Raw genomic sequence first — 230686 nt, 5'->3', positions numbered from 1 at the left:
GGACGGCTAGAGCTACAAAACCTGAGCGAGCTGGAAATCCTGCAAATCTACAACGCAGAGATACGCGGCTTTACAAACTATTACGCATTGGCAACCAATCTAACCCAAGTAGGGGCACAACCTGCTGCGCATGACCACCATGAGCTTTCTGCATACGATTGCCAGGAAAAGAAGGCAACGGATACAACCAGTGGCAAAAAGCTTGCGCAAAGGAAAAAACAAGTATGCGGTGGAACTAGAAAGAGCGGATGGTACACGCAAGGTGTATGAGTTGGTCAGTTCAACCAAGGCAACTCCAACGGGAGAAAATCACGTATGGACCAATGGACACACAACCCAACACTTGGCAGTACCGAGGCCGCAGTGAACTGGGGCAACGCCTACGTGCAAAACAATGCGAATGGTGTGGAACGCAAGAAGGAAAAATGGAAGTACATCACGTACGGAAGTTGAAAGACCTGAAAGGGAAAACAGAGTGGGAAAAAGCGGATGATAGCCCGGAAACGGAAGACAATGGTGCTATGTAAACAATGCCATGTCGCCTTGCATGCGGGGAGACTCCGTCCCGCCAAAAAGCTAAGGAATCCTGGAGAGCCGGACACTTGGAAACTTGTAAGTCCGGTTCGGGGGGGAGGGCAGTGAAACCTGATATGTTGCCATATTAAGGCGCAGGGCCCTTACCCCACCCCATCTCATGACCACTGACCACTGTCCGGCCTGCGAGCGGTAGCGGAGCAGGCGGCGCCTGCGGCGCGGCCGCGCCCACGTAGGGCGGGTTGCCAACCCGCCAGCCGTCAACACGCAACGGCCCATTATTCTCGGAGAGTGACTATACAGGTCATCTGTCCAGATTGGACCAATTTGCTCTGGTTAAATCCTGTTAATGTCTACGAAATTGGTCCAATCTCTCGGAGGAGAAACGATATGAACAACGATACCCACCTGCACCTCCTGCCGGCGGACCGCGACCGCCTCATCCGCCTGTTTATCGCCCGCCCCGAATTCCGCACCGAGGCGCGCCGGGACGCTTTCCTGGACGACATGCTCGCCGGTTCGCCGCGCAAACAGGACATCCAGGGGCAAATCAGCCTGGAGGGGCCGCCGCGCCAGTTCGCCAGCCATCTACTCACCATTTTGACCCAGTTTGGACAGGACGAGCCGGGGCAGGAGGTCTTGGGGCTGCTGCTCAATCACCTGCTCACCTACGTTGGCGACGGCCCGGATGCCGATTTCTTGCGCGCCCTTTTTGCCCGTTATCCGCTGAAGACCAACCCCATCTCCACCCGCGGCCTGCCGCAGCCGGAGTGGCGCGGCCAGGAAACGCCCCCTTTCGTGCAGGAGCTTATCATCGGCGAAAACACCCTGCGCGATGTGTGCCTGTTGGAACTGGCCCTGGACGCTTCCCAGGCCGTGGTGCGCATTGATACCACGGCCAGCCTCGGCTCCGGTTTTCTGGCCGGCCCCAACCTGATCATGACCAATCACCACGTCATCGCCAGCCAGGCGGCGGCGCTGCTGAGCGCCTTCCAGTTCAACTATCAGTTGGACAGACAACGTCAGCCAACGCCTATCCAGGTGGCCCGCGCCCGTCCAGGCGGCCTTTTCTACACCCATCCCGGCCTGGATGTGACCGTGGTCGAAGTGGTGGACGTCCCTGCCGGTGTCACGCCGCTCACCCTGGCGCGCCTGCGCGCCCTCAAAGAGGAGCGGGTGAACATCATCCAGCACCCCGGCGGCCATTACAAGAAAATTTCTATGCAAAACAACTTCGTCGTTTTCGCGGATGCGCGCGCGATTCAATACCTGACCAGCACGGAACCCGGTTCTTCCGGTGCGCCCGTCTGCAACAATGAATTCGTCGTCATCGGTCTTCATCGCGGCGGCTATGCGCCAAAACCGGACGGCGATCAGGCGTATCTGCGCAACGGGGGCAGCAGCATGATCGCCATCCTGGATGACCTGCAGGCCCACGCCCCGGATATTTACCAACGCCTGCGTCGCCAATGAGCGCCGCCGATTCCCCAGAATACAAAAATCTTCGTAACTACTAACGCTCTCTGGAGATTGGACCAATTTCACGCGCTCAACGGCCATTTTCACCAGATAAAATTGACTCTACTGAAAAAAGGCCCAAAACCGGGTTTTTACACATGAACCACTCTGGTAATTTCCGCCGGACAATCGAAAAACCCGGTTTTTTCAGTGAATTCTGCATGAGCGACCAGCGGTCCAACCCGGCCAGCTTGCCCGCGCGATACCATGAGAGAAACCCATGCCCGATCTCGATCCTGAGCTGCACGAAGAAATTGTCTGGTTGTTGACGCCGCGGCGGGAGTTTCGCTTGCCGGATGGCCGCATTGCCCTCCTGGACCCCCTGCTGGGCGATTGGCCCGGTCGCCACCAACTGAACTGGCAGGCAAATCCCTACGAATTCTTCCACGCGCTGGTGCGCGCCGTCCCTGGCACGCAGTTGCAGCGGGTGCTGCAATCTCTGGGCGGCGGCGTCCAGGAAGAGCCGGTGGTGGCCCGCCTGTGTGCCGGCATTGACGCGGCCCAGAACATGGAGCCGACAGAGATGGCGGCCCCCTTTGCCCCCTATTTTGCGGCCATCAAAAAGGAACTTTCCGGCGACCGGTATCAACTGGACAGCCGCTTCGTGCAGTTAACGCTGTTGGTGGACCAGGGCGCGGATGCGCAGGGACTGCGCTTCATCACCGACAGCCAGCGCGGCAAATATAACAGTCTGAAGCGGCTGTTGGCGGAAGTGGACGAGCGGGCGTTAGTGCTGCTCGGCGGGCCGGGCAGCGGCAAGACGACGCTGCTGCGCCGCTCGCAGTTGGAGGTTGCCTGGGACGGCCTGGCGGGTGAGGCGAAACAGATTCCCTTCTTTGTGCCCCTCAACAGCTACCGCGCCGCCCGCCTGGCGGACCCGCCGCCAGACCCGGCGGCCTGGCTGGCGCAGCAGTGGCAGCAGCAGCAGCCAGGGCTGACCGACTTCGCCGCGCTGCTGCGGGCGGGGCGTTTACTCTTGCTGCTGGACGGCCTGAACGAAATCCCCCACCGCAGCCGTGAGGATTATGGGGAGCGGGTGGCTTTATGGCAGGCGTTCGTGCAAAATGCGCCGCGCGGCAACACGATTCTCTTTAGCTGCCGCAGCCTGGATTACAGCGTCCCCCTGGACAGCGAAAGGGCGCCCGTGCGCCAGGTGCAGGTGGAGCCGCTGACGCCCGCGCAAATGGAGCAGTTCCTCACTCTCTACCTGGGGGAAGCGGGCGCAGACGTGTGGGGGGCGCTGCGCCAGGACAGCCAGCAGTTGGCCCTCTTTGCCACCCCCTTCTTCTTGCGCCTGTTGGTGGACCAGAAGCTGGCCACGGGCGAACTGCTCACCAGCCGCGTGGCCCTGCTGACCGGCTTCGTGCGCCGGGCGTTGTTGCGTGAGGTGAACAAGCCGGGGAACCGGTTGTTCGAGCCAGGCGTTTTGCTGACCGACAGTGCCCGGCAGCAGGTCATTCAAAACCGGTGGGCGACGCCAGCCGCGCTGCCACAGCAAGGGGCGCTCATCCCCAAACTGGAAGAGCTGGCCTTTGCCATGCAGGATGGTCGCACGGCCGGGGAGGCGGGCCAGGTGCGCGTGCCTGAAGAGACGGTGCGCGCGCTGCTGGACCATCCGCTGGCTGATGAAATCGTGGCCGCGGGTATCCAACTCAACGTGTTGGACAAGGACCTGGTCCGTCTGGAGATAACCTACCTGCACCAACTACAGCAGGAGTATTTTGCGGCGCGGGTGTTGGCGCGGCAGCCGCAGCCGGCGCTGGTGCAAACGGCGTGGCGGGCGGACGAGATGCAGCCGGCGCTGGCCGACTGGCTGGCCGCCGCCGACGTGAGTACCCCCCTGCCCCCGGCACCAACCACGGGCTGGGAGGAGACGTTTGTGCTGGCGGCGGGGATGACGCCCCTTCCGGCGCAGTTCGTGCGCGACCTGATGGCGGTGAACCTGCCCCTGGCGGCGCGCTGCGCGGCCAGCGCGGAAGCGGCGGCCCCCGCGGACCTGGTGGCGCAATTGCAGACGGCCCTGCTGGCGCGGGTTGGCGACCCACAGGCGGATTTGCGGGCGCGCATCGCCGCGGCGGAGGCGCTGGGCGAATCGGGCGACCCCCGTTTTGCGCGCCGCGCCGGCCCCTACGGCGACTGCCTGCTGCCGCCGCTGGCCGCTGTTTCCGGCGGGGTCTACGTCATTGGGGATGACGCCAGTGCGTTCGTGGACGAAAGACCGGCCCATCCCGTGACGGTAGGGGCGTTTGAGATGGGGGTGTTCCCGGTGACCAACGCGGAATATCGCCTGTTTATGGAGGCCGGCGGGTACGCAGACGAGCGGTGGTGGGTGACAGCCGGGGCAAAGATGTGGTTGCGGGGGGAATCCGGTAATGCCGGCCAGAAGGCACAGTATCAGGATCTCGTTCGCGCAATACAGGACATATCTGATGAGGCGATCCAGGGACTGCCAAACTTCACGCCGGATCAAATCGAACAGCTTTTATGGCTGAAACATGCCTCAAGGTCTGAGTGGGAAGCGCGGGTGGATGAATGGTACCCTCCAGGCAAAGTGTATCGTCAACCGGCGTACTGGGAAGACAGCCGCTTCAATCACCCGGCGCAGCCCGTGGTGGGCGTGACCTGGTATGAGGCGCGGGCTTACTGCGCCTGGCTGTCAGCGCAGCTTGGCTGGGAGGTGAGGCTACCCACGGAGGCGGAGTGGGAAGCGGCGGCGCGGGGCCAGGCCAGGCGTGAATACGCGTTTGGGGATGCGTATGACAGCGCCCGCTGCAACACTTTTGAGACGCATATCCGTCGCACGACGCCTGTTGGTGTTTTCCCGCGCGGACAGACGCCAGAGGGGATTGCTGACTTGAGCGGCAACGTATACGAATGGACGACGACCATTTGGGGAAACCGGCTGGATCGTCCTGATTTTGCTTATCCTTATGTCCCTGATGATGGGCGCGAGGACGTTCACGACCCTACTGCCCGGCGCGTGTTGCGTGGCGGGTCGTGGCCAACGACCGTGACGTCGCGCGCGCGGCGTACCGTGACGACAACCATCCAGTCAGCCGTAACGACAATGTGGGTCTGCGGGTGGTGGTGGTGCGTCGTCCGTGCGCCCGTAATGGGCTCTTATCACAGTGAGGCAGAAGCCTCACTTCCTGCGGAAATGGAAGTTGCACAGCGTCTAACCTGGCGTTGAAAGACAAAGGGGACAACAGCATGACGTAAAAAAGGGGAGACAGATGTTCGTCAGTAACAGATGGGTTCCCTCAAGTGCAATCTCGACAAGGTGAAAGCTGGATTGCCTGAAGCCTAAGGTTAAGCGGCATAACCCACCAACGGGTAGGCAAGCTGGAGCTACCTACTCTCTCCTGGATAGGTGCGAAGGGGACGAGCGTGCTTATATCCGCCCAGGAGACGCAACCCAAGTATCTGGGCTAACGACCTGAAAGGGCCACCTAAATCGAGAGCATCTGGATAAGAGACTAAACGGGGATTGCCCTGAGTCTGAGCGCCAGGGAACTGGCTATGGCAGCAGAGCCTGAAAATCAGACGGGCAACGGAGTCGGCGTAGTAGTCGGCAGGGAGAACGACCTGCCTGCGGAGCGCGGGAAAGCCGCGTACAGGGCGAAGGCCGACAGGGAAACCAATTGCGAGGATATGAGAGGAGCACAAAGTGCAAGACCCAAACATATTGCTGGCAATACTTAGCAAAATGGCGCAAAAGCCAGAAGTAAAGTTTGACAAGCTGTACCAGAAGCTCTACAACCCAGAGCTATGGCTAATGGCGTATGAGCAGATAGCACCTCGTCCGGGCAACATGACAAAAGGCGTAGATGGGAAAACGATTGATGGCACGGGAATGGAACGGATAACGAGGATGATAGCATCGCTGCAAGCGTCCCGGTACAAACCCCAACCCGTCCGTCGCCGCTACATCCCGAAAAGCAAAGGACGACGCGCCATAGGGATACCCAGTGCGGAAGATAAGCATCTGCAAACCGTCGTAAAACTCATCTTGGAAGCCATATATGAACCCCTCTTCACGGAAACATCACATGGATACAGACCAGGAAGAAGCTGTCACACAGCGTTGGAACAGGTCAAGAAAATGGATGGGGTCAGGTGGTGGATAGAGGGCGACGTAAGGGGATTCTTTGACAACATGCACCATGGAACCATGATACGCATATTAGCCAAACGCATCAGTGACAAACGATTTCTCCATCTGATTGCACAATTTCTGAAAGCAGGATATGTGGAAAACTGGCAATACAACGAAACCTACTCCGGTGTGCCACAAGGGGGAAATCTCAGTCCCATTCTGTCCAATATCTATCTCCATGAACTGGATCAGGCAATGGCGGCCAAGATGAAAGCCTTCTACAAGGGCAAGCGACGGCAACGACCCAAAGCATACGAACGCATCGAAAGCCAGAAGGTCAGAGCCAAGAAAGAAGCCCAGCGGAGTGGCGATTGGCAAAGGTACAAAACGCTGACACGGCAACAACTGCAAATGCCGGCCAGTGACAATTTCGACCCTGACTTCCGCCGACTGTATTACGTCAGATACGCAGATGACATCCAGATAGGAATCATCGGCAGCAAGGCCGAGGCAAGAGAAATCAAGGCTTGGTTAAAAGAGTATCTGGCGACAGAATTGCAGTTGACGTTATCGGAGGAAAAACACGTATCACCAACGCCAAGAAGCGCGTCAGGTTTCTGGGATATGATATTAAACGATGGCGAGGACAGAAGAAAGTCAGATACCAGATGCAGGGCAAACCAGTGACCCGGCGAACGACAACATACAAGTTAGTGCTACTCATGCCACGTGACAAGTGTGAAGCGTTCGCCAAGCGATACGGAATGCCACAAAACTGGCGCGGTCGGGGACGACTAGAACTACAAAACCTGAGCGAGCTGGAAATTCTGCAAATCTACAATGCAGAGATACGCGGCTTTACAAACTATTACGCATTGGCAACCAATCTAACCCAAGTAGGGCACAACCTGCTGCGCATGACCACCATGAGCTTTCTGCATACGATTGCCAGGAAAAGAAGGCAACGAATACAACCAGTAGCACAAAGCTTGCGCAAAGGAAAAAAACAAGTATGCGGTGGAACGGGAAAGAGCGGACGGTACACGCAAGGTGTATGAGTTGGTCAGTTCAACAAGGCAACTCAAACGAGAGAAAGTCACGTATGGACCAATGGACACACAACCCAACACTTGGCAGTACCGAGGCCGCAGCGAACTGGGACAACGCCTACGTGCAAAACAATGTGAATGGTGTGGGACGCAAGAAGGAAAAATGGAAGTACATCACGTACGGAAGTTGAAAGACCTGAAAGGGAAAACAGAGTGGGAAAAGCGGATGATAGCCCGGAAACGGAAGACAATGGTGCTATGTAAACAATGCCATATCGCCTTGCACGCGGGGAGACTCCGTCCCGCCAAAGAGCTAAGGGAATCCTGGAGAGCCGGACACTTGGAAACTTGTAAGTCCGGTTCGGGGAGGGCAGTGAAACCTGATATGTTGCCATATTAAGGCGCACGGCCCTTACCCCACCCCATCTCATGACCACTGACCACTGTCCGGCCTGCGAGCGGTAGCGGAGCAGGCCGCCGCGCGCAGCGCGGCCGCGGCAAAACCGGACTCTCCTCCCTTGAGTGGGTGCGTGTTGGACCAGGGGACCGGGCGTCTGCTCCTCCACAAGCCGGCGCTTCCAGTCAATGCCTGCCGGCGAACGCGTTTGCTAACAAACGAACGTGTTTGCTAACACGCGCTTGCAGGACGCGGTCTGAGAGGATATGAGATGGCGCAGGCTTGTCCCGTCTGCACACGGCCTGTCGTGTGACGGGAGGCGGTATTGGAGCGCTGCCGGTGTCAGGCACATACAAAAAATGGGGCGTGGCCTGGATTCGCTCCCGCCACGCTCGCTCCGTCTGTAACGGTGTCAGGCGCTGCTGAGGCGCCTGGCGCCGCTACGATTCTGCCTTGATCCAACCGCCCAGCAGCCGCCCTATCTCAGCCACCATCCGGCTGACGTGCTCGTACTGCCCCAGCGACAGCCAGCCCCAGTTGTGAACCAGGCGCAAGTAGAGACGCACTTTCCGCAAGTGGCCGTCCGCCTCCCGCAAATGGCGCAGCCGGATCTTGTCCTCATACGCTTGCGCCAGCAGCAGCGACTCCTGAAAGTCCAGGGCAGCCGTCATCAGCCGTTGCGTCACCGTGCTGCGGTACAGTTTAGGGAAGCGTTCGCTCTTCGGCAGCAGCCAATGAAGCAAATCATAGGTGCGGGTGAGAATGATCATTTCCTCGGACATATTGTTTCCTCAAATAACGACATGGGAGAATCTGCTCCTGGCATACGACAAAGCGGCGCGGGGAAAACGGGGCAGGGCGTCTGCCGCCACCTTCGAATCTGGCCTGGCGGACCGTCTGCTGGCGCTGCAAGACGACCTGCGGCAGGGCAGCTACCAACCTGGCCCCTACCAGAATTTTACCATTCAGGAACCAAAACGGCGGCTGATCAGCGCTGCCCCCTTTCGCGACCGCGTGGTGCACCACGCCCTATGCAACCTGATTGAACCGCTGTTCGAAGCTCGATTCCATCCGCGCAGCTATGCCAACCGGAAAGGCAAAGGCACGCATCGGGCCATAGATCAGTTGCAGGCATATGCGCGGCAATATCGTTACGTGCTGCGCCTGGACATCGTGCGGCATTTTCCGTCGCTGGACCACGCGATACTGAAGCAAGAGCTGTTTCGCATCCTGGCTGACACGCAGGTGCAGTGGCTGATCACGGTCATTCTGCACAGCGGCGAGAGGGTGCTGGCAAATGAATACGACAGGGTGTACTTCCCTGGCGATTCTCTGCTGGCGGCGCTGCGGCCAAGAGGATTACCGATAGGCAATCTCACCAGCCAATTCTGGAGCAACTGCTACCTGAACCCGCTGGACTGGTTTGTGAACCGCGACCTGGGATGCCGCGCGCACCTGCGTTATGTGGACGATGTGGCCCTGTTTAGCGATAGCAAACGGGAACTGGGACGGTGGCGGGAGCGAATCATCCATTTTCTCGCTGGGCTGCGATTGACGCTGCATGAGAACAGCGCCCAGCCGATGCCCGTCGCCCATGGCATCCCCTGGCTGGGCTTCGTTGTTTATCCGACCCATCGGCGGCTGAAGCGGCGCAATGTGGTGCAGTTTCGGCAGCGGCTGGCGCACAACATAACGCTCTATCGGCAAGGGGCTATTACTTTTGCGGAATTAGACGCCAGCGTAAGAGGGTGGATTAACCATGTGCGCTATGGTGATACGTGGGGCTTGCGGAGACACCTGTTTCATGCGTACACAGTGCCAACGCCAGTGAAACTGGCAGGATAGAAGGCTGGGGCAGTTGCTCGCGCATATAGCTGTCCAGAGGCCTCTGCTTGAAAGGGGAAAAAGATTATGGATCCGCAGTCGCTGAATAGGTAAAGCTATGGGGAAAATCGCCCCCTTTCTGTGGTTGATCCATCAAGGCATTTTTCTGAATCAGCCATCATAGAATCTCTCATTGACGCTTACGGTGACGATTGGCAGGACATTTTTATGCTTGGAAGGCCAACCGTGAATGGTGGGACATGTTATCTGTTGCCCGGGCTGGCTTTCGTGCCCCCCTTGCGGCATCACAAGAGGCGTGGTAGGGTGCGCGGAACTTTTGTTGATAACCCATAAGCCCATTGCCTCTCACAGAAATACGGGGAACACAAGTTGTTTCCGCCCGAGTCGAGGGCGGGGCGCGAAGCGCCCTGGCGCGGAACAGTATTCGCCCCACAAAAGACGGTGTCAACAAAAACCCAGCGCACCGTCTTGTGACGGGGCGCTTGACAAATAGACAATCATCAATACAATTCTTGTTTATGGACTGTGTAACGTTTGCCAAAGCCATCGCGGACGAGACGAGGCAGGAGATCATGCGCGCGCTTTGCTGCCAGTGGTTGTGCGTCAGCGACATTGTGGACCAGATGAACGTGTCGCAGCCCACAGTGTCGCATCACCTGGGCATTTTGCGCGAGGTGGGGCTGGTGCGGACGCGGCGCGAGGGAAGGCAGGTGTTCTACACGCTCAATCAAGAGTTGATGGCTTCTTGTTGCGGGACGCTGATCACGGTGTTTGCGCCGGAACAGCAGCAGGCATAGGAATTGTTCGTAATGACTTGACCCGCCGTTTGAGCCTGTCGAAGGCAAGATGGGCTTCGACAAGCTCCGCTTATGAGGGGGTTTGCAATTGCTATTGTTCTCTCGCCGGTGCGGCGCACGGCAAAAGGGGCGTCGCCCCTTTTTTTACGCAAACGCATAGACAAATTTCAATATGAGGAGAAAAATGACCACGAAACATGTTTCTGAACAGACGGACGCAGCGGTGCGGGAAGCGGTGCAGGCGCGGTATGCGCGGCTCGCACTGTCCGTTCCGGTGACGCAGGGAGCGCGTTGCTGCCGCGAGGTGGATTTGTATGAGGTGGAGACGGGGCATTTGCCGGCACAAGTCACCGATCTCTCCCTGGGCTGCGGCGACCCTATCACCCTGGCCTCCCTACAGCCCGGCCAGACCGTGCTGGATTTGGGGGCCGGCGCCGGCATTGACTGCTTCCTGGCGGCGGAGCGCGTCGGCGTGACGGGGCGCGTCATCGGCGTGGACATGACGCCCGCCATGTGGGAGAAGGCCAACCGCAACCGCGAACGGCTGGGGCGCGACAACGTCGAATTTCGCCTGGGGCAGATCGAAGCCCTCCCCGTTGCTGACGACAGCGTGGACGTCATCATCTCTAACTGCGTCATCAACCTCTCCCCGGACAAGCCCGCCGTCTTTCGCGAAGCTTACCGCGTTCTGCGTCCGGGCGGACGCCTGGCCGTGTCCGACATGGTCACGCAGGGGCGGTTTTCCGCCGCCGAGCGGGCCAATATGGATGCCTGGTCGGCGTGCATCGCGGGAGCGGAAGACGTGGCCGATTACGCCGGCTGGATGACGGCAGCCGGCTTCACGGACATCACCATCCGCGAAAAGGGTGCGGAGGGGATCAATCTGGCGGACAGCCACACGCCCGCCACGGATGCTCCCCGCCTATTTAGCGCCTTGCTCACGGCTATCAAACCGTAGGCGCGGACAACGGCGTGCCGCCTGTTTCGCCATCGCGGCGCGGGCGGTCCGGCTGGGCTGGCTCTTGCATGGCGTTGACCCACAGCGCCAGCCAGAGCCAGCGCCAGAGACGGCCTTGTTGCCACCCCCAACTGTAGAAGTCAAACAGGTCAATGATGACCAGGGCCAGCAGCCCGGCGGCCAGCCCCGTCTCCCACAAGGACGCGCGTCCCTGGAAGATGCGGCGCGCCGTCCAGAGGGGGGGCAGCAATGTAAGCCACAGCCAAAGGCCGCCGCCGAGTGGGCCTAATTCGGCGAGGAGGAGGAGGGGGACGTTGTGGACGGGTTGTGGGAGGGTGGCGAGGCCGATGCCGGCAATGCCGGCAATCGAGAAGTTCCCCACGCCCACACCCAACCACGGCGATTGGGCAATGAGTTGAAGGGCGACCTGGTTGAGGATAGCGCGAGTTTGCCACGGCTGCCAGTCCATCAGGCGCTGCCACAGCAGGCGAGGCCGCCACAGCGCCGCGCCCACGGCCAGCAGCAGCGCGGCCCCGAATGCGCTCGTGGCAATACGGCCAAAAGGGGCGCGCCAGTTGGGGTGGCGCAGCAGGGCGAGGAGGAGGAAGCCGCCGCCCACCGCCGTGCCGAGGAGGGCGCCGCGGGAGAGGGGCAGGATCAGGCCCACGCCGCAGAGGAGGAGGGCCAGCAGCCATGCCAGCCGCGATTTGCTTTTGGTGCGGAGAAATGCCGGCATCAACGCCAACCCGCCCACGCCCATCAACCCCCCTAAGATATTCGGGTGCGGCGTCAGGCCCGCTGCCCGCACCCAGGAACCCGCCTGGAGCGCCTGCCCCAGCACAACCTCCAGCGGAATCTCCCCCAGCCAGCCCCAGCCCAGCGCCCCCCGGTGCGCGAACTGCAAAGCGGCCACTGCCACCTGGATGCCCAAACTGAGGGCAATGCCCACCTGCGCCACCCACGCCGGCGGGCGCAAATTGACCACCGCCAGGTAGACAGCCGCCAACAGCAGCAACCGCAGCCCCAGATAAAGCGACAGCACCGCATCCCCCGCCCACAACGCACTCAATAACGACCATCCCGCCAATGCCAGCAGCGGCGCAGTGATCGGCCACAAGCCCCACTGCCAGCGGCGGCGCTCTCGCCATAGTGTATAGGCTGCCGCCGCGCAGACCAGCAGAACGGCGGCGTCGCTCAGGTACAGCAGGAAAGAGGTGTATTCGTAGTAGATGAGACCAATGGGGCGCGCCCGCGCGATCCCGTGCAGATGCCAGGGGATCGTGATGAGGAGCAGAATGAGTGAGAGATTACCAATCCGGCGCTGAATGCGTCACCTCCAATCGTGACCATGCTATCTGCCGAATTCTAGCGTAAAATACACAGAAACGACCACTGCCCGCTATCGACCCGCCTGTTGATGATGCCTATGTCTCCAGACCAAATCCCTTACCTTGACTTCGACGGACGCGGCCCCGTGCTGCACTTCGCCCATGCCAACAGTTATCCCCCCGGCTGCTATCGCCAACTACTCCAGGCGCTCGCGCCCCGTTTCCGTGTCCTGGCGATGCAGCATCGCCCCTTGTGGCCCGGCAGCCAGCCGGAATCTATGACGGATTGGCGCATCATGGGGGACGATCTGATTCGCTTTATGGACCAGCATGAACTGCGTGGGGTCTACGGTGTGGGACATTCAATGGGGGCGGTGGCGTCGCTTTATGCCGGCATCAAACGTCCCGACCTCTTTTCCGCCCTCGTCTTCATCGAACCCGTGTTTTTCGCTCCCGACGTGCTGCACGCCATTGGCGCACAGGCGCACGGCGACCTGCTGCACGACTTCCCCCTCGTGCGCACGGCCCTCAACCGCCGCGCCCACTGGCCCAGCCGCGCCGCCGCGTTCTCTCATCTACGCCCCAAGCGCGTGTTCGCGCGGCTTTCCGACGCCGCCCTTTGGGATTATGTCAACTATGGCCTGCATCAGGATGAAACCGGGCAGGTGGTTCTCTCCTACCCGGCAGCCTGGGAGGCGCGCGTCTACAGCCTGCCCCCCACGGATGTATGGGACCTGCTGCCACGATTGACGATGCCTGTTCTGGCTGTGCGCGGGGAGGAGACGGACACATTGATGCCGCCAGCCTGGACGCTCTGGCAGCAGTTGCAGCCCCAGGCCACCTTCCGCGAACTGGCCGACGCCGACCATTTGCTGCCCTTTTCTCATCCGCAGCGCCTGGCGCAGATCATTCTGGATTTTGCCCCACCCACAGCTTGAGCCTTATCAGGAGATTCTACATGCTCGTAGCCCACTTTCAACGCCTATTTGCGTACAACGAATGGGCCTGGCGACAGGTTTTCCCCAGCCTGGCGCAGTTGCCCGATGCCGAATACAAAGCGGCGCGTCCCTTCTTTTGGGGATCGCTGCACGGACTGATGGTCCACGCCGTTGCCGCCGAGGCCATCTGGCTAACCCGGCTGCATGGCGACAGCCCCACGGCCATGCCCCAACCGGAGGCGTTCGCCGATTTTGCCGCCGTGCGGGCGCAATGGGAAGCGGGCAACGCCGCCTGGCAGGTTTATCTGGCGGGGTTGACGGAGGGGGATGCGACGCGCATTGTGTCCTACCAAAACACGCGCGGCGACGCTTTCCAGTTGCCCGTGGCGGATATTGTGCAGCACGTGGCGAACCATGCCACGGAACACCGCAGCCAGATGACGCCCATTCTTTTCAATTCAGGTGTGCCCACGCCACCACTGGATTATATGTTGTTTTGCCGGCATTCTCCTCAACCATAGCCCCCTCCAAGCTTTCCTCTTCTGCCTGGAAAAAATGAGTATAAAAACATTAACCGTTCAACAGATGACCTGCACCCGCCTCCCCACACCCGTGGGCCAGTTCCAACTGTGCCTCTACCGTACCAACCAGGACGACAAAGAACACCTGGCGCTGATTATGGGGGAGGTGGCCGACCGGGAAAACGTATGGGTGCGCATCCATTCCGAATGTTTCACCGGAGACGTGTTGGGATCGCTACGGTGCGATTGTGGCGAGCAATTGCAGCAGGCAATGACCATGATTGCCGCCCGTGGCGCCGGCATCATCCTCTACCTGCGCCAGGAAGGGCGCGGCATCGGCCTCCTGAACAAACTGCGCGCCTATAATTTGCAAGATGAGGGGTACGACACCGTGGACGCCAACCTGATGCTGGGGCATCAGGCGGACGAGCGGGACTACACGGTTGCGGCGCTGATGCTGCGCCACCTGGGGGTGCGCTCGATTCATTTGCTGACCAACAATCCGCGCAAAATCGAAGACTTGCGGGCGTTAGGCTTGCCGGTGACTAACCGCATTTCCTTGCAGCCCACGGTCAATCAGGAAAATGCGTCCTACCTCAACACCAAAGTGGCCCGAATGCGTCACCTCCTGGACCTGGAGGGCGCGGCGGACCAAAACGGCGCGGCGACTTCCATGCCCCCGCAACTGCTTCCGGGACTCCCGCCGGCGCAGCGTCCTTTTGTGACGCTTACCTATGCGCAAAGCCTGGACGGCTCCATTGCCGCCCACCGGGGGCAGCCGTTGCCGCTCAGCGGCCCGGAGGCGATGCGCCTGACGCACCAACTGCGCGCCGCACATCAGGCTATCCTGGTGGGGATTGGCACGCTGCTGGCGGACGATCCGCGCCTGTCGGTGCGCCTGTCGCCGGGAACCACTCCGCGCCCCGTGGTGGTGGACAGCCAGCTTCGCTTTCCTTTGTCGGCGCGGCTGCTGGCGGAGGGTCGCCGGCCCATTATTGCCACGACGACGACGGCCAGCGCGGCACGGCAGACAGCTTTGGAGATGGCGGGTGCGCGGGTGGTGCGAATGCCGGCATCTACCACCGAAAAAGTAGACCTGACCGCCCTGCTCGCCTGGCTGCGCGGCCAGGGATACGCCAGCCTCATGGTTGAGGGCGGGGCCACCATGATCACCGAATTCTTGCGGCAAGGGCTGGTGGACCGCCTGGTCGTCACCGTCGCGCCTGTTCTGGTGGGCGGCCTCAACGCCGTTGCTTCGTTGTCGCCAAAGATGCTGCTGCAGTGGGATGGCGTGCGTCAGTTCGGCGATGACGTTGTTTTTTGGGGAAAACCTGTGCCGGCATAGTCGCCAATATGGCGTCTCGGTTATCAGCCCGGATGGCCGCGTGAAAACGCATCAGGAGGCTGTTCCGGCGGTTAAAGGCGTCTGGCGTTGCTGGCGGCGCAGCCAGCCGCGGACAATACCTTCGGCGATTAGCAAATTCGGTATCCAGCAGCTCCAGGCCACTATGTCATAACCGGTCGTTTGACCGAAGAGCATGGACAGCGGCATGCTCTCCAGCCGTAATGTGACCGCCGCGAAGGTGAGGGCGAAGTTGCGGATCATCCAACGACGATGGGCGGCGGTATCGCCCGCGCGGATGGTGCGGTAGGCCATGAAACCGGTTGTCAGCCATAGGATTGCCAGGGAGGCGAACCCTAAGCTCGCGGAAATGCCGGCATACGCATAAAACGCCATAAATAAACCGGCCACACCACCCAGCAAAATGCCCACCAGATAAAAACGCCCTATCCAGCGATGAACAGTTGGTCGGCGCGTGCGCAGGGTGGTCAGGAATTGAAATGGCCCCAACCCCAACGCCAGCACCCCACCCAGAATGTGCATCAAAATGCCGGCACGATGCGCCAGATAGACGTCTCGCTGCTCCGGGAAAAACACATCCGGATTGCCGGAAAAATAGCGGCTGGCAACCAATACAATACCCAGCGCCAGCAGGGTCATAATCCCCCATCCGATACGCTTGCTCATCTGATAGGTCATCACAGTACTTCCTTTTGGATTTTGATAGGAACGGTAACTACTAACACGCTCTGGAGATTGGACCCATTTCACGCGCCCAATGGCCATTTTCGCCAAAGAAATTGGTCCAATCTGGCTTAGCAGTTACCAGGAACAAAAGATTGGCGACGACGCCGACGGCGCACACGCCTTAGCTCGACTTTGTACATTTCTAACGGATTGCTTCCAAACCGTACTCGACTATGTGGTTTGTATTTAAAAAATATTTGCATGTCACCCTTTTCGTGCGACGTTCAAATATTCGTACTCGAGTAAAGTTGCAAAAACAAAAATCAGTTGCTCGCTCTGGTTACAAGGCTTTCTGGAAATATTTCCGATTTCGAGTTTTGTACAAAGTCGAGCTTAGTAACCGTCCGAAAACAACTTCACACTTTTTACAGACGGTTACGGCCAAGCCATCCTGGATGGCCGCTATCCTGGATGGCCGCTATCCAGGATAGCCGCTGTCCGCAAATTTCCGCTAACTTGATTGCGGGCAGCCACTAACGTCACCCGTATGGTTAAACAATCGTCAACAGACTCCGGCGATCATTTTGGCGGCACCTGGCCGTTCCTGATACGTTCGATAACGCTTTCCGCCCAGGCCAGGTTTGCGCGCATATTGCTGATCCCATTTTCAAGCGTGAGCAGCCAGAAAAAGTGCTCACGAGGCGAGGAGATTTCTTCGGCAAAAGGGTGAAGCTGGTCGGGAATCTCCGCATATTGCGCCAGAAAGGCGCGTATGCTTGCTGCGTAGGCTTCGAATTTTGCCAGAACTTCCGCGTCGGATAATTGACCACTGAAGAAGACCTGGATGAGGGGCGCGCTGCGCGGCCCACTCAAGGGGGGCGGGCCGGCAAGCCAACGCAGGAGTTCTTGCCGCCCTGCCGGGGTAATGTCGTACACCTTGCGATCTGGGCGATCTTCCTGTTCGATTTTCTCCATTTCCACCCAGCCGAGCTTCATCAATCGGGACAGCGTGCGGTATATCTGGCTTTGATCGGCAGGCCAAAAGTGGCGAACAGAGGTGTCGAATATCCGCTTCAAGTCGTAACCGCTTGACGGGTGATAGCTGAGAAAACCGAGAATGGCATAATCAAGTGACATAGATGATAATCCTTATATTTGTATTGTCCTATATAGGATAGCGTCTGTACAAAATTCTGTCAAGAGGAAAGATGAACCGAGTGCGCGGCGCTCTTATTGACGGCGCGCCATCTTGTCATTCCAAGCCAGGCGAGGAATCCCAACCACGGGTACGGTCAACCGTCCTCGGGATTCCTCAGGCTGCCGCCTTTGGAATGACGCGGGATGACACCCGATGAACTTCCAGGCGAATTTACAGAGTATTTACACTTGGACAGCATTTTGGTAGTGGCGCGGCGGTAAGATAGGATAGTGATTGATTCGTTGAGGAACGGAATTAAATAAGACAACGCCGTTGTTTCCTTACCGTTCCTTCAAATTGACGATGCAATTCCGTACTCTATTTCATCGTCAATCCTTATTGCGTCCTCGTCAGGAGGTCAGGAGATGGTTACGATGGCTGATGTTTATATCGTTGTGTTTAGCGTGATCGGGATTTTGTTGAGTTTGCCGGCATTACTCGTGGCCCTCAATCTGCTGCTACCCAAAGTCACCACCCGCGCCTACCTGCGCTTGCAGCAAACGCCCGGCAAGAGTTTTCTCCTGGGCATTCCCGTCCTGTGCGCCTTCCTCCTCTGGATCGCCATCACCGCCAACGTGCCCATCGGTCCCGTGAAGGCCACCGCTTTTCTGGCCGCCTTCGTGGGCATGGGCGTAGGCACAATCGGCGCGGCGGGGTTATCCCGCCTGCTGGCGGACCGGTTAGACACGCTCTCTGCCCCGCGCTCCCGCCTGACACACCTACTGCGCGGCGCGGTCGTGTTTGAGCTGGCCTGCCTGTTTCCGATTGTGGGCTGGTTCTTGTTCGCGCCCATTGCCGGCATCGCCCTCCTCGGAGCCGCCACATTTGCCCTGCTCGGCTGGCTGCCGCGCCCCCGCGCCATCACCGTCAGCGCCGACGAAACCGCCCCCGCCCCCCACCACTGATCATCCACTGCCCGCCACCCGTCACTCGCCAGGAGGCTTACCATGACGCTCTCCCGTCGCCAATTCCTCAAACTCGGAGGGATCAGCGCCGGCGCGGCCACCCTTACCGCCTGCGGCTCCATCGGGCGCAAACTGGCCGAAAACGACCTGCCCGAATCCCTGCAAGCGCCCACGCCGCTGCCACCCGGCACACCCACCGCCGACCTGCCCGCCTTTCCCGTCAACCCCGCCATGCGCCTGCTCAATCGCGCCGGCTATGGTCCTCGCCCCGGCGACCTGGACCGCGTCACCCAGATGGGATTGGAAGCCTATCTGGCGGAGCAATTGCAGCCGGACAGCATCGACGACCAGGCCACCGACCTGATTGTACGCGGCATTGACCTCTATCAGCGCGAGATTGGCGACCTGCTCAACCAGGAACAGGCGGATGCCGCCATCGCACTCGGCGAATCCACGTTCTACCGCGCCCTCACCTCGCGGCGGCAATTGTATGAAACAATGGTCGAGTTCTGGTCTGACCATTTCAACATCTACCTGCGCAAAACGCAGTTCATGCCTTTCTTCAAGATCGTTGACGACCGCGACGCCATCCGCCCGCACGCCCTGGGCGCGTTCCCCAACATCCTCTCCGCCTCCATGCACAGCGCGGCCATGCTCGTCTACCTGGACAACGTGCAAAATCGGCGCCAGGCCCCCAACGAAAACTACGCCCGCGAATTGATGGAGCTGCACACGTTGGGGGTGCATGGCGGCTACGACCAGACGGACGTGCAGGAAGTGGCCCGCGCCCTCACGGGGTGGACGGTACACCGGCGCGGGCGGCGGCAAGGGGAGGTGTTTCTCAACCTGCCGGAACACGATCCGGGCGCCAAAATGGTGTTGGGAAACACGCTGCCCGCCGAGCAAGGGGAAGCGGACATCGCGCAACTGGCGCAAATTCTCAGCGGCGCGGAGGCCACGGCCACGTTCATTGCCGGCAAACTGGCACGCCGTTTTGTGGCCGATGATCCGTCCGCGGACCTGGTGCGGCAGGCGGCGGAGGCTTTTAGCGCCGGCGGCGGGGATGTGCGGGCGGCGCTGCGTGTGCTGTTCCTCAGCCCGGAATTCGCCGCCGCGCCGCCAAAATTGAAGCGCCCTTATGCGTACATGGTGTCCGCTATGCGCGCGCTGCACGCCGATGTGAGCGATGCGCGCGCGTTGGGGCGGTGGCTGCAAATGATGGGACAGCCGTTGTTCCAATGGGCGGCTCCCAATGGCTACCCGGATGTGTCCGCGGCGTGGGCGGCGGCGCTGCTGCCGCGCTGGAATTTTGCGGTGGCGCTGCTGTCGGACAAGATGCGGGGGGTGCGGGTGGGGTTTGAGGCGTTGCTGAATGCCGGCAATCCCTCCTCCACCACCGCCGCGCTTGACCTTTTTGCCGGCATTCTCTTCGGCCACGCACTCGACGACGAAGCCCGCACCCTCTTCCTCGACTTCATCGGCAGCGACCGCCTCGCCGACCGCGAAACCAACATCCGCCTGCGCGAATCCGTTGCCCTCATGCTCGCCAGTCCGGCCTTCCAATGGACGTAGGGATGAGGGATGAGGGATGAGGGATGAGGTATGAGGTATGAGGGCCGACCATTAGGCACTGCCCACTTCTTTTGGAGAAACTTGATGACATCTGAAGCCCGCACGCACTGTTCTGAATACAGCATGGTAAACGCCATGAGCCGCCGCGATTTCCTCGGTAGCAGTCTGAAATCGGCGGCGGGGTTGCTGTTCGGCCATTCCATTGCCGCCCTGCCCGCCTGGATGCCCCGCCTCACCCTGGCGGACCCGCACGTGGGGCCGCGCGGCGACACACTGGTGTGCATCTTCTTGCGCGGCGGCGCGGATGGCCTGAACATCGTCGTGCCGCATGGGGATGACGAGTATTATCGCCAGCGCCCGACCATTGGCGTACCTCGCCCGGACGACAGCCGCGCCGACGCCCGCGTCGTGGACCTGGACGGCTTTTTTGGCCTCCATCCGGCGCTGACGCCGCTGCAAGCCGTGTACCAGGCGGGCGACCTGGCGCTGGTTCATGCCAGCGGCTCCCCCGACGAATCCCGCTCCCACTTCGAGGCGATGGATTTAATGGAGCGGGGAGCGGTGAGTGGCGATTACACCGGCTGGCTGGCGCGCCACCTGGCGTCGCTGGATACGGGTAATCGTTCGGCTTTGCGCGCGGTGAGTGTGGGAGATATGTTGCCGGCATCTCTCACCGGCATCCAAAACGCCACCGCCCTGCAATCCATCGCCGAATACCACCTGCTAGGGCGGGATGATCGCATCGGCGAGATGCACACCCTGCTGCAAACCCTCTACAGCCAGAACGACGACCTGCTCACCGCCGCCGCCAACCAGACATTCGCGGCCATTGACGTTCTCGGCCAGCTTGACGGGACCGGCTACCAACCACGCGGGCGCGCCTATCCGCCGCAAGAATTCGGCGCATCCCTGCAAGTCGTCGCCCAACTCATCCGCGCCGACGTGGGCGTGGAAGTGGCTTGCGTGGATTATGGCGGCTGGGATACGCACGTCGCCGAGGGCAGCACCGACGGCGCTATCGCCCGCCAGCTCGAAACGTTGGGGCAAGGATTAGCCGCGTTCTATGAGGATTTGCAGGACAAAATGGACAGCATCACCGTGGTTGTGATGTCTGAATTTGGCCGCCGCGTGGCGGAAAACGGCGGCCTGGGCACGGACCACGGCCACGGCAACATGATGATGGCCCTGGGCGGCGGGATCGGCGGCGGGCGCGTCTACGCTCGCTGGCCCGGCCTGCACCCGGACCAGCTTGTCGGCCCCGGCGACCTGGACATCACCACCGATTACCGCGACGTGTTGGGCGAAATCTTGCGCAAGCGGCTGAACAATCCCGGCGTGGCGGACGTTTTCCCCGGCTACGCGGTCAACGAAGTGGGGCTGGCCGTGCCTCGCGCCTGATTGCCGCAACCGTGATAGACTTTCCCGCGTAATGGAGAGTATTGCGCCGCGCGAGTCTTGCTGACGGTGCTATCCTGAAAATTACCCGCGCATCAGGCGGGTCACGCGAAGGAGGATTTCATGGGATTTTTGAGTTGGATTATCTTTGGCGGATTGGCGGGGTGGTTGGCGAGCATTGTTGCCGGCAATAACCAGCGTCAAGGTTGTCTTATGAACATCGTCGTCGGCATTGTCGGCGCATTCATTGGCGGCCTGATTGTCAATTTCGTCACCGGCGCGGGTTTTAGCATGGGCTTTAATCTGTCCAGTTTGATCGTTGCCATTCTCGGAGCCGTTCTCTTACTTGTTATCACCGGCGCGGCGCGCCGGCGCTAAAGACTGAACCAGTTTTCAAGACTGCTCCATTTCGGGTCAGGCAAGGAGGGCTGCCTTAACAGGTAGCCCTCCTTTTTTATGGGTGGCGAAAACGGATCTGCCCGCCTTTTGGCCTGGCGTCATCAACTCATTATAATCAGCGTCATGTCTGAAATGCGTCTGACTGACCCGATTGCGGAAGCGGCGCGCGGCCTGTTGGCAGCGCAACTGCGAATCATCCACGCTCATTTCGAGGATGTGGCGCGGCGTGCCGACGTAACGAGCGTCCACGAGATGCGCAAGGCGATTCGCCGCTCGTTGACGGCGGTTACGCTGTTTGCGCCTTATTTTGAGCCGGAGACGATGCCGGCATTTCATCCCCCCCTGCGCAAAATCATGAAACGACTGGGGCGCGCCCGCGACCTGGCCATCTTGGGACAAAACCTGGACGCCTATTTGCAGGCGCAGCCCACCAACCGGGAAGCCCACGACCACCTGACCCGCTTACGTGAGCACATCCAGACGCGCCAGACCGCCGCCGAAACCCAGTTCCAAACGTATTTGCAGCGAGAAAAATGGCGAACCTTTTGGCAGGATTACGCATCCTTCCTGCAAACGCCCGGCGCAGGCGTCTTGCCGCCGCCGCTGTACGCCCCCACACAGGTGCGCCACCTGCTGCCGGTGCTGATTTACCAGCGGCTGGCGAATGTGCTGGCCTTCGGCGACCATCTGGAACAGGCCACCCTGGCCGAAATGCACCAACTGCGGCTGCAGGCAAAGGAACTGCGCTATGCGCTGGAGTTTTTCGCGCCGCTGTTGGGGCCGACGTTTACCGTGATTCACGCCACGGTGAAGCGAATGTTGGAGCACATGGGGGAGCAAAATGACGCCCACGTGGGCGAGCGCTGGTTGGCTCAGGAATTGGAAGTCGTGGACAGCCCCGAACTGCGCCGCGCCATTCAGTTCTATCAGGGAGTACTGCGCCAACGATTGCACCAACTGCTGGCGGAATTCCCCCAAGTATGGGCGGAATTCGACCATCCCGCCTGGCGGATCAATCTGGCCCTCGCCCTTCCCCCCTAGACACCCTCCTCAACAAAACGCCCGTCATGGGCATACGCGCGCCAATGGATGCCCGGTTGATCCGACGGCGCTGTCGTTAATTCCCATCAGATAGTCTGTGCATGATAGCGCGGCGGTGGTTGCCATGCGCGACGCACCGCCCACGTAGGCCATGAAACGCGGAGGTCGCTGATGATTCCCTTAAACCTGGAAGACGTTCTGGAGCGGCTGCAAATAGCCCTGGATAACAACAATCTGGTGGAAGCGAGAGACATTCTGCAGACGCTGCGCCCGCCGGACCAGGCGGAGCTGCTGGCGGAACTGGAGGATGAAGAACAGGCAGCCATTCTGCCCCAATTGCAGCCCGCGGAATCGGCGGCCATTCTGGAGGAAATGGACAATACGGCGGCCACCGAACTCCTCTCCGCCCTGCCGCCGGCGACGGCGGCGCGCATCATCAACGAAATGGAGCCGGATGACGCGGCGGACGTGCTGGGGGGGATGGAGCCGGCGCAGGTGAGCGCCTTCCTCGACGTGCTGGAGGACCCGGAGGAGATTCGCCCGCTGCTGCTGCATCCCGACGACAGCGCCGGTGGCTTGATGACATCCTCGTTCCTGGCGCTGCGGCGGCGGATGATGGCGGCGGAGGCGATTGAGGCGATTCGCGCCTGGAAGTTGGACGAAGAGACGATCTTCCACTTGTTTGTGGTGGATGCGCATGGCAAGTTGGTGGGCGTGGTTAGCCTGCCGCGCCTGATCATGGTGGATCCGCGGGAGGTGGTGGGGCAGATCATGGACCCGGAGGTGATTTCGGTGCCTGTGGGGACGGACCAGGAGGCGTGCGCGCAGTTGATGGCCAGGTATGATTTGCTGACGCTGCCGGTGGTGGATAATGCCGGCATCCTTCTGGGCGTGATCACCATTGACGACGTCGTTGACGTACTCGAAGAAGAAGCCACCGAAGACATCCAACGCCTCGGCGCCACCGAACCCCTTGACCGCCCCTACCTGGACACCAGCGTCCTCACCATCACGCGCAAGCGCATTGGCTGGCTCCTCCTCCTCTTCCTCACCGAAACCCTCACCGGCAGCGTCCTGCGCTTCTTCTCCGGCGAACTGGAAGCCGTCGTGGCTCTGGCCTTCTTCGTCCCCCTCCTCATCGGCACGGGCGGCAATGCCGGCTCCCAAACCACCAGCACCATCATTCGCGCCCTGGCCGTGGGCGACATCGACACCCGCGACGTGCTGTACGCCTTCTGGCACGAACTGCGCACCGGGTTGCTATTGGGGCTGGGCATGGGCGTGATCGCTTTTGGCCGCGCCCTGCTCTGGGGCACGGGCGACCAGATCGCCCTGGCCGTTTCCGTCTCCATCTTCTTCATCGTCGTCTGGGCCAATGGGTTAGGCTCCTTGCTGCCCCTGCTCGCCGCCCGCCTGCGCATCGACCCCACCGTCATCTCCGGCCCGGCCATGAGTACACTCGTAGACGCCACCGGCCTGTTCATCTACTTCACCGTCGCCCGCCTCATCTTGAAGCTATGACCATACATTCTTGCCGTGTGGTGGCCGACAGTTACCGAACGCATCCACCCCCAATGTTCCAAAACGGTTGATATTGGGATTATTGCAGTCGCCGAAACATGCGTTTTGTCATTCAATTCGGGTAATTTTCGTCACTTGAGCGAAATATCTATCCGTTTATACTGTTTAACATCTGCTAAGTGACACATTTGACTAGGTGGTCAATTCACGGGCAAAGAATGGCGTGTTTCGTTGGGTTCAATTGGAATCGGCATTCGGATTTCCAGATGAGTACGAACCATCGAAGCTTATCCGTTATCTCCTTCACGGCGAACGGACAAGCCCTTAGCCGATAACATATAGGGGTTGGCGTAAGTAACTACAACCAGAGGCTGGTCACCAAATTTTAGACAAGAGCGGACGTAATTGATCGTCTGGCTTGTCGTGAAATTTTCATTCTACAAACTTGTGGAATGGTAACATCCAGCTGACGTTGGGGGAGTTTCCCACCAATCGCAATTCATATTCAGGTTGATCGTCATCCTTGTGCCGACGCCTCGGTGAGAATACCTGTTTGTGCCCGTATCAGGCATGACATTCCTTTGGGCAATGAAGCCCGCCAGGAATGAAACCCTCAACGCAAACTGAGTGTTTGCGTGGGCAAACTTCAGTTTGTCTCATCACTATTGGAGGTTTAAGATGGTCGACGAATTGGAAATCGGTGCAGGTGTGGAAGGTTGCCACAATGGCATTTGTGCCGCGGCTTGCGCTGCGGCCTGTCTGATCGGCGGGGTTACCCTGATTGCCTGGGGAGCCGCCGGGGGTATCGTCGGAGCCTGGGCATAATTTTGTAGCCAAGTTCCAGGTTTGGCAGGGCGTTTGAAAACAGTTCTCAGGGTTTGTTACGCCCCGCTCATTGATTTTCAAGCGCCCTGCTAATTTCGACAGCCTCATTTGTATTCAGAATGCAGATTGGCGCGTATCGTCATATCGCCTGCGTGAGGAAAATATGCCTGACACACTTGGTGACAATCTCAAGGACGCCATCGCCCTGTTAAACCAGCCGGAGAAATTACCGCCGCTAAAGAAGTCTGAGCTTAAATGGGTATGGGCTTATATAAAACCCCATTGGAAACAAGCTTTATGGGCTATCTTTTTAATGACTGTGGTGGCGCTCCTGTTTGCACCGATACCTTATATGACTATGGTGATCATGGATTCCGTCTTGCCACAGAAAGATAGCAACTTATTGGTCAGGATCGTCATTGTTCTGGTTATTTTGCAGCTTATTCGCCCCATTATTTCATTTATTGCCAATTACAACTTCACTATTCTGGGCCAGTCCATACAAATCAGCTTACGTGAAGACATATTCCGCCATCTTCTCAGGCTCCCCCTGACCTTCTTTGAAAGGAACCAGAGCGGATACCTGGTGGCCAGGATCAGCGAAGTCAGCTCCCTAAGCATTTTTTTCTCGAATGCCATGCTGGTACCGCTGCTGGGCTTGTTTGAGTTTTGCATCGGTCTCGTAATGATGCTCATGATTGACTGGCGTCTGACCATTGTCGTTATCGCTGTTTTGCCAGCACTTTTGGGGGCTGCCAAGTATCAGGGTCGGGGTATTCAATCTGCCACAAAATCACTGCTTGAGCAAAATGCCGTGGTTTCCCAACATATCCAGGAATCTCTGTCTGGCGTGAAAACGATTAAAGAGTTTGCAACCGAGGAGCGAGAATCTCAGAAGATCGTCGTTAATCTGCAAAGGCTTTTCCGGAGCAGCATTCTACGCAGTCTGGCAAGTGCTATCGCGGATGAATCTCTGACGACGATTATTGAGTTAATGGGGTTGGTTATCCTCGGATTAAGCGGGTTCGCCATCTTGAACAGTACCTTTACCGTAGGAGAATACATTGCGTTTTCAGCCTATATGTTGAAGTTCTTCGGTCCCACCAAAATGCTGGCGACATTAGGTCTGAGTGTACGACCAGCCATGGCGGGAATGCGGCGTGTTAATGAACTTCTGGCAGAAGTAATCGAAGAGGCAGACCCGCGACGGACAATCAGGATTTCAGCATTGGCCGGGGCAATCGAGTTGAGAAAGGTAAGTTTTTCGTACGGCGAAGATGATGTGCTACAAGAAGTCACTCTCGCCATCAAGCCCGGCGAATGTACGGCTCTGGTAGGGCCAAGTGGTGGGGGCAAAACAACCCTAATTCGTCTTCTGTTGGGACTGTATCCGGTGAAATCGGGGCAGATCCTGATCGATGGGCAGGACCTGAGCCAGATTATTTTGTCCGGATTGCGTGATCGAATCGGGATAGTCTCGCAAAACGTGTTCCTGTTTAACAGCTCTTTGCGCGACAATATTCTTTATGGTCTGCCGGATGCAAGTGAGGTTGATCTGTTGGCGGCGGCGAAAGCGGCTGATGCACATGATTTTATCATGGCAATGCCGCAAGGATACGATACGGTCGTTGGGGAACAGGGTGTACGACTGTCTGGAGGACAAAAACAGCGTATTTCCATCGCCCGGACGCTGCTGAAAAACCCTGATGTGGTTATCTTTGATGAGGCCACCTCCCAATTGGATGGTGAATCAGAAAGCCGTATCTGGCGGGCAGCTGAAAAGCTGTTTGCGAACAAGACCCGTATCATTATTTCCCACCGTATCGCTTCTGTGACATCGGCCGACCAAATCGCTCTACTTGAAAACGGACGAATTGTCGCGGCGGGAAAACATAATGCGTTGCTTCTGAGTTGCGACAGGTATCGCGAATTGCTCACGGTTAATGCGACTGTACAATCTAGTGCCGGTAATGGACAGGAGGCGCGCTTTGGGAATGCCGGCATTCCCGCCACACTTATGTCATCTGACGTATTCAACCGCGCCTATGCTCAGGCATGTAAAATGCTGGGCATTGATGCCGAGAGCCATCCCCCCGGTGAGAAGAAAGATCTGTACCATGAGGCATTCAAATAAAAATGTCCATTGACGGCGCAGCACACGCCTGATTATTTGATAGACAAGGAAAGTATGATGAATCGCGTACTGGCCACCATGACCTTTGATTCTTTTCAGGGGAACAGTTATTTATATGATGACAATACGGGCATGGTATTCCCCGCCACTGCCGCCCTGATAGCTTTGCTAGAAGCGCATACTATCCAGCCTCTGGAAACGGCCATTGCCGGACTTGCGACACAGTACAGTCAGGCGGAGCTGATTCAGGCAGCCAATTTCATTCACCGATGGGAAACCATGTACGGCGCCTTTTATCGCGACGACAATTGGCGCGCGATGATGCAGAAACACATGTTTGATTACTCCACAGACGATGTGAAGTCACTCGTAACACAAGAATTCAGACAGCTTGTCCTGGTGCTTACGGAAAATTGCAACCTGCGGTGTCGTTACTGCTTCTTTTCCGAGGCGTATCCTTTAACGCGCAATCGCACCTACAACACCCTCTCTTTTGAAACAGGGCGCAAGGCAATCGATTACTTCTTCGCACAAGCGCGACCTGCTGTGCTGGCTCACCCTTTGCGCAAATTGGCGATCACGTTTTATGGGGGCGAACCCCTCATGGCCAGCAAAACCTTGCAAAATCTGCTGACCTACGCGCAAGAAAACGCACCCTGCGAGTTGATTTTCTCTCTGACAACAAATGGCACCCTTCTTCAGGGTGAAATTGCCCAGACGCTGGTCGACTTCGACGTAGCCATCAATATCAGTCTCGATGGTCCCCAGCCGGATCATGATCGCAATCGTGTGCTGCCCAAAGGTAAGGGATCTTTCGACCTGATCATGAAAAACCTCAAAGCATTTCGTCAACGTTTTCCCGATTACGAAAAATTGGCCCTGGTAGGGGTGTTCGACTGGAAGACAGACTTATTTCGGGTGGCGGATTTCTTTGAGGAAAACAAATCCTGGCTACCCCCGCTACAAATGCTAAGTCGCGTGAATGAACAAGACACTGTTTATTATGAGCAGTTTAGCGATAAAGACGTCGTGAAGTTCCGCGAAGCCCATCAACGCCTGGAAGAGATCTATCTGCAGGGGAAGCTAACCGGCGAGAGCGAGATACCCTTGTATGCCCGTGTCTATTTCGAAATGCGCCTCATAAGCGCCATCTTGCGACGCCGTCATGGCAATATAACGTCTGCCATACTACCATTTACCGGAACCTGCGTCCCTGGCGCCAAACTGACGGTACGCACGAATGGTATCCTGGATATCTGCGAACGTGTAAACGGAACTATGCCACTGGGACACGTTGACACCGGAATTAATTTCGAGAGCGTTGGGGCGATAATCAAAGAATATAATCGAAGTGTATGCCTGGGATGCTGGCGCTGTCCTGCGTCTAAACTATGCAACAACTGTTTTGCCCTCTGCAATACTGACGATGGTTTTGCAAAGCCGAAGGGGGAAGGGAGTTGCGACACCATTCGCACCTACTCCCGCCAGGCACTCCGGGTCGCCTACTCCATTCTGGAGAAAGAACCAAACGCTTTTGAAGATATAAGTTACTTTAATCCTGAACTGCGTCTGCTGGAAGGGTGAGGAGCGTTCGCGATGAATTACTTCCGTCTATTTAGCGATGTCTTTCTTGAAAATGGTTCTGTGAACAGCGCCCTCTATGACCTGACGGGTGCTCGCTTATTGCCTATCTCGCCTCTGGAATCGCACATTTTGCGTCAATGTGAGCGGAACATTCCCGTCGATCAACTGCAAGGGGCAAAATCCGTCCAGGTTGTGGCGTTTTTGGAAAAATTGGCGCGAAATCAACTTGGTCAATACTATAAGATACCGGTGCGGATCGAACGGTATCTGCCATCTCTAAATATACGCATTAACGGATTGGTAGAACCTCCGTTTTTTATCAACGCCGCCTACATTCAGCTTACATCAGAATGCAATCTTTCTTGTACGGATTGCGGACAGGACGGGTTACCGATATGGCAAGGATGTAACACGTGCGAACGCTGGCCCGGCATAGATCGAAACGTCAATTGGACGCAAAACCAGTTGGATCTCGTATTAGATGAACTGTTGCATTTCAATATCGCGAACGTGTTTTTCGTCGGCGGTAATCCTCTGCGACAACCTGATCTGCTGTTACATGCGGTTGGCCGCCTGCGACAAAAAACGCCGCCGGTCAATGCGATTATCATAACCAATGGTGCGGGTGCGACCCCCCCGTTTTTAGATGAAATAGCGACCACAGGAGCCAAATTCTATTTCGTTATGTTAGGTAACAGCCCGGAGGAATACGGGCGAGTCAGCGGTATGGAACAGGGCTTTGCTGATTTTGTGAATGGGGTGACAGGTTGCCAACAACGGGGAATTCCCTTTGCCGTGAGTATCGTTGTGCGGCCAGAAACCTCAAGCAGGCTGGCAGAGCGAAAGAAGTGGGCGCAGCAATTGGGGGCCAGCCATGTCTTTTTTGCCGAGCGCATTACGCGATCAGGTGATGGAGCCGTTCTTCCGCTCAAAGTTTTGGCGGCAACGGGTCCTGCCCGCGTGAAGGGCGTCAACGCACAGCAATTTTACGCGCGTCGAGAGTTTAATGCTTGCCTGAACCACAATATTGCCCTTGCAGCAGACAGATCGGTCCGCCCTTGCCCAATGATCCAGGGAAAAGATTGGGGACACTTGGAGACTGCATCATTACGAGATATTTTTATGAGCCGGCAGCATGAAGCGTATTGGCAGTTGACAAAAGATGCCATTTCTGACTGTCGTCACTGCGAGTTCCGTTACGCTTGCATAGATTGCGTGGCAGTTGACCTGCAAGTGGATAACCACCCAACCTTGCGTCGATCCGTGTGCGATTATGATCCTCTTGCCGGGGAGTGGCGCACAGCCTGAGAGAGTTGCTTTATGAATGAAATCGTGGTGCGGGTTAGGGAACTGAGCAAACAATTCGGCGACAACCGCGCCCTGGATGCCGTTAGCTTTGAAATGAAACAAGGGGAAGTCGTCGGCTACGTAGGCCCGAATGGCTCCGGCAAGACAACCACGATGCGGATTCTACTGGGGTTGTTACCGCCTGATGGGGGCAGTATCGAGATTTTTGGGCACGATGTCCAGCGTGAGTTTGCTCATATTGGCCCCCGCCTGGGAGCGGTCTTGGATGCTCATTGTCTCCATCCACAACTGACCGTCCGAGAAACGTTAATGTTCTACGCTGAACTGTACGGCCTCAATCGTAGCCAACGGCAGGAAAATATAGCCTGGCTTGCCGGGCAGATGGGGCTGGAGCAAGTTATGCCGGCACGTACCAAAACCCTCTCCAAAGGTATGCGGCAGCGGCTGGCCTTTGCCAGATCCCTGGTGCATCGGCCAGATTTATTGTTTTTGGACGAACCATTTGATGGGATTGACACGGAAACGCAACGCCATTTGCGTGAAATGGTTAGAGATTTGGCGCGGGAACAAGGTGTAACTATTTTTCTAACATCGCATGACTTGCACGAGGTTGAGCAATTGGCCGACCGCGTCAACATATTAAAGCAAGGGCATATTGTCGCTTGCGACACCACGGAGAATCTGAAGCGTTCGCTGCATCGCAACAGAATAGATATTCATTTTCACGCGCAAATGGATGTGACCTACCTGCAAAGCGTGCTGGCTGGCACAGGTTTCCACGGCACAATAAACCTGCAAGAGGGAGGGTATGCGGCTACGATTGAGCTGCAAAACGGCGACCCTGCCGACGTTGTCCTGGAGAAACTAATCGCCGATGGCATTCGGTTGCGCGCGTTTGCACCCGTAAAAACATCGCTAGAAGACGCTTATTTTGACGTTATCGATGGACCACCGGCAGCCTCATAACTTGAAGCTGCCCACCTGCTTGATTGAATGACTGACAATGATTCTACAATACCGACCTCTCATCGCACTCATAAAGAAAGAGATCTTGGAAAATAGTCGCAGTGGACGAGTAAACGCGCCTTTAACGGCGCTGCTTGTTGTTTTATTAGTAGGCGTAAATGCCCGGGATACAGCCGTTATGTTCCCGCCAGAGCAAGTGCCGAAAGTGTACGGTTCGCTGGCACTCTACATCCCCCTGATAACGATGCCATTCTATGCCAGTGCGGTCTTGAACAACGCCATTCAATCGGAACGAACAAGGGGCAGTATCGTGCCCCTGTTGAACTTCGGGGGTAATCCGGTAAACGTCTGGATGGGCAAGCTGTTAGCAACTTTTATCCTTTCATACGGGGTTATGTTAATAGGATTAATCGCTTACGTAGGTTATATCGGCCTGTATGAAAAGCAAGCGATATTGATCGATGGGCCGGGTTTTTTTAACATGCTCGTTACGATGCCTCTAGTTGCGCTGCTGCTGATAGCGGTACAGGCTTTCATCTATTGGACTTTCAAGAGCTCAACTTTGTTGGCCGTACTCATTCCCATCACCATTATGTTTGGTGGAGCTGAGCTCCTATCCCGTGTTGAGGTGAAAACTCCCCCCTTCTTCTGGGCATTGGTAGGTGTCGTTTTATCGATTTGCCTGGTAGGAATACTGGCAGTGTTCGTTTCACGGGTACCCAAGAGCAAGGTTGCGGGATTGCTTTAACGGGAACGGTTCGTACTGCTTCGGGCTGACGATGAAATAAAGTACGGAATTGCATCGTCAGTTTGCAGGAACGGTAAGGAAACAACTTCGTTGTCTTATTTTATTCCCGTCCCTTGGAACCGTCTGAAAATGACTTCACACGTTTTACGGACGGTTGCGGACAGCCACTTTGAGGTATAAGAATGGCTCCTATTTTCGGCGGTTCGGAATCATCCAATGGGAAACGGCCTCGTTTGCCCCTCATTGTCATCGTTGTGATCATGGGCATCTTATTGGGTTTCACCTTGCGCGCATTAGGTGTCTTCTAATGAGATAATGGCCGTTTACACTTCGAGCAATAGTTCTGGCCCATTCCAATTTGTGCCCTGATTTATTCCAGTGCGGAGGCGGAAATGCCGGCATTAACACGACAGCAACACCAGCTATGGCGCATTGATCGACGACATTCGGCCAAATATCTTTCACAGGTTGCCGGGTTAAGTTGCCTTTCTCTTGCAATGCCTGCCGGAACTGATTGACATCATATGCCTGGCAATCAATTAGCCGGGCTTCCCATTCCCCTTTGCGTAACCAGGCCATAACCGATCCCCATTGCACAGGCCGTGCTGTAGATTGTCGAAAGAGGGCGTCAGGCAACGCATAAATAACTCGCCATCGTGCAATAGAAGCCACGCCACAAAAACGCAACACTATCCATGTCATTTCGAGGTCCTGCGAGAAATTCCCCTCCTTTTTGCCTGGCAATCGAGATTTCTCCGCGAAGGCGCGTCGAAAAGACACGCTTTTTGCGTTTCAATTTCCAGGTGGGCACTTGGGTTATTGGATGAAAAATCTGCAAGATTGGGTGAATTCAGATAACATCCTGGAAAAAATAGAGACCCTTCACCCATGACAAATCTGAAAGAGAAATTTCTCCTTGATCCCAATGTGGTTTTCCTTAATCATGGTTCCTTTGGAGCCACGCCGCGCCCTGTTTTTGAAGCGTATCACGAGTGGCAGCGGCGGCTGGAGTGGCAACCGGTACAGTTTCTGGGTACAGACCTGGCGCAATATCTGGCCGAGGCGCGTGCAGCGCTGGCAGCTTATGTTAAGGCTGACCCCGCTAACCTGGCCTACGTTCCTAATGCGACGTTTGGCGTGAATGTGGTGGCGCGCTCGCTGCCGCTGGGTCCGGGGGACGCGGTGCTGACGACGGATCATGAATATGGGGCGTGTGATAATGCGTGGCGTTTTCTGAGCCAGGAACGGGGGTTTGAGTATGTGGTGCGATCGGTGGAAATGCCGGCATCCACCCCCACCGCCATCATAGATCAACTATGGCAAGGCGTCACCCCCCGCACCAAAGTCATCTTCCTCAGCCACATCACCTCCCCCACCGCCCTCTGCCTCCCCGTCGCCGAAATTTGCGCTCGTGCCCGCGCCGCCAACATCCTCACCGTCGTGGATGGCGCGCACGCCCTGGGCCAGATTCCCCTGGACATGGCCACCCTCGGCGCGGACTTCTACACCAGCAATGGGCACAAGTGGCTCTGTAGCCCCAAAGGCTCCGCTTTCCTCTACGCCCACCCCCAGGTGCAACACCTGCTGCAACCGCTGGTCATTAGTTGGGGGTGGGGACCGGCCAAAACCTTCACCTTCGGCTCCGACTTTCTCGATTATCTGCAATGGTTGGGCACGGACGACGTTTCCGCCTACCTGAGCGTGCCCGCGGCCATCGACTTCCAGGCGGAACACGACTGGCCCACCGTGCGGCAAGTGTGCCACGCCCTCGTGCGCCAGGCGCTCGACCGCATCAACGCCCTCACCGGCCTGCCGCCCATGTACCCCCACGATGCCGGTTTCTATCATCAGATGGGCATTGCCGCCTTGCCGCACCAGGCCGACCTGCCTGCTTTTAAGAATGCGCTCCTGCAACGTCACCGTATCGAGATCCCCTGCATCCAGTGGCGCGACCGGCAGTTCATCCGCATTTCCATTCAAGGCTACAACGGCCAATCGGATGTAGACGCCCTGTTGCACGCGCTCAAGCAAGAGTTGCATCTTTGAGTCTTTCGTTGATTGTTGCCTGTTGCCCATGTTCCAACTGCGCCATCACGCCGCCGACTTGCTGGAAATTCGCTGCTTCTCTACCTGGGGGCGTGGTGTGGTTGTTGGGTTGATGATTGCCGGCATTTTCCTGCTCACCATGGGCGGAAAAGTCATCTCCCTCCACTGCACCCGCCTGGGGCCGGGAACCGTCAGTTGCGACTATCGCGCCGGCTGGCTGGGGCTGCCCGGCGCCACGGAAACATTCGAAGTGCGTGGCGCGAAATTGGCGGGGGAGGGCGGCATCTACCGCGTCAGCCTCATCACCGACGGCGGCGAACAACCCATTACCCATGTTTGGGCGGGCGGCTACTGGCGACAACGCGACCTGACGGTGCGCATCAACGAATTCCTGGCCGATTGGGAGCGAGACACCCTCACCATCGTCAGTTTCTACCCCTGGTATCGCTACCTGCTCCTGGTGGCTCCCCTGCTCCTGGGGCTGCTGCTGTGGAGCCTGCTCCCCATCGTCACCCTGACGCTGCAAAAAGGCGGCAACCTCACGGTGCGGCGGCGTACCTGGTGGCGCGTCACCACCCACGCCTATCCGCTGTCCGCCATCGAAGCCGTTTTGCTGGAACCCCGTCCCTTGCGTTCCGCCTTGTTGCACCTGCGCCCGGTTGCCCTCGCACCCCGCCCTCACGCTCTCCCCGGCCTCACCCCACGCACCCGCGCCCGCCTCATTGCCCTAATCAATGCTTTCTGATGAACAAACAACGGATGCCGGCAGCGTAAACGCCGCTTCTCCCATTCGTCAACCATCAACCACCAACTGGCAGCTATTACAAACCATGAACCTCAACCCACGATACGTCCATACGAACCTGATCGCCGAAGATTGGCAGGCGCTCGCGCGCTTCTATCAGGAACTCTTCGACTGCGTTCCCGTTCCGCCTGAGCGCGACTTCATGGGCGAAAAACTCTCCGCGGGCACGGGGATCCCCGGCGCGCGCCTGCGCGGCGTCCATTTGCGTCTGCCCGGATACGGCGACGACGGCCCCACGCTGGAGATATTCAACTACAACATTTTGCGCGAACGGGAGCAACCCGCCGTCAACCGGCCCGGCTTTGGGCACATTGCCTTTTCCGTGACGGATGTAGGCGTGGCGCGGGAAGCTGTCTTGCAGGCCGGCGGGCGGGCTGTCGGCGAGATCGTCACGCTGCAACTGGCGACGGGCGCACAAGTAACCTGGTGCTACGTCACCGACCCGGAAGGCAATGTCATTGAGCTGCAATCGTGGTCAGGCTAAGTTCGACGCGCATTGACGTCGTTCCACCGCTGTTTTGCCGGCTGCCAGGTTTGACGGGGCCATATCCTTGTGATATGATCGCCCATCTCTGGCCCCCGGCCAGATTATTGTTGTTTGGCTCAATACAGCACAAAAAAGAGAGGTAAGGATAACTAGGAAAAGATCACGTACAACGACGAGGAAGGATTCAGGATATCGGGTCAACAATCGTATTCGGGCGCGAGAAGTGCGCCTGATCGATCAGGACGGGACTAACCATGGTGTCGTTTCTTTGCGGGATGCGCTGGATAAAGCGCGTCTGGCTGGCCTGGACCTGGTAGAAGTTGCGCCACAGGCCAACCCTCCGGTCGCTCGTATCCTGGATTATGGCAAGTTCTCCTACGAACAGACCAAGAAGGAACGTCAGGCACGTAAACAACAGAAGCAGGTGGAGATCAAGACGATTCGCTTCAGCATTGATACGGCTGATTTTCACCGCGACATCAAGGTCCGCAATGCGCGCAAATGGCTGGAGAGCGACAAGAAAGTGAAGGTCTCCATCCGTTTTTATGGTCGTGAGATTACGCGCCCGCAGATCGGGATGGACATTATGACGGCCATCGCCAAAGAGCTGGAAGATGTGGCAACTGTGGAACAGGAGCCGAACATGGAAGGTCGTAATATGGTGATGATGCTGACGCCCGCCTGAGTGCTATCCGGGTTGAACCTGCCAATTGCATAGTCGCCTGGGAAAGAGTAGGTCGGGCGGATTGTCGGCGAATGCCGGCATTTCCCCCTGTCAGGTAATGAAACAAAGCCCGTCGTGGGCTTTTTTGTGAGAGGTCAAAATGCCTAAAGCAAAAACCAAGAAATACAAGCTGAAGACGTACAAGGCTGCCGCCAAGCGTTTTCGGGTGACAAGCACGGGCAAGATCATGCGCACCAAAGGCGGCAAAAGCCACTTGCGTCGGCGCAAATCCAAGCGTGTTAAGGCCCAACTGGACCAGATGCTGGAAGTCACCCACTCTGGAGATCGCAAGCGCATCATGCGTATGGCCCCCTACTTGAAGAAGTACAAGGCCAATCCGCCTGCCTGAACCCGTTTTTACCCGTGGCTCCGCCGCGGGCAATCGCTGCCTGGCCTCGGCGACCTCGCTTGAGTGTCCAGGCTTATCGAAATGCGAGGAGATAAACAATGCGAGTAAAAGGTGGCGTCGTAACCCGACGTCGTCATAAGAAAATCTTGAACATGACCAAGGGCCAGTGGGGCACGCGCAGTACGCTGTTCCGCCGCGCTAACGAGGCCATGATGAAGTCTCAATGGTACGCCTATCGTGACCGCCGCCAGCGGCGCCGCGATTTCCGCCAGTTGTGGATTGCCCGCATCAACGCGGGCGCACGCGCCAATGGACTCAGCTATAGCCGCTTCATTTATGGCTTGAAGCAGGCCAACGTGCAGTTGGACCGCAAAGTTTTGGCCGATATTGCCGTGCGAGACGAAACTGCATTTGCCGCCCTGGTGGAAACCGCCAGGCAGGCGATGTCATAACCTGCCGGACACAAAGCCGCGGACGCTTGTTTCTTAACCTGACTGATTGACTGAAAGCCTCTCCAAACGCCACGTTTGTTTCCAAACGTGGCGTTTTTTGTTGCTCAAATCCGGTCGGATCCCAACTGCAAATCAGTTTCCGTTCCTATTGACCTTGCGCATGAAGTCTGTGAACAGTGATGAGACGAAACTGATTGGCTTTGGCGTCAATGGAACCGATGAGGGGCGCAGACAGCGAAACGACGCATTTGTCGGGATGCCAGGCACGCTGTCAAAATCAGTGGACCGCACCGGGTCAGTCTAATGTGGCTGACGGAAACACCATGGGGCAAACGGGCTTCGATCTTGCCTTTTCCAGCAGGATTAAGGCTTAAGCTGGACAAGCCATCTGTTTTGCTTAAATGACTCTACTGAAAAAAGGCCAAAAACCGGGTTTTTACACATGAACCACTCTGGTAATTTTGGCCGGGCACTCGAAAAACCCGGTTTTTTCAGTGAACTCAAATATGTGCGCGGGATCCCTTTGCCGCCGCATCCTGTGCCCGCCCGACCCAAAAGTGATGCAAGATCACGTTGTTCACCGGACGTACTTCAACCTGGTCCACCTGGCGCGCCTCGGCCAACATCGCCTTGTTTACCAGGCAAAGCTCCGCCGCCAGCCCATACTTTTCCTCATAGTAGGCCGCCGCCCGCTTCACTTTCTCATCTAAAGAACGCGCTTTATCGTCGTCTAGCCAGAGCATTCCAGTCATCATGGCGAAAACTCCATCGAAAATAGTCGTTATTGGCCGGTTGGGTTTGGTTATAAGAAGTGCGGGTCAACTCCGGGCTATGCTCAAGACATATCTCCCCACGGTCGCACACGCTTGCCTATCTTACGTCTGAAGCCAGTCCCCGTTCTCTTCATCCGCCCCGGCAAGATAGGGGCGAATGTTGAGTGGCTGGGCAAGAAGAACAGGGTCGCGCCTATGGCGGACGCGGCGCAAATAGTGCGGCAGATCACGCGGCGCACAGGCGGCGGCCTGAAATTGCACGACATCTTCTCCGGCAACGGCCAGGAAATCGCCCGCGCCCAGTAAATACTCCGCTTGTGAGTCGGGCAAGCCGGTGGCCGCGCGGGCGACGCGGGCGTCAGCGACCTGCCCCACGATGCGCAGATTGAGGTTGGCCCGCAGCAGATTGTCCAGGACATTGGCGTCGGGATGGCGGGTGGCGGTGAGGAGGTGAATGCCGGCATCCGCGCCCCGTTGCGCCAGCCGTACCAAAGGATCAAGCATTGGTTGCCCCCCATCCTCCAACAGCGATACGAGTCTGTCGATCACAACCACTATGGCCGGCGTTTCCACCCGCTGTCGCAAACGATAGTCCATCTCCTCCACCAGGAAGGCCAGCGCGTCCGCCGTCTCGACAACTTGCCGGAGAATGGGGGACAGCAAATGTGGCAATTGCTGGAACGGTTCCCACACGGAGCTTTCGCGGATGTCGTCGTCGGGGGCGTGGTCAATAATCAGGAGTTGCATCCGTGCCTGGCGGTTGGTTTGTGCCAGGGAGAGGACCATGGATTGCAGGAGGGTGGTTTTGCCGGCATTCTCCCCGCCACAAACCAGTACATGGGAAACGTCCGACTGCTGCAAGTCCAACACAACCGGCTGCCCTTCCAGCGATAAACCGAGGACGGCCGTGATGGGCGGTAATGCCGGCACAAGCTGTTGCAGCGCCGCCAACGACACCGGCAGCGCATCTCGTGCCTGCACACGCAATTGCCACCGCCCCGACTCGTGGGAAACGTGCAGCTTGCCCCCCCCTAACGAATGCAGCACATCCGCGCCCAACGCGCATAGCCGCTCCCACGCCAAATACACCCCCCGGCGCGCGCCATCGGCATCCGCCACGGGCTGAAGCATTGCATCAGCCACGCCCACGCTCAGTTCATATTGCTCAGCGGTTGCTTCTTCCGGCTCTCCCCAGGAAATATCGGAGCGCGTACTCATTTTTCTATCACAATGCCTTTCCCTGTTGGAATTGACTGACTTGAGAGCAAAACCCGAAAATCAGAACATACGTTCTGTATCGTACTTCTTTTTCTGGAATTAGTCAACCGGTCCGTGTGAAGAAAACGCGAACGTTCGTGAGGATAGGCGGGCGAGTCAGTAAGGGCAAGGAGTGGTCGGATGCCCCCAATCACTTGGGCAGCCGCCAGAGGCGTGGCGCACGTGCTAATGCCATTCCTGTGCGTGCCACACGGGAAAAACGCATTAGGCCTGGAGACACCTCCCCAAGAACGCAAAACAGGCGGTCCGATGACCGCCTGCTCACTCTATACTTTGCCTGAACGCCGCCGCAATCAAGGAAGCCGACATTTACTGGCGTCCGCGACGGGAAACGGGAAGCGCTATGGCGTTTGCCGCAGCACCATGACGACCTTGCCCTGCACGGTCACGTCATCCGCATCGACGAAAATCGGCTTCATTTGTGGATTGGCGGGCTGTAAGCGCACACGCCCATCTTCACGGAAGAAATATTTGAGCGTCGTGGTATCGCTGGAGTTGAGCCAGACAGCTACCATGTCGCCATTGTGCGCCGTTTGCTGCTGCTTCATAACCACAATGTCGCCATCATTAACCATGGCGTCGATCATGGATTCTCCACTGACACGCAATGCAAACAGATCCTTTTGCTGTTTGGGCAACATGCTGCTGGCAACCTCCACGACATCTTCCTCGTCGAATGTCTCAAAAGTGTCGTTGCCAACGTTGATCGGCTCGCCGGCCACAATCTGCCCCTTGATCGGAATCCGCATCAGCGCACTCTGGACCGACTCCCGCGCCATGTTGAACTTCTCGCGCGCCTTATTCGTGAGACTCAGGCCGCGGGAGACTTCCCGCTCGCGGGAAACCAGGTCTTTTTCCACCAGCTTGTTCAAATTGTATGTGACCACAGAAGTGGAACTGATGTCAACGGCTTCGCCAATCTCACGAATTGTTGGGGGTCTATTATGCCGCTGTGCATATTGGCCGATATATTCGAGAATTGCTTGTTGCCGCTTAGACAACTTTTCTGTGTCGCCCATGAAGTGCCTCCAGATGCTCACCGTGACTAAAGCGCGCACACTGAGCCTAATCCGCTCATTTGTTCCAGTATACACGAACAGGCGTTCTGTGTCAAGGTTCGCCAATCTTGTCTGCTCGGTCATCTTGACACCCATCTGTGCCCGACATATACTTTCGCCTGGAGCGGAAGGGGCCACCGGCAACAGTCCGTCCTCTTCTGATTTCCATATGAAGATCACTTGACCAGGGTTCCTGATCGGAATCGGGACGAAAGGCAGGCGCGTCGCGCTTCCACATCTCATTTTATTGTCCGCAAGAATCTCTCAAAGCACAAGAACGGGCAAAGCGATCAGGTTGGCGCGCCGCCGACTGGCACTCACTCATCAGCACCGAGAATACAAGGGTCTGGCGGACTCTTATATTCTGCCCCAGCACTATTCGCAAAGGAGTAATTTTAATGACCACTGCTACAGATTTGTTTGCTCATATGGCGGAAACATTTGACGCGGGAAAGGCCGGCAACCTGGATGCCACCGTGCAGTTTGACCTCAGCGGCGAGGGCGGCGGCCAATGGCACGTGAATGTGGCTAACGGAGCGTGCTCCGTGGCCGAAGGCACAACCGCCTCCCCGACTGCCACCATCCGCATGAATGCCCCGGACTACGTGAAGATGGTCAAAGGGGAGCTGAATCCGGTGACGGCGTTCATGATGGGTCAGATCAAGGTCGAAGGCGATCTGAACACGGTGATGAAGTTCCAGACCTTATTTGGCTGATCAATGCCGGCACACCCCCTGGCCCACGTACCCTAAATAGCACAACAGCCAGGCCTATTTGAAGACACACAAAAGCCCGTTTTCACGATGAAGCGGGCTTTTTTTCGCCTCTGCCCCCTCTTGACGATAAATGTTATAATTTTGATACTTCTTCGATGTGAAGCATTCTTTCATGTGTATCGCCTGAGACATTTAGAAGTGTGCTACCCCTTCAATGCATTTAGCATTCACCCACTAACCATTGAAGGTTGACCGCAAGCAAAAGCCACGACACCAAACGAGAGAAACGCTTGTGAGGACCCTATGCAGCGATTAATTGTCAGAGACTTCATGGCCGTCAACCAGGCCGAACTTGAGGTTGCGAATACGCTCCTATTAATTGGAGAACAAGCCAGCGGCAAAAGCACGTTAGCCAAACTCATTTATTTCTTCAAGTCTCTGCGAGACGAGTACGTTGCCCTCCTCGTTGATTCTGACGGGCCTGATTTGCATCTCCAAAGAGCTTTTTGGGCGCTCATTGGAAAAAAATTCTATCGTATTTTTGGTTCTATCCAAAAGCTGGCTAAGTTCGACATCAAGTATTATTTTTCGGAACAGAAACACATTCATCTGTGCCAGGGCGAATTCCCTGATGGTCGAAAAAAACTGGTTATCACAATATCTGGCAATGACTGGTACTATGAACTCACTCAGGGTGAGGGAAAGCGTCTCCTTCAGCAGTTGCACAGGTACTCAGAAAAACGATTTGACTTTGAAAGCGCTGCCTATCGTCGCACTTTGCGAGACGTCGCGTCTTTTACTTTCAGGTCATTTGTTGACGATACGCAAACATTGGTCTTTCATCCTGCCGGGCGCAATGCAACTGTGGCCTTCAACGATTTTTTTGAACAGGCTTTCTCACAATCATTGGCCGTATCAATCGGAACGTCTGATTCTTACGGTGAGGATGAGTTCTCATCCCCCATTCCCACTTCATCCGCGACGAAGCTTGATAAAGATATTTACCTGATGTACCAATTTATGCGACACGTCGCAAATATAAAGACGGTTTTCCGTGGAAATGATTTCGAGAGTTTAATCGGGGACAAAATCGCACGGGAATTCAATGGTAGCAATAGTAGAGGCAACCCGGCATTGCCATTGTTGATAGCCAAAGTGAATCAAATTCTCAAGGGAACTTATGACCATTCTAATTACGAGAAAATCAAATTCGATGGCGGAGAGGTCTCTTTAACGGATGCTTCTTCAGGACAACAAGAGGTGATCCGCATTTTGCAAGATATTTTTCTTGTTGTCCTGAATAAAGAAAAAGGCTGCCGCATCATAGAGGAACCGGAAGCACATCTGTTTCCAACAGCGCAAAAACTACTGTTAGAAATGATAGCTTTAATGATTAACAGCACGAACAGCCAGATTGTTTTGACAACGCATAGCCCTTACATATTGAGCGTCATTAACATTCTTCTGTTTACCCATCAAGTAAAGGGCAAAGACGATCAATTATGGTTAGAACCGGATCAGTGCCGTGTCTATGCGTTAACCAGTGATGGCCATTGTCACTCAGTGCTGGATACTGAAACAAAGTTGATTGATCAGAATGTACTTGATTCCGTTTCCCTGGAATTGGCAAACCACTTTAACCGACTATATCAAATGTTTCTGGAGACGTAGCGTGCGTGATATGTTGAAGGGGCTAAAAAGCGTATTTGCTTCTCGGCTCAAAAATAGACAATGCTTTGATTTTGACAAGCGAATCCAATTTGAAATAGAAGATCCAAAGGGTGCATCCCCTCCTCGCATTATTCGCGGATCGGCTCCGTCAGCCCCCGCCACACTCTTGATTGAGAATCCGTGGGGAAAAACCATCTGGTTCACTGAAAAAACCGGGTTTTTCGAGTGCCCGGCCAAAATTACCAGAGTGGTTCATGTGTAAAAAACCCGGTTTTTGGCCTTTTTTCAGTAGAGTCAACGGATTGATTGCGCATTATTTGACGATGTCAAATTCTGTATGGTTGAGTTGAAATTGAACATGACTTCACGGAGCGAGATAACGATTCAGGAGCGGTTCGATGAAGCTGTCAATGAAAAATTTCCTGCATTTTTGCGATTTTTCAATAATGCATTTGTTTTCTCGCCCAATGTACGGTCCCATGAAAAGTACAGATTTGAGGCGTGGCTTGTTTTTCCTCCCCGCGTACTGAATGCTATTCAGCCCAACTTTAGCGCGGCTCGTATGAGTCAAGCAGTACGTTTTTCGCTCTCCAATCAGATTGCGGGGAAGCGCGTCGCGCTTAAGTGGCAGGGTCCCTTTACATTCTGACCCCTGATATTCCAGAGTTCCTAAACTATGAACATCACCAACTTAATTGAGACAAAACGAGACGGGGGCGAGCTGAGCGCGGCACAGATCGAATGGTTTGTGCGCGCCTACACAGCGGGGGACATCCCCGATTATCAAGCAGCGGCGCTGACGATGGCCGTGTACATTCGCGGCATGAATCGGCAGGAAACTGTGGCCCTGACCCTGGCCATGGCCCATTCCGGGGATATGTTGGACCTGCACGATGTGGTTCCCTTCACGGTGGATAAGCATTCGTCGGGCGGCGTGGGGGATAAGACGACGCTGGTGGTGCAACCATTGGTGGCGGCATGTGGCCTGCCCGTGGGTAAGATGAGTGGGCGCGGCCTCGGTTCCAGCGGCGGCACGCTGGACAAGATGGAGGCGATTCGCGGCTGGTCGTCTGATCTGACGCTGGCGCAATTTCGGCGGCAGTTAGCGGAGATTGGTCTGGTGTTGGCCGGGCAGACGGCGCGACTGGCCCCCGCGGATGGCAAGCTGTACGCGCTGCGGGATGTGACGGGGACGGTGAGCAGTTTACCGTTGATCGCGTCCTCGATTATGTCAAAAAAACTGGCCGGGGGCGCGGATGCCATTGTCCTGGATGTAAAGTTGGGCAGCGGGGCGTTTATGCCCACGGTGGCGGCGGCGCGGGCGCTGGCGGAGATGATGGTGGGGATTGGCAAGGATGCCGGCAAAAAAACCACCGCCCTTCTCTCCGACATGAACCAACCCCTGGGACACGCCATCGGCAACGCTTTGGAAGTCAGAGAAGCCATCGCCACCCTCCGCGGCGGCGGCCCCGTCGACTTCTGGTCCCACTGCCAGGAGGTCGCCGCGCACATGCTGCTGCTGGGGAACCGCGCGGACACGCTGGATGCGGCCAGAGAGATGGCCGCCGCCGCCCGCGCCAACGGCACTGGCCTGGCGAAATTCCGCCAGATGGTGGCGGCGCAAGGCGGGGACATCCACCAGGTGGACTCCCCCGACACACTGCCCCAGGCGGCATTTATAGAAACCGTTTCCGCGCCACGAGAGGGCTACGTGGCAGCCCTGGACACCGGAGCCATTGGTTGGGCATGCGTACATTTGGGCGGCGGGCGCCTGCAAAAAGGAGCGACAATCGACCATAGCGTGGGGATGGTGATGCCCACGAAGATCGGCGACTGGCGACAGGCAGGCGATCCCGTTTGCGTCATTCACGCCAACGCGCAAGACCACCTGGATGCGGCGCGTCAGGCCATCCTGGCCGCCATCACCTGGTCCGACACCCCCGTTTCCCCACTTCCCCATTTCTACGGAACCGTATCATGATCCTCTTTTTCGTTTGTAACGTTGAAACGAAACGGTTTCGGAGACGCAAGGACAAGAGACCGGGTTTGGGGACCAGAAGCTGCTTGTTGCGATGAAACTCGGATTGGCTTTGGGCGGCGGCGGCGCGCGCGGCGCCGCCCACATCGGCTTTCTCATGGCACTGCGAGAGCTAGGCGTGTGGCCGGACCTGATCACGGGGACCAGCGCCGGCGCGATTATTGGCGCATTGGTGGCGGCGGGGATGGACCTGGCCGCCATTGCCGCGTTTTGGACCGAGATCAACCTGCCCCAACTGTTTTCGCTCCCCGGCAGCAAACCCGCCTTCACGGATAATGTGAAAGCGGAGGCGCTGATTGAGAGCGCGATTGGTCGTCCAACATTCGCGGACCTGAAGATACCGCTGGCGGTGGTCGCGGTGGATCTGGTACACCGCCAGGAGGTGGTGCTGGATGAGGGGGACGTGATTTCGGCGGTTTTGGCGTCGGCGGCGTACCCGATTTTGGCCCCACCGGTGCAACGGAATGGGATGCTGCTGATCGATGGGGGCGTGTTGAACAATGTCCCCTTCGATGTGGCGCGCGCGCGCGGCGCAACCTATGTCCTGGCCATTGATTTAAGCAATACGGCGCCTTATGGCACGGTGGTGGAGCCATCGGCCAGCGCGCCGGGCTTGTTGGGTAAGGCGCTGACGGCCACGCAGCGGCGGCCTATCTGGCAGGTGGCTTCGGCGGTGTCGGATATTCTAACGACGCAGGGGGTGCGGGCGCGGATGGCGATTTCGCCGCCGGATTTGCTGGTGCGACCCAATGTGGGCACGCTTGGGTTGTTTGATTTTCATCGGACGGGAGAGGGCGTGGATGCCGGCAAAAAAGCAGCCCAAAACGCAAGCGAAACCCTGCAAAAACTGGTCGCAAAAGTAACAGCACACGACAAATTGCAGCAAACAGAGAATAAACTTCCAGGAGAACGCAGCAATGCATAGACTCGGCATTGACGTCGGGGGAACAGGTATCAAAGGGGCGCTCGTGCATATACATAGGGGAGAATTGGCGACGGAACGCCTCCGTATTTTGACCCCCAAACCGGCCACGCCCGACGCCGTCATTAGCGTGATTCAAGAGTTGGTAGACCATTTTGCCTACAGCGGCCCGCTGGGTGTGGGATTTCCGGCGGCGATTCTGAACGGCGTGGTGAAAACAGCGGCCAACGTGGACCAGACCTGGATCGACTACGACGGGCAGACGAAAATCAGTGAAGCCACCGGCTGCCCGGTGAAGCTGGTGAATGACGCGGACGCGGCGGGATTAGCAGAGGTGCGCTTTGGCGCGGGGCGGCAGCAAAAGGGCGTGGTGTTCGTCTTCACGCTGGGCACGGGCATCGGCAGCGCCCTGTTTGTGGATGGGCGGTTGGTGCCCAACACGGAGTTGGGGCACCTCTATCTACCCAACCAGGCGCATGACGCCGAATATACCGCGTCGGAACGGGCGCGGATTGAGCAAGAGCTGACGTGGGAGGCGTGGGCGGCAAACCTGGATGCGTATCTGCGGCATATTTATGGCCTCTTCTGGCCGAATTTGATTATTCTGGGCGGCGGCGGTAGCAAGAAGCTAGACCGTTTTCTGCCTTATCTGACGGTTCCGGTGCGGATTGTGCCGGCAGAATTAGGCAACGAAGCAGGTATTGTCGGCGCCGCGCTGGCCACCGAACTCCTTGACTGACCCTACTCATGAAACCCCTCCAATCAGGCCCTCGCCTCGCTTTTTTGCCCTATGCCGACGTGGAAGCGCTGGCCGAGTGCCTGGTGGCCTTCGCCAATGCCAACGGCGGCACGGTCCTCCTGGGGGTGGACGAACACGGGCAGCCCACGGAAACCATCTGGGAAGAAGAGGCGGAAGGGGCGCTGCGCGAAGCCGCCGGCCGCTGCCAGCCCCCCGTGCCCACCCGCTGGCAGCAAGTAGAATATGGCAGCTACACCCTCATTGGCATTGAGGTGCCGCGCGGCCTGGAACTGCACAGCCTGGACGATGGGCGCGTCCTCATCCGCAGCGGCAGCTACAATCGCCCCGTGTTAGGGGATGAGATAAGCCAGCTCTCCACCAGCCGCGGGTCGGCGGAGTACGAATCGGACGTGGTTCCGGGCGCGACGACGAACGATTTCGACGCGGATATTTTGCAGGAGTATCTGGCGAAGCGGGAGGCGCGCGGGGCGGCCCGTGTGACGGCGCTGCCACAGTTGTTGTTTGAGATTGGCGCGGTGAATCATGAGGGGGAGCCGACGGTTGCCGGCATTCTCCTTTTCGCGCGCAAACCCCAGATATTTTTGCCTCAGAGTGGGCTGGTTTTTGTGCGATTTGCCGGCACGGAACCCCGCGGCAGCAGCGAAGAAGGCAGCGCCGGCTACGGACGCCGCGACGAAATCAGCGGCCCCCTCGCCCGCGTCGTCGAACGCGCCTGGAACGTCATCTGGGAAGAAATGCGCGTCGGCGCAGTCTTGCGCCAGCTTGAGCGGCAAGAAGTCACCGAATACCCTCCCTTCGCCGTGCGCGAGGCCCTGATCAACGCCGTTGCCCACCGCGACTACCGCATTCGCGGGCGGCGCATCGAAGTGCGCATGTTTGACGACCGCATGGAAGTGATCAGCCCCGGCGGCCTTCCCGGCTACATGACGCTGGACAACCTGGTCGAAGAACACTACTCCCGCAATCCCCGCCTGGTCAACGGCCTCTATCAATGGGGCTACATCGAAGAACTGGGGCTGGGCATTGACCAGATGATCGAAGACATGGTGCAGCTAGGCCATCCGCCCCCCACCTTCCGCGCCACGCCCTACTCCTTCACCGTCCTCCTCTCCAACCGGCGCAAAGCGATTCCCGCTGCTGCCCCCAAGTGGGCGGGCAGCATGAACGAACGGCAGGCGCGTGCCCTCACCTACGTGCGCGAAAACGGCAGCATCACCAACCGCGAATATCAGCGGCTTTGCCCGGACGTGACGGCGGAGACCCTGCGCCTGGACCTGGCGGACCTGGTGGAAAAAAGCGTCCTGCTCAAAATCGGCTCCAAGAAGGGCACGCACTACATCTTGAAGTGACGACCACCGACAGCTTCCCGGAAGCTAGGAGACTGTTCGCAGTCAAACAGCTTCCGGGAAGATGGTCGTCATCGTTATCCCATACGCCATTTGGGATAAATTTGGGATAAATTTGGGATATTTGGGAAACCGGTTGGGAAATACGGGGGGCAGGGGGGCGTGGTCAGGGGACAGTGTGATGGTTGCCGGTTACGATGTTACAGTTCCTGGGTCTCAAAGCTGGCGACGGCGAAAAGCAGGAAGAGGATGATCAGGTTTATGCCGGCAACAAGCGCGCCGCCATTAGGGGTGATGGTTCCGGGCAGCCCTAATTGCGCAGCCCAGGCGACGAGGCCAGAAGGCATGAGCGGCCCAATAATGGGCAGACTCCCCAGCACAAGCAGCCCCACCGACAGCACCAGCCCCAGACCCGCCGCCGCCCCCGTACTGTTGGCGACCGTGCTTCCCAGCAGCGTCGCCGCCGCAAAAACCAGCAGCCACACCAGCAACAGCAAATTCCCCAGCATAAACGGGCCAAACGCCAACGGCGCGAATAGCAGGCTGGTGTAATAGGCCGTCGCCAACCCCGCCAGCAGGAACGCAGCGAGATACACCAGCGCCTGCGCCGTAAACTTGCTGAGGACGAACGCCCAGCGGGGCAACGGTTTACTCAGGATCATGGGCGCAATCCCCCGCTCCTTCTCCCCCGCCACCGCGCCCATCCCCAAAAGCAACGCGATGATGAAGCCGAACTGCGTCAGATTCTTGATGTACTGCCCCAATGCGTCCGCCGTGGTTGGCTGGGGGATAAGGTCGGCAAACTGTTCCGCGCCGGCCACCGAGCGCAGAATCTCCGGCGTGAAGCGGGCAATCAGGGGTGAGCCGAGGCCAAAAAAGAGGAAAACGGCGGCCACGATCAACACCCGCCGCGTGCGCCATTGCTCCCGCAGTTCTTTGCCCACGGCAGCGGCAAATAACGTCCATTCCACTCGCGGGGATGGGCGCGATGGCGAAGCCACGCCTCGCGGCCATGTGCGCCACACCCAGAAGATGCCCGGCAGGCTCAGGCCCAGCATGGTTCCCCACACAGCCCAGGAAGAACCGCCGGATTGCGTGACATACACAGCGGCGGCGTCGAATGTGGCATGGTAGAGTAACGCGAGTAGCGCATAGATCGCGTTGCGCCGCTGGAAAGCGGTCCACACCAGGAGGGAGAGGACGACGTGCAAAATGATAGCGATGACGCGCTCCAGGGCTGGGAGTAGCAGCAACCAGGGGGTACGTTGCATCGCCTGCAATTGCTGGGCGACGAGCGCCGCTTGCGAGGCGGGTATGGGCAAGGCACTCAAATCGCTGCCGCGAATCGCCCACAGGCTGCTGAAACTGCTGGCGGCCAGCACGGCCACAAACCCCATCGCCTCCACGCCCCCATGCCCCAAGCCAACCATGACGCCATCCGCCCACTGCCGCCCCGCGCCGCGCCGGAAGAGAAATACATACCCCACCGCGCGCGCCACCGTCTCAAACAGGCCCGCGCTCAATCCAAGGAGCAGAGCGGCCCGCACCAGCGCCATCCCCGTGGGCACGCTATCCGTGGGCAGCACGCCCCATCGGCCCAGCAAGTCATTGACGGGCAGATGCACCGCCTGCGCTGCCCCAAACGTAAGGATGCCCAGGCAGAACAACCACCAGGGCGTGTCAAATCGCCGCCGCCAGGCGACGGCCAGGACCAGCGGCAGCAAGATCATCACGGCAAGCGATAGGGAAAAGAAAAACAGCGTCATCGTCATATCCATGGGCATGAAAGGGAACGTGGCTATTATAACAAAACAGGCAGGCGGTGGGATAGGGCAAATAGGGCAAACAAGGGGTTGACGCCCCATGATATAATGACGCCATCGGTGGGGGTGAGGCTGTTTCTGCCGGCATAACATCCACACAGGAGGAATAGAAATGGGCAACCCGTTGTTGAATAACGCCGGCGCCGCGCTGGCCCAGGAAACGGTCGTCACCTTGCAACACACAATCTGGGTGCATGGCAGCAGCGCGCAGTTGCAGTTCGCCAGCAGCCAATTGGGACCCGCCGGTGAAAAGTCTTTGGTGGATGCCACCGTCCTGGTCAAGCAAGGGCAGGGAGCACGTATGGAGGCCGTGGGCACGACTCTGGGTAATTTTGTGCTGCATTTTCCGCTTTCCACGCCCACATTTGGCCCCGGCGGTCAGCGATTGCGCCTGCAATCGGTGCTGCTGGATTTCCAGGTGGCGCGGAACGCGGTCGTGACAGAGGTATCTGCCTGGGATGGCAACCGGCGCGTTGCCCGATTTGCAAACCTGGGGTTGGCGGGAACGCATTCGCTGGAGGTGCTGTCGGTGGACGAACTGCCCGTGGTCATGAAGGGGATTGATATTGCCGTGACGGTGCGGGTGACGGAGGGGCAGACAGGGGTGGTGGTGTTTCATGCTGCCGGCATTCAACTTGCCACCGTCTCGAATTCCGGACAGGTCCTGGCTCCCGCTAACTCGTAATCTCGGACTGGCTCAGGCTGAGGAAGATTTCTTCCAGCGAAGGGCGCACCCACTCATACCGATTGAGCAGCAAGTTGTGTTGGGCAATGAGGGGGATGAGGGCGCGTTTGCCGGCATTCACCTCCCCCGCCGCCACCACACGCACCACATTTTCCGCCTGCGACACCGCCGCCACCCACGGCTGCCGCGCCAGGTCCGCCGCAAAATCCGGCAATGCCGGCAAACTGGCCCGGTCCACCTCCACCAATATCACATTAGAGGCATAGCGCGCCAGCAATTCCTCGCGCCCCGCCACCAGCAGCAACTGTCCCTCGTGGATAATGCCCACCGTATCGCAAATGCGCTCCACGTCCGCCAGAATGTGGCTGGAAAAGAACACCGTCACCTGCCCGCGCAAATCTGCCAGCAGCGTCAACAACTCATGCCGACCCGCCGGGTCCAGAGCGCTCGTCGGTTCATCCAGCAGCAGCACGGGCGGATTGTGCAGCAGCGCCTGCGCAATCCCCAACCGCTGCACCATTCCCCCTGAAAAACCACCGATTTTCCGCCTGGCGGCACTCGTCAATCCCACCCGCTCCAACATCTCCGCCACGCGCCGCCGCCGCGCCGCCGCGTCCATCAGGAACAACCGCCCGACGTAATCCAGATACTCCCGGGCTGTCATCCATTTGTAGAAGGCGGGGGCTTGCGGCAGGTAGCCGAACTGCGTCCGCGCCAGGCTGCCGTCGCCTGTCGTTTCTACGCCGTTGATCCAGGCGGAACCGGTGGTGGGATGCGCCAGGCCGGTGAGGAGGCGAATGGTGGTGGTTTTGCCGGCACCATTCCGCCCCAGGAAGCCGAAAATGGACCCCGCCGCCACCTCCAGGTCCAGCGGTTTCAGGGCTTCGATTTCCCCATAACGACGGCTGAGATTGCGACAGGTGATTGCCGGCATTTCCATCTCACTCATCCCCCCGCCCAAACACAAAATACGCAATCGGCCCCAGCATCTGCACAAACAGAATCAACGCCAGCCATAACCAGCGCGAACCCCGCGTCTGGGGCCGCCGCCACCAATCCACCAGCGCCGCCACCAGCAACCCCAACTGGATTAAGATCACCGGAAGCAACAAAGGAAGCAGTTCGCGCACCTTATCCAGATCGTTCATCTCATACTCCAGGTCTCTTTATCTGTGCTAGAATTCAGAAAACGAGCGTGCATTTGCCGCCATCTATGCGCGCGCGCCCGCTCAAATTGTCCGCAAAGCACCCCTTTCACGCAAGCCAACGCCGCCCCGTTACCTGTTCAACCATTCAGCCATTCACCCATTGACCATTCTTCTCCCATGACCACATGCCCTCTTCCCCTACAAGGACGCCCCAAAGACGACATTCTGGACCAAATGCGCGCCGCCCGTGCCCAAGACCTCGACTGGGAGGATGGGCGCGTCTTCAGCCTCGTCTTTTCCGCCGGAGCCGAAGCCGCCGCCCTGCTCAAAGAGGCTTACACGCTCTTTATGTCCGAAAATGCCCTCAACCCGACCGCTTTCCCCAGCCTGCGTCGCTTTGAAACGGACGTGATCGGCATGAGCGCCGCGCTGCTGGGCAGCCAGGGCCGTGTCGTGGGCAACATGACGTCGGGGGGCACGGAAAGTATCCTGATGGCGGTGAAAACGGCCCGCGATTGGGCGCGCGCCACGCACCCGCAACGCCACCCGCCGGAAATGCTCCTGCCCGTTTCCGCGCACCCCGCTTTCGACAAGGCCGCCCGTTATTTTGATGTGCGCCCGGTGCGTGTGCCGGTGGGGTCTGATTTACGCGCTGATGTGGAGGGGATGCGTGCCGGCATTTCCCCCCGCACCATTCTCCTCGTCGGCTCCGCCCCCTCCTACCCCCACGGCGTCGTCGATCCCATCCCCGAACTGGCCGCCCTGGCCCGCGAACACAACCTCCTCTGCCACGTAGACGCCTGCGTCGGCGGCTTCATGCTCCCCTTCGTGCGTAAACTCGGCTACCCCGTTCCCGCCTTCGACTTCCGCGTTCCCGGCGTCACCTCCATCTCCGCCGACCTGCACAAATACGGCTACGCCGCCAAAGGCGCTTCCGTCATCCTCTACCACAACCGCGAACTGCGTCGCCACCAACTCCACGCCTACACTGACTGGCCCGGCGGCATCTATGCCTCCCCCACCATGGCCGGCACGCGCCCCGGCGGAGCCATCGCCGCCGCCTGGGCCATCATGAACCACCTGGGCGAAGAAGGGTATCTGCGCATCGCCCGCGAGGTGATGCAAACGGCCACCGCCTTGCGCCAGGGCATCAACGCCATCCCCGGACTGCGCGTGATGGGCGAGCCGCCCATGAGCCTGATGGCCATCGGCGCGGATAACCTGGACATTTACGAAGTCGGCGACGAGATGACGGCACGCGGCTGGCATCTGGATCGGCAGCAGTTCCCCCCCACGCTGCACTTGACCGTCAACCATTTGCACGCGGGGCGCGAAACCGATTTTCTCGCCGACCTGGCCGCGGCAGCGGCGGCGGCGCGCCGCCCCAGCCTGCAAAAATGGGGCAACAAGGTGCTGGTCCGGTCGGCGCGGCTGGCGGCAAAATGGCTGCCTGATTCCCTCGTCAGCCGCCTGACGGGGCGGGCCTCCGCCCTGGTCGGCGGCGGCAATGCCGGACTCCCGCAACGCTCCGCCGCCATGTACGGCATGATGGGTTCCCTCCCCAACCGGGGTGATTTGCAGGAGGTGGTGCTGGACCTGGTAGAGCAGTTCACGGAAGCGCAGTAAAGCAGCCGCATGGAGAATTCGTGGTCTGGCGTGATTTCTGCTTCTGACGTGCTAAAATCAGTCACAGGGTCAGAGTTCCACAATTGCAGGAGGCAGGCCGGTGGCCGAGGAAATTTATGAAGTTTGCAACTGTTTTGCTCGTCACGTTTGCTGCATTGTTTGTGTGGGTCGCTTCGGGGCAAGAGGACATCGCGCGGCCCGCTGACGCGGCCGGCCCAGGCCAGACACAGGCGGCGCGGCTGCTGCAGAGTTTCGACCAGTTCAGCAATGGCGTTCACAATGGCACAATCGCCTTGCCATCTGGTCTGAAGTTAGCCAACCATACAACCGGAACCTACCTCTCCCCCGTCATCCAGGCCCCCATCCCTTTTAACGTGGTCTTCCCCACCTGGCAGGGCAGCGAACCTGCCTCATCCAGTCTGAGCCTATCCATCCGCACCGCCACGGACACACGCCAGTGGAGCGACTGGCTCACCGTGGCCCCCAACGACGACTTCACGCCGCCGGGCGCAGCGGACGTGACCGGGGATATGGTGACGGTCCCCGCCGTCGAGGGACGGCACACGCTGCTGCAATATCGCATTCAGATGAGCGGGGCGTCGCCGGACGCCGGTCCCCGTTTGCATTGGCTGCGCTTCACGTTTATTGACAGCACGCAAGGTCCGCGGGCGTCTGATCTCCACCCCATTACCGCGCCGGACGCGCCGCAACCGGCCTACCCCAAGCCACCGGTTGTGCCACGCAGTCAATGGTGTACCGATCCCGCCTGCAACTACAGCGAGGGACTGGAATATGTGTCCGTCAATCATCTGGTGGTGCATCATACCGTCACGTCAGGAGGGCCGGACTGGCCGACGATTGTGCGCGCTATCTGGTATTTCCACACGTTTGACCGGGATTGGGGAGATATTGGCTACAATTACTTGATTGACCCGAATGGCGTGATTTACGAGGGGCACTTGGGTGGGGATGACGTGGTGGGCACACATGCCGGCAATGCCAATTACGGCACGATGGGGGTAGCCCTTATCGGCGATTACACCAACGTGGACCCGAATAATGCCATGCTCAGCGCGCTGGCGGATTTGCTGGCCTGGAAAGCGGACCAGAAGGGCATTGATGTGTTTGACGCCAGCCGCCTGCCACCCACGCCGCCTCATGCGCTGCAAGGGAGCAACGTGCTTTGGGGATTGCCAAACCTGATGGGGCATCGGGATGTGTTTGGCGGGACGAGTACGCAGTGTCCGGGAGAGCATATGCACGCGCTGCTGCCGTGGCTGCGGCAGCAGGTCGCCAGCCGCATCGGATTTGTCTCGCCTTACACGTATGTAGAGGAGTGGGCGGACGGCGCGGACACGCCCATTTTCACCAAGAGCAACGCCTCCTGGCACAACACACTGGATGAGTCCGGGGGCTGCGGCAGTAACCGCCACGCTTACTTTACCTTTTCCACGACCAATCCCAGCGAGAGCGTCAACTGGGCCACCTATCGCCCGGATATCCCCTACAATGGGCTGTATGCGCTTGATGTTTACGCGCCCTACTGCGACACGGGGCGCGCGGAGACAAGCGGGGCACGCTACGAAGTACACCACGCCAACGGCGTGAGTACGGTGGTGGTGAGCCACGAGGCAAATGTGGGGCTGTGGATGAGCCTGGGCACATATGAGTTTCACGCGGACGACAGCGGTTATCTGCGCCTGAGCGACCTGACGACGAGCGACAATGGGCTGGGGGTGTGGTTTGACGCGATTCGGCTGCGACAGTTGGGGCCGGCGGCGGCGAATGTGTCGCCGGCGGTGAATGCCTGGGTGACGCAGCGCACGGTTACGTTCCAGTGGAGCGTGCTGAATATGCCCAATCTGAACACGGTGACGCTGCAAGTGGCGGCGGATGCGGGTTTCACCAATTTGCTGGTGAACCAGACGATGGGCGCGGTGAGCCAGACGAGTATCCCGTTCGCGCAGGATTATGCGCTTTTGTACTGGCGCGTTATCGCCACGGCAACGGATAACTCGCAGGTTATTTCCGCGGCGACGCCGTTTGGCATTGACACAGGCGCGCCTTCGTCGGCGGTGTATGCGGTGTTCCAGATGGAGAGCAATCGCTTTATGCTGTATTGGAGCGGGACGGATGCCATTTCTGGTGTGTCCAGGTACAATGTCGATTATCGCGCCGTGGGCGAAACGGCGTGGATGCCGCTGCTGAGTAATACGACGAGTACGATGGGGACGTTTGTGCGGACGGATGGGCGTGATTATTGGTTTCGTAGTCAGGCTGTGGACAATGCCGGCATCTACGAACCCTCACACACCCTCGGAGACCTGGGCACAAACGGCTCCCCCGCCCTCTTCACCAAACAATACTTGCCCATCTTTCCCCGCTAAAAAAGCGACCCACCAACCGCCAACGACCACCCGTCAATCGCCAACTATCAACTGCCGCAAAGGAATTCCCCATGCCCCCCATCATCCCCATTGACATCCTCATCGTTGGCTCTGGACCATCCGGCATGTCCACCGCCCTCCACCTCGTCAAGCGGGATTCCTCCTGGGCCAGCCGCCTGCTCGTCGTGGACAAAGCCATCCATCCCCGCGAAAAACTGTGCGGCGGCGGCATCACCCATCTGGGGCAAAACGTCCTGGCCGAATTGGGGCTGCCCATAGGCGTGCCCAACTTCCCCGTCCACGAAGTCCGCCTCACCTACCAGGATGAGGCATACACCTTTCGTGGCAATCCCGTCTTCCGCATCGTGCGCCGCGACGAGTTTGACCATTGGCTGGTGCGGACGGGCGAGGAGCAGGGCATCACCGTGCGCCAGGGGGAAGCGATCACGGACGTGATTCCGCATGAAGCCTTCGTGGAAGTCGTCAGCGATAAGGCCACCTACCACGCCCAGGTCGTCGTGGCCGCCGATGGGTCGCGCAGCCTGGTGCGGCGCAAATTGAAGTGGGATGACGACTCGCGCGTCGCCCGCCTGCTGGAAGTGCTCACCCCCGAAGACCCGCAACAGCAGCCGGAATTTCGGGACAAAATCGCCCTCTTTGACTTCACGCGCATGACGGATGGCCTGCAAGGGTACTATTGGGATTTCCCCAGCGTGGCGAATGGTCGGCCGATGATGAACCGGGGCGTCTTTGATAGCCGCGCCCGACCAGAACGCCCCAAAGCGGACTTGAAGCAGACGCTGCGGGATTCGATGGCGGAGCGGGAGCGCAACCTGGATGATTATAAGCTCAAGGGGCATCCTATTCGCTGGTTCGACAAAAACGGCCGCTTTGCCGTGCCCCGCGTGCTGCTCACGGGGGACGCGGCGGGGGCTGATCCGCTGATGGGTGAGGGAATTTCGTTTGCGCTGGGGTATGGGAAGGTGACGGCGGCGGCGGTGGAGGAGGCTTTTGCGCGAGGCGACTTCTCGTTTTCCGGCTACCGCGAGCGGCTGCTGGCGGACCCGTTGATCGGCCAGTTGGTGACGCGGGTGTGGCTGGCGCGGCTGGCGTATTTGATGAAGTATCCGTGGCTGGTGCGGTTGGGCTGGCGGGCGATGCGGGTGGGGATTGGGTTGACGCGGTGGCGAGATCCGAATTATGTGCCGGCAATTCCGCCCCGGTTAATGCCGGCACAACGACGTTAGCAAAATCGGCGCCGTTCCAAAATTGGGCCAGGTTGGGGAACACGACAAAAACCATCACCGCATTTGCCCAATTAGCATCCACGCCGTATCATCCCGCGTGGTTTGTCTTGGGCGGACGGTAAACGAAAGGACACGGGCATTCCACCAACGACAAACCAGCGTAACCACTAACGACCATTTCCGGTAGGAGAATGCTTTCATGCCCATCTCGGAACTGGCCGGACAACCGGCCCCGCGTGACCTACTCGTCAACATCCCCCGTCTGGTTTCCGCCTACTACACCGTGCAACCGGACCCACTCAACAACGCCGAGCGCGTTTCTTTTGGCACGTCCGGGCATCGCGGCTCATCCCTGACGGCCACATTCAACGAGAATCATATCCTGGCGATCTGCCAGGCCTTGTGCGAATATCGCCAGGAAGCGGGCATTGACGGCCCGCTCTATGTCGGCATGGACACGCACGCCCTGTCAGAAGCGGCACTTTCGACGGCGGTGGAGGTTTTTGCCGGCAACGACATCCCCATTCGCCTCCAATCAGATCGCGGCTACACCCCTACCCCCGTCATCTCCCACGCCATCCTCACCCACAACCGCGGCCTCACCACCCACCTGGCCGACGGCGTCGTCATCACCCCCTCGCACAACCCGCCCGACGATGGTGGCTTCAAGTACAATCCCCCCCACGGCGGCCCCGCCGACACCACCATCACCCAACGCATCCAGGGCCGCGCCAACGACATCCTGCGCAACGAACTCAAAGCCGTACGCCGCATGCCCCTGGCGCGGGCGCTACGCGCGGAAACGACACAAGAATATGACTTCGTCTCTCCCTACGTGGCGGGCCTGCGCCACGTCATCGACATGGACGCCATCGCCGCCGCCGGACTGCGCATGGGGGTTGACCCCATGGGCGGCGCGGGCATTGGCTACTGGCAGCCCATTGCCGACGCCTACGGCCTGGACCTGGAAGTGGTTAATCCCGTCATCGATCCCACTTTCTCCTTCATGACCGTGGACAAAGATGGCAAAATCCGCATGGATTGCTCCTCTCCCTACGCCATGGCCGGCCTTATCGGCCTCAAAGACCGCTTCGACATCGCCTTTGGCAACGACCCCGACTATGATCGGCACGGCATTGTCACCCGCGGCGCAGGCTTGATGAACCCCAATCACTTTTTGGCCGTGGCGATCTGGTATCTGTTTCAACATCGCCCGCGCTGGCGCGCCGACGCCGCCGTAGGCAAAACACTCGTTTCCAGCAGTATGATTGATCGCGTGGCCGCGCACCTGGGGCGGCGGCTGGCGGAAGTGCCCGTGGGCTTCAAGTGGTTTGTCGCCGGGCTGGTGAATGGCTCCTATGGCTTCGGCGGCGAAGAAAGCGCGGGCGCGTCTTTCCTGCGCCACGATGGTCGTGTGTGGACGACGGACAAAGATGGCCTGATCATGGACCTGCTGGCGGCGGAAATCACGGCGGTGACGGGCAAAGACCCCGGCGAACATTACGCCGGGCTGGCCGCTCAGTTTGGCAACCCGGTCTATGAGCGGATAGACGCGCCGGCCACGCGCGCGCAAAGGGACGTGCTGCAAAGCCTCTCGCCGGAGATGGTGACGGCCACGGAGCTGGCCGGCGAACCGATCACGGCGAAGTTGACGCGCGCGCCGGGGAATGACGCGCCTATCGGCGGGCTAAAAGTGGTCACGGCGAATGGCTGGTTTGCCGCCCGTCCTTCTGGCACGGAGGATGTGTACAAGATTTACGCCGAAAGTTTCCGTGGCGTGGACCATTTGCGGCAGCTTCAGGCAGAAGCGCAGGCCATCGTGCAGCAGGCGTTCCGCGCCGTGGGTAAATAATCACCTTCCCGGAAGCGCGAACGCCGGCCAAAGGCGTCTCAATAGCTTCCGGAAAGGTTTGAGGCTGGATAGCGACGAGTATGATCCATATTGCCGGATTGGTGAAGAATTTTGGGCTGAACCCCGTGCTGCGTGGCGTTGATTTGCGGGTGGCGGAGGGGGAGTTTGTGGCGCTGGTTGGCGCGAATGGTGCCGGCAAAACGACGCTGCTGCGTATTGTGGCGACACTGACGCGGCCGGGCGGGGGTGTGGTGGAGGTGGGGGGGTGGATGTTGCCGCAACATGCCGGCAAAATCCGTCGTCACATAGGGCTGGTATCACACCATTCCCTCCTCTACAATGACCTCACGGCAGCAGAGAACCTGGCCTTTTATGCCCGTCTCTATGGCCTGGAAAACCGTGAGCAGCTCGTGCTGTCCGCCCTGAAGGGGGTGGGGTTGTCCGCGCGGCAGCGTGACCCCGTGCGCACCTTTTCGCGGGGCATGTTGCAGCGCCTGACTATCGCCCGCGCCACCTTGCACCAGCCGGAAGTGCTGCTCCTCGATGAACCGTATACGGGATTGGACCAGGAGGCCAGCGGTATTTTGGAAGGCCTGCTGGAGCAAGAGAAAGCACGCGGGCGCACGATCTTGATGATTACGCACGATTTTGCCCGCGGTCTCAACCTCTGCGACCGCATAGCCATTCTAAATCGTGGTAAAATCGTGACGGAAGTGGCGCGCGCGGCCATCAGTCAAGGTGATTTTCTCACGTTGTACACGGACATCACGCGCGCGACGCCTGCCCGGTAAAAGCAGGACGTAACTACGGACGCTCTCTGGAGATTGGACCAATTTCTACAGCAGGACAACAAGGTACTCGTGTCATCACAAATCTCTGCCTATGTACACGCGGTCTGGGCCATCATCTGGAAAGATCTGACGATGGAACGGCACACGCGGCAAATCCTTAGCGTGATGCTGATCTTCTCGCTGACCGTGGCCGTGGTCTTCAATTTTGCCCTGGGCGCGTCCGCCATGTCCAACGACCTGACGGCGGCGCGCAATGCGTCCATGGGGTTTCTCTGGAGTACGATTTTGCTGGCGGGCACGCTGGGGCTGAACCGCACGATGAACGCGGAGCAGGAGAATAACGCGCTGGAGGGGATTCTTATTTCCCCGATTGACCGTAGCGCGATTTATCTGGGCAAGGTGTTGAGTACATCGCTGTTCACGATGATTGTGGAGGCGATTTTGCTGCCCATTTTCATTGTGTTTTTCAACCGCCCATTCTGGCGTCCGCCGGTGTGGGGGGTGGTGATATTGGGTACGTTGGGGTTTGTGGCTGCCGGCATTCTCGTAGCCTCCATGACCTCCCAAACACGCGGCAGCAGCGTCTTGCTGCCCGTGCTGCTGCTGCCCCTCTCCCTCCCCTCCGTGATGGCCGCGGCCACCGCCGCCGCCGCCTTCATGCTGGATCAACCGCCCGCGTGGAGCGACGTAGCCTTCCCCGTCTCCCTGGTCGTCGCCTTCGACGTCCTCATGCTCACCGCGGGCTTTCTCACCTACCACTTCGTCGTCGAAGAATAACGTCATGAGGTATGAAGTATGATGTAGGATGTATGAGGATAATCTTCATACCTCATACCTCATACCTCATACCTCATACCTCATACCTCATACCTTCAAAAAGGAGTTTCCAATGATGTCTATAAGCCGTTTGCGGCTCCCGGTACGCATTTTGAATTGGCTGGCCGCCATTATGGTGCTTATTTGCCTGGGGCTGGTTTTTTTCTACGTACCCATGGAGCGGACGATGGGCCAGGTGCAGCGTATTTTCTACTTTCACGTAGGCGCGGCGTGGACTTCGGCAGTGGCGTTTTTTGTGGCGCTTTCTGCCGGCATTGGCTACCTCGTCCGTCCGCATAAAGATTGGGACGCCATCGCCACCGCCTCCGTGGAAATCGGCCTCGTCCTCACCACCGCCACCATCGCCACCGGCTCCATCTGGGGCCGCCCCGCCTGGAACACATGGTGGATTTGGAGTCCGCGACTGACCTCCATCACCGTCCTCTGGCTCGTCTACGCCGCCTACTTCATGCTGCGTGGCGCCGTCGAAGACCCTGATCGCCGCGCCCGCTACTCCGCCGTTTATGCCATTGCCGGCTTCGTCACCGTCATCATCACCTTCTACAGCATCCGCCTGCTGCGCGACATCCACCCCGCCCTGATCGGCAGTGGCGAAGACGCCCAGGGGAACCAGGAACTGACCGGGCGCATGGTTTTCACGATGGTTTTCTCCTTCCTCACCTTTACCATCCTCTACAGTTCCTTGCTGTTGAACCGCATCCGCCTGCAAAAATTGCAGGACGAGGCCAGCGCACTGAAGCAGCGGGTCATGGCGCGGCTGCAGGCGTAGGCCCGTATTTGGCCGGTTTATATCCAACACCCTCCATTATTCCAACGGCCCATTGCCGCAGAAGGAAATCAAGATGCCTCCATATGCCATTTTTCTCTCCGCGTTGATGCAAGCAGGTAGCCCCGCCGATACAACGGGCTACCTCATCCTCGGCTACGTGGTCATCTGGCTGATTGCCACGGTGTATATTGCCACTTTGTTTAGCCGTCAACGAAATCTGAAGCAAGACATCGAGTTGATGCGGCAACTCTTAAAGGAAGATGAGGAAGAGGGGCGTCGGTAAGCCGGGCGTAAGAATCGTGGGAAATAATGCCTCCATTCCATTAGAGATTGGTTCATTCTTGGAGAATAAACCAATCTGAAAATCGGCCACTGAATGGGTGATTGGGTAACTACTCACGCCCTCTGAAGATTGGACCCATTTTACGCGCGCAATGACCCTTTTCACCAGAGAAAATTGGTCAAATCGGACATAGCAGTTACGTGGTTGGTTTTGTTTTGCCTGTTTTATCGTCTTTTTTGGAGTGAACATGCTTGAGTCGGAATCCTCGTCGCGCGGCTTGTCCGTCGGCAAAATCATCGTCCTGGGAACCGTTGTCCTCGTCGTTATCTTCCTGATTGTGGGCACGATCAACCAAACGTCCGCGCCGCCACCGACGTTTGCCTTTGGGCTGCAAACGCAGCCTTTCCTCGTCCTGAGCGTGTTGGCTTTTGGGGGTGGGCTGCTTAGTTTTCTCTCGCCGTGTACGCTGCCGATATTGCCGGCATACTTCGCCTTCGCCTTCCAAAGTGGACGCAAACAAATCGCCCTAAACACCCTCGCCTTCCTGCTCGGACTCGCCACCATGTTCAGCCTGCTGGGCGCGGGCGCATCCGCCATCGGCAGCGTCCTGCGCGACAGCCAGGGGATGATCATGCTCATTGGCGGTGCGCTCATCCTCGTCTTTGGCGTCATGAGCCTGCTGGGCAGCGGCTTCACCGGCTTTAAGCAAGAAGAAGAATCGCCGCGCAGCGCCACCCTGGGCGGCTCCTTTGCCTTTGGCCTCACCTTCGCCGTCGGTTGGTCAAGCTGCGTCGGCCCCATCTTAGGGACCGTGCTGACCATGGCCGCCACCACGGGGTCCGTCCTGCGCGGCAGTATGCTCCTCTTCATTTACGCCCTCGGTTTGGGGCTGCCCCTGCTCCTTGTCTCCACCCTTTTTGGACGCGCCAGCCGCAAGAGCCTTTTCTGGCGCATTTTGCGCGGCAAAGGGTGGGAGGTGACTGCGCACGCCGCCGTGGTGGGCGTGTTGTGGGCGCTCGTTATCTGGCGCATTCTCGTCGCCGTCGCCCAGTACGCGACGCTGCACTTTGCTACATTTGCCGGCATAACCATCACCCCGGTGCAGGAATACGGACTGCTGGCGGTGGCCGCGGTGGGCGTGGCACTGTGGATTTTCACGTCTCCCGGCGAACGGCGGGTGACGCTGCATTTGCACTCCACGCAGCTAATCAGTGGGGTACTGTTTATCATAATCGGTTTTCTCATGCTCAACGGCACGCTGGCTACGTTCAATTCGCTGGTTCCGCCTGATCTGGCTATCTGGTTTGCCGGCATCGAAGACAAACTCGTCGCCCTTTTCTCCCGCTAGCGCGCCAGGGAGGGTCAACCCACCATGTCACAGCAAACGACCTCAGCCCGGCGACATCCGCTGGTTGTGTTGATTGGCTTTACGCTCCTGGGACTGGCCGCCGCCATGCTCCTCTTCGGCGGCTCACTGTTGCGCCACGGAGATGGCCGCGCCAATGAGTCCGCCGCTAATACCGCTTCTGTCATCCAGCAGGCGGGCGAGTTGGTCCCGGCGCAGTCCGCCGATGAAATCTACTCGCTGGATACGGGCGGCATCTCCGCCGGTGACGTCGCCCCGGAATTCATTGCCGCCGATCTCGCCGGGCAATCGGTGCGCCTGAGCGATTTTCAGGGCCAGCCCCTCATCCTCAACTTTTGGGCCACGTGGTGTCCCCCCTGCCGCGTGGAAATGCCGGATTTGCAAAAAGCGTTTCAGCAGCACGCTGACGATGGGCTACAGATTTTGGCTCTGGACCAGCAAGAGTCCGCGGAGGCGGTGGGGGCTTTTTTCCATGACGAAATGGGGTTGAGCTTTACCCCGCTGTTGGATGCGAACGGAGCCATCGCCAGCCAGTATGGTGTATACAATTTCCCTACCAGTGTTTTTGTGAATGCGGCGGGGGAGGTGACTGCCGTGCACCGGGGCATGATGACGTTTGCACAAATTGAAGGATACTTGCAGGAGACGTTGGGGAGCAAGTAGCCCATAGTCCGTTGTTTTGCGGCGAATGGGGCGTAATCTGGTACAATGCTGAATGCCGGCATTTACCCAGCCGCCCATCGAATCGTAAGGAACGCACCATGACGCCTCCCAAACCCATCACCGGCTGGCAGCGCACCCTCGTCATCCGCATTGACCGCCTCATCTACCGCTTTGCCCGCCATTGGGTATTGGTCTTCAACCTCTTTGTCGCCTTCTACGTCGGCCTCCCCGTACTGGCCCCCGCCCTCATGGAAGCGGGCATGCCACAGCCGGCCAACCTCATCTACACCGTCTACAGCCCCATGTGCCACCAGATGGCCTCCCGCTCCTTTTTCCTCTTCGGCGACCAGTACGCCTACCCTCGCGCCAACGCCCCCACCCACCTCAACGCCATTGACAGCTACATTCCACAACTGCCGGAGTTCGCCGGCTATTCCGGCGACATCCGCGATCTAAACACCTTCCTGGGGCCGGCGCGCGCCTTCAAAGGAAACGCGCAGATGGGGTACAAAATGGCCCTCTGCGAGCGGGACATTGGCATCTACAGCTTTGTCCTCCTCGGCGGGCTGATCTACGGCCTGCTGCGGCGGCGGCGGGCGATCAAACCCATGCCCATCTGGTTATTCTTGCTCATCGGCATCGCCCCCATTGGGCTGGACGGCTTCAGCCAGTTATTTTCCTACTTCTTTGCCCGCCCCTGGGGTGTCGCCTGGCTGGACGCGCTCCTGCCAACGTTACAGCAAATCTTCCCACTGCGCGAAAGCACGCCGCTGCTGCGCACCCTCACCGGCGGTCTTTTCGGCCTCAGCCTCGTGTGGCTGGCCTATCCACGCATCGAGCCAGGGATGCAGGACACGGAACAGCAGTTGGCCGCCAAACTGCGCCGCATCGGCGCGCTTGGTAACCGTCCGAAAACGACTTCAGGCTCTTTTACGGACAGTTACTGACAAGCTACCCATGGGTGGCCGGTGTCCGCTCTTTTCCGCTAATTTAATTGCGGACAGCCACTTAACAGCTGATCAACAACCATCAACCGATCACTGAAAATCACCAGGGAGAAGATGTATGAGACCTTTGTCCAGCTTACTTGCCGGCATTCCCGCCTCCGTCACCCTTGCCGTCAACGACAAAGCCAAAGCACTGAAAGCCAGCGGGCAGGACGTGATCGCCCTGGCGGGCGGCGACCCCGACTTCCCCACCCCCGCGCACATTATCGAAGCCGCCTTCACGGCTATCAGAAACGGAGCCACCCACTACCCGGCTCCCACAAAAGGCATCCCCACGGCGCTGGAAGCGATTGCCGGCAAAATGGCGCGCGAGAACAACATCCACGTCAACCCCTTTACCGACATCATCATCACCCCTGGCGGCAAGTGGGCACTGGCGCTGGCGCTCTCCGCCATCCTCAACCCGGGCGACGAGGTCCTCTACCTGGAACCCGTCTGGGTCTCTTATCCGCCCCTGATTCAGATCATGGGCGGCGTCCCCGTTGCCGTCAGCCTCCCCAGCAGCGACAATTTCCGCATCACCGCCGACCTGCTGCGCGCCAAAATAACGCCACGCACCAAAGCCATCATGATCAACACGCCCAGCAATCCCAGCGGGCGCGTGATCACGCAAGATGAGATGGATGCCCTGACGCAAGTCGTTCTGGAAAATGATCTCTACGTCATTGCCGACGAAATCTACGAGAAACTTGTTTTCGATGGACACCGGCACATCTCCATTGGCTCGCAACCGGGCATGGCTGAACGCACCCTCACAATCAACGGCCTTTCCAAATCCTATGCCATGACGGGTTGGCGGTTGGGTTGGTTGGTCGGACCCACGCCGATTATGAAACTTGCCGGCAAAATGCACAGCCAGACGATAACATCAGCGGCCACGTTTACCATGCACGCCGCCATTGCCGCCATCAATGGCCCGCAAGATGTGGTGGAGATGATGCGCGCTTCCTACCAGGAGCGGCGGGATTTCATGGTGGACGCGCTTAACGAAATGCCCGGCATTGAATGCGCCTCCATTGAAGGGGCGTTCTATTTGTTCCCCCGGTTCACGCACACGGAGAAGAATAGCGTGCAACTGGCGGATACCTTGCTGGAATTGGCGGGAATTGCCGGCACGCCCGGCGTCGCCTTTGGTAGCAGTGGAGAAGGGCACGTCCGCTTCTCCATCGCCACCGCCATGTCCGAACTGGAACGCGCCATTGAGCGCCTCGCCCGCGTCGTCACCCAATTGTGAGTGGCGGGTGACGAGCGGTGAATAACGGGTGGCGAGCAGCGAGTAGCGAATAGCCTCTCAACCGCCTACCGTCAATGACCCACCGCCAACTATCAACTGCCCCACACCATGGGTATCGATTTCAACTGGCAGACGGAGGATGGAATTGCTCCTCCCGCGCCACCAGGCAAAAGCAGCAACCCCCTTGCCTGGCTGGTCGTGGCGGTCATGGCCGTTTGCCTGGCGGTCGCCATCTGGTTTGGCGTGCGCTACTGGCTGGAACACCGCGACGATGACCTAAAGGCGGATCTGCAAGCGGTGCTGGACCTGGAGCAGCAGGCGGCGCAGTCAGGCGATGGCGAGTTATTCCTGTCGCTGCAAACAAATGACCCCGCCTGGATTGCCGCGCAACTGTTGCCGCGTAACCAGGTCTTCAACCAGGCGGAGCGGGAAGTGACGCGGGCGCGGCAGTTGGAGGGGGAAGCCTGGGCCAACGTGCGCTGGCGGGAAGACGGAGAATCGTGGCAGCGCATCGTGTTTTTCCGTTGGGATGGCCGCGAGTGGCGGCGGAGTGCCGGCAGCGAATCATACTGGGGCGAGACGAAACGGTATCGATATGATTGGGGGGTGTTGGTTATGCCGGCAAGCGACATCGACTGGCGCGCCCGGATCAGCCGCTTCGTGACCGACAACACCCCCGCCAACACCCCCCACCTCACCCTTATCCTGGAAACGGACGACGCCCCCGCGCTGGAATACGCCACACCCGGGCAGGTAGGCGAAGTGCGCCTTCCCTCCCCCCGCTTCTGGGGACTAGACGAAAACGGCGACCCTGGCGCATTGTTTTGGTCGGCACTGGCGGCCCATCTCAATCCCCCCACAACCACGCTGCGCTTTGTCGTCCCCGACGCCGCCGCTTTTCGCTATCAAGGATTGGCGCAAACATTCACCCAGGCATACCTGCCCGGCGATTACACCATCGAGATCATTCCTCTGGGGAGCCAGCCCGCCGACCCGCGCGCCTGGCTGCCGCGGGTAGATGGGGCAACGCTAACGCTCACGGAAAGCCTGATCACGGGCGGATACGTACGCGACCTGACGGAAATGGCGCAGGGAGACGCGCAATTTGACCAGGGGGACTTTTATGAGCAATTGTGGCAGGCAGCGTGGTGGCGGGAGCGCATGTGGATGGTTCCCTCCCACGCCATTATGAATGTGATTTTTTACAGCCTTCATGCGTTTCAGGCCGCGGGCGTGCCTCAACCAGACGCCGATTGGACCTGGGAGGACCTCACCGCGGCAGCCCGTGCGCTGTCCCAACCGCTGCCCGGTGGGGATCGTTACTGGGGAATTATGGACACAACGGGGGACCTGACGTGGGGCTTCGGACTAAACTGGGAGAGCGACTGTATCCAGGGGCCATGCCTGCCTGATTTGAATGAGGAAAGACGGGAGGCGGCACTATCGTGGTACACGGCGAACGTCGGGCAGACCTTACCCGACATAAGTTTTTTGACGGATGAGGAACGGGAACTGGCAGGACTGCGCTGGCTGATGCTCCAACAAGCGGCGATGTGGGTCAGTTCCCCCGTGAATTATGAGGTGGAGCTATCTCGTATGCCGTTGGGGGTAGTGCCTTTTCCGCTTTCCACGGCACAGGCGTCCGCCGGGGGCACGGAAGGAGGCATCACCCCTTTGCATGTCTCCGGTTTTGTCATCAGCCAGGACTCTACCCATCCTCGCCTCATGTGGGAGTGGCTGCGCTACCTCAGCTATACCTCTCCCGACAAACTGCGCTCTGTCCCTGCCCGCCCCTCCGTGGCTGCGAAGACTATCTTCTGGTGTCGCCTCCCCGGCCAACTCAACGCCACCCTGTGCGCCGCATTTCCCCTGGCTCGCGCCATCCGCATCGGCGAAGAGAACTGGCTTACCTGGCAGCAGTTGCAGGACCCCACCGCCCCCGCAATCTCCCGCACTCCCTGGTTTCAGCGCCCGACTTATTGATTCGGATAGAGACTCAAAATCAGGAGCGGATTTTTAGGGCGATTGTTGACAATGCGAAATGTGGTTCTTCAGGAACTCGCGGGGAGTGGAGGCTTTAGCCGGAATATGTGCGCAAGAACCGGCTAAAGCCTCGACTCCAGACCCATATGTGGGGCAGACCCCACGAAATCCGAAAGAGCCCGAAATGTTTGAGTTCACTGAAAAAACCGGGTTTTTCGAGTGTCCGGCGGAAATTACCAGAGTGGTTCATGTGTAAAAACCCGGTTTTTGGCCTTTTTTCAGTAGAGTCAATCTTGAAGATTGGACTAAGAAGTTGTTTATAGACGATCACTCAGCACCGGTAGCGTACACCACAGGAACATGACGTCTGGCAAGGCGCGACACACCTCTGGCAGTAACATTAGTACGATTGACTTATGAAACCCAACAACTGGATTCTGCGCGGGCGACCTGATCCGCGGGCGCAATTGCGTTTATTTTGTTTACCGTATGCGGGTGGGGGAGCTTCGATTTTTCGAGAGTGGCCACGTGCGCTGCCGGCATTCGTGGAAGTTTGCCCGGTGCAGCTACCCGGGCGAGAAAACCGCTTTGGCGAAAAACCTTATGCGGCGTTTAATGACCTGCTGCCGGCATTAACCGACGCCATTTCTCCTTATCTGGACAGGCCTTACGCTATCTTTGGGCACAGCATGGGCGGCTTGTTGGGGTTTGAACTGATCCGCGCCTTGCGTGATCAGGGGAAGGCGCAACCGGCCTATTTCTTTGTGTCCGCCTATCGCGCGCCAGATATTCCGGAGCGAGACGACCCCATTCACGACCTGCCGGATGAACCGTTCAAAGCGGAGCTGGCGCGGATGAAGGGAACGCCCACGGCGGTGCTGGAAAACGATGAATTGCTGCGAATTGTAACGCCTACACTGCGGGCGGATTTGCGCGTGTGTTATGTATATACGTATACCGACAAAGCGCCGCTGAGTTGTCCGGTGGCCGCTTTTGCCGGCATTCACGATGAAAAAGTGCCGCCGCCGGACATGGAAGCATGGCGGCGGCACGTCGCTAATCAGTTTAGCCTACACGTCTTTCCCGGCGATCACTTCTTTTTGCACCCTTACCGCTGGTTGTTGCTGCAAACCATCAGCAATCACCTGTCTACGATCCTGTAGCCGGCGCGCCCCTATGGCACGGCAATCTGGCGCGCCACCAGCGTCACATCACCCAGAACAAAGGGAGTGGGCATCGTCATATAATCCGCGGGGCGCACAGGCTGCGCCACGCCGGGCAGATCAGGCCAGCTATAAGATTGGTCGGCCACGTGTACGACCATGTCTGGCGTAGCAGGGAGCTGCACAAATAATTCAACCCCCTCTGCCGGCGCGGCATAATAAATCAGCCGCCACCAGTCCGCGTTAATGTAACGGCTGTCCAGATCAGTGACAGGCTCGTCGTTGACGCTGGCCGCCACCAGTTCGCTGCCGCCGGTAGCCAGGGTGATGCGCAGCACAGGCGCGCCGCGCGGGGAAACAATGCGTAGGCGCAAATCGCGCACACCATTCGTCACCTCGTTTTGCAACACGGTAATTTCTGGGCCGGGGACGTCAGCACTTGGGGCCGTTTCTTGCAGCGGTTGGTAGGTGGAAAAGCCAGGGAAGATGTTCTCCAGAGGCGCGCGACTGCCATCGCCCAGGTAGGCGGCTGTCCAGCCATCGGCGCGCGGCGACTGCGTAATCCAGACAGCCTGGCCTGTATTTGCATCCAGGGCGTAGATCAGGTTGTCTGGTTGGGGGTGCTGGGCGTCAAACCCGCTGATAGCCGCGCCGATGATAAGGAAAATGCCGGCAACCAACAACCCACCGGCGGGCAGCAGCCAGCGATTTAGCCCGGCAACCCAGCGCATTTGCGGCAACAGTAATCCTGGCAACGCCAGTATAAAGAAGGCCATGCCACCGGCATAACGCACACCGAGGGCGACGGAAACGAGCCAGGCAGTAGGCATGAGGATCAGGATAGCCGGCAGTGATAGCAGGGTAAGCACAATGGCATCCTTTATGCCGGCACGCGCCGGTTTTTCCTGGCGCACCCGGAGCAAATAGACCAGGCTGAGCAAGAGGAACAACAGGGGCCAGGCCCACAGGTAGGTGGCGCCGGGGGCCAGCACACCGGTAACCAGGAGCAAGATAAGGAGGAGACCGCCCACGCCAGCCATCAGGTTCAGTAATTCCTGACGGACAAACAGGCGGTTGTAGATGAAAGCGCTAACCGCCAGGGAAAGCGCCATGAAGGCGAAACGGTAAACCAGGTTGTTATAAGTGTCTAACAGCAGGAAGGCGTAGTCGCGGTGCAGCAGGTTGATTAGCTGCCAGACCAGGGTAACCAGGGCAGCGCCCGCCACCAGGCTGATGGCAAAACCACCCAGGCCGCCGAGGATGCCTTTCCACGCCATCTGCTCACGACGCACACCCCAGAAGCAAATGCCGGCAAAGCCTAGCAACAGCGCGATTGTCAACGGCCACATCAGGCCGCCGCTGTAATGCACCAGAAAGCGTTGCAAGACATCGAAATAGATGGCATTGTCGGCTTTTGTCTGGCTCAAGTCCAGATTGCCGAAGTGCCGCGTCAGCGCCAGCATTTGCTCACCGTGGCTTTGCAGGCTGGCCTGATTTAGCCGGGCCACCGTATCCAGCGGGGAATGGTAATAGGGGTAGCCATCAATGTAAGCAAAGTTAAAGCCAGCGTAGTCGGCGCGCTTAAAGACGGTGAAGTCAGTATCGAAAGGTAGGCGGCGGTACACTTCGTAGGCCAGGGAGTTGCCAAACGGGCGAGATACAGCGCGGGCATATTCTCGAATCATCCAGCCGTTGCCGGCACTGGTTTCGTACAGCAAAGACGCGCCCGCCGTCCCCCGTGTATCAAAATTAAGGACAACGCCTACGTCTTGCGCCCAGGGGTGTTTGTCAATAAATATCTGCGAACCAAAAGAGCCAAACTCTTCCCCGTCGGAAATGAAAATGATCACGTCATTTTGCAGCGGTGGGGCGGCTTTGAGGGCGCGGATAGTTTCCAGAATGCCGCCCAGATTGGCGCCGTCATTGTTCGCGCCGGGGGTTGTTGGTGGAGAGTCGTAGTGGGACATCAGCAGCACAGCCTGGCCGCTGGCGGTGTCTGGAGCGTGGGTGCCTGGAATGCGGGCCATGATGTTTGTAACGCTGCCGGCGCCATTGCCCCCAATCTGTATGCCTGTGCCCGTCTGCTGCTCTGGCTCCAGGCCCAGGGCGCGCAATTGCGCCAGCAAGTAATCGCGCACCTGCACATGCGCCGCGGATCCCATGGGGTGGGGGGTCTGGTTAATGTCCTGGACGTATTGGCTGGCGCGCGCGGCGGAGAAGGTGTCCGCGGGCGCGGTAGCCGGGGCGGGAACAGGGGGGCGATCCGCCAAAATGCTGACGGCAGCAGCGGCGGCGACGAGCAGCAGGGCTATCAGGGCAGCGGTCACGTTGCGGGGTAGTTCGATGGGCGTGGGTCTGGCTATAGGTGCGGCCGTTTTGCCGGATTGACGGTTAAAGAGGCGGCGATAGTAGCGGATCCAAACAAACGTCCCTACCAGCCCGATACTTCCCGGCAGGAGCCAGAAAATCCAGCCAATTTCCGGCGGAATGAAGGAGACACGGTGGAGATTGGTTACGATCACGGCGGTGGTGGCGGAGGTGAAGGAGCCGATCATGTAGTTCATGTGGTGATACCACCACCAGCGGCGGTCAGAGGAAGGGTTCTGGAAGTAGCGTATGTCGTTGCCGGCCAGGTAGATGGTAAAACCACTAAACCAGGTGATCAGAATGGTTAGCGGCAGCGAGTTCATTTCCCGCCCGCCCCAAAGGGGAGAAATACTCCACAACAAAGCGCCGACGCCAAACACGCTTGTGCCGGCAGCCACCCCCCAGTCCAGTCTGCCAACGTGGCGGGTCAGGTCCAATCGTTTGCGCAGCACCACGCGCCGTCCAGAAAAAACCTGATAGAAGGCGAACACGTTGATCAGGAAGACGAGTGGGTTGTTGACAAAAAACACCAGGGAGATGAGGGAGGTGACGAAGATGGTGAACATACACCAGAAGTAAAAACGGCCCCAACGAATGTGCGCCCGCCCCCCTTTTTTATTGAGCAGGTTGATGACGCCTGTGATCAGGGTAAGGCTGCCGGCTGCCACGTGGGTGATAATGACGAGGCGATGGAGAATTTCCTCAAAACCACGTTCCATTGACACAACTCCTTCGAAAATAGCCTATCGTAGGGCGGGTTGGCAACCCGCCCATGCTTCAAAAACAGTCTCACGCGGAGACGCTAACGCCGCTCGGCGGCGCGGGCGCGGATAGGTAGGACAAACTGTTGGTTTGTCCTTTAGTCTGCGCTGGCGAGGGCGGCGTCGGGGGCGCTGCGGTCCAGCAGCCGCAGACGCGCGGAAGAGAGTCCTGCCAGGGTGACCAGAATGGTAAGAACGCCAATCACCACCAGCAGCAGGCTGATACCCCGCTGCGGACCAATACCAAAGAAGACGCCGGGCAAAGAGGCCAACGGCCCCGTGGACGTCAGCAGCGGATTAAAGACGTAGTCGGCAAACAGACCGGCGAGCAGGAAGCCAATCGGCAGAGTAGAAGTACCGACAACCATACGGATGCCGCTGACTCGCCCCTGGATGTCGGGTTCGACTTTTTCCAGCCAGAAAGCCTGGCTGCAACCACTCATAATGGGTACGCTCAGAAGGGCAACGAAGCCTACACCGGCAACGAGCCAGGGAGACGTTTGCCAGCCGAGGACAAAAATGCCGACGCCAACCGCAAAGCCAGACGTCAACACACCAAACACCCGCCGCCGCGGGCCACCCCAAGCAGCCATTATCAAACTACCCAATAGCAAGCTGGCGCCCAACAGCGACAACACGATGCCCAGAGTACGTTCGTCGCCCATGCTGAGAATCAAGGGGGGCAGCAAGGCTTCAAACATGGCAAATACCAGATTGATAGCCGCTACATAGAGCAGCAATTGCAGGAACCCAGAACGGGCGCGAATATAGCGCCAGCCAAAAAAGATGTCCTGAGCAAACGACGCCTGCGCGGCGGCGGCGCCTGCCTGGCTGCGGGCGGGTTTGGGAATAACCACCAGCGCCAACGTCACCAGGGCAAACAAAAACGTGATCAGGTCTATCGCTACCAGGCCATTCAGCCCGATAAAGCCAATCAAGGCCCCGGCCACAATCGGCGAGATAATGTCGGGCAGTGTCGTCGCTACTTGCAGCAAGCCGCTGGCCCGTCCTAGCTGAGCCTGGGGCACAAGCAGCGGCACGCTGGCCATGTAAGCCGGGCGCTGGAAGAGGGAGGCGGCTGTCTGAATGGTGGTGATCAGGTAAATGTGCCACACCGCCAATCGCCCGCCAAGAATGAGCAACAAGGCGATTACTGTCCCCAACGCGGCGACAGTGTCGCTGACGATCATCAGGTGACGGCGATTGAAGCGATCGCTCAGGACGCCGGCAATGGGGATGATAAGCCCTCCCGGCAAGGCAGAAAAGAACAAAATCAGGCTGAATTGCGTCACTGAACCGGTGTGTTCCAGAACCCAGAGGGTTAGACCAAAGCGGGTCAGCCCGGAACCAATCAAGGAAACAACCTGGCCCAACCAGACTACCAGAAACGCCGCCATGCCGCGCAGGGGGAGGTGTTGGCTCATTGTTCTGTTTCCATTTGCGGCAGACAGGCGCGCAACTGGCGGGCCAGCGCTTGCACGTGAGGCTGCCGCACCAGGCTGAAGTGGTCGCCGGGCAGTTCCATGCTCTGCCACGGCCCGGCAATCCAGGCTGCCCATCCCCGGTCTGGCCGGTCGCGGTTAGGGCTATCGGCCGCATTGAGGAAGACGACGGTTCCGGCATAGGGTTGGGGCCGGTAGGACAGCATGGCGGCAAAATTCGCCTGGAAGACGCGCAGCATCTGGGCGATCTGGTCTATGGTTACATCCGGCGGCATTTTATTGGTGGCTTTGGCCCGTTCCAAAATAACGGCTATCTGCTCGCGGTTGTCCATGCCGGCAAACGTTGGCGGAAGTTCGGCCAGTGAGAGGCCCAGGTCCTGCGCGAAGAAATGCAGGAAAGTGTTAGATTCAGCGGCGGCAGTTGGAGCAGACGGCTGGCTGACGTCAATGAGCGCCAGGAGCGCCACGGTTTCGTTGTTTGCCTGCAACTGCCGCGCCATTTCGAAGGCGACCATGCCGCCCATAGACCAGCCGCCCAGATAGTAGGGACCGGCAGGCTGGACTGTCTTGATTTCCGCCAGGTAGCGGGAGGCCATCTCGCCAATGTCTGTCAGTGGTTCAGCCCCGCCATCAAGGCCGGCAGATTGCAGGCCATAGAAGGGGCGATCATCGTCCAGGCTGCGCGCCAGATCGAGGTAAGGCAACACGTGACCGCCGCCGGGATGAACGCAAAAGAAGGGTGGCCGGTTGCCGGCAGGATGCAAACAAACCAGGGAACGATTCTCTGCCAGACCAGCCGCGCTTGTCGTCTGTTGACGCAGCAAATGCGCTAATTGCTCCACCGTGGCGTGCTGGAACAACGTGGCTAACGGGAGTTCTCGCCCCGTTCTTGCCTGAATTTCGGACACCAGACGCACGGCCAGTAGCGAATGGCCGCCTAATTCAAAGAAATTGTCGGTGATACCTATTGGGTATCGCGCAAGCGTTTGCTGCCACAACTGCACCAGGCGTAGTTCCAGCGCGTCGCGCGGCGGCACAAACTCGCGCGCGGCAGCGATGGCGCTGTCGGGGGCGGGCAGGGCGCGGCGGTCAATTTTGCCGCTGGGCGTAAGCGGGAGTTCTTCCAACAGGACGAAGCGTTCTGGGATCATGTAATCTGGAAGACGATGGCGCAGAGCGCGGCGGAGTTGTGCCGGCAGTTCCGTCCGTTTAGATTCGGGCCAGGCGCTGAGCAGATAGGCCACCAACCGCTTGTTGCCAGCCCGATCTGGCAACGCCTGGACCACCGCCGTTTGCACCCCTGGCTGCTGGCTAAGTACGGCTTCAATCTCGCCCGGTTCAACGCGATAGCCGCGCACCTTCACTTGAAAATCATTGCGCCCCAGGTATTCCAGGTTGCCATCGACGCGCCGGCGGGCCAGGTCGCCGGTTTTGTACAGGCGCGCCGCTGGGTCTGCGACAAATGGATCGCGCTGGAATCGTTCGGCGGTGAGTTCTGGACGACCCATGTAATCACGCGCCAGAATATCACCGCCAATATAAAGTTCGCCGACGACGCCAACAGGCACAGACTGGCCCTGACCATCCAGGAGATAAATCGCGGCGTTGTCAATGGGGCGACCAATGGGCGGCAGCGCGTCCCACGTCCGCGGCGGGCCGGTCAATGTGAAGGCGGTGGCTACATGGCTTTCTGTAGGTCCATACTGGTTGTGCAGCGCGCAGCCGGGCAGTCGCTGAAAAAAGTGGATGATGGGCGCAGTTACTTGCAGTTGCTCGCCGGCGGTGATGATTTCACGCAGAGAGGTGGCCAGGGGGGCTTCGGGTAGGCGGTAGGCGACTTCAGCCATGCTTTGCAGGGCGATGAAGGGCATGAAAATGCGTTGCACGCGCATGGCATCCATGTAGGTGAGCAGGGCCAATGGGTCGCGCCGCGTTTCTTCGGGGACCAGCACCAATGTGCCGCCGGAGTGCCAGGTGAAAAACAATTCCTGGCAGGAAACGTCGAAACTGATGGGCGAGAATTGCAGCGTGCGGGCGGGATAGTCGAGGGTGGTGTGCTGTTGCTGCCAGTGCATCAGGTTGGCTAACGGGCCGTGGGGCATGGCGACGCCTTTGGGCTGGCCGGTGGAGCCGGAGGTGTAGATGATGTAGAGCAGATTGCCGGCAGAAATGCCCGCTTCCAGCGGCTCCCGGGGTTCGTGAGCGACGATCTCCCATCGTGGGTCAGCCACGACAACCTGGCAACTACGGAGTGCCGCGGCCAGCAGGGGTTGCTGTTGGAAGGCGGCGAGAATATCTGCTGACGTAATCAGAATGGGGGCCTGGGCGTTTTGCAGCATGTAGGCCAGTCGTTCGGCGGGATAGGCGGCGTCTAGGGGCAGGTAAGCGCCGCCTGCCTTGAGGATGCCCAAAATGCCAACCGTCAGAGCTAACGAACGATCCAGGCAGATGGCCACAGGCACGTCTGCCCGGACGCCCAGGCGGCGCAAGTAATGGGCCAGTTGATTTGCCTGCGCCTCCAGCCCGGCATAGGTGAGGGAGGTTTGCCCATCGGTGACGGCCAGAGCGGCCGGTGTACGCTGCACCTGAGCGGCGAAAAGATGCGGCAGGGTCATTTCGGCTGGATGGCGCGGCGTTTGCGTCTGATTCCAGGCAGCAAGCTGCGCCTTTTCGGCTTCTGGAAGCAGCGGCAGGCGATCAATGGGCGCGTCCGGGTTAGCTACGATGCCTTGCAGGAGGGTGTGAAAACGCTGCCAGAAGCGTTGAATGGTAGCCGGCTCAAACAGGTCGGTATTGTACTCAATGGCCGCTTCCAGACCCTGCCCGGTGTCGTTAAGGAAAAGCGTCAGGTCAAATTTGGCGGTTTGGGCATTGATGGGTAGAAGGTTAATCTGTAAGTCTTGCCCGGGAGGCGGCGTGTCGTGGCGCAGCACAAACATGACCTGGAACAAAGGCGTGCGACTGAGATCGCGGCGGGGTTGGAGTTCCTCTACCAGGCGTTCGAAGGGCAGATCCTGATGGGCGTAGGCTTCCAGGGCGGTTTCGTGTACGGCCGCCAGCGCCTGACGGAAAGAGGCGTCACCAGCCAGATTGGTGCGCAGCACCAGGGTGTTGAGAAAGAAGCCGATCAGGTCTTCGGTCTGAGGGTGCGTGCGGTTGGCAATGGGGGAACCGACGATGATGTCAGGTTGGTTGGTGTGGCGATAGAGCCAGACTTTGAAGGCTGCCAACATGGTCATGAAGAGGGTGACGCCTTCGGCCTGGCTCAAGGCTTTGAGCGAGTTGGACAGGTCTTTGGGCAGGTGGAAGCGGGCGATGTCGCCGTTGAACGTGACCAACGGCGGGCGGGGATGGTCGGTGGGTAGTTCCAGAGTGGGAAGGGCATATCCGTTTATAGATTGGGAATCGACGGATGCGCTGGAGGAACTCTCGCTTGTGGGGAAGTCCAAAGTTGATTTTGAACGAACCCTTAGTTTTTGCTGCCAATATGTAAGCTGCGCGGTCAGGGTGGCTTCATCCAACCGGCGGCGCTGCCAAACGGCATAATCGGCATATTGAATGGGAAGTGCCGGCATTTCCCACGACTGTCCCTGTGCAAAAACCTGGTAATGGGCGAGCAATTCGCGGCGGAGGATGTCATTGGACCAGGCGTCGAAGATGATATGATGAATGTTAAAGAACAACACATGTTCGTCTTCCGCCAGGCGCAGCAGCATGGTACGCCACAGCGGACCGCGAGCCAGATCAAAGGGGCGGCGGGCCTCCTGGCGCAGCAGGTCGTCCAGGGAAATCCGGTTGTCCGGCGTCTCCAAATTAACCCACCTGTGCGCCGCGTCCACATCTGGCTCAAAGCGGAACGGTTGGGGTGGGTGAATCACTTGCACCGGTTCGCGATCCGCAACGGTGAAGGTGGTGCGCAGGATTTCGTGGCGACGGAGGATGGTGGCAATGCTCTGCTCCAGAGCGGCAACGTTCAGTGGCCCGGACAGGCGTAGGGCCGAGGGGACGTTGTAGGCGCTGCCCGGTTCAAACTGCTCCAGGAACCAGAGTCGCTGTTGGGCAAAGGAGAGGGGCAACGGCTGGTGGCGCGGCGCAGGGGGTATCGGCGTCCAGGAGCGGTCAGCGTCGGCGGTGAACTGCTCCAGGCGGGCAGCCAGGCGGGCGACTGTAGGCTCCTCAAAGAGGAGGCGTAGGGGCAGGTCAGTGGCAAAGGTCTGGCGTAGGCGGTTGATGACGCGGGTTGCCAGGAGGGAATGGCCTCCCAGAGAGAAGAAGTTGTCGTCGCGCCCGATGGGAGATGCCGGCAAAACCTGCGTCCAGATGTCTACAATTATCTCTTCCACCGGGGTGCGCGGTGGCGTCAGCGAGCGCGCTGGCAGCAAGCTGTCCGGTGCCGGCAAGTTGCGGCGGTCGAGCTTGCCACTGCTGGTCAGCGGCAGTTTTTCCAGCAGCACGTAGGTGGATGGGATCATATAGTCGGGCAACTTCTGGCGTAAGAATTCCGTCACGCTCTCCAGATCAATGGTTTGTTGCCGCGGCGCCATCAGGTAAGCGATCAGGTATTTTGTGCCGGCATCCTGATCCTGGCGCAACAGTACGATGGCGGTCTGCACTCGCGGGTGCTGTTGCAGCACAGCCTCAATTTCCCCCAGTTCGATGCGATACCCGCGTATCTTCACCTGATGATCCATTCGCCCCAGAAATTCGACCTGTCCGTCGGGGAGATAGCGTACCAGGTCGCCAGTGCGGTAGAAGCGGGCGTCGGGATCGTCTGAAAACGGGTTGGGGCGGAAGCGGTCAGCGGTGAGGTCGGGCCGGTTTAGATAGCCCCGAGCTACGCCAGCGCCCCCCACGACCAGTTCGCCCGTTACGCCTACCGGCACGGGGTTATCGTAGGGGTCCAGAATGTAAAGCTGGGTGTTGGCAATCGGGCGGCCAATGGTGATGCGCGCAGCATCCGTGACGCGGCCGCCGCTGGCGATACAAGTTATTTCGGTGGGGCCGTAGAGGTTCCAGATAGGCAGATCGGGGAAGCGGCGCATGGTTGCCTGCACCAGGGGGGCGGGCAGGGCCTCGCCGCCGGTAACGAGTTGGCGAATGTCCAACTGGCGGAAGCGGCTATCCAGTTCCTCCATCATCGCCTGCCACAGAGCCGGGACACTGTTAAAGAGGAGGCGTTGGCGCGTTGCCAGTAAATCGAGCAAACGATCTGGCTGACTGACCACGCTGGTGGGGATGAGCCAGATGGCGCGACCGGTGAGCAGCGGGGCAAAAAGTTGCTTAATGGAGGCGTCGAAGGTGAAGCTGGTGCTGGCAACGACGGTATCCACTTCTGTCGAAAACTGCGCCGAAATCCACAGGAGGTAGTTGGACAGGGAGCGGTGAGAGATCATGACGCCCTTAGGCTTCCCGGTGGAGCCGGAAGTGTAAATAATGTAGGCGATGTCCGAGGGGCCGGGGAGATAGGTCGGGTTTTCGAGATCAGCGGCAGCGGTGAGGCGTTGCGGTGCAGCGGCAGGGAGATCGTCCACGTAAAGGCAGGAGCCTGAATAATGGGGAAACAGGTCGGCCAGGTCGCGGCGGGTGATAAGCAGGGGGGCGGCGGTATCTTCCAGAATGTAGGCCAGACGCTCCGGCGGGAAGTTGTGTTCCAGGGGCACGTAAGCGCCGCCGGCTTTGAGGATAGCCAGCAGGGTGATGAGCATTTCCAGAGAGCGATCCAGACAAACGGCGACGGGGACCTCGGCGGAGACGCCCAGGCGGCGCAGGTGATGGGCCAGTTGGTTAGCCTGGTGGTTCAATTCGGCGTAGGTAAGTTGGCGTTGACCGGATGCCGGCGGTTGTCCGCCGGATGCCGGCGGTTGTCCGCCGGATGCCGGCGGTTGCTCGTCAACAGCGGCGATGGCTTGCGGTGTGCGCTCAACCTGCGCCGCCAGCAGTTGAGGGAAGGTTGTATCTAGCGGATAATCAACGGCGGTAGCGTTCCAGGTGCGCAAGAGTTGCCGCCGTTCGTCGGGATGCAGCAGATCGAACTGGGAGAGCGTGTGGTGGGGCGCGGCGACAATAGCGGCAAGCAGGTTGGTGAAGTGGCGGGACATGCGCTTGACGGTGGTCTGATCGAACAGATCGGTGTTGTAGATGAAGGTGGCGAGAATGCCGGCATCCATCTCCACCATGTTCAGCGTTAAATCAAACTTGGCCGTCTGGCTTTCAACAGGCAGCAGGGAGATTATCAGTTCTGGCAGCGAGGCTGCCGCCATTCCAGACTCGGCCATGTTTTGCAACACAAACATCACTTGAAAGAGCGATGAGCGGCTCAAATCCCGTTCTGGATGTAGTTCTTCCACCAGCTTCTCAAAGGGCAGGTCCTGGTGCATATAAGCGCCGAGCGTTACTTCTCTCACTCGTTCCAGCAACGCCAGAAACGAAGGGTTGCCGCTCAAATCGGTGCGCAAAGCAAGCGTATTTACAAAAAAGCCGATCAGATCTTCTATCTCGCGCCGGTTGCGGTTGGCAATGGGGGAACCGACGACAATGTCGGTCTGGTGGGTGTAGCGATGTAGCCAGGTTTTGAAGGCAGCCAGCAGGGTCATAAACAAGGTAGCCCCCTGCTGCTGGCTGAGGCGATTTAAGGCAGCCGTCAGGTCAGGGGAGAGGGTAAATTCATAGGAAGCTCCATTGTAAGTCTGTATAGGGGGGCGGGGACGGTCGGTTGGCAGGGCAAGCGCCCGCGGTTCCCCGCCCAGCCGATCTTTCCAGTAAGCCAACTGCCTTGCCAGAACGTCTCCTTGCAGCCAGCGCCGCTGCCAGCGAGCGAAATCCCCATATTGCAGCGGCAGCGGCGGCAGGTGCGCCGGCTGACCGCTGGCATACGCCCGGTAATAATGGATCAATTCGTTCACCAGGATTTGCATGGACCAGCCATCAGAGATGATATGGTGCATGTTCAGGTACAGAATATGTTCGTCATGCGCCAACCGGAAAAGCTGGAACCGCAGCAGTGGCCCACGGGATAAATCAAACGGTTGCCGCGCGTCTGCTTGAATGTGCTGCCACGCGACAGGCTGCCGCTCTATCGGCGGCAGCGTCGTCAGGTCTAGCAGAGGCAGGTCCCGCGGCGCCGGCGCGGCGACGACCTGGCAGACGGCCTCTGCTGCGCCGCTGAAGGTGGTGCGCAGGGTGTTATGCCGGGCGATCAGACTGTTCAGGCTTTCTCTCAATGCCGGCACGTCGAGTACGCCGCGTAAGGAAACCGCCAGGGGCATGTTGTAGAAAGGAATGCCTGGGTTTAACTGGTCCAGGAACCAGAGCCGCTGCTGGGCGAAGGAGAGGGGCGGCGGCGTGGTATCTTCGCTAGCTTCCAGCGCGATCATTTCCGCCGGCGCGCCAGACAGCGCCTGCTCCAGCAGGCCGGATAGGGCGGCGATGGTGGGGGCCTCAAAAATGCGGCGCAGTGGCATCTCCACCTGGAACTGCTGCCGGATGCGGGAGACGATTTTGGTGGCAATCAGGGAGTGACCGCCGATTTCAAAGAAGTTGTCGTGGATGCCGACACGCTCCATACCCAGCGACTCGCCCCACAGTTGGGCCAGCCTGGCTTCTGTTTCGCTGCGCGGCGCGACGTATGTATCCGCATCGGTTTCGCTGAAGTCCGGCAGCGGCAAGGCGCGCCAGTCTAGTTTGCCGTTGGGCGTGATGGGGAAGGCATCCAGGAAAAGGTAAAAGGCGGGGACCATGTATGCCGGCAGACGTTCCTGTAAATAAGCGCGCAGGTCTGCCGGCGTCGTCTCTTGCTGTGGTACGATGTAGGCAGCCAGGTATTTGCCGCGTTGATCGTCCTGATGGGCCAGCACGGCAGCCTGAGAGACGGCGGCGTGGGCGCGCAGGACGGCTTCAATTTCGCCTAACTCTATGCGAAAACCGCGAATCTTTACCTGCTGGTCAATACGCCCGACGTAAGTAATGCGCCCGGCCAGGTCGTAGCGCACCCAGTCCCCGGTGCGGTAGAGGCGGCGAGCGTCAGGGCTGCCGGCAAATGGGTCAGGCACAAAACGCCCGGCGGTCAGTTCGGGACGATTCAGGTACCCTAGAGCCAGGCCATCGCCGCCAATATAGAGTTCTCCGAGTACGCCTGCCGGCACGGGCTGTCCGTGCGCGTTCAATACATGCAGCGTGGTATTGCTCAAAGGCCGGCCAATGGGAATAGCGGCAGCGGCGGCGTCTGTAGGCTGTACCAGGTACCAGGCGGCAAAAGTGGTGCTTTCCGTCGGCCCATAGGCGTTGAGCAGACGGGGAGGCGGATTGTGCCGCAATACGCGGCGTACGGCGACGGGATCAGCGGCTTCGCCCCCAAACAGCACATTACGCACGGTAGCAAATGCTCCAGGCTGCTCGTAAGCAATCTGGTTGAACAGTGTCGCCGTCAGAAACATGGCCGTCACGCCTTGCTCCCGCAGGTAAGCGACGAAGTCGGGCAGCGACAGCAGCAGTTCTTGAGGAACGCCTACCAACTGCCCGCCATGCAGCAACGCGCCCCAAATCTCAAACGTAGCCGCGTCAAAAGAGGTATTGGAAACGTGCGCCAGGCGATCGTCGGGACCAAACTGAATATAGTTGGTATGGAAAACCAACCGGTTAATGGCTTGTTGAGGGATGATGATACCCTTGGGCTGCCCGGTAGAGCCGGAGGTGTACATCACGTAAGCGACATCGGCGGCGGTGGCCTGGTGGTCAGGATTCTGGTCGTCGGCGGCGGCAATAGCGATGGCGGCGGCATCCAAATTGACCGGGCGTGTTTGCGGCGGCAGATGGTCACTGATTTGCGCCACCAGGACGTCGTTCGTGAGTACGATGGGTGCGCCGACGTCGGCGAGCATAAAAGCCAATCGCTCGGCGGGATAGGTGGGATCCAGCGGGACGTAGACCCCACCCGCCTTGATGATGGCTAACGTGGCTACAATCATTTCTGGCGAACGTTGCAGGAAAATAGCCACAGGTGTGCGGCGACGGACGCCCAGGCGTCGCAAATAATGGGCCAGTTGGTTGGCCCGTTGGTTGAGTTCCTGGTAAGTAAGCTGGCTACTGGGGAAGGAGACGGCAGTTTTGTGGGGTCGCCGGGCGACCTGGGCTTCAAAGAGGGCAGCCAATCCCGCTTCCCGTGGGTAGTCTGTAGCGGTGTCATTCCAGGCGGCGATAAGCTGCTCTTCCCGCGGCGTGATCAGCGGGAGAGAGGCCAGCGGACGATCCGGAGCGACGACTATGCCTTGCAGGAGATTCTGAAAGTGGGCGGCCATGCGGGTGATAGTGCCGGCATCGAACAGGTCGGTGTTGTATTCAAACACGGCGTGCAGTCCATCGCTCATCTCCGAAACGAACAGGGTCAGATCGAACTTGGCCGTCTCTGTGTTTAGCTCTATCTGAGATACAGAGATGTCCGGCGTCTGGAAAGCGGCACTGGAGAACTGATCTTCCAGGGAGAACATGACCTGGAAGAGCGGAGAACGGCTGGGATCGCGCACCGGGCGCAGGGCCTCGACTAATTGTTCGAAGGGCAAATCCTGATTGGCGTAAGCATCCAGCGTCACCTGGCGCACCTGCTGTAGCAGCGACCGAAAACTGGGGTCGGCTTCAAGATTGAAGCGCAGCGGCAGCGTGTTAACAAAAAAGCCGATTAGCGGCTCCAATTCCTGTCGGCTGCGACCGGCGATGGGTGCGCCGACGAGGATGTCTGTCTGGTTGGTGTAGCGATGCAGCAGCCCGGTGAAAGCCGTGAGCAGCATCATGAACAGGGAAGCGTTCTCCTGCTGCCCCATCTGTTTCAGCGATTCCAGCAGCGGGCGAGGCACGGCAAAGCTGTAGATGGTTCCATTGTAAGTCTGCGCGGCCGGGCGGGGGCGATCGGTGGGTAAGGCCAGCGGGGCGAGTTCGCCCCGCAACTGGTTCGCCCAATAATCAAGCTGCTTTTGCCGTACCTCTCCAGACAGCCACTGCCGCTGCCAGATGGCGTAATCGGCATACTGCACGGGCAGGTCTGGCAGACTGGCAGGAGGACGATTATTGGTGTAGGCGTTGTAGAAAGCGGTCAGCTCGCGCACGAAAATACCCAGCGACCAGCCATCAGCCACAATGTGATGGATGTTGATCAGCAGGATGGCATCATCCGCTGCTAACTGGTAGAGATTGGCGCGGACCAGGGGTTCGTGCTGGATCTGGAAAGGACGGCGCACGGCCTCATTGATTTGGGCCTGGGCGTGGGCTTCACGCTCGGCGGGCGTCTGCCCGGAGATGGGGAAGACGGCCAGGGATATTTCCAGTTCTGGCCGGACAACCTGCACGGGCTGTTGATCGACCAGGGCGAAGGTCGTGCGCAGGCTTTCATGGCGGCGGATGATGGCGTTGATGCTGCGCTGCAATGCCGGCACATCCAACCGCCGCCGCAGGCGCACAACCACGGGAATGTTGTAAAACGGGCTGTCTGGCTCTAGCTGGTGAAAGAACCACAGCCGCTGCTGGGCAAAAGAAAGGGGGATGGTGGCGGAAGCCGCGGCATCCGCCGGGCGGCGGGGAATAGTGACCGGGGCGGCAGGAGGCAAATCAACGGCTTTGCGCAGCAATTTTTGCAGCAGCGCCCGTTTGTTATCGGAAAGTTGGGCGCGTTTTTCATCCAGCCGGGCCTGCTGATGGGCGAGTGTTTCGGCGGGCGGCGCAGGAGCTGCGTCTGGTTGGCCGGTTGGCGCGGGAGGAGGCGGAGCGGGCAGCGTCGCCCGATCCAGACGACCATCGGGATGGCGCAAAATCTGGCCGACCTGAACCAGATCAGCCGGCAGCGGTCCATGCCAGCCCTGTTGTTGCAAGTGGAGACGCAGGGTGGCAATGGTGGGCAGCATCTGACCGGGGTGGAGGAGGAGGTAGGCGATTAAGTAAGGTGAGGTGGGGGTGTCGCGCCAGGGAAGGATGCCGGCATCCTGTACGGCGGGATGCTGGGTCAACCGCGCGGCTAATTGTTGGTATTGGGCTATTTCGGTTTCGGTAGACAGGGCGTGGGCCGCGATGGGCTGCTCGGGGGCAGCCAGGAGTTGGGCGAGGAGACGAGTCCATTGCGCGGTCATGCGCGCCAGGGTTTCCGGATTGAAGATGTCGCTGTTGTATTCGATGCGGCCGCGCAGCTCGCCGGCTTCAGCCCACATGCCAATCGAAAGATCGAATTTGACGTTGGGGTTGAATGCCGGCATCATTTCCATGCGTACGCCGGGCAGTTCCCGCACCTCTTCCAACCAGTCCTGAAAAGTGAACATGACCTGAAACAACGGCTGCCCGCTGTTGTCTCGCTTTGTTTGCAGCCGTTCCACCAGCTTGTCAAAGGGGACATCCTGGTTTTCATACGCTTCCAGCGTAGCGCGCTGCACCTGTGTCAGCAGTTCATGGAAATTGGGCTTGTGGTGGAAATCAGCCGCCAGCACCAGCACATTGACAAACAACCCGATCAACCGCTCTACTTCTGGCTGGTTGCGCCCGGCCACAGGCGTGCCAATGCGAATCTGGTCTTGATGCGTGTACAAATAGAACAGCGCATGCCAGGTGGAAAGCAGGGTCATAAACAAGGAACAGCCGGCGACCTGCCCCACCTGGCGCAACTGCTGGCTGAGCGCAGCGTCAAGCGCAAAGTTGTGGATGCCGCCTTGAAATGCCGGCAGGGCGGGGCGAGGGCGGTCAGCGGGCAGATCAAGAGATGGCGGATTCAGACCCAACTTTTCGGTCCAGTAGGCAAACTGGCGCTGGATATCGCCGCTTTGGGCAACCCACTCCTGCTGCCAGCGGGCAAAGTCGGCGTATTGGATGGGAAGAGGAGACAGGTTGGGCGTTTCCTGCCGGCAAAAAGCCGCATACAGCGCCGCCATATCTTGCGTAAAAATCTCGACCGACCAGCCATCCATGACAATGTGATGCACATTAATCAGCAGCACATGCGCCTCCGCGCCCAATCGCAGCAGTTGAAAACGGATCAGTGGCCCGCGCTCCAGATCGAACACCTGAGAGGCATCCGCCGCGATACGCACCTGCACCTGCCGCGCCTGCGCCGGCGCCGGTTCATGAGAGAGATCGGTCAGCGGCAGAGGATAGTCGCCAACGGGCTGCAACCGGGCACACGGCTGCCCATTGTCGCTATGGAAGGTCGTGCGCAGCGTATTGTGGCGAGCAATGATCTCGTTTAGCGTCTGGTGCAGGGCGGCGATGTGCAGTTGACCGGTAAGGCGAACGGCAAATATCTGGTTGTAAGCGGTGCTGTCGGGCATAAGCTGCTGCCAGAACCAGAGGCGCTGCTGAGCAAAAGAGAGCGGTAGTTGCGCCGTCTGGCTCAGAGGCGTAATAGGCGAGTAGCGGCTGGCGCGGGCAGTCTGCACGCAAGCATCCAAATGCGCCGCGAGGTCAGCAATAGTGGGGCGACTAAAAATGTCTGGCAGGGCCAGGTCAACGCCAAAAACGTCGCGCACGCGAGCGATGACGCGCACGGCGGCCAGCGAATGTCCGCCAATTTCCAGAAACGGGTCGTGAATGCTCACGTCATCCAATCCGAGGACGGCGGACCAGATGCCGGCCAATGCTTTTTCGCCGGTCGTGCGCGGCGGCGCGAAGTCATCACGGCCGGCCGCGCCCACGTCGGGGCGCGGCAGCGCCCGCCGATCTAGTTTGCCGTTGGGCGTGATGGGAAAAGCATCCAGAAAAAGCACAAAGGGAGGAACCATGTAATCAGGTAGCCGCGCCTGTAAATAATCGCGCAGGGCGGTGGGCGTGACGTCCGCCCGCGGCACCACGTAGGCGGTCAGGTATTTCCCTTTCGATGCCGTTGTCATTCCCTGCCGCCGATCCTCATGGGCCAGGACGGCCGCCTGGGCCACGGCGGGATGCCGACGTAGGGCGGCTTCGATTTCGTCCAACTCAATACGAAAACCGCGAATCTTAACCTGATGGTCGCTGCGCCCGACAAAGGCCAGCACGCCCGAGGGCAGCCAGCGGACCAGGTCGCCCGTTTTGTAGAGGCGGTCGCCACCAGGGCGGCGGGCGCCGGGCTGATCGGAAAATGGATTGGGGATAAAGCTGGCGGCGGTGAGGGCGGGGCGGTTCAGGTAGCCCTGGGCCAGACCATCGCCGCCAATGTACAGTTCGCCGACGACGCCGACGGGGACGGGCTGTCGGCAGCGATTGAGTACATACACCTGCGTATTGGCAATAGGTGTACCGATAGGCACACTGGTCAGGGGTGCGCCCGTGGGCGACACCTGATAGAAGGAGGCATAGGTGGTGCTTTCAGTTGGTCCGTAGACATTGATGACTTGTGGCGGCGGATCATGCTGGAGCACACGCTGAACGGCGACAGGGTCTGCTGCTTCGCCGCCAAAAAGGATGGCCCGCAACGGGCTAAACAGGCGTGGCATATCGTAAGCAAACTGGTTAAAAAGAGAAGTGGTGAGCAGCATGACGGTGATTTGCTGCTGTTCGATATACGCCGAGAGCGCCACAGGGGAGAGCAGCATTTCTTTGGGGATGCCCACCAGGCGCGCCCCGTGCAGCAAAGCGCTCCAGATTTCAAAGGTGGCGGCGTCGAAGGAGGTATTGGAAAGGTGGGCAATGCAATCCGTTTCATGGAACGCCACGTAATTGGTGTGGAGCACCAGGCGGCTGACGCCGCGCTGCGGAATGACGATGCCTTTGGGCTGTCCGGTGGAGCCAGATGTGTACATCACGTAGGCCGGATCGGCGCCGGTGGTCTGGCAATTGGGGTTATTGCTGTTGCCGGCAGCAACGACTGCGGCGTCAATGGCGGCCGCTTCGCTCTCCAGGTCAATCAGGGCCGACCGGTGTGGCAGAAGCTGCGCCGCCAGGTGTGCGCGGCTGATCAAGAGGGGCGCCTGAGAATCAGCCAACATAAAGGCAATCCGTTCCGCGGGGTAGGAAACGTCCAGCGGCATGTACACCCCGCCGGCTTTGATGATCGCCAGGATAGACACGATCATGTCGAGGGAGCGTTCCAGATAAATGGCGATGATACTGTTTCGCCCGGCGCCGCGCTGCTGTAAATAATGGGCCAGTTTATTGGCGCGGTCGTTCAGTTGGGCATAGGTCAGTTCCCCCTCCGGGAAAGAAACGGCAACTTTGCGCGGAACGCGGGTGGCCTGAGCCTCGAAAAGGGCGGCAAGGGGGGCATCGGCGGGGTAAGGGGTGGCGGTATCGTTCCAGGTGACCAGGATACGCTCTTCCTCGGCCGGCGTAAGCAAGGGGAGGGTCTCCAGGGGTTGGTCCGGCGCGACCAACATAGCGGTCAGGAGGCGGTCGAAATGGGCCGGCAGATGTTCCCTGGTCTGCGCTGTGAACAGGTGGGCGGCATAGGCAGCGTGCAGCGTCAGGGCGTCGTCTGTCTCCTGGACGCGCAGGCTGAGATCAAACGGGCTGAGACCTGTGTCAACGGGGCGCAAGCGCCAGGTCAGGTTGTCGCTAGTCCAGGGGGGAGTAGCGGCAGCCCATTCGTATGTCACCTGAAAGAGGGGCGCGTAGCTTAGCCCCCCTTCAACTTGCAGGTGGGGCAACAGGGAAGCCAGGGGTATGGGGTGAGCGGCGTTGGCCTGCAACGTCGCGGCCGTGCGGTGCGTCAGCCAGCGAAAGGATGCTGTGGACGCGCCACCGGCATCCACGGGCAGTTGGAGGCGCACGGGTAGGTAGTCCTGTCGCGGCAGGGAATGCTCCTCCTCCGGCACCGGATAGGCAGTGGGCAGGCCCACAGTAAGATCGTGCTGGTTGGTGTAGCGAACGAGCAAGGCCAGCCAGGCGGAGAGCAGCAGGGTGGGCAGGGGGATGTTTTCAGCGGCGCTAAAGCGGCGGAGAGACGTCTCTGTCGCGGCGGGTAATTGCCAGGCGTAGGTCGTTGTTTCAAATGCCGGCATAGCCGGACGAGCATGATCCAGCGGCAGTTCCAGCAGCGGCTGATGGCCCTGTAACTGCTGCTGCCAGTACGTCAGGGTCGCCTCGTGGGGAAAGGAGGGCAAAGTTGCCGCGCCAGAGGTCCCGCCCCGCTCTTCCGGCGCTGTTGCGGCGTAAAGGACGGCCCATTCTGACCACAATGCCGGCAGCGACGCCTCATCCGCTACCAGGCGGTGCGCCGCCAGCCAGAGGAGGTGCCTCTCCGCCCCCAGACGCAGCAATTCGGCGCGCCACAAAGGAGCGTGTTCCAAATCAAAAGGCTGCCGCGCCGCCCGACGCAAAATATCCTCTATCGCATCTGCCTGGGCAACAGCATCCAGGTGCGTCAGGTCCGTCACCGGCAGCGAAACGGTATCTATCGCTGTTTCCTGCCACGTCGGTTGGTCATCGACGGTGATGCAAGCGGCGCGCAGCGGGAGATAGCGGCGGAGCAAAACGTTCGCGCTGGCTTGCAGCCGCGCGATGTGCAGCGGGCCATCCAGTTCTACGGCGCCCACGACGTGTTGGGTGGGGTTGCCGGGATACAGTTGATACAGGAACCAGGCGCGCTGCCGCGGCGGCGACAACGGCTGGCGCACCAGATTGGCAACGGAGGAAGAGAGGGGAGAAGCAGTCATAAAGGAATTCCCGTGCGGACAAGGCTATGAGGAGAGGAGCAAAGCAGCTTCCTCTTCAGAGAGCGTTTCCAGCTTTTCAATCAGGGCCTCTTCCACGGCTACCGCCAATCCGGCAATGGAGGGCGTCTCGAAGAAGGCGCGTAGCGGCAGGTCAATCTGGAAGGTGTCGCGGGCGCGAATAGCCAACTGTGTCGCCAGCAGCGAATGGCCGCCTAATTCAAAGAAATTGTCATGAATGCCAACCTGCTGCAATCCCAAAACTTTGCCAAATAGCTCCGCCAGCACTTCTTCGGCCAGGGTGCGCGGGGCGACATAGGGTTGAGCTACCTGGGGGCGGCTGGAGAGATCGGGAACAGGTAGTTGGCGGCGATTGATCTTGCCGTTGGGGCTGAGGGGCAGTTGGCTTAGGGTGACATAATGGCCCGGAAGCATGTAGTCTGGCAGGCGTTTTTGGAGAAAGGCAAACAGTTCATCGGTGGCAGGGATCATGTCGGATGCCGGGACAATGTAGGCCACCAGCCGTCTGTCGCCCGTTTCACTCTGGAAATCAACGACGGTTGCCGTTTGCACCTTCTCGTGCTGCTGCAGGGCGGCTTCAATTTCACCCAATTCGACGCGGAAACCGCGAATCTTCACCTGGAAATCAGCCCGCCCCAGAAAAGCGATGTGGCCGGCAAGCGTCGAAGGCTCGTTTGCGGAATGGCCGTTTGCCGGCAGGAAGCGGGCCAGATCGCCGGTCTTGTATAATTGCTCACCGGGGAGGAAGGGGTTAGGCATAAAGCGGGTATCGGTGAGATCGGGGCGGTTGGTGTAGCCTCGGCCCACGCCGGCGCCGCCGATATACAGTTCGCCGGCAACACCTGCCGGCACAGGCTGCAAGGCGTCGTCCAGGACGTAGAGGCGCACGTTGGGGTAAGGGCGGCCTATGGGCGTGATCTGGTCATCGCTGAGGGTGTCGGTGGAGTGGCGAAAGTAGGAGCTGTCAATGGTGGCTTCGGTGACGCCGTAAGTGTTGGCGAAAATGGTGTGGGGACCGCACAACTGCTGAGTGCAACGGTGATCACGCACGTGCCAGGCATCGGACCCCACGGACAGGAAGTGGAACTGGCGCAGGTCGCCGCCGTTTTGCTCCAAATGGGCCACGAGGAGGCGCAGCACTGCCGGCACAAATTCCGCCGCCGTGATGTTTTCGGTCACAATCAACTGCGCCAGTTTGTCCGGCTGCAGCAGCGTTTCGCGGGGACACAAGACCAGCGTATCACCGGAGCAAAGGGCGCGCGTCAGGTCGCCGGAGAATACATCAAAGGAAAAGCTGGCCATCTGCAAATGGCGCAGCGGCTGCCGGCCCAGTTGGTAAAGCTGTTGCCAGCCGTAATAGGCGTGGCGCAAATTGCCATGCTCCAGCATAACGCCCTTGGGCTGACCGGTGGAGCCAGAGGTGTAGACGATGTAAACCAGGTGTTCCGGGCGAGAGATGTTTGGCGGATTTTGGTCGCTTTCCTGGGCGATTCGCGGCCAGTCGGCGTCCAGATGGAGCACGGGGCGTTCAGGTAAGGGCAGTTTGCCGGCCAGGTGGGTCTGGGTGAGGAGGAGGGCAATGCCGGCATCCTGGCAAATAAAAGCCAGCCGCTCAGGCGGGTGGATGGGGTCTAGGGGGACGTAAGCGCCGCCGGCTTTCAGCACAGCCAGGACAGCCAGAATCATTTCCAGCGAACGCTCCACGTAAATGCCTACAGGCGTTTCTGGCCCCACGCCCAGGCGGCGCAGGTGGTGAGCCAGTTTGTTAGCGCGTTCGTTCAACTCAGCATACGTCCAGCGCTCGCTGCCAACAGCGACGTTCGCCCCCCAAACGACGGCGGTGCGGTGCGGCGCGCGGGCGACAGCCTGCTCAAACAACTGGTGCACGCACACGTCGCGGTCATAGTCGGCGTCTGTATCATTCCACTCCCACAGCAGTTGCTGTTGTTCGGCGGATGTGAGCATCGGCAGACGCAGCAGCAGGTGCCGCGGATCGTCCACCGCACCCTGCAACAAGTTTTGATAGTGGACGAAAAAACGGTCAACCGTGCTTTCATCGAAGAGATCGGTGTTGTATTCAAACGCCACCAACTGCCCTGCTTCCGTCTCCCAGGTGACCAGGCTGAGATCCACCAGCGCCGCCCCGGTGTCCGTCTCCAGGGCGTGTAGCGTGAGGCCGGCAATCTTCTGCGCCTTGGGGCGGGCAGTGCGAGAGACAAACATCACCTGAAACACAGGCGGGTGGCTGGGATCGCGGTTGACTTGCAGTTCATCCACCAACTGCTCAAAGGGGAATTCCTGGTTGGCCAGGGCAGACAGGGTCGTTTCACGGACGCGCCGCAACAATTGGCGAAAGGTGATTGTTTTATCAATCTGCGTGCGCAAGGCCAGCGTGTTCGTGAACAGGCCGATGAGGTTTTGATCGGTAGGCAGGGTACGACCGGCCACGGGCGTGCCGACGAGGATGTCGGATTGTCCCGTATAGCGATACAGCAACGTTTTGAAAGCAGCCAGCAGCACGACAAATGGCGTACAGCCTTCCTGGCGGCTAAGGCGTTTAATGGCTTCGGTCAACCGCGACGACAAATAAAAGTATTTGGTGGCGCCATTGGAAGAGCGGAAGGGGGGACGGGGCCGGTCGGTGGGCAAATCCAGAATAGGCAGGTCCCCCTCTAGTTGTTTTTTCCAGTAGGCAAGTTGGTCCGCCATCTGGCCGCTTTGCCACTGTTGCCGCTGGCGATGGGCAAAGTCCACGTACTGCAAGGGCAAATCGGGCAGCGGCGACGCCTGGTTAGCAGTGAAGGCCGCGTAGAGGATGCCCAGTTCACGGGTGAACAACTCCATGGAGACGCCGTCGGTGATGGTATGGTGCATGTTGATGAAGCCGACATGCTCGGTAGGGCTGAAGCGGATCAGGCGTATGCGCAGCAGCGGCCCGGCGGCCAGGTCGAAGCGGGTGCGGGCTTCGGCCAGGGTGAGTCGCCGAACTTCGGCGTCCCGCTCCACAACGGGAACGCTTTGCCGGTCCACGACTTCGATAGTGAGCGGCTGGAATGGGGCAATGATTTGCACCGGTTGGTCGTCGCGGACAACAATGCGCGCGCGTAAAATGGTGTGGCGGCGCAAAATCTCGTTGGCGCTTTTCTCCAGGGCAGCCAGGTTAATGGGGCCAGAGAAGCGAATGGCGTAAAGAATGTTTAGCGACGGATCACCAGGATCGAACTGGTCAAAGAACCAAAAGCGGCGCTGAGCAAAGGAAAGGGGATAGCTTCTTTTGCTGGCTTTCTCTTGCAACATTTGGGCCAGCAGGGCACGCTTGTCAGCGGCGCTCAAGTTCCCGGCGGGTATCTGGGTCATGAAGTGATTCCTCCTACAGGCATGCGGCTGCGCTTACTCGCCTGTCAACATGCCAGCCAGCAGGGCGTCCATTTCCGCTTCAGAAAGTTGGTCGAGATTGGACAGGAGTTGTTCTTCGACCATGATACTGCGCGGCGAGGCCGTAGCGGCGGCTGGCGCGGCGCCTACCTGGTCTTGCAGCAGAGAGGCTATTTCGGCCACGGTCTGGTGTTGAAAAAACTGGTTGGGGGTGAGTTCAATGCCGGCATCTTTAGCCCGCGCCATGATTTGCGTCCCCAGCAACGAATCGCCACCCAATTCAAAGAAATTGTCGTGAACGCCAACCTGATCTAATCCCAGCACATCCTGCCACAGGATGGCGATTTGCTCTTCGGCGGCGTTGCGCGGGGCCACGTAAGGCACGCTCAAGTCGGGGCGGGGGTACTTGTGCGCGCGACCGGGACGCGGCGCGGCATCCATGCGGGCCATAAAACTTTGCGGGTCAAAGGCATTCACTGCGGCAATGGTCGCCGCCAGGTCACGGGTGCTGACGATGACCTGGGGCAGCCAGGCAAAAGCTAACAATCGTTGGAAGGCTTCGACGCCTTCCGCCGGCAAAATCGCCTGACTGAGGTCACGCATGGCCGCCGGGAACGACGGGGGCGGGTCGGCAACGGCGGTCGCTTCGGCGGCGGCACTCTCGACCAGGCGATTGAGGGCCTCGGCGGCCACGCGCTTGACGGCGAAACCGTTAATTTCCACCAACGTCGCCCCCTCGGCATTGGCAATCACGACGTCAATAACCACTGTCTCCTTACTGCCGCCCACGTTTTGTGGCAGCCGCACCAGGCAGTACAGATCGGGGGTAAACGGGGCGTAGACGCGCACGTTTTGATAAGAAAGCGGCAGGTAATTGCCTTCGCCGATGGATTGGATGGCGAAGCTGGTGGCAATGTCCATCAAAGCCGGATGCAGGGCGATCTGTTCCAGGTCGGTCAGGAAAGGTTCGGCCAGACGGAGATGAGCCAGACCTTCTTGATTGCCGGCATAAACAGCCTGCACACATTCCCAACGAGGCCCTACGTCCACAAAATCAGCCATGGCCGCGGCGCGGTCGGAGATGTCTGCCAGATCAACCGGCCGGCAGCGGGCAATGATGGCCGGCACGTCCAGACGCGGCGCGCCGGCAGCGGTCAATGGGCGTACGCGCCCGGTGACGTGATCTTGCCAGCGGGGTCCTCCGCTGCCGTTGATCTGGCTGGCTGCCCGCAGCGTATATGTTTGCTCATCTCCCGACACGGGTTCCAGGGTAACGACTAATTCTCTGCCGGCGTCCGCGCCCACCATAAACGGCATCAGGAAGGTCAGGTCGTCAATTTCGGCGGCAGTGTGACCGGTGTGGTGGCGGAAGGCGGCATAGGCCACTTCGGGATAGGTGGCGCCGGGGATGGTGGGAATGCCGGCAACTCGGTGTTCACCCAATACCCAATGCCGCGCCGGCGTAAAGCGGGTGGTAAATGTAGCCCCATCTTCATCCGCCGGCTGGTAACGAGCCAACAGCGGGTGATTGGTCGGCAGTTCATCTTCATTCAGCTTACCGCCTGACAACGGCTGTCGTTCTGGGCTGGCAGCCATACCCACCTGCTGCCAGGCGTCCCAATTGATAGACAGGGTGCGCTGTCCGCGCAGGGCACTGTTCGCCTGGGCGAAAGCATCCAGAAAGGCATTGGCGGCGCAGTAGTCCACCTGCCCAAAGCCGCCCGTAATGGCCGTAATGGAAGAAAAAAGCAAGAAGAAATCAAGCGATTGATCGGCCAGCAGTTCCTGCAAGATCAACGTTCCGTACAATTTAGGAGCCAATACAGCGGCAGCAGCGGCGGTCGTCTTCAACTGCACAATGCCCGCCCCCGGCACGCCGGCGGCATGAACGACGCCATCCAACCGGCCAAAGCGGGCGCGAATGGTGTGCATCGCCTGCTGCATTTGCGCGCGGTCGCTGACATCAGCAGCCAGCACCAACACGTTTGCGCCCTGCGCTTCCAGGGCTTGAATCTGGCTGATTTTGCGCCGCATTCCGGCCAGAGCCGGGTCGCTGCTGGCTAACCAACCGGGCCACGTTTCGCGTTCCGGCAGGGGCGTGCGGCCGAGCAGTACCAGATTGGCGGCTACGGTGCGGGCGATGAAGTGCGTCAGTTCTAATCCCAGGCCACCCAGTCCGCCCGTAATCAGATACACGCCCCCATCGCGCAGGGGTAGCTGGTCTGGGGTAGGGGAGTCGGGCAGTGGGGCGGGTTCATACACGCGCACCCACCGGTCCGCGCCACGCAAGGCGATCATGTGGGGCTGACCATTGTCTGGTTGGGTGGGGGTAGCATGGAATTCCGCCAGCAATTGATCCAGCAGGCGAGATTCTTGCCAGCTTCCAGCGGCAGGCAACGTTATATCAATGCTCTGACAGGTGAGGGGGGCATATTCCTGGGTGATGACCTGGCAGGGTCCCAGCAAAGTCGCTTTGGCGGGTTCCAGGATCGCGTCGTTAGCCACGGCTTGCATGTTGTTGGACAGGACGTGGATGGTCAACGGGGTCTCGTTTTCTAACCGCCCCAGCGCCTGCGCCAGATAAATCAGGCTATAAAAGCCACGCTGCTGTAACATTATGGCGTGACCAGGTTCGTCGCTGCCCGTGGCAGGCGCGGTGACGCTCCACAGGTGCAGAATGCCGCCGTATGTCGCGGATTGCCCCATGACGGCTTGCAGCAGTTGGTCATAGCCAGCAGGCGCTTCCGGGTTGATGGTGAAGGTGTGGGCGTCGTGGGTCGTGAAGCTGTTGCCGGCAGCAACCGTGATAACCGTGTGCCCTTGTTGGCGCAGGCGCTGCGCCAGACGGTCGCCCAGGGTGTCATCGTCTTTGAAGAGGAGCCAGGTGGTGGGCGCAATGGGCATTTTTGACACAGGCGCAAGCGGCATAGAGCGTTTCCAGGACGGAATGTAGAACCAATCGCTAAGCGGCTGCTTCTGATTCTTGGGGGTCGCCTCTGCCACTGCCGCTTGTTTCCCTGGCTCAATCCAGTACCGCTGCCGTTCAAATGGGTAAGTAGGCAATGAAACCCGGTTGCGCACTTCGTCGCTGTAGAAACCATCCCAATCCACATTCACGCCTGCCAGCCACAACTGCCCCAGGGTAAGGAGCAAGAAGGCCAGATTGGAACCGTTGTCTTGCGGGTGACGCAGGGAGGCGAGGACAATGTGGCTGTCTCTCCTGGCCTCGTGCCGGTTCACCAGGGTGGACAATGTGCGCCCCGGCCCTACTTCCAGGCAAATGCGGTTTGGGTCGCGCAATAGTTCAGCGACGCCGTCGGCAAAGCGCACGGCCTGGCGCAGGTGGGTGACCCAGTAATCAGGACTGGTGGCCTGTTCCGCACCGATCCAACCACCGCTGACGTTAGAAATGAACGGGATTTCTGGCGCGTGGCGGCTGGTCCGGGATACGGCGGCGCGGAACTCAGCCAAAATGGGATCCATCATAGCCGAGTGGAAAGCATGAGAAGTGTGTAGGCGACGACCTTCGATGCCCTGGGCGGCCAGCCGCCGTTCCAGATCGCTAATGGCTTCTTCCGGCCCGGAGACGACGCAGCGGCTGCTCTCGTTGACGGCGGCCACGGAAAGCTGTCCGTTTAGCCATGGTTGGGCGGCTGTTTCCGACAGCGGGAGGGTGAGCATGGCCCCGGCAGGCAGCGATTGCATAAGCTGCCCGCGCTTTGCCACCAGCGCCAGCGCGTCGGGCAGGGAAAAGACGCCGGCCAGGCAGGCAGCCACGTATTCGCCAATGCTGTGGCCGATCAGAGCGTCAGGTTCTACACCCCAGGCCTGCCACAACCGCGCCAGGGCATATTCGGTGACGAAAAGAGCGGGTTGGGTGAGCCAGGTTTGTTGGAGTTGGGCAGCGGCTTCCGTATCGGCGGGAGAAGCCAGCAGCACCCTACGCAAATCCTGCCCCAAATGCGGCTGTAGCAGGTCACAGCATTCGTCCACGACCGCGCGAAAGATGGGTTCCGTGTCATATAACTCCTGGGCCATGTGTGGGTACTGCGCGCCTTGACCGGAAAACATGAAGGCCACAGGACGGGTGATGCCTTGATGGACGGCGGTGCGTGCTTTTTGCGGATCGTCCCCCTCCAGGGCGGCAATGGCGGCGTCGGCGTCGGCAGCCAACACCAGGCGGCGGTGGTTAAAGGGTTGACGGCCGACTTGCAGCGTATACGCTACGTCGGCAAGATTGAGCGCCGGGTGTTGGCGCAGGTGGTTGGCCAGATTGTGGCTCAATCTATCCAGGGCGCTGGCCGTTTTGGCGGAGAGCAGCAACAACTGCGTGGGACGAGAATCGCTGCCCGGCTGCGGCTGGGGCGATTCTTGTAAAATGACGTGGGCGTTGGTTCCGCCAATGCCAAAGGAGCTGACGCCAGCGCGGCGCGGCGTAGGCCCGGCAGGCCAATCGGTGAGTTCGGTGATAACGCGGAAGGGGCTGTGGTCGAAGTCAATCTGGGGGTTGGGGCTGTGGAAGTGCAGGCTCGCCGGAATCTGTTTGTGCTGAAGGGCGAGGATGGCCTTGAAGAGGCTGGTGACGCCAGCAGCCGCATCGAGATGGCCCAGGTTGCTTTTGACGGAGCCAATGCCACAAAATTGGGCTTTATCAGTTTTCTGACGATAGGCTCTGGTTAAGGCGGTCATTTCAATGGGATCGCCGAGGGGGGTAGCTGTGCCATGGGCTTCAACATAGCTAATGGTTTCGGGGTGAATGCCGGCATTCGCCAACGCTTCCACAATCACCTCTGATTGGCCCCCCACGCTGGGGGCGGCATAGCTAACCTTTAAGGCGCCATCGTTGTTGATGGCGGAACCTTTGATGATGGCGTAGATGTGGTCGCGGTCTTCCAGGGCATCCTCCAGCCGCTTAAGGACAATCACGCCCACGCCTGTGTTAAAAATGGGACCACCGCCCTGAGCGTCAAAGGTACGGCAATGGCCATCGGGAGAGGCCATGCCTCCTTCGAAATGCCAGTAGCCAGAACGATCCGTGGCGTGGACGGCAGCCCCGCCGGCCAGAGCCATATCACATTCACCGTTCAACAAACTCTGGCAGGCGACGTGGGCGGCAACCAGCGAGGTAGAACAGGCGCTTTGCACGGTGTGGCTGGGGCCTTTCAGATTCAGCTTGTAGGAAACGCGCGTGGTCAGATAGGAGTTATCATTGCCGATCTGGATTTGCAGCTGGTTGACAGGCGTCATTAGCCGCGGGTTCGAGGCAATGTTCAGCAGTACGTAGGTATCCATGGCCGCGCCGCCGAAAACGCCGACGGGGAAATCCACGCGGGTGGGATCGTAGCCGGCATCTTCTAATGCTTCCCAGGCAGTTTCCAGGAAATGACGATGCTGCGGGTCCATAAAACTGGCTTCGCGGGGATTGTAGCCAAAGAAGGCCGCGTCAAACATTTCCACGGTTTCCACGTAGCCGCCGGCTTTGACGTACTCAGGATTGCGGATCAGTTCCTCGTCTACGCCCATTTCGCGCAGTTGCTCTTCCGTATAGAAGGTGGTGAACTCCTCCGCGTTAACCAGCTTTTGCCAGAATGCGGCCAAATCGGGGGCCTGGGGGTATCGTCCGGCCATGCCGATGATGGCGACGTCATTCGGGCTTATAAATTGCTTATCCACGTTATCTACTCCTTTCACGGCGTGTGCGGCGCTCCGCCTGCCGTTCGCGCCGTCTGGCACCACGGCTTTCGCTGTCGTCCAATGTTGTGTCGGCAGCCGTATCCGGGCTGATCAGGCGGCTGAGGGCGCTAATGGTGGGGCCTTCAAACAGGTTGACAGCCGGGATATGGGTGTTTAGTTGTTTGCTCAGGCGGGAAACGAGTTCCATGCCGATGAGAGAGTCGCCGCCTAATTCAAAGAAGTTATCGTTAACGCCAATTTCTTCGATGCCCAGCATCTCCCGCCAGACAACGGCGATGTTTTGTTCCAGTTCAGAGTGGGGCGCGACGAAGGGCGTGTTGAGATTGGGGCGAGGGCCTCCAGGTGCGACAGCCGTGCCACCTATCTGCCGCGCTTCTTGCAGCCGATCCTGCACGACCTCGTCGGTATACTTAATGGAAGCAACCAGGTCGCGTACGGAGACGATCACCCGCGGGGCCACCGCGTGGCCGAGAATGCGACCCAGGGCGTCCGCGCCTTCGGCGGGGCTGATTTCCCGACGAGCGTTGTCGTCATCAGGGGAGGGATCCACCGGGGCGGCGTCGGCCAGGGCGACATCCGCCAGGGCGCGGATTTCGGCGCCAGGGTCGTTGACGCGCTTCTGGGTGAAGCGTTCAATCTCCACCAGGCCATACCCTTCCTCATCCATGAGTACGATATCAAAGGTGATAGTTTCCTTATCGGGGCTGTCTTCAACGCGGAAGCGAGCGTAGCTGTAGATTTTGGGCTTTAGGGGAGCTTTGATCGTCAGGCTATTGTAGGTCAGCGGTAAATAGTGGTCATCGTGGGCCAGGAAGTTTTTGGCAATGCCGGCAGCGCGATCCAGCAACGCCGGGTGAAAAACCATTTCTTCAAAGTCGCGGTGGAAAGCATCCGGCATGTGCAGTTCAATCAGCACTTCGTTCACGCCCAAATGCACCCGTTGTACGCTGTGCCAACGGGGACCGAGGTCTTCTTCGCGCTCTTCTGCCGGCAAAATCAATTCCCGCACGTTGCATTTCCGGCGGATAGCGGCGATGTCATATTTACGTAAAGGGCCGGCAGGGCGCAAACGCACGCGACCGGCGGTAAAGACACGCTCGCTGCTGCTGGCAGCGCCCTTGCCAGCCTCATCGCCGCGGATAGAGAAGGCGTATTCCCCTTCCCGTTTTTCCAGGAGCAGGCGCACCTCGCGTACCTCGCGGTCGCGCACGCGCAGCGGGGCCAGGAACAACGCTTCACGAAACTCCACGAAATAGTCCCGCGGGTGTACGTCCAGGGCGGCGCGCACCATTTCAAAGTAGGCGACGCCGGGAATAACAGGATGGCCCAAGATGCGATGCCCATCCAACACCCAATGTTTGTCTACGCTGTAGTCGGTGGCGAACAACTGCCACGCATCTGTCTCTTGCAGACATCGTTCCAGCAAGGGATGGTTGATCGGGCGGGCGGAAGGCTGGGGCGACGCAGCCCCATTCACCGCCGACGCACCCGGCGTCGGTCGTTGTCCGGGGGGCACAGCCATGCCCACTTCATCCCAGGCGCCCCAGTTAATGGACGTTATAAACTGGCCTGTCTGGGCATGTTGATAGCGGGCAAAGGCATCCATGAAGGCGTTGGCGGCGGTGTAATCCACCTGGCCAAGACGACCAATGATGGAAGTGAGGGAGGAACAAAGCACGAAGAAGTCGAGGGGCTGCCCTTGCAAAGCCTTGTAAAGGGCGCGCGTGCCCTGCATTTTGGCGGCGAGGACATTCTCTATCACGTCCGTCGTCTTGAGCTGGATCAGGCCACCTGCCGGCACGCCGGCAGCATGGATGACACCCTGCACAGGCGATCCCCAGGCCGCCTGTACGTCCCGCAGCAACTGGCGCATTTCCGCTTCGTTGGTCACGTCGGCTTGGGCAATCCACACCTGGCTGCCCTGCGCCTCAATTTCTTGTAACTGGCGAATCTGGCGGACGGTGGGGTTGGTGCTGTCATGCTCGGCCAGCCAGGCGGGCCACCGGGCGCGGGGGGGAAAGGCGGAGCGCCCTGTTAAGACCAGGCGCACCGGCTTCTGGCGGGCGAATTGATGGGCAAAGGTGAGGCCCAGGCCGCCGAGACCACCGGTGATGAGGTAGATGCCGTCGGCCTTCAGGCTGGCGCGGCGGGTGGTCAGCGATTGTGGTTGGTAATGCTTGACCCAGCGGCGACCATGACGATAGGCGGTGAAAATGCCGGCATCCATCTGATCCGGTTCACGCAGCAAATGTGCCAGCAGGCGCTCCGCCTGCCAGGGCGCGGTCAGCGGCCAATCAATGTCAATGGAACGACAGCGCACCTGTTTGTATTCGCGGGGGATCACCAGACACGGCCCTACAAGTGTTGCTTTTTCCGGGTAACGCAAGTCGCCACCGACAACTTCTTGCATGTGGTTAGAGATTATCAGCAGTTGGATCGGGTTGTCCGACTGCCGGCGGCCAATGGCCTGAGCCAGGTACGTCAAGCTGTGGAGGCCCCGTTGCAACGTTTCCTGATCAGACAAGGCCTCGTCACTGACACTCCAGCCATGCCAGATGGTGTGCGGCATGGCGGCTTGCGTCGCCAACGCCGCCAGCAAGGCGTCGTAGTCTGGGGCGTGCCGCGGGCGAATTTCATATTCCGTGCGGGAAAGGGCGCGAAAAGCGGAGCCGGGGCGAACGAAAATGGGCTGCACGGACGCGGGCAACTGCCGCGGCAAGTGCCGCTCCCAGGCGGCGGCGAAAGCATCACGCTGGAGGAAGAAAAGCCAGTTGACCTTTTCCGCCGAAGACTGTCCAGAACGCGGTGACAGCGGCGCTTCTTGCCATAACGGGAGATAAAACCAGTCGGCCACGTCTGTTTTCTTCCGCAGCAAATCCTGGTATATCGTCTCGGAGATGCCGCCGCGGACATGGGGCAGGTCAACCCAGCAGCGTTGGCGCTCAAAGGGATAGGTAGGCAGAGGGAGGCGATGCCGGCATTCCCGGGCATACAAAGCGGCCCAATCCACCGACACCCCGGCCAGCCACAACTGCCCGATTGTGTTCAGCAAAAATCGTAGGGACGGATGCGGCTCTTGGGGGTGGGGTAGCGTGGCATACATGAACTGGTTCGGCTGCTTATCTGGATGCCAGCGGGCAATCGTACGCAGCGTGCGCCCTGGTCCGACTTCCAACAAAACAGCATCTGGATCGCGCAGCAGTTCGGTCAGGTTATCGGCAAACCGCACCGTCTGGCGAATGTGGCGCGCGTAGTAATCGGGATCCGTTGCATCGTCCGACGTGATCCAGCCGCCGGTAACGTTTGACAGATATGGGATTTGCGGCGGGCGCAACGTTATCTGGCCGACGGCGGCGCGGAAGGCATCCAGAATGGACTCCGTTGCCCGTGAGTGGAAAGCATGAGACGTATGCAGGCGGCGGCAGATGATCTTCTCGGCGCTCAACGCCGCTTCTAGCGCGTCTATCCGCGCCACAGGCCCGGAAAGAACGCATAAGGCCGGTCCATTGATAGCCGCCAGGTCCAGGCCATCTTTTAGATAAGGTTGCACGGCGGCTTCGGCCAGGGGTACGGACAACATGCTGCCCGGCGACAGCGATTGAATCAGGCGACCGCGCAAAGCGACCAGTTTCAGCGCGTCTGGCAGGGACATGACGCCAGCCAGGCAGGCGGCAACGTATTCGCCAATGCTGTGTCCGACCATTGCTTGCGGCTGTAACCCCCAAGATTGCCAGAGGCGGGCCAGCGCATATTCAATAACGAAGAGGGCAGGTTGGGCGTATTGGGTCTGTAGCAGTGCCTCGCTGGCCCATTCTTCCGCTTCCGGAGACGGATAAAGAAGCGCGCCTAAATCGACGTCTAGCAGGGGACGGAGCAGGGCCAGGCATTCATCCACGACCTGGCGGAAAACGCTCATTGAGGCGTTTTCATACAGTTCGCGCCCCATCTGGATGTGCTGCGCGCCCTGGCCGGGAAACATAAAGGTGACGCGGCGTTGTTCTGGTTCCTGCACATGAGAAAACACGCGGTCGGGGGCCAGTGTCCGCAGCATGTCGATAGCGTCGGCGGCGCTCTGCACCGCCACCATGCGGCGGTGGGTGAAGGCCTTGCGCCCCACCTGCAAGGTATAGGCCACATCCGCCAGATTGACCTGGGGATTTTGCTGCAAATACGCCGTCAGGTTGGCGGTGGCCCGTTCCAGAGCGGTCTCCGACTGCGCCGAGAGGAGCAGCAGTTTCCAGGGAAGACCGGTATCGGAGGGTGGGCGTGGGGGCGCTTCCTGCAACACCACATGGGCATTGGTTCCCCCCAGACCAAAGGCGCTGACGCCAGCGCGTCGGGGCGTATCCGCTGGCGTGTTCCAGGCGCGTCGTTCCGCGTTAACGAAAAAGGGCGTTTCGGCAAAGCGGATGAGGGGGTTCGGCTGTTGGAAGTGGAGGCTGGGGAGCAGCGTCTGCCGCTCCAGGCTGAGGGAGGTCTTGATCAGACCGGCGACGCCGGCAGCCGTGTCCAGGTGGCCGACGTTACCCTTAACGCCGCCTAGAGCGCAAAATTGTTTTTGGTCGCCGCTGCCGGCAGCCTCAAAAGCGCGGGAGAGAGCGGCCACTTCGATAGGATCGCCCATGGGGGTGGCGGTTCCGTGGGCCTCGACATAGCCGATGGTGTCCGCCGTGATCCCGGAGAGGGCGATGGCGGTTTCGATGACCTGGGCCTGATAGTCTACGCTGGGAGCGGTATAGCCCACTTTGATGTGGCCATCGTTGTTAATGGCGGAACCAAGAATGACGGCATAAATGTGATCGCCGGCTTCCAGGGCGTCTATATACCGTTTGAGGACGACAATGCCGGCGCCGCTGCCGGCAACGGTCCCCTGAGCCGCGGCATCAAATGGACGGCAATGACCATCCGGCGAACCAATGCCCTGCTCGTGATAGAGGTAGCCCGCGTTTTGTGGATGGCTGATGGTCACACCGCCAGCCAGGCACATATCCGACTGGTAGGTGAGTAAACTCTGGCAGGCCAGATGTACGGCCACCAGGGACGTGGAGCAGGCTGTCTGCACATTCACGGCCGGGCCATGTAGATTGAGCTTGTAAGCCACGCGAGTCGCCAGATGGTCATTCTTGTTGTGGATGAAGGCCTGGAAGGTCTTGATGGATCCCTGCAAATAACCGTTGGCAGCCAGGTTGTACATCAGATACGCATTGGCTCCGGCGCCGGCAAAGACGCCGATGGCGCCGGGGAATTCGTCGGGCACATAGCCCGCATTTTCCAATGCCTCCCAGGCGCACTCCAAGAAAAGGCGGTGTTGCGGGTCAGTAAGGGCCGCTTCACGCGGTGAAAAATCAAAGAAGGCGGCGTCAAATCGGTCAATATCCTTGAGGATGGCTTTAGCGCGGACATAGTGAGCAGCCTGACGTTCCTCAGGGTCAATGAGCGCATGTTCCAGCTCATCATCGCTGAAAAAGGTGACGCACTCCTGGCCATCGTATAGATTGCGCCAGAATTCAGCAATGTTCGCCGCCCGCGGGAAACGTCCGGCCATGCCGACAATGGCAATGGCTGTGGTGGGATCGGGAATAACCAATTTATCCATGTGTCTTTCTTTTTACAGTGATTTCTCACCGCCCTCGCTGTGTTCGTTTTTGCGCCAACTGTTGCTGCCGCCGCAGCGCCTCTTTTTGGCGGCTGGCGCGGTCCTGCACCTGGCTGCCGTGTCCGTCATCAGTGTCGCTGCCGGAGAGGTAGGTGGTCAGAGCCAGCACTGTGGCGTAGCGGTACATTTCCACCAGCGGAAATGATTTTTGAAAAGCGGCTTGCAGTTTGTCGTACACATTGACCAGCAGCAGCGAATGTCCACCCAGGTCAAAGAAGTTGTCGTTGATGCCTATCTTGTCCACGCCAAGGACGTCTTGCCAGATTTCAATGATGGTGCGTTCCACATCGTTGCGAGGAGCCACGTAGACGGCGGCGGCGACGGAGTGGGTGTGGGGCGCGGGCAATGCCTGGCGATCTACCTTGCCGGTTGGCGTGAGGGGGATATGCGGCAGGCGCAAGATGTAGCGCGGCAGCATGTATTCAGGCAGGCTGCGGCGCAAGAACTGGCGCAGTTCCTGGGTGAGTTCGGCGTCGTCGTTGCTGTGAGCGTCGCTATCAGCGACGACGTAAGCGACCAGATAATCATCTGACCCGGTAGTGTGCAACAAGGCCAGGGCATCGCGCACCTGGGGGTGGCGGCGCAGGGTGGATTCAATCTCGCCCATTTCAATACGCACGCCGTGCAGTTTGACCTGATGGTCGGTCCGTCCCATATAGAGCAAATGCCCGGCCGCGTCCCATTGTCCCAAATCGCCGGTGCGGTACAGACGGTCCCGCGGATCGGGGTGGAATGGGTTGGGAACAAATCGCTGCGCCGTCAGTTTGGGCTGTGCCAGATAACCACGGGCAACGCCAGCGCCGCCGATGTAGATTTCGCCAATGGCGCCGGTTGGTACCGGCTGCATGGTCTCATCAAGGAGGTAGACCTGAACGTTGGCCAGGGGGCGGCCTAGTGCCGGATGGTCAGGGACGTCGCGCACAGCGCAGGCGGTCGCGTTGACAGTGGCTTCGGTGGGGCCGTAGACGTTCACAAACCGGATTTGTTCGCTGCCGGCAAGTTGTATCCAGGTTTGGTCGTCAATGGCCTCGCCCCCAATGAGGACGAGGGCAGGGGCTGTTTGCGTGAGCAAGCCGGCGGAGAGGAGTTGCTTCAGCAGGGAAGGGGTGGTGTCCAGAACATCCAGTTGGTAGGTGTTCATGAGTTGAAGAAAGCGGGGCGGATTGATGCGCGCTTCTTCAGGAATGATGCAGATGGTGTGTCCATTGGCCAGTTGCACCCACTGTTTGACGGAACCGTCAAAGACGAAGGGGGCGTTGAGGCTGACACGTAGGGGTCTGTCGCCTAAGTGCCGCGTATAGGGCTTGTAGATGGCTTCGTCGAGGGCGGCTGCCAGGTTTGCCAGGGAAGCATGACAGATCATGGCGCCTTTGGGCCGCCCCGTGGAGCCGGATGTGTAGAGGACGTAAGCCAGGTCCCGAGGGGTGATAAGGGTTTCTGGATCGGTTACGGGAAGCTGGGAGAGTTTTTCCTGGTGAGCGTCCAGGGAGACAATCTGGCAAGATGCCGGCATGATGCCCGTCGCGGCGGCGTCCGCCAGCACCGCCGCCAGTTTTGCTTGCGTGACAACGATCTCCGCCTGCGCCTGAGACAGGATAAAGGCGGTGCGCTCCGGGGGGTATATGGGGTCCAGGGGCAAAAATGCGCCGCCCGCTTTCAAAATCCCGACGATGCCAACTATCAGGTCCAACGAGCGCAGCAGGCAAAGGCCGACAACTGTCGGGCCGACAACTGTCGGGCCAACAACTGTCGGGCCAACGCAACTGTCGGGGCGCACACCCAATGATTGCAGGTAGTGGGCCAATTGGTTGGCGCGCGCGTCCAATTCGGCATATGTCAGCGTTTGCTCCAGGTAACGCACGGCGGGCGCGTCCGGCTGCCGTCGCACCTGATGGGCAAACAGGTCCAGAAAGGTGTCGTTGGCACGAGGCCGGGTTGTATCGTTGAACGCTACGACCAGCCGCTGTCGTTCGGCGGGGCTGAGCAGCGGTAGCCGGGAGACAACGGCAGCCGGGTTGGCGGCGATGCCTTGCAGCAGGGTGGTCACCTGATCCGCCAGGAGCGCGGCATAGGCGGTATTGATGGTTTTGGGGTCAAGCCACAGAGTGAATTGGAGTGTGTCACCGCCCTGCGGCGGGTTGTGCTCTGGCCGGGCGATCAGTTTGAGTTGGAAGTGGCTGACCTGGCTGGCAAATGTGCGTGGGGTGAAGGTTATGCCGGCATATGTCTCCACCGTGGCACCTTCTTCCCAGGCAAACTGGTAAGGCAGCGGCGACAGGTCAGCGTAATCCTGCCAATCAAAGGCTTCGATGACGCGCTCATTGGTTAGAGCCAGTAGCCCGGCGAAGGGCGTTTCCGGCGTCCAGGTGGTGGTTAAGGGCAGATAACGCTCAAACAGCCCTAGCGCTTCGCCTAACCCCTCATAGCCGCGGCCATCGTAGGCCGTCCCCACGGCCATTTCCCATACCCCACTCAACCGCGCCAGCAAAAGCTGCCAGGCAGTCAGGAGAACGACGGGGAGCAACGTGTCATGGTCAGCGGCGATTTGCTCCAGATGGCGGGTCAATTCGACGGGAATAGTCCAGGTATGCGCCCGCGGGGCAAACGGACCGGCAGCTACGACAGCGGCCATAAAGGGCAGGCGATGCTGGGGAATGGTTTGTTTTTCCCAATAGGCGCGGCCACTGGCGGTGTCATCCGAGGCCAGCAGGTCATTGAAAATGGCGGCAACGTCGGCGTATTGGAAGGCGGCGGCAGTGGGCGGCTGGCCAGTGCGGCGGCGCTCGTAGTTGTGCCCCAAATAGGTGAGCATGTTGCGCAGGCTGACGGTATCAGCCAGAAGCGCCGGCAGCTTTAATGCCAGTGCGTATTCCTCCTCTCCCGAACAAAACAGCGTCGCTTGCAGCAGCGGCCCGGCGGCCCAATCCACTATCAAGGGCGCATCCAGGTGGAGACGGATCGCTTCCTCTTGCGCGGCTGCCGGCAAATCGGTGAGATCAACTTCCTGCCAGGCCGGAGAAGCGGCAGCAGCCACCGATTGTAGTGGCTGCGCGAGACCAGGCGGCACAGGAAAGGTGGTGCGGAGGATTTCAAATTCAGCGACCAGGTCGGCCAGGGCCAGACGGAGCGCGGTTGCATCCAACTTCCCGGTCAATGTCGCCAGGCAGGCAGCTCCAAAAATCGATTCGGTCTCTTCCTGCCACAGCCATATCTGCTTTTGTTGCGGCGAAAGACGAAACCCTTGTGTAGTTGGTGACAGCATAATTACCTCGTGTAGAGATGGGTATTGGCCGGCGCGGAACCCGCAAGTATCTGAATCAGACGCTTGCCAGGGACAGCCGCATAGGGCGACTTTTGCGCTTCTTCGTTGCCGTGAAGATTTATGACGATGGGAGGAGCAGGCCGTGATTTCAGGCCATGTCCTTTCAGGCAGCTATCAGCGACTATGAGGCATCAGCCCATTTGTATGGTTCAGCCATCCCCACCACGATTTTGCGTGGTCCCACAAACGGACTGCGCCCATGGGCGGTGAGTACGTTGTCTAGCAGCAAAATATCGCCTTTTTGCCAGGGGAATGAAACTGTTTCTTCATCGTATAAATGGCGCAGCATATCCAGCACATCCGGTTCAATAGGCGAACCGTCTCCATAATACGTGTTATTGGGCAGTTCTTCCTCGCGGAAAACCCGAAACAGCATCTGCTGCACGTCAGGGCGCAACGTGGAAACATGAAAGAATGTGGCGTGATTAAACCAGACCATGTCGCCCGTCCGCGGGTGGCGAATGATGGCGCGGCGTACCTGCCGGGTGCGCAGCCGGTCTCCCTCGTGCCATTCAAAAGTGATGTCGTTGGCCCGGCAATACGTTTCCACCACGGCTTTGTCCGTGGTCTGGAAAGTTTCTTGCCAGGAGAGGCCAAAGCCGCTGCCAAAGTTGCGGACGTACATATAACCTTTGTCCGCGAACTTCCGCCGGATGTCTTGGGGAATCCGCTGATACATGTTACGGCTACTGGCAATGGGTGTTTCCCCCCCTTTCTGAGCGGCGGTGACGCAGTAGAAAAGGATTCGTAAGGGGAAGGTCAGGTTATAGGACTGCTCGTTGTGCAGAAAAATGGATTCGCTAGGGGGATGGTCGGTGGATGTGTAAATGTTGCCGCTGACCTGGCTGCGGGGTGAGGAGCGTTCTTGATAGCGCAGCGCTCCATCAGAAATGGCGTCAATGAACTGCTCAAAGGCAGTGACCTCTGGCACGTCGAAACCACGAAAAAGGATGCCCCCATGCCGCCCCAGTTCTGTTTCGATCCAGGCGCGGTTTGTCTCCGCCCAGGCGTTCAGGTTAATGCCTTCCATGGTGGGTTGAACAAGCAAGGGCAGTGGCTGCTCGGCGTGCAGGCGTCCCGTGGTGACCAGATCGAGTGTGGACACGTCCAAAACCTGTCGCTGGATGGCAGGTAGTTTGCGAATAGAATTTTGCGGTTTCTTCAGCATGAGCCAGATTGTCTCCTTCAAGAATAATGGTGAGCGGCAAGTGGTAGAAAATTCGTGAAGATTCGGGTGCTGGGTGACAAATCAATCCTGACCGTCTGGGCGCCGCCGCGCCAGTTGGCTGAAGCGCGCGCGTTGGGCGTCTTTGAGCAAGCCGGCTGTCTCCCGCTGGCGGCGACGCTGGTATTGGCGCAATTGGCGGCGAATTTCGTCAAGGGTGATGTGGGGATTGCCGGCAGCGGACGTGCAAATAAGCAGATACATATCGGCAAGCTGCTGAATCGTGTTCCGCTGGAAGAGATCAACCTTATATCGCCAGGTCGCTTTTAAGTGATTCTCCTCGTGCGTTAACAATAAGGAAATGTCAAACGGGGCCGTGCCGCCATCTACCTCGATTACATTTAGCTGCAAATCTGGTAGGGCTAATGCCGGCATTGGCGCGTTTTCCAGCACGAACATCACCTGAAACAACGGGTTGTAACCTGCGTTCCGTTCCGGTTTCAGAATTTCCACCAGCTTATCAAAAGGCATATCCTGATGTTTGTACGCGCCTAGAGCTGTTTCGCGAACGCGCTGCACCAATTCCGCAAATGTGGGATTACCGGACAGGTCTGTACGCAGCACCAACTGGTTAACAAACAGCCCAATCACATCTGCCGTCTTATGCCAGTGACGGTTGGCAACATCCGTGCCCACCACAACGTCGTCCACCTCAGCAAAATGATGCAACAGAAGTTGCAGAGCAGCCAGCAGCACCATGTACAGCGTCGCGCCGGTCTGTCGCTCCAGGGACCGGATCTGACGCAGCGTTTCCTGAGGGATGAGGGTAGTATGTATCCGGCCGCGAAATGTCGGCGTGGACGGGCGCGGTTTGTCCGTGGGCAGCGCCAGCAGCGGCGGCACGCCCGCCAACTGCTCGCGCCAGTAAGCAACCAATGCCGCCAACACGTCATCTTGCAGCCAGCGCCGCTGCCAGTAAGCGTAATCAGCGTATTGCAGCGGCAGCGGGGGTAAAGTCGGGGAGGCGTCGCGGCAATAAGCCGTGTACAAGGCCACCAGTTCGCGCAGGAAGATACCCATTGACCAACCATCCGCGGCAATATGGTGCATGGTGAGCAACAGCACGTGATCGTCAGCAGCGCGGCGCAGCAGTTGCGCCCGCAGCAGACAGTCGCGGGTGATATCAAAAGGCTTTTGTGCTTCGGCCTGGGCTAACTCGTAGACAGGATCAACCGCCATCGTCGCCGGGACTTCACGCACGGGCAGCGTAAAGGGTTCTGGCGGTCCAATCACCTGGGCAGGTTCCCCCTGAATTGTGGGAAAGGTCGTACGCAGCGATTCGTGTCGCGTCACGATGGCCTCCAGGCTACGCCGCAGGGACTCCACCTGGATGCGCCCCCGCAGAGCGACGGCCACGGGGATGTTGTAGGCAGGGTTGCCCGGCTCCAGCCGATCCATGAACCACAACCGCTGCTGCGAGAAGGACAGGGGCATGGTCTGGACACGCGGCGCGGGCGACAGTGGGGGCGGCGTGAGCAGAGCGGCGGCTACGTCACCTGCCCGGTGTTGCTGTATCTCTTGCGCCAGATCGGTCAGCGTAGCTCCTTCCAGGAAACGGGTAAGAGAGAGCGTTACGCCCAGGTCGGTTTCCAGAACATTTTTGAACGCCACGGAGGTCAAGGAATCAATGCCCAAGGCATTCAATGGGGCATCGGGCGTTAAGGCGGCCGTGGGCAAATGTAGCAGGTTGCTGGCTTGTTCCCGCAAATAGGTGGTCAGCAGTGCGCTCTGGTCGGCGGGTGTGGCTGCTGACAGGAGGACGGCGCGGATGTTGCTGTGGCCGGTAGGCGCTCCGGACGCGCCGTCCTGGATGGCGGTCGTTTCCAGGACATCCAGGTAGAGGTGTTTGAGCTTATGGTCCAGAAATTTTTGCCGGCACAAATGGCGCTGAACCTTGCCACTGGAAGTCTTAGGAATCGTGCGTGGTTCTAACAGCACCACGGCGTGCAATTGTAGCTCATGCTTTACCGCCACTGCCTGGCGGATGATCCGCGCCAGCGCCGCCAGGTCCATACTTTCCTGGTGATTGACTTCCTGCACCACGACTACCTGTTCGTCCCCATCGTGGTCAACGGCAAACGCCGCGCTGCAGCCGGGTCGCAAAGCAGGGTGGCTGTCCTCTACTGAGGATTCAATATCCTGCGGGTAATGATTACGCCCGCGCACAATAATCAAGTCCTTTAACCGCCCGGTGACAAACAGTTCCCCCGCATATAGAAACCCCAGGTCGCCAGTGCGTAGAAACGGTCCCTCGCCTGTATCCGCCAAAAAAGCGCGGAACGTCTCAGTTGTTTTCTCCGGCTGATGCCAATACCCTTGCGCCACGCTGGGGCCAGACACCCAAATCTCACCCACTTCCTCAGGCAGGCAACGCTGCCTGGTGTGTGGATTGGCAATGACAATTTGCTGATCGGTCAGGGTTTGTCCGTTGCCCACTAGCAGGTAAGCGTGGTCAGCATCCTTGCTGGAAATGGGGATCGCCCGGCGCTGCCGCAATGCCGGCAGATCAATAGAATGCGTGACGGGAGGGGAGGCGGCATCGCCGCCAGAGACAATAAGTGTGGCTTCCGCCAATCCGTAACAGGGGTAAAAAGCGCGTGAGCGGAACCCCGCCGCCGCGAATTTTTCGGCAAAGCGATGGTGCGTTTCCGCGCGCACCGGCTCCGCGCCATTGAAGGCCACCCGCCAGCAGCTTAAGTCCAGGCTGTCCACCTGTTCGGGCGTTACTTTGCGGGCGCAGAGATCATAGGCGAAATTGGGACCGCCGCTGGTGGTGGCCTGATAACGAGAAATGGCCTGCACCCAGCGAAAAGGTCGCCGCAGAAAATCGAGAGGCGACATAAGGACAACGGGAAAGCCGCCATAAAAAGGTTCGAGAATGCCCCCGATCAAGCCCATGTCATGGTAGGGCGGCAGCCAGATAACGCCCACGCTCTCCTCATTCTGATCAAAACAACGATAAATGTGGGCGAGATTGTGCAGCAGATTGGCATGATTGAGCATCACGCCTTTGGGGGCAGCGGTGGAGCCAGAAGTGTATTGGAGGAAAGCCAGGGTGTCGCCGCTGATAGACGGCTCTTGCCAGTCGGCGGCAGCGAGATCCGCGGGCAGATTGTCGGTCGTGAGCCAGGGAATGCGCTGCCATTCCGGATTCTGGCCGATCCATAGGTCGGCAAGCATTTTAACCGGCGATGTCGTTAGAATGACTTCAATCTGGGCGTCAGCGATGATGGCTTGCAAACGGGGCAAGAGACGCGGGGATTGGGGAGGATATGCCGGCACGGCGACAACACCGGCGTAAACACATCCAAACCAGGCCGTTATGTACTCCAACTGGGGCGGATAAAGCAAGAGCGCACACTTGCCGGCCAACCCTAAACGTTGCAGCCACGCGGCTACAACGCGCGCCTGCTCGTCCAGTTGGGCATATGTCATGTGTCTTTCCTTACTCTCGCCATCCTCCAAAAAGGTATAGAGCCGCTGCTGGGGATGCCGTTCCACCCGCCAACGAGCCAGGTCAAGCAGAGTTGGCGCCGCCAAAGGAGACAACAATGGAGCCATATAGCCCTACCTCGCCCGATCTTTCAGTAGAAGATAAGGCGTGTCATTCAGTTGTATTGATCTTCCCAATTTGGGCGCGCCGATGCTCCAGTAAGGTGTGGAATCGCCAATCTGGCAGTTGGACGCCCGAGGTTCACTAATGGCTTGCAAATGTCTGGCTTATGACCAGACATTGGCTGTCTCTACCGCGATAAAACGATTGAGACGAGGCTATATGATAGACAAAGCGTCGTTATGTGTCAAACTGGCGTCGAAAAATGCAGCCATTCTCAATATTTAGACTAAATTAGCGTAGGGGGGGATGGCGTGGATTCCCCTGGTCCAGGCGAGTGGCCGCTTCTCCGCACCGTCTCATCCTTTGATGGCGCAAGTTGGTTGTGCGTTGTCTAGGGAGAGGGGGGAGTCTCCGTGGCTGTGGGTGGGGGCGTGTCCGTGGGGGCGGCAGTGGCGACGGGTGTGTCACTGGGCAAGGGTGCAGGCGTTTCCGTCGCGGCGGGGGGTGGCGTGGGGGTGTCCGTGCCGGCAATGGTGGCCTTCACCGTAGGCGTTACCGTAGGCGTCACCCCAGGCGTCACCGTAGGCGTGGACGAGGGCGTGACGGTGGACGTAGACGTGCTCGTGGGCGTGGGGGTTTCCGTTGGCGTCGGCGTATTGGTGGGCGTGGGCGTAGGGGTGGCGGTCGGTTCGAGAAGCTGCAAGCGGATGCGCGTCTCCAGGATAACGGGATCGTTGTCTGGCGTGTAGGGGTTGTCGGGGCCGGTGAGCAGCAGGCGGATGGTGATCGGGCCGCCGGGCAAGTCACCGGCATCCCAGCGTCCGAGCAGGCCGTTTTCCACCGGCGCGGGCTGCCAATCCTGGATCAGTCCCCAGCCGCCGGGATCGTGGCTGAGGCCAAATTCGAGGCGGTAGCCGGCCATATTGGGGCCGCGGGCGGTTCCCACAATGTCGAATACGCCGGTAACGTTGCTATCGGGCGCGGGTTGGGCGATGGAGAGGACGGGGCGGGGCGTGTCCGGGGCGCACTGCGCGGTGGGGGGGAAACGCAACGGGAGGGTGAGGCCGCGATTGGCGGCCCAGCGATGGCCTGTTTCCGTGTTTTCCACCCACGCCTGGGCCAGACGTTGTTCGCGGTCGCGCACGTTGTCCGCGCCGCTGACGAGCAAGGAGGCGAACGGAGCCTCGAACATGGATTCGGAACAATGTTCGTTGGCGATCTGGTTGGTCCAGAGGTCAATGGGCAGGATGCGGAGGAAGTCGTTGCCGGCATCAAGGGGGGGCTGGTCCTGGGCGAACAGTTCGCGCACGCGGTTGGGGCAGGCGGGACCGGGGAGGGTGCCAGAGTCGGCGCAGATTTCGGTTTCGAAAATGCCGGCACTCAACGCAAACCCCACGCGCTCCTTCCCCGCCAAATACGGCTGCATAAAATCGTGCCAGATAGGAGACGCCATGCGGTAGCCCGACTGCCCCTCACCCACCGGCTCATTGTTCGTGTTGCCCACCCACACCGCCGCCACCACCTCCGGCGTGTAGCCAATCGTCCAGCCATCACGCACATCCGCGCTGGTAGAGCCGGACGTGCCCGTTTTCGCGGCCACATCCTGTCCGGGGATCACCAGCAGATTGTTCAGGCCAAAAGAGGGCTGGCGCGCGCCATTGTCCGCGAGGATGTTGGTGAGCAGCGCCGTCTGTTCCGGGCGGGCCACCAGACTCTCCCGCGCATCGGCGGGCGCGTGCGCGAACAACACATCCCCGCTGCGATTCTCAATACGGCTGATGGTGTAGGGAGGCAGCCGATGGCCGCCATTTGCCAGCAGACTGAAACCGGCGGCCATCTCCAGCGGGCTGACCGCGCCGCCGCCAACGGCCAACGAAAGCCCCACATTGCGCGGCTGCCCGACTTCATCGCAGCCATCGTCGCGCAAGGATAGCCCAAACACCTGCGCGCGCTCCAGAAAAGGGCACACGCCCACGAATTCCAGCGCCTTGATCGCCGGAATGTTAAAAGAATTGCCCAACGCCTGGCGCAGTCGTACCGGTCCATGGAACTGGTTGTCGTAGTTCTTGGGCACGTAAGGCGGGTTGGCCCCATCGGGGAACTGCGTCTGCACATCCCAGATGAGGGTGGCGGGGGTCCAACCCTGTTCAAAGGCGGTGAGATAAACCAGCGGCTTGATGCTGGAGCCAGGCTGGCGCGGTTGCAGCGCCATGTTGACCTGCCCGCTGATAGCTTCGTCGTTGTAGTCGAGGCTGCCGACGAGGGCGATAATTGCGCCGGTGGTGGGGTCCAGCGCCACGAAGGCGGCGTTGTTGGCCCCGGCGGCGTTGACGTCGGCGCGGTGGCCGGCGAGGGTGGCTTCCGCCAGGTCTTGCGTTTGCGGATCGAGGGTGGTGAAGATGCGCAGCCCGCCGCGGTAAATGGCCTGGGAGCCAATCGTCTGCTCCAGTTCTTGCAGCACGGTGAAGGTGAAATGGGGGTGGGCGATGGTCACTTCCGGCGGCTGCATGTTGTAGACGACAATGTTGGATTCGTTGAGGGCTTCCTGAGCCGCCGCGGGCGTAATATAGCCATCCTTGACCATGAGGCCGAGGACTTCCGCCTGGCGACCCAGCGCCTTATCGGGCGCGGCGTAGGGGTCCCAGAGGGCGGGAGCCTGGGGCAGACCGGCGAGGAGGGAGGCTTCGGACAGGGTGAGGTCGGCGGCGGATTTGTGGAAGTAGGTCTGGGCGGCGGCTTCGATGCCGTAGGCGCGGTTGCCGTAGTTGATTTCGTTCAGGTAGAGTTCGAGGATGTCGTCTTTGCTGTAGGTGCGGTTTAGTTCGGCGGCGAGGACGATTTCCTTGACTTTGCGCGTGAAGGTGCGCTGGGTGCGTTCTTCTTCATCCAGGAGAAGGGCACGGGCCAACTGCTGCGTGATGGTGCTGGCCCCGGAGACGAATTCCCCTTCCTGGGTGGCCTGCCAGACGGCGCGGGCGATGCCGACGAGGTCGAAACCGGGGTTGGTGTAGAAGCGGCTGTCTTCGGTGGCGATGGTGGCGTTGATCAGGTCGGGGGCGATTTGGGCGATGGGGACGTAGGTGCGATTGCCGGCATTTGGGTCGGCCAACGAGTAGAGCAAATTCCCCGCCCGATCATAAATCCGCGCCGTCTCGAACGTGCTGGCCGCGCCGCGCAGTTCCGTTGGCGAAGGGAGCTGGCGCGCAATCGAAATGTAGCCAATGGCCAGCCCCATGACGCCCAGGCTGGCGCCAATGAGCAGGAGAAGCAGGCCAATCAGAAATACGCGCGGCAAGGTACGGCCCCAGTTCCGGCGTGGTTTGGGTTTGGGAATATCTGGCGGTTGCGGGCGCGCGGGCACGACCACGCGCGTGGTGGAGGACGGCGGCGGGGCTTGCCGCTGGGGCAGGCGTTGGCGCGCCGGCGTGGTGGGGTGGGTCTGGGGGGCGGGCGCGGGCGGCTGCGTGGGGAGGCTGGTGGGTTGGTCGGCGGCGGGGGGCGGCGGTTGTCCGGGGCGATGCCGGGGCGCATCCTGGTGGCGCACGATGAGGGTGGGGGCGGCGTCGGAAGGAGGAGATGCCGGCAAATCCAACTGTGTATGCTCAGGAAACGCCACGCGCGGCTGCACGCGGGTGGCGTTTTCGTCTATTTCGGGGGGATGAGGGGCGGGAGGCAGGTCGGCGGCAATGAGCGGAGGCGGCGCGGCGGCTGGCGGGCGCGCCGTCGGAGGCGGGGCAACTGTGCCCGTTTCCTCCTCGTCACGGGTCAGGGCGGGCGGAACCGCGCGCGCCGGCGTAACAGGCGACGTGCCGGCGCTTGCAGGGAGTTCAGTCTCCTCGCCACCGTCCGTCTCCTGGGCGGCCAGATTCATCAAGTCCAGCAGCGAGACTTCGCGCCGGCGTTTGGGCGCCGGCGTCTCTTCTGGGGTGGACTCTGGAGAACGGGTTTCGTCGTTCATGATTAACAATAAACAGCTAGACTCTGGCGTTTTTGGAGTGGAGGCTTCAGCCGGCCCACATATGGGGTCTGACCCGGCTAAAGCCTCGACGCCAATCACCCTATGTGGATTTCGCCAGACTCGAGTAAACAGTCAACGGGCAACGAGCGAACGTTTTCCGTTTTTTGTTCTCAGTTGACTGTTTCCCCGCTTTTGACGAGCATGACCCAACTGCCGCGCTGCACGACCTCGTCTTTGTGATTCACGATTTCCACTTTGAGGGTGATCGCGCCGCCGCCGAGCCGTCGCATCGCTTTGGTTTCCGTAATTTCCAGGCGGGCGTGGATGGTGTCGCCAATGAAGACGGGCAGGCTGAATTTCCAGCCGCTAATTTCGCGGAAGGCGATGACGGTTCCTTCGATGAAGCCACTTTGCACGGCCAGGCCGGTGGCGATGGACATGACGAGCAGGCCATGGGCCACGCGCTGCCCGAATCCGCCCTGGGCGGCGAAGTGGGCATCGGTGTGAATCTGGTTGTAGTCACCGGACATGCCGGCAAAATTCACAATATCCGTCTCCGTGACCGTACGACTGCTGGTGATAAAAACCTGCCCGACCTCGAATGACTCAAAAAAAAGTCCGCGGGGCTGATAAGTAGCTGCGCTCATCAAGTACTCCTTCGAAAATGTAGGGCGATTTTCCAAATCGCCCGCCCGATTTGGAAAATCGGGCTACAACGGCACACCATTTTCATTCATGGTGGTCGGCGACAGCCGGTGAAGTCTCCTACGAAAATAGTGAAAAGTGGATAGTGAAAAGTGGATAGAAACCCCGTTCGCCAACGACCATCAGATAGATCTGCCAGATAAATCTGCGTCATCTGCGCCATCTGTGATTATTTTCGTATCTCGTGGTGCGCCCCGCTCATGGGGAACGCCTCTGTAAATGATCTTCCCGGAAGCTTCGTCACGGATGATGCTCCTGGGCAAAAGCTTCCGGGAAGATGGTTGTTTACGTCAGCGCGGCCAGTTTTTCCGCTTCGTCGGCCACGGTGAGGGCGTCAATGAACTGGTCAATGTCCCCATCCATCACGCCCACCAGATTATAACTCGAATACCCAATACGGTGGTCCGTCACCCGGTTTTGCGGGTAATTGTAGGTGCGGATTTTCTCGCTGCGGTCGCCCGTACCTACCTGGGCGCGGCGGTCGGCGGCCACGGTGGCGTGCTGCGCCTCTTCCGCCGCCTCTTGCAGTCGCGCCTGGATGATGGCGATAGCCAGCCGCTTGTTTTGCGTCAGACTACGCTCCGTCTGCACTTTAACCATGATGCCCGTGGGGATATGCACCACGCGGGCGGCGGTGGCGTTCTTCTGCATGTGCTGGCCGCCTGGCCCCGACGAAAAGGTAGACGTGATCTCCAGTTCGCGCTCGTCAATGGTGATGTCCACGTCGTCAATTTCCGGCATCACGGCGACGGTAGCCGTGCTGGTGTGAATGCGCCCCTGCGATTCCGTGACGGGCACGCGCTGCACGCGATGCACGCCGCTTTCAAACTTGAGGCGGGAATAGGCCCCCTCCCCTTTGACGGAGAGGATGACTTCCTTGTAGCCGCCCACGCCGGTGCTGTTTTCGTCGATAATTTCCGGCTTCCAGTTGCGGCCTTCGGCATAACGGGCGTACATACGCAGCAAGTCGGCGGCGAAAATGCCGGCTTCGTCTCCACCGGCTCCGGCGCGAATTTCAATGAAGACGTTGCGTTTGTCGCGCGGGTCTTTGGGAACCAGCAGCGAACGCATCCGCACCTCCAGTTCTTCCTGTCGCCGCGCCAGTTGCGTCAATTCTTCTTGCAGAAAAGCCTGCATGGCCTCATCTTCTTCGATTTCCAGCAGATCTCTGGCGTCGCCAATGTCCTGGCGCACGGCGGCGTGTTCGCGGTAGGCCAGCACCAGCGGTTCCATTTCGGCGCGTTCCTGCGCCAGATCGGTGAGGCGGTTGTAGTCGGCGATAACCGCCGGGTTGGTCATGGTCAGTTCGATCTCTTCAAAGCGAGAGACAACTTTAGCAATTTGGTCAAGCATGTTGAATTCTTTTTGTATGCGTCAAATGAGGATGGCAATGGCGGATCTCATCTGCCCGCGCCGGATTTGCGCGACTGCCACTCTGAACAAGCCCACCAACCAATACAAAAGGCCGCGATACAACGGAGCGCCAAAGGCGCGGGTCAGATGCAGCGTGTGTCAGCCGCCCACTTGATTCCCGCATTGGCCTTAGCCGTAGGCTGACTAGGGTTGGATTGACTCAAATGTTTCATGATACTGCTCGGCCAGTTCCTTCGGCATACTGACGCCGGTTTGGAAGAGCAAGTTATCGCGCACGTACACGTAGCTGCCGAAAACACTACTAAATCCTTCGTAATAGTCCTGCACCATTTTCAAGTCACTTTTATTTTCAAATGCAAAAACCCGAAGGCCGTGGTCGGCGGCTATGGACGGAATCACACATCGCTTCGCATCTACAAACGTTTTGGGCAAGGGTGAATCATCAGTTTTTGACACAGGTTGTGGATTCTCGCATTCTAGGCCAGCGTCTCTAAATGCTTACATAGCCTGGTCCACTGTTAGGTTTGGTTGGCCCCCGCTGTTACAAGAGACTAACACAACAACCAACATCAATAACATAATCCAACGTTTCATCATAGATCCGCTTTTACTCCTTCATGAAACATAATGCACAAAAATTCGTGACTGGGGGCCGTTTTGGGCGCGTCTGCGCCAAAAACGGCCCCCAAAAAGTGGGTGTCATCCCCGCCTGCGACGGGGATGACACCCTCCATGGTTAAATGCAGTGCGACCATTAGTGGCTGTCCGCAATTAAATTAGCGGAAATGCGCGGACAACGGCTATCCGTGATAGCGGCTATCCGTGATAGCGGCTATCTATGATAGCGGCTATCTATGATAGCGGCTATCTATGATAGCTTGGCAGTAACCGTCCGTAAAAGTGCAAATTTATTTTTGGACGGTCATCAACAAAGGATCGGTGTGTCTGGCTCTTGTCTTGGCTTTTGGGGACGAGACCATCCCGATAAATTGAGATGCCGCGGTGAACAGTCATAGCTGATGTCATGCGGTCACCAGTTCCGTAACTGCCAACAGTCTCTCTCCCATAGCGGCCTCTGCTTGTTTCAGGTCGTATGCGGCTTGCAGATTGAGCCAGTATTGCGGAGATTGACCAAATGCTCGCCCAAAGCGCAGGGCCAACTCCGCGGTCACTGGTCGTGAATGGTTGATGATGTGTGAAACCCGCATCGGTGAGACGTCTATGGCACGCGCGAACTGCGCCTGAGAGATCGCCAACTCTTCCAATATCTCGGCCAAAAACTCGCCAGGATGAATCGGTGGCAGACCATTGTCTATCATGGATACCTCGGTCTAGTGGTAGTCAACTATCTCTACATCAAAAGCATCGCCATCTTCAAATCGAAAACAGACGCGCCATTGGTCATTGATTCGAACACTCCATTGCCCGTTGCGGTCGTGACTGAGTGCTTCCAGCCGGTTCGAGGGAGGCAACCGCACATCTTGAACCCGTATGGCGGCGTTCAGTTGCGTAAGCCGGATAGCTGCGCGTCTATGGATGTCGGGTGGGAAATGACGCGATTTTCCAGTCGCATAAAATCGTGCTGTTTTACGATCCGCAAATGTTCGAATCATGCTTGGATTGTAAACAGCTTGTTTACGATTGTCAATAAACGCCTAAAGAAAGGGGACGCAGCGCCGAGGCGACGCCCTTGTCCCTGATGGTTGATTATAGCGAGGGACATGGGCGTGTCAATCCTGCCCAACGCGGTCCGCGTCACCATTTCTTATTGCGCGCGCTTTCCTTTATAATGGGGCGGCCCTGCTTGGCAATGGGCGATTCTCTTTTTCCCACAAGTTGCGTACAACAAAGGAGATGAACCATGCAACGAATTAGAAAGCCGCAATGGTTGTGGTTGGTTGTGGTGGTGGCGGTGATTGCCGGCATTGCCCTGCACACCTCCACTCCCGCCACCGCCGACCCCAGCCTGAAAGGCTACGCGGCCAACATCGACAGCTTTATCCTGGACCAACTGGCGACACAGCCGCGCACCGACGTCTTCGTCAAAATGACGGCCAACGCCGACCTCTCCGCCGCCGCGGCCATCACCGACCGCGTGCAGCGGCTAAACACCGTCCACGACACCCTCACGGCGCTGGCCGCGGACAGTCAGGCGGACCTGCTGCGCTGGCTGGACGGCCAGGGCGCGCGCTACCAATCCTTCTGGATCAACAACAGCGTCCTCGTTTATGACGCCGACCTGGCGCTGGTGCAGGCGCTGGCGGCGCGCCCCGATGTAGACTATGTGCGCGGTAGCCATCTTGTGGAAATGATCTGGCCCGTGACGCAGGAACCCGCCCCGGATACGGCGGAGGCCGTGGAATGGGGCGTACAAAAGATTCGCGCCAACCTGGTGTGGCCCACGGGCAACACCGGGCAGGGCGTGGTCGTTGCCAGCATTGACTCCGGGACCCGCTACACGCACAATGCCCTGGTCAATCAATATCGCGGCAATAACGGCAATGGCACGTTCACGCACGACTACAACTGGTACGACCCCAGCTTCACCTACGCCGTGCCGACCGACCCGTTGGGGCACGGCACGCATACGATGGGCACGATGGTGGGCGACGATGGGGGCAGCAACCAGATTGGCGTGGCCCCCGGCGCGAAGTGGATGACGGCAGGGCTGGGAACGGTTCCCACCGATCCGGAGTTGATTGCCGCGGCGCAGTGGATGCTCTGCCCCACGCGGGTGGATGGCTCTGATCCGAACTGCGCCATGGCGCCGCATGTGATCAACAACTCCTGGGGCGGCGGCGGCGGCGACCCCTGGTATCAATCCTACGTGAATGCGTGGTTGGGGGCGGGCATCATCCCCGTCTTCTCCATTGGCAATTCCGGCTCCTCCTGCAACACGGCCGGCTCGCCTGGCGACTATAGCAACGTCTTCGGCATTGGGGCTACCACCAGCAGCGACGTGCTGGCTTCCTTCAGCAGTAAAGGTCCGGGACAGTTCCGCCAGCTCAAGCCAGATTTCGTGGCGCCGGGCAACAGCGTGCGTTCGTCCGTGAACAGCAACGATAATGCCTACGCCGTGTACTCTGGCACATCCATGGCCGCGCCGCATATGGTGGGCACGATTGCCCTCCTGCTTTCGGAACAGCCGAGCCTGACGATGGGGCAAATTTACGCGATTCTGGCCTATACGGCGCAGCGTAACCTGGGCGCACCTCCCGGCCCGGATACTTGCCTGCGTCCCTACAACCAGTATCCTAATCCCATTCATGGGTTTGGGCAGATTGATGCGTTTGCCGCCGTTGACCTGATTAACGGGCCGTAGAGTAGAAAGACTGGAGCAGTCTTGGAAACTGCTCCAGTCTTTCACCTTACTGAACTCTGGCGGTTTTGGAGTCGAGGCTTCAGCCGGTCCACATATGGGGGTTGACCCGGCTAAAGCCTCGATTCCGATCACCCTATGTGGAATTCGCCAAACTCCAGCACCTTATTCCGGTGTGTTGGCGCGCTGTTGGATGAATTCCCACACCAGCGCCCAGACTTCGGGGTGGGCGGGGTCCTGGGGGCGCATGAGTTCGTGGCCGGCCTGGGGAAAGTGGTGGTGATGTTTGTCGCGTGCCGGCATTTCCGCGAAAATCGCCGCACCAGAACCAGAACTAACCGCAATATCGTGCCCCCCATCCAAAATCAGCGCCGGCGTTGTCACCCGCGGCCACAACGTCCGGCCTAATCGCACTATCTTGCGCATCTCATCCAGGCCAGACGTAGGCATGCGTGTCGCCCGGCGCAAAAACGCTTCCGCGTTCGGCGCGTCGAAGTCAAACGTGGGGTCGAAATCCAGCACGCGCTCACGCACCAACTTCTGCATACTGTGGCTCTTGTGCGGATAGAGCCAGGGAACCAGGTAGCGAATGAAGGGGACAAGGTTGAGCCGCCTGTCCGGCGTGTCGTAAATGGGGGCCAGCAAGATGAAGCCGCGCACGTCGGGGTTGCGCGGCAGCAGATTAGCGGCGAGGACGTTGCCCATGGAGTGCCCCATGAGGAATATCTGGTCGCACGTCTGGCGCAGGGTGGACAGGGCTTCGGTGGCCTCGGCGATCCAGGCGCGGCGGGAGACGCGGTGGAATTTGTCGGGCCAGTGGCCGTGGCCGGGCAGAAGGGGGCAGTGCATGGTGATGCCGCGCCCGTGTAGGAATTCGGCCAGGGGGCGGGAGCTGTACGGGCTACCCATGAAGCCATGCAGCATGAGGACGCCGACGGAAGATGCCGGCATCATATACGGCAAACGCTCAGGCGGAACGTCGTAATCAGGTTGAAAAGGCATAGTCGTTAAAGAAAAGTGGCATGTTCCAGATGTTGTTACCGCCATGATACCGTTTTTGCGGCGAAAATTCCAACTTCCTCTCCCACCTCCTTCAATGGTCCGATAGTCCTCTTTACAGCCAGCCCGCCGCCGCGTACCCTTCTTTCAGGGCGACAGCAAACAGGAGACATTCCCACGAGGTCTGCATGCGCACATACCGTCGTTCTCTCCCCTTTGCCCTACTCTTGTTGGGCTTATTTGCCGTGTTTATCCCCCTGCTCCCCTTGCGCCCCGCCGCGCGCGCGGCGGACGACCTGCCCCCCATCATTTTTGTGGCCCGCGCCCATCTCGCCACCCCGGACGACATCTTTGGCGACGAAGTGGGTCCGGCGGGGCAGTTTGGCACGGGTCTGACGAAGTACGCGCCGGGCAGCCGCCTGGTGCGGCGGAATGCGGATGGGTCGTTGTTTGTCTACGAGACGCCCGGCCTGGTGGACGTGCAGTCGCCCGATGTCAGTTTTGACGCGCAGCGCATTCTCTTTGCCGGCGCCAAGACGCTGAACCCGGACCATCCCGAATATGGCTGGCGGCTGTATGAGATCAACGTGGATGGCAGCGGGTTCCATCAGCTTACCTTCGCCGACCGCGACATCACGATTCCCAACGCCGCCGATTTTGGCAATCTGGAAACGTACTACCATTACAACGACCTTTTTCCCGCGTATCTGGCGGATGGGCGCATTGTTTTTGCTTCGTCCCGTTACCCCACGCGCGCCCATTACGATGAGCGGGCTTCGTATAATCTGTATGTGATGAATGGGGATGGCTCCGGTTTGCACCGGATCACGACGGAGCGGGCGGGGCTGCTGCATCCGACGCCGCTGCCGGATGGGCGTATCCTGGCGACGCGGTGGTGGAATCAGTTTAATCAGCCGGCAAATGCCGGCATCTACAACCGCATCGACAACGCCAACCACGACCAACTCCTGCCCGACGGAACCCTCATCTATGCCAACCCCGACGCCACCTTCAACCCCGCCACCGGTATGCTCCCCGGCGGCACGGAAATCCGCGAAGCCCCCAACACCTGGCATCTCATGGTCCTCAACCCCGATGGCGCCGAACTCCGCCGCTTTGTTTGGACGCCTCGCTACTGGTGGTCTCTGACGGACGATGCCGGCATCTACGATACCTACGCCGCCACCCAACCCGCCCCCCTCCTCCACAACAACCACCTCTACATCGCCTACACCGCCCAAACCGACAGCTCCATGGTCCACACCACCCTAAAAACCGGCATCCGCATCGGCCAGCCCGAAGTAAGCATGATGGCCGCCAACACCACCCCCGCTATCGCCGGCCTCGACTACGACAAAGCCTGGGGCGACGGCGACGAATCCGGCCCTTACGCCCTCCACCCCTGGGGCCTGCCCGATGGCCGCATCCTCTACGCCCAGTCCCGCGAAGACAACAGCCTACCCCATTCCGGAACCTACCAGGAAGGCTTCCACTTCTACGACCTGCAAGGCTCCAACCTGCGCTATGAACTGTACTGGATGAACCTGGACGGCAGCGCGCAAACACCCGTCTGGGTTGACCTTGCCGGCATCGGCCTGCCCACCGCCGACGTCATGGATGCCAAACCCATCTCCCCCCGCGTCGGCTGGACCTCCCTGCCCGACGCCTACGCGGACGCGCCCAGCGACGACCCCCTCTGGGGCAATCTGCCAAACGACCTGCCGCAATACGCCTTCAGCCAGCGCGGCCGCGCCGACATCCTCACCGCCACCATCCACAACCCCAATGTTTATGCCAACGCCCCCCTGGACCTCCCCTACGTGAACAACTCGCCCCCGCCCGGCAGCGTCGCCTATGCTCAAGTGTGGGTAGACGCCAACCAGTTCACGGGCGCATACTGCTATCCGGGCGAAAATGGTTGGCCCGACTGGCCGCAGCCGTGCGACAACTTCCGCCAGGATAACCAGGTTCGCGCCGTCCTCTGGACACAAGTCTCCGTTGATGCCCACGGCGCGTTTACGGCCACCGTCCCGGCGGACACCATGGGCTTCATCGTCCTGCGCGACGTGTTCGGCCGCGCCATCACCGGTTGGAACCGTGGCTACGTTTCCATCGCCCAGGGCAGCGCCTACGCCCGCCCCGGCGAAGTCGTCACCTGCACCGGCTGCCACATGGGACACGTCAGTGGCTCCCTGGATACCAATCTGGCGGAGGCCAAAGCGGGATGGACCAACGTCGCGCCCTATGCCGAGGCCAGCGCCAGCAGTATCTATGATGACTCGTTCCTGCCGGCAAATATCAATGATCGTCGTGGTTGGGTTCCCGCCGCCACGGGCGCCGAACCGTTCCAGGATGATAGCAATGGCTGGATTTCCGCTTCAGGGCATCCCTTTGGCGAATGGGTGGAGCTGAACTGGCCGCGGGACATGCTGATTCAGCGCATCCGTCTGGTGGGGCCACCGCCCAGCGGGGGCGATTGGGATGGTTTTGGTCAGCCGGTGGAGGATGGCGACTACTATGTGCGCGCGGGCCTGTTGGAACTTTCGCTGGATGGTCAGATCGTTGCCAGCGTCAACGTAGGCCGCGTACACGCCCTCAGCGACGGCGGCACAACCATCACCCTCCCCCAACCCCTCATCGCCGACCACCTCCGCTTCAAAATCCAGAGCGTCCACGGCCGCTGGTGGTGGGAAAACGTCGCCGCCCTCAACGAAATCGAAGTCATCGGCCGCGCCGCCACCCCCACCTCCGCCACCCTCCAACACGTCTACCTCTCCTTCCTCCGTCGCTAAAGATTACGCAGATTACGCAGATTTTTTATCTGCGAAGTCTGCGTAATCTTTGATGATTTTCTTGCCTTCTGCACAAGAATTCCACTGATAAAGTACTAACCGCTCCCAGATTACAAAAATCTGCGAGATTCTTGCAATCTTCCGCTGCGCGGCCACGCTACCCTGTCCCGTCCCAGGCCAGGGCCAAAATGCGCTATAATGTTAGCAGAGCCGCACATAATAAGCGGCGACGCTTGCAGGCACGCCCACCGCCATACGAAAGCCCCCTCGACGTCCTCTGGCGACTGCGAACGTCCCCTTCGCCCTGGTCGCCGGAGGTATCCCATGCCCGTCACCAAAAAACTGGCCGACTTGATCACCTGGACACGCATTTTGTTCTCCCTCCTGGTAATCTGGTTGGGTTTATGGCAAGGCGCGGCCGCGCTCCCTACCGTAGCCTGGCTGCTGCTCATTGACTGGACGGGCGACATTGCTGATGGCCTATTGGCCCGTCGTCACGCCCTTGACCGCCAGACCTGGATTGGCGTCCACGACCTACAAGTAGACATATTTTTCGCCGCCGGACTACTGACCTACCTGGCCGCCGCCGGCTACATCCCTCCCATTTATGCCACCATTTACGTCCTCTGTTGGCTGCTCGTCTTCTGGCGCTGGGGTTTGCAACGATCACTAGGCATGTTGTGCCAGGCCCCCGTCTACCTCACCTTCGTCTTCATCGTCATGCGTCACGCGCAGCCGTGGGGCTGGGGCATCCTCATCTGGCTCCTCCTCGTCGTCCTCCTCACCTGGCCCCGCTTCCCGCAACAGGTCGTGCCCGAATTCCTGCAAGGAATGAGAGATGCCTGGGAAAAAGGGCGTCAGCGCTTCTCATAACGCGCCTCCCACGATATAACCATCTCCGACATCACGTACAAAGAGCGCGTACCCTCATGACACGGCAGTAAAAATCAAGCTAAATTCGTGAAAACTTGCGCCGTTCGTATCCAGAAAAGCCATTCGCGCTTGCTCTCATTCTAAACCCTACACCTGAATGGAGACCCGCTTGTCCACAGATTCACCCCTTCTCGTACCTACCCTCTCGCCGCTGCCCACATCCCCCTGGCTCAACCGACTACAATCTATCGCCCGTCTGGGCAAAAAATGGCCCGGAGCTGACAGACTGCGCCACATTTATCACCGTATTCTTGCCGTGGCTTCCCCCACGGAACAGATGCTCTTTCAGCCCCATCCGCCCCGCTCCGCTCCCCCATCATCGGCGGCATTGACCGTGATGACGGCCAACTTGTGGCACGATTGGCCGCGCCAGCGGCAGTTACGGTCCCGCCTGGAAGCATTTGCCGCCCTCGTGGAGCGGGAGCAGGTAGACGTCCTTTTGCTGCAAGAAGTCTCGCGCACGCCCAAATTGCGCGTAGATGAATGGCTGGCGCAGCGGCTGGGCATGGCCTACGCCTACGCCCGCGCCAATGGGCACGAACCCACCCTGGGCTTTGAGGAAGGGCTGGCCGTCCTCAGCCGTTACCCCTTGACAGCACCCCGGCTGCGCCAGCTACAACCGGAGCCGCTCCCGTTTGTGCGGCGGCTGGCCCTGGGCGCGACCGTACGCACCCATTGGGGCGAAATGCCCGTCTTCTCCACCCACCTGGCTCTGGAACGGCGGCAAAACAGCGCCCAACTCGACGATCTACGCGGCTGGATCGGAGACGACCCCGCCCTCGTTGGCGGCGACTTCAATGCCCACGAGACAGCGCGCCAGATCAAGCGCGCCAGCAGCCAATGGCTAGACCTCTTCCGCTGCGTTCACCCCCACGCCGACGCCACCACCCACGACGGCCTCTGGGGCCGCCGGCGTCGTCGCCTCGATTACCTCTTCTGGCAACCCGGCTGCGCCGCCTGGCAAATCCTGGAAGCCCGCCACCTACACCCCCCCGACGCCCCCCACTCCGACCACCACGCCGTCCTCGCCCGCCTGCGCTGCGGCGCATAAAGTAGACAATACGCTGGGCGAGTGTGGTAAAATAGGCGGACTATGCCGATTCGTGTGTTGTCTGAGCAGCTTGCGTCGCAAATTGCCGCCGGTGAGGTGGTGGAACGCCCCGCCTCGGTGGTGAAGGAGTTGGTGGAGAACGCCCTGGACGCGGGAGCGACGACCATTAACGTGGACGTGCGCGCGGGGGGGCGGAAGCTGATTCAAGTGGCGGACGACGGCGCGGGCATCCCCGCCGCCGACATGCAAACGGCCTTCAAGCGGCACGCCACCTCCAAGCTGCAATCGGTTGAGGATTTGAACCACATTCGCACGCTGGGTTTTCGCGGCGAGGCGTTGGCGGCGATTTCGGCGGTGAGCCAGGCGACGATGGTCACGCGGGCCGCGGGGGAGGCGGCGGGCGTGCGGCTGGTGCTGGAAGGGGGACACCCGGCCGGACGCGAGACGGTGGGCGCGCCGCAAGGCACGGTGATCGCCGTGGAGAACCTGTTTTACAACGTTCCCGCCCGCCTCAAGTTCCTGAAGAGCATCGCCAGCGAGCGCCGCCTGATTGACGAGTTCGTCACCCGCTACGCGCTAGCGTATCCGCAAGTGCGCTTCCGCCTCACGCACGATGGGCGCGTCACCTTTCAGAGCAGCGGCAGCGGCAGTCTGCGGGACGTGCTGGTAGCGGTCTATGGCCCGGAAACGGCGCGCGACCTGCTGGAAATTCACGGGACTCCGGCGATGCCATCCGAAGATGACGACGACACGGACTCCCCCTTTTCCGCGAACCCAGACACCCCGCCGTCCGGCCACGCCATCACTGTGTCTGGTTTTGCGGGACCGCCCAGCCTGCACCGCGCCAATCGGGGGCAGATCACGCTGTTCGTCAACGGGCGCTGGATCAAGGACAGTTCGCTCACTTACGCCATCATCCAGGCGTACCACACGCTGCTGCCCGTGGGGCGCTATCCCATTGCCGTCGTTTTTATTAGTCTGCCCTACGACATGGTGGACGTGAATGTGCATCCGGCGAAGACGGAGGTGCGTTTCCGCCAGGCGAACGCCGTTTTTGGCGCGGTGCAACGAGCGGTGCGGGAGACAATCGTGGCGGATGCGCCCGTGCGCGGGTTCACGCAGGTGCGCCCGGAGGGGGTGTTCCGCTGGGAAGGGTCGATGGACCGCCCTTCGTTTGCGCGCCAGGGGGACGAGGATTGGGGAACGGGGGCCGCCGACCTGCGCAGTCAGCTCAGTCTGACTTTTCCTCGCACCGCGCCCGCCGCGCCTTTTTTGCCGCGCAACGATGCGGAGCATGATCATGCGCCGGCTTATTTTCCTGACGAGAACAGTGCTGACCTGGGCGGGGAACGCCTGCCGATTATGCGCGTAGTGGGGCAGGTGGGCGCGGCCTACATTGTGACGGAAGGGCCGGAGGGGATGTTTTTGCTGGACCAGCACGCGGCGCACGAGCGTATTTTGTACGAGCAGTTTATGGCGGAGTGGGGCCAGAATGGGGTGGCGGCGCAAGGGTTGGTGGCGGGGGCGGCGGTGCATGTGACACCGGCACAGGCGGCGCTGCTGGAAGAGCAGTTGGAGCGGCTGGCGGGGTTGGGTTTTGTGGTGGAGCCGTTTGGTCCGAATAGCTTTGTGGTGCGGAGCGTGCCGGCAATTCTCGCGCACCAGGACCCCAGCAAAGCCCTCCTGGCCGTCGTTGACGAACTGGAAGAAGACGAAACCCGCTCCCCCCTACAAGGCCAGATCGAAGCCCGCATCATCCGCCGCGTCTGCAAAACCGCCGCCGTCAAAGCCGGCCAACCCCTCTCCGTTGCGGAAATGCAAGCCATGATCCAGCAGCTAGAACTGTGCCGCAACCCGCACACCTGCCCCCATGGGCGGCCCACCCTCATCCACATCTCCCTGGCACAGTTAGCACGCGGCTTCAACCGCACCTGAGAGGCAAATTGAGCGAGCAGCCGGGCCTGGCAGGAGACACAGCGGCGGCGGGAGGCGCGACAAAAGGCCGCGTCCATCACTGGCTGTTGTGGGGTGGTCTGCCCTTCCTGGTGGCCCTCCTTCTGTACGCGCCTACGCTGCGCCTGCCCCTGATTTACGACACCCTGCTGCACATACGCATCAGCAAAGGGCTGACCCTGGCCTCCGTCTGGCTGCCCACGGAGGCGTTTGGCTTCTATCGCCCGCTCACTTTTTTCCCCTTGCTGCTAATCAAGCGTGTATTCGGCCATTATCCCGCCTGGCTGCTGCACGGCCTCAATGTGTTCCAACACGCCCTGAATGGGCTGCTGCTGGCGTGGTTGTCCTGGCGGCTGTGGCGGAAGACGCTGTGGGCGGGTCTTTCTGGGCTGCTGCTGGTGCTGTTTCCCTTTTCCTACCAGGCCGTGGCCGTCTATGGCCATAATGTACACCCCACCACGGCGGGGTTGATTCTTCTGGGACTGCACGCTTATTTGCGTTTTTTGCCGGCATCGTCGCGGCGTCGCATTTTCTGGGCGGGGTTAACGGGGCTATTTTTCCTGCTCGCGCTCTTGAGCCACGAATCGGGCATTCTCTTTGGTCCGCTGGCGGCACTGCTGGCCTGGCAGGAAGGTACGGGGGGGCGGCGGCGCTGGCTGCGTTTGCCGGCAAGCGCCTGGGGCTTGACGGCAGCGGGTGCGATCTACGCCCTGGGCTACCAACTGCTGCCGATCACGCGGGCGCCACAGGCGGCGGAAGGCATGGCAGGGGGACTCGGCCTCAAGCTGCTTTATCTGTTGCAAGCGTTTGCTTATCCCTTTACCTGGTTTGCCCACGTCTGGCCCACTCTGCCGGCAACCAGCCTTATCCTGGCCGGCGCGGGTCTGACTTTGTTGCTGGCGCTGTGGGCGGCGCGGACACCGCGCTACCGTTGGCCGCTGCTGCTGGGGGGCGGCTGGTGGCTGCTGGCATCCCTTGTGGTGGCGCTGCCGTTGCCATCCGACTACTTGTTGAATGGGCCACGCCTGCTGTATTTGAGCAGCGTGGGGCTGGCGTTGCTATGGCCGGTGCTGCTACAGCCGATGGGGGATTGGCCGGCAAGGCGAAGTTGGGGGCGGCTGGCGTGGGGAACAATGGTATTGTTTATTCTGGTCAGCGGAGGGGCATTTGTACGCGGGCGGCTGGTGGCGTATGCCAATCTGACCAGCCCGCTGGCGGTGGCGCGGGCGGCATTGGCCGAGGGGGGACCGACGGAAGGCGTGCTGTGGGTGAATTTGCCGGCATGGATCGCCCCCACGCACAATGTTTATCCGCTAGGCGCAGAATTTGTGTCTATGTTGGGGCCGTATCTGTTCGTGGAGGAGTGGACGGAGGAAAACGGGTTGGGGCAGCGCCCGGAGTGGGCGGTGGAAGTGCCGGACTTGCTCACGAGTCCGGGGTATGGATATGGGGTGCAGGCGCAGTCGTCGTTGGCGGAGGTGGCGGGTCATTGGGGGCAGGGGACGTTGGTGTTGATTTCGCGCTACGATGCGGCGGGGGTGCGTACGGAGGCGGCGGGACGCATTGTGCCACGGCAGGCGGGGGCGCCGGTAGCGTATCTGGGGCCGTATGTGTTGATGGCGGCGGCGGCGCAAACGTGCGCGGGAGAGGTGCGGGCGATGTTGCGTTGGCAAACGGGAGAGGGAGGGGGAATGCCGGCATCGACATCCCTTTTCGTGCAGGCGTTAGACGCGGCGGGGCGGCTGGTGGCGCAGGCGGATGGTCCCCCGCTGGGGCTGCGCCCCGATCTGCTGCCTTTGGGGCGTGCGTGGCAGGCGCAGGAAGTGCGCCGCATGGCCGCCGCGGACGCGACTGACCTGCTGGTTGGCGTTTATGACTTCGCCAGTGGGCAGCGATACCCCGGCACGACGCCAGATGGGGCGTCGCTGCCTGATAACGCGCTGCGGCTGCCGATACGGCCTTGCGCGGGTGGGGAGTAGGCGGGGAACTCATGGTGGTGTGGTATGGTTATGTGGTGGGAGGGGGAGATGCCGGCATTTTCCCCACAAAATCGCGCAACGTCTCCGCCGTAAACGTCTGGCGCAGCAACTGACGCAAAACATCCGGCTGAGAAAGCGCCTTTACCTGCTCCGCCACCTGATCAGGCAGCGGGCCAAAACGCAATTGCAGCATTTCCAGAATATTCTCTTGCAGAGTCTGGACACGCCCCCGCTCCAGACCCCGCTCCAGACCGCGCTCCAGACCCCGCTCAAGGCCCTGTTCAATGCCTTGCTCAATACCCTTTTCAAAGCCCTGCTCAACCCCCTGTTTAATCCAATAATCCGCTACCGTTTGCATAATCTCACTTCCTTTCTCATCAAATGCTGCCTGAACAACGGCAACCATCTCTTCGGGAGCCAGGTAGGTGTAGGTTCGACTAATATAATACAACACCGTCCCCAGATACTCCAGTGCTGTTTCCGTTTCCGCCAGGTCGGCGAACAACGCAAGGATTTCCGCCAATCGCTCGCGCAGCAGCGGTGTGAAGATGTATTTCAGTATCAGAAGCCCAATTTGGAGATGGGCCATGCCCCGAATTTCCTCATCGCTGAAGACGGACAAGTCCTTCAATTCATATTGGAACGCGGGCCAATAGGGACGGAGAATTTCAGGTCCCGTAAACAGTCCCGCGAAATCGCGCGAAATCTGCCACCGCTCTCGCCCATGATAGACCACGATGGGCACGATTGGGCGCAGCGGATTGCCGGCACGCACGTCACGTTCCCAAATCCGCACAAGGTAGCGCAGTAGTTGAAATGGCGTTTGCGCATCAACATAACTCTTATGTTCCAGCAGCAAATAGATGTAGGCGCTGCTGTCGTCTACAAGTGCAACCTGGTACAAGAGATCCGCGAATTGTTCTTGCAGTTCCGCGTCGATGAAACTGCCTGATTGCAGGGCCAGGGTGTCCAGGTGGAGAGATTGAACGACGCGCTCCGGCAAGTAGTGGGCGAAGAAATCGCGCGCCACATCGAGGCGAGAAAACGTTTCTTTGAAAAATCGGTCGTGGGGATTGGTTAGCTCCGTCATGGAGACGGATTATACCTGATTGGCGGCGATGGGCGGAGCCGGGCCACGGCGGAGTTCGTAGGCGGCAATGCCAAAAGCGACGGCGACGTTGAGGGAGCGTTTTTGGCCTTGCATGGGGATGGTGAGGATGCGTTCGCAGAGGGCGAGCAGTTCGAGATCGACGCCGGTTAGTTCGCTGCCGGCAATTAACACAATAGGGCGGCTGTCGGTGACGGCAGGGAGGAACAAGGATACCGCGTGGGGATGATCCCCTTCCAGCGCCCACAGCCGACAACCGGCCTCTCGCAGAGCACGCGCGGCGCGCAAGCTGTTGGCGTGGTAGGTCCAGGGAATGACGTTTTCCGCACCGAGGGCGGTTTTGCGCATTTTGGGATGATCGGGGGTGGGCGTAATGCCGGCAAGATGCACATGCGACACCCCCGCGCCATCCGCAATACGAAACACCGACCCCACGTTAAACACACTGCGCACATTGTCCAACAGCGCCAACACCGTCGGGCCGGGCAACTTCACCGGCGCACCCTCCGCCTCCTGGTGCAGCCACCGCTCATGCGCCAGCCGCGTCCCGCCGCCGCAGCGGGGGCAAACATCAGCCGGCATTTCCCGCGCCAACACCGGGTAGCGGAACAAACAGTTTTCATTTTCACACTCGCGTATCTGCATCAGCATAAGGGTTTTGGGCGGCTATGTGAGCGTCCAGAATTTAGTTGCCCCCCAGATTGGTTCCTTTTGGAGAATGAACCAATCTGACGGTAATATCGGCCTATTGTGCAGCGACGCGACATTTTATACCATCTGTATCCAGCAGGGTAATGTAATGAAGCAATAGCGTAAATTCCACGCCTTTTGCCTTCAGGAAGGTAGCTGCTAAGCCAGATTGGATCAATTTTCTCTGGTGAAAGGCCATTGAGCGCGTGAAATGGGTCCAATCTCCAGAGCGCGTTAGTAGTTACTCAGGAAGAGAGATATGACAACGCATTCTGGTTTCATCAGCCGACGCGAACTGTTACAAATGGGGGGCGCTGCCGTCGTTGCCGGCACGATGCCGGCAAAATCCGGCATTATCCAGACAGAACAGAAGCGCACGGGCATAAATGCCGGCATTCCCCCCCTCCCCCCGCTAGAAATCATCACCCTCAACCGCATCGCCTTCGGTCCCCGTCCCGGCGACCTGGACGCCTTCCGCGCGTTGGGCAACACCCCCGCCGAACAATTCCAGGCCTACATCGAACAACAACTCAACCCAGACACCATTGACGACAGCGAACTAGAAGACAAACTCAACGCCGCCGGCTTCATCAACCTGAACAAACCCCTGCAACAACTCTGGTACGAACTCGTCGTCAACGGAGGCGACCGCAACCTGGCCGCGGAAGAAATGGAGCGAGCCACCTACATGCGCGCCCTCTACAGTCGGCGGCAACTGGCCGAAGTCCTGGCCGATTTCTGGCACAATCACTTCTCCGTCTATGGCTTCGACTACGCCATCAAACCCGTCATCATTCACTACGACCGCGACGTCATCCGCGCCCACATGCTGGGCAACTTCCGCGCCATGTTGGAAGCCGTCGCCAAAAGCCCGGCCATGCTCTACTTCCTGGACAATCGCGTCAACCAGGTGGCCGGCCCCAACGAAAACTACGCCCGCGAACTGTTTGAACTGCACACATTGGGTGCGGAAAACTATCTTGGCGTGATGCCGCAACAAGACGTGCCGCGCGACGAAGACGGCCGGCCCGTTGGCTACGTAGACAACGACATCTACGAGGCCACCCGCTGCTTCACCGGATGGCGCATCAACGATAGCGGCCTGGACAATACCGGTCTATTCGTCTACTACGCGCCCTGGCACGACCGCTTCCAGAAATACGTCCTGGGCGTCTATGTCCCGCCGGACCAGGCAGACCAGGAAGATGGGCGCGGCGTGCTAAACCTGGTGGCCGCCCATCCGGGCACGGCGCGCTATCTTGCGCGGAAGTTGTGTCGTCGTTTGATCAGCGACGATCCCCCCGATGATGTCGTGGCCGCCGCCGCCGCCACCTTTTCCGCCAATCTGGATGCGCCAGATCAACTCAAACAAGTCGTGCGTACCATCTTGCTCTCCGACGCCTTCCAGAATACGTGGGGAGAAAAGATCAAGCGTCCTTTTGAGTTTGTCATCAGCGGTTTGCGGGCAATGGGGGTCGATCTTTTGCTGACGACGGACAGCAACAGCGACACTTTTGTGAGCACGTACAAGTACATGGGCCAACCGTTGTTTCAATGGCCGGCGCCGGATGGCTATCCTGATCGCAAAGAGGCGTGGAACGGCTCTTCCTCCACGCTCCAGCGGTGGCGCATGGCGAACTGGTTGATTGACTGGAAGATTGATGACACCTATGTTTTGGACGTGTTGGGCCAGACGCCGCCCGCCGTGCGGTCGCCCAATGCGCTGGCCGATTACTGGCTGGAACGTTTGTTGGGGCGGCCGGCGGATGGGGATGAGCGCGACCATATCGTTTCTTTTATGGCGCAGGGGCGTAACCCGGATTTTGATCTGCCGCTGGATGAGGAAACGACGATTCAGGATCGTTTGCGGGCGATGGTTGGCCTCATTATGCAGATACCTTCCTTCCAATGGCGGTGACGCTCTGATTGGGCGCAAGCGCCACGAGTACAATGGAGTTGGACTGTGACCAGGATAAGTCGACGTGGTTTTTTGGTGGGATGCTCGGCGGCAATTGCGGCGATGGCCGGCGCGCGGCTAAATTTCATCGCCTTTGGCCGCCCCGAGGGAGAGGTCAATCAAGACATTTTGCTGTATGTGTTTTTGCGTGGTGGCTATGATGGGCTGAATTTGATGATGCCTATTGCCGGCACGGATCGGGCCTATTATGAAGCAGCGCGACCGTCGATCAAAGTGCCGGCAAACGAAGCCCTCATGCTCAACAGTCAATTTGGCCTGCATCCCTCCTTTGCCCCCATCTACGAGCTATTCCAGGCCAACCACGTCGCCTTCATCCACGCTGCCGGCCTGACAACGGACACACGCAGCCACTTCGACGCACAGCAGTTTATTGAATTGGGAACGCCGGGGAGCAAGGCGACGACGACGGGCTGGCTGACGCGCCACCTGCAAAGCGCACCCAATCTGCCGGAGGGCGTGCTGATGCCGTCTCTGGCGGCCAGCGATCTGACGCCCATCTCGTTGCAAGGCGACTTTGGCGCGGCGGTGATCAACAGCGTGAGTAACTTTAGCTACAATCGCGGTCCTTCCACCTGGCGCAATGCGCAGCGGGTGGCTCTGCGCGCCATGTACACGGGAAATAGCTGGCTGCATCATGCCGGCATTCAAACCCTGGACACCCTCGACATCGTTGAAGCCGCCGACCCCGGCAATTACGAACCCGCCAACGGCGCCGTCTACCCCGGCGGCAACTTCGGCAACCAGCTCAAAATCATCGCCCAAATGATCAAACTGCAAATGGGGCTGCGTGTGGCCGCCATCGACCTGGGCGGCTGGGACACACACGACAGCCAGGGAGACGGCAGTGGCGGCTACTTCTCCTCCCTCTTGAGCGAACTGGCAACCGGCCTCAACGCCTTCTACATTGACATGGACGGCGCGGGGAACCAAAACTACACGCAGCGACTAACCATCGTCGTGATGAGCGAGTTTGGCCGCCGCCTGCGCGAAAACGCCAATCGGGGCACCGATCATGGTCATGGTTCCCTCATGTTCGCCCTCGGCGGCAACGTCAACGGCGGCGTCTATGGCGACTGGCCGGGGCTGCGTAACGATCAGTTGTATGACGGCGCCGACCTGGCCGTGACCACCGATTACCGCCGCATCCTCAGCGAAATCCTGATTCGTCGCCTGGGCAATCCCTATCTGGGCACGGTGTTCCCCGGCTACACGGGCTATGCACCGCTGGACATCGTACAGGGAGAAGATTTACCTCCCATCGTTCCCACCCCCACGCCCACGCCCCCCCCACCGGCACAAACGCAAAACGCTTACTTGCCCTTTGTGCAGCGTTGACCAAACACGCCACACCCCGTATCATCACTTGGTCGGCTGACATTCAAAGCGCACATGCCGGCACAAACGACCACGTGCATGATGAATCCCCAAACAAAACCCTTCCCCCGCTGGCCGCACGCCGCGCTCTTATTGATTCTGCTCGTTGGCGCGGGATTCCGCATGGCCGGTTCCCGCGTTTCTCCTCCCGGCCTCTCCCACGACGAAGTCGCCAACTGGCTCATCGACCGCCGCATTTTGGCGGGCGAACACGCCGTTTATTTCACGCAGGCTTACGGCCACGAGGCGGGCTTTCACTATTTGCAGGCGGGATCGATAACCGTACTAGGAGATAATGCGCTGGCGCTGCGCCTGCCGGCATTTTTCGCGGGACTGCTGCTCGTGGCCGTTACATTCACCCTGCTGCGCCACCTGTTTGGGTGGGAAGTCGCGCTGCCGGCAGCCGCGCTGCTGGCGGTGCTGTTCTGGCCCGTTTTCTTCAGCCGCCAGGGGCTACGCGCCATCACGCTGCCCGTCGTCTCCGGCCTTTCCGCCTATTTTTGGTGGCGCGGATGGTCGAGTGGGAAGTGGTTGTGGTGGGGAAATGCCGGCATTCTCGCCGGACTCTCCCTCTACACCTACATGGCCGCCCGCGCCGTCCCCATCTTCTACGCCCTCTACCTCCTCTACCTCCTCCTCTTCCACCGCGCCCAACTCAAAACACGCTGGCGACAAATCGCCCTCTTCCTGGGCCTGATGCTCCTCGTCGCCCTGCCGCTCACCCTCTTCCTCCTGCGCACCCCCAGCGCCGAATTCCGCATCAGCGAGATTGACGCCCCCTTACGCGCCCTCCGCGCCGGCGATTTTCGCCCCATTCTGGATAACGCCCTCAAGTTTCTAGGCATGTTTGGCCTGGCCGGCGACCCCCTCTGGCGGCAAAACGTAGCCGGCATGCCCGTCTTCGATCCCCTCACCGCAACCCTATTCTACGCGGGTTTGGCCCTCTCTTTATGGCATTGGCGTGATACGCGCCACGCCTTTGTACTTCTATGGCTATTTGCTGGCGCGCTCCCCAGCATAGTCACAATAGATGCCCCCAGTTTCATCCGTATAGGCAATAGTTTGCCCGTTGTCGTCCTTTTCCCCGCGCTGTTTATGCACAGTTCAGCCCACTTATCCACAGTTTTCCCCAAGTTATCCACAGATCGAGGAAAAAAAGCCCTTTCGATTGCCCGCAATGCCCTATGGGTTTTGCTGCTTCTATTGCATATAGATCGCACCGCCGGGGCGCTCTTTTCCACCTGGCCGACGCAAGAAGAAGTGCAATTTGTGTGGCAGGCAGGGTTGACGGAGGCCGCCAGAACCCTGGACGAAACAGCCACCAACGGTCCCGTAGCCGTCGGCGGCTGGTCGCCGGAGACAATGGACCCGCCCACCATGCGGCTCTCCCTGCCGCGGCGAGACTTGCGGCTGGTCTACTTCTATCCTGGCCGCACGCTGATCCTGCCCGCGCCACAGCCCGGACAAACAGTGCGCGTCATCCGCCCCACCGTACTGCCGCTGGACGCGGCCATCGAGAGCCGCCTGACCGCGTGGGGCGCGCCCGCGCAGCCAGACGGCGCGTTCACCCTGTACGAACTGCCCCACCTCCCCGCCGTGCAACCGCAACAGCGCCTGGATGCCACTTTCGGCGACCAGCTACATCTACTCGGCTATGACTGGCTGCCAGGAAGTGCGGGCAGCCTGGATTTGCTCACCTACTGGCAGGTGCAGTCCCCTAACGCCGGCGCGCGCCGCCTCTTTCTGCACGCGCTGGCGGCCAATGGCGACCCGCTGGCGCAAGATGACGGGCTGGATGCCCCCGCCGAATTCTGGCGGGCAGGAGACTTGCTGCTGTTCCACCACCATCTCGACAGCGTCGAACAGGCCGCCATGCTGCAATTAGGCGTCTACGAACCGCCCGATGGGCCGCGCCTGCTGCTGCCGGACGGATTGGACTACGTTACTATTCCGCTGCCATGAGAGAATGGCAAACATTTGCGAAAAAGGCGTCTTGTATGTCACAATTAGCTCCTCCGAAAATGTAGGGCGATTTTCCAAATCGCCCGCCCGATTTTCCAAATCGGGCTACGATGGCACATCATTTTCATTCATGGTGGTCGGCGGCAGCCGGTGAAGTCTCCTGTGTAAATAAAGAAAGGCAATCCCGCGATCCCATCCAGACGCATCGCTGCCAGAGGATTGCCAGTCCTGCTGACTTGCCGTACGGTGATCGACACTACCGACATAATTTCCTTCAGGCCTGCGCCGTTGCAAGAGTCTGGCCATGCGTGATTTCTATGCTGACCCAAACGGGAACACGCCTGTTGCGCCCCCTTATGCCCCATTATGAAAAACATTATGACGGATACGGAAAACCCGCCCGAACGACAGATTTCTCCCACTATCGGTGAACGTCTGCTACCACTTTTGCAGCGCCTGCCGCTGGAGTGGGCCCCGCCCGCCGAGGTCATCTTGATCGGCACGTCCATGCTCGTTGGCCTGGGAACCGGGCTGGGGGCGGTGATATTCATTAAACTACTGGCCCAGATTAACCATCTGGCGCAGTGGACACAAACGCAGCTAGGGGACGTGACCGGGCTGCTGGTGGTGATGGTTGCGGCCGGCCTGGTCGTGGGGTTCATCGTGGATAGGTGGGCGCGGGAGGCAAAGGGGCATGGCGTGCCGGAGGTGATGGAGGCGGTGGCGCTGCGCGATGGGCGCATTCGTCCGCGCGTGGCGGTGATCAAGGTACTGGCTTCTTCGATCACGATTGGCGCGGGCGGTTCGGCGGGGCGCGAGGGACCCATTGTGCAGGTGGGGTCGGCGTTGGGCTCGACACTGGCGCAGGTGCTCCATTTTTCCGACGAGCGCATTCGCACGCTGGTGGCCTGCGGCGCGGCGGCGGGTATCTCCGCCACGTTTAACGCACCAATTGCCGGCTCTATTTTTGCTCTGGAGATTATTCTGGGGCGTTTTACGGTGCGTTATTTTGGCGCGGTGGTGATCAGCGCGGTGTCCGCCAGCGTGATCAGCCGTTTTTTCTTGTCGAATCAGCCTGCTTTTATTGTGCCGGCATATCCCCTCAACCACCTCGCCGAAATCCCCCTCTACATCATCCTGGGCATCCTCGCCGCCTTCGTCGCCGTCCTCTTCATCCGCTTCCTCTACGCCGCCGAAGAAATCTTCGACAAATGGCGCATCCCCCTGACCTTCAAAGCCGGCCTGGGCATGCTCCTCACCGCCTTCGTCGCCCTCCTCCTCCCCGGACGGGACGTACTCGGTCCCGGCCTGCACCTGATCGGCGAAGCCATCGCCGAAGATTTCAACCTGCCCCTGACCCTGATGGTCGTGCTGCTGGGAACCAAGCTGCTGGCGACCACCTTCACCCTCGGTTCGGGCAACTCCGGCGGCGTCTTTGCCCCCAGCCTCTACATGGGCGCGATTCTGGGCGGCATTGTGGGCACAATCGGGCACGCCCTCTGGCCGGACATCGTCGCCAATCCGGGCGCGTATGCCATTGTGGGCATGGCCGCCGTCTTTTCTGGAGCAGCCCGCGCTCCCATCACCGCCGTCCTCATCGTCTTTGAGATGTCCGGGGACTATAAACTCATTCTGCCGTTGATGATGGCCACCGTGCTTTCCACGCTGCTGGCGGAGCACCTGTTCACCGAATCCATCTACACGCTGAAGCTAAAACTACGCGGTATTCGTCTCACCAGCGGCCGGGACGAGGACGTGCTGCGCGGCGTGCAGGTGAAAGAGGTGATGACGTGCCAGATTGACACGGTTTCGCCGGACACAACGCTGGCCACCCTCGCTCGCCTGCTGGACCGCACGCACATCCACGGTTTGCCCGTGGTCACGACGGAAAATCGACTGTGGGGCGTGGTTACGGTTTCCGACCTGGACAAAGCGATCCAGAGTAACCGGCCGCTGAGCGCGAACGTGTCGGAAATCGCCACGCCCTATCCGCGGCTGCTGCTGGCGTATCCTGATGAGTCCATCGGGCATGCCCTGGAGCGCATGAGCGTCCGCGGCCTGGGGCGAATGCCCGTGGTGGCCCGCGAGGACCCGTACCAGCTTTTGGGACTGGTGCGCCGCGCGGACATCATCCGCGCCTATAAATTGGGGCTAAACCGGCGCGCGGAGAAACAGTACCGGACGCAGCAGGCGGCGCTGCAAAACCTGGATGGACTGGAGTTCCTGGATGTGGTTTTGGGGCCGGATGACCCGGTGGTGGGGCGAATGTTGCGGGATTTCGCGGGGGCGCTGCCGGCAGAATGCGTCCTGGTGTCGATTCGGCGGGATGGGCAGTTGCTGATCCCTCATGGGAATACGGTGTTTCTGGCAGGGGATAAAATTACGGCTTTCGTGCGCCCGGAAGATGCCGGCATTCTCCACAACTGCCTGCATCTGAAAACTGATGATTAGCCGTTCACCCACTCACCAATTGGCTATTATTTTTCCCCTTCCTGCTCTCGCTTCTTCTCCAGCAGGCGCGCCGCCAACGAACCGCCGCTAGCCGGCGCACGCGGCGGGGCCGGCTCTGGCGGCGGCTCGCCGGCATCCTGGCGCGGCGTTGGCGGCAAGATGATTCCCGGCGGCGGGGAGATCGTTTCCGGCGGCGGCGGCTCTCCCGTGGGCTGCGTGCCGGCGCGCTCTTTCGCCTGGAACAGGCGCGCCACCTGTTCGCTGCGCTGTGGCCTGGGCGCGGCTTGCGGCCAGTAGCGGCCCACCGTGGCCGCCCAGGCGCGGGCCACGTCTCGGCGCGTGATCACCAGGCGGCGCGCGGCAATATCGAAAGGCAACAGCACGACCGCCGCCAGCAGCAGCCAGGGCCAGATGGGACGCACGGCCAGGTCGCTGGGCAGGTCGTGGCTAAACACGATTGCCGGGTCTTCGCCGGCGTCCCGCCCATTGGTGAGGGCGGCGACTTCTTGCAGCAGGGCGGGGTTGGCTTCGACCTGGCGATATTCGGGGGAGTAGCCCAGCACCCAACCGGATGTCTGCCCAATGTTGGTGGCTTCGTCGGCGCTGATGCCGGCAACACGCACAAAATACGCCCCCTCTTCTGCCGGCACAAACGCCCCCTCATACCGCCCCGGAGCCACCTGCGGCAGCGTTACCGTCTGCGTGCGGCCATCCGGCGCAACCACATTCGCCGTCATCCCCAGGTTATCCAGAAACGCCCCGCCGCTGTCCCGCGCATCCACCAACAGCCGCGCCGACTCTCCAGCCAGCGTCACCACCGTCTCCACGTTGCTCTCCCGATCCTGCGAGATCGTCCAGCGCACCACCTGCGCCCAAAACGTGGGAAAACCCTCCCAGCGCACCCAATCCACGCCCCAGCGCCCCGTCGCGTCCGACGTCCAGGCCACCGACCGCCCCAGTCCGTACTGCCAACTTGCCAGCAGCGGGTCCCCCATGTGCGTCTCCAGGATCACCTGCGCCGCGCCTTTGGCGCTGGTTCCCACATAGCCGTACAGCGGCGGCACAGCGGCAATGCCCTGCAAGATCGGGCTGCGCGTCACCAGCGTGGGGAAAAAACGTTCCTCAATCAGGTAGCTGCGCTGGATAGACGTCGTTTCCTGCGTGAAAATCTGCGGCAAATTGGCGGCGCGGTCGGTAAAATGGAACCGTCCATTTCCCCGCTGCGCCATGTCTTGCAGCCAGGGCACGTCAGTCCCGTTGCCAATGCTCACGAACGAGATCGTTGTCCCCCCTGCCGTGAGCGCGTCCAGCAGTTCCGGCACGCCCTCTTTCTGCTCCGAATCGCCGCCATCGGCCAGGACGATCACGTGCTTGACCTGGTTGCTGCTGCTGGCGAGGGCCTGCGCCGCTGCTTCCAGGCCGGTGCGCACGTAGATGCCGCCACCCCCCGCGCCGATCTGACGGATGCGGGCGATGATGCTCTCTTTGTCCGCGGCGGAGACGGGGCCGATGGGGTTATCGGGCCGCGTGTCCGTGGGAATAATGGTGATGTCGTCGAAGTCGTTGAGAAGCTGCACCACGCGGGCCGCGCCTTCCGCCGCCAGTTGAATTTTGGTCACGCCCCCTTCGGGCGCGCCCATGCTGCCGGAGCGGTCGATGACGATGACCATGCTCACGGAAGGGAACCGCTCCTGGTCTTTGATTTGCATCTCCAGGGGCAGGGTCTCTTCCAGAGGCGTACGGAAGTAGCCGCCCATGCCGTAGCTGCTGGGGCCGCCGACGGTCACCAATCCGCCGCCCAGGTCGCGCACGTAGGTTTGCAGCGCCTCCATTTTGCGCGGCGATAGCTCTTTGGCATTCACGTCCACGAGGATGATGCTGGCATAGTTGCTCAGTTCGCCCAGGGCGGCGGGCAGTTCGGCGGGGGTGGCGCGGTCCACGAGCAGGCCTGCCGCTTCCAGTGCCAGTTGTAGTTGGGGGGATTCGTCGGGGATGGGGCTGCCGTCGTCCGCCTGACCGGCAGCGGCGGCAACGAGGAGGACGCGCGGCGGTCCCACGATTTCGGTGAAGGCGGCGAGCTGGTTGTTCTGGTAGTAGGTGTCCTGGGTGGGGACGATCTGGGCGGTGTAGCGGGCGAATTCCTGGGCGGTGGCTTGCAGACGGATGCTGTAGTTGTTGATGCCGGCACGCAGTTCGACGGGCTGCTCCGAGATGATGCTGCCGTTTGCCAGGATGCGGATAGATGCCGGCATATTCCCCGTACTCTCCACCGTCACCGTCAGACGAAACCCCTCCCCCGCCACCACCCGCGTCGGCGCGTTCACGCCCGTGATCATCACCTCAGGCACATCCCCCGGGCGCGTCAACGGAACCACGTCAATCTGCACCCCCGTCGTTGCCGCCACCCGCGCCGCCGCCGCCGTGTCCCCATTCGTGGCCGCGCCATCGCTCAAAATCACCATGCGCCGCGCCGCGCCCGCCGGAAACAGCGCCAGCCCCAAGCGGATCGCCTCCGCCAGGTCCGTATGCAAACTTCGCGGCACGGACGAAACCGGGGCCAACTCCGCCAGCCCGCTCATGGGGCGTTCCACCAGCGCATTCGCTCCAAAAACCACCACCGCCGCCTGATCGTTGCTCTTCATGCCCGCAATCGCCTGGCGCACATAGGCTTCCGCCTGTGCCTGCTGCTCTGGCGAAATGGAGTCGGAGGCGTCCACCAGAAAAACCACCGCCAGTTCATCGGCGGCGCGTACGGTTTGCGCCCCGGCCAGGGAAAGCGTCAGCAGCGACACGATCAAGAGGCGCAGTCCCAGGCTCACGGGCGCGCGCCAGTCGCGGCGTCCTGCCGCGCGCGTCCGCCCCAACCAGAAGAAGTAAGGGAGCGTGAGCAGCAAAAGCAATGCAACGGGCGTGGCGAATCGCATGATGGTAGTTTACAACAGTTGACGAGCAACGGAAAACGTTACGACAATGGGTGTTATGTTGGGGGTGTCCGATTTGGAAAATCGGACTACAGAGGGGAGTGGCCGATTTGGGGAAGCGGCGGATGGAGGGGGGGCGATTTTCTACAGTTTCCCGGAGGGTGGGAGAGAATAGATAATGGGCAAGTAAGAGGAAAAGGTGCTGCCGCTGCCGTATTCGCTGACGGCGGTGATGCGCCCGCCGTGGCTGAGGATGATGAAGCGGGTGATGGGGAGGCCCATTTGCAGGTCGTTGCCGCTGACCCTGGTGACGCGCGGCGCGGTCGTCCGTTGGAAGCCTTCCCAGAGGTCGTCCAGCCGGTCGGGGGGAATGCCCACGCCGGTGTCACTGATGTGCAGGGCGATCTCGTTGGTTTCCAGCGCGCAATGGAGGTTGACCTGCCCGCCAATACGGTTGAATTTGATGGCATTGTGCAGTAGGCCGCGCACGGCCTCCGCCAATCGCTGGCGGTCGCCATAAATGGGCGGGAGCGCGGTGGCGATCTCGGTCGTGACCTGAACGCGCCGCCCCGCGGCCATGGGTGTGAGGGCATTCACGACGTCGCGCAGCACCTGATCAAACTGCACGGGCGCAAACTGAAAGTCCATCAGGCGTTCCAGGCGAACTTTGGCGCCGATGAGGCCATCCAGTGTGTGGCGTAGTTCGTTGACCTGTCGCTGCGTGGCAGCCATGTCCTCATCGGGGAACTGCTCCTGCCGCTGTCGCAGGCTCTGGTCAATTTGCTGTAGGGGTTGGCGCAGTGTCTCCGGCTGAATCAGATCGAAAAATTGGCGTTGCAATGCCTGCCACTGCGCCTGGTAGCGGCCGGTGTGGGCGGCGGCGTGGTGCTGCGCGAAGGCGTGATAGGCGAGTTGGTAGAGGCTGGCCTGGGTGAGCGCTTGCTGTAGTAGTGGCGCCACCTGGCTGGCAAGTGTTTGCAAGCTGAGGTAGTCGAAACGGTCGTAGGGGCGGCGACTGTCTTTGGCGGCCAGGGCCAGCAGTCCAACCAGGCGGGAGCCGGCGTGCAAGGGCATGTACAGGTGGCGCTGGAGTTCCCGAATAAGTTGGCGTTCTTCCGGGTCCATGCCGGCAAATGCGCCGACGGTGTCGATGTCGTATTGCACGATGGGGGCGGCTTGTTGGCGTAGATGCTGGACAAACGGGTTGTCGGCGAGGAGAGTGAGGGAGGGGATGGTTTGCGCGTCGGAGGCGACCAGGGGGCGCAGCAGCAGACGCCCGCCGGGTCCATCCGCGCAGGTGTAGAGCCAGACGTCTTTGGTTTGCACGGTTGTTTGCACAGCGTACAGTAGCCAGCGACCCAGCGCCGGGGGATCGAAGAGCGCGCCGCTGAGGTCGTCCGTGGCGGCGAGGGGCGGGGAATGGTCGTTGAGGAGGGGATGGAACCAGCGCCGCCGCATTTGCTGCACCAGGCGCAGCCCCAGCAAAATGAGGAGGGCAAACAGGCCGGCGGTCAGCAGTTGACCGCGCAGGGAGAGGCTGCCGACCTGCTGGCTGAGGAACCAGAGACCGAGGAGGGCGATGATGAAGATAACGGCGGCGTCGATGAGAAGGGCGACGATCTGGCGGCCGCTGAGGCGGATTTCTGGCAGGGGGGTGTGGGTCAGGGTGAGGGTTCCGAGGAGGGCGGCGAGGAGCCAGATGAGTGCGCCGAGTTGGGGCAGCCCGGGTTGGCCGGGGAGGCGGGCGCAGGCGGGGAGGAGGGCGAGGAGGAAGAGGGTGAGGGCGAGGAGCCAGTAGGTGATCTGGGTGCGAGATTGGGATTGGGGCAGGTGGCGGGCGAAGCGGAGGTTGATAAGCCAGGCGGAAAATGCCGGCACAAGCCCGCTCAACACCCACACTCCCGCCCACATATCGAAATGTCGCCAATAGTAGCCGCCGCTGCCCCAGCGAAAGAAGATCGTGGATAGATGGTACGACCAGATGGCCGGGTCCAGGCCGACGGCGGCCAGCCAGAGCGCGCCGCTGGCGATGATCAACCACAACCGGCCGCGCCAGGGCGTTTCCAGCAGCGCCAGCGTCGTCAGCAGCAGTCCCAAACCGGATAGGCTCAGGGCATACGCGCCTACGACGCGCCAGGTGAAGGCCGCCGTTAGCGGAAGGGTGGCCCCGCCAAAATAACTGAGCAAAGTGCTGCTCCAGAAGGCGGACAGAACCAGGGTCAGCGCCCACGGCCGTGCGGCGGGTCGGCGCGTACGCGCGGTGGCGCGCCGCCCATACAGGAGGAGCGCGACGAAAGCGGCGGGGATGATGGACAGGAGGAGGAACTGCTGCGTCAGATTCATGAGCGGACCGGCATGACGACGATTTAGATATGAGCGGAATTATACCTGATACGCCTGTTTTCGGTTGGCGTGGCCGGCGACGAAATCAGCCCGTTGGTCCCAATGGGTTCCGCGCCGGTTCGCGTCCGCGTTTTCTGGCAAATCACGGTCCGGGGGACTATACTGGCGTGGCGTTGTTGCGGGGGGGATGAATGGGCGAGGTGTGGTGATGCGTGCCGGCATAATCTCCCACAACTCGCCACATCTGGTCAGGACTGACGATGAAATAAAGTACGGAATTGCATCGTCAGGTTGCAGGAACGGGAAGGAAACAACTTCGTTGTCTTGTTTAAGTTCCGTCCCTTAGAATAATTCAGGTACTATGCACCACCATCTTCCCGGAAGCTATTTTGATGCTAAATGACGCGAATAACAAGACCCTTTGGGTCTGAAATTGTGCTTCCGGGGTAACTGCTAAGCCAGATTGGACCAATTTTCTCTGGTGAAATTGGTCCAATCTCCAGAGAGCGTTAGTAGTTACCTTCCGGGAAGGTCTGTCGGACCATGTACCCCGGAGGCTGAACAGTTACGAATTCGGAGGCAATAATGGGGTTCTTGAAACGGCTTTTTGGCGGCGACGACAAAAAAGAAGCAGCGCAAGGGGATACGCAAGGCATCTACCTGTATGCTCGCTGCGACAACTGCGGCGCGATTGTGCGCGTGCGCGCGGACAAGCAGTACGATTTGCAGCAGGCGGACAACGGCTACCAATGGCACAAAACGATTGTGGACAGCCGCTGTTTTCGCCGTATGCAGACGGTTGTCACCTTCAATCGCCAGTACGAAGTGGTGAGCGCGGAAATCGGCGGCGGCCAATACGTGACGGAAGCGGACTATCTGGCGTGGCTACATCCACCCGTCCCCGCCGTCGCGGATGAGGATGAAGGCGAACCTGATGGAGAAGAATGAATCCACGAGGGGATGGTGGGGAGCTATCTGGCCGTATGGGTTGATCGTGGCGACGTTTGTGGCGGACCGTCTGGCGAAAAGGTGGATGGCGGATTTTTTCGCCGCACACGGCGATACGCGCCTGAATGCGTGGGTGACGCTGCGGGAGACGTATAATCGGGGGGTGGCGTTTGGCTGGTTTCCGGGGGTGGGCGTGGTCGTGGGCTGGTTGTCGGTGCTGGTGCTGGCGGCGGCACTGTTTTATTTGTGGCGCACGCCGCGGGCGCTCTGGGTGGAGCGGTTGGGATTGGCGCTGTTTGTGGGTGGGGCTGCCGGCAATTTATGGGACCGCATCACCACGGGAGAGGTCCTCGACTTCGTGCAACTGCGCTTGCGCGTGGGCATTTTTAACGTGGCCGACGTGTGCATCAACCTGGGCGTGATTGTGCTGCTGCTGGGGATGCTATGGGAGCAGATCAAGGAAACCCGGCGGCGAAAAACAGAGGGGGGACAAGCCGCAGAAAATTGAAGCGTCCCCCATGAGCGGGGCGCACCACGATGGCTACCAATTAACCGTCCGAATACAACTTCACCCTTTTTACGGACCGTTACTGACAAGCTATCATGGACAGCCGCTGTCCGCGCATTTCCGCTAACTTAATTGCGGACAGCCACCAACTACCAACCGTCCACTATTTTCGCAGGAGGGAGAGCGTCAAGAGCAGCGCGGCTACGCCCCAGAACGCGGTCCCCAGCCCTGTCTCCCCACTAACGTAAAGCACCGTCCCGGAAATGAGCACCGCCATGCTCACCAGTCCCCAATTCAGTTGATTCACCTGCCGTTCCAGCCGATCCAGGCGGCGCGTGGTCTGGGGGTCGGGCAGAGAGCGGATACGCAGTTTGCCACTTTCGGCGGCTTCCAGCAGGCGGCGCGCCCGCGCGGGTATTGCCAACAGGCTGCGCAGTTCGCTGCCCACCTGCTCCAACGAGAATTCGCCGATCCCTTGCGTTTGCGCCACTTCTAGCGCGAATTTCTCGAACTGATACCAGGGATTGATGTTGGGATTGAGCAGGGAGGCCAGGCCGGAAATCATACCGACGGCTCGCCCCAGGTAGACAAAGTCTTGCGGGACCTGGAAGGGGAGTTCAAACAGGATGTCGCGGAATTCCAGGCTCAGTTCCCGCACTTCCGCGGGGTCGGGGCGGGCCATTTCCAACAGATTGCGCCCCCAGATGCGCGCCAGCAGCACCTTTTGCGCTTCCTCAATTCGTTCCAGGTCCGCTCCGGGCAGGAAGAAGCCCATGTCGGCGTAGGCCTGGGTCAGCGCATGGGCATCCTGTTGGGCGACGCTGAGGAGGACCTTCTGCAGGTTCCGGCTCAGTGATTCCTTGATGCGCCCCATCATGCCAAAATCAACGAAGACGATGGCAAAGGGGTATGGGTTGTCGTCGGTTGGGGGCAGTGGCTGCACGAAGAGGTTGCCGGGATGAGGGTCGGCGTGGAAGAAGCCTTCGATGAAGAATTGGCGGAAGTAGAGTTCCAGCAGGCGGTCGGCGATGTGGGCGGTGTCGATGCCGGCATCGCGCATAGCTTCCGTCTCCGTGATTTTGATACCTTCCATGCGTTCCAGCGTGAGGACGCGGGAGGTGGCGTGCTGCCAGTAGACGGCGGGGACGCGCACATCGGGCTGGTCGGCGAACAGGAGGGCGAAGCGTTCGGCGTTGCCGGCTTCGGCGTGGTAGTCGAGTTCTTCCCAGAGGGTGCGCGCGAATTCGTCGAGTAATGCCGGCACATTCGCTCGTCGTCGAATAGGTTTGTAGCGCATCACCCAGCGGGCCACCACCCGCAGGGCGGACAGATCGGTGCGCACCACCTCCTCAATGTGCGGGCGCTGCACCTTGATCACCACGGGCGCACCGCGGGGGGGTGTTTGCCCATTGGGGTGTGCGGCGCCGTTCGCGGGCAGGAGCCAGGCGGCGTGCGCCTGCCCCAGGGAAGCGGCGGCCAGGGGGGTGGGATCGATGTAGGCGAAGCGGCGAGAAAGGTCCCCCAGTTCTGCTTGCAACACGTCCTGGATGGCGGTGGCAGGCACGGGGGCGACTTCGTCTTGCAGGCCGGCCAGTTCTTCGGTGACTTCGGGAGGGAGGACGTCTACGCGGGCGCTGAGGAATTGTCCCAGTTTGATGAGGACGCCGCCCATATCCACGGCCAGTTCGCGGAAGCGGCGAGAGAGGTGGCGGTGGCGTTGGGGGCGGTTGGCGCGCAGGCGGGTTTTGAGGAGGGGCAGGCGGACGGCGAGGAGGTCGAGGAGGATGATGTGGAGGAGAATGCCGGCAAAAAACGTCAGAATCCGACGATAACGACGGCGGTCAATGCGGTCCGGTATTTGCGGGGGCGTCGTGCGTTCGCTCATAAATCACCCCCTGTAGTGTACTCGCAAATAGCGAAACTGGCTTGTCCGGCCAACGATGAACGGCCATTCCCATTTTGCCAGGTTTCGTGTCGGGGCGGAACAGACGGGGCATCATTAGGATAGCGACCGGCCTCTTGTATTCCGCCTTTCTCGCCCCCTGGCGTCGCAAAAGGGGGCGACAACGCGGAGAAGCGGCTGGCTGCCCGGACAAGAGGAATCCGCGTCGTCCCCCCTACGCCAGGTGGCCCCAAAATGATGGATTTTGCTACCCGACAAACCTTCCTGGAAGCTCGCTCTCGGGCCAGCGCCGTCTCATAATCAGCTTCCAGGAAGACATGGAAATCCATCACCTTGTGGTTGACAAGACACTAGGCGGAGATGGGCACTTCGTAATCGGGCGACTGGTGGCGGAAATAGGTGTCGTAGAGATCGGCGTAGTGACCGCCCAGGCGCATGAGTTGGTCGTGCGTGCCTTCCTCAATGATTTCGCCCTGACGCAGCACGATAATGCGGTCGGCGTTTTCGATGGTGGAGAGGCGATGAGCGATGATGACGGCCGTGCGCTGGCGCAAGATCACCTCCAGGCTCTCCTGAATTTGCGCTTCCGCCAGGGGGTCTACGCTGGCGGTGGCCTCGTCCAGGATGATGATGGCCGGGTCTTGCAGCATGACGCGCGCCAGGGCCACCAACTGCCGCTGCCCCATGGAGAGGGCGCGCCCTTCTTCGCCGACTTCCGTTTCCAGACCCTGGGGCAGCGCCCGCAGCCAATCGCCCCAGCCGATTTGTTGGGCCACGGTCAGCACTTCTTCGTCACTGGCGTCTGGTCGTCCATAGCGGATGTTGTCGCGGATTGTGCCGGCAAACAAAAACGGCGTCTGCGGCACAACACCCAACTGGCGGCGATAGTCCCGCAAGTCAAATGTGCGGATGTCACGCCCGTCAATCAGCAATTGACCGCCCTGGAACTCATAGAAACGGGCCACCAATTTGCCCAGGCTAGACTTGCCCGCGCCCGTGTGCCCCACCAGGGCCACCGTTTCTCCCGCGCCAATCGTCAGGTTGAAGCCGGAAAGGACCGGCTCCCGCGGCGCGTAGTGAAAATCCACGTCCATGAAGGCGATCTGGCCGCGCAGCGGCGGCACGGGTTGGTTGTCCGTTTGCACCACGCGCGGTTCAGCGTCGATGAGGGCAAAGACGCGCTCGCTGGCGGAAAGCCCTTGTTGAAACTGACTCCAGAAGGAGGCGATGCTGGTGAGGGGAAACCAGAAGAGGTTGACGGCTTCGACGAAGAGGAACCACTCGCCGGCGGAAACGACGCCGTTGAGGACGCTTTGGCCGCCGAGGTAGACGATGATGGTCGTGCCTGTGCCGGCAATCAGCACCAACACCGGAAAGATGGCCGAAAACGTCATCCCCTGGCGCAAAGAAACGCCATAAGACTGTTGATTGATGCCCGTAAACGCATCGTAGATGTTTTGCTCCTGGCGGAAATTCTTGGCCACGGCAATGCCCGTCACCGTTTCCTGCACGTTGCTGTTCACGTTAGCCAGCGCCCGCTGCGCCCGCAGCGTCGTCTGGCGGGCGATGTGGCGGAAACTGAGCGCGGCGACGATCACCAGGGGCGAAATCGCCAGCGCCAACAGGGTCAGGCGCACGTTGAGCGACAGCAGCACGGCGACCACAATCACCACAATCAGCAACTCGCTCATCAGGTTCAGCGTCAACGTGACCACGGAAGCGAATGCCTGTGTGTCCGAAGTGACGCGGCTGACGATTTTGCCTGAGGAAAACTCGTCGTAAAACGACATATCCCGCGCCACCACGGCGGCGAAGGCGTCCTGGCGCAGTTTGAGGACGATGTTGCCCACCACGCGCGCGGTGTGCCACTGGCGCAGGTAGTTGAACAGCCAGGAGAGCGCGCCAAACAGGAGGAAAGCGAGCAGGAGCCAGCGCGTGCGGCTCAGATCGGCCCCGGCATCCAACGTGTCAATCATGCGCCCGATGAGGATGGGCAGCGCCGTCGTCATCACCGCATTGAGGAAGATGACGCCGGCCACGCCCAGCATCACGCGCCGATGGGGTCCAAAGTAAGCGACAATGCGCCGCAGCAGTTCGCGGTCGTTGTACGAACGATCATACCCTTCGGCATCAAGGCCATCCATGATAAAGCCCATTGATTACTCCTCTGACAAAAAGACGCGGACGAGCGCGGAACAACGCGGATCGAGCTGAAAATGTGTCATTCGTTTGCGGCAGGCGTGGGCACGTGGGGGGCCGCCTGCTTCCAGTGGTGACGGAGAAAGATGCGGCGATAGAGTTGCGAGGTGCGCAGCAGTTCCTCGTGCGTGCCCTGCGCGGCGACCTGCCCCTGCTCTAATACCAGCACCAGATCGGCGCGGCGAATCTGCGAGAGACGGTGCGTGATCAGCAGGGTGGTGCGCCCTTGCAGCACGCGGTTGATGGCCGTCTGGATTTTGTCTTCGGTGGCGCTGTCTATGGCGCTGGTGGCGTCGTCCAGGATGAGGATGCGCGGGTCGGTGAGCAGGGCGCGGGCAATGGCCAGTCGCTGCCGCTGCCCGCCGGAGAGGGTGACGCCGCGCTCGCCGATAACGGTGTCGTAGCCATCCGGGAAACTGGTGATGAAGTCGTGCGCCTGCGCTTCGCGGGCGGCGGTTTCGATGTGCGCCGGGTCGGCTTTGGGACCGAGGCCAAAGCCGATGTTTTCGGCGATGGAGCGGGAAAAGAGGAAGATGTCTTGTTCGATGGCGGAGATTTGGGAGCGGAGCGCGTCCAACCGCCAATCGCGCACGTCTACGCCGTCGATGGTGATCCGTCCCTCGGTGACGTCGTAGGTGCGGTTGACGAGTTTGGTGAGGGTGCTTTTGCCGGCACCGGTTTGCCCGACGATGGCGATGGTTTGGCCGGGGGCGGCGCGGAAGGAGATGTTTTGCAGCACGGGCCGCTCGCCATAACCAAATGTGACGTTGTCGAAGGCCAGTTCGCCGCGCATGGGGGCGCTGTGTCCCGCTTCGTTTTCGTCTAGTTCCGTTTCCTGTTTCATGAGGAAGAGGATGCGGTCGGCGCCGGCCAGCCCCAACTGTACGAGGGAGAAAGTGAAGATGGAGATGAAGGTGGGGAAGCGGAGGGAGAACATGAGGCCGATGAAGGTGACAAGTTGACCGATGTTGATGAGGCCGCGGGAGAGGAGGGAAAGGCCATGCAGGAGGGCGGCGGAGAGGGCGAAACCGAGGAGGAGGGGGGGCAGGTAACGGGCTTGTATCTGGCCTTCCTTGATGAAGTAGTCGCGGAATGTGCCGGCATTTTCCGTAAACTTCTCCATCTCTTGCTCTTCTTGGGCGGTGGATTTGACCACTTCAATGCCGGCAATTGCCTCCGCCAACCCCGCATTCATCACCCCATACCGGTAGCGCATCTGCCCCGCAACCGGATTCAACTGGTTCATGTACCGCTTCAACGCTGCGTAGAACACCACCACATACAGTGCCGGAACCAGCAGCAACGCCAACCGCACGGACGCGATAAAGGCCAGAGGCATCACCAGGCCCATTGTCGAGTCCAAAATCAGGTAAATGCCCGGCGCGATCATTCCGTTAAGCTGGCGCACATCATCCGTGGCCCGCGCCATCACATCCCCCACGCGCTGGCGATTGTGGAACGTCTGGCTCTTTCCCAACAGGCTCAAGTACAACTCATCCCGTGTGTCCCGCTCCAATCGGTTGCCCAGCACCTCGCTGGACCAACTGCCCGCCAGGTCGGTCAGCCCGCGCCCGACGACAATCAGCAACAGCGTGCCAACGACGCGCAGCAGGGCGGACACGTCCGCGCCCTGCGCCAGGACGACGTTGAAGGCGTTCCCGACCTGCACTCGAATAGACGCATTCAGGAAATTGGCCGCGGCTATCGTGACGACAAAGCTGATCAGAAACAGCTTGTAGCGACCCAGGTGAGACAGTACCCAACGCACGGGGCCGGACTGGTTGTAGGTGTATTCATTGGCGATACGAAACTCACGTTTACTGTTCAAACGTTTTCTCCCATGCGACTGTATTCTGCGGGTGACTCTACGCGCCCGATTTTAGCACATGCGGTCTAGTTGTGGTATACAGTGGTGGGCGTTGGCGGAGAAAATGCCGGCACAAAATCCCAAAACGTAGGCATTATTCAGCCTCAGGGGTATGTGTACCAAGAGATCTTCCCGAGAGGTAACGGCAAGGGCGCATCCGTTAATAAAGGCTTCGCTCGGGAATTGACGGATGCGCGGGAAGGGTTCTTATGCAAATGACCATTTTCAGCAGTCACCTGAAATCAAGCTTCCGCGAAGCGTGTGTTGGTATAATATGCTCAGATGGCAAAAAAAGACCTTCCCCCGTTTGGGGAGAAGGTCTTTTTTATTTCAGGCGCCAGACGCACTGACGGCTATTGATTGTGCAACGTGAGCGTGTATGCTACCAGGTCGGTGATGTCCTTTGCCGACAGCTCGTTAGCGTAGTTCTGATACATCACGCCCGGCGAGAAGCCCTCTACCACGAAGGCATCTGGCTCGGTGATGGACTGGCGAATGTACTGCTCGGCGGTCATGCCCGGCACGCGCGATGCGGCCCGGTCCGCCAGGTCGGCCTGCGACGGTCCCACGATGACGACACCCGGTTCCAGCGAGTGGCAAGTGATGCAGCCGGGGGCACTGGCGGCGCCGATGGTGGGGGATGCGAACAGTTCTTCGCCATGCTTGGCATCGCCGATGGAGCTGTCGGTGGAAGTGCCGGCATCATCCGCATCGCCACCTCCGCACGCCACCAGCCCTATGGCCAGCACGAGCATCAGAATGAGAAACAATTTGCGCATAGTGTAAACCTCCATGAGACGACGATGCAGCCACACGTGTTAGACCGCGCCGGGCGGCCTCCGCGTCGGCTGCATCATCTCTATTGTACGGAATCTCGCGCACGCAAGCGTCGAGGGTTCCGCCTGAATGTGAATTACCAGAGCTTGAATCCGGGCGAGGTCAGCGCCACGTCCCGAATCAACTGATACAGTACAGGCCCATATGCTACCAGAATCAGGGCCACCGTGCCCACTAACCACGGCTTCCAGGAATCGAGCCACAAAGGCGCGGGCGTGGCATCCAGCGGTTCGGCCACGGGCATTTCAATCGGTTTTTCCAGCTTGCGCCCGGCAAAAACGGTACCCAGCACATTGGCGTAAACGAGCAGCCCGCTGACGGACAGGAACATAGCACCGATGAACGCTTCCGTGAGGAACGGGGCCCACTCTGGCTGCAAATAGGGCGCCACGCCCAACATGCTGCGTCGCGGCACGCCAAAGATGAGGCCAATGGTGTGCAAACCATTGCTCATCAGGATCATGCCGATAAACCAGGTCCACGCCTGCCACAAACCCGCCCTGCGGCTCCACAACTGCCTGCCGGAGAGCTTCGGCACCAGCCAATACAGGATGCCAAAGAAGGAGAGCGTCACCGCCGACCCCAGGGTCAGATGGAAGTGTCCCGGAACCCACATGGTGTTGTGGACGGCCAGGTTCACGTTGTACGAAGCATTGATCAGGCCGCCAATGCCACCAAAGACGAACAGAATCATCGCCAGGTTTTGCGCGGTATAGGAAGGATCACCCCACGGCAGTTTGCGAATCCAGCCAATCAAGCCCTTGCCACCGCGGGCGCGCCCACCCAATTCTAGCGAAGCAACCACGGTGAAGGCGGTGATCATGCTGGGAATAAACAGGGAAAAGGTGAGAACGGCGTGTATTGCCTTCCAACCGGCGGGAACGCCTGGGTCAGTATATTGGTGATGAAGCCCCACGGGTACGGAGAGGGCCAGGAAGAGCCAGAAGACGAGGCGGGCCAGGGAGTCGCTGAAGAGTTTGCCGCCGGCTTGTTTGGGTAGCATACCGTACCAGGAGACGTATGCCGGCAACAACCAGAAATAAACCAGCGGATGCCCAAAAAACCAAAAGAACGTGCGCGACAACTGTGGGTCAATCCCTTCGACCCACCCCAGCGACCACGGCAGAATCAGGAACAGAATCTCCGCGGCCACGCCCAGCGTCGCAAGCTGCCACATCACCATCGTAATCAGCGAGGCCAGCGCAATAAACGGCGTGCGCGCGCCCTTATTCTGCTTACGCCATTCTCCATAGGTAAAATAGAGACCATACCCCACCATCCAGGAGCCAACGACGACCAGAGTCAACCCCAGGTAGAAAAAGGTGTCCGCCTTCAGCGGGGGGTAAAACGTATACAGAACGGAAGCCTTATTCCCCAACAGAGGGACCGCCGCCATTACCAGCCCTAATGCCATTACGATCAAAGCCGCTACATTCAATTTGGGGTAGCGCAGTTCCCGATTCAGGCTGCGCGTAACCGCAAAAACAAAAAAGCCGGTGATAAAAAATGTCGTCCAGACCAGGGCGTTCAAAACACCATGGAGCGTCAGACCCTGATAGTAGCTTTTGATGCCCACGTCACTCAGAGCCGGATACAGATTGATGCCAACATGCTCCGCCTTTTGCAAGGGACCAAACGCACCGCCAACAAACAATGCTGCCAGGGCGATGCCGATGTGCCACGAAGTTAGCTTATTTTCAGTCTTAAATGTCATTGTGGATCCTCCTAATTACTGCAGACGATGCCAGTCCGTTCATCGTCGCGTCTATTGCCTATCCTTCGACGATGAGTTGCCCAAACATCGACTGATGGCCCACACCACAATATTCGTGGCAAATGAAAGGATACGTGCCTGGTTTGTCAAAGGTCGTCGTCAGTTTGGAGACTTGCCCCGGCAATACCATCATATTGATGTTTGTCCCTTCCAGTTTGAAACCATGCTGTACATCACGGCTGGTGAGATAAAACGTCACCGTCGAGCCTACGGGAACTCGTATCTCTTTGGGCGAATAAGACCATGCCTGCGCCAGGATGTAGGCTTCGTATTTCCCTGGAGCCAGTTCGCGCAAGCCCGGTTCGCCAAATGGCGAGTTGCCCGGCGTTGCCACCACGCGCGGGTCTACACGTTGTTCCGGCGCGGGCACTTGAATGCCATAGGCAACACTGCTGGTGGCTACGGCGGCGGCAAAAACAACCAACAACAAGGAACTGAGAATGATCCAAAATTTCTCGTAACGATTTACGTGCATGTTACTTCCCTCCTCAAATCGTTGAACAGATCGCTGTGGCGCGACCTATTGCGTTGTGCCATTGGTGACGACGTGGAGATACGCATTGCCCCAAAGCACAATAATAAAGAATAGGAACAGGGCCAACAGGACCATCGTGCCCTGTGGCGCATCATACTCGCCTTCAAACAACTTCCTTAACCATTTCATAGCAGTCTCCTGATTAGACATGGGCCAGTTATCTGTGGATGGTGATGGTGGCGGACTACTGACCACAGCGAAACTGACGGGTTGAAAAAATGAAACGCCAATGGCGATTTTAACGCAGCAGGCGACGCACGTCGGCGGCAATTTCCTCCGCGCTCATGTCGAAGAGAAAGATGAGGCGTAAATAACCGTCCTTGTCGATCGCGGCTACGGTAGCCGTGTGGTCTACAAGATACCCTGTAGCGGCCGTGCCGGGTTGTTTCTCAAAGAAGATGCCATAGTCCGTGGCGACAGCGCTGGTTTGATCCAGCGTGCCACTCAAGCCGACAAACGTGGGGTCGAAGCTGCGCACGTAGTCGGCCAGGCGCGTGGGCGTGTCCCGTTCCGGGTCTACTGTGATCATGACTACCTGGACATCATCGGCACGCCGCCCTAACTGTTGGCGCACTTCCTTGAGCACGGATAGCGTGGCCGGGCAGGCATCGGGGCAGAAGGTGTAGCCAAAATAGAGCAGAACGACCTTGCCACGAAAATCATTCAAGCTGACGGGTTGCTCGTCGGGCCCCATGAGGGTGAAGTTGACGGCCTGTTGTGGTGATTGCAGCACAACACCGTGAAAGGGCTGCGTGCCGAACAGGCTGCCGGTGAGGAGGAAGCGGATAAGAAAGAAGAGCAGCAGGCCACCAAGCAGTCCGATAATAGCCAGAAGCCAGATGGGGGTTGTGCCGGCATTTTTCCCGACGACCGAAGTTGATTCCGAATCCATATCAGATTACGCTCACCGTCGTTAACGGGGATAACAAAGGAAAAGGTGGGCAGCCTCATAAGCAGCGCGATTGGCCCCCTTGCTCTTGTTGGCCTCCTGCGCCACCAGCCCTACATCGCGCAAGACGCGGTCCACTTCGGGCGTGGCCGTGCGATACTCCGCCCGCAAAATGCCCGTCCCATCGACCAACATAAAAGCGGGGTCAAACGTAAACGTCCCATCATCGCGGGCGTCATAAAAGACGCTAAACCCACCGCCAATCATCCATTTCAACCGATCTGGCGCGCCCGTGAGAAAATGCCAGTTTTCATCCTCTCCTCGTAGCCGCGCCGCATATTCGCGCAGACGTTCAGGCGTGTCCCGCCGGGGATCAAAAGAGACCGTCACCAACGTTACCGGAATACCCCCCGTATCCACCTCCCCCAACCGCGCCTGCACGCCCTGCATCACGGCGTCGGTATCCGGGCAGGGCGACACACAGTTCGTGTAAGTGAAGTTATACACGGCAATTTGCCCGCGCAAATCTTCGCTGGTAAATCGCTGGCCGGTTTCATCTTGTAGCGAGAAACCCGGAGCGAGTCCAATACGCGGCAACACCAAGATCGGGCGGAAGGTGGCAAAAGCCAGCGAGCCAATGACGAACAGACCGATTAGCGCATAGACGACCCAAAGGAAACGGCGGGAAGCCGGGCGTACGGGGTCTGGTTGGTGATCCGCATCAAGCGGGTAGTCAGCAATACTCATCTTTACCGAAGTGACCAGTTAACAAGAGGGCAGGGGTAGATTTGTTTGTTTGCATTCCAATCAACAGCCATGCCGTGGTTGCAGACAAACAAGACTGCTCAGTTGATAGCTTGCCGCAAAGAACGGTTGAGTTGGAAGCGTGTAAGGAGAACACCACAAGCCTGTGGGACAACAGGAACGTATGGTAGTATAAACAGGTTTCCCTTTTGATGACAAATGTCATAAATATTCAAGACATTTATCACTTCCATTTGCCATGATGGGAACCAGAAATGCCACTAATGACCTATTGCGCCTTAAGAAAACAACCTGGTATCGCCTGGGTTATTTCGGGTTCTTGCCTGGCACACCACACGTTTGCGGCGCAAAACCCAGGTTTTCATCCAAGCGCATCCGTCAATTCCCGAGCGTAGCCTTTATTAACGGATGCGCCCTTAGTCTTCGTAACCACCTGGCTTCTGGTCGTCTTCATGAAGGTCAGGCGTGTGAGGAATCTGGTACAGTTCTACGAGCACGCCCCCCGTGCTTTTAGGATGAACAAAAGCATATTTCCGTCCATCTGGATTGGTGCGCGGCGTTTCGTTGAGGAGTCGAACACCTTTATCACGAAGAATGCTCATCGTCTCCTCGATATGGGCTACCTCCAGGCAGATGTGATGAATGCCCGGCCCCCGTTTTCGCAGAAATTTCCCTACGCCGTTGTTTTCGTCCAGAGGTTGCAGCAGTTCGATTTCGGTGTTGCCTGCCGGCAAAAATGCCACATCAACACCCTCTTCCGGTACGTGCGCCACATGGTCCAGGGAAAGCCCCAGCGCGTCAACCCAGAAACGTTGCCCGGCTTCCAGGTCTGGCACAACGATAGCGACGTGATTAATCCCTATGATTGTCACGAGTAAGCTCCTTCGAAAATAATCTTCCCGGGTAACTACTAAGCCAGATTGGACCAATTTGCTCTGGTGAAAATCGCCATTGAACGCGTGAAATTGGTCCAATCTCCAGAGAGCGTTAGTAGTTACCTAAATGACTCGAATGATGAGACGCTCTGGGTCGGAAATCGAGCCTCCGGGAAGATGTATTGGACCACGTACCCCTGAGGCTGATTCGTTTCCATTCATCAGAGTTGGCGCAGCCGGTGAAACCTTCCTGTCTCATCCGCGCTATGCCCTTTCCGGACGGGGTAATCGCCACGACAACCCCAAACGTCCCCTACATTTTAGGCGTTTCGCCCGGTTTGTTCAACGGCGATCTCGCCTTCGCGGTAGCACATCGTGCTTGACCTCCCATACGGCCAATGATACAATTCCCTCCGTTGCCCTCATCGTCTAGGGGACCAGGACGTAGCCCTTTCAAGGCTAAAACCGGGGTTCGAATCCCCGTGAGGGCATGATTTCAAAAGCGCCGCGATTGCGGCGCTTTTTGCTTAAAACCGGCCTTTGCCATTGGCCGTCCGAATCATGGATGTCCGTCAACGTGTATCGCTTTTGTGCTGTCGAGAAGCCATTGGACATTGGAGGAGAATAAATCATGAACGCAAAATGGACACAAGAGAACATCCCCGATCTGGCCGGAAAAGTCGTCGTTATCACAGGCGCGAACAGTGGCTTGGGGTTTGCGTGCGCCCGTATATTGGCCGCCAGGGGCGCGACTGTGGTGATGACGGCGCGCAATATAACCAAAGGCAACAAGGCTCAGGCTGATATTCTGCAAAACCAGCCCAATGCGTCTCTGGACTTGATGCAGCTTGATGTAGGGGATTTGCGTTCCGTTCACGCATTTGCGGCGGCGTTCAAGGCGAAGTTTGGTCGGCTTGATGTTCTCTTGAACAATGCCGGCATTATGGCAATCCCGCGCCAGGAAACAGTAGATGGTTTTGAAATGCAGTTCGGCGTCAATCACCTCGGTCATTTTGCCCTCACGGGCCTTCTGATAGACATAATCGTCAAGACGCCGCACGCGCGCATCCACAACGTCACCAGCAGCGCCAACTACACCGGAACAATGAATTTCGACGACTTGATGGGCGAAAAAGAATACAGCCGTTGGGCCGCCTATGGGCAAAGCAAGTTGGCGAATATTCTGTTTACCCTTGAACTGCAAGAACGACTGACCGCCGCCGGGTACGACACCATCGTGAATACATCCCATCCGGGCATGGTCATGGGCAATTTGCAGACAAACAGCGTCGCACAATCAAACACGAGAATGGAAGCCTGGCTCTACCGTCTGACAGAACCCCTTTTCGCCCAGGACATCAAGATGGGCGTGCTGCCCATGTTGTATGGGATGACGGCGGAGGACGCCAGAGGCGGCGTCTTCTACGGCCCCCGCTGGTTAAATGTGCGCGGGTATCCCGCCGAGAAAAAAGCCAATAAGGAAGCCTACGACGCAGCGACACGCCAGCGCCTCTGGCAAGTCTCAGAACGGTTGACAGGCGTCCACTACGGATAGTTGGCGCTTTTTTGCTATAATCGCCCCTGACGCGGTTGGAGAAGGAACCCGTTCTCACGATAGCCATTTCCGCGCCGCCTGACAACGATTACCTGGCGGCCACCCACTCAGGAGTTTCTCATGCGTATTGGCCTGATGCTCGGCTACGCTGCCGGCAAAATACAACTCCCCCTCGAACTCGCCCAGGAAGCGGACCGCCTGGGCGTCTACGCCGTCTGGACCGCCGAAGCCTACGGCTCCGACGCCATCACCCCCTTGACCTGGATTGGCGCGCACACACAACACGTCAAGTTGGGCACGGCCATCATGCAAATGCCCGGACGCACCCCCGCCAACGCCGCCATGACCGCCATGACCCTCAACCAACTATCCGGCGGGCGCTTTCTTATGGGCCTGGGCCTCTCCGGACCGCAAGTGGTCGAAGGTTGGCACGGCGTCAGCTACGCCCGCCCCCTCACCCGCACCCGCGAATACGTGGACATCTTGCGCCGCGTTTTCGCCCGCCAGGACCGCCTTACCTATGATGGCAAGCTATACCAGATACCCTACAACGGCCCCGACGCCACAGGACTGGGCAAACCGCTGAAAAGCACCCTGCAAGCCGACCCGAACATCCCCATTTACCTGGCCGCCATCGGCCCCCAAAACGTCGCCCTCACCGCCGAAATCGCCGATGGCTGGCTACCCATCTTCTTCTCCCCGCGCAAATACCACGAAATCTATGAGCCGGCCATCCAGGAAGGATTCGCCCGCGCCGGCGGAGAAAAAGGGTACGCCAATTTCGACATCGCCCCCACCGTCTCCGTCGTTATCGAAGACAACATAGACATCGCCTACAACATGCTCCGCCCTATGCTGGCCCTCTACATCGGCGGCATGGGCGCCAAAGGCAAGAACTTCTACAACGACCTGGCGGTGCGCTACGGATTTGCGGAGGCCGCGGCCAAAGTGCAAGACCTCTACCTCTCCGGGCGGCAGGGCGAAGCCATGATGGCTATTCCCCCGGCGTTGATTGACGAAGTAGCCCTCGTCGGACCGAAGGAGCGGGTCAAAGAACGACTTTCGCTCTGGCGGGAAAGCCCTATCACCACCATGAACCTGACCGTGTTCAACGTGGAAACGTTGCGCACGATGATGGAACTAATCAGTTAGATAATGGCTCGCAGGCGCGCGGATTGGCACGACCTGGCCCCCTACACGGGCTGCGGCGCAGATGAGGCGTTAGGAATGCTGCCGTTGGCGGTCGGTTGGCTGCGCGGCGGAATGCCCTTCGCCACCGGGGACGCGCCGCCCGCCTTTGCCGCGCGCCTGCTTGCATTTTGTCGGCCCGACCACACCGTCTGCGCCGCGCCCGCCGCCCGCCCCTGCCCCATCTGTCACCAAACCATCTCCCCCTACGGGGGGGCGGAAATTCGCGTCATTGGCGAGTTGGACATCTACGCCGCGCCCGACCTCCTCCATCACTACGTCACGACCCACCACTACCTGCCGCCCCCCGAATTCATCGCCGCCGTCATGGACGGCCCCGCTCCCACCAGCGCCGAACACAAAGCACTGCGTAAGGCCCTGATAAGTCTTGCCCGCGGCACCTGATCCGCCAGCGCAACGCTCCCCTGTCCGTTGGGTGGCCGGGGCATTTGTTGACGGGTCAGATTAGTCTAACGGGCTTTTGCCATCCCTGGTGAATACCAGCTTGGGAATGACCGGGGTATGATCCCGTGTCATGCCGAAGGCCGTAGCCTGAGGAATCCAGACGACGGTTATCGGCAAACACGGCCGGGATTTCTCGCCAGACTCGGAATGACGGGATGATGCGCCGTCAACAAGAACGCCGCGCACCCCTGGCCTTTTCCCTATCGCGTTCCCCCTCCTGTCATGCTACAATGAAACCATGACCATGTTTCCTCTGGATCAAACGTTGGCGCAGGAAGATCGCTGGCAGCAAAATCACCAACCCGTAGACACCACCGGGCGCGAGCAGGCATTCGCCGCCTTGATTGATGACCTGCTGCGGCAAAAACCACTCACGGGGCCGGCCTATCGCCGCGTGATGGGGCGACACGCCCGCCGTGGCTTGCCCTGGATGTCTAAGGACCAGTTGCTGCGCGTCTATCGGGACCTGTGCCAGGCAGGCGTGATGACGTGGCAGCCGGAAGCCATCACCCACCTGCAGATGAAGCCCACGCGCACCCAGGCTGGCGTGACCACCGTGACGGTGCTGACAAAACCGTATCCATGTCCGGGCAAGTGTATTTTCTGCCCGACTGATGTGCGTATGCCCAAGAGCTATTTGCCCGACGAGCCGGGAGCAATGCGCGCCGAGCGGCACGCTTTTGACCCCTTCGCGCAAACGGCGGCTCGCCTGGAGGCACTGCGCAACATCGGCCACCCCACGCAGAAAATTGAGCTGCTCATTCTGGGCGGCACATGGTCCAGCTATCGCCGCGATTATCAGGAATGGTTTGTGAAGCGCTGCCTGGACGCGCTGAACGGACAGGAAGCAGAGAGCCTGACGCAGGCACAACAACTGAACGCGCGTGGGCGCTGCCGCAACGTGGGGCTGGTGGTGGAGACGCGCCCCGACCACATTAACGTGGAGGAACTGCGCTGGTTCCGTTTCCTGGGCGTGACGAAGGTGCAAATCGGTATTCAGAGCCTGGACGACCGCATTCTGGCATTGAACCAGCGCGGACACGATGTGGCCACGACGCGGCGGGCAATTCGGCTGCTGCGCCTGGCGGGCTACAAGATTCACGCCCACTGGATGCCCAATTTGCTGGGGGCGACCCCTGACAGTGATATTGCGGACTTTGCGCGGCTGTGGGACGACCCCGCGATTCGCCCGGACGAGTTGAAGATTTACCCTTGTATGCTGGTGGAGAATGCGGAGCTATACGCCCACTGGCAACGGGGGGAGTATGAACCATACAGCGAGGAGGAGGCGTTGCGGGTGTTGGTAGCCTGTAAGCAACAGGTGCCGCGCTGGGTGCGGATCAATCGGGTGGTGCGGGACATTCCAACGACGAATGTTGTTGCCGGCATGAAGAAAGCCAACCTCCGTCAAATGGCGCAGCAGCAAATGAACCGAATGGGGCAGCCCTGCCAGTGTATTCGCTGCCGCGAAATCCGGCGCGAAAAAGTCACCGCCGCCGAATTGAGCCTGCGCGTAGACGGCTACGAAACAGACGCCACCACCGAACAATTCCTCAGCTTCGAGCGGGCCGACGGGCGTATTGCCGGCTTTTTGCGCCTCTCGCTGCCGCGCCCGGACGCGGAACCGCCCCTGCCGGAGCTGGTCGGCCATGCCATGATTCGGGAAGTCCACGTCTACGGACCGGCCTTGTTGTTGGGCGAATCGAGCCAGGGGGAGGCACAGCACATGGGTCTGGGGCGCGCCCTGGTGGAGACAGCGCGGGGGATGGCGCGCGCGCAAGGTTACAGCCATCTCGCCGTCATTAGCGCCATTGGCACGCGCCGCTACTATCAACGACTCGGTTTTTCTCTGGAAGGACTATACATGACCACCCTCTTGTAGCTCCGAATATCGTCAGTCGCCAGCCCTCAAGTCAATAAGAATGAAGGCTAAACATTTCGAACTGCTTATTGAGCTTTTCCAATCACTCGCCGAGGTCGCGTTGGAATATGACGCGGCGCTGGAGACCGCCGCACGGCAAGTGTCGCGCCTGATGGATGCAATCTGCATCGTGCGCCTGCTTTCCGACGATGGTCGTTTCCTGATCCCCGCGGCCGTGTATCACACGGACCCCCATCTGGTCGCGGAGATGCGCGAATCGCTGGCGCGGACCAACCAAACTCCTGAAGAGGGCTTTCCGGGGCAGGTGTTCATGAGTGGGCAGCCGCTGCTCCTCCCCTTTTTTGTTCCAGATCCAATACGCGCCGAGCGGGAGCGATTCTATCGTGGATTTAACAGTCTGTTGATTGTGCCGCTGCGTTTGCAGGAAGAGATAGTGGGCACGTTGGCCGTGGTGCGCCGCCAGGAGTCTCCGCCGTTCATGGAGGAGGACCAGACGCTGCTGCAAGAGGTGGCGAACCGCATTTCTCTGATTATTGCCAACGCCCGCCTGCATACGCAGTTGCAGGAGCAGTTGTCGGAACGTATTCGCACGGAGGAGGCGCTGCGGCGGAGCGAACAGCAGTATCGGGCGCTGTTGTGGGACGCGCAGTGGCGGGCGCGGGAGAACCGGCTTCTGGATAAGGTGCGGATGGCGTTGGCGGGGGAGTTGGATCTGCCGGCACTCTTCCGCAAAATCGTCGAAGTCACCGCGGATACGTTCGGCTACACCCTGGTCAGCCTCTACTGGCTGGAGGACAAGACACTGGTGCTGCAACATCAGGTCGGCTATCCTCAAGTGCTGTCGCGGATTTCGTTGTACACAGGCGTGATGGGGCGAGCGGTGCGCACCAGGCAACCCATTTTCGTTCGAGACGTACGCGAGGAACCGGCATTTTTGCACGCTTTTGCCGGCATTCAATCCGAAATCTGCGTCCCTCTCTTTGACGAAGGGCAAGCCGTCGGCGTCTTTAACATCGAATGCACCGACGCCATCACCCTCACCGAAGCGGACTTGCACTTGATGGGCACCCTGGCCGCGCACCTCAACCAGGCTATCACGCGCGCCCGCCTCTACACCGAAGTCCGCCGCAACGAAGAGCGATACCGCTCCGTGGTAGACAACGCGCAGGAGGTCATCTGCCAGTTGGACGCCGCCGGTCGCTATCTTTTCCTCAATGCCGCCTGGTCACGGATGACGGGGTACACTGTGGCCGAAAGTCTGGGACGTTCCCGCCTCATGTATATCCACCCGGAAGACCGGTCATCTAGTGCGGCGTTGTGGCAAAAACTGCTCAACCGGGAGCAGATATGCGTGCAGTATGAATGCCGCTACCAGACGAAGGAAGGCCTGGCGCGTTGGAACATGGTCAGCCTGCAAACAGTATGGAAAGCGGATGGGGAACTGCGGTACGTTGCCGGCATGTTATACGACTTCACCGACCGCAAACTGGCCGAACAAGCCCTGCACGAAAGCGAAGAACGCTTCCGCACCCTTGTCGAACACGCCCCCGAAGCCATCCTCCTCTACGACGTAGACCAGGGGCACTTCGTCGCCGTCAACGAAAACGCGGCAAAACTGTTTGGCTACCCGCGCGCCGCCCTGCTCACCATGAGCCCACTGGATATCAGCGCGGCGCGGCAGCCCGACGGCGACAATGTGGCGGAGATGATCACCGGGCACATCAACCAGGTAGCAGCTGGCGAGATGCCCGCGTTTGAGTGGTTTTTCCGCCGTGGTGATGGTCAGGAAATATGGTGCGAAGTACGGTTGGTGCAATTGCCCGCCGCCGGGCGCAATTTGCTGCGCGCCAGCGTGATCGATATTTCCCTGCGCAAACAAGAAGAAGAAGCCCGGCAGCAGCGGCAGCGATTGGAAAGCCTGGGCCTGCTGGCCGGCGGTATCGCGCATGATTTCAACAATCTGCTCACGGGCATCCTGGGACAATCGTCGCTGGCGTTGGCGCGGCTGGACCCTACCCACGCCGCCGCCGCGCACATCAATAAGGTGGTCAAATCGGCGGAACGGGCGGCTGATCTCACGCGGCAATTGTTGGCGTATGCCGGCAAAGGCGAATTTGTGCGCGAATATATCAACCTGAACACCTTCGTCCGTGAGAACGAAGACCTCCTGCACGCCTTCCTCCCCCCCGGGGCGCTGTTAGAACTGCAACTGGCCGAAGACCTCCCCACCATCGAAGCCGACCGCGGCCAGATCCAGCAGATCCTCATGAACCTGGTCATCAACGCCGGCGAATCCGTCGCCAACGGCAAAGGGCGCATTACCATCCGCACCAGCAAAGATACAGTCGCCTGGTCGCCCCATCGCCCACCGCAAGAACTTCACAGCCGACTGGCTCCCGGAGAGTACGTCTGCCTCAGCATTGAGGACAACGGCGCGGGCATGGATCAGGAAACGCTGCGACGGGCGTTCGATCCCTTCTTCTCCACCAAAGCGCAAGGGCGCGGACTGGGCCTATCCGCTATTTTGGGCATCCTGCGCACCCACAATGGTCATATTCACGTTGCCAGCAAGCCCGGCGAAGGCAGCACATTCTGGGTTTTCTTCCCGGCACAGGTACAAAAGGCTCAGGTTTCCGAGACAGGAGGCGGGTATTTAATGGTGAAGACGGATCTTGTGTTGGTTATTGATGACGAGGAGCCTGTGCGCGAAGCCGTCACGGACGTGCTGGCGCTGGCCGACGTGGAAACTATCAGCGCCGCCAATGGGCCACTGGGCATTGACCTGTATCGTCAACGCCAGACGGAAATCAGCCTGGTGTTGCTGGATCTGAAAATGCCCGTGATGAGCGGCGAGGAAACGCTGCGGGGCCTGAAGGCGATCAATCCCGACGTGAAAGTGGTCCTTTCCTCCGGCTACAACGAGACGGAGGTAACGCGCCAGTTTGCCGGGCTGGGGGTGACGGGTTTTCTGCAAAAACCGTACGACATTCAAGGGCTGCTGGAGACGGTGCGGAAAGCGCTGGAGGAGCACAAATGAAGGTTTTTTCCGTGGCGGAGATGGTCGCGGCGGAAAAGGCGGCGGACGTGGCGGGTGTCTCTTATGAGCGGATGATGGAAAATGCCGGCAAAGCCGTCGCCGACGCCATCCAACAAAAAACCAACGTCGCCGGCCTGCACGTCACCATCCTCGTTGGCCCCGGCAACAACGGGGGGGATGGCCTCGTGGCCGCCCGCTACCTGGCCCAGGCCGGCGCGGACGTTGTTTGCTACCTCAGCCGCGCGCGCGATGCCGGCAGCGACGCCAACTACGCCCAACTTCAACAAATAGGTCTGCTCACCCTCGTCGCCGACCTCGACCAACGCTACCGCGTCCTGCGCCACCGCCTCCATATCACCGACATCCTCGTGGACGCCCTCCTGGGCACGGGCGTCTCCCGCCCCATCGGCGGCGACCTGGCCCACCTGCTGCGCCAGGTTCAGGTGGCCCTGCAAGAGCACATCCACAACCTGGCCCAAACACACCAGCCCCCCCTCCTGCCCATCACCCACATCCCGCCGCCGCCGCCGCGCCCTCTCGTCGTCGCCGTGGACTGCCCCAGCGGCCTCAACTGCGACAGCGGCGCGCTCGATCCCCTGGCCATCCCCGCCGATCTCACCATCACCTTCGCCGGACCCAAGCGCGGACACTTCATTTTTCCCGGCGCGGCAGCCTGCGGCGAGATCGTTGTCGCCGACATCGGCATCAGCGCCGACCTGGAACCGGTACTGGCCGCCCCCCTCACCCTGATGACGGCGGCGGAGGCGCGCGCCCTGCTGCCGCCACGCCCCCCGGACGGGCACAAAGGCACATTCGGCACGGCCATCATCTGCGCCGGACAGGCGCGGTATTGGGGCGCGCCCGTCCTGGCCGGACTGGCCGCCCTCCGCGGCGGTGCGGGGCTGGTTGCCCTCGGCGTGCCCCAGGCGATTCGCGCCGCCGTTGCCACTCAGCTTCCCGAAGCCACCTATCTCCCGCTGCCGGAGCGAACCACGTTGGGCGCGGATGCGGCACGCCTGCTGGCGCGGGACGGCGTCTGGAAAGGGCGGGCCGCGCTGCTGCTAGGACCGGGATTGGGGAAAGCCGAGGCGTTTGTGTCCGCGCTGCTGGATACCCCCGACCTGCCGCCGTTGGTAATCGACGCGGATGGTTTGAACATGCTGGCGCAAATGCCTGACTGGCCCAATCGCGTGCCGCCGGGCAACATCCTCACACCGCATCCGGGGGAACTGGCGCGGTTGTTGGGGGTTTCGCTGCCGGCATTGCTGGCGCAAGATCGCGTGACCGTGACCCGGGAAGCGGCCACCCGCTGGGGGCAAGTAGTGGTACACAAAGGGGCGTACACGGTCATCGCGGCCCCCGATGGGCGCGTGGCGCTGCTCCCGTTTGCCCATGCGGCTTTGTCGATAGGGGGGAGTGGAGATGTGCTTGCCGGCATTATCGCCGCCCTACGCGCCCAAGACCTACCCGCATTCGATGCCGCCCGACTCGGCGGCTATCTGCACGGCGCGGCTGCCCTCCGCGCCGCCCCCGGCCCCGCCGGCCTGCTCACACGCGAAATTGCCCACCACGTTCCCCGCGTCATCGCCGCATTACGTGTAGAGTAATAACTTCTTCGAAAATAATCTTCCCGGAAGCTTCGTCACGGATAATGGCCCTGGAGAGCAGCTTCCGGGAAGATGTTCTCATGTGACAGTGGGCGGTGGGTAGTGGTCAGTTGACAGTTGGTGACCGTCTATAAACAACTTCCCGTTTTTAAGATTGGTCCAATCTTGAAGATTGGACCAATCTCAGTAAGTTAATTTTGGACGATTACTTGGTGGAAGCGTCGCCCGTCAACCGCGCTATTTTCATTCATTGGTGGTGCGCGGCGGCGCGTGCTGTCTCCTCGGAAAAGACCGGGTAGGGCGAGTTTTCAACTTGCCTGAAAGAGAATTGACGATTAATAAGCCGGCAGTTGGCGATGCCGGCAGCGTACCCGTTTGCGAACAAAACAAGAATCCGCGTCATCCGCGCAATCCGTGACTATTTTCGCCCATAATGACGCGCCTCAGCTTATGGTTTTCCTTTGCGGACAATCTTTCATATGCGGACCCCCGTCTCATTTACAACTTTTTTGTGAAATAATTTGCAAAGCGTTTTACCCTACCCTATAATCTCGAAGCAACCTCTGCAATTATAACTGTTTGTCTTTGCGTTCCACAAGCTCTCCGCTTTCTGTATGACACGATACAGCCTGATCGGAACGCGCGATTCACACCCTGATGGAGGAAAAAGTGAAAAAAGTATTCTTTCTGCTAATGGCTGCGCTTTTGCTTGCCGTTCCCGCGGCGTTTGCTCAGGAACAGGAAGCAGGCGCACCGGACGTCGTTGTAACGCTGACGCCCGATCTGCCCAGCGGGCAGCTTGTGGGTACGCCCATCAATTGGGCCATCGGCGTTGATGACCAGGATCCTTACCTGTATCGCCTTACCGTAGGTCGTCAGGGCGAGAGTATGCGCATTCTCTTCGACTACACCCCGGACAACTTGTTGACCTGGGCACCGATTGATGATGGTCTGTATATTGTCCAGGCCAGCGCGAAGAACCGCAATACAGGTCAGGTCACGTCCACCTCGCTCGTCTACCTTGTTTCACCGCGCGCGCCGCTGTCTCCCACCGTTTCTCCTTCAACCAACAATCTGGTGGCTCTCTACAGCGCGCCCAAATGCCCGGCCGGCTATTCCATGCGCGTTGTCTTCATTGAATTCCAAACGTCGCGCCCCTCTTCCACGGACAAGAAACCGTGCGACGACGTTCACACGATGAACTTCTACGTCGGCGGGATGCACGAGAATGCCCTCTATTTCATGCTGCACCAGACTTTCAACGCGCAGGGCAATCCTGTTTCCACCGGTCCGCTGAAGTTCTTTGTTGCCGGCACGGTCCCCGTAACCAAGACCTTCGCCTACCCCTACATCCCCCCGAACGCGCAGACCAGCTACGCCGAAAACCTCGTCCTTGTCACACCCATCCTCGGTACGGATGTCGTCCCGGCTTACCCCCAGGCCAAAGACTTGCTTGGGCGTACTGTCTGGTACTACGCGCATGACCTTAACGAAGCGCAACTCTTCTACCCCGTTCCCGGCGGCACCTTCCTCATCCGCCACGACCGCGGCGACCTGGAAGGCCAGATCATGCGCGAAGTGGACCTGGCGGGCAACATCGTGCGTGAGACCACTGTCGAATCCATTAACGACCAGTTGGCGGCCATGGGGCACACCGATTACTTCTCCTCTTTCCATCACGAAGCCCGCAAGATGGCCAATGGCTACTACGCCCTGCTGGGGTCCAACGAACGCATCCTCGTGGACGTGCAAGGCCCCGGCCCCGTGGACGTTGTCGGCGATTACATCATCATTCTGGACCAGGATTGGCAAGTTGTGTGGGCCTGGAACGCTTTTGATCACCTGGATCAATACCGTGCGGCCGTCTTGGGCGAAACATGCACCCATCAGTCACCCGGCTGTCCGCCCGTCTTGCTGGATGTCATCGCCAATGACTGGACACATTCCAATTCCATCTCCTACACGCCGGATGGCAATCTCATCCTCTCCATGCGTCACCAGGACTGGGTGATCAAAATCAACTACGCCAATGGCACAGGCGACGGCAGCGTTATCTGGCGTCTGGGACCCGATGGCGACTTCACCATCAACGATCCAGACCCGTATCCCTGGAATTCGCACCAGCACGACGCAAACTACGTAACCAACAACCGCATTGTCATCTTTGACAACGGCAACACGCGCTGCGGCGCCGTTCCGACGGAGTGCTACAGCCGCGGTCAGGTCTTTGAAATCGACGAGAACGCGATGACGGCCTCTCTGGTGCTCAATGCCAACCTGGGCAACTATTCCTTCGCCGTCGGCAGCGCGCAGAAGTTGTCCAATGGCAACTACCACTTCAATTCCGGCATTCAGCCTCTTGGCGAGTATCTGCTCAGCACCGCGCAAGATGTGTCGCCCGACGGCACGACCAACTACAGCTTGCTGCTGGAACTGGGCGCGTATCGCTCCTGGCGTATGGTGAACCTGTACTCCAAGCCTGGTGGCCCGCCGATCACCGACTTGATTAATCCGCTGGACTATGCCGGCAAATAAGCCTGTTTTGGTGTGACGCGCCGCAAGCGGGTTACACCTGAATACTTCTCACGGAGACTCCGCCCAGATCATGCACGTGATCGGGGCGGAGTTTTTTTTGCCGGCAGCGCAAGAAACCATCAATCTGGCTGTGCGCGCTGCTGGCGCACACAGCCGTACGAAAGCCACTTCCTCGCCTGTACCTGGGGACAGGTAAGGAAGCCGTTCTATTGGCCGGTGAGGAAACTCGTCCCCCGATCAATGTGGGTGAGCCGCCCTGATCCTAGAATGAAGCATAAGAAAACCGAAAACCCAGGCGGCAGGCAACAAGTTCTGTGAGATAGAAACAGTCACAGATGGCGCCGATCACGCAAATGCCGATTTCATCCGCGTCCTTTTCTCAGGACAGGCTCGTGAGTTGCTGACACTTTCTGCGCGCATCCACTGTCGCCTGTCATGCTTCATTCGAGGTGAATATCATGATACGGACAAATGGGACACGAACAGCCTTGATCACGGGGGCGTCGCGGGGACTGGGATTGGCGCTGGCGCGCGCATTGGCGTTGGAGGGGTGGCAGTTGGTGATTGACGCCCGCGGCGCGATGGCCCTGAAGCAGGCGCAAGCGGAGCTGAGCGAATGGACAACGGTGGTGGCACGGGCGGGAGACGTGGCTGACGCGGCGCATCGGGCGGATCTGGCGCGGGCGGCGGCGGATTTGGGGGGGCTGGATGTGGTGGTGAACAATGCCGGCATTCTCGGCCCCACCCCCCAACCCGCCCTCCTCAACTACCCCCTGGAAACCCTCCTCCACCTCTACCACGTCAACGTCATCGCCCCACTGGGCATCCTGCAAGCCGTCCGCCACACCCTCAAACCCCACGCCCGCATTATCAACGTCACCAGCGACGCCGCCGTGGAAGCCTACCCCGGTTGGGGCGGCTACGGCAGTGGCAAAGCCGCCCTGGACCAACTCTCCCACATCCTGGCCGCCGAAAATCCCCACTGGCGCGTCTACTGGGTCGATCCGGGCGACATGCGCACCACCATGCACCAGGAAGCCTTCCCCGGCGAAGACATCAGCGACCGCCCGCTGCCCGAAGCCAGCGTGCCCGGTTTCCGCCGCCTCCTCGACGGCGATTGGCCCAGTGGTCGCTATGTCGCCCGCGAAGTGGCGCAAAGGGAGGTGTCCTGATGCTGCCCACCATGACATTTGCGCCCGCCACAGCCCCGCCGCCCGCGCGCCTCACGGGATCGCTGGCGTTTGACCTTCCGGCGGAACTGGAAGCAGGAACCCCGCCCGAAGCCCGCGGCCTCGCCCGCGACGAAGTGCGTCTGCTGGTTTCCTATTTTCCGCGCCGCGAACAGGTGTCCGCGACCGACCGCATCCAACACAGCCAGTTCCGTGACCTGCCCGGCTTCCTGCGTGCGGGCGACCTCCTGATCATCAACACCAGCGGCACACTCAATGCCGCCCTGCCCGCGCGCCGCGCCGACAACACAACCGTGCGGCTGCATCTTTCCAACCGTCTGGACACGGATACATGGGTGGTAGAGCCGCGCCAACCGGGAGACAAAGGAACGCTGCCTCTCTTCACGGCCAGCGCCGGCGAATGCCTGACGCTGCCGGCAGGGGGCAGCGCCACGCTGCTCGCGCCCTACAGTGAGCATTCGGAGCATGTCCGTTTGTGGCGGGCGCGGCTGGATTTGCCGGCACGCATTGGCCGCTACCTCCAACAACATGGCAGCCCTATCCGCTACAACTACGTGCCCCAGGGGTGGCCGGGCAGCTACTACCAGACAGTTTACGCCACGCGCATGGGCAGCGCGGAGATGCCTTCCGCCGGCCGCGCCTTCACGCCGACGTTGATGACGCGGCTGGTGGCGCGGGGCGTCCTCTTCGCGCCGCTGCTGCTGCACACGGGGGTAGCCAGCCTGGAGGCGGACGAACCCCCTTACCCGGAATACTTCGAGGTGCCGCCGGCTTCGGCGCGGCTGGTGAATTTTGCGCGGGAAAATGGGGGGCGGATAATTGCCGTGGGCACGACGGCGGTACGGGCGCTGGAGAGTGTGGCAGATGGTGATGGTCGGGTAAATGCCGGCAGCGGTTGGACCGACCTCATCATCACCCCAGACCGCGGCCTGCGCGTCGTCAACGGCATGCTCACCGGATTCCACGAACCCCGCGCCACGCACCTGGCCATGCTGCAAACGCTGGCCGGGCTGCCCCATCTGCGCCAATGCTACGCCGCCGCCCTGCGCGAAAAATATCTCTGGCATGAATTCGGCGACTTGCACTTGTTGCTGCCGGCATGATACAAATGATGCACTGCGCCGCCTTTCCGTCCAAGGAAGAAAAGCAAATGGCTCATCCGGTCCCAAAGCAATTGAGGGCATTCTCATCGTCGTTCATCCGCTAACATGAATAAACATCCCCGTTCTCATCCACATCAATCGGTGGAACAAGGCCTTGTCCATTCGCAATGATGACGCCGCTCGAATTCTTCCTACGAGGGGCGGGACTGGGGCTGACGGCGGCGGGCGCGCCCGGACCGCTGCAAGCGTTCCTCGTCTCCGAATCGCTGGCGGGTGGCTGGCGGCGCGGGCTACCCGTCATCCTGGCCCCCCTCATCTCCGACGCGCCCATCATCCTGGTGATGACGTTTCTGCTTGACCAACTCCCGGCGGCCATCACACGGGGGTTGAGCGTGGTCGGCGGATTGTTCGTGCTCTATCTGGCCTGGGGCGTCTGGCGGCAACTACGGGAGCCAACCGCCGCGACGCCCGCCCCTGAAGCGCGTGTATCCAGTCTGCGCCGCGCCGTGGTCATGAATCTGCTCAGTCCAGGACCTTACCTTTTTTGGGGATTGGTGAACGGGCCGCTGCTGCTGGTCGCCTGGCGGCAGTCCGCCGCGCACGCCACGCTTTTCTTGTTGGGCTTCTACGGGATTTTCCTGGCGGGTATGGCCGTGATGGTGGGGGTTTTTCATCAGGCGCGGCGGTTGGGGTGGCGCGTGCGGCGGGGATTGATGTTTGTGAGTATGGTGGTGTTGGTGGTTTTTGCCGGCATTCTCCTCCGCGACGGCCTCTTTGGCGCATAAACCACGCCCTCAAACAAAAAGCCCAACCCTCTGGTTGGGCTTTCGCAACCACATCCAACGAAACCGTCGCTACATCAGCAACGGCAACGGCAACCAGGCAGCCGCCTGGCCACCCGTCGCCTGCAAGAGCAGCATCCCCGTAATCCCCAGCAGCGCCAGGGCCACAATCAACTTCACCACATCGTAAGCCAACACTTCCCGTGGCACACGTTCATTATCCATATCAATCACACCACCTTGCTTGCGTGTTACGGCTAACTCTCTCGTGGGCTGAGCCTGTCGACGCCCATCCCGCCTGCCACAAGCTCAGGCAGCGGGCCTGGTCGTTACGTCCACATCCTCAAATAGCCTACAGGACACCGACGTTTGGGGCGTGGCGACTTCAGCCGACCCACTTAGGATTAACTTTGGACTTTCCAATACACAAGAACCCTTCAAGCGCATCCGTCAATTCCCGAGAGAAGCCTTCATTAACGGATGCGCCCTTAACGCAAATGGCAGTTACAGCGGCTGCGCGGCGTCTCTGGCGCTGCGTCCGCCTTTGAGATTATCCTGCAGGCGACGCAACGCCTCCCAATCCCCCGCGGCGGCCAGCGTCGCCTGCTCCGGCCAACTGCCCGGATCCGCCAGTTGGAAACGAGGGCCGCCTTCAGCCAGGATGCCCTGCAAGTGACCGACTTCCGCCTGCGCCAGTTGGGCAAAAGTCATAATTCCCGCCTGATTCAGCAATCCCGCGATTTTCGGACCCACGCCTTCAATTTTCGTCAGATTGTCGGGCGGGGGTGGTGCAGCGGCGTCGTTCTCCGCTTCCGCGACAACATTCCGCGTCGCATCTGTTGCGGTTGTCTCCATTGCCGCCAGCTTTTGCGCCAGAGTGCTGACCTCCGCCTGCGCCGCCTGCAGTTCCGCCCGCAGCGTGGCAATCGTTTCGTCGGCTTCGCCCAGGCGCGCCGTCAACTGAGCCACGTCCGCTTCATTGGCCTGCAAATGTTCGCGGCATTCCGCCAACTGCGCCACAGCGGTTTCCCCCGCGGCCTGCGCCCCGGCAAGCTGTTCCTTCAAGATATTCAATTCGTTTGTCGTGCTGGTCAGGCTGGCCCTGGCTGCTTCCATTTCACGCTCGGCAGCTTTGGTCGTGCGCAAGCTCTCCTGGAAACGGGCATCCATATCGCGCATCTCCGCGCGCGCCGCGTCCAGTTCCGCCGCTGTTTGCCCATGCTGCCGTCGCCAATAAAATAGGTCTATGACCCATTCAACAATGAAGCCAACAAAAGCGCCGAAAAAAAAGCTGACCCAATTCATGTGACCCTCCTTCAAGTATGGTTATCAGTTGATGGTGCGCCCCGCCCGGTTGATGCCTCGTGGCACAAAGGCAATTGTTAGAAATATCAGGAGAATTAGTAACGACGAACGCTCTCTGAAAATTGGTCCAATCTGGCTTAACAGTTAGGAGAATTATATGACAATAACGGGTATTGATCACGCGCAAATCACAATTCCGCGCGGCGCGGAAGCGCAAGGCCGTCAATTTTATGTACACTTGTTGGGGTTGCCGGAAGTGGAAAAGCCCGCTTCGCTGCAAGGGCGGGGTGGGTTTTGGGTGCGGCTGGGGGCGCAGGAGTTGCATGTAGGCGTGGAAGACGGCGTGGATCGCTGGCGCACGAAGGCGCACGTGGCGTTGGCGGTCACGGACCTGGCGGAGTGGCGACGTCGGCTGGCGGAGGCGAACGTGACCGTGGAAACATCGATTCCTATCCCCGCCGCCGACCGCTTTGAAATCCGCGACCCTTTTGGCAACCGCCTGGAGTTTATCCAGCGGCACGCAGATAGAGGAGAGTGAGTAGCGTCAACTTGCCGCCATTCTCATTCTAAAGTCTCCACTCCGCTCTCTATTTAGGCCAAGACCCCGCGAGTTCCCAAAGAGCCATGGAGAATTGCGGGGCGACTTGTCCGCTATTTGCTTTTTGTGTTGGACGGTGGCGATGTGCGGGAAACTGACGCTTGACAAGTGCCCGCTATTTGTTATCATTCTTGTTAGACAAATATCTAATATATGGTCCTCCTCCTCCAATGAGAATCGCTCGGAGAGCGCGGCGCTCTATCCGGGTGCTGTTTCCATATCTTTCTATCCCAAAGGAGCATAAAACAATGGCTGAAAACAGTTTTCTTGAATTCCAACGCCTCATTCACGCGCCAACAGAACAAGTTTATCGCGCCTTCACCAGCGCCAATGCCTGGCAAGAGTGGCTCTGCGACGTTGCCGAAGCCGCACCGGTTGTCCAGGGACGCCTCTATTGGTTTTGGCAGCAGCAACAGTATTACGCCTGCGGCCATTACGTGAGTCTGGGGCCAAATGAGCATGTCACTTTTGTGTGGCAAGGCATGGGCGATCCTTTTGTGACACAGGTGCATGTTGTTTTTATGCCGGCACAATCCGGTACGCAACTAACCCTGACCCATAGCGGCATCCCCGCGGACGAAGCAGGCGCGCGCCTGCGCCAGGCCATCCGCGAAGGCTGGGAAACCGGCCTGGAAAACCTGCAATCCGTGCTGGAAACGGGCATCGACCTGCGCGTAGCCCGTCTACCCTTCATGGGCATCATGCCTGCCGCGCCAAATACGCCAGAACTGGCGCAAAGCCTGGGCATCCCGGTGAGTTATGGTCTTCAGATCAACGGCGCCGTTGCCGGCACAGGCGCGGACGCCGCCGGTCTGCAAAGAGGCGACATGCTCGTAGAAATGGCCGGGGCAAAATTGGAGACCTTCCAATCGCTGGCCCCCATCTTGCGCCAGAAGCAAGCGGGGGACAACGTCCCCCTCACATTTTATCGCGGCGCGGAAAAGCACACCATTATGTTAACACTATCGGCGCGCCCCAGTCCAGATGTACCGGATACAGCCCCGGCGTTGGCGGCGCGGCTGACGGAGATGTACGCACAGTTGGATGCAGAACTGGAAGCCATGCTGCAAGGCATTAGTGAGGAACTCGCGAATCGCTCTCCCACCGCAGAGGAATGGAGCATCAAACAAGTGCTGGCTCACCTGCTTTGTGGCGAGCGAGACTTGCAGAACTGGATTACGTGCGAAGTTGTTGATACGGCTCGTGCCGGCTTCGCCAGCAATGATCCGGTCCGTTTGAACGCGGCGATTGCCACGCATGGCTCAGTCCATGCATTGTTAGCGGCGCTAAAGGTGGCGGAGTCGGAGACGGTAGCCCTGGTAGCGGGGCTGCCCGACGCCTTCGTCGCTCGCAAGAGCGCGTATTTGCGCATCGGCCAGGGGGTTTTGTTTACGCCCCTGCACAACCATGACCACATGGAGCAGATCCGGGCCATCATGGCGGCGGCTCCGGCCTGATCCCCTTTTCCGCGAAGAAGCCTGTGAGACATACGACAGGCTTCTTCATTTGCTTCACGCCATCCAGAGGTGCGACGCACTTGTGAACGCCAGTATCATAATGATGCAGCACCATGTAAAAGGGCGTCGCACCTGTATTGACACAAATGATTATGGTCATCATTCGCATTTCAGGGTAAACTGAGTCACCATGACAAACCTCTCCTGGGATATTGGTACTGCTTACGATTTTTTTGTTAGCCTCCACGTCCTCTATCATCCCGAGGATTACGGACTGCGCCGCGCCTGGGCCGCGGGCGTCCGGTCGCGTTTGCCCACGGCGGAACGGGAAGCGCTGGGAGAAATCCTGGAAATCATGTTTCCTCCGGTCTCCTGGATTTACGAATTGCCGGCTCCGAAGGACAGCGCCACTCTCCTCACGCATCTGGCGCGGCTTCCGGCTGCCGAGCGTTTGCCAAGTTTGGTTCTGGGCGAGCATGTGCCGGCAGCTATCACCGAACGCCTCCAGGACATCGCCAGCCGGGGAAGTTGGAACGACGACGACCAGCAGTACCTGCAGGAATTCCTGAAACAGTACGAAGAACGCGCGCCAAAACGGAAAACGGTCCATCGTGCTCTGGAACTGTGGTCACAGTGTGAGCGCGTCGGCGAACAGCTTCTCGACGGCCTGAAAATGTTCCACGCCGTGTTCTTCGCCGAAGAGGAAACACGCATTCAACCCGTCCTCCGCGACGCTGTCGTCCGCTCCCAGAAAATGGCCTCGCGTCTTCCCCTGTCCGAACTGCTGGACGAACTGGCCCACGGAGTCAGTTTCAGCCAGGCCCCCGAAACAGAAGAACTCATTCTTATCCCCTCCTTCTGGATTTCACCCCTGGTAGCTCTGGTTCCATACTCAAAAAAACAACGCCTGTTCCTCTTTGGCGCCCGTCCGGACAGCGTCTCCTTGATTCCCGGCGAAGTCGTCCCGGACATGCTTTACAATGCATTAAAGGCATTGGCCGACCCCACCCGCCTGCGCATCCTGCGCTACCTCAACGCCGCCCCCATGACGCCCGCGGACCTGGCGCGGCGGCTGCGGTTGCGCCCCCCCACAGTAACACATCACCTGCGATCCCTACGCGTTGCCGGCATGATCCGCCTGACTATCGACGCCAATAACCGCCGCCTCTATGCGCCGCGTCAAGAAACCATCACGGGGATCTATAAGACGCTGCAAGCATTTCTGGAAAGCAATGAAGAATAGGTGGGGAACATGGACGAGCGCGGATGGACACGAAGAAAATGAGAATCCACGGTGCCGGCATGATTTGTCGTCGGTTGGCTGTCAATTCTCGATATTTCGGGGGAAACGCAGCCTGAGCTTGTCGAAGGCCGTTGGTTTCGGCAGGCTCAACCAACGTTACCACCCTTTTTTGAGAAGATACGGTTGGCTCCTGACATAAAACACCATCGGCGTGTGGAGATTTTTCTGGGGTTATTTCTATCTGCTTTGCAAAAAGGCTCTTTTGCCTATTATAATTATCTAGTAGCTACTAACGCTCTCTGGTGAAATAGGTCCAATCTGGCTTAGCAGTTACATTGTCCGTAAGAAAGTTGCCCCAGTGCATCTGCGCACGGGGCCGCGCCGCAGGCGCAGAACGATCTGCTAACAGGGAGACAGCGGATCATTTTGCCGGGTTTTATCGCAAAAGGGCAAAACCGTAGGCGTACGGCACGGAAAATCCATCGCCTACCCGCAATCGCCATACTGACGCCTGTTTAACCCTTCGGGGTTGTAGCGTTAACATGGGACCTTTCCACAGACAGGAATCCTTCCAGCGCGTTCGTCCAATTCCGAATCTTTTCACGAATGCGCCCTTCTCAGCCAGGCCTGCTAGTAACCAAGAGGCTTAAAGCAAATGCACCCCCCTACCCAACAGACGGTCTTGATTATTGATGATGATGAACTGGTGACTCGCTTGTTGCAGCGAGCGCTGAAAACATATGGCTATCATTCAATGACGGCGCGCAGCGGCACAGAGGGATTGCAGTTAGCCCGCCGCCATCGCCCTGATCTGTTCATTCTGGATATTGTCATGACGGGGACGGATGGGTACCAGGTATGCCGGCAAATTCGCAGCGACCCCCTCCTCCTCAACATACCCGTCCTCTTCCTCACCGCCCGCGGTAAAGACGAAGACAAAATTGAGGGCTTCCGTGCCGGCGCGGATGATTACCTGGCAAAACCCTTCAACATGGAAGAGCTGCAACTGCGCGTCCAGGCCATTCTGCGCCGCACCACCCCTATCCTGAACCACGCCCCCGCCACCATCAACAACCTCGTCGTCGGTGACGTCAGCCTGGATTGTCGCAGCTTCATCGTCACCACGCCCGTCGGCTCCGCCCAACTCACCAACGTCCAATTCGACCTCCTTTACCATCTCATGAGCAACGCGGGCCGCATCTTCACCAGCCAGCAACTTCTGCAAGATGTATGGGACTATCCGCGCGATACAGGCAGTCCCGAACTCGTGCGCGCCCACATCAAAAACTTACGCGAGAAAGTGGAACCGGAACCCAGCAATCCCATCTATATTCTCACCGTTCAGGGTCACGGCTATACATTTCAGGGATCATAACGTTGTTCCTCCAACCCGGACTGGCGCTCATCCCCAATCCTAACAAAACGCGCATTCTGGTTGTAGATGATGAGCCAGATATTGCCCAATCGCTGCATGACTACCTGGTAACCCAAACCAATTACCAGGTATCCATTGCCTACGATGGCGCCGCCGCCAGACGCGCCCTCCTCGCTGCCTGCGAAGGGCCCGCCGCGCCCTTTGACCTGGTGCTGCTGGATATGCGTATGCCCGAGCTAAGCGGCGGCGAACTACTGCGCTGGATCAGGCAGCACGCCGCATTGCAATACACCCGCGTGATCATCCTCACCGCCACCACCAGCACCGATGAGCGCGTTGAGGCGCTGTCCGCGGGAGCGGACGACTACATCACCAAGCCGTATCATCACCAGGAACTGCTGGCGCGCGTGAACACGATTCTGCGATCCCACCGACTGGAAAAACAGTTGCAGCACCAGAGTCGCCAGTTGGCGCTGCTCAATGAGGCAAGTACGGTGCTGACCTCGCTGCGCGATCCTAAGCTGGTGTTTGAGGCCACGGTTGAAGGCGCGCGCCAGATACTGGACGTGGAACTCGCGGCTATTTTTCTGTTTCACGAACGGCAGGGGATGCTGTTTTGCCGGCAAATTACCACCAATCACGCCCCTTACGCCTTTCCTCCCGTGGTTGCCAGCCAGGGCATCGTCGGGCACGTCTTCACGCAGCAGCAAATCGTCTGTCTCAACAACCCTTCCACCGATCCACGCTTCGCCCTCACAGACGCCCCTCGCGGATTCCCGGTGCGTACCCTCCTGGCGGCCCCCTTGCATGTGCGCCGCCGCGGTGTTGGCGTGCTGCTGGCCCTGAACAAGAACCACGGCGACTTCACCGACGTAGATACGGCTCTCTTCACCGCGCTTTCCAGCGCCGTGGGGCGGGCGGTGGAGAATGCCTGGTTGTTCCAAAGCGTGCGCCAACAGCAGCAAGCCCTGCTCAAGGGACGCGACCGCCTACAAGCCGTGATCGACGGTATTCTGCACCCTATCTACACGGTTGATGAACAGTGGCGCATCACCGCCGTCAACAGAAGCACCCTCAATGAACACAATGCGCCCGCCGTCGCCCTGGTCAACCAGGTTTGCTACCGGGCTTTTTTCCAACTTGACACCCCTTGCGCGGGTTGTGCCGTAGCGGAAACGCTGCGCCACAAAACCACGTCCGGCTGGGTCGTGCGTGTCTTTGATGACCTGCGGATGCCGCGCGAGTGGGAGGTGAATGCCTACCCCATCCCCGGACCGCAGACGGAATCCGCCCAGGCCGTTGTCATCTGGCAAGATGTCACCGAGAAAAAGCGGTTGGAATTCTCTTTGGCGCAGGCGGACAAACTGGCGGCGATTGGCCAGTTGGCCGCGGGTATCACACACGAGATCAATAACCCCCTGGCCGTGATTACGGCCGGCTCCGCCATGCTTAGAATGAGCGTTCCTGAGGAGGACGACCGATACGAACTGGTGGATCTGCTGGTGCAGGCGAGCGAACGCGCCAACAAAGTCGTGCGTGGGCTGCTTGATTTTGCCCGCCAGGAGGAATATCTTTTCGCGCCGACGGATATTAATGAATCCCTGCGACAGGCGCTAAACCTCGTTTCCTATCAATTACAGACGGCCCACATCCACGTTACCATGCAGTTAACCCCAGGGCTACCTTCCGCTTTTGCCAGCGCCGATCATTTGAAAACGGTGTGGATCAACTTGTTTATCAATGCGCGCGATGCACTGCAAGAGCAAGAGGGAGAGCGGCAACTGGACGTCATAACCCGCCTGGATGATTCCGGGCAGAAATTGCAGGTGGTGGTGTGTGATAATGGTGTCGGGATGACGCAAACGCAGCGGGAACGCATTTTTGAGCCATTTTATACAACCAAAGCTCCGGGGAAAGGGACGGGTCTGGGGCTTTCCACGAGCCATCGCATTGTTGAACAACACGGCGGGACTATCGAAGTCATCAGTAATGCCGGCAACGGGACAACTTTTGTGGTGCGCCTGCCTATCAGCGTCGGGGCAACAGATTAAGTGGCTGTTCGCAATTAAGCTAGTGGAATTGTGCGAACAGCTTGTCAGTAACCGTCCGATGAAAACGTGAAGTTGTTTTCGGACGGTTACTAAGGACTGATGACGGAATAAGGCACGAACCAGCATCGTTAGCCTTCCGTAACTATTCACGTCTCCGAGAGATTGGACCAATTTTGTAGACATTAACAGGATTTAACCAGAGCAAATGGGTCCAATCTGGGCAGATGACCTGTATAGTCACAGCCTTTCTTCGTCAGGTTGCTATTGCCGATCTCCATTCTTTCTGTATAACAATAAGGGATCGACCAGGCCATTGGGTCTGGTTGTATCCTTTTTTATTGATGGGACGCATTTTCGATGCTGAGACCCTCTGTAGGAGTGCGCAGTTCGACAAGCCGCGAGGATGACGATGACACAACTGGCGCCACAACAGGTAACGATTGGGGATGTCCTGCGCCTGGCTTTGCCATTAAGTACGACGGTGATCAACGGTCACGATTTTCGGCAGCAGCCGGTTAACTGGGCGGCGACGCTGGTGAGTTGGGAGGAACTATCCCAGCAGGTAAGAGGGGGCGATCTGGCAATTTTGCCGGCATCTCTCCTCTCCACCTCCACGCCTGCCGGCATTCTCCAGGGTGTGCGCGAGTTGATTGCATTGGAAATTGCCGGCATCCTCACCTTTGCTCCCCTACCCGACACAACCACGGAAGAGGCGCGCGCACATGATCTGCCGATATTGATTGTGCCGGCACAAAACACCCTCCGCGACATCCTGCAAAACGTCATCTCCCTCCTGCTTGACCGCCAGAAACAAACCAGCGAACGCGGCATGCAACTCTACCGTCGCCTCGCCGAAATGTCCCGCGAAGGACAAGGCCTGGCCGCCATGTCCGAAGTCATGTCCCAACTCACCGGCAAAATCATCGTCGTCCAGGACAAACGCCTGGAAACCCAGGCCATCAGCCGCCCCCTCAGCCTCCTCGTTGACGAAACCCAACTCCTGCGCTGGCTCAACCAGCGCGACAACCTGCCACCGATCCTGCGCAATCGCAAAGCCGTCACCAAAGTCGCTCAAAGCTACTGGCAGCAACTTCTGCCCATCGAAACCGAAGGCCACGGCATGGCGCGCCTCGTCAGCCCCATCATTTCCGGCGACCGCGCCCGCGGCTACGTCTCCGTCATCGGCCTGGCGGACGAACTGGACATGCTCGACACTCTCACCGTCGAACATGGAGCTGCCGCCTGCGCGCTGGAAATGGCGAAAGCCAAAGCGATCAGCGAGGCAAAAAAAGCCCTGCGCGGCGACTTTCTCGAAGGGCTGCTGGCAGGCACACTCCCCCAAAAAGAAATCGAACGCCTCGAATCCCGCCTCGACCACGACACCAAGCAACTCCACGCCATCCTCACCTTCACCTGGAACAGTCCCAACGCACCCTCCCTCCGCCGCCTCACCACAACCATCAACTGGCTCCTCACCACGCACAAACGCCCCGCGCTATTACACGTCTACAGTGAAGACCACGTCTGCGTCTTCCAGGCCCTGAAAAGTAGCGACGGCGAAAACATGAACACCGTCAAGGAGCTGGAAAAACGTGTGCGCGAACAACTAGAAGCGGAATTTCCCGAAGCACAACTGGTTACGGGCATCAGCGGACCTGCCGCCAGCCTGGCCGAATGGCCCACCGTCTATGAAGAGGCCGTCCAGGCCATGCGCCTCGGCCAGCGCCTGCACCTCAACCGACTGGTAGATTTCCACAGCCTGGGAATTTTCCAGCTTCTGGGCCAGATCGAAGACATCCCCACCGTGCGCGCCTTTTGCACCCACGTCATCGGCCCCCTGGTCCAATACGACGAAGAACATCGTAGCAGTCTGGTGCAAACAATGGACGCCTACTTCGCCCATCACGGCAACATCACCCAAACCGCCGAATCCCTCTTCATCCACCGCAACACCCTCCTCTACCGGCTGGACCGCATCCAGGAATTGACGGGGCAAAATCTAAACCAGGCCGATATGCGTCTGGCCATGCACCTCGCCCTCAAGCTATGGCAATTGCGCCCCGAAGCTCACGGAATCCACCCCAATCTGCCACTCTGAGACAGGAAAAACATTCACTTGGTAGCTTCGCGCCCATCCCTCCCTTCTGGATAGCCACTTGTAACCTTTGTACAAAGAATGTTCTCACAAGTTCGGGCAATTTGTCTCTATGATTCGCGCGCCGGTTTGCCTATACTATTAGCAAGCCTCCAATGATATGCGCGGCTTAATTGGGAAGTGTGGGATACTCAAAGGGCTAGCAGTCTGTGACACCCGTCATAGGCTGCTTTTCCTTTTGCGTAGGTTTTGTAAAAACAGGTTCGCAACTCGCCCCCGCCAACCTGACGGCCACGACAACCACCCGCGCCATACTTGTACACATTTCACGAAGAAACAGCGCCCATTTTCTGATGACTTGACCGTAGAATTTGGCTCGCGCCTCCCATATACTTAGCTATGAGCCTCCAAACAGTGCGCGGCTCAATTGGGAAGTGTGGGATACTCGAAGGGATAGCAGCCTGAGACCTCGTCTCGGGCTGTTGTCTTTTGGAACGCCATCGCCACTGATTACCCAACACAAACCCTTCCTGGAAGGTCACGCCGGGTTCTGGCCCGAAACTACCTACAGGCTCAGCCCTCGAGAGGGTTAGCTGTTACCTGGAAGGCATAAATGGCTTGTATGCCGCTTTGTATAAATCGGGCCGCTGGGACGAAGCTGGCTCTCAATCAGATGAATCGCCTCAACCGGAACCGGCAGCGGTTCCAATGCCTGCCCCCACGGAAGCCGCCCCACCTGCCCCGCCTCCCCTTTCACGCGCCCCAACGTCAGATGAGGGTGAAATGGCTTATCTTCCGGCGGCCATCCTCCGGCCACCAAATCCTGTTCTAGCGCCCGCTGCAAAACCACCGCCGGGCCTGAATCCTCCAAACTGACCCAGATGACACGTGGGCGGCGCGAATTGGGAAAACAGCCGAGTTCACCCAGCCTCATGGTAAAAGCAGGCGTATTCACCGCGACGCGATCCAACGCGGCGGCCAGCGCCACCACTTTTCCCACTTCCACCTCCCCCAAGAAACGCAGCGTCAGATGTATCAACGCCGGTTGCACCCAGCGCACCGCGCGCGGCGGAAGCTGCGCCGCCAGCGATTGGCAGGCAACCCCCAACTGACGCCGCACAGCCTCAGGAAGCGTAATGGCGATAAAGGCGCGTATCGTTTTCACCGACCGCCCCCCTGGGTTTGCACCACGCTGCCCCGCGCATCCACGGGCAGCACCCAGGTGCGCGCCTTCAGGCCGGCAGCGGCAAAGGCATCCGCCGCCAGGTGCGCGATTTCCACGTAATTATCGGGGGCAATCGCCAGCAGCGAAGGGCCGGCGCCGCTGAGGGCAACCGCCGCGCCCGCCCCCTGCACGGCGGCAAATGCCTCCGCCATGCCCGGAATCATGGGCAGGCGATAGGGCTGGTGTAGTCTGTCTTGCATCGCCAGACGCAAAGCGGCAATGTCACCCGATTGCAGGGCGCGAATGAGCAGGGCCAGCCGGCTGGCGTTGAAGATGGCATCCTGGCGCGAAATATGCGCAGGCAAGACCGAACGCGCCGTACTGGTGGGAAAATCAAATTCCGGCAAAACGACGATGACGAGGAACGCGGGGATGTCGATGCGCTCCACGTACAGTTCGCCCGCTTCCTGCACGATCAGAGTCAGGCCACCCAGCATCGCCGGTGTGATGTTGTCCGGGTGGCCTTCGATCCTCGTCGCCAGGCGCAATATCTCCGGCTGGTTGGGGGGCGCGGGCAAAAACGCTCCCGCGGCCATGATGCCGCCGAGAACAGCGGCGGCGCTGCTGCCCAGGCCACTGCTCACGGGAATGCGATTGACCTGGTGAATATGCAAGCCAGGAACAGGAACGTCGGCTTCGCTAAACAGGCGGGCGGCGGCCCGGTAGACGAGGTTCCGCTCGTCGCGGGGAATAGTAGCAGCCCCTTCTCCCTCGACCGTGATTCTCAATCCGCCACCCTGCCGTGTAAACGTCACCTGATTGTATAGGCCAAGCGCAAGCCCCAGGCAATCAAAGCCGGGTCCCAGATTAGCACTGGTGGCGGGAATGGTCACGGTTACCTGTTTCATAGAAATAGAGCGGACGGTTTCCGCCCGAGCTAGACGAATTCTCATCTATGCGTAGCATTGTTGGACGGTCATGCACGGAAGACGCGCATCCCACTGCCACGGATTTATTGGGTTAGTCTCAGAAGCGTAGCGTGCTGTACCCATGCAGCTTCCTGGCAACAATCCAGAAGGAGATTGTATCGTATGGATAGTCCAGCCCGCAAACGGAATTTTGCGTGCGGCGGGGAGGCAGAACGGTATACAATACCTGTCCACGGCTGGTTGGCATGAAGGCAACAGTCAACAATCAACGGGAAACAGGCCGCGGTTAACGAATTGGCTACACTTCACGCTCTGCTATGATGAACCACATCACGATTATGTACACCTCGGCGCTGGCGCATGTGCCCGCGCCAAACGAACGCCGCCTGGCCGTCCATCTGCATCCGGCGGCGGAACGCGCGGTACGCCACGGGCATCCCTGGGTATTTGACCAGAGTATTCGGCAAGTCAGCTTCGTCGGTGAAGCGGGGGACCTGGCCGTGATTTTTGATCGCAAACGGCGCTTTCTGGCAATCGGACTGTACGATCCGGCTTCGCCGCTGCGCGTGCGCGTGCTGCAAGCAGGGCAATCCGCGCCGATTGACGGTGACTGGTTTGCGCGGCGCGTGGCGGCGGCCATTGCCCACCGCGCCCCGCTCGCCTCTGCGCAAACAACGGGCTACCGCCTGATTCATGGCGAAAACGATGGCCTACCCGGCCTGGTGGTGGATCGTTATGCGCAGACGCTGGTGTTGAAGCTATACGCGGCGGGTTGGGTGCGCCATCTGCGGGTGGTCATTCCCGCGTTGTTGGCGCATTTTCCGCGGACGCGGGTGGTGTTGCGTCTCAGCCGTGCCGTGCAGGCGCAGTCGGCGGCTCTTTTTGGCCTGCAAGACGGACAGGTTTTGCACGGCCAGGCGGATGTGGGCGAGGTGGTTTTCCGCGAAAATGGGTTGCTTTTTGCCGCGGATGTGCGCCAGGGGCATAAGACGGGCTTTTATTTGGACCAACGGGAGAACCGTGCCCGCGTGGAGGCGCTGGCGGCGGGGCGGGATGTGCTGAATGTGTTTGCATACACGGGGGGATTTTCGCTGTATGCGGCGCGTGGGGGGGCGCGGCGGGTGGTGAGCGTGGACCTGAATCCATTGGCGCTGGCGGGGGCGGAGGCGAATTTTGCCCGTAATCAGGATACGCTGACCGTGGCGCGGGCGCGGCATGAGATGCTGGTGGGGGATGCGTTTGCGGTCTTGGGGGAATTGGGGGCGGCAGGTCGTGTCTTTGACATGGTGATATTGGACCCGCCGGCATTCGCGCAGCGGCAGGCGGATGTGGCGGGGGCGCTGGCCGCTTACCGTCGTCTGGCGCAGTTGGGGGCTGCTTTGTTGCCGGCATCTGGCATTTTGGTGAGCGCTTCTTGTTCCAGCCGTGTGCCGGCATCTGCCTTTTGGGCGGCCGTTGACGAAGGCGCCTCCCTGGCCGGCAAACGACTACAAGAAGTTGATCGTACCACCCATCCCCTCGATCATCCCATCAGCTTCCCTGAAGGCGCGTACCTCAAATGCCTCTTCGCGCGCGCTGTTTAGATTGGTTCATTCTCCAGGAATGAACCAATCTTGACACTAACACTAAATGCCGGCAACCAACCGCCACACCTGCGCCACCAGAAACGTCACCACAAAGCCAATCAGCAACGGCAGCAGCGCGGCCACGGCCGTCCATTTGGCGCTGCCCGTCTCCTTGTAAATCGTGTAAATCGTGGTGCTGCATGGGTTGTGCAGCAGGCTGAACAGCATCAGGTTCACGGCCGTGAGCAGTGTCCACCCGCCGGCCTGGAGAAGATTCATCATGCCGGCATTCGACTGCATATCAAACATCACCCCCGCCCCCGCGCCCAGATTTTGCGCCCCCGTCACCAACACCGTGAGCATCAACACCGTGGGGATGACAATCTCATTGGCCGGAATCGCCACCACATAGGCCAGCAAAATGACGCCATTCAGGCCGAGTAGCACGCCAACCGGATTCAGCGCGTTAATGACATATTCCGCCAGACTGACGCTACCAATGTGGATGTTGGCAACCAGCCAGATCACGGCCCCGGCGGGCATGGCGAAGACAATGGCCCGCCACAAAACGTAGATAGTGCGGTCAATAAAGGACGTATAGATGGTCTGCCAGATGCGCGGTGGGCGGTAGGGGGGTAGTTCCAGGCTAAAGGTGGAGACTTCTCCTTGCAACATGGTGCGCGACAACGCCCAGGAGACGCCGAAGGTGAAGAGAACGCCCAGCATAGCGATGCCGACGACGGCCAATGCGGAAATGAACCCCGCGAGATATGCCGGCACTAATCCGCCAATAAACAACGTCGCAATCAAAATCTGCGTCGGCCAGCGTCCATTACACAGCGCGAAATTATTCGTGATAATGGCAATCAATCGCTCTCGCGGGCTATCAATCACCCGCGTCGCCACCACCCCCGCCGCATTACAACCAAACCCCATCATCATGCTCAACGACTGCTTACCGTGCGCCCCCGCCTTTTTGAAAACATTGTCCAGATTAAACGCCACACGCGGCAAATAACCAAAATCCTCCAGCAGCGTAAACAGCGGGAAGAAAATCGCCATCGGCGGCAGCATCACGCTCACCACCCAGGCCGTCGCCAGGTACATGCCATCAATCAGCAAGCCACTCAGCCACCAGGGTAGTCCCACCAGCGCCGCGCCCTCTTTCAACCAGGGATGAACCGTGTCGATCAGAATCTTGGAGAGGAAATTGGAAGGCACGTTCGCGCCGGAAATAGTCAGCCAAAAAACCAGCGTGAACAGCGCAATCATCATAGGGAAACCCCAACGACGACTGGTCACCAGTCGGTCTATCGTCCGATCCAGGTCGAAACGGGGGCGGCTGTCCGGGCGGGTGACGGCGGCATCGGCGATTTCCGTGGCCTCGGTGTAGATAGCTTCCATCAACTGCTCGTGGAACGTGTTGCCAATCTGCCAGCGCCACTGCTCCGCCGTGTTCAAAATGTCGTTCGGAATCAGGGTGGATTGGTTATTCATACAGCCACCTCCAGGGGAATGCTCAGGTCAGGATTGGCTGTCTCCGGCGCGCTGCGAGTCAGGTCGCCCAACTCGCCCCGCCGCACGGCGTCCGCGATGCGCTCGTCCCCGTCCAGCAGGCGCAGCGCCACCCAACGCGCATTGGGCAGGCCCGGAAAAGCGATTTCGATTTTTTCCACCAGTTCGTTGAGCGCCCGTTTCAACTGCGGCGGCTGCTTTTGGATACGACGCGGACGGCAAATGGTTTTCCCGGAAGCCACTTCGTCGATCATTTGCAGCAGCAGCGGCAGCCCTTCGCCCTGGCGCGCGGCAGTCGGCACGACCGGCACGCCCAGGTCACGCGCCAGTTTGCGCTCGTCCACCTGCAAATGGTGGCGTCGCGCTTCGTCAATCAGGTTCAGGCAAACGACGACACGGTCGGTGATCTCCAGGATTTGCAGCACCAGGTTCAGGTTGCGCTCCAGGCGCGTGGCATCCACGACGATGATGGTCACATCCGGCTGCCCAAAGAGGATGAAATCGCGCGCCACTTCTTCGTCCAGGCTGGTGGAGAGGAGGGAATATGTCCCCGGCAAGTCCACGATTTTGTATCGCTTGTCAGCGTAGATGAAGCCGCCCTCGGCGCGGGTGACGGTCTTGCCCGGCCAGTTGCCTGTATGCTGGCGCAGCCCGGTAAGGGCATTAAAAACGGTGCTTTTGCCCGTATTGGGATTGCCCGCCAGGGCCACCACATAATCCCACTCATCCATGTTCACACCCAGCTTGCGCAGGTTGGCGGCGTGATGGACGGGGCAGGTGGCGCAGGCATCAGAAACAGGGGGGGAATAGGGTTGGTTCATAAGGTTTCCTGCATGATTGTTCGTTGGTGGTTGGCCGTTGATGGTTGGTCGTCGTCGCCCGTTGATTCGCGGGTGATGCGGATGCGGTCCGCCTGCTCGCGGCGCAGGGCAATGAGGGTGTCGCGGATGCGGAAGGCAATGGGGTCACCGCTGGGGCTACGCATTTCCGCGTGAATGACCGTGCCTGGAAGAATGCCCAGGTCCATGAAGCGCCGGCGCTCGTTGCCACGGCAAGCAGGCGTGAGACCGAGGACGATGGCGCTTTCCCCTGGCTCCAGGTTCGAGAGGCGTTCGCCCACGCTCCCTTCCACGGCGGAGGGCCGCGGCAGGGGCACAACGGAGATGTTGGCAGCCACGATGGGCGCTAGAAGGTGCTCGTCGCCATCACACCAAAAGCGCACGCGCTGCCCCGTGGATTCCAGCAGGCGGATTTCCATGCCGGGGTGAATATCTTCGGCGACGAGTTGGGCATACACGGTGTCCGGTTCATCTTCCAGGTGGACGATGCGGGCGGGCGTATCCACGTCCAGCGAGGTCAATGGCACGCCCCCGTGCGGCACAAACGCGCCGCTGGCCGAAGGAATAGGGTCGCCATGCGGGTCGTGCGTGGGGTTGCCCAGGCGCAATGCCAGCGCGTCCACGTCCGCCGGCGTCAGGTAATGCTCCTGCTGTTCGGCGCGGTCGTGCCACTCCGGTTCGGCGAAGCCTGTCTGGTCCGCCAGGTAGCGTTCATAGAGGCGGTGGGCGCGGATAATGTGCAGCGCGTACTGCTGCCCGCGCGCGGTCAGGTGGACCGTATCCCCGGCCATCGTCACCAACTGGTGCGCGACCATGTCGCCCAGCAGGTCCGTGACCGCGCTGCCGCTTATTTGCAATGCGCCCGCCACGCTTTCCACGGTAGCCAGGCGTTGATGCTGTTGATAACGATACAAGTGCTTGAGCGCATCTTCGTGCAACACACGGGTGGTCAGGCGACGCATCTGTTGCCAGCGCCAGAACTGACCCCACCGCGGCCAAAAGAGGATGGCGCTGACACCAATCAGCGCCAGAAAAACCAGTAGTGATAATCCGGGATCAGGCATACACGCACCTCACTTTCAATATACCTAAATTATAATTTAGATTTCCCATATCGCCAAATGGTAAACGGAATCCACGCAAAAGTCAACCGCGAACATGAGGTGGCGACGAGATGGGTTCAATCTCCGAGATTGAACCCATCTGCCCCAACCTCCACTGGCGGTCAGATGACAAAAGTTTGCCAAACTTTTGTCATCTCGCGCCTGCATTTCCCGCTTCCTGCGCTATAATCTCCCCATGACAGCACCAGAGCCTTCCCCTCCTGATCCGAAACCCACCCTTGCCACCCTCACTGAGGCTTTTGCCAAACTCCCTCCCTTGCTCAGCTACGGCGGCCTGATTCTGGTCGCAGCCATCATAGTTGCCAGGGTAACTGGCAAACTGCCCGACATTTTGCTGGCGATTCCCGCCGTTGCCCTCGTCGCCTTCATCCTGTACGCGGTCCTCAACAACCGACATGAACTGGATAAGGAAAGGCTGCAAGCCCAACGCGAGGCGGATCAGCGTACACACGAGGCCGAGTTACGAAAACTGGAGGTGGAACTGGAACGATTTAAGTTGCAGCAAACGGGCGAACTGGAAAGGGAGCGGCTGAAGCAGGAGACAGACCTGGAAAGAGCAAAGCGGGAAGCGCCCAAGCCGCCGCCAGATGCCGCTCCTACGGTGGCTACCTGGCCTGACAGCTACTACACCTACGTGTGGCAAAAATGCGCCCAACTGCACATGACCAGTATAGACCCCAAGGCGCAAGAGTTAGGCGCGTCTATCTTGAATTTGCACAGCGTTTTTACCGAATTGGACGTGCCATCCCTGGAGCGAGAGATGGCGTCGCGCGCTTTCCGCGACCAACGCGACGTAGAACGCCAGGGGCGTGAACCATCCCTGGCCGCGCTCAGCCGGGCCGAGAATCAGAAGCTGGTGCTGCTGGGGCAGCCCGGCTCCGGCAAATCTACGCTGGTCAAGTACCTGGCCCTTTGCCTCAGCGGGGCTGGTTTGCAGGACGCGGAAACGAACCTGGAAAGCCTGATTGAGCGCGGGTGGCGACTGCCGGCCTTGCTGCCCATCCTGGTGGTTCTGCGCGACTACGCCGCCAAAGGCCTGCCACAGAAACAAAGCCTGTGGACCTACATCACGACCAGCCTGAACAACGCGGGGCTGGCAGGCTGCGCGCAGGCGCTCTCCGAAAACCTGAAACAGCAGGGGGGAATTCTCTTGCTGGACGGGCTGGACGAAGTGCCCGAAGCGCAGCAGCGGCGCGAACAACTGCGGGACGCCATTCTCCAGTTTGCGCGCGAATTCAGCCGCGTGCGCATGGTGGTCACCTCGCGCCCCTACGCCTACCAGAACCCGGCCTGGCATCTCCCGGGCTTCAGCCAGACCTCGCTGCTGGATTTCACCCCGGAGCAGATCGAGAGCTACATTGACCGCTGGTATGCCGTGGCCGGGCCGCTGGACCCCAACCTGGGTCAGGAACAGGCGCGAAGGTACGCTAACCAGTTGAAAGAACAGGTGAAACGGAACTCCAACCTGCAAGAACTGGCCCCGCGACCGCTGCTGCTGGCCCTGATGGTGTCGCTGCATCGCTGGCGCGGCGGCGGCATGCTGCCGGAACGGCGCGAGCAGTTGTACGACCACAGCGTCAACCTGCTGCTGGACTTGTGGCAGCGTCCCAAGCTGATCCTGGATGAGAAGGGGCGTCCGCACGGGCAGGAAACAAATGCGCTCACGGAACTGGGCATTGATACGCTGGCGCTGCGCCGCGCTTTGAGCCAACTGGCTTATGAAGTCCACCGCGACCAGCCCGAAGAAGCTGCCGCAGCCACCGCCGACATCCCGCATGAAAAGCTGGTCGCGGCCCTGCGCCAGGCGGTTCCCAAAGAAAAACGAGACGCTATTCCCTACCAGAAAATAGCCGATTACGTGCGGGATCGGGCGGGTTTGCTGGAAGATCGGGGAGAGGGCGTCTATGGCTTTCCGCATCGCACTTTTCAGGAATACCTGGCGGCCATGTACCTGTTGGATCAAGAGGATTTCCCCGGCAACATCGCCGCCCTGGCGCGCCAGGACCCGGCGCGTTGGCGCGAGGCCGCTCTACTCGCCGGCAACTCAGCCCCGACAGCGTCTCAATGGACGTTGGTGGATCACCTTTATGAGCGGGAGGATGCGCCCCAGGAGGCGCAGCCGGTCGCCGAGGCGCAGTGGTGGGGCGTCTACCTGGCGGGGCAGGTGCTGCATGACTCGGATTTGCTGAAAAAGGAAACGAAGATTTACCGCCGCTCCCTGGACCAGGTCCAGGAGTGGCACAAAGCGATCTTGACGCGGGGGGCATTGCCGCCGCGCGACCGGGCCAGGGCTGGCGATATCCTGGCGGAATTGGGGGATGACCGGCCAGGGGTGTTGACGTGCGACGAAATGCGCTTTTGCTACGTGCCGGCAGGTCCCTTCTGGATGGCGGACAGCGAACAAAGCAGCGAGGGACGCTGGCTGGACATCCTGGACAAACCGTACTGGCTGGCGCAATACCCTGTCACCGTAGCCCAGTTCCAGGAGTTCGTTGCCGACAGCGACTACAGTTCGGCGGATAGGGACTCTCTGCGCGGTAGCGCAAATCGCCCGGTGGTTTGGGTCAACTGGTACGACGCCCTGGCCTTTTGCGACTGGCTGCAGCGGCGCTGGCAGCCTCACCTGCCCCCTGGCTACCGCGTCACCCTGCCCAACGAAGCGGAGTGGGAGAAGGGGGCCCGCGGCGGACGGCACATCCCCGCTGCGCCGCGCGTGACGACCATAGGCGGCCTGGGGGCGGTCCTGGACGCGCCGCCGCCCCTGGTCCCCAATGCGCGGGATGGCCGCGACCTCAGCCTGCGGGAATATCCCTGGGGAGACGCGCCCACGCGGGCAGAGATCGCGGCGGGTCTTTTCCGCGCCAACGATGAAGCGGCAGGGATAGGCAACACGACGGCGGTGGGCAGTTTCCCTGCCGGGGCCAGCCCGGTGGGCTGCCTGGATTTAAGCGGCAACGTGTGGGAATGGACGCGCAGTTTTTACGGCAAACTGCGTCCCTACCGCCTGTCGCCGGAATATGAAACGACCGATCCGCGCAACCGGAAAGACATGTTTATATGTGGCGGTGCGTATTATGTCAACTACACCGGCTGCTCCGCCCGCTACTGGCTCGCCCCGCTCAACCACTTCAACGACAACTCCGGGTTTCGGGTGGCAGTTTCCCCATTTGTCTCTGATCGCTGATCCCTCTGGACTCTGGTCCCTCTGAACCTCTGTTCTCTGGGGGGGCTTTGCCCCCCAGACCCCCCAGCGGATCGAATTTTTTTAGGGTGCGCCGTCGCCTGCTTCAACTCGGCGTTGCGGTTTGGGAATAATCTTTTCGCCGAGAAGCTTTTTCCGCAGTCCCAGGGTGTTGCCATAGCGCGCGTGATTCGTCCACCCGCGCACGGACGCCGTCACCGCGTCCAGCGAGATTTCCCCCTGCTCGTACTGTCGCAGCAGCCGCCCCAGCCGCCGCCGGTACTGTACCCCCTTGCGCCGCTTCAGCCGCCGTCTCTCCGGAAAAACCTGGAAGCCCAAAAAAGGAATCCCTTCCGTGACCGGGCGCGGCTGTGCGCCCGGGTGAATGGTCAGGCGATAACGCGCCAACTCCTCTTCCACTGCCGCCTTCCATTCCCACAGGTGGTCCTTCTCGTGGGCAAACAGCAGCACATCATCCACAAAACGCACATACCCTTTACAACGCAGGCGGCGCTTCACAAAATGGTCAAATGGATTCAGGTACACGTTGGCCCAAAACTGGCTCGTCAGGTTGCCAATGGGCAGCCCCCGGGGGCGCAGCGGCGCCAGCAAATCGTCCCCCGCGAAATAAACCATCTCGTACTGCTCATTGAGAACGCCCTCCCCGCTGCCGAGGATTTCGTCAATCAACCATAACACGTCGGGGTCGGTGAGCTTGCGGCGCAGAATGCGGCGCAGAATGGCGTGGTCAATAGAGGGAAAGAACTGGCGCAAGTCGCATTGCAGCACGTAGGGGAAACGGCGGGCAAACTGCTGCGCCCGGTCCAGGGCGCGGTGCGTGCCCTTGCCCACACGGTTGGCGTAAGAATCGTAGATGAACGCGCGCTCAAAAATCGGTTCGATAACGTTACACAAGGCGTGATGCACCACACGGTCCCGAAACGGCGCCGCGCTGATCAGCCGCCGCTTCGGTTCGTGGATGAAAAAGCTGTTGTAGCGGCCCGGAGTGTAAGTGCGAGCGCGCAGCTCTTGCTGCAAGTCGTGCAGGTTGTCTTCCAGGCGATATTCAAAGGCGGCCACATCGCCCCGCCCCCGTTTGCGGCGACTGGCCTGCTGGTAAGCCTGGAGCAAGTTATCCCAACTACAGAGGGCGTGAAACAAGGTGGCTTTGGGGGAACTCGTGGGGTCATCTCCTGATAGGGGGGCGGAGAGGAGATTCTGTCGCAACCGTTCCGGCTAAAGCCTCCACTCCCGCTTAAATTCTGCAACCGTTCCGGCTAAAGCCTCCACTCCCGCTTAAATTCTGCTAAAGCCTCTACTCCCGCTTAAATTCTGCTAAAGCCTCCACTCCCGCTTAAATTCTGCAGAGCCAACACGGTTTGTGAAAAGTGGCCGCGTCTCAGGGACGAACCGGGGAGACGCGGCCCGTTGTTATTTGCCCGGCCCGCGGCTGACGCTTTGGGCGCGGCCAGGACAAAACCCCGCCATTTCTCACCTCGGCCCGGAAGGCGTACCCGCCAGGCAATTCCGGTTGGGACACAACCTGCAGGAGAAGTGTGGAAACTGCCACCCGAAACCCGTTGTTGTCGTTGAAGTTGTTGTGCGGGTCGTTCCTGTTGCGGGCGGAGCAGCCGTTATGGGTTTTGCCCCCAACATCAGCCGGTGTGAGCGGCTGGAGGTTGCACTTCCTGACTGGACACTGGCGTTTTTGGAGTGGAGGCTTCAGCCGGCCCACATATGGCGGTTTGATCCGGCTAAAGTCTCGACTCCGACCACCATATGTGGTTTTCGCCAGACTCCAGCTCCTGATCAATAATGTATGGTGAAGTGACGCCGTTACCTGCCAGTTTTCTTTTTCCATCCGCCAAGTAAGCGCCCGATTTCCGTCATCATCGCTGCCGCATGTTCGTATTGGCCTGGCGTGAGCCACTTCCAGCGATATGCCAGACGCAGATACAGCCGCACTTTGGATAAGGCTTCATCTGCTTCCTGCAGTTTTTGCAGCCGGGCGTTGCCCTGCTGCCAATTTGCTTCTTCGAGTCGTTCTCGCAGATCAAATGCGGCCTCCAACAGTCGCTGTGTAAACGTGTGCCGATGGGCGCGCGGGAAGTGATTCGTTTGCGGCAACAGCCAGGTCAGGAAATCAAAAGTGCGCGTAAAAATCGGCATTTCCTGATGCGAAGTAGACATCTTTGATGAGGTATGAGGTATGAGGGGCAAGACTCGCTTGCCTCTCATACCTTGCAAACGCCTAATAGCCTAACACTTGCACGACCGAGCGGACCGCTTCGGCGGAGTGGTCGAGCATGGCGCGTTCCGTTTCGTTCAGGTCCATTTCGATGATGTGTTCCACGCCCCGGCGACCGAGAACGGCGGGCAGACCGATGAAGAGGTCATGGTAGCCGTATTCGCCCTGGGTGTAGATGGCGGAGGGGATGACGCGCTTTTTGTCTTTGAGGATGGATTCGACCATGATGGCGGCGCCGGCGGCGGGGGCGTAGTAGCCGCTGTAGCCGAGCAGGCCGACGATTTCGCCGCCCCCTTTGGCGGTGCGTTGGATGATGGCGTCCAGTTTTTCCGGGGAGATGAGTTCGGTGACGGGAATGCCGGCGACCGACGTATGTCGGGGCAGCGGAACCATCGTGTCCCCGTGCCCGCCGAGGACGATGCCGTGTACATCTTCCACGCTCACGCCCAGTTCCATGGCAATGAAGGTCTTGTAGCGCGCCGTATCCAGCGCCCCCGCCTGGCCGATGATGCGTTCGCGCGGGAAGCCGGTGATCTCCTTGATCACGTGGCACATGGCGTCCAGTGGGTTGGTGACAACGATAACGATACTGTCCGGGGCGTACTTCTTGATGTTTTCGGAGACGACCGTCATCACGTCCTGGTTGATCTTCACCAGTTCATCGCGGCTGGGGAATTTGCCGGTGACGGGGTCCTTCTTGCGCGGCACGCCGGCGGTGACGACGACCACGTCCGCGCCTTCGATGATGCTTACGTCGCTGCTGCCGGTGATGCGGGAATCAAAGCCGATGGCCGGTCCTGCTTCGTAGAGGTCGAGGGCTTTGCCGGCAGCCACCTGCCCAAAAATGTCGAACATGACGATGTCGCCGACTTCCTTGTTCGCCAGCCAGTGGCCCGTTGTAGCGCCGACGTTGCCCGCGCCATAAAGTGCAATTTTGTTTAACATTGAGTGACTCCTTTGTAAATGGTGGTCAGTTGACAGTGGGTAGTGGTCAGTTGACAGTTGGGAGAAGCGCCGCCTGTCAACCGCGCTATTTTCGTTTGTTGGTGGTGTCGCGCAGTGGCGTGGTGACTCCTCTGTAAAAGATCTTCCCGGAAGCTTCATCACAGATGATAGTCCTGGGTAACAGCTTCCGGGAAGATGTTCTCAATGATCTTCCCGGAAGCTTCGTCACAGACGATAGTCCTGGGTAACAGCTTCCGGGAAGATGTTCTCAATGATCTTCCCGGAAGCTTCGTCACTGATGATAGTCCTAATCTTCCGGAAGATGTTCTCAATGATCTTCCCGGAAGCTTCATCACTGATGATAGTCCTGGGTAATAGCTTCCGGGAAGATGTTCTCAATGATCTTCCCGGAAGCTTCGTCACAGACGATAGTCCTGGGTAACAGCTTCCGGGAAGATGTTCTCAATGATCTTCCCGGAAGCTTCGTCACAGACGATAGTCCTGGGTAACAGCTTCCGGGAAGATGTTCTCATTATTCCTCAGTCTTCCATGAAGCGCTGGTCCAGTTCTTCCATGATCTGCGCCGCTTCTACGAGTTTGTCCAGCGGGTTTTGATCACCCACGAAGTAACGGTAATCTGCCGGCATTAAATCCAAAGCCTGCACCAGTTCACCAAACCGTTCCTTTAGCGACCGCTCGCTGACGGAAAAGGCCGCCGCCACCGCGCCCAGTTTAAGTTGCAGGAAATTCACCTTCACAATCGTGTAGGCCAGCGCCGCCGCCCACAACTCTGGCTTCGTCACGCGCAACGGCCGCCGCCCAATCGTGATGCGATACTCCAACCACATCTGGATCGCCTTGCCGGTGTACTGAATGGATAACTCCAACCGGCGCATGCCCTCAATGAGGGCGCTTTCCACGTCATCCAGCGCCGAGGAAAACAGGCGTTCGTAGCGGCTGGCGAGTTGGGCGTCCGTCTCCGTGCGCAGGTACTCGCCCAATGCCTGAATCGCCTCGTCGAAGCTGCTGGAACGGGCAAACGCGCGCGCCAGATTGAGGTGATATTCGGGATTATCCGGTTCAGCAGCCGTCGCTTTACGAAAAGCGGCTACCGCTTTCTCCAATTCCCAATCACCGTAAAATTGTAACCCGGTCTGATTATGCTTTTCACCCCTGGACATACTGTTCCTTTCACCTCAGCAGGACCTGATCGCCCACATTGCCATGCCGGGATGCCCGACGCATCTCCGATATGGTGACGGGGATAGTAAGCACACCCCCGGCGAGCGGGTGCGCGTCAAGCTGCGATACGGCATGCAGCGAACACTGGCGGAGTCAGCGCGCCACTGGTAGACCAATCGGCGCGGGAAACGCGCAAATCGGCGGTTGCGCGAAGCTGCGCAGTCGGGCAAGAAACCAAAGCGGAGAGATTGCCCGCATCTCTGGGGCAGGGTGGCGCGCCGGCGGTATATGAATTCTAACGAGGGGTTGCGTCTGATGTTTCCGCGAGCACGAGCGCGGGTTCTGCGTAAACAGTCCCGCTTTCACGGGCCATCATCTGTTGAAAGGCGGTGATGGCGACTTCCAACATGGTCTGGTCTGGTTCACGAGTGGTCAGCCGCTGCAAAGCCAGGTTGGGCTTTATGATGATGCGAATGAAGACGTTATCAAGATGTTTGGCGGAGAAACGGATGATCTCGTAAGCAATGCCGGCAACCACAGGCAGCAACAACAGGCGCGAGACAATACGCAGCGCCAGGTTCAACGGCGGGAAAAAACTGTACAAAAGAATGGAAACGATCACCACCGTCAACAAAAAAGCCGTACCACAGCGCGGATGCTCCAGCGGAAAACGGGCCACAGACTCCGGCGTGAGCGCCGCGCCTGCCTCATAAGCGTTAATCGTTTTATGCTCCGCCCCATGATACCCATACAAACGGCGAATGTCCGGCAGCAGGCCTATGCTCCAGATGTAGCCCACCAGGATTAACAGGCGGATGCCCCCTTCAATCAGGTTGCTGACAACCTGCGACTCGCGCAAATGCAGCCAGCCCTCAATGAGGCTCGCCAGGAAAACGGGCAAGACGAAAAACAGCCCGATGGCAAAAGCGAGGGAGATGGCGACCGTTCCGACCTGCACCGGCCCTTCAAACGCCTTGCCTTGCGGGTCCGCTTTTTCTTCTTCGGGCACGGCCACTTCCGCCGAAAACATGAGCGCCTTAATGCCCAGCCCCAGCGCATCCCACAACAGGGTCAGACCACGCGCAAAGGGGAGGCGCGCCATCTTGCTGCCATAGATGGCCTGGTTCAAAGGTTCGACGTGGGTGACTATCTCGCCATGAGGATTGCGTACGGAAACGGCCAGCGCCTGCGAACCGCGCATCATGACGCCTTCGATCACGGCCTGGCCACCATAATTGAAATTAAGCCCATCAGGTTCTTGCGACATAGGGGGGATTGTACTGAGTGGACAGGAGTGCGTCAAGCCGGGTATGGACCTGGGGAAAGGAAGCCAGAAAGACGCGGAAATGCGGATAAAACAGGGTTTCGTGCCATGCCCAATGCCATGCCATCGTGGGACGGCTCACTCCCATCTTTCCGAAAGCTGTTTCCATGCGAAATGCCGCTGCATTTTGAGACGCTTTTAGCCTGACATTGAGCTTCCGGGAAGGTTTGTTGGACCATGTACGCATAGGCTGTGTAGTCTTACCCATCGTGAACCTTTCAACTGGGTGGGCGATGATGGAATGCCTGGGGGTGTAGTCGCTGGACGGTGGCGAGGATTTCCTCCACTTGTTGGGCGTAAAAGCGGAATTGTTGCGGGTGGCCACAGACAGCCAGGAGCAGGCTGTCCGGTTCGTCGTGGAAGAATTGTTGCCGGCATCTTACTCGCCCTACGCCGGCCACATCCATCTCCAGCAAAAAACTGGTATGCGTTTTATCGTAATTGGGAACCTGCCGCCCGTCTACCAGTTCCACATCCGCCTCCGCCACCGTCGCCAGCGCCGCCTCCGCCGACAACCGGCTCAAAACAGGGCTGCGAATCACCACCAGCGTCACCGGCTCCGCCGCCAGATCAATGACGGCGGCGGGCGCGGCGGCGAATATGAGCGCCGCATTCGGGTCTTGCCGCCCCAGGGGATAGGTCAACGACAGCAACCCCTGCCGCCGCGCCAGCAAAGCGGCAAAAGCATCCGCCTGCGATGGATCTTCCTGGTCCAGCCACGTCCATCCCGGCGGCAGGTCCAGCGTGAGCGTGCGCCCATACGTGGTCACCCGCTGCCAGTCTGCCGGCATTCGCCCCCCGGCGGACACCTGCACCAACGGTTGTTTTCCGAGTTGATGCAGCAAAATGCCGGCCATAATCACGAGGAAAGCGGTCAAAGCAGCGTAAATCCAAAGCGCGGGAACCTGGGCGCGCGCGGGCGGGGCCGACAGCACCGTCGCATCCGCCGCCGCGGGAACGGGTTCCGCCAGTTGCCAGCCACACTGCCAGCAGGCAGTATCGCCGGAGAGCAAAGGTTGTTGACAATTGGGACAGCGTGTTTCCATTGTTGGCTGCTACCGACTCGTATTTCTGTCGTAACGACTAACGCTCTCTGGAGATTGGACCAATTTCGCGCGCTCCATGACCATTTTCACCAGAGAGAATTGGTCCAATCTGGCCTGGCAATTACTTTCTGTAAACCATTTTACACACAGATTGTATCAGACTTTCTTGAGGATGCCGGCACAACGGCCTATACTAAGGTCACGTTCTCCCTATGGTGCCGGTCTGGACGCACAAAGAGCAGGCTGGCTAATATTGACACTCAATTTACATTCCTCCTTTTTATCTGTCCCCCTGAAAAAGCCCTGCGCATCGCAGGGCTTTTTCGTCTGCGAGTGCCCGGCGCGCCATGATGTCCCATGCCTAGTACTGAGTTCCCATTGTTTATTGACGGACTCCGTCGGCGCGAGTAGACTTGCGCCATTCGATCACCAATCTCATTAGACGCAAAATCCGGCATGAGTTTCACCCATTTGGTTGTGGGCAGCATAATGTGTGACACCACCCCACGCCCTGACGCAAAGCGGACCCGAATGACCACAGCCGCGCGAACGCTGGCCCAATTCGGTCATTCGTGCCCAATAAACTGGCTCTACCGAGATTGACCATATTCGCGGCTGGCATCCAACATCACGCCAGCCACAGGCAAAACGCTGGGCTGGGAATCGCGGGGGAACCAGGATCAACGTGGATAAAGTCTATTTTGCCACCGACCGTCATCAAACGCGCACCTACCGCCATTGGGCCGAAGAACTCGGCTGCGGACTAGAGCTATACGCCTTCGCCGAACCGGACATCCTCGCCGGCGACTGGCGCACCGTCTTGCGTGAACATCAGCAAATTCTGGCGGGATTCACCGGCGGTCTGGGTCTCCACGGCGCGTTCTATGATATGGTCAGCGGCAGCCTCGACCCGGACATCGTCGCCCTCACGCGCAAACGGTATCTGCAAAACCTGTTTATCGCCGCCGAATTGGGCGCGTCTTCCGTCGTCTTTCACCTGAACTATATGGGCCTGCTGCGGTTCCCCAACTACCGTCCCGGCTGGCACCAGCGGCAGGTCGCCTTCTGGCGCAAGCTAGGCCAGCGCGCCGCCCACTATGGCATCACCGTGGTAATGGAAAATCTGTGGGAAGATGAACCCTCCCTGCTCACGGACATCCTGCGCGAAGTGGACAACCCATACGTGCGCGCCTGCCTTGACGTCTCCCATGCTACCCTCTTCTCCCACGTACCACTGACGGACTGGGTATCCGCGCTCTCCCCCTGGCTCTACAGTTGCCATCTGAATAACCACGACGGCCACATTGACCTGCACTGGTCTCTGGACAACGGCGTGATTAATTATCGAGAGGTGCTGCCACTCTTTCGCCAGATAACCCCGCCCCCTATCCTCACGCTAGAACTTTCAACCCCGGAGCGCATCGCCGCCAGTCTGCCGCTGCTGCACCTGCCCGGCACAAACCATCATGGCCCCATCAACGGATGATCCGCGACGCCCAAAAAACGCGGAGGAATCGTTGCCCCCGTTTCTCCTTACGCCCCCGCCTCCTGCCCCCCCCAGGCTGATCATCCGCCCCCTGCGGCCCGCCGACATCCGTCCCTTGCACGCCGCCTGCTATCCCGACCACCCTTTTCGCGCTTTCGACGAAGCGTGCCTCCGCGCGCTCGCCGCTTATACCCGGGGGCGCTGCTTCCCTCTCATCGCCACGGTTCAGGAGGCTATCGTAGGGCGTGGTCAGCTTCAGATTTATGCCAACGCCGCCGAAATCGCCGATCTGTTGGTTGCCCCAGCCTACCGCGACCAGGGCATCGGCACGGCTCTGATCGCCGTCCTCACGAACATCGCCCGCCACATGCGCCGGCCTCTCCTGGAGATTGGCGTGATGCCGGATAATGTCCGCGCCCTGGCCCTTTACCAGCGGTTGGGTTTCACTATCAGCCGGGAAATCCGACTGCCACAGACGGGCAAAACGGGTATCATATTGGAACGTTTGCTGGTTATTGATTCGTGAGTTCACTGAAAAAACCGGGTTTTTCGAGTGTCCGGCCGAAATTACCAGAGTGGTTCATGTGTAAAAACCCGGTTTTTGGCCTTTCGGCATTTTCCAGGAGTACCCATGACCATTCGCAGCGACGACGTCGCCTACGTCAAACAACAATACCAAAACGACGAAAACCTCAACGTCCGCATTCGCACGCACGCCCTGTACACCGTGCCCCAGGTAGACTTCACCGCCTGGGTCCTAGACAAAATCCCCTGGCACGGCACGGAGCGCGTCATCGATGTGGGCTGCGGCTCTGGCGGCTACGTCGCGGCGGCACGGCAGCGGTGCGGCCACTACATCGCCGCCGACCTCTCGCTGGGGATGCTCCGCGGACTGCCGGCCCCGCCCCCCGACCGCGTTAATCTGGACGCGCAACGCCTCCCGCTCGCCGGCCACGCCTTCGACGTGGTCCTCGCCAACCACATGCTCTATCATGTCCCCGACCGCGGCGCCGCCCTGGCGGAAATCGCCCGCGTCCTGCGGCCCACTGGCTGCCTGTTGGCCGTCACCAACAGCGCTCAATCCATGGCTGAATTGAATCACCTGCGCCAGGACGCCATCCGGCGTCTGGGGGGAACAGGACCGCAAACGATCTGGCAAAATGCCGGCAACGCCTTTGGCCTGGAAAACGGTACGCCTGCTTTGGTACGCCATTTCGCCCACGTCGAACGGTTTGATCTGCACGCCGCCTTCGTCTTCCCCCAACCCCAGCCCGTCATTGACTACCTGGCAACGACACGCGCACGAATTGAACAGATGCTGCCGTCAGGCGTCACCTGGGATGACCTGGTTGCAACCCTGACGCAAATACTGCGGCAACACATCGCCGAACATGGCGCGTTCCACGTCAGCAAATTGTCCGGCGTCTTTATTTGCCGGCAACCCCGCACCCCCTAATAGTCACGCCATGCCCCCTCCCGCCGATCCCGTAAACTGGCTGCGCGAGCGCCGTTCCATCCGCCGCTATCGCCCGGAGCCACTGCCCCCATCGCTGCTGGACCAACTGCTTAATGCCGGCATCTGGGCCCCCTCCGCGCACAACCGCCAGCCGTGGCGCTTCGCCGTCATCCAAAACGACGCCATCAAGCAGAAACTGGCCGCGGCCATGGGCCAGCGGCTGCGCGCCGACCTGGCCGCCGATGGCGTGCCCCCCGCCATCATTGAGCAGGACGCCGGTCGCTCCTACGAACGCATCACCGCTGCCCCCGCCCTCATCCTCCTTTGCCTCAGCCTCGTGGATATGGACAATTATCCTGACGAAGCGCGCCGCCGGCATGAATGGGTGATGGCCGTGCAAAGCACGGCCATGGCCGGGCAAAATCTGCTGCTGGCGGCGCACGCCCTCGGGTTGGGGGCGTGCTGGATGTGCGCGCCTCTTTTCTGCCCGGATGTGGTGCGCCTGGCGCTGGACCTGCCGGACGACTGGCAGCCGCAGGGCCTGATTACGCTGGGTTTCCCCGCCGAAAGCAAACGCAAAACCCGTCGCCCGCCGGCGGAGGTTGCACGCTATTATTAGACCCACATGGTGGCAGCTAGCCCGCCCGTGGGCCGCGCTTGCCAAAGCCCTTGTCAAAGCCCCTGTTGACGCCCACATGGCCTTCGGCAAGCTCAAGCAACGGGCCAGGTCGTTGCCTTCCGGGTAGGTTTGTTGGTACAGGTACGGCGGAACAGTAACGAACCCACTAAACGCCTATTTTTCCATTGCCCACCCTAGAAAACCTTGATATACTACATTCCTTGTGGATAAATCGGATTTATCGGATAAATGCGGCCGCTAACCCATTCGTGGGTTGATCTTTTCGAAGCCCGTGCCCATATTGCCTTCGGCAGGCTCAAAGAATGAACCAATCTTTGGGGGAACTAAAACGCGCGTATGCAGCTAAGCAAACTCAAACCCGACTTTCTCAGATACCTGGCGGAACACCCGGCCACCAACGGGGAAACGCTACCTACGTTGGCGGATATTGGCGCGGAAATGGGCGTGAGCGTAGGGAAACTGCGCGAGCAGCTTGAGTTCGCGCGCCATTTGGGGCTTATTTCGATTCGCCCGCGGGTGGGCATGAAGCGTGAACCGTTTGATTTTATGCCGGCAGTTCTCCCCAGCCTCCTCTACAGCATGGCCACGGGCGAAGCCAGTTTCATGCAGTTCAGCCAACTGCGCCAGACCCTGGAAGCCGCCATGTGGCCGGAAGCCGTCGTCAAACTCACACCCGCCGACAAAACACAGTTACGCGCCATCATCGACAACGCCTGGAGCAAACTGCGCGGCGAACCCGTCCATGTGCCCAATCGAGAACACCGCGACCTGCACATGACCATCTTCACCCATCTCGAAAACCCATTTGTGCGCGGCATCCTCAATGCCTATTGGGAAGCCTACGAAGCCAGCGAACTGACGCGGCTGGCGGACTACGGCTACTGGTTGCGCGTATGGGACTATCACGAGCGCATTGTGGATGCATTGTGCCGCGACGATTTTGACGAGGGCCTGGAACTATTGGTTGCCCACTTCAAACTCCTTCCCACCTTGTCTCTCCCCCCCGTCGTAACAACACCCCATTCCCCCACCCAGGAAACACCATGACCCTCCGCGAAGAACTCCAAACCGAACAAGTGCAACATCTCAATCTAACGGATTTCAGCCGCGTCACCAGCGATACCACAATAGGCGCGGCTATTGCCGGCATGCGCGCCGAACATCATCACACATGCCTCGTCCTGTCCGCAAACAAACTCGTAGGCATCGTGACGGAGCGAGACATCTTGCGCAAGGTCATCGGCGGCGACAACCTGCACCAGCTCGTGACCAGCATCATGACGCCTGACCCGATCACCGTCACGCCCGATTTCCCCGCCGCCGATGCGCTCTGGCTCATGGACCGCAAGGGCATTCGTAACCTGCCCGTCGTCGATGTCACGGGCAAAATTGTGGGCAATATGACGCACAAGTGCATTCTCGACTATCTGGCGGCGCGCTACCCGACCGTCGTCCTCAACCGCCCGCCCGCGCCCGACCTGGTCGCCAGCACGCCGGAAGGCGGCTGATCACGCCGCGCGCGCGACGCAGCGATACGCGCTTTTCGTCATTCGTCCTTTTCATGGAGACAAACCACAATGAGTGATTCCACACCGATTTTGGAACAGGTCGAATCTATCGTGATTCGCTTTGCGGGAGACTCCGGTGATGGTATGCAGCTAACCGGAACCCAGTTTACGAATACGTCCGCCGTCTTTGGCAATGACGTGAGCACCATGCCGGACTTCCCCGCCGAGATTCGCGCGCCTGCCGGCACTTTGCCCGGCGTCAGCGGCTTTCAAGTCCAATTTGCCAGCACCGATATTCTCACACCCGGCGACGCCCCCGCCATCCTCATCGCCATGAACCCCGCCGCACTAAAGAAAAATCTACCGGAACTGATTAGAGGCGGCACAATCGTGGTCAACACGGATGCCTTCACGCAACAAAATTTACGCAAGGCGGGGTATGAAACCAACCCGCTCGAAGACGGCTCCCTCAAAGGCTATCGCCTGCTCACCGTGCCGCTGACATCCCTGAACCGCGAAGCATTGAAGGATATTGAAGGCTTGTCCTCAAAAGAAAAGGACCGCAGCCAAAACTTCTTCGCGCTCGGCCTCACCTTCTGGATGTTTGATCGCCGACTGGGGACAACGGAATCCTGGCTACGCAAGAAATTCTCGGGACGCCCGGAAATCCTGGAAGGGAATCTGAAGGCGCTGCGCATGGGCTACTATTTTGGCGAGAACACGGAGATTTTCCGTCAGAGATACCAGGTACGGCCCGCGACTTTGCCGGCAGGAACCTATCGCAAAGTCACCGGTAACGAAGCCATCAGCCTGGGACTCGTCACCGCCGCGCGCAAAATGGGCAAGCCCCTCTTCTATGGCGGCTACCCCATCACGCCCGCCAGCGACATCCTGCACGCCCTCGCCCCGCTGCGCCACTTCGACGTGCGCACCTTCCAGGCGGAAGACGAAATCGCCGCCATGGGGTCCATCATTGGCGCGGCCTTTGGCGGCGCGCTCTCCGTCACCGCCACCAGCGGCCCCGGCATCGCCCTCAAGAGCGAAGCCATGAACCTGGCGATGATGCTGGAACTGCCCATGATCATCATTAACGTGCAGCGCGGCGGCCCCAGCACCGGCCTGCCCACCAAAACGGAGCAGGCCGATCTGCTGCAAGCGATGTTTGGCCGCAATGGCGAAAGCCCCATCCCCATCGTCGCCCCGCAAAGCCCCGCCGACTGCTTCGACATCGCCATCTGGGCGGCACGCATGGCCGTGCGCGCCATGTCCCCCGTCGTTATCCTCTCCGAAGGCTTCCTGGCGAACAGCTCTGAACCGTGGCGCATCCCGGACGCTGCCGGCATCCCCGAAATCCCCGTCACCCATCCGGCGGGACGCGGCAACGGCGACGCCCCCTTCCTGCCCTACCAACGCGACCCTGAAACATTGGCCCGCCCCTGGGCGCTGCCCGGCACGGAGGGGTTGGAACACCGCCTGGGTGGCCTGAGCAAAGCGCCACAAACGGGCAACGTCTCCTACGACCCGCGTCACCATGAGCAAATGATCACGGAACGCGCCGCCAAAGTGGAACGCCTGGCGGACTTCGTTCCGCCGCTGGAGGTGTTTGGACCGCGCCAGGGCAAATTGTTGTTTCTGAGCTGGGGCGGCACTTACGGCGCGGTGCGCTCCGCCATACGCCAGGCGCAAAAGCGCGGCCAATCCGTCGCCCACGCCCACCTGCGCTTCATTAACCCCTTCCCGCGCAACCTGCGCGCCGTCCTCAGCCGCTACGACACCGTCGTCGTGCCGGAACTCAACGCAGGTCAACTGGCCTTCTTGTTGCGCGGACGTTTCCTGATGGACGTGCAGTCGCTGCCCAAACTGCACGCCCGCCCCTTCACCGTGAGCGAGATCAGCGCCCGCATTGACGAGATATTGAGCTAGCGATCATCCGCAAGATGGAGTCCTGACATGACCACACAAGCAATTCCCCTCAACCTTTCGCGCAAAGATTTCGTCTCCGACCAGGAAGTTCGCTGGTGTCCCGGGTGTGGGGACTATTCGATTCTGGCGCAGGTACAAAAGGTGCTGCCGGAATTAAACGTCCCGCGAGAAAACATCGTCTTCATTTCCGGAATTGGCTGCTCCAGCCGCTTCCCGTATTACATGAATACCTACGGCATCCACAGCATCCACGGGCGCGCGCCCACGCTGGCAACCGGCCTGGCGATCAGCAATCCTGATCTGCGCGTTTTCGTGATCACCGGCGACGGCGATGGCCTCTCCATTGGCGGCAACCACCTGATTCACGCGCTGCGGCGCAACATCAATCTGAACATCCTCCTCTTCAACAACCGCATCTACGGCCTCACCAAAGGGCAATACTCGCCCACGTCCCGCCAGGGAGCCAAAACCAAGTCCTCTCCCATGGGGGCCATTGAGCAGCCCATCAACCCGATTGCCCTGGCGCTGGCTTCGGAAGCTACGTTTGTCGCCCGCACGCTGGACGCGCACACCGCACACCTGGGAGATACGCTGCTGGAAGCCGCCCTGCATCGAGGCTCGTCCTTTGTCGAGATTTATCAAAACTGCGTCATCTTCAACCCGACGGAGTGGGAAGGATGGACGGATCGCAAAGTGCGCGACGACCATCTGATCTACCTGGAACATGGGAAGCCGCTGGTATTTGGCAAGAACCGGGACAAAGGCATTATCCTTGAGGGTTTCCGCCCGAAAGTGGTGGAATTGGGCAACGGCTTTACGGAAGCGGACTTGCTGGTTCACGACGAGACCTCCAAAGAACTGGCCTATATCCTGGGCAGCATGGAACATCCCGAATTCCCCGTACCCCTGGGCGTTATTCGTCGCGTCCACAAGACCACCTATGGCGAAGGTCTGCGCCAGCAAATTGAGACGGCCACGGCGCAGCGCGGCGTGGGCGACCTGGACAAACTGTATCGCGCCGCCGATTCCTGGACGGTGGACGAACACGCGACTATTGAACCGAGCATCCAGGGACAATTAGCCGGCAACCTGGACGAAGCTTACGTGGACGAATTGGACCAGGAGCGACCGGAGCCAACAGCGGAGGAAGCGTGGTTGGCGACGGATGTATTGGCGAATCTTTCGCCCAAGCAGCCCATTATGGTGCAAGCGGGGACGTCGGTGGCAAATGCGGTGCAGATGATGAACACGCACCGGATTGGCTGCGTGGTGGTCACGGATGACAGCGGCGTTCTGTCGGGCATTCTCACGGAGTATGACATCTTGATGCGTGTTGCGGGGCAGGTAGAAGACCTGAGCAAAGCGCATGTAGACGATTACATGACGCGCAATCCATACACGTTGATGAACAACGCCCCTATCGCTGAGGCGATACACTTGATGTCCGATCATGGTTTCCGGCATCTCCCCATTGTGGACGAGCGCCGGCATCCCATCGGCATCATTTCCTTCCGCGATGTGGTCCACTATTTGAAAGGGAAACTAAATCTGGGGTCTCGGACCAAACCCTAAAGGTCTTGGGGACCTGTAGGGTTTACGTCGATAAGCTCAGCCCCCGAGAGGGTTAGCAGTTACGTATGATTTACCAAAGGAGTATATATGCTCAATGAAGCGCGGACAGCGCCAACTGAATCGGCAGCCATGGAGAGGTCTATTGTAAATGACTTCGCCATAAACGTTGCCACGACGAATGGAACAGGGAGCCAGACATCTAATCTGACGCTGCTGCGCGCCTTGTTCAAAATGGGCATTCCCGTGAATGGGAAGAATATCTTCCCGTCTAATATCCAGGGACTGCCGACCTGGTATCAGATTCGCGTGAGCGACAAGGGGTATGTGGCACGACGGGAAACGTCGGAGATTTTGGTAGCTTTCAATGAGGTGACGGCGTTGCAGGATTTGCAGGAAATGCCGGCACACAGCGTATGCATCTACAACGCCGACTGGCGCAATCCTCCTCAGCGAGACGACGTGACCATGTATGGCATCCCCGTGAACCAGTTCCTGCGCGCCGCCGGCGTGCGCGGGCGCATCCGCGACTACATGGCAAACATGGTGTACGTGGGCGCGGTTTCCTTCCTGCTGGGTATTGAACTGGACAGAATCGAAGAAGCGTTGGGCTATCTCTTTGGGCGGCGGCAGAAGTTGGTGGATAGCAACATGCAGATCGTGCGCCTGGCCTATGACTGGTCCGTGGAAAATCTGCGAAAGCAAGACCCCTATCGTGTCGAACCGATGGATGCCACGGCAGGCCAGATTCTGATCACGGGCAACGAAGCGGCGGCGCTGGGCGCGGTCTTCGGCGGCGTCTCCCTGGTCGCCTGGTACCCCATCACGCCCTCCACCAGCCTTGTGGACAGCCTCAACGACTACCTGCCCCGGCTGCGACGCAACCCGGAAACAGGCGAAAACAACTTCGTCGTCATCCAGGCGGAAGACGAACTGGCGGCCATTGGCATGGTCATTGGCGGCGGTTGGGCCGGCGCGCGCGCCATGACGGCCACCTCCGGGCCGGGCATTTCGCTCATGGCCGAGTTCGCCGGCCTCTCCTACTTCGCCGAAATCCCCGCCGTTATCTGGGACATCCAGCGCGTCGGCCCCAGCACGGGGTTGCCCACGCGCACCGGCCAGTGCGACACCCTGTTTGCCTACTACCTGGGGCACGGCGACACCAAGAACGTGTTGCTGCTGCCCGCCAGCGTCGGCGAATGCTTTGAGTTTGGCACCACGGCGCTGAACCTGGCGGACGAATTGCAAACGCTGGTGATGGTCCTGAGCGACCTGGACCTGGGCATGAACAACTGGATGACCGAGCCGTTCGCCTATCCCACCGAGCCGATTAAGCGGGGCAAGGTTTTGAGCGCGGAAGAGGTGGCGGCGAACGGATTTGCCCGCTATCGGGACCTGGATGGGGATGGCATTGCCTACCGCACCCTGCCGGGCAATGAAAACCCACTGGCGGCGTACTTCACCCGCGGCACGGGACATAATGATGCCGCCGTTTACAGTGAACGGCCCGACCATTGGCAGGCCAATATGGCCCGCCTGGCGCATAAATTCGATACGGCGCGCACGCTTGTGCCCGCGCCCATAACGGATACAACAGAAGGCGCGGAGATTGGCATTATCGGCTATGGCACAACCATGTACGCCATTGACGAAGCCCGCGACCGACTGGCGGCGGCGGGCGTACCCACGAGCTTCATGCGCCTGCGGGCACTGCCCATCAATGGGGATGTGCGCGATTTCGTGGCGCGGCATGAACGTGTCTACGTGGTAGAGCTAAACCGCGATGGACAAATGCACAATATTCTGACGACGGAAATGCCGGACATGGCCACAAAACTGGTGTCATTGGCGCATCTGGATGGAATGCCTTTGACGGCGCGTTGGGTGGTGGAAGCCATACAGGAAAAGGAGCAAGCATAATGGCGACGCAAACACAACGGGGGGCAAGAACGAATCTTTTGGGGTTGACCCAGGCGGATTATAAGGGGCGTCCTTCTACTCTGTGCGCGGGCTGTGGGCATGATTCCATTGCCAGCCAGATCACGGCTGTGGCGTATGAGTTGAACCTGCGCCAGAATGAGATCGTTAAGTTGAGCGGCATTGGCTGTTCCAGCAAGTCGCCCGCTTATTTCCTGGGCATGTCGCATGGTTTCAACGCGCTGCACGGGCGCATGCCGTCAGTGGCAACGGGGGCTTTACTGGCAAACCATACGCTACGCGGCATCGGCGTCAGCGGCGACGGGGACACGGGCAGCATCGGCATGGGGCAGTTTAAGCATTTGTGCCGCCGCAATGTGCGCCTGGTGTACATTGTGGAGAACAACGGGGTGTATGGGTTGACGAAGGGGCAGTTTTCGGCGACGGCGGATCAGGGTCAGACTTTGAAATATGCCGGCACAAACCCCTACCCCCCCATCGATCTCTGCGCCGAAGCCATCCAGGCCGGTTGTGGCTTCGTCGCCCGCTCCTTCTCCGGCGATCCCAAACAGGTGCGCGCCCTCCTCAGTGCCGCCCTGAACCATCGCGGCACCGCCGTGCTGGACATCATCAGCCCTTGCGTCACCTTCAACAACCACGACGAATCCACCAAGAGCTACAGCTACGGCAAAGAGCATGAAATCCAACTCCATGAACTGGACTTCGTGCCCCGGCAGGAAGAGATCATGATCGACGACTACGCCCCAGGCGAAGCCAAAGAGATCGCCCTCCATGACGGCTCCATGATCGTCCTGCGCAAATTGGAAGCGGACTACGATCCCACCGACCGGGCGCGGGCGCTGGCCCGCCTTTATCAAGCGGAGCAGAACCGCGAATTCATCACGGGCCTGGTTTACTTTGATGACAGCCGCCCCTCATTCGCGGAAGTGAGCGAATTGAACACGCACCCGCTGGCCCTGCTCCCCGACGACAAACTGCGTCCACCCGCGTCCGCTCTGACGCAAATCATGGACCAGATGCTTTGATTTCCCCTGAAGAAGGGTCCAATCGAGAAGATTGGACCCTTTTAACTTGAGTCTGGCGAATTCCACATAGGGTGAACGGAGTCGAGGCTTTAGCCGGGTCAACCGCCATGTGTGGACCGGCTGAAGCCTCCACTGCAAAAACGCCAGAGTCCCGCCTTTCAATACACCAGATCGCCGCGCAGAAAGGCGGCGGTTTGCGCCTGTGTCGGGCGCGCGAAAAAAGCCGACGTTTCCCCCACCTCGACCACTTCTCCCCGCAGCAGCAGCGCCGTGCGGTGCGCCACGCGCCGCGCCTGAAAGATGTTGTGCGTCACCAGGACCACGGTGATGCCGCGCGCGGCATTCTCCTCGCGCACAATCGTTTCAATCAGACCCACGTTGTACGGGTCCAGATTGGCGGTCGGTTCATCCAGCAGCAGCACGCGCGGCTGCATCACCAGCGCCCGCGCCAGTGCCACCCGCTGCGCTTCCCCGGCGGAGAGGCGGCGCGCGTGCTGGCGCGCCAGGTGTTGCAGTCCCAGTCGTTCTAACCAGCGATCCTGTTCCGCCTGGGGCAGTTTTTGTCCACGCAAAGAGAGTCCGTAGGCGATATTGCCGGCAACGCTGCGACTGAGCAACCCCGGACGCTGAAAAACCGTCGTCACCTGGCGGCGCAAGGACAACGGCGGCGGCCAGGAAACCGGCCTGTTCTCATAGCAGATCTCGCCGGCGGCGGGGGGTTCCAGAAAATTGAGCAGCCGCAGCAGCGTACTCTTGCCCGCCCCGCTGGGACCAATCACCGCCAGGATTTCGCCGCGCGCCACGGTGAGGCGGTCAATGCGCAGCACCTGGCGACCATCGTACTGCTGCCGCACGTCCGCCAGCGCGTAAAGAGGCTGGCTCATCGCCCCTTCCCCCACCACTGTAAATGAAAAAGCGCCAGGTTGGCGCAAAACGCCAACGACAGCAAGATAATGCCCAGCGCCAGCGCCAGGGCGAAATCCCCTTTGCGCGTCTCCAGCACGATAGCCGTGGTCAACACGCGCGTGCGACCGGCGATGTTGCCGCCGACCAGCATTACCGCGCCCACTTCGGAGATGATGCCGCCGAAGGCCGCCAGGACCGCCGCCAACACGCCCATGCGGGCTTCATGCAGCACGGCCCGCGCCAATTGCCAGCGCGTCGCACCCAGCGACACAATCTGCAAGCGCAACTCCATATCCACCCCCTGGAGCGCCGTCATCGTCAGCCCCACGACCAGGGGCAGGGCAAGGATGGTTTGCGCCATGATCATGGCCGCCGGCGTAAACAACCAGTCCAACCCGCCCAGCACGCCTTGATTGGAGAGCAGCAGGTAGACGAACAGGCCCACGACCACGGGGGGCAGCCCCATGCCTGTGTAGATGAGGGGTTGCAACAGGCCCAGGGCGGGGATGCGCGGGCTTAGCCCCAGGATCGTGCCCAGGGGCAGTCCGAAAAGCAGGGCAAAAAGCAAGGCCGTTCCCGTGACGCGCAAGGTGAGGAGGAGGACGGCGAAGAGTGCCGGATCGCCGGAAAGGAGGAGGCGCAGGGCTTCCTGGAAGGCGCGCAGCAGAGTATCCATGTCAAAAGCCGGAAATGTGCGTGGCTAACGGTTGCGCCACGGTTGTGAGTCAGGGTAGAAAAGGGGCTGCCCGAATTTGTCTACGCCAAAGTCGGCGATGATTTGCTGCGTTTCCACGGAGGTGAGCCAATCGGCGAAATCTTTGGCCAGCGCTTCGTTGATGCCGCCTTTGTCGGGGTTGACGAGGAGGACGCCGTAGGGGTTGAGGAGGGCGGGGTCGGCGTTGCCGGCAATTTGCGTGCCGCCGACCATAACGACCAGGTTGGGCAGATTGGCTTGCTGCGACAGGAACGTGCCTCGGTCCGTGAGGGTGTACGCGCCGACTTCGTTGGCGTAGGTGAGGGTTGCTCCCATGCCCTGGCCGAGGGAGGCGTACCAGTCGGCGTTGGGGTCGGGGGTGATGCCGGCATTCATCCACAAACTGATCTCTTTAATATGGGTTCCGCTGTCATCACCGCGTGAGGCAAAGGGGGCCTGGGCGGCGGCGATGTGGGCAAGGGCGGCGGCGGCCAGGGTTTCACCTTGAATGCCGGCAGGATCATCCGCCGGCCCGACCAACACAAAATCGTTGTACATTACATCAAAGCGAGCCGTTCCGTGCCCATCAGCCAGGAACTTGTCTTCGCGGGCGCGGGCATGGACCAGCAGCACGTCCGCGTCACCCGCTTCTCCTAGCGCCAATGCTTGTCCCGTGCCCACGGCGACCACATCCACGCGCGCGTTATATTCGGATTCAAATGCCGGCAATATCGCCCCCAGCAAACCCGAATCATCCGTACTCGTCGTCGTCGCCAGCCGCAGCACCTGTGGATCGGGCTGCCCACAGGCTGCTAGCAGGAAAACGAAAAGGAACAAAACACAAATACGAACCAGGCGGTGCATGGATTTTCTCCTTTAGTTGGTGGATGCGGGTCTTTCCAATGTTGGTGAAACGGGGGGTAGTTTAGCGGGGCGGCTGATGGTTGTCAAAACGGTTCACGACCACCTTCCCAGAAGCTGTCTGGCCGCGCAAGGACTTCAATGACGAGACGCTGGGGGCTTGAAATCGAGCTTCCGGGAAGGTTTGTTGGTACATGAGCAAATTCTCGTAACTGCTAAGTGGCTGTCCGCAATTAAATTAGCGGAAATGTGCGGACAGCTTGTCAGTAACCGTCCGTAAAAAGCGTGAAGTTACTTTTGGGCGGTTACTAAGGACTGACGATGAAATAAAGTACGGAATTGCCTCGTCAGTTTGAAGGAACGGTAAGGAAATGACATGGCCAGCTTCTTTAATTTCCGCTCCTAAAGAGATACCGCATCGTCTATTGACTTCTTTCGCCGGGCATGTTATATTGCTCATAACGCGGTGCGTCATAAGCTCTTGTTGCGCCGCGTGACAACTGAAGAAAGGCTGTCCACTATCGGTGGTCGCGGACTTGAAAACGACAATCAGGGCTGGTTCAGGCTCGACACTGGACTCTGCCAGGGACAAGGACCCATCCGGCGCATCGGTCGATCTAAGGCTTGTTCGGAATTTGAATGATCCTATTCCATACCGAAAAAGCCTCAAGCCAATCCAGAAAATCGCGCCTTTTCCGGATCGATATTTTCCTGGATTGGCCTAAATCCATTGACGGATGCACCCTTACGCGATCAATCGCATCGCTATCCTGGAGGTAATAATGATGACAAAGACAAACGGCGCAAAGCCACAAATGATCGAAGTTGTGGAAGAAAAAGAAAATATGGTTGTCAGCAGCACCCGCAAAATGGTGCTAGCGGGCCTGGGATTCATTTCTTGGGGGCAGGACACCCTGGATGAGTCGCAAGATTGGCTTGTGGAGTTTTTTAACAAACTGGTTGAGCGGGGCGAGTCGCTGGAGAAAGACGGGCGCAAAATGCTGGACGACCTGATGAAACAGCGTAAGAGCCAGGCGCGGGAGGCGACGGATAAAGCCGAAGCTGAGCTGGACAAACGGCTGGAAGAGTTGCTGACACGCATGAACGTGCCCACGCGCGAGGACATCAAGGAGTTGACGACGCGAGTCAATGCCCTCAACCGAAAGGTAGACGAACTGAGAAAGACAACTGCCTGATTGGGCACCGGCGCGGGGCTTGAGCCGTGTCAAGGCCGGCAAAAGTTCCTCAACAAGCCTTCCCGGAAGCGCGAAACAGCTTTTGGGGAAGGCGGCAGTCAGGGAGATGGCAACCCCATCTCCCTTTTTTGTATCAGGATGGCGTGGGCGTACTCTATCGGGCAGGGTATAGCCCAGGAGTCTTACGACGAGTCTTGATGGGCAGATGGCGAAGTTGTCTGGCTCGGCTATAATAACTTCCGTGAACCTGATGCCGGCATTAACGCAACAGGTCGCACGTCCGCAATAACCGCAGCGCAATGCACGGGCAGGAACAGATGTGTGCGTTTGCCGGCCCCCAGCGAGAACCTGACCACATTCATGCCCCGCACACTGATTTGCAGACCATTGTCCGCTACGGAGGGAATAATGGCCATCATCAAGCGTTACCCGAATCGCAAACTGTATGACACAGAGGCCAAGAAGTACATTACTCTGGATGGTATTGCCGAATTGATCCGTGATGGTCAGGAAGTTCAGGTCATGGATCACAGCACGGGGGAAGACCTGACAACGCTCACGCTCACCCAAATCATTTTTGAGCAAGAAAAAAAGAAAAGCGGCTTCCTGCCCCAGTCCGTATTGACGGGACTGGTGAAGGCGGGGGGAGATCGATTGAGTTCATTGCGCAGCGCCCTGGCCGCGCCGTTGGACCTGATTCGCCAGGTGGATGATGAAATTGAGCGCCGCATTCAGGCGTTGATCAAGAAGGGGGAGTTGGCGGAAGAGGAGGGACGCCGGCTGCGCGACAAATTGCTGGCGCAAACACGCCGCCTGCCCGACTTTCCCGCAACGGAGGAGCGCCTGGAGGAACTGCTAAGAATGCGTGGATTGCCCACGCAGCAAGATATTGCCAGCCTGGCAGGCCAGCTTGATGTGCTCACAAGCAAATTGGAGCACTTGAATCAACTGGTCATCCCCAACGAAGACGAGGAGAGAGAGCAGTCGCTATGATGAAGATTGCGGGGTCGAACAGCCGCACTTTTACCTTTCCCGCCGACATCCAGACGGCGATCAATTTCTATCGTGACCTCACCCGACTTGTAGATTTTCTCCCACACATCAATATGCACGAACCGCTAGGCGACGAAAAATTTCGTATGATCTACAGCGCAACGGAAATGGGGGCTTACGAAATCACGATTGTTTGTGACGTGCAGATGGTTGTGTCCGAGGATGAGGGCGTTATTCGTGTGGTGCCGGTTGATGGGTTCACGCCCGTCAAGGCCAAGGCATCTTTCAATTCCTCCCAGGTTCAGGGATATTATGCCAGCGAGTCGGTATTCGTTCCTGACGGGGCACGGCGGACGATAATTGAGTACACATTTGAACTGCTCGCCAATCTTCCTCGTCCCAAGGGATTGCGATTTATGCCGGCAGTCATGGTCGAGGGTATCGCGCAAAATATCACCCAATGGCGACTGCGCGAAATCGTAGATGGCTTTATCGAACGGTCAATTGCCGCCTTTCCCGCCTGGCAGGAGGCGCAGCGAAACGGGCATGCGCTTCGAGATTGATGTGAACATTCGGGCAACGCCGGATGTGGTATGGCAGTTCATTACCGATGCCCGGGCCATGGGGGGGTGCGTGGCGGGATTGGAGTCGCTAGACGTGGTAGAGCCAGGTCGTTTTCTGGCAACGTTGATCGTGCCCGTGGGGCAGGTGCGCCTGCCGTGCGCGGCGGAAGGTGCCTGGTTGGACCGGACCGCGCCGTGGCAAGCAGCACTGCAAGTGCGCGTGGCGGTGGGGCCACCAACGGCCATCCAGGGCGCGGAACATCAAATCGTGGCGCACAATCGGATGCATTTGGTGAATGGGACCGCGGGCGTAACCAGGATGCAATGGCGTATGGACGTACATTTGTGGGGAAATTATGCCGGCATTCCCCCTCACCTCCTCCATCCCATCATCCAAAAACAAAGCCTATCCTTCTTCACCTGCCTCAAACACCAGATCGAAAACCAGGCCATCCCCGCCAAACCACACCCCAACGTCTAAAAAACGCCCACCAGCCGTGGGCAAAACGCAGTCACCCCCGAAAAAAGTAGGGTATAATTCCGCCCTTGTTGTCCACCCTACGTCCGAGGTAAAACACTTATGGAAATCATCCAAACCGTTATCGAATTCATCTTGCACATCGACAAACACCTGAGCGTGATCATCAGCGACTACGGCACCTGGACCTACCTCATCCTCTTCGGCATCGTTTTCATGGAAACAGGTCTGGTCGTCACCCCCTTCTTGCCCGGGGACTCACTCCTGTTCGCGGCAGGCGCATTTGCCGCCCTCGGCTCCCTGCACATCACCTGGCTCATCCTTCTCCTCATCGCCGCGGCCATCATCGGCGACAGCGTAAACTACCAAATCGGCCATTACATTGGCATTCGCGCCTTCAGCGGCACGGTCCGTTTCCTCAAACCGGAATACCTGGAGCGCACGCGCCTGTTTTATGAAAAACACGGCGGCAAGGCCGTGGTCCTGGCCCGTTTCGTCCCCATCATTCGCACCTTTGCCCCCTTCGTCGCCGGCGTCGGAGCCATGCACTACGGGCGCTTCCTCGCCTTCAACATCGTCGGCGGCATCACCTGGGTCCTTCTTTTCACCCTGACCGGCTATTTCTTTGGCAACCTGCCCATTGTACGCGACAACTTTAGCCTGGTGATCATGGCCATCATCCTCATCTCACTCGTCCCCGTCGTTTACGAAGCCGTCAAAGCCCGCACCGGCGCGGAACATGCGTAACGCTTCACCCTGCCCGGATGCTGGTTGATTTTTGAAAACAAACGGGTAATCGCACACACGCTGCTCCTGTCTCTAGGGAAGGGGTAATAATGTACGAGGGGCGCTCCGCGCCTCCCACCCTCTCGAAATAGCCCCCTTCCCCCCGCGGGGGAAGGGGGTTGGTCTTGCTTAAACCGCCCGACGTGATTACCGAAGTTATTTCATAACGGCTAAGCCAGATTGGACCAATTTTCAAAAAGCGCGTAGTTACGCTATTTCTTAAAGTTCAAGTAGCTTCCTGGAAGGTTTTTCCCCTAGACAAAAACACCATAATCGTTTATACTGCCACCAACTGGTCAGACCTCTTACCAGAAGATGGTGTTATATGAATTGGCAACCAATACAACGACCGACGGAAGTCGCCGAATCCCGCCTGATCGCCGCGATTCTCACGGGCGAATTCCAGATGAATAGCAGTTTGCCCTCAGAACGCGATCTTGCCGCGCAGTTGGGCGTCACCCGCCCCACCTTGCGTGAAGCGTTGCAGCGATTGGCGCGGGATGGCTGGATCGACATTCAGCATGGCCGCTCCACGCGCGTACGCAACTACTGGGAAGAGGGCAACCTGGGCGTCCTGGAAGGGTTGGCGCGCCACCCGGAACACGCGCCCGCCGATTTCGTGCCCAATCTGCTGCAAGTGCGCCAACTGCTGGCCCCCACCTATGCGCGCCTGGCCGTGGCGCGGCGCGCCGCCGCTGTGTGCGCGCTGCTGGCGGACTATGCCAACCTGACGGACACACCCGACTATCTGGCAAAGGCGGACTGGGAACTGCACCGCCGCTTAACGATTTTGTCGGGCAACCCAATTTTTACGCTCATTTTGAATGGGTTTGGCGAGTTATATCAACAGATGGCCGTGGTGTATTTTAGTTTGCCGGCATCCCGCGAAAGCTCTCGCGCCTACTATGCCAGACTGCTGACCGCGGCCCAGGCCGGCGACGCCGCCGCCGCGGAACAGTACACCACCGCAGCCGTCACCGAGAGTTTGCAACTTTGGCGTCGGGCCATGTATAGCGCGGCGCTTCCGCCCACGGGAGGGAAAAGATGAAACGATGGAATGGTTGGGGAGATGAGATGGTTGTAATGGAAATGCCGGCATCCGCCGCCACCTATCTCGCCCAAAAAATCGGCCCCGGCACACCCTACCCCGACGCCGCATTCACCGACGTCGTCGCCCGCGTGCCCCCCACGCGCCTGCCCGCGCACCCCCTCATCACCACCGACCCCGCCGAGCGCGCCCGCCACGCCCGCGGCCAAAGCCTGCCCGACTGGATCGCCTTTCGCTCCGGCTACATCGACGCCTTCCCCGACGGCGTCGCCTACCCCACCAGCCGCGAAGACGTGCGCGCCCTACTCACCTTTGCCCAGGAACACCACATCAACCTCATCCCCTACGGCGGCGGAACCAGCGTCGTCGGGCACATTAACCCCCTGCCCAGCGACGTGCCCATCCTCACCATCAACCTCTCCCGCCTCAACGCCCTGCGGGAACTGGACGAAGAAAGCCGACTGGCAACCTTCGGCGCGGGCATCCTCGGCCCCGACCTGGAAGCCGCCCTGCACGCCCGTGGCTACACCCTCGGCCACTTCCCGCAATCGTTTGAATACGCCTCCCTCGGCGGCTGGGTCGCCACCCGCTCCAGCGGGCAGCAATCCTACTACTACGGGCGCATCGAAGAGTTATTCGCCGGCGCGCACCTGGAAACCCCTGTCGGGCCTCTGGACATCCATCCCCTGCCCGCCAGCGCCGCCGGACCCGATTTGCGCCACCTCATCCTCGGCAGCGAGGGCCGCCTGGGCATCATCACCGATGTGACCGTACGCATTCGCCCACTGCCCCAGACCGAGAGCTTCCACGCCGCTTTCTTCCGCGATTGGGAAACAGGCGTGGCCGCCGTGCGAGACATCGTGCAGGCCAAAGTCCCCCTCTCCATGCTCCGCCTCAGCGACGCGCAAGAGACAGAAGTCACCCTCACGCTGTCGGGCAAAGAGCAGCTTCTGCAATGGGCGGACCGCGGCCTCAACTTGCTCAGCTACGGCGACGAACGCTGCCTCCTCCTCTACGGCGTCACCGGAGACAGCCGCCTCACCGCCGCCGCGCTGCGCCGCGCCAACAGCCTCATCCGGCAGCACGGCGGCCTGCCCACGGGCCAGACCATCGGCAAAATCTGGGAACACAGCCGCTTCCGCAACCCCTATTTGCGTAATACCCTGTGGGAGCATGGCTACGCCGTGGACACTCTGGAGACGGCCGTACCCTGGTCCGCCGTCATGGACACCGCCGCCGCGCTTAAATCGGCCATCGCCGCCGCCAGCGCGGACGCGGAAGAACAGGTGCTGGTTTTCGCGCACCTCTCGCACGTCTACAACGATGGGGCCAGTATTTATGTCACCTATCTTTTCCGCCGTAATGCCGATCCGGCGCGGACGTTGGGGCATTGGCACGAAATGAAGCGGCGAGCCAGTCAGGAGATCGTGGCCCACCAGGGCACGATCAGCCATCAACATGGGGTGGGAATGGATCATGCGCCGTATTTGCCGGCAGAAAAAGGCCCCCTGGGCATGAGCGTTCTGGAAAATGTGCGCCGCCTCTTCGACCCGGAGGGCATGATGAATCCGGGCAAACTGCTGGCGGACGCGGAGGAAATATAGGTAACGCACACCTTCCCGGAAGGTGTATCGAGCTTCCACGAAAGCTGGGGCAGAAGGGAAAAGATTATGTGGAGCGGGGATTGGCGTGACACAGTTTGGGCGCAATTAGCGCATCCGTGGGATGTGGTCGTCATCGGTGGCGGGATTACGGGCGCGGGTATTTTCCGCGAGGCGGCGCGCGCGGGACTGCGCGTGCTGCTGGTGGAGGCGCGGGACTTTGCCTGCGGCACCTCCAGCCGCTCTTCCAAACTGGTGCATGGTGGCCTGCGCTACCTGAAAAACGCGCAGCTCAGGGTCACGGTGGAATCCGTGGGGGAGCGAGAACGGCTGCTGGAGGAAGGACGGGGTCTGGTGCAGCCTTTGGGCTTCCTCTACGTCCACTTCCACGGTGACAAAGTGCCGCCGTGGATGTTTGGCGCAGGGTTGGCTATCTATGACCTGCTGGGGCTGAAATGGGGACACAAACGGTATGATAACGAGGGCATTCTGCATCTGGCCCCTCATCTGACCACGGAGAATCTGGCGGGCGGCTTCCGCTATTTCGACGCGCAAACGGATGATGCGCGCCTGGTGCTGCGCGTTATTCGTGAAGGCGTGGCGGATGGGGGCGTCGCCCTCAACTACGCGCCGGTGACGGGGCTGCCGCGGCGGCGGGATGGGCAGGTTTGTGGCGTGAGGTTGCGCGATGCGTCGCCGGCGGGCGGCGGGCGTGACGCGGAAGTGCAGGCCCACGTGGTGATCAATGCCACGGGGGCCTGGGCGGATGGACTGCGGCGGCAAATTGGCGGCGACGAACGGTTGCGCCAACTGCGCGGCAGCCACCTGGTTTTCTCCGCGCGGCGGTTTCCGTTGACGCGCGCGATCAGTTTCGCTCATCCCACGGACCAGCGCCCCGTGTTTGCCATTCCCTGGGAAGGGGTAACGTTGTTTGGCACGACGGACGTGGACCACGATGCGCCCAATCTGCACGATCCGGGTATGAGCAGCGCGGAGATGGATTATTTGTTTACGGGGCTGACGGCTGCGTTCCCGGCATTGGCGTTGGCGGAGGAGGATGTCGTGAGTACGTTTGCCGGCATTCGTCCCGTCATCGACACCGGCAAAGCGGACCCCTCCAAAGAATCCCGCGAACACGTTCTCTGGCGCGAAGATGGGTTGCTCACCGTGGCCGGCGGCAAGCTGACCACCTTCCGCGTGATGGCGCATGATGCCCTGAACCAGGTGCGGCGGGAACTGCCGGGCAAACCGGCGTTTCGGGAGCGGGACCGCGTGCTGGATGAACCCGCCGATCCAGGGTCGTTGGCGGATGGTTTGCAGCCGGGGATGAAGTTGCGATTGGCGGGGCGATATGGTCGGGATATGCCGGCATTACTCGCCGCCGCCGCCCCCCATGAACTCACCTTCATCGCCGACAGCATCAACCTCTGGGCCGAACTGCGTTGGGCCGCCCGCGCCGAAGGCGTCGTCCACCTGGAAGATCTGCTGCTGCGGCGTGTGCGTCTGGGACTGCTGCTGCCGCGCGGTGGCCTCGACTGCCTCCACGAGATTCGGGCCATCGCCCAACCGGAACTTGGCTGGGACGACGACCGCTGGGAACAAGAAGAAGCCGCTTATCGCCAGTTATGCCGGCAACGGTACAACCTGCCAACCTGACCACGCAACTCCCGGCGCGCCGCAGCGTAAAAGTCAATATCCGTCAGACACCGCTATGAATTGTAGCGCCAGTCCGCAGGGTTCGTGCAAAATCAACTTGGGACTATCCGACAAGCAAGACCCCTTCCAGCGCATTCGTCATTTCCAATCTAAAATACGGATGCGGCCTAAACGGTATGCTCGATTTTGCTTGCAGCCAGGTTTGCAACGCCCTAATCCCCTACTTGCTGCAACTGTCCCCGAATATCGCCAAAAAATGTTTGTGCGGCAGTGTGCAAGTTAAAGTAAAGCTCCCCTTCTCGCGCTATCATCTCCATGCCGGCAATCGTCTTCACCTTGTCCGTCGGCAGCGTCGGAACAATGGGGCATCCATCCGTCAGCGCCCCCACGACACCTGTGGCATGTTCCGTAACCGCCTCAATATCCTTATTGGTCAATTCTAAAGTCAGAACATTGTCAGCCCAATACTCATTGATATTCCCCGCCAGGGCAAAATTGATGAGAATCGGCCCCAACTGTCCCGGCTTGCCGCAATGGATATGGAACATCACAATGTCCTCGGGATTGACATTTTCGATAGCGATGTGAACATATGCTCTGCTCAAGTCTTTGGTAAAAGAGAGAACGCCGTGACCACGGGATGGGCGCTCGTCGCGGAGGACGGATGGCTGAGTCGATTTGAAGATGTCGGGAACCGTTTCGGGGGTATCCTCTTCCTCCCCTCCTTCTTGATGAGGCGTGAGAAAGGCTTCAAATACCGAACCAATCTCTTGCCCTCTGCTTGGGTCGAGTTCGATGGGGCTGGGCATATCGATTTCAGGCCGATGCCCATTACTGCTTGCCGTGTGGCTGCCCCCTCCATCTGAAACCGCGGGCGTGTCATTGTTGTCACAACCCATCAGAACGAGCAAAACCACCAACAAAGCAATAACAACGGTTCTGTTTCTTAAACGGCGCATCCTTCTTTTCCTCTTGATTTTTGTGACCTATGGGATTCCTTAAGACCTTTGATGGGTCTTAATTGTAGCCCACAATGTATCATAAGTACCATTTGGGGTCAAGAGAGTGTATAATGAAAGTGATGAATGAAAATGATCTACGCGTACAACGAACACGCCGCCTTCTACAAGAATCGCTGATCGCGCTGGCGAATAGTCAACCTTATCATGAGATCACCATTCGTGATATTACTCGTGAAGCACAGGTTGGGTACAAGACGTTTTTTCGCCATTATGAGAATAGAGAGGCGCTGTTGCAGTCGCTTGTTGACGACATCCTCGGTAGGGTGCAGTCGTTGCTGCTGCCGCCATCCGATGAAAGAGCAACACAACAAAACACGATGACCGTCTTAACATACATTGAAACACATGCGGAATTGTTCATGACGCTCCTGAACAGCCCCGCGTCCGATCATCTGCTGAGTGCCGCGGTAGCCATTGGCCTGGAAGATGGTCGGCAAACATTTCATTGCCCTCGTATTCCAGATGAGTTGATGGCGCATCACTTCGCCTCGACGATGATCAGCCTCATGCGCTGGTGGTTGGAATCGGGGATGATTTGCTCGAAAGAGGAGATGGCGGATTACATTCAGGCGTTATTGATCATCCCCATGAAGCAATTGAGCACATAACGAGAAAACGTTCCGGGTAGACTGAAGTGAACTATGCGAGCGGGGTAGAACTCTTCGTTTCGCGGAACTACTAACGCTCTCTGGAGATTGGACCAATTTTCTCTGGTGAAATTGGTCCAATCTGGCCTAGCAGTTACTCAACAAGATAAAATACTGCCTCATGAGTGAGTTGAATGGGATGTATCAAACGCCTGATCTAAATAGAAAATCTTTCGCTCGTACAAATTCCCAGACGATCCTTCAAAGGGTTTCTCTATTGAGGGAATTGGTTCCCTCCGTAAATACAATTGCGGAAATCTGCTGTGGTGATTGCACAAGGCAGTTTCAAGCGTACTCAAAATATCTGAATATGCAGACTTATCGAGGACTGGACATCGAAGCAAGTATTGTGGCCGCAAATCGGAAACAGGGGATTGCGTGTTATTGTGGAGATGCCCTGGATAAAGGCCTGTTGCGTAACTTCATTGAGGATGATGCCATTTTCTTTGGACCCCCTTTATCCGTCGCGTGTGATGGACACCAAATACGCCAGTTTAACGAAGTACAGCCACGCTATCATGACTTTGCCAGATTGTTGCTTGCTGAATTGAAGTATACAGGTATGTTCATCTGCATTTGCCCCAACACAACCACTATGGGAGATGTGGCAAGGTTACATCACCAGGTTAGGCATTGTAGAACAGACTTCAATCTACCGGTTATTCACTACTCGTATTCAACAGTAACCGGAAATGATGAACCAACCGAACTGCGTTTGAAGTACGTCGAGCTTTGGTTCTCAGATAAGCATGATGATTTGTGGGAAGTAAGAGAGAGCAAGCCACACACCATCTCAACATAGGGACGCCCGCTACCACGCTCCCCCCATATATTGACACGAGAGCGGAAATTTTGTAATATTTCCGCGTATTTTCTGGTCAGATCGCCTGAAATGACTGATTGGCGGCAGTCGGTGATCGTTGTTGTCGCGCCAGGAGGTGGTTGGTCATGTTCCCCATTTATTCCCCCCCATAAGCCGGTTGGCTGTCTGTTCCCCCATCCTTACTCGCAATTTGTCGTATGCTGCTTTGTTGGCGTGAAATGCCGGCACGGCATCCATCCCCGGGTGCGCCGCGCTTTGCCGCGTCATCTCTCTTTGGCAAGGAAAACCCATGTTTAGCTCTCTGCTCCCCTGGCTCGCTTTTCTATTCGTCCTCCTACTCGCCGCGCTCGTCTTCGTGAAACAGATCGTCGGTCTGGTCGTCGTCAAAGAAGACGAAGTCGGCATCGTCATTCGTAAATTTGGCCGTGGTTTGCCGGCAGGCCAGCTCGTCGCCCTGAATCGGGAAGCCGGCTACCAGGCGAACACCCTCCCCCCTGGCTGGCACTTCGGCTACTTCCCCTGGATGTTCCGCGTCGTCAAACAGCCCGTCATCATCGTCCCCGCCGGGCAAATTGGTCTGGTCATCGCTGCCGACGGCGCAGCCATTCCCCCGCAGCGCATTTTGGGCAAAAATGTGCCCTGTGGCAACTTCCAGGACGCCCGCGCCTTTTTGCAGAACGGCGGCGAAAAAGGGCGACAATTAGGCCTTCTCACCGCCGGAACCTACCGCATCAACACAGCCCTCTTCACCGTCATCACCGCCGCCACCGCCGAAGCCTACGGTATGGACCCGCGGCAGCTTCTCGTCTACGAAGTGCATCCCGACCGCGTGGGCATCGTCACCACCATGGACGGCGAACCCATCGAAGAAGGCGAGATCGCCGGCCCCATCATCTACGACCACAACAACTTCCAGGACGCGCAAGCCTTCCTCGACAAAGGCGGGCGGCGTGGCTTGCAGGAACAGGTACTCCTCTCCGGCTCCTGGAACTTGAACCCCTGGTTTGTGCAAGTAGAGCAGGCCCCCATGACGGAAATCCCCATCGGTCACGTGGGCATCGTCATCTCCTTCGTGGGCAAGGAACACCTGGACGTCAGCGGCGAATCCTTCAAGCATGGCAATCTGGTCGATCCGGGGCACAAGGGCGTCTGGATCACGCCCCTCTATCCGGGCAAGCACCCGCTCAACACGCGCGTCATGCGTGTGGAACTGGTCCCCACCACCAACATCGTCCTCAACTGGGCCTCGCGCACGGAGGCGCACGCCTATGACGCCAAGCTATCGCCGATTACGGTACGCTCCAAGGACGGCTTCGCCTTCAACCTGGATGTGGCCCAGATCATCCACATTGGCGCGCCGGATGCGCCCAAGGTCATCTCCCGCGTGGGTTCCGTGCAGAACCTGGTCGATCACGTTTTGCAGCCCATTGTGGGCAACTACTTCCGCAACTCTGCGCAGGAGTACACGGTGCTGGACTTCCTCAGCGCCCGCAGCCAGCGGCAGGTAGAGGCGGCCAAGCACATTCGGGACGCGATCCGCGCCTATGATGTGCAAGCCATTGACACCCTGATCGGCGACATCACGCCGCCGGCGGAGTTGATGTTGACGCAGACGGACCGCAAGATCGCCGAGGAGCAGCGCAAGACGTATGAAGTGCAGCGCGAGGCGCAGGCGCAGCGGCAGTCGCTGGTGCGGGAAACGGCCATGGCCGACATTCAGCGGGACATGGTGAGTTCGGAGCAGGGCGTGACGATTGCCGATCTGCAAAGCCAGGCACGCATCAAGCAGGCGCAGGGTGAGGCAGAAGCCACCCGCTTGCAGGCGCTGGGCGAAGCGGAAGCGGTGCGCACTATCGGTAATGCGCGGGCGCAGGCATACCAGGCCGGCGTGCAGGCGCTGGGCGCGCAGGGGTACACTTTGTTGCAACTGATGCAGGTGGTCGGCGACCGCCAGGTGCGGATTGTGCCGGATGTGGCCGTCAGTGGCGGCAGCGGTGGCGCGGGGATGATGGATGCCTTGTTGGGCATGTTCATTCAGCAGCAGGCCGCGGGCAAGTCGCTCGCCCCGGAAACTAACGGGCACGAAGCGGGCTAGTTGGCTCCATCACGATCAGGCGCGGCGCATTTCTGGCAAGTGCACCGCGCCTTTCCGTTTCCTTGCCGGGTCAATCGGCCCAGCCGAGGCTGATGCGCCCGCGTTCGATTTCCACTTGTAGGATGGTGACGTCAATGATGTCGCCGACGCCGGGTGGCTCGCGGCGCGGCCACTGACCGCGGTGCAGCAGGCCATCTTGTTTGACGCCAATATCGACGAATGCGCCAAAGTCCACGACGTTGCGCACGGTGCCTTGCAGCCGCATGCCCTGGCGCAAATCTTCCAGGGAGAGGACGTCGCGGCGCAGCAGGGGGGCGGGCAGGTCGGCGCGGGGGTCGCGGCCCGGGCGGATCAGTTGTTCCAGGATGTCGGTGAGGGTGGGAATGCCGGCATTTAACTCCTCCGCCAACACCCCAACCTGAGACCGCTCCTGCCATCCCGCCAGCGCCGCTTCCCGCTCCGCCAGTGACGCCGTCGGCGTCAAGCCCACCCGCGCCAACACCCCCGCCGCCAACGCATAACTCTCCGGGTGGATGGCGCTGGCATCCAGCGGATTATCCCCCTGGCGCACGCGCAAAAAGCCCGCCGCCTGCTCAAACGCCTTTGGTCCCAGGCCGGATACCTGGGTCAGTTCCTCCCGGCCGACGAAAGGACCCTGCTCATCCCGATGCATCACAATCTTTTGCGCCAGTTTCGGACCAATGCCGGCAACATACCGCAGCAGCGCGGGAGAAGCCGTGTTCACATCCACCCCCACCTGATTCACCACACTCTCCACCACCCCATCCAGCGCCTCCGCCAACTGCTTCTGATTCACATCATGCTGATAGAGACCAATGCCAATGGCGCGTGGCTCAATCTTAACCAATTCCGCCAGGGGGTCTTGCACGCGGCGGGCAATGGACACCGCCCCACGCATACTCACGTCCATTTCCGGCAGCTCTGCGCGCGCCAGTTCGCTGGCGCTGTAGACGCTGGCTCCCGCCTCGTTCACCATCAGGTACTGCGCCTCCCCCACCTGTCCCCCCTGGATCAGATCCGCCACCAACTGCTCCGTTTCGCGGGAAGCTGTGCCATTGCCGATGGCAAAAAGGGTGACGTCGTGCCGGCGTGCCAGATGGGCGACCGTTCTGGCGGCGACCTCCTGCTGCCGCTGGGGCGGGTGAGGATAGATGGTGGTCGTCTCCAGCACCTTGCCCGTGGGGTCCACGATAGCCGCTTTGCAGCCGGTGCGGTAGCCGGGGTCAATGCCCATGACGGTTTGCCCGGCCAGGGGAGGTTGCATGAGCAATTTGCGCAGGTTGACGGCAAAGACGTGGATGGCGTGGGCTTCGGCTTGTTCGGTGAGGGTGCGGCGGATGTCTCGTTCAATTGCCGGCAACAACAAACGTTTCGCGGCATCCTCGGCGGCCAGTGCAAGCTGCTCCGCCAGCGGAGAACGGGGATGTGGACGAAAATGGGCATCAAGCGCGCCGCGCCAATCCCGTTCCGGCACATCAATGCGCACGCGCAGCACCTTTTCCCGCTCGCCACGATTGAGCGCCAACACCTGATGCGGACGCAGGCGGCTCAGCGAAACCTGAAAGTCATAATAAATCTGGAAAACCTGTTTCTCGTCGGCGGCCTGAGGTGACACACTGCTGCCGAGACTGCCCCAACGCAGCGCCTTCTCCCGCGCCTGCTGGCGCACGCCGGCGTGATCGCCAATCGCCTCCGCCACAATGTCGCGCGCGCCCGCCCAAGCCTCATCCGCGGTGGCGATCGTTTCGTTCAAAAAGGGAGCCGCCAGCCTGTCCAGGCTCTCTTGCGAACGGGGCTGCGCCAGGATAAGGTCGGCGAGGGGCTGCAGGCCCTGCTCGCGGGCCACGGTCGCGCGCGTGCGTCGCTTCGGCTTGTACGGCTGGTAGAGGTCTTCCAGTTCGGTGAGGGTGGTGGCGGCGTGTAGCTGGCGCGCCAGTTCGGGGGTGATCTGTCCCTGGGCGGTGATGCTGTCCAGGATGGTCTGGCGTCGTTTTTCCAGGGCGCGCAGGCTGTCCAGCAAGCGGCTGATCTGGCGCAGTTGTTCGTCGTCCAGGCCGCCGGTGGCTTCTTTACGATAACGGGCGATGAAGGGGAGGGTATTGCCGGCATCCAGCAACCCCACCGCCGCTTCTACTTGAAATAAACGGACATTCGTTTGGGCAGCGACAGTTTGTAAATTCATGCCGCTGTTTTACCTCAGATCACGTCAGCGCGAAAGCCCTCCTCCCCATTCTCCTCCCCATTGGGTCCATACGCATATAACGGCTTCTCGTTAATCAGACAGCGCACCGCCGTCACGTTTGCCAGCGCCAACACCTGGTGCAAAATGCGCACCAGCAGACGCGGGCTGCTCAACGCCACTTCAAAAACCAGATGCCGCATTCGCCCCTCGTGGGGCATCGCAAAATACTCAATGTTGATCTGTTCCGCCAGCATCAGGTCAGTGATTTCGTTCAGCAGCCCCATGCGGTCATGGGCATCAACTTCCATCGCCACCACGCGCACATCGCAGGCGGAAGCGTCCGCCCAGTTCAACTTCAGCGTGCGCGCGCCGCGCGGATCGCCCGGCAGTTTGACGCAACTCACACGATGCACTGTCACCCGCCCATCGACACGCAAATACCCCATGATGCGCGTCCCCGGCTCCGGGCGGCAGGCGCGGCACAGGCGCAACTCATGCCCATCCGCATGGGCAATGCGGTAGCTATCGCCATTGCTTCTCACGACCTCACTGCCCACGCGCATGGAAGGCCATACATCCCACATCGCTTCCGCTACGCGCGTCGCTAGATCTGTCGGCAGCATTTCCGCCCGCCCCAGGTCTCGGTAGAGTGTTTCTGGCGTAGGCAGGCCCATCAACTGAGCCGCCTGTTCGTGCGGCATTGTTTGGAAGCCCAGCATCTTTAGCTCTTCGTTGAGCAGCCGCTTTCCTTCGACCATGACGGCCGTTGCCGGCAGACGACGGAACGAGCGCCTGATGCGTGCCTTGGCGCGGCTGGTCGTCACGTAACCCAAATCCTCATCCAGCCACATTCGCTGCGCCCCCTGCCCCCGCTTCATTTCAATCCGCACCTGCGCGCCATTGGGCAGGGAGCGATTGAGGGGGAACGGCTTTCCGTCCACGTAGGCGGCATAGGTCTGATTACCCACTTCCGTGTGAATGGCATAGGCAAAATCAACGGGCGTGGCTCCCTTGCTCAGTTCTTTCAATTCCCCTTGCGGCGTGTAGACGCGAATCTGGTCTTGCAGCACATTGTCCACCACGCCCTGCACGCCAAAACCGAGATCGTGCGGCTCCAGATTGATATTTTCCTTGATATTGTCCAGGA

The 230686-nt window shown here is 59.6% G+C and carries 162 protein-coding genes and 1 tRNA gene (2 of these 163 cut by a window edge); 103 read left to right on the top strand and 60 right to left on the bottom strand.

Features of this window, described 5'->3' with window-relative positions:
- The 5 genes from H6650_01515 to H6650_01495 all read left to right on the top strand — a co-directional run.
- On the top strand, window positions 1-270 hold the 3' portion of the coding sequence (locus H6650_01515; protein MCB8950670.1) for a hypothetical protein. It extends 234 nt beyond the left edge of the window; only the last 270 of its 504 coding nucleotides appear in the window; the start codon falls outside the window, past its left edge; it ends in the stop codon at window positions 268-270.
- Between the two features lie 654 nt (window positions 271-924).
- Window positions 925-2007 (top strand): trypsin-like peptidase domain-containing protein, encoded by a 1083-nt coding sequence (locus H6650_01510; GenBank protein MCB8950669.1) that lies wholly within the window; start codon window positions 925-927, stop codon window positions 2005-2007.
- A gap of 265 nt (window positions 2008-2272) precedes the next feature.
- Complete coding sequence (locus H6650_01505; GenBank protein MCB8950668.1) at window positions 2273-5242, top strand: SUMF1/EgtB/PvdO family nonheme iron enzyme; 2970 nt, start codon at window positions 2273-2275, stop codon at window positions 5240-5242.
- A 477-nt stretch (window positions 5243-5719) separates the two neighbouring features.
- Window positions 5720-6835 carry a group II intron reverse transcriptase domain-containing protein gene (locus tag H6650_01500; GenBank protein MCB8950667.1) on the top strand — a complete coding sequence of 372 codons (1116 nt, stop codon included), beginning with the start codon at window positions 5720-5722 and terminating at the stop codon, window positions 6833-6835.
- A 35-nt stretch (window positions 6836-6870) separates the two neighbouring features.
- The gene (locus H6650_01495) at window positions 6871-7206 is read left to right on the top strand and encodes a hypothetical protein (GenBank protein ID MCB8950666.1); all 336 of its coding nucleotides are present in this window, start codon (window positions 6871-6873) and stop codon (window positions 7204-7206) included.
- Window positions 7207-8034: 828 nt separating this feature from the next.
- On the opposite strand, the gene avd (H6650_01490) is transcribed toward H6650_01495, so the two are convergent.
- Window positions 8035-8376 carry a diversity-generating retroelement protein Avd gene (gene avd, locus H6650_01490; GenBank protein MCB8950665.1) on the bottom strand — a complete coding sequence of 114 codons (342 nt, stop codon included), beginning with the start codon at window positions 8374-8376 and terminating at the stop codon, window positions 8035-8037.
- Between avd (H6650_01490) and H6650_01485 the strand changes: the two genes are divergently transcribed.
- From H6650_01485 to arsM, 3 genes are all read left to right on the top strand, one after another.
- On the top strand, window positions 8357-9439 hold the full coding sequence (locus H6650_01485; protein ID MCB8950664.1) for an RNA-dependent DNA polymerase: 1083 nt from the start codon (window positions 8357-8359) through the stop codon (window positions 9437-9439). The two genes, avd (H6650_01490) and H6650_01485, sit on opposite strands and share 20 nt — an antisense overlap.
- 518 nt (window positions 9440-9957) lie before the next feature.
- Complete coding sequence (locus H6650_01480; protein ID MCB8950663.1) at window positions 9958-10236, top strand: winged helix-turn-helix transcriptional regulator; 279 nt, start codon at window positions 9958-9960, stop codon at window positions 10234-10236.
- 184 nt (window positions 10237-10420) lie between these two features.
- A complete protein-coding gene (gene arsM / locus H6650_01475; GenBank protein ID MCB8950662.1) occupies window positions 10421-11194 on the top strand; it encodes an arsenite methyltransferase in 774 nt (257 codons plus the stop codon).
- Here arsM and H6650_01470 read toward each other — a convergent pair.
- The gene (locus H6650_01470; protein ID MCB8950661.1) at window positions 11184-12311 is read right to left on the bottom strand and encodes a hypothetical protein; all 1128 of its coding nucleotides are present in this window, start codon (window positions 12309-12311) and stop codon (window positions 11184-11186) included. The genes arsM and H6650_01470 overlap by 11 nt on opposite strands.
- 309 nt (window positions 12312-12620) lie before the next feature.
- Between H6650_01470 and H6650_01465 the strand changes: the two genes are divergently transcribed.
- The 3 genes from H6650_01465 to ribA are packed head-to-tail and all read left to right on the top strand — an operon-like array spanning window position 12621 to window position 15326.
- Window positions 12621-13460, top strand: coding sequence for an alpha/beta hydrolase (locus tag H6650_01465; protein ID MCB8950660.1), 840 nt, complete (start codon window positions 12621-12623; stop codon window positions 13458-13460).
- Window positions 13461-13480: 20 nt separating this feature from the next.
- Window positions 13481-13981 (top strand): DinB family protein, encoded by a 501-nt coding sequence (locus H6650_01460; GenBank protein ID MCB8950659.1) that lies wholly within the window; start codon window positions 13481-13483, stop codon window positions 13979-13981.
- Between the two features lie 40 nt (window positions 13982-14021).
- On the top strand, window positions 14022-15326 hold the full coding sequence (ribA, locus tag H6650_01455) for a GTP cyclohydrolase II (protein MCB8950658.1): 1305 nt from the start codon (window positions 14022-14024) through the stop codon (window positions 15324-15326).
- Window positions 15327-15377: 51 nt separating this feature from the next.
- Here ribA and H6650_01450 read toward each other — a convergent pair whose 3' ends face one another.
- Both H6650_01450 and H6650_01445 read right to left on the bottom strand, forming a co-directional pair.
- On the bottom strand, window positions 15378-16109 hold the full coding sequence (locus H6650_01450; protein ID MCB8950657.1) for a DUF2306 domain-containing protein: 732 nt from the start codon (window positions 16107-16109) through the stop codon (window positions 15378-15380).
- Window positions 16110-16589: 480 nt separating this feature from the next.
- Complete coding sequence (locus H6650_01445; GenBank protein ID MCB8950656.1) at window positions 16590-17147, bottom strand: PadR family transcriptional regulator; 558 nt, start codon at window positions 17145-17147, stop codon at window positions 16590-16592.
- A gap of 435 nt (window positions 17148-17582) precedes the next feature.
- Between H6650_01445 and H6650_01440 the strand changes: the two genes are divergently transcribed.
- The 18 genes from H6650_01440 (at window position 17583) to rplT (ending at window position 36469) form a co-directional block, all read left to right on the top strand.
- Window positions 17583-18113, top strand: a complete 531-nt coding sequence (locus tag H6650_01440) for a hypothetical protein (protein MCB8950655.1) — start codon at window positions 17583-17585, stop codon at window positions 18111-18113.
- Between the two features lie 42 nt (window positions 18114-18155).
- Entirely contained in the window at window positions 18156-19685 is a 1530-nt protein-coding gene (locus tag H6650_01435) for a DUF1800 domain-containing protein (GenBank protein MCB8950654.1), read from the top strand.
- 84 nt (window positions 19686-19769) lie between these two features.
- On the top strand, window positions 19770-21083 hold the full coding sequence (locus H6650_01430) for a DUF1501 domain-containing protein (protein ID MCB8950653.1): 1314 nt from the start codon (window positions 19770-19772) through the stop codon (window positions 21081-21083).
- A 120-nt stretch (window positions 21084-21203) separates the two neighbouring features.
- Window positions 21204-21458, top strand: coding sequence for a GlsB/YeaQ/YmgE family stress response membrane protein (locus tag H6650_01425; GenBank protein ID MCB8950652.1), 255 nt, complete (start codon window positions 21204-21206; stop codon window positions 21456-21458).
- Between the two features lie 144 nt (window positions 21459-21602).
- Entirely contained in the window at window positions 21603-22520 is a 918-nt protein-coding gene (locus H6650_01420; GenBank protein ID MCB8950651.1) for a CHAD domain-containing protein, read from the top strand.
- A 171-nt stretch (window positions 22521-22691) separates the two neighbouring features.
- Window positions 22692-24041, top strand: coding sequence for a magnesium transporter (gene mgtE, locus H6650_01415; GenBank protein ID MCB8950650.1), 1350 nt, complete (start codon window positions 22692-22694; stop codon window positions 24039-24041).
- Window positions 24042-24719: 678 nt separating this feature from the next.
- Window positions 24720-24866 (top strand): hypothetical protein, encoded by a 147-nt coding sequence (locus H6650_01410; GenBank protein MCB8950649.1) that lies wholly within the window; start codon window positions 24720-24722, stop codon window positions 24864-24866.
- 163 nt (window positions 24867-25029) lie between these two features.
- Entirely contained in the window at window positions 25030-27000 is a 1971-nt protein-coding gene (locus tag H6650_01405; GenBank protein ID MCB8950648.1) for an ABC transporter ATP-binding protein, read from the top strand.
- Window positions 27001-27054: 54 nt separating this feature from the next.
- On the top strand, window positions 27055-28584 hold the full coding sequence (locus H6650_01400; protein ID MCB8950647.1) for a radical SAM protein: 1530 nt from the start codon (window positions 27055-27057) through the stop codon (window positions 28582-28584).
- A gap of 12 nt (window positions 28585-28596) precedes the next feature.
- On the top strand, window positions 28597-29892 hold the full coding sequence (locus tag H6650_01395) for a 4Fe-4S cluster-binding domain-containing protein (protein ID MCB8950646.1): 1296 nt from the start codon (window positions 28597-28599) through the stop codon (window positions 29890-29892).
- Between the two features lie 12 nt (window positions 29893-29904).
- Window positions 29905-30858: an ABC transporter ATP-binding protein gene (locus H6650_01390; GenBank protein ID MCB8950645.1), complete on the top strand. Its 954-nt coding sequence runs from the start codon at window positions 29905-29907 to the stop codon at window positions 30856-30858.
- Window positions 30859-30943: 85 nt separating this feature from the next.
- Window positions 30944-31606, top strand: coding sequence for a hypothetical protein (locus H6650_01385; GenBank protein MCB8950644.1), 663 nt, complete (start codon window positions 30944-30946; stop codon window positions 31604-31606).
- An 888-nt stretch (window positions 31607-32494) separates the two neighbouring features.
- The gene (locus H6650_01380; protein MCB8950643.1) at window positions 32495-33652 is read left to right on the top strand and encodes an aminotransferase class V-fold PLP-dependent enzyme; all 1158 of its coding nucleotides are present in this window, start codon (window positions 32495-32497) and stop codon (window positions 33650-33652) included.
- Between the two features lie 28 nt (window positions 33653-33680).
- Entirely contained in the window at window positions 33681-34397 is a 717-nt protein-coding gene (locus tag H6650_01375) for a hypothetical protein (protein ID MCB8950642.1), read from the top strand.
- An 85-nt stretch (window positions 34398-34482) separates the two neighbouring features.
- Window positions 34483-34941 (top strand): VOC family protein, encoded by a 459-nt coding sequence (locus tag H6650_01370; GenBank protein ID MCB8950641.1) that lies wholly within the window; start codon window positions 34483-34485, stop codon window positions 34939-34941.
- A gap of 148 nt (window positions 34942-35089) precedes the next feature.
- Complete coding sequence (locus H6650_01365; protein ID MCB8950640.1) at window positions 35090-35629, top strand: translation initiation factor IF-3; 540 nt, start codon at window positions 35090-35092, stop codon at window positions 35627-35629.
- 139 nt (window positions 35630-35768) lie between these two features.
- Window positions 35769-36017 carry a 50S ribosomal protein L35 gene (gene rpmI, locus H6650_01360; GenBank protein ID MCB8950639.1) on the top strand — a complete coding sequence of 83 codons (249 nt, stop codon included), beginning with the start codon at window positions 35769-35771 and terminating at the stop codon, window positions 36015-36017.
- Window positions 36018-36115: 98 nt separating this feature from the next.
- Window positions 36116-36469: a 50S ribosomal protein L20 gene (gene rplT / locus H6650_01355; protein ID MCB8950638.1), complete on the top strand. Its 354-nt coding sequence runs from the start codon at window positions 36116-36118 to the stop codon at window positions 36467-36469.
- A gap of 500 nt (window positions 36470-36969) precedes the next feature.
- On the opposite strand, the gene H6650_01350 is transcribed toward rplT, so the two are convergent.
- The 3 genes from H6650_01350 to lexA form a co-directional block, all read right to left on the bottom strand.
- Entirely contained in the window at window positions 36970-37224 is a 255-nt protein-coding gene (locus H6650_01350) for a hypothetical protein (GenBank protein MCB8950637.1), read from the bottom strand.
- A gap of 120 nt (window positions 37225-37344) precedes the next feature.
- Entirely contained in the window at window positions 37345-38460 is a 1116-nt protein-coding gene (locus H6650_01345; protein MCB8950636.1) for a hypothetical protein, read from the bottom strand.
- 401 nt (window positions 38461-38861) lie between these two features.
- Entirely contained in the window at window positions 38862-39662 is an 801-nt protein-coding gene (gene lexA, locus H6650_01340; protein ID MCB8950635.1) for a transcriptional repressor LexA, read from the bottom strand.
- 314 nt (window positions 39663-39976) lie between these two features.
- Here lexA and H6650_01335 point away from each other — a divergent pair, with 314 nt between their 5' ends.
- The 7 genes from H6650_01335 (at window position 39977) to H6650_01305 (ending at window position 47034) form a co-directional block, all read left to right on the top strand.
- Entirely contained in the window at window positions 39977-40294 is a 318-nt protein-coding gene (locus H6650_01335; protein ID MCB8950634.1) for an SCP2 sterol-binding domain-containing protein, read from the top strand.
- Window positions 40295-40597: 303 nt separating this feature from the next.
- On the top strand, window positions 40598-41965 hold the full coding sequence (locus tag H6650_01330) for an AAA family ATPase (GenBank protein MCB8950633.1): 1368 nt from the start codon (window positions 40598-40600) through the stop codon (window positions 41963-41965).
- Between the two features lies 1 nt (window position 41966).
- Window positions 41967-42227, top strand: coding sequence for a hypothetical protein (locus H6650_01325; GenBank protein ID MCB8950632.1), 261 nt, complete (start codon window positions 41967-41969; stop codon window positions 42225-42227).
- 414 nt (window positions 42228-42641) lie between these two features.
- Window positions 42642-43946 (top strand): thymidine phosphorylase, encoded by a 1305-nt coding sequence (locus H6650_01320; GenBank protein MCB8950631.1) that lies wholly within the window; start codon window positions 42642-42644, stop codon window positions 43944-43946.
- 91 nt (window positions 43947-44037) lie between these two features.
- Window positions 44038-44928: a patatin-like phospholipase family protein gene (locus H6650_01315; GenBank protein ID MCB8950630.1), complete on the top strand. Its 891-nt coding sequence runs from the start codon at window positions 44038-44040 to the stop codon at window positions 44926-44928.
- Window positions 44921-45664, top strand: coding sequence for an ROK family protein (locus H6650_01310; GenBank protein MCB8950629.1), 744 nt, complete (start codon window positions 44921-44923; stop codon window positions 45662-45664). The genes H6650_01315 and H6650_01310 overlap by 8 nt, the downstream gene beginning before the upstream one ends.
- 8 nt (window positions 45665-45672) lie before the next feature.
- On the top strand, window positions 45673-47034 hold the full coding sequence (locus H6650_01305; GenBank protein ID MCB8950628.1) for a putative DNA binding domain-containing protein: 1362 nt from the start codon (window positions 45673-45675) through the stop codon (window positions 47032-47034).
- A gap of 197 nt (window positions 47035-47231) precedes the next feature.
- Here the strand turns inward: H6650_01305 and H6650_01300 are convergent, their stop codons facing one another.
- Window positions 47232-48797: a YhfC family intramembrane metalloprotease gene (locus H6650_01300; GenBank protein MCB8950627.1), complete on the bottom strand. Its 1566-nt coding sequence runs from the start codon at window positions 48795-48797 to the stop codon at window positions 47232-47234.
- A 169-nt stretch (window positions 48798-48966) separates the two neighbouring features.
- On the opposite strand from H6650_01300, the gene H6650_01295 reads away from it, so the two are divergent.
- On the top strand, window positions 48967-49539 hold the full coding sequence (locus tag H6650_01295; GenBank protein MCB8950626.1) for a hypothetical protein: 573 nt from the start codon (window positions 48967-48969) through the stop codon (window positions 49537-49539).
- On the opposite strand, the gene H6650_01290 is transcribed toward H6650_01295, so the two are convergent.
- Window positions 49529-50488: an ABC transporter ATP-binding protein gene (locus H6650_01290; GenBank protein MCB8950625.1), complete on the bottom strand. Its 960-nt coding sequence runs from the start codon at window positions 50486-50488 to the stop codon at window positions 49529-49531. The two genes, H6650_01295 and H6650_01290, sit on opposite strands and share 11 nt — an antisense overlap.
- Complete coding sequence (locus H6650_01285; GenBank protein MCB8950624.1) at window positions 50481-50678, bottom strand: PLDc_N domain-containing protein; 198 nt, start codon at window positions 50676-50678, stop codon at window positions 50481-50483. Before H6650_01285 ends, H6650_01290 begins: the two co-directional genes overlap by 8 nt.
- A 186-nt stretch (window positions 50679-50864) precedes the next feature.
- On the opposite strand from H6650_01285, the gene H6650_01280 reads away from it, so the two are divergent.
- The 14 genes from H6650_01280 to H6650_01215 all read left to right on the top strand — a co-directional run bounded on the left by H6650_01280 (window position 50865) and on the right by H6650_01215 (window position 67895).
- A complete protein-coding gene (locus H6650_01280) occupies window positions 50865-52313 on the top strand; it encodes an aspartate aminotransferase family protein (protein ID MCB8950623.1) in 1449 nt (482 codons plus the stop codon).
- Window positions 52314-52429: 116 nt separating this feature from the next.
- The gene (locus H6650_01275; GenBank protein MCB8950622.1) at window positions 52430-54700 is read left to right on the top strand and encodes an N-acetylmuramoyl-L-alanine amidase; all 2271 of its coding nucleotides are present in this window, start codon (window positions 52430-52432) and stop codon (window positions 54698-54700) included.
- A 71-nt stretch (window positions 54701-54771) separates the two neighbouring features.
- Complete coding sequence (locus H6650_01270; GenBank protein ID MCB8950621.1) at window positions 54772-55947, top strand: FAD-dependent monooxygenase; 1176 nt, start codon at window positions 54772-54774, stop codon at window positions 55945-55947.
- A gap of 199 nt (window positions 55948-56146) precedes the next feature.
- Window positions 56147-57799 (top strand): alpha-D-glucose phosphate-specific phosphoglucomutase, encoded by a 1653-nt coding sequence (locus tag H6650_01265; protein MCB8950620.1) that lies wholly within the window; start codon window positions 56147-56149, stop codon window positions 57797-57799.
- Between the two features lie 80 nt (window positions 57800-57879).
- On the top strand, window positions 57880-58590 hold the full coding sequence (gene ccmA, locus H6650_01260; protein MCB8950619.1) for a heme ABC exporter ATP-binding protein CcmA: 711 nt from the start codon (window positions 57880-57882) through the stop codon (window positions 58588-58590).
- Window positions 58591-58722: 132 nt separating this feature from the next.
- Complete coding sequence (locus H6650_01255; protein MCB8950618.1) at window positions 58723-59367, top strand: heme exporter protein CcmB; 645 nt, start codon at window positions 58723-58725, stop codon at window positions 59365-59367.
- A gap of 112 nt (window positions 59368-59479) precedes the next feature.
- Complete coding sequence (gene ccsA, locus H6650_01250; GenBank protein MCB8950617.1) at window positions 59480-60196, top strand: cytochrome c biogenesis protein CcsA; 717 nt, start codon at window positions 59480-59482, stop codon at window positions 60194-60196.
- A gap of 73 nt (window positions 60197-60269) precedes the next feature.
- Complete coding sequence (locus tag H6650_01245; protein MCB8950616.1) at window positions 60270-60479, top strand: CcmD family protein; 210 nt, start codon at window positions 60270-60272, stop codon at window positions 60477-60479.
- Between the two features lie 247 nt (window positions 60480-60726).
- Window positions 60727-61827, top strand: a complete 1101-nt coding sequence (locus H6650_01240) for a cytochrome c biogenesis protein CcdA (GenBank protein ID MCB8950615.1) — start codon at window positions 60727-60729, stop codon at window positions 61825-61827.
- A gap of 24 nt (window positions 61828-61851) precedes the next feature.
- Window positions 61852-62508: a TlpA family protein disulfide reductase gene (locus H6650_01235; GenBank protein ID MCB8950614.1), complete on the top strand. Its 657-nt coding sequence runs from the start codon at window positions 61852-61854 to the stop codon at window positions 62506-62508.
- Window positions 62509-62606: 98 nt separating this feature from the next.
- Entirely contained in the window at window positions 62607-63455 is an 849-nt protein-coding gene (locus H6650_01230; protein MCB8950613.1) for a DUF2085 domain-containing protein, read from the top strand.
- Window positions 63456-63573: 118 nt separating this feature from the next.
- Entirely contained in the window at window positions 63574-64749 is a 1176-nt protein-coding gene (locus tag H6650_01225) for a pyridoxal phosphate-dependent aminotransferase (protein MCB8950612.1), read from the top strand.
- Window positions 64750-64857: 108 nt separating this feature from the next.
- Complete coding sequence (locus H6650_01220) at window positions 64858-66732, top strand: extracellular solute-binding protein (GenBank protein MCB8950611.1); 1875 nt, start codon at window positions 64858-64860, stop codon at window positions 66730-66732.
- 416 nt (window positions 66733-67148) lie between these two features.
- Window positions 67149-67895, top strand: a complete 747-nt coding sequence (locus tag H6650_01215; GenBank protein ID MCB8950610.1) for a thioesterase — start codon at window positions 67149-67151, stop codon at window positions 67893-67895.
- A gap of 11 nt (window positions 67896-67906) precedes the next feature.
- Here H6650_01215 and H6650_01210 read toward each other — a convergent pair whose 3' ends face one another.
- From H6650_01210 to H6650_01140, 15 genes are all read right to left on the bottom strand, one after another.
- Entirely contained in the window at window positions 67907-70981 is a 3075-nt protein-coding gene (locus H6650_01210) for a M28 family peptidase (protein MCB8950609.1), read from the bottom strand.
- 140 nt (window positions 70982-71121) lie between these two features.
- On the bottom strand, window positions 71122-72447 hold the full coding sequence (locus H6650_01205; protein ID MCB8950608.1) for an MFS transporter: 1326 nt from the start codon (window positions 72445-72447) through the stop codon (window positions 71122-71124).
- Window positions 72444-88055 carry an amino acid adenylation domain-containing protein gene (locus H6650_01200; GenBank protein MCB8950607.1) on the bottom strand — a complete coding sequence of 5204 codons (15612 nt, stop codon included), beginning with the start codon at window positions 88053-88055 and terminating at the stop codon, window positions 72444-72446. The genes H6650_01205 and H6650_01200 overlap by 4 nt, the downstream gene beginning before the upstream one ends.
- Window positions 88056-88079: 24 nt before the next feature.
- On the bottom strand, window positions 88080-91430 hold the full coding sequence (locus H6650_01195) for an amino acid adenylation domain-containing protein (protein MCB8950606.1): 3351 nt from the start codon (window positions 91428-91430) through the stop codon (window positions 88080-88082).
- Window positions 91431-91463: 33 nt separating this feature from the next.
- Window positions 91464-97121, bottom strand: a complete 5658-nt coding sequence (locus tag H6650_01190) for an SDR family NAD(P)-dependent oxidoreductase (protein ID MCB8950605.1) — start codon at window positions 97119-97121, stop codon at window positions 91464-91466.
- Between the two features lies 1 nt (window position 97122).
- A complete protein-coding gene (locus tag H6650_01185; GenBank protein ID MCB8950604.1) occupies window positions 97123-102738 on the bottom strand; it encodes an SDR family NAD(P)-dependent oxidoreductase in 5616 nt (1871 codons plus the stop codon).
- A 25-nt stretch (window positions 102739-102763) separates the two neighbouring features.
- Entirely contained in the window at window positions 102764-106060 is a 3297-nt protein-coding gene (locus H6650_01180; protein ID MCB8950603.1) for an amino acid adenylation domain-containing protein, read from the bottom strand.
- Between the two features lie 181 nt (window positions 106061-106241).
- Complete coding sequence (locus H6650_01175; protein ID MCB8950602.1) at window positions 106242-107288, bottom strand: TauD/TfdA family dioxygenase; 1047 nt, start codon at window positions 107286-107288, stop codon at window positions 106242-106244.
- A gap of 81 nt (window positions 107289-107369) precedes the next feature.
- Window positions 107370-110906, bottom strand: coding sequence for an AMP-binding protein (locus H6650_01170; protein MCB8950601.1), 3537 nt, complete (start codon window positions 110904-110906; stop codon window positions 107370-107372).
- Window positions 110907-111292: 386 nt separating this feature from the next.
- Window positions 111293-114859 carry a PBP1A family penicillin-binding protein gene (locus H6650_01165; protein ID MCB8950600.1) on the bottom strand — a complete coding sequence of 1189 codons (3567 nt, stop codon included), beginning with the start codon at window positions 114857-114859 and terminating at the stop codon, window positions 111293-111295.
- Window positions 114860-115029: 170 nt separating this feature from the next.
- Window positions 115030-115506 carry a MaoC family dehydratase N-terminal domain-containing protein gene (locus H6650_01160; protein ID MCB8950599.1) on the bottom strand — a complete coding sequence of 159 codons (477 nt, stop codon included), beginning with the start codon at window positions 115504-115506 and terminating at the stop codon, window positions 115030-115032.
- 343 nt (window positions 115507-115849) lie between these two features.
- Entirely contained in the window at window positions 115850-116917 is a 1068-nt protein-coding gene (gene prfA / locus H6650_01155) for a peptide chain release factor 1 (protein MCB8950598.1), read from the bottom strand.
- Window positions 116918-117121: 204 nt separating this feature from the next.
- Entirely contained in the window at window positions 117122-117370 is a 249-nt protein-coding gene (locus H6650_01150) for a hypothetical protein (protein MCB8950597.1), read from the bottom strand.
- A 590-nt stretch (window positions 117371-117960) separates the two neighbouring features.
- A complete protein-coding gene (locus H6650_01145) occupies window positions 117961-118257 on the bottom strand; it encodes a HigA family addiction module antidote protein (protein ID MCB8950596.1) in 297 nt (98 codons plus the stop codon).
- Between the two features lie 12 nt (window positions 118258-118269).
- Entirely contained in the window at window positions 118270-118551 is a 282-nt protein-coding gene (locus tag H6650_01140; GenBank protein ID MCB8950595.1) for a type II toxin-antitoxin system RelE/ParE family toxin, read from the bottom strand.
- Between the two features lie 248 nt (window positions 118552-118799).
- Here H6650_01140 and H6650_01135 point away from each other — a divergent pair, with 248 nt between their 5' ends.
- Window positions 118800-120260: a S8 family serine peptidase gene (locus H6650_01135; GenBank protein ID MCB8950594.1), complete on the top strand. Its 1461-nt coding sequence runs from the start codon at window positions 118800-118802 to the stop codon at window positions 120258-120260.
- A gap of 162 nt (window positions 120261-120422) precedes the next feature.
- Here the strand turns inward: H6650_01135 and H6650_01130 are convergent, their stop codons facing one another.
- Window positions 120423-121259, bottom strand: a complete 837-nt coding sequence (locus H6650_01130) for an alpha/beta fold hydrolase (GenBank protein ID MCB8950593.1) — start codon at window positions 121257-121259, stop codon at window positions 120423-120425.
- 185 nt (window positions 121260-121444) lie between these two features.
- On the opposite strand from H6650_01130, the gene H6650_01125 reads away from it, so the two are divergent.
- The 5 genes from H6650_01125 to H6650_01105 all read left to right on the top strand — a co-directional run bounded on the left by H6650_01125 (window position 121445) and on the right by H6650_01105 (window position 129964).
- On the top strand, window positions 121445-124048 hold the full coding sequence (locus tag H6650_01125; GenBank protein ID MCB8950592.1) for a hypothetical protein: 2604 nt from the start codon (window positions 121445-121447) through the stop codon (window positions 124046-124048).
- Window positions 124049-124372: 324 nt separating this feature from the next.
- Window positions 124373-124921: a CDP-alcohol phosphatidyltransferase family protein gene (locus H6650_01120; GenBank protein MCB8950591.1), complete on the top strand. Its 549-nt coding sequence runs from the start codon at window positions 124373-124375 to the stop codon at window positions 124919-124921.
- A gap of 169 nt (window positions 124922-125090) precedes the next feature.
- The gene (locus tag H6650_01115) at window positions 125091-126032 is read left to right on the top strand and encodes an endonuclease/exonuclease/phosphatase family protein (protein ID MCB8950590.1); all 942 of its coding nucleotides are present in this window, start codon (window positions 125091-125093) and stop codon (window positions 126030-126032) included.
- A 42-nt stretch (window positions 126033-126074) separates the two neighbouring features.
- Window positions 126075-127967 carry a DNA mismatch repair endonuclease MutL gene (mutL, locus tag H6650_01110; GenBank protein MCB8950589.1) on the top strand — a complete coding sequence of 631 codons (1893 nt, stop codon included), beginning with the start codon at window positions 126075-126077 and terminating at the stop codon, window positions 127965-127967.
- Between the two features lie 8 nt (window positions 127968-127975).
- Window positions 127976-129964, top strand: a complete 1989-nt coding sequence (locus H6650_01105; GenBank protein ID MCB8950588.1) for a hypothetical protein — start codon at window positions 127976-127978, stop codon at window positions 129962-129964.
- 28 nt (window positions 129965-129992) lie between these two features.
- Here the strand turns inward: H6650_01105 and H6650_01100 are convergent, their stop codons facing one another.
- Window positions 129993-131054: an Rpn family recombination-promoting nuclease/putative transposase gene (locus H6650_01100; GenBank protein MCB8950587.1), complete on the bottom strand. Its 1062-nt coding sequence runs from the start codon at window positions 131052-131054 to the stop codon at window positions 129993-129995.
- Between the two features lie 9 nt (window positions 131055-131063).
- Window positions 131064-131684, bottom strand: coding sequence for a TrmH family RNA methyltransferase (locus tag H6650_01095; protein MCB8950586.1), 621 nt, complete (start codon window positions 131682-131684; stop codon window positions 131064-131066).
- A 337-nt stretch (window positions 131685-132021) separates the two neighbouring features.
- Here H6650_01095 and H6650_01090 point away from each other — a divergent pair, with 337 nt between their 5' ends.
- The 4 genes from H6650_01090 to H6650_01075 all read left to right on the top strand — a co-directional run bounded on the left by H6650_01090 (window position 132022) and on the right by H6650_01075 (window position 139527).
- A complete protein-coding gene (locus H6650_01090; protein ID MCB8950585.1) occupies window positions 132022-133680 on the top strand; it encodes a DUF1800 domain-containing protein in 1659 nt (552 codons plus the stop codon).
- A gap of 45 nt (window positions 133681-133725) precedes the next feature.
- Window positions 133726-135075, top strand: coding sequence for a DUF1501 domain-containing protein (locus tag H6650_01085; GenBank protein MCB8950584.1), 1350 nt, complete (start codon window positions 133726-133728; stop codon window positions 135073-135075).
- A gap of 78 nt (window positions 135076-135153) precedes the next feature.
- A complete protein-coding gene (locus H6650_01080; protein MCB8950583.1) occupies window positions 135154-137076 on the top strand; it encodes a glycosyltransferase family 39 protein in 1923 nt (640 codons plus the stop codon).
- A gap of 378 nt (window positions 137077-137454) precedes the next feature.
- Window positions 137455-139527: a chloride channel protein gene (locus H6650_01075; GenBank protein MCB8950582.1), complete on the top strand. Its 2073-nt coding sequence runs from the start codon at window positions 137455-137457 to the stop codon at window positions 139525-139527.
- 26 nt (window positions 139528-139553) lie between these two features.
- Here H6650_01075 and H6650_01070 read toward each other — a convergent pair whose 3' ends face one another.
- From H6650_01070 to H6650_01060, 3 genes are all read right to left on the bottom strand, one after another.
- Window positions 139554-142451 carry a VWA domain-containing protein gene (locus tag H6650_01070; protein ID MCB8950581.1) on the bottom strand — a complete coding sequence of 966 codons (2898 nt, stop codon included), beginning with the start codon at window positions 142449-142451 and terminating at the stop codon, window positions 139554-139556.
- Between the two features lie 141 nt (window positions 142452-142592).
- Window positions 142593-144791 (bottom strand): HAMP domain-containing histidine kinase, encoded by a 2199-nt coding sequence (locus H6650_01065; GenBank protein ID MCB8950580.1) that lies wholly within the window; start codon window positions 144789-144791, stop codon window positions 142593-142595.
- A 39-nt stretch (window positions 144792-144830) separates the two neighbouring features.
- Window positions 144831-145013 carry a hypothetical protein gene (locus tag H6650_01060; protein ID MCB8950579.1) on the bottom strand — a complete coding sequence of 61 codons (183 nt, stop codon included), beginning with the start codon at window positions 145011-145013 and terminating at the stop codon, window positions 144831-144833.
- Between the two features lie 363 nt (window positions 145014-145376).
- Here H6650_01060 and H6650_01055 point away from each other — a divergent pair, with 363 nt between their 5' ends.
- Both H6650_01055 and lspA read left to right on the top strand, forming a co-directional pair.
- The gene (locus H6650_01055; protein MCB8950578.1) at window positions 145377-145739 is read left to right on the top strand and encodes a hypothetical protein; all 363 of its coding nucleotides are present in this window, start codon (window positions 145377-145379) and stop codon (window positions 145737-145739) included.
- Window positions 145726-146247, top strand: coding sequence for a signal peptidase II (lspA, locus tag H6650_01050; GenBank protein MCB8950577.1), 522 nt, complete (start codon window positions 145726-145728; stop codon window positions 146245-146247). The genes H6650_01055 and lspA overlap by 14 nt, the downstream gene beginning before the upstream one ends.
- 163 nt (window positions 146248-146410) lie before the next feature.
- Here lspA and H6650_01045 read toward each other — a convergent pair whose 3' ends face one another.
- The 10 genes from H6650_01045 to mce all read right to left on the bottom strand — a co-directional run bounded on the left by H6650_01045 (window position 146411) and on the right by mce (window position 157888).
- Complete coding sequence (locus H6650_01045) at window positions 146411-148132, bottom strand: AarF/ABC1/UbiB kinase family protein (protein ID MCB8950576.1); 1722 nt, start codon at window positions 148130-148132, stop codon at window positions 146411-146413.
- A 368-nt stretch (window positions 148133-148500) separates the two neighbouring features.
- Window positions 148501-150306 (bottom strand): ABC transporter ATP-binding protein, encoded by a 1806-nt coding sequence (locus H6650_01040; GenBank protein ID MCB8950575.1) that lies wholly within the window; start codon window positions 150304-150306, stop codon window positions 148501-148503.
- Between the two features lie 65 nt (window positions 150307-150371).
- Complete coding sequence (locus H6650_01035; protein ID MCB8950574.1) at window positions 150372-152177, bottom strand: ABC transporter ATP-binding protein; 1806 nt, start codon at window positions 152175-152177, stop codon at window positions 150372-150374.
- Between the two features lie 392 nt (window positions 152178-152569).
- A complete protein-coding gene (locus H6650_01030; protein ID MCB8950573.1) occupies window positions 152570-152995 on the bottom strand; it encodes a c-type cytochrome in 426 nt (141 codons plus the stop codon).
- 134 nt (window positions 152996-153129) lie between these two features.
- Window positions 153130-154767 (bottom strand): cbb3-type cytochrome c oxidase subunit I, encoded by a 1638-nt coding sequence (locus H6650_01025; protein MCB8950572.1) that lies wholly within the window; start codon window positions 154765-154767, stop codon window positions 153130-153132.
- 58 nt (window positions 154768-154825) lie between these two features.
- On the bottom strand, window positions 154826-155302 hold the full coding sequence (locus H6650_01020; protein ID MCB8950571.1) for a cupredoxin domain-containing protein: 477 nt from the start codon (window positions 155300-155302) through the stop codon (window positions 154826-154828).
- Window positions 155303-155347: 45 nt separating this feature from the next.
- Complete coding sequence (locus H6650_01015) at window positions 155348-155491, bottom strand: hypothetical protein (protein MCB8950570.1); 144 nt, start codon at window positions 155489-155491, stop codon at window positions 155348-155350.
- Between the two features lie 109 nt (window positions 155492-155600).
- Window positions 155601-156254 (bottom strand): SCO family protein, encoded by a 654-nt coding sequence (locus H6650_01010; protein MCB8950569.1) that lies wholly within the window; start codon window positions 156252-156254, stop codon window positions 155601-155603.
- A gap of 21 nt (window positions 156255-156275) precedes the next feature.
- Window positions 156276-156998 (bottom strand): SCO family protein, encoded by a 723-nt coding sequence (locus H6650_01005; GenBank protein ID MCB8950568.1) that lies wholly within the window; start codon window positions 156996-156998, stop codon window positions 156276-156278.
- Window positions 156999-157432: 434 nt separating this feature from the next.
- Window positions 157433-157888 (bottom strand): methylmalonyl-CoA epimerase, encoded by a 456-nt coding sequence (mce, locus tag H6650_01000; protein ID MCB8950567.1) that lies wholly within the window; start codon window positions 157886-157888, stop codon window positions 157433-157435.
- Window positions 157889-158309: 421 nt separating this feature from the next.
- On the opposite strand from mce, the gene H6650_00995 reads away from it, so the two are divergent.
- The 11 genes from H6650_00995 to H6650_00945 all read left to right on the top strand — a co-directional run bounded on the left by H6650_00995 (window position 158310) and on the right by H6650_00945 (window position 173238).
- Window positions 158310-158382 (top strand) — tRNA-Glu (locus H6650_00995).
- Window positions 158383-158522: 140 nt separating this feature from the next.
- The gene (locus H6650_00990) at window positions 158523-159446 is read left to right on the top strand and encodes an SDR family oxidoreductase (protein ID MCB8950566.1); all 924 of its coding nucleotides are present in this window, start codon (window positions 158523-158525) and stop codon (window positions 159444-159446) included.
- 120 nt (window positions 159447-159566) lie between these two features.
- The gene (locus tag H6650_00985) at window positions 159567-160598 is read left to right on the top strand and encodes an LLM class F420-dependent oxidoreductase (protein MCB8950565.1); all 1032 of its coding nucleotides are present in this window, start codon (window positions 159567-159569) and stop codon (window positions 160596-160598) included.
- Window positions 160599-160601: 3 nt separating this feature from the next.
- Window positions 160602-161039, top strand: a complete 438-nt coding sequence (locus H6650_00980; GenBank protein ID MCB8950564.1) for a hypothetical protein — start codon at window positions 160602-160604, stop codon at window positions 161037-161039.
- A 298-nt stretch (window positions 161040-161337) separates the two neighbouring features.
- Window positions 161338-162981, top strand: coding sequence for a tRNA uridine(34) 5-carboxymethylaminomethyl modification radical SAM/GNAT enzyme Elp3 (locus H6650_00975; GenBank protein MCB8950563.1), 1644 nt, complete (start codon window positions 161338-161340; stop codon window positions 162979-162981).
- 40 nt (window positions 162982-163021) lie between these two features.
- The gene (locus H6650_00970) at window positions 163022-166018 is read left to right on the top strand and encodes a PAS domain S-box protein (GenBank protein MCB8950562.1); all 2997 of its coding nucleotides are present in this window, start codon (window positions 163022-163024) and stop codon (window positions 166016-166018) included.
- On the top strand, window positions 166015-167625 hold the full coding sequence (locus H6650_00965) for an NAD(P)H-hydrate dehydratase (GenBank protein MCB8950561.1): 1611 nt from the start codon (window positions 166015-166017) through the stop codon (window positions 167623-167625). Before H6650_00970 ends, H6650_00965 begins: the two co-directional genes overlap by 4 nt.
- 669 nt (window positions 167626-168294) lie before the next feature.
- Window positions 168295-170160 (top strand): aryl-sulfate sulfotransferase, encoded by a 1866-nt coding sequence (locus H6650_00960; GenBank protein MCB8950560.1) that lies wholly within the window; start codon window positions 168295-168297, stop codon window positions 170158-170160.
- 458 nt (window positions 170161-170618) lie between these two features.
- Window positions 170619-171332, top strand: coding sequence for an SDR family oxidoreductase (locus H6650_00955; protein ID MCB8950559.1), 714 nt, complete (start codon window positions 170619-170621; stop codon window positions 171330-171332).
- An 11-nt stretch (window positions 171333-171343) separates the two neighbouring features.
- The gene (locus tag H6650_00950) at window positions 171344-172453 is read left to right on the top strand and encodes an S-adenosylmethionine:tRNA ribosyltransferase-isomerase (GenBank protein MCB8950558.1); all 1110 of its coding nucleotides are present in this window, start codon (window positions 171344-171346) and stop codon (window positions 172451-172453) included.
- 167 nt (window positions 172454-172620) lie between these two features.
- Window positions 172621-173238, top strand: coding sequence for a LysE family transporter (locus H6650_00945; GenBank protein MCB8950557.1), 618 nt, complete (start codon window positions 172621-172623; stop codon window positions 173236-173238).
- 69 nt (window positions 173239-173307) lie between these two features.
- Here H6650_00945 and H6650_00940 read toward each other — a convergent pair whose 3' ends face one another.
- Window positions 173308-173460, bottom strand: coding sequence for a hypothetical protein (locus H6650_00940; protein MCB8950556.1), 153 nt, complete (start codon window positions 173458-173460; stop codon window positions 173308-173310).
- A 279-nt stretch (window positions 173461-173739) separates the two neighbouring features.
- Window positions 173740-174540, bottom strand: a complete 801-nt coding sequence (locus H6650_00935; GenBank protein ID MCB8950555.1) for a hypothetical protein — start codon at window positions 174538-174540, stop codon at window positions 173740-173742.
- A 157-nt stretch (window positions 174541-174697) separates the two neighbouring features.
- Between H6650_00935 and H6650_00930 the strand changes: the two genes are divergently transcribed.
- The 6 genes from H6650_00930 (at window position 174698) to H6650_00905 (ending at window position 183362) form a co-directional block, all read left to right on the top strand.
- Window positions 174698-175078, top strand: a complete 381-nt coding sequence (locus tag H6650_00930) for a VOC family protein (protein ID MCB8950554.1) — start codon at window positions 174698-174700, stop codon at window positions 175076-175078.
- A 308-nt stretch (window positions 175079-175386) separates the two neighbouring features.
- Entirely contained in the window at window positions 175387-176595 is a 1209-nt protein-coding gene (locus tag H6650_00925; protein MCB8950553.1) for an SRPBCC domain-containing protein, read from the top strand.
- A 190-nt stretch (window positions 176596-176785) separates the two neighbouring features.
- Window positions 176786-177838, top strand: coding sequence for a winged helix-turn-helix transcriptional regulator (locus tag H6650_00920; GenBank protein MCB8950552.1), 1053 nt, complete (start codon window positions 176786-176788; stop codon window positions 177836-177838).
- Window positions 177839-178493: 655 nt separating this feature from the next.
- Window positions 178494-179213 carry a response regulator transcription factor gene (locus H6650_00915; GenBank protein MCB8950551.1) on the top strand — a complete coding sequence of 240 codons (720 nt, stop codon included), beginning with the start codon at window positions 178494-178496 and terminating at the stop codon, window positions 179211-179213.
- 2 nt (window positions 179214-179215) lie between these two features.
- Entirely contained in the window at window positions 179216-181264 is a 2049-nt protein-coding gene (locus H6650_00910; protein ID MCB8950550.1) for a response regulator, read from the top strand.
- Window positions 181265-181673: 409 nt separating this feature from the next.
- A complete protein-coding gene (locus tag H6650_00905; protein ID MCB8950549.1) occupies window positions 181674-183362 on the top strand; it encodes a helix-turn-helix domain-containing protein in 1689 nt (562 codons plus the stop codon).
- A gap of 586 nt (window positions 183363-183948) precedes the next feature.
- Here the strand turns inward: H6650_00905 and thpR are convergent.
- Entirely contained in the window at window positions 183949-184524 is a 576-nt protein-coding gene (gene thpR, locus H6650_00900) for an RNA 2',3'-cyclic phosphodiesterase (GenBank protein MCB8950548.1), read from the bottom strand.
- Entirely contained in the window at window positions 184521-185432 is a 912-nt protein-coding gene (locus H6650_00895) for a homoserine kinase (protein ID MCB8950547.1), read from the bottom strand. Before H6650_00895 ends, thpR begins: the two co-directional genes overlap by 4 nt.
- A 359-nt stretch (window positions 185433-185791) precedes the next feature.
- Here H6650_00895 and H6650_00890 point away from each other — a divergent pair, with 359 nt between their 5' ends.
- Complete coding sequence (locus tag H6650_00890; GenBank protein ID MCB8950546.1) at window positions 185792-187036, top strand: class I SAM-dependent methyltransferase; 1245 nt, start codon at window positions 185792-185794, stop codon at window positions 187034-187036.
- A gap of 42 nt (window positions 187037-187078) precedes the next feature.
- Here H6650_00890 and H6650_00885 read toward each other — a convergent pair whose 3' ends face one another.
- From H6650_00885 to H6650_00875, 3 genes are read right to left on the bottom strand one after another with little or no spacing between them, the layout of a single operon-like run.
- The gene (locus tag H6650_00885; protein ID MCB8950545.1) at window positions 187079-188515 is read right to left on the bottom strand and encodes a ferrous iron transporter B; all 1437 of its coding nucleotides are present in this window, start codon (window positions 188513-188515) and stop codon (window positions 187079-187081) included.
- Window positions 188512-189354 (bottom strand): 50S ribosome-binding GTPase, encoded by an 843-nt coding sequence (locus tag H6650_00880; GenBank protein ID MCB8950544.1) that lies wholly within the window; start codon window positions 189352-189354, stop codon window positions 188512-188514. The genes H6650_00885 and H6650_00880 overlap by 4 nt, the downstream gene beginning before the upstream one ends.
- Window positions 189351-190436 carry a metal-dependent transcriptional regulator gene (locus H6650_00875; GenBank protein MCB8950543.1) on the bottom strand — a complete coding sequence of 362 codons (1086 nt, stop codon included), beginning with the start codon at window positions 190434-190436 and terminating at the stop codon, window positions 189351-189353. Before H6650_00875 ends, H6650_00880 begins: the two co-directional genes overlap by 4 nt.
- Window positions 190437-190671: 235 nt before the next feature.
- Here H6650_00875 and H6650_00870 point away from each other — a divergent pair, with 235 nt between their 5' ends.
- Entirely contained in the window at window positions 190672-193680 is a 3009-nt protein-coding gene (locus H6650_00870; GenBank protein MCB8950542.1) for an SUMF1/EgtB/PvdO family nonheme iron enzyme, read from the top strand.
- An 81-nt stretch (window positions 193681-193761) separates the two neighbouring features.
- Here H6650_00870 and H6650_00865 read toward each other — a convergent pair whose 3' ends face one another.
- From H6650_00865 to H6650_00840, 6 genes are all read right to left on the bottom strand, one after another.
- On the bottom strand, window positions 193762-194838 hold the full coding sequence (locus H6650_00865; GenBank protein MCB8950541.1) for an RNA-directed DNA polymerase: 1077 nt from the start codon (window positions 194836-194838) through the stop codon (window positions 193762-193764).
- 675 nt (window positions 194839-195513) lie between these two features.
- Window positions 195514-195846: a diversity-generating retroelement protein Avd gene (gene avd / locus H6650_00860; protein ID MCB8950540.1), complete on the bottom strand. Its 333-nt coding sequence runs from the start codon at window positions 195844-195846 to the stop codon at window positions 195514-195516.
- Between the two features lie 82 nt (window positions 195847-195928).
- The gene (gene mdh, locus H6650_00855) at window positions 195929-196870 is read right to left on the bottom strand and encodes a malate dehydrogenase (GenBank protein ID MCB8950539.1); all 942 of its coding nucleotides are present in this window, start codon (window positions 196868-196870) and stop codon (window positions 195929-195931) included.
- 539 nt (window positions 196871-197409) lie between these two features.
- Window positions 197410-197994 (bottom strand): tetratricopeptide repeat protein, encoded by a 585-nt coding sequence (locus H6650_00850; protein MCB8950538.1) that lies wholly within the window; start codon window positions 197992-197994, stop codon window positions 197410-197412.
- 353 nt (window positions 197995-198347) lie between these two features.
- Complete coding sequence (locus tag H6650_00845; protein MCB8950537.1) at window positions 198348-199319, bottom strand: DUF1385 domain-containing protein; 972 nt, start codon at window positions 199317-199319, stop codon at window positions 198348-198350.
- 275 nt (window positions 199320-199594) lie between these two features.
- Window positions 199595-200422, bottom strand: coding sequence for a hypothetical protein (locus H6650_00840; protein MCB8950536.1), 828 nt, complete (start codon window positions 200420-200422; stop codon window positions 199595-199597).
- A gap of 685 nt (window positions 200423-201107) precedes the next feature.
- Between H6650_00840 and H6650_00835 the strand changes: the two genes are divergently transcribed.
- The 10 genes from H6650_00835 to H6650_00790 all read left to right on the top strand — a co-directional run bounded on the left by H6650_00835 (window position 201108) and on the right by H6650_00790 (window position 211967).
- Window positions 201108-201908 (top strand): TIM barrel protein, encoded by an 801-nt coding sequence (locus tag H6650_00835; GenBank protein ID MCB8950535.1) that lies wholly within the window; start codon window positions 201108-201110, stop codon window positions 201906-201908.
- A 31-nt stretch (window positions 201909-201939) separates the two neighbouring features.
- Window positions 201940-202434, top strand: coding sequence for a GNAT family N-acetyltransferase (locus H6650_00830; GenBank protein MCB8950534.1), 495 nt, complete (start codon window positions 201940-201942; stop codon window positions 202432-202434).
- 105 nt (window positions 202435-202539) lie between these two features.
- The gene (locus tag H6650_00825; protein ID MCB8950533.1) at window positions 202540-203364 is read left to right on the top strand and encodes a class I SAM-dependent methyltransferase; all 825 of its coding nucleotides are present in this window, start codon (window positions 202540-202542) and stop codon (window positions 203362-203364) included.
- A gap of 10 nt (window positions 203365-203374) precedes the next feature.
- A complete protein-coding gene (locus H6650_00820; protein MCB8950532.1) occupies window positions 203375-203983 on the top strand; it encodes a nitroreductase family protein in 609 nt (202 codons plus the stop codon).
- A 357-nt stretch (window positions 203984-204340) separates the two neighbouring features.
- A complete protein-coding gene (locus H6650_00815; GenBank protein ID MCB8950531.1) occupies window positions 204341-205051 on the top strand; it encodes a FadR family transcriptional regulator in 711 nt (236 codons plus the stop codon).
- Window positions 205048-205512, top strand: a complete 465-nt coding sequence (locus H6650_00810; GenBank protein MCB8950530.1) for a CBS domain-containing protein — start codon at window positions 205048-205050, stop codon at window positions 205510-205512. Before H6650_00815 ends, H6650_00810 begins: the two co-directional genes overlap by 4 nt.
- Before the next feature lie 69 nt (window positions 205513-205581).
- Window positions 205582-207435 (top strand): 2-oxoacid:acceptor oxidoreductase subunit alpha, encoded by a 1854-nt coding sequence (locus tag H6650_00805; protein MCB8950529.1) that lies wholly within the window; start codon window positions 205582-205584, stop codon window positions 207433-207435.
- A 27-nt stretch (window positions 207436-207462) separates the two neighbouring features.
- A complete protein-coding gene (locus H6650_00800) occupies window positions 207463-209007 on the top strand; it encodes a CBS domain-containing protein (protein MCB8950528.1) in 1545 nt (514 codons plus the stop codon).
- A gap of 87 nt (window positions 209008-209094) precedes the next feature.
- A complete protein-coding gene (locus tag H6650_00795; protein MCB8950527.1) occupies window positions 209095-210924 on the top strand; it encodes a 2-oxoacid:acceptor oxidoreductase subunit alpha in 1830 nt (609 codons plus the stop codon).
- Window positions 210924-211967, top strand: a complete 1044-nt coding sequence (locus H6650_00790; protein ID MCB8950526.1) for a 2-oxoacid:ferredoxin oxidoreductase subunit beta — start codon at window positions 210924-210926, stop codon at window positions 211965-211967. The genes H6650_00795 and H6650_00790 overlap by 1 nt, the downstream gene beginning before the upstream one ends.
- A gap of 158 nt (window positions 211968-212125) precedes the next feature.
- Here the strand turns inward: H6650_00790 and H6650_00785 are convergent, their stop codons facing one another.
- Genes H6650_00785 through H6650_00775 form a run of 3 tightly spaced genes read right to left on the bottom strand, consistent with a single transcriptional unit; the run spans window position 212126 to window position 214431 of the window.
- Window positions 212126-212851 (bottom strand): phosphate ABC transporter ATP-binding protein, encoded by a 726-nt coding sequence (locus H6650_00785; protein ID MCB8950525.1) that lies wholly within the window; start codon window positions 212849-212851, stop codon window positions 212126-212128.
- Entirely contained in the window at window positions 212848-213549 is a 702-nt protein-coding gene (locus H6650_00780) for an ABC transporter permease (protein MCB8950524.1), read from the bottom strand. Before H6650_00780 ends, H6650_00785 begins: the two co-directional genes overlap by 4 nt.
- Window positions 213550-213573: 24 nt before the next feature.
- Window positions 213574-214431, bottom strand: coding sequence for a substrate-binding domain-containing protein (locus H6650_00775; GenBank protein MCB8950523.1), 858 nt, complete (start codon window positions 214429-214431; stop codon window positions 213574-213576).
- 779 nt (window positions 214432-215210) lie between these two features.
- Here H6650_00775 and H6650_00770 point away from each other — a divergent pair.
- The 8 genes from H6650_00770 to H6650_00735 all read left to right on the top strand — a co-directional run bounded on the left by H6650_00770 (window position 215211) and on the right by H6650_00735 (window position 222749).
- Window positions 215211-215624 carry a phasin family protein gene (locus H6650_00770; protein ID MCB8950522.1) on the top strand — a complete coding sequence of 138 codons (414 nt, stop codon included), beginning with the start codon at window positions 215211-215213 and terminating at the stop codon, window positions 215622-215624.
- Window positions 215625-216032: 408 nt separating this feature from the next.
- Window positions 216033-216617, top strand: coding sequence for a pesticidal protein Cry15Aa (locus H6650_00765; GenBank protein MCB8950521.1), 585 nt, complete (start codon window positions 216033-216035; stop codon window positions 216615-216617).
- Window positions 216614-217180, top strand: a complete 567-nt coding sequence (locus H6650_00760; protein ID MCB8950520.1) for an SRPBCC family protein — start codon at window positions 216614-216616, stop codon at window positions 217178-217180. Before H6650_00765 ends, H6650_00760 begins: the two co-directional genes overlap by 4 nt.
- Window positions 217164-217661: a hypothetical protein gene (locus tag H6650_00755; protein ID MCB8950519.1), complete on the top strand. Its 498-nt coding sequence runs from the start codon at window positions 217164-217166 to the stop codon at window positions 217659-217661. Before H6650_00760 ends, H6650_00755 begins: the two co-directional genes overlap by 17 nt.
- 99 nt (window positions 217662-217760) lie before the next feature.
- Window positions 217761-218405 carry a DedA family protein gene (locus H6650_00750; protein MCB8950518.1) on the top strand — a complete coding sequence of 215 codons (645 nt, stop codon included), beginning with the start codon at window positions 217761-217763 and terminating at the stop codon, window positions 218403-218405.
- Between the two features lie 364 nt (window positions 218406-218769).
- Window positions 218770-219492: a fatty acid metabolism transcriptional regulator FadR gene (gene fadR / locus H6650_00745; protein ID MCB8950517.1), complete on the top strand. Its 723-nt coding sequence runs from the start codon at window positions 218770-218772 to the stop codon at window positions 219490-219492.
- On the top strand, window positions 219489-221096 hold the full coding sequence (locus tag H6650_00740) for an FAD-binding oxidoreductase (GenBank protein ID MCB8950516.1): 1608 nt from the start codon (window positions 219489-219491) through the stop codon (window positions 221094-221096). Before fadR ends, H6650_00740 begins: the two co-directional genes overlap by 4 nt.
- A 66-nt stretch (window positions 221097-221162) precedes the next feature.
- Window positions 221163-222749, top strand: coding sequence for a glycerol-3-phosphate dehydrogenase/oxidase (locus H6650_00735; protein MCB8950515.1), 1587 nt, complete (start codon window positions 221163-221165; stop codon window positions 222747-222749).
- A gap of 212 nt (window positions 222750-222961) precedes the next feature.
- Here the strand turns inward: H6650_00735 and H6650_00730 are convergent, their stop codons facing one another.
- Window positions 222962-223708 carry a CHRD domain-containing protein gene (locus tag H6650_00730; GenBank protein MCB8950514.1) on the bottom strand — a complete coding sequence of 249 codons (747 nt, stop codon included), beginning with the start codon at window positions 223706-223708 and terminating at the stop codon, window positions 222962-222964.
- A gap of 113 nt (window positions 223709-223821) precedes the next feature.
- Between H6650_00730 and H6650_00725 the strand changes: the two genes are divergently transcribed.
- From H6650_00725 to H6650_00715, 3 genes are all read left to right on the top strand, one after another.
- Window positions 223822-224379 carry a TetR/AcrR family transcriptional regulator gene (locus H6650_00725; GenBank protein MCB8950513.1) on the top strand — a complete coding sequence of 186 codons (558 nt, stop codon included), beginning with the start codon at window positions 223822-223824 and terminating at the stop codon, window positions 224377-224379.
- A 160-nt stretch (window positions 224380-224539) separates the two neighbouring features.
- Entirely contained in the window at window positions 224540-225220 is a 681-nt protein-coding gene (locus H6650_00720; GenBank protein MCB8950512.1) for a hypothetical protein, read from the top strand.
- A gap of 310 nt (window positions 225221-225530) precedes the next feature.
- The gene (locus tag H6650_00715) at window positions 225531-227336 is read left to right on the top strand and encodes a flotillin family protein (protein ID MCB8950511.1); all 1806 of its coding nucleotides are present in this window, start codon (window positions 225531-225533) and stop codon (window positions 227334-227336) included.
- A 70-nt stretch (window positions 227337-227406) separates the two neighbouring features.
- Here the strand turns inward: H6650_00715 and H6650_00710 are convergent, their stop codons facing one another.
- Complete coding sequence (locus H6650_00710; GenBank protein ID MCB8950510.1) at window positions 227407-229539, bottom strand: RNA-binding transcriptional accessory protein; 2133 nt, start codon at window positions 229537-229539, stop codon at window positions 227407-227409.
- A gap of 14 nt (window positions 229540-229553) precedes the next feature.
- On the bottom strand, window positions 229554-230686 hold the 3' portion of the coding sequence (locus H6650_00705; protein MCB8950509.1) for a bifunctional (p)ppGpp synthetase/guanosine-3',5'-bis(diphosphate) 3'-pyrophosphohydrolase. 1120 nt of this gene lie beyond the right edge of the window; 1133 of the gene's 2253 nt are visible here — the last part of the coding sequence; the start codon falls outside the window, past its right edge; the stop codon is at window positions 229554-229556.

Source organism: Ardenticatenales bacterium (genome assembly GCA_020634515.1).
Taxonomy (GTDB): domain Bacteria; phylum Chloroflexota; class Anaerolineae; order Promineifilales; family Promineifilaceae; genus JAGVTM01.
This window is presented reverse-complemented; position numbering and strand designations above follow the sequence as displayed.

Coding starts and splice junctions, on each gene's coding strand:
- H6650_01510 (MCB8950669.1), top strand. CDS start 925: ATGAACAACGATACCCACCTGCACCTCCTGCCGGCGGACCGCGACCGC.
- H6650_01505 (MCB8950668.1), top strand. CDS start 2,273: ATGCCCGATCTCGATCCTGAGCTGCACGAAGAAATTGTCTGGTTGTTG.
- H6650_01495 (MCB8950666.1), top strand. CDS start 6,871: ATGCCACGTGACAAGTGTGAAGCGTTCGCCAAGCGATACGGAATGCCA.
- H6650_01485 (MCB8950664.1), top strand. CDS start 8,357: ATGATCATTTCCTCGGACATATTGTTTCCTCAAATAACGACATGGGAG.
- avd (MCB8950665.1), bottom strand. CDS start 8,376: ATGTCCGAGGAAATGATCATTCTCACCCGCACCTATGATTTGCTTCAT.
- H6650_01480 (MCB8950663.1), top strand. CDS start 9,958: ATGGACTGTGTAACGTTTGCCAAAGCCATCGCGGACGAGACGAGGCAG.
- arsM (MCB8950662.1), top strand. CDS start 10,421: ATGACCACGAAACATGTTTCTGAACAGACGGACGCAGCGGTGCGGGAA.
- H6650_01465 (MCB8950660.1), top strand. CDS start 12,621: ATGTCTCCAGACCAAATCCCTTACCTTGACTTCGACGGACGCGGCCCC.
- H6650_01460 (MCB8950659.1), top strand. CDS start 13,481: ATGCTCGTAGCCCACTTTCAACGCCTATTTGCGTACAACGAATGGGCC.
- H6650_01450 (MCB8950657.1), bottom strand. CDS start 16,109: ATGGCCATTGGGCGCGTGAAATGGGTCCAATCTCCAGAGCGTGTTAGT.
- H6650_01445 (MCB8950656.1), bottom strand. CDS start 17,147: ATGTCACTTGATTATGCCATTCTCGGTTTTCTCAGCTATCACCCGTCA.
- H6650_01440 (MCB8950655.1), top strand. CDS start 17,583: ATGGCTGATGTTTATATCGTTGTGTTTAGCGTGATCGGGATTTTGTTG.
- H6650_01435 (MCB8950654.1), top strand. CDS start 18,156: ATGACGCTCTCCCGTCGCCAATTCCTCAAACTCGGAGGGATCAGCGCC.
- H6650_01430 (MCB8950653.1), top strand. CDS start 19,770: ATGACATCTGAAGCCCGCACGCACTGTTCTGAATACAGCATGGTAAAC.
- H6650_01425 (MCB8950652.1), top strand. CDS start 21,204: ATGGGATTTTTGAGTTGGATTATCTTTGGCGGATTGGCGGGGTGGTTG.
- H6650_01420 (MCB8950651.1), top strand. CDS start 21,603: ATGTCTGAAATGCGTCTGACTGACCCGATTGCGGAAGCGGCGCGCGGC.
- mgtE (MCB8950650.1), top strand. CDS start 22,692: ATGATTCCCTTAAACCTGGAAGACGTTCTGGAGCGGCTGCAAATAGCC.
- H6650_01410 (MCB8950649.1), top strand. CDS start 24,720: ATGGTCGACGAATTGGAAATCGGTGCAGGTGTGGAAGGTTGCCACAAT.
- H6650_01405 (MCB8950648.1), top strand. CDS start 25,030: ATGCCTGACACACTTGGTGACAATCTCAAGGACGCCATCGCCCTGTTA.
- H6650_01400 (MCB8950647.1), top strand. CDS start 27,055: ATGATGAATCGCGTACTGGCCACCATGACCTTTGATTCTTTTCAGGGG.
- H6650_01395 (MCB8950646.1), top strand. CDS start 28,597: ATGAATTACTTCCGTCTATTTAGCGATGTCTTTCTTGAAAATGGTTCT.
- H6650_01390 (MCB8950645.1), top strand. CDS start 29,905: ATGAATGAAATCGTGGTGCGGGTTAGGGAACTGAGCAAACAATTCGGC.
- H6650_01380 (MCB8950643.1), top strand. CDS start 32,495: ATGACAAATCTGAAAGAGAAATTTCTCCTTGATCCCAATGTGGTTTTC.
- H6650_01375 (MCB8950642.1), top strand. CDS start 33,681: ATGTTCCAACTGCGCCATCACGCCGCCGACTTGCTGGAAATTCGCTGC.
- H6650_01370 (MCB8950641.1), top strand. CDS start 34,483: ATGAACCTCAACCCACGATACGTCCATACGAACCTGATCGCCGAAGAT.
- rpmI (MCB8950639.1), top strand. CDS start 35,769: ATGCCTAAAGCAAAAACCAAGAAATACAAGCTGAAGACGTACAAGGCT.
- rplT (MCB8950638.1), top strand. CDS start 36,116: ATGCGAGTAAAAGGTGGCGTCGTAACCCGACGTCGTCATAAGAAAATC.
- H6650_01350 (MCB8950637.1), bottom strand. CDS start 37,224: ATGATGACTGGAATGCTCTGGCTAGACGACGATAAAGCGCGTTCTTTA.
- H6650_01345 (MCB8950636.1), bottom strand. CDS start 38,460: ATGAGTACGCGCTCCGATATTTCCTGGGGAGAGCCGGAAGAAGCAACC.
- lexA (MCB8950635.1), bottom strand. CDS start 39,662: ATGACCGAGCAGACAAGATTGGCGAACCTTGACACAGAACGCCTGTTC.
- H6650_01335 (MCB8950634.1), top strand. CDS start 39,977: ATGACCACTGCTACAGATTTGTTTGCTCATATGGCGGAAACATTTGAC.
- H6650_01330 (MCB8950633.1), top strand. CDS start 40,598: ATGCAGCGATTAATTGTCAGAGACTTCATGGCCGTCAACCAGGCCGAA.
- H6650_01320 (MCB8950631.1), top strand. CDS start 42,642: ATGAACATCACCAACTTAATTGAGACAAAACGAGACGGGGGCGAGCTG.
- H6650_01315 (MCB8950630.1), top strand. CDS start 44,038: ATGAAACTCGGATTGGCTTTGGGCGGCGGCGGCGCGCGCGGCGCCGCC.
- H6650_01310 (MCB8950629.1), top strand. CDS start 44,921: ATGCATAGACTCGGCATTGACGTCGGGGGAACAGGTATCAAAGGGGCG.
- H6650_01305 (MCB8950628.1), top strand. CDS start 45,673: ATGAAACCCCTCCAATCAGGCCCTCGCCTCGCTTTTTTGCCCTATGCC.
- H6650_01300 (MCB8950627.1), bottom strand. CDS start 48,797: ATGACGCTGTTTTTCTTTTCCCTATCGCTTGCCGTGATGATCTTGCTG.
- H6650_01295 (MCB8950626.1), top strand. CDS start 48,967: ATGGGCAACCCGTTGTTGAATAACGCCGGCGCCGCGCTGGCCCAGGAA.
- H6650_01290 (MCB8950625.1), bottom strand. CDS start 50,488: ATGAGTGAGATGGAAATGCCGGCAATCACCTGTCGCAATCTCAGCCGT.
- H6650_01280 (MCB8950623.1), top strand. CDS start 50,865: ATGACCACATGCCCTCTTCCCCTACAAGGACGCCCCAAAGACGACATT.
- H6650_01275 (MCB8950622.1), top strand. CDS start 52,430: ATGAAGTTTGCAACTGTTTTGCTCGTCACGTTTGCTGCATTGTTTGTG.
- H6650_01270 (MCB8950621.1), top strand. CDS start 54,772: ATGCCCCCCATCATCCCCATTGACATCCTCATCGTTGGCTCTGGACCA.
- H6650_01265 (MCB8950620.1), top strand. CDS start 56,147: ATGCCCATCTCGGAACTGGCCGGACAACCGGCCCCGCGTGACCTACTC.
- ccmA (MCB8950619.1), top strand. CDS start 57,880: ATGATCCATATTGCCGGATTGGTGAAGAATTTTGGGCTGAACCCCGTG.
- H6650_01255 (MCB8950618.1), top strand. CDS start 58,723: ATGGAACGGCACACGCGGCAAATCCTTAGCGTGATGCTGATCTTCTCG.
- ccsA (MCB8950617.1), top strand. CDS start 59,480: ATGATGTCTATAAGCCGTTTGCGGCTCCCGGTACGCATTTTGAATTGG.
- H6650_01245 (MCB8950616.1), top strand. CDS start 60,270: ATGCCTCCATATGCCATTTTTCTCTCCGCGTTGATGCAAGCAGGTAGC.
- H6650_01240 (MCB8950615.1), top strand. CDS start 60,727: ATGCTTGAGTCGGAATCCTCGTCGCGCGGCTTGTCCGTCGGCAAAATC.
- H6650_01235 (MCB8950614.1), top strand. CDS start 61,852: ATGTCACAGCAAACGACCTCAGCCCGGCGACATCCGCTGGTTGTGTTG.
- H6650_01230 (MCB8950613.1), top strand. CDS start 62,607: ATGACGCCTCCCAAACCCATCACCGGCTGGCAGCGCACCCTCGTCATC.
- H6650_01225 (MCB8950612.1), top strand. CDS start 63,574: ATGAGACCTTTGTCCAGCTTACTTGCCGGCATTCCCGCCTCCGTCACC.
- H6650_01220 (MCB8950611.1), top strand. CDS start 64,858: ATGGGTATCGATTTCAACTGGCAGACGGAGGATGGAATTGCTCCTCCC.
- H6650_01215 (MCB8950610.1), top strand. CDS start 67,149: ATGAAACCCAACAACTGGATTCTGCGCGGGCGACCTGATCCGCGGGCG.
- H6650_01210 (MCB8950609.1), bottom strand. CDS start 70,981: ATGGAACGTGGTTTTGAGGAAATTCTCCATCGCCTCGTCATTATCACC.
- H6650_01205 (MCB8950608.1), bottom strand. CDS start 72,447: ATGAGCCAACACCTCCCCCTGCGCGGCATGGCGGCGTTTCTGGTAGTC.
- H6650_01200 (MCB8950607.1), bottom strand. CDS start 88,055: ATGACTGCTTCTCCCCTCTCTTCCTCCGTTGCCAATCTGGTGCGCCAG.
- H6650_01195 (MCB8950606.1), bottom strand. CDS start 91,430: ATGACCCAGATACCCGCCGGGAACTTGAGCGCCGCTGACAAGCGTGCC.
- H6650_01185 (MCB8950604.1), bottom strand. CDS start 102,738: ATGGATAAATTGGTTATTCCCGATCCCACCACAGCCATTGCCATTGTC.
- H6650_01180 (MCB8950603.1), bottom strand. CDS start 106,060: ATGCTGTCACCAACTACACAAGGGTTTCGTCTTTCGCCGCAACAAAAG.
- H6650_01175 (MCB8950602.1), bottom strand. CDS start 107,288: ATGCTGAAGAAACCGCAAAATTCTATTCGCAAACTACCTGCCATCCAG.
- H6650_01170 (MCB8950601.1), bottom strand. CDS start 110,906: ATGGCTCCATTGTTGTCTCCTTTGGCGGCGCCAACTCTGCTTGACCTG.
- H6650_01165 (MCB8950600.1), bottom strand. CDS start 114,859: ATGAACGACGAAACCCGTTCTCCAGAGTCCACCCCAGAAGAGACGCCG.
- H6650_01160 (MCB8950599.1), bottom strand. CDS start 115,506: ATGAGCGCAGCTACTTATCAGCCCCGCGGACTTTTTTTTGAGTCATTC.
- prfA (MCB8950598.1), bottom strand. CDS start 116,917: ATGCTTGACCAAATTGCTAAAGTTGTCTCTCGCTTTGAAGAGATCGAA.
- H6650_01145 (MCB8950596.1), bottom strand. CDS start 118,257: ATGATAGACAATGGTCTGCCACCGATTCATCCTGGCGAGTTTTTGGCC.
- H6650_01140 (MCB8950595.1), bottom strand. CDS start 118,551: ATGATTCGAACATTTGCGGATCGTAAAACAGCACGATTTTATGCGACT.
- H6650_01135 (MCB8950594.1), top strand. CDS start 118,800: ATGCAACGAATTAGAAAGCCGCAATGGTTGTGGTTGGTTGTGGTGGTG.
- H6650_01130 (MCB8950593.1), bottom strand. CDS start 121,259: ATGCCTTTTCAACCTGATTACGACGTTCCGCCTGAGCGTTTGCCGTAT.
- H6650_01125 (MCB8950592.1), top strand. CDS start 121,445: ATGCGCACATACCGTCGTTCTCTCCCCTTTGCCCTACTCTTGTTGGGC.
- H6650_01120 (MCB8950591.1), top strand. CDS start 124,373: ATGCCCGTCACCAAAAAACTGGCCGACTTGATCACCTGGACACGCATT.
- mutL (MCB8950589.1), top strand. CDS start 126,075: ATGCCGATTCGTGTGTTGTCTGAGCAGCTTGCGTCGCAAATTGCCGCC.
- H6650_01100 (MCB8950587.1), bottom strand. CDS start 131,054: ATGACGGAGCTAACCAATCCCCACGACCGATTTTTCAAAGAAACGTTT.
- H6650_01090 (MCB8950585.1), top strand. CDS start 132,022: ATGACAACGCATTCTGGTTTCATCAGCCGACGCGAACTGTTACAAATG.
- H6650_01080 (MCB8950583.1), top strand. CDS start 135,154: ATGATGAATCCCCAAACAAAACCCTTCCCCCGCTGGCCGCACGCCGCG.
- H6650_01075 (MCB8950582.1), top strand. CDS start 137,455: ATGACGGATACGGAAAACCCGCCCGAACGACAGATTTCTCCCACTATC.
- H6650_01070 (MCB8950581.1), bottom strand. CDS start 142,451: ATGCGATTCGCCACGCCCGTTGCATTGCTTTTGCTGCTCACGCTCCCT.
- H6650_01065 (MCB8950580.1), bottom strand. CDS start 144,791: ATGAATCTGACGCAGCAGTTCCTCCTCCTGTCCATCATCCCCGCCGCT.
- H6650_01060 (MCB8950579.1), bottom strand. CDS start 145,013: ATGCCGGCACGCATCACCACACCTCGCCCATTCATCCCCCCCGCAACA.
- H6650_01055 (MCB8950578.1), top strand. CDS start 145,377: ATGGGGTTCTTGAAACGGCTTTTTGGCGGCGACGACAAAAAAGAAGCA.
- lspA (MCB8950577.1), top strand. CDS start 145,726: ATGGAGAAGAATGAATCCACGAGGGGATGGTGGGGAGCTATCTGGCCG.
- H6650_01045 (MCB8950576.1), bottom strand. CDS start 148,132: ATGAGCGAACGCACGACGCCCCCGCAAATACCGGACCGCATTGACCGC.
- H6650_01040 (MCB8950575.1), bottom strand. CDS start 150,306: ATGGGCTTTATCATGGATGGCCTTGATGCCGAAGGGTATGATCGTTCG.
- H6650_01030 (MCB8950573.1), bottom strand. CDS start 152,995: ATGCGCAAATTGTTTCTCATTCTGATGCTCGTGCTGGCCATAGGGCTG.
- H6650_01025 (MCB8950572.1), bottom strand. CDS start 154,767: ATGACATTTAAGACTGAAAATAAGCTAACTTCGTGGCACATCGGCATC.
- H6650_01020 (MCB8950571.1), bottom strand. CDS start 155,302: ATGCACGTAAATCGTTACGAGAAATTTTGGATCATTCTCAGTTCCTTG.
- H6650_01015 (MCB8950570.1), bottom strand. CDS start 155,491: ATGAAATGGTTAAGGAAGTTGTTTGAAGGCGAGTATGATGCGCCACAG.
- H6650_01010 (MCB8950569.1), bottom strand. CDS start 156,254: ATGGATTCGGAATCAACTTCGGTCGTCGGGAAAAATGCCGGCACAACC.
- H6650_01005 (MCB8950568.1), bottom strand. CDS start 156,998: ATGAGTATTGCTGACTACCCGCTTGATGCGGATCACCAACCAGACCCC.
- H6650_00990 (MCB8950566.1), top strand. CDS start 158,523: ATGAACGCAAAATGGACACAAGAGAACATCCCCGATCTGGCCGGAAAA.
- H6650_00985 (MCB8950565.1), top strand. CDS start 159,567: ATGCGTATTGGCCTGATGCTCGGCTACGCTGCCGGCAAAATACAACTC.
- H6650_00980 (MCB8950564.1), top strand. CDS start 160,602: ATGGCTCGCAGGCGCGCGGATTGGCACGACCTGGCCCCCTACACGGGC.
- H6650_00975 (MCB8950563.1), top strand. CDS start 161,338: ATGACCATGTTTCCTCTGGATCAAACGTTGGCGCAGGAAGATCGCTGG.
- H6650_00970 (MCB8950562.1), top strand. CDS start 163,022: ATGAAGGCTAAACATTTCGAACTGCTTATTGAGCTTTTCCAATCACTC.
- H6650_00965 (MCB8950561.1), top strand. CDS start 166,015: ATGAAGGTTTTTTCCGTGGCGGAGATGGTCGCGGCGGAAAAGGCGGCG.
- H6650_00955 (MCB8950559.1), top strand. CDS start 170,619: ATGATACGGACAAATGGGACACGAACAGCCTTGATCACGGGGGCGTCG.
- H6650_00950 (MCB8950558.1), top strand. CDS start 171,344: ATGACATTTGCGCCCGCCACAGCCCCGCCGCCCGCGCGCCTCACGGGA.
- H6650_00945 (MCB8950557.1), top strand. CDS start 172,621: ATGATGACGCCGCTCGAATTCTTCCTACGAGGGGCGGGACTGGGGCTG.
- H6650_00940 (MCB8950556.1), bottom strand. CDS start 173,460: ATGGATAATGAACGTGTGCCACGGGAAGTGTTGGCTTACGATGTGGTG.
- H6650_00935 (MCB8950555.1), bottom strand. CDS start 174,540: ATGAATTGGGTCAGCTTTTTTTTCGGCGCTTTTGTTGGCTTCATTGTT.
- H6650_00930 (MCB8950554.1), top strand. CDS start 174,698: ATGACAATAACGGGTATTGATCACGCGCAAATCACAATTCCGCGCGGC.
- H6650_00925 (MCB8950553.1), top strand. CDS start 175,387: ATGGCTGAAAACAGTTTTCTTGAATTCCAACGCCTCATTCACGCGCCA.
- H6650_00920 (MCB8950552.1), top strand. CDS start 176,786: ATGACAAACCTCTCCTGGGATATTGGTACTGCTTACGATTTTTTTGTT.
- H6650_00915 (MCB8950551.1), top strand. CDS start 178,494: ATGCACCCCCCTACCCAACAGACGGTCTTGATTATTGATGATGATGAA.
- H6650_00905 (MCB8950549.1), top strand. CDS start 181,674: ATGACACAACTGGCGCCACAACAGGTAACGATTGGGGATGTCCTGCGC.
- H6650_00895 (MCB8950547.1), bottom strand. CDS start 185,432: ATGAAACAGGTAACCGTGACCATTCCCGCCACCAGTGCTAATCTGGGA.
- H6650_00890 (MCB8950546.1), top strand. CDS start 185,792: ATGTACACCTCGGCGCTGGCGCATGTGCCCGCGCCAAACGAACGCCGC.
- H6650_00885 (MCB8950545.1), bottom strand. CDS start 188,515: ATGAATAACCAATCCACCCTGATTCCGAACGACATTTTGAACACGGCG.
- H6650_00880 (MCB8950544.1), bottom strand. CDS start 189,354: ATGAACCAACCCTATTCCCCCCCTGTTTCTGATGCCTGCGCCACCTGC.
- H6650_00875 (MCB8950543.1), bottom strand. CDS start 190,436: ATGCCTGATCCCGGATTATCACTACTGGTTTTTCTGGCGCTGATTGGT.
- H6650_00870 (MCB8950542.1), top strand. CDS start 190,672: ATGACAGCACCAGAGCCTTCCCCTCCTGATCCGAAACCCACCCTTGCC.
- avd (MCB8950540.1), bottom strand. CDS start 195,846: ATGCCGATTTTTACGCGCACTTTTGATTTCCTGACCTGGCTGTTGCCG.
- mdh (MCB8950539.1), bottom strand. CDS start 196,870: ATGTTAAACAAAATTGCACTTTATGGCGCGGGCAACGTCGGCGCTACA.
- H6650_00845 (MCB8950537.1), bottom strand. CDS start 199,319: ATGTCGCAAGAACCTGATGGGCTTAATTTCAATTATGGTGGCCAGGCC.
- H6650_00840 (MCB8950536.1), bottom strand. CDS start 200,422: ATGGAAACACGCTGTCCCAATTGTCAACAACCTTTGCTCTCCGGCGAT.
- H6650_00825 (MCB8950533.1), top strand. CDS start 202,540: ATGACCATTCGCAGCGACGACGTCGCCTACGTCAAACAACAATACCAA.
- H6650_00820 (MCB8950532.1), top strand. CDS start 203,375: ATGCCCCCTCCCGCCGATCCCGTAAACTGGCTGCGCGAGCGCCGTTCC.
- H6650_00815 (MCB8950531.1), top strand. CDS start 204,341: ATGCAGCTAAGCAAACTCAAACCCGACTTTCTCAGATACCTGGCGGAA.
- H6650_00810 (MCB8950530.1), top strand. CDS start 205,048: ATGACCCTCCGCGAAGAACTCCAAACCGAACAAGTGCAACATCTCAAT.
- H6650_00805 (MCB8950529.1), top strand. CDS start 205,582: ATGAGTGATTCCACACCGATTTTGGAACAGGTCGAATCTATCGTGATT.
- H6650_00800 (MCB8950528.1), top strand. CDS start 207,463: ATGACCACACAAGCAATTCCCCTCAACCTTTCGCGCAAAGATTTCGTC.
- H6650_00795 (MCB8950527.1), top strand. CDS start 209,095: ATGCTCAATGAAGCGCGGACAGCGCCAACTGAATCGGCAGCCATGGAG.
- H6650_00790 (MCB8950526.1), top strand. CDS start 210,924: ATGGCGACGCAAACACAACGGGGGGCAAGAACGAATCTTTTGGGGTTG.
- H6650_00785 (MCB8950525.1), bottom strand. CDS start 212,851: ATGAGCCAGCCTCTTTACGCGCTGGCGGACGTGCGGCAGCAGTACGAT.
- H6650_00780 (MCB8950524.1), bottom strand. CDS start 213,549: ATGGATACTCTGCTGCGCGCCTTCCAGGAAGCCCTGCGCCTCCTCCTT.
- H6650_00775 (MCB8950523.1), bottom strand. CDS start 214,431: ATGCACCGCCTGGTTCGTATTTGTGTTTTGTTCCTTTTCGTTTTCCTG.
- H6650_00770 (MCB8950522.1), top strand. CDS start 215,211: ATGATGACAAAGACAAACGGCGCAAAGCCACAAATGATCGAAGTTGTG.
- H6650_00765 (MCB8950521.1), top strand. CDS start 216,033: ATGGCCATCATCAAGCGTTACCCGAATCGCAAACTGTATGACACAGAG.
- H6650_00760 (MCB8950520.1), top strand. CDS start 216,614: ATGATGAAGATTGCGGGGTCGAACAGCCGCACTTTTACCTTTCCCGCC.
- H6650_00755 (MCB8950519.1), top strand. CDS start 217,164: ATGCGCTTCGAGATTGATGTGAACATTCGGGCAACGCCGGATGTGGTA.
- H6650_00750 (MCB8950518.1), top strand. CDS start 217,761: ATGGAAATCATCCAAACCGTTATCGAATTCATCTTGCACATCGACAAA.
- fadR (MCB8950517.1), top strand. CDS start 218,770: ATGAATTGGCAACCAATACAACGACCGACGGAAGTCGCCGAATCCCGC.
- H6650_00740 (MCB8950516.1), top strand. CDS start 219,489: ATGAAACGATGGAATGGTTGGGGAGATGAGATGGTTGTAATGGAAATG.
- H6650_00735 (MCB8950515.1), top strand. CDS start 221,163: ATGTGGAGCGGGGATTGGCGTGACACAGTTTGGGCGCAATTAGCGCAT.
- H6650_00730 (MCB8950514.1), bottom strand. CDS start 223,708: ATGCGCCGTTTAAGAAACAGAACCGTTGTTATTGCTTTGTTGGTGGTT.
- H6650_00725 (MCB8950513.1), top strand. CDS start 223,822: ATGAAAGTGATGAATGAAAATGATCTACGCGTACAACGAACACGCCGC.
- H6650_00720 (MCB8950512.1), top strand. CDS start 224,540: ATGAGTGAGTTGAATGGGATGTATCAAACGCCTGATCTAAATAGAAAA.
- H6650_00715 (MCB8950511.1), top strand. CDS start 225,531: ATGTTTAGCTCTCTGCTCCCCTGGCTCGCTTTTCTATTCGTCCTCCTA.
- H6650_00710 (MCB8950510.1), bottom strand. CDS start 229,539: ATGAATTTACAAACTGTCGCTGCCCAAACGAATGTCCGTTTATTTCAA.